Below are 224205 nucleotides of genomic sequence, written 5' to 3'. Positions count from 1 at the left end.
CGCAGGTCGTCGCCCCAGACCTTCTCCACCAGCTCGGCGTCGTGCCGCCCCTCGACGTAGATGCGGCCGGCCCGGGCCACGCGGGCGCGTGCGCCGGGGACCGCCACTGAGCCGGAGGCCGTACGGCTGGGGCGGGCCGGAGCACCCGGCGCGGGGCGGACCAGCGTCACCACCTTGCCCTCCAGCAGGAAGCCGCGCGGCTCCATCGGGAACACCCGGTGCTTGCCGAAACGGTCCTCCAGGGTCACCGTGCCCGCCTCGCAGCGGATCACCGCCCCGCAGAACCCGCTCCCGGGCTCCTCCACCACCAGGCCCGGCTCGGCCGGGACCTCGGGAACCGGCTTCGGCTTCTTCCACGGCGGGGTCAGATCGGTCGAGTACTGGCGCATTCGCACGACGATAGGGAAAGCCGCCGGACGCTCACGACGACACGCCGAAACGCGCGGCCAGCGCGTCGCGTTGGGCGCGGACGAACGCCGCGTCCACCACCGCTCCGTGACCGGGCACGTACAGCGCGTCCTCGCCGCCCAGGGCGAGCAGGCGGTCCAGGGCGGCCGGCCACCGCGCGGGCACGGCGTCCGGACCCGCCTGCGGCTCACCCGACTCCTCGACCAGGTCGCCGCAGAACACCACCTCGGGATCGCCCGGCACCAGCACGGCCAGGTCGTGCGCGGTGTGTCCCGGGCCCACGTTCGCCAGCAGCGCCTGCCGGCCGCCGCCCAGGTCCAGGGTCCACTCGCCGGAGACCAGGTGCCCGGGCGGAGCCAGCCGTTCCACCGCCTCCCGGGCCGCTGAGGCCGCCAGGCCCTGGCGCACCGCGTCCTCGCGCAGCTCCTCGCGGTCCCGCGCCCGCGACAGCACCGCGTCCACGCCCACCGCGCCGAAGACCTCGGTGTCCGGGAGCGCGGCCGCGCCGAGGACGTGGTCGAAGTGGGGGTGGGTCAGCGCGAGATGTGTCACACGCCGACCGGTGAGCGCCCGCGCCTGCGCACCCAGCCGCGCGCCCTCGGCGAGGCTCGACCCCGCGTCGATCAGGAGGACCGCCCCCTCGCCGACGACCAGCCCGATCGTGCAGTCCCACACCGGCAGCCGGCACCGCCCCACACCCGCGGCCACGCGCTCCCACCCGAGGTCTTCCCAAGTCACCGTCATACCGGGACGCTAGCGGTGCGCCCCGCCCGCGGCACGACGCCGCACGACCAGCCTTGCCGGGGGCGTACCCCACCGCCGTACACTGGGCCGGGGAATGCTGGCACTCGCACGCGCAGAGTGCCAGGCCGCGAACGGCGGGCAACGGGCGGACGACTTCTGGAGGTGTGCGCGATGCTCAGTGAACGCAGACTGCAAGTGCTGCGCGCCATCGTCCAGGACTACGTCGGCACCGAGGAGCCGGTCGGCTCCAAGGCCCTCACCGAGCGGCACAACCTCGGCGTCTCCCCGGCGACCGTGCGCAACGACATGGCGGCCCTGGAGGACGAGGGGTACATCGCCCAGCCGCACACCAGCGCCGGGCGGATCCCCACCGACAAGGGGTACCGGCTGTTCGTCGACAAGCTCGCCGGGGTCAAGCCGATGACCGCGCCCGAGCGGCGCGCGATCCAGAACTTCCTCGAGGGCGCCGTCGACCTCGACGACGTCGTGGCGCGCACGGTGCGGCTGCTCGCGCAGCTCACCCGCCAGGTCGCCGTCGTGCAGTACCCGTCGCTGACCCGCTCGACCGTGCGGCACGTGGAGCTGCTGTCCCTCGCGCCCGCGCGGGTGATGCTCGTGCTGATCACGGACACCGGGCGGGTCGAGCAGCGCGTGGTGGACTGCCCGGCGCCTTTCGGCGAGGCCTCGCTCGCGGATCTGCGCGCGCGCCTCAACAGCCGCGTGGCGAACCGCCGTTTCGCGGATGTGCCGAGTCTGGTGGAGGATCTCCCGGAGGCGTTCGAGCACGAGGACCGGGGTACGGTCTCCACGGTGCTCTCCACACTCCTGGAGACGCTCGTCGAGGAGAACGAGGAGCGGCTGATGATCGGCGGCACCGCCAATCTGACCCGCTTCGGTCATGACTTCCCCCTCACGATCCGGCCCGTGCTGGAGGCGCTGGAGGAGCAGGTCGTGCTCCTCAAGCTGCTCGGCGAGGCGAAGGATCCGGGCGTGACCGTACGGATCGGTCACGAGAACGCCCACGAAGGACTCAACTCCACGTCCGTCGTGTCGGTCGGCTACGGTTCGGGCGGCGAGGCAGTCGCCAAGCTCGGCGTGGTCGGACCGACCCGCATGGACTACCCGGGAACGATGGGAGCGGTACGCGCAGTGGCACGGTACGTCGGACAGATCCTGGCGGAGTCGTAGTGGCCACGGACTACTACGCCGTACTCGGCGTGCGCCGCGACGCGTCGCAGGAAGAGATCAAGAAGGCCTTCCGGCGGCTCGCCCGCGAGCTGCACCCGGACGTCAACCCCGATCCGAAGACCCAGGAGCGGTTCAAGGAGATCAACGCCGCCTACGAGGTGCTGTCGGACCCGCAGAAGAAGCAGGTCTACGACCTCGGCGGCGACCCGCTCTCGCAGGCCGGCGGCGGTGCCGGCGGCTTCGGGGCCGGTGGCTTCGGGAACTTCTCGGACATCATGGACGCCTTCTTCGGCACGGCCTCGCAGCGCGGACCGCGCTCGCGCACCCGCCGCGGCCAGGACGCCATGATCCGCATCGAGGTCGAGCTCGACGAGGCGGCCTTCGGCACGACGAAGGACATCCAGGTCGACACGGCCGTCGTCTGCAACACCTGCAACGGCGAGGGCGCCGCGCCGGGCACCTCCGCGCAGACGTGCGACATGTGCCGCGGCCGCGGTGAGGTCTCGCAGGTCACCCGGTCCTTCCTGGGCCAGGTCATGACCTCCCGCCCCTGCCCGCAGTGCCAGGGCTTCGGCACGGTCGTCCCCACGCCCTGCCCCGAGTGCGCGGGCGACGGCCGGGTGCGCTCCCGCCGGACCCTCACGGTCAAGATCCCGGCCGGTGTCGACAACGGCACGCGGATCCAGCTCGCCGGCGAGGGCGAGGTCGGGCCCGGCGGCGGCCCGGCCGGTGACCTCTACGTCGAGATCCACGAGCTGCCGCACCCGATGTTCCAGCGGCGCGGCGACGACCTGCACTGCACGGTGACGCTCCCCATGACCGCGGCGGCCCTCGGCACGAAGGTGCCGCTGGAGACGCTGGACGGCATGGAGGAGGTCGACATCCGCCCGGGCACCCAGTCCGGCCAGTCGATCCCGCTGCACGGCCGCGGTGTCACGCACCTGCGCGGTGGCGGGCGCGGCGACCTCATCGTGCACGTCGAGGTCCAGACGCCGACCAAGCTCGACCCCGAGCAGGAGCGCCTCCTGCGCGAACTGTCCAAGCTCCGCGGCGAGGAGCGCCCCACGGGCCAGTTCCAGCCCGGGCAGCAGGGGCTGTTCTCGCGACTGAAGGACGCGTTCAACGGACGCTGAGCCGGCGACGGGGGCGACTCCCGCGCGGGCGGAAGCGGGCATTCCCCTGGTCTGTGCCACACGGCAGGCCGGTTTCGGGCGGGCGCGGAGGACGTGACAACATGCGGTCATGTCCTCCGCTCTGACCGATCTCTTCCCGCTCCCGATCGTGCAGGCCCCCATGGCGGGCGGCATCTCCGTGCCGCAGCTCGCCGCCGCCGTGTGCGAGGCGGGCGGGCTCGGGTTCCTCGCCGCCGGGTACAAGACCGCCGACGGGATGTACCAGGAGATCAAGCAGCTCAAGAGCCTCACGGGCAGGCCGTTCGGCGTCAACGTCTTCATGCCGCACCCGGATCTCGCCGACCCCGCCGCCGTGGACGTCTACGCCCACCAGCTGGCCGGTGAGGCGACCTGGTACGAGACCGGGCTCGGCGATCCCGAGAGCGGGCGCGACGACGGCTTCGAGGCCAAACTCGTCGTGCTGCGCGACAACCCCGTGCCGGTGGTGTCGTTCCACTTCGGTGTCCCGGACCGCGAGGTGATCGACGCCCTGCACCGCGTCGGCACCTTCGTCCTGGCCGCCGCGACCACCCCGGACGAGGCCCGGGCCGTGGAGCGGGCCGGGGCGGACGGCGTCATCGCGCAGGGCCTCGAGGCCGGCGGCCACCAGGGCACCCACCGGGACACCCCCGACACCGACGGCGGCGGCATCGGACTGCTCTCCCTGGTCGCGCAGGTGCGCGAGGCCGTCACCATCCCGGTCGTCGCCGCGGGCGGCATCATGCGCGGCGGCCAGATCGCCGCCGTGCTCGCGGCGGGGGCGGCCGCCGCCCAGCTCGGCACCGCTTTCGTCCCCACGCACGAGTCGGGTGCGCACGCCCTGCACAAGCAGGCCCTGACCCACCCCCTCTTCGTCCGCACGGAACTGACCCGGGCCTTCACGGGCCGCCCGGCCCGCGGCCTCGTCAACCGGTTCGTGCGCGAGCACGGCCCCTACGCGCCCGCCGCCTACCCCGAGGTCCACCACCTCACCGCGCCGCTGCGCAAGGCCGCCGCCAAGGCGGGGGACGCCCAGGGGATGGCGCTGTGGGCCGGGCAGGGGCACCGGATGGCGCGGGAGATGCCCGCCGGGCATCTGGTCGAGGTGCTCGCCGGGGAACTCGCCGCCGCCCGTGCGGCGCTGGCGGGAGGTGCGCGATGACCGCGCCGGTGTTCGTGGTCGAGCACTTCCGGGCGGGCGGCGGCGGCCGGTACGTGCTCGACGGGCCCGAAGGGCGGCACGCCGTCTCGGTGAAGCGGCTGCGCGCCGGCGAGGACGTCGTCCTCACTGACGGCGCGGGACGCTGGGCGGACTGCGTCGTGCTCGGCACCGAGGGCAAGGACCGGCTGATCGTCCAGCTCGACTCGGTGAGCGAGGAGCCGGCGGAGCAGCCCCGGGTGACCGTCGTCCAGGCCCTGCCCAAGGGCGACCGGGGCGAACTGGCCGTCGAGACCATGACCGAGGTCGGTGTCGACGCGATCGTGCCCTGGTCGGCCGCGCGGTGCATCACGCAGTGGAAGGGCGAGCGCGGGGCCAAGGCCCTGGCGAAGTGGCGTGCGACGGCCCGCGAGGCCGGCAAGCAGTCCCGCCGGGTGCGCTTCCCGGAGGTCGCGGACGCCGCGACCACCAAGCAGGTCGCCGCGCTGCTCGCCGGGGCGGACTTCGCGGCCGTGCTGCACGAGAGCGGCGAGGAGCCCCTGGCGACGGTCGGCCTGCCCTCCACCGGCGAGATCGTGCTGGTCGTGGGCCCCGAAGGGGGCGTGGCGCCGGAGGAGCTGGCGCTGTTCGAGGAGGCGGGGGCCGGGGCGTTCCGCCTCGGGCGCAGTGTGCTGCGCACGTCGACGGCCGGGACGGCGGCGGCCGCCGTGCTCCTGGCCCGCACCGGACGCTGGTCCTGACCCCCTCGGGAGGCTTTGCCCCGAGGGGGAGCTGACGGCGCCTCAGGAGTGGCCTCGGTTCGCGCGGTTGACGCCTTTGCGCCCTACCGCGCCGTCCCCGTCGGTGGCAGGCTGCCCCCATGATGGGGGCATTCAGGAGGATTCGGCGGGGGGCGCGAGGCCGGCGCGCGGCGGTGGCGGCGGTGTTCGCGGTGGTCGCCGTGGGCGGGGCCGTCGCGTGCGAGCCCGGCGGCATCAGCTCCGCGTCCGTCGCGTACACCGTCGACGAGACCGTGACCAAGGAGCTGAACCGGCAGAAGGCGGGCGTGCGCTGGCTGACCTGCACGGCCTCCTACGGCAACGGCGGCAAGGCGTCGCCGTCGGCGGGCGGGGCCGGTGAGCGGACCGTCGCCTCCGTCGACTGCCAGGGGGAGACGAAGGACGGCAAGGACATCGACGTCACCGGCCGGGTCACCCACGCCGTGGAGGGCGCCTGCGTCCGCGGCACCATCACCGCGAAGGTCGACGGCAAGACCTGGTTCACGGTCGACGGGCTCGGCGAGTGCGACCGCACCAGCCCGCCGCCGGTCGGCGGGGGCGGGGGCGGGAACGGGCAGCCCGGACCGACCGTGACCGTGACCGTCACCCAGACCATCTGGTGCGACCGCTACCCGGACTGCCGTCCCGTCGAGGGCAAGTGATCCGAACCCTGTCCGCGCGACGGCGTCCCTGCATAGGGTGATCGGGTGACATCGCCTGCTTACCTCCGGTTCCCCCATGTGCACGGCGACCTGGTCGCCTTCACCGCCGAGGACGACGTGTGGCTCGCCCCGCTCGACGGCGGCCGGGCCTGGCGGGTCAGCGCCGACAACGTGCCGGTGACCCACCCCCGGATCTCGCCCGACGGCACCACCGTCGCCTGGACCTCCACCCGCGACGGCGCCCCCGAGGTGCACATCGCCCCGGTCGACGGCGGCCCGGCGAGGAGACTGACGTACTGGGGCAGCATGCGGACCCAGGTGCGCGGCTGGACCACCGCGGGCGAGGTCCTGGCGATCAGCACCGAGGGCCAGGCCAGTCTGCGCCGCACCTGGGCCCGTGCCGTGCCGCTGGACGGCGGCCCGGCCGCCACCCTGCCCTACGGACCCGTCGGGGACGTCGCCCACGGCCCGCACACGGTGCTGCTGTCCGCGCCGATGGGCCGCGAGGCGGCCTGGTGGAAGCGGTACCGCGGCGGCACCGCGGGCAAGCTGTGGATCGACCGCGAGGACGACGGGGAGTTCGTGCGGCTGCACGAGGACCTCGACGGCAACCTCGAGTACCCGCTGTGGGTGGGGGACCGGGTCGGCTTCCTCTCCGACCACGAGGGCACGGGCGCCCTGTACTCCTCCCTCGCCGACGGCTCCGACCTGCGCCGGCACACCCCTCTCGGGGGCTTCTACGCACGGCACGCCGCGACCGACGGCAGCCGCGTCGTCTACTCCAGCGCCGGTGAGCTGTGGCTCCTCGACGACCTGGACGGATCCGAGCCGCGCCGGCTGGACGTGCGCCTCGGCGGGCAGCGCGTCGACCTCCAGCCGTTCACCGTGAACGCCTCCCGCTGGTTCGGTTCGGCCTCCCCCGACCACACCGCCCGCGGCAGCGCCGTGTCCGTGCGCGGCTCCGTGCACTGGGTCACCCACCGCTCCGGCCCGGCCCGCGCGCTCGCCGCCACCCCCGGCGTCCGGGCCCGGCTGCCCCGCACGTTCCGCGCCGACGGCGAGGAGTGGGTGGTGTGGGTGACGGACGCCGAGGGCGACGACGCCCTGGAGTTCGCGCCCGCCACCGGCCTCGCCCCGGGCGCCACCCCGCGCCGGCTCGCCGTCGGGCAGCTCGGCCGGGTGCTGGACCTCGCCATGGCGCCCGACGGCAGCCGTGCCGCCGTGGCCTCCCACGACGGGCGTCTGCTGCTGGTGGAGCGGGAGACCGGCGAGGTGCGGACCGTGGACCGCAGCGAGGACGGCGACATGTCCGGCCTGGTCTTCTCACCCGACTCGGCCTGGCTCGCCTGGTCCCACCCCGGCCCGCGCCCCCTGAGCCAGCTGAAGCTCGCCAACACCACCGACCTGTCGGTCACCGAGGCCACCCCGCTGCGCTTCCAGGACTACGCGCCGGCGTTCACCGCCGACGGCAAGCACCTCGCCTTCCTGTCGACCCGCGCCTTCGACCCGGTCTACGACGAGCACGTCTTCGACCTGGCCTTCGTGGAGGGCGCCCGGCCGCACCTGATCACCCTCGCGGCCACCACGCCCTCCCCGTTCGGCCCGCAGCGGCACGGCCGCTCCTTCGAGACGCCCGACCGCGAGGAGACTCCCGACAGCGAGGGCACCCCGACCACGCGCATCGACCTGGACGGCCTCGCCGACCGCATCGTGCCCTTCCCGGTCGAGGCCGCCCGCTACTCGGGCCTGCGCGCCGCCAGGGACGGGGTGCTGTGGCTGCGGCACCCGGTCAGCGGGGTGCTCGGCGCGGCCCGCGCCACCCCGGACGCCCCGGAGCCCAAGACCGAACTGGAGCGCTACGACCTCGCCCAGCAGCGCCTGGAGCATCTCGCCGCGGACGCCGACCACTTCGAGGTCAGCGGCGACGGCAAGCGGGTGCTGCTGTGGACCGACGGACGGCTCAAGGTCGTCCCCAGCGACCGGCGCGCCTCCGGCGATGACGACAGCGACTCCAACATCACCGTCGACCTGGGCCGCGTACGCCAGTTCGTCGACCCGGCCGCCGAGTGGCGGCAGATGTTCGACGAGAACGGCCGCATCATGCGCGACCACTTCTGGCGGCCGGACATGAGCGGCGTCGACTGGGACGGCGTGCTGGACCGCTACCGCCCGGTCGTGGACCGCTGCGCCACCCACGACGACCTGGTCGACCTGCTGTGGGAGGTCCAGGGCGAACTGGGCACGTCCCACGCCTACGTCACCCCGCGCGGCAGCCACGGCAAGGGCCCCCGTCAGGGACTGCTGGGTGCCGACATCTCCCGTCACGAGGACGGCAGCTGGCGCGTCGACCGCATCCTGCCCTCGGAGACCTCCGACCCGGACGCCCGCAGCCCGCTGGCCGCGCCCGGCGTCGCCGTACGCCCCGGGGACGCCCTCGTGGCGATCGCCGGGCAGCCGGTCGACCCGGTCACCGGCCCCGGACGGCTGCTGGTCGGCACGGCGAACAAGCCGGTGGAACTGACCATCTCCCCGGCCGGCGGCGGTGAACCCCGGCACGCCGTCGTCGTCCCGCTCGCCGACGAGGAGCCGCTGCGCTACCACGCCTGGGTCGCCGACCGCCGCGCCTACGTCCACGAGAAGTCCGGCGGCCGTCTCGGCTACCTCCACGTCCCGGACATGCAGGCGCCCGGCTGGGCCCAGATCCACCGCGACCTGCGCGTCGAGGTCGCCCGCGAGGGCCTGGTCGTCGACGTCCGCGAGAACCGCGGCGGCCACACCTCCCAGCTCGTGGTGGAGAAGCTCGCCCGGCGCGTCGTCGGCTGGGCCGTGCCGCGCGGCATGCGCCCCTACAGCTACCCCGAGGACGCCCCGCGCGGCCCGGTCGTGGCCGTCGCCAACGAGTTCTCCGGCTCGGACGGCGACATCGTCAACGCCGCCATCAAGGCGCTGGGCCTCGGACCGGTCGTCGGCACCCGCACCTGGGGCGGCGTCATCGGCATCGACAGCCGCTACCGCCTGGTCGACGGCACCCTGGTCACCCAGCCCAAGTACGCGTTCTGGCTGGAGGGGTACGAGTGGGGCGTGGAGAACCACGGCGTGGACCCCGACGTGGAGATCGTCCAACGCCCGCAGGACCACGCGGCGGGCCGGGACACCCAGCTGGACGAGGCGATCAGGCTGGCGTTGGAGGCACTGGAGTCCAGCCCCGCCAAGAGGCCCCCGGCTGTCCCGACCCTGTGAGGGGCGCGGGGCCCTGTCGATGTGGGCTCCGCCGCGGCAGCGCGACCAGCCACAACGCACCCGCACACGACGACGATACGATGCCCGCGTCGGACCTCGACGTCGGCCAACCCTCGGAGGAGACATGGCAGGGGAACCCCAGGACGACTGTCTGTTCTGCAAGATCGTCGCGGGCAGCATCCCGGCGACGGTCGTGCGCGAGACGGAGACGACCCTCGCCTTCCGCGACATCAACCCCCAGGCCCCGACGCACGTCCTGGTCATCCCCAAGGCGCACCACGAGAACGCCGCCGCCCTCGCCGAAGCCGACCCGGCCCTCGCCGCGGACGTGCTCCGCGAGGCCCGGGCCGTCGCGGAGGAGGAGAAGCTCGACAGCTACCGCCTGGTGTTCAACACCGGCAGCGGCGCCGGCCAGACGGTCTGGCACGTCCACGGCCACGTGCTCGGCGGCCGCGGCCTGCAGTGGCCCCCGGGATGACGCGCCTTGTCCGTACGTGAACTGGTCGTCCTCGGCACCGCCAGCCAGGTGCCGACCCGGCACCGCAACCACAACGGCTACCTGCTGCGCTGGGACGGCGAGGGCATCCTCTTCGACCCCGGCGAGGGCACGCAGCGGCAGATGCTGCGTGCCGGGGTGGCCGCGCACGACCTGAACCGGATCTGCGTCACGCACTTCCACGGCGACCACAGCCTGGGCCTGGCGGGCGTGATCCAGCGCATCAACCTCGACCGGGTCCCGCACCAGGTCACCGCCCACTACCCCCGCTCCGGGCAGCGCTTCTTCGACCGGCTCCGGTACGCCACCGCCTACCGCGAGACCGTCGGCGTCACCGAGGCGCCGGTCGCCGCCGACGGCCCCCTCGCCCGCACCGGCGGCTATGTGCTGGAGGCCCGGAAGCTGTCGCACCCGGTGGAGTCCTACGGCTACCGCATCGTCGAGCCCGACGGCCGGCGCATGCTGCCCGAGCGGCTCGCCGCGCACGGCCTGAAGGGCCCGGACGTGGGCCGCATCCAGCGCGAGGGCTCCCTCGGCGGCGTCTCGCTGGAGGACGTCAGCGAGGTGCGGCGCGGGCAGCGGTTCGCCTTCGTCATGGACACCCGGCTGTGCGACGGCGCGTACGCGCTGGCCGAGGGCTGCGACATGCTCGTCATCGAGTCGACCTTCCTCGACGAGGACGAGAAACTCGCCGTCGAGCACGGGCATCTGACGGCCGGTCAGGCGGCGCGGGTGGCACGGGAGAGCGGAGTGCGGCACCTGGTGCTGACCCACTTCAGCCAGCGCTACGGCGATCCGGAGGAGTTCGAGCGGCAGGCGCGGGCCGCCGGGTACGAGGGCGAGCTCAGCGTGGCCCGCGACCTGCTGCGGGTGCCGATTCCGAAGCGTCGGTGAAACGCCCGTACGATGCTTTGATGCCCCTCCCCAAAGCCGAACTGCACCTTCACATCGAAGGCACCCTGGAGCCGGAGCTCGCCTTCGCACTCGCCGCGCGCAACGGCGTCACCCTGCCCTACGCGGGCACCGACGAACTGCGCGAGGCGTACCGCTTCGCGGACCTGCAGTCCTTCCTGAACCTGTACTACGAGCTCATGGCCGTGCTGCGCACCGAGCGGGACTTCGAGGACCTGGCCGACGCCTACCTCGCCCGGGCCGCCGCGCAGGGCGTGCGGCACGCCGAGATCTTCTTCGACCCGCAGGCCCACACCGGGCGCGGCCTGGACCTCGGCACGGTCGTCGAGGGACTGTGGCGCGCGCTGGGGAGCAGCGAGGCGAACCACGGTGTCTCGACCCGGCTGATCCTGTGCTTCCTGCGCGACGAGTCCGCCGAGTCGGCCCTGGCCACCCTGGACGCCGCCCAGCCCTACCTGGACCGGATCACCGGCGTCGGCCTGGACTCCGCCGAGGTCGGGCACCCGCCGGTGAAGTTCCGCGAGGTGTACGAGAGGGCCGCGGCGCTGGGACTGCGCCGGGTCGCGCACGCCGGCGAGGAGGGGCCGCCCGCGTACATCACCGAGGCGCTGGACGTCCTCGGCGTCGAGCGGGTCGACCACGGGCTGCGCTGCGTGGAGGACCCGGCGCTGGTGGAGCGGCTGGTGCGCGACCGGGTGCCGCTGACGCTGTGCCCGCTGTCCAACGTCCGGCTGCGCACGGTGGACACCCTCGCCGAGCACCCCCTGCCGGCCATGCTGGACGCGGGCCTGATGTGCACGGTCAACTCGGACGACCCGGCCTACTTCGGGGGCTACGCCGGGGACAACTTCGACGCCGTGCGCGAGACGCTCGGACTCGGTGAGGAGCGGCTGCGCGAGCTGGCCCGCAACTCCTTCCTCGCCTCGTTCCTGGAGGACGACGAGGAGCTGCGGGCGCGCTACCTGGCCGAGGTCGAGGCGTACACCTTCGGCTAGGCCGTCACTGTCAGGCCGTCACAGGGCCTCGGACCCCGCCTTTCCGTACGCGCGCTGGGCGGCGACGGCCGGGGCCTCCACGGGGATCTCCACCACCGGCTGCTCCGGGGCGCCGATCTCCGGGACCGCGCCGGTGGGAGTGCCCGTGGCGGCGGCGACCAGCGCCGCCGGGTGGCCGCCGCGGCGGCGGATCGCACCGGGGAGCAGCGGACGCCCGCCGGTGTGCAGGGCGACGGCGGTCATCGGCAGGGCGATCACCAGCAGCCCGGCCCCGAGGACGGCGCCCATCGCCGGGAAACCGGCCTGCGCCGACAGGACGCTGCCGGTCAGCGGCCCGGCCGCCGTGCCGAGCGAGGAGGCCGAGCCGACCAGGACGGCCCACCGCCCGCGTGGGTCGAGCGAGGCGGCCAGCCCGATCAGGTACGACAGCACCACCGGGTACAGCGTGTTCCAGGCGATCTCCCCTGCGGCGAAGCTGCCGAACCCGGTGGCGGAGGCGCTCAGCACGATGCAGCCGGCGATGAGCGTGGTGCCCAGGCCGATCGGTACCGCCCGGCCGAGTCGCGCCCCGAGGGCCCCGGCCGCGAGCACGCCGGTGAGCCCGGCGCCCAGGGCCACGGCGAAGACGGCTCCGACGGTGGCCTCGCCGAGGTGCGCCTGCTCCAGGCCGATCCGGCCGCTCACGCCCCACAGCGAGTTCTGGGCGAGCGACCAGCACACCATGGCGGCGGCCAGCACCAGTCCGGAACGGGCGTGCGGCAGTCGGGCCGTGCCGGTCCGGACGGGGGTCGGGGGAGTCCCGGCCGGCAGCCTGCCGGTCAGCGGCCACACGGCCGCGGCCGTGAGGGCGATCGCGACGAGCGGCAGCCCGTGGCCCGGGCCGAGGTGAGGCACCGTCAGGTACACGGCGCCCGCGAGGGCGGAGACGCTGAGCAGCCCGGCGGTGGAGGCCCGGTGGGGGTCCTTCTGCCCGGCGATGAGGGTCGCGGCGACGGTCGTGGCCGTGCCGGAGCCGACCCCGCCGATCATGGCGCCGACGACGACGGCCGGGACGGCGGTGGTCAGGGCGGCGCCGCCGTAGCCGAGCAGGGCCAGGGCGAGGCCGAGCCGGGCGAGGGCGCGGGCGCCGATCCGTTCGACCCGTGAGGCCAGGGCGAATCCGGCGGCGGCCGAACTCAGCAGCAGGGCGCTGCCGACGGCCCCGGCCTGGGTGGCGGAGAGCGCGAGCCCGGAGTCGAGGCGGCCCACGGTGGTGGGCAGCAGATACGGGGCGAGGTACCCGGCCGTGAAAAGGGCGACGAGGGGCCAGGGAGTGGTGCGGGGGGCGAACACGGGCGTTCCCAGGGCGTGCGAAAGGAGCGGCGATCAGGGGGGAGGGGCGACGACCGTCGACGGACAGGAACGCGCGGGCAATTTGTATCAAGCAAGTACTCGGACCCGGGAGCCCGGTCGGTGTGATCTGGGACACATCGTGTTTGGTGGAGTGAAGCCCGGGTAAACGCGCGCCTTCGCCTGGTCGGACCCCTGTCGCACCCCTTCCCGGTCGCACCTGTTGACGTTCGCATACGCAGCCAGCATTCTCATACATGGATGACGTCTACGTGAGGAGATGACGTGAGCGCTGGTGCGGTAGCGGTCGCGCGGCGGCTGCGCGAGGGCATGGCGAACGGGGTGCTGTCCTTCCCGCTGACCGCCTTCCGCGACGACGGCACGCTCGACGCGGACGGCTGCCGCGCCCATGTCGCGGACCGGCTGGCCGCGTCCCCCGGCGCGGTCTTCCCGGCCTGCGGGACCGGCGAGTTCTTCTCCCTGGACGAGGACGAGTACCGGCAGGTCGTGGCCCTCACCGTCGAGGAGGCCGCCGGCCGGGTCCCCGTCGTCGCCGGCATCGGCTACGGCTGGGCCCAGGCCGCCCGGTTCGCGCGCATCGCCGAGGACGCCGGAGCCGACGCCCTGCTCGTCCTGCCGCACTACCTCGTCGAGGCGCCGCAGGACGGCCTCGCCGCCCAGGTCGAGCAGATCGCCGCCCGCACACCGCTGCCGCTGATCGTCTACCAGCGCGGCAGGACCGCCTTCACCGCCGACTCCCTGCGCCGCGTCGCCGCCCTGCCGCACGTCATCGGCCTCAAGGACGGCCACAGCGACCTCGACCGGCTCCAGCGCCTCACCCTGGCCGCGCCCGAGGACTTCCTGTTCTTCAACGGCGCCGCCACCGCCGAGGTCCAGGCCCGCGCCTACGCCGCGGTCGGTGTGCCCGCCTACTCCTCCGCCGTGCACGCCTTCGCCCCCGAGATCGCCGGCGCCTTCTTCACCGCCCTGCGCGACGGCGACGACGGCACCGTCGACAAGCTCCTGCGCGGCTTCTACGTCCCGTTCGTCGAGCTGCGCGACCGCGTGCCCGGGTACGCCGTGTCGCTGGTGAAGGCCGCCGCCCGCCTGCGCGGCCAGGCCGTGGGCCCGGTACGCGCCCCGCTCACCGACCCCGCGCCGGCCGACCTGGCCGCCCTCGGCACCCTCCTCACCGCCGGACTCGACCTCGTGGGAGCCGCCCTGTGAACCTCGCCATCACCGACGTACGGCTGACGCCGATCCTGGTCGCGGACCCGCCGCTGCTGAACACGCAGGGCGTCCACCAGCCGTACACGCCCCGGCTGATCGTCGAGGTGGTCACGGCGGACGGGGTCACCGGCGTGGGGGAGACCTACGGCGACACCAAGTACCTGGAGCTGGCCCGGCCCCTGGCCGAACAGCTGGCGGGACACCGGGTCAGCGACCTGAACGGGCTGTCCGCCCTCGCGGACCGCGTCGCGGTGGACGGCTCCCGGGTCGAGACCGCCGTAGACGTCGGCGGGCTGCGCGGCGTCCAGACGGCGGACAAGCTCCGGCTGTCCGTCGTCTCGGCCTTCGAGGTCGCCTGCCTCGACGCCCTCGGCAAGGCCCTCGGCCTGCCCGTGCACGCGCTGCTCGGCGGCAAGGTGCGCGACACGGTCGAGTACAGCGCCTACCTGTTCTACAAGTGGGCCGCCCACCCCGAGGGCGTCCCGGCCGAGACCGACGACTGGGGCGCCGCCCTCGACCCGGCCGGAGTGGTGGAGCAGGCCCGCCGCTTCACCGAACGCCACGGCTTCACCTCCTTCAAGCTGAAGGGCGGCGTCTTTCCTCCCGAGGAGGAGATCGCGGCCGTGCGCGCCCTCGCGGAGGCCTTCCCCGGGCACCCGCTGCGGCTGGATCCCAACGGCGCGTGGTCGGTCGAGACCTCCCTGCGCGTGGCCGGGGAACTGGGGGACGTCCTCGAGTACCTGGAGGACCCCGCCCTCGGCACGCCCGCCATGGCCGAGGTCGCCGCCAAGACCGGCGTGCCGCTGGCCACCAACATGTGCGTGACGACCTTCGCCGAGATCGAGGAGGCCTTCACCCGCGACGCCGTCCAGGTCGTGCTCAGCGACCACCACTACTGGGGCGGGCTGCGCGCCACACAGCAACTCGCCGCCGTGTGCCGGGCCTTCGGGGTGGGGGTGTCCATGCACTCCAACACCCACCTGGGCATTTCGCTCGCCGCGATGACGCATGTGGCCGCCACCGTCCCGGACCTCCACCACGCCTGCGACTCCCACTACCCGTGGCAGTCGGAGGACGTCCTCACCGAGCGGATCGCCTTCGAGGGCGGACGGGTGGCGGTGTCCGACGCCCCCGGGCTCGGCGTGGAGCTGGACCGCGAGCGGCTGGCCGTGCTCCACCGGCGCTGGCTGGAGGACGACGGGGCGCTGCGGGACCGGGACGACGCGGCGGCCATGCGGATCGCCGACCCGGGGTGGGTGACGCCGGCGATGCCCCGCTGGTAGCGGCCGCTTCCCCGCGGTGTGGTGCAGACTGGCCTGATCCGCACCACGTCAGGGAGCGCATCGTGATCGCGTCCACCACCCCGGCAGGAAAGGGCCCGTCCGGAAAGGGATCGCACCGGCAGAACCAGGTCGATCCCCTCGCCCCGCTGCGCGCGCCGGAGGACCCGCCCTGGGACGTCTACCTCACCGGCACCGTCTTCCTCGACATCGTCTTCACCGGGCTCGACTCCGCCCCGGTGCGCGGGACGGAGTCCTGGGCGCGCGGGATGGGGTCGAGTCCCGGCGGCGTCGCCAACATGGCCACGGCGCTCGCCCGCCTCGGGCTGCGCACCTCCCTCGCCGCGGCCTTCGGCGACGACCACTACGGCGAGTACTGCTGGGACGCCCTGGAGCACGGCGAGGGCATCGACCTGTCCGCCTCGCGCACGGTGCCGGGCTGGCACTCCCCGGTGACCGTCTCCATGGCCTACGAGGGGGAGCGGACGATGGTCTCGCACGGCCACGAGCCGCCTCCGGAGGAGCCCGCCCCCGCCTGCCCGCCGCGCGCCCGGGCCGCCGTCGCCTCCCTCGCGCCCGGGGTGAGCGCGCCCTGGATCGCGCAGGCCGCGAGCAAGGGCACCCGCGTCTTCGGCGACGTCGGCTGGGACGACACCGGGAGGTGGGACCTGGCCCGGCTGCCCGATCTCAGGCACTGCGAGGCGTTCCTGCCGAACGCGCAGGAGGCCATGCGCTACACCCGCACCGACTGCCCGCGGGCCGCCGCGCACGCCCTCACCGAGCACGTGCCGCTCGCCGTCGTCACCCTCGGCGCGGAGGGGGCGTACGCCGTGGACCGGCGGACGGGGGAGACGGCGGAGGTGCCGGCGATCGATGTCGAGGCGCTCGACCCGACCGGGGCCGGGGACGTGTTCGTCGCCGGGTTCGTGGCCGGGACGCTCGCGGACTGGCCGCTGGCCGACCGGCTGGCGTTCGCGGGGCTGACCGCGGCGCTGTCGGTGCAGGAGTTCGGCGGGTCGCTGTCGGCGCCCGGGTGGTCGGAGATCGCGGCCTGGTGGCGCAGGGTGCAGTCCGTGGAGGGGCAGGACCCCCAGGCGCTGCGGCGGTACGGGTTCCTGGCCGGGCTGGTGCCGGAGGAACTGGTGCGGCCGTGGCCGCTGCGGCGTGCGGTGCCGACGATCGGATTCCGCCGCTCGGCGTGACCGGCCGCCGCGTCCTCGCGTCCCCAAAACCCCTACGGCGTTGTCACCGCACCGTCGTACCCTGGGAATCGCGAGGCCGCCCTCAGCTGCGCGGCCGTGACGAGGAGGAACCGCAGGCCTTAAGCGCCGGCCCATGACTCAATCACCGACAGCTCACACCTCCGCGCAGGAGCAGGCGAGAGCGCAGTTCACCGTCCCCGCCCAGCACCCCATGGTGACCGTGCTGGGATCCGGCGACTCCCTCCTGCGCGTGATCGAGAAGGCCTTCCCGGCGGCCGACATCCACGTCCGGGGCAACGAGATCAGCGCGGTCGGCGACCCGAAGGACGTCGCCCTCATCGCGCGCGTGTTCGACGAGATGATGCTGGTGCTCCGCACCGGGCAGCCGATGACGGAGGACGCAGTGGAACGCTCCATCGCCATGCTCAAGGCGAGCGACAACGGCGAGAGCGACGGCCGGGAGACCCCGGCCGAGGTGCTCACGCAGAACATCCTGTCCTCGCGTGGCCGCACGATCCGCCCCAAGACGCTCAACCAGAAGCGCTACGTGGACGCGATCGACAAGCACACCATCGTCTTCGGCATCGGCCCCGCCGGCACCGGCAAGACCTACCTGGCCATGGCCAAGGCCGTGCAGGCCCTGCAGTCCAAGCAGGTCAACCGCATCATCCTGACCCGCCCGGCGGTCGAGGCCGGAGAGCGGCTGGGCTTCCTGCCGGGCACCCTCTACGAGAAGATCGACCCGTACCTGCGCCCGCTCTACGACGCGCTGCACGACATGCTCGACCCGGACTCCATCCCGCGCCTGATGGCGGCGGGCACGATCGAGGTCGCGCCGCTCGCCTACATGCGCGGACGCACCCTCAACGACGCCTTCATCATCCTGGACGAGGCCCAGAACACCAGCCCCGAGCAGATGAAGATGTTCCTCACCCGCCTCGGCTTCGACTCGAAGATCGTCATCACGGGTGACGTGACGCAGGTCGACCTGCCCGACGGGACGAAGAGCGGTCTGCGCCAGGTGCAGGACATCCTGGACGGCGTCGAGGACGTGCATTTCTCCCGGCTGTCGTCCCAGGACGTCGTCCGGCACAAGCTGGTGGGCCGTATCGTCGACGCGTACGAGAAGTACGACACCACGCACGGCACCCAGAACGGCACGCACAAGAGCCGGGGCAAGTCCGCGCACAAGGGGAAGTAGACAAGCACAACACCATGTCGATCGACGTCAACAACGAGTCCGGCACCGAGGTCGACGAGCAGGCGATCCTCGACATCGCCCGCTACGCGCTGGCGCGGATGCGCATCCACCCGCTCTCCGAACTGTCGGTGATCGTCGTGGACGCCGACGCCATGGAGCAGCTCCACATCCAGTGGATGGACCTCCCGGGCCCGACGGATGTCATGTCCTTCCCCATGGACGAGCTGCGCCCGCCGTCCAAGGACGACGACGAGCCGCCGCAGGGCCTGCTCGGCGACATCGTGCTGTGCCCCGAGGTCGCCGAGAAGCAGGGCAAGGACGCGGAGACCCAGCACTCCATGGACGAGGAGCTCCAGCTGCTCACCGTCCACGGAGTGCTGCATCTGCTGGGCTACGACCACGAGGAGCCGGACGAGAAGGCCGAGATGTTCGGCCTCCAGGCGGCCATCGTGGACGGCTGGCGCGCGGAGCGGGGCCTGACCGGCCCGTCCCCGGCGCCGACGGTCTCGTAGCGCCCGCCGATGAGTCCTCAACTCGCACTGGGCGCCATCGCCCTGGTCGTCGTGGCCTGGCTCGCCGCCTGCGCCGAGGCGGGCCTCGCCCGGGTCTCCAGCTTCCGGGCCGAGGAGGCCGTGCGCTCCGGCCGCCGCGGCAGCGCCAAGCTCTCCCAGGTCGCCGCCGACCCGACCCGCTACCTGAACGTGGCGCTGCTGGTCCGCGTCGCCTGCGAGATGGCAGCCGCTGCGCTGATCACCTACGGCTGCCTCAAGGAGTTCGACGGCACCACCGAGGCGCTGCTGGTCGCCATCGCGGTCATGGTCCTCGTGTCGTACGTCGCCGTCGGCGTCTCCCCGCGCACCATCGGCCGCCAGCACCCGCTGAACACCGCGACGGTCTCGGCGTACGTCCTGGTGCCGCTGGCGCGGATCATGGGCCCGATCCCCTCGCTGCTCATCCTCATCGGCAACGCCCTCACCCCCGGCAAGGGCTTCCGGCGCGGCCCGTTCGCCTCCGAGGCGGAGCTGCGGGCGCTGGTCGACCTCGCCGAGAAGGAGTCTCTGATCGAGGACGAGGAGCGCCGCATGGTGCACTCGGTCTTCGAGCTCGGCGACACCCTGGTCCGCGAGGTCATGGTCCCGCGCACGGACCTGGTGGTCATCGAGCGCTTCAAGACGATCCGCCAGGCCCTCACCCTCGCCCTGCGCTCCGGCTTCTCCCGCATCCCGGTGACCGGCGAGAGCGAGGACGACATCGTCGGCATCGTCTACCTGAAGGACCTCGTGCGCAGGACGCACATCAGCCGGGACGCCGAGACCGAGCAGGTCTCCACGGCCATGCGGCCCGCCTTCTTCGTGCCCGACACCAAGAACGCCGGCGACCTGCTGCGCGAGATGCAGAAGGAACGCAACCACGTCGCCGTCGTCATCGACGAGTACGGCGGCACGGCCGGCATCGTCACCATCGAGGACATCCTCGAGGAGATCGTCGGCGAGATCACCGACGAGTACGACCGCGAACTGCCCCCGGTGGAGGACCTCGGCAAGGACCGCTTCCGGGTCACCGCCCGCCTCGACATCGGCGACCTGGGCGAGCTGTACGGCCTGGAGGAGTTCGACGACGAGGACGTGGAGACGGTCGGCGGCCTGCTCGCGAAGGAGCTGGGCCGGGTGCCCATCGCCGGTGCGTCCTCGGTGGTCGCCCTGCCCGACGGGCGGGAGCTGAGGCTGACCGCGGAGGCCGCGGCCGGCCGCCGGAACAAGATCGTGACGGTGCTGGTGGAGCCGGTCGAGCCGCAGGAGGCCCCGCAGGAGGAGAAGGCGCCGTGACCCCTCAGGAGCTGCGCGCCCTCTGCCTGTCCTTCGCGGCGGCCGAGGAGGACTTCCCGTTCCGCCCGGAGATCTCGGTCTTCAAGGTGTGCGGGAAGCTCTTCGCCCTGTCGTCGCTGGACGCGCGCCCCCTGAAGGTCAACCTCAAGTGCGACCCGGACGAGGCCGTCCGCCTCCGCCGGGAGCACGCGGGGCTCGTCGTGCCCGGCTGGCACATGAACAAGCGCCACTGGAACACCGTCACGGCCGACGGGGACCTCCCCGACCGGCTGGTCCGGGAACTCGTCGAGGACTCCTACGACCTCGTCGTCGCCGGGCTGCCCCGAGCGGACCGCCTCCGCCTGGACCGGCCCTGACCCTTCCGTATGCTCGGATCATGACCGACAGCAGCGCGCTCGACCCCGAGGACCGCAAGATCGTCACCCTGGCCCGTTCCGCACGGGCCCGCAACGGCGTGCCCGAGGGGGCCGCCGTACGGGACGAGACCGGGCGGACCTACGTCGCCGGCACCGTGGCCCTCGACTCGCTGAGGCTCAGCGCCCTGCGGACGGCGGTGGCGATGGCCGTCGCCTCGGGCGCCCGCTCCCTGGAGGCGGCGGCCGTCGTCACCGACGCGGAGTCGGTCGCCGACGAGGACCGGGCAGCCGTCCGGGACCTCGGCAGCGCGCGGACGCCGGTGCTCCTGGCCGGGCCCGACGGGACGGTCCGGGCCACCCTGACCGCCGGCTGAACTCCCCCCACGACCGGGGGGAGAAACGAGAACCGGCATCCCATGAGACGCGACAGCTTCGCCGCGGGTGCGGCGCCGGCGGCCTCGGCCCTCGCGGCCGCCGTGCTCGCCCTCGCCCCCGCGGCCCACGCCGTCACCCCGGTGACCGCGACGATCAGCGCCGACTGCGGCCGCTTCGGCAGCGGCCGGGGCACGCTCACCGCCACGCAGAGCGGCACCGCCGTCACCGTCACGGTCAGGTCCTCGGCGATCACCGCCCCGATCTCCCTCGGCAAGGACACGCTCACGTCCACCCTCACCCTGGTGCGGGCCGGCGGCGGCACGGTCTCCTTCACCGGCAGGGCGAACCCGGCCCTGGCGGCCGGCGCCCCCGTCCAGGTCGGCCCCCTGCGCGGCACCGTCGCCCGCGGCGACCGCCTGGAGGCCCACGGCGGGTCGCTGCGGCTGACGGCCTTCGGCCTCACCGCCACCTGCACGGCGGCCGGGCCGCAGTCGCCCGGCCCGTTCGTCTTCGACTGAGCCGCACCGCGCTGCGGAGGGCCCGGGGAGCACACGGGTGCGGGGCGGACGGACCGCTGTGCGGAGCGGCCCGGAGGATCAGGGAGAATGGCGGCATGAGTGTGCGCGCAGAGTCCTCCGAGAAGTCCGGCGAGACCGCCCATCGTGCCGGCTTCGCCTGCTTCGTCGGCCGCCCCAACGCGGGCAAGTCCACCCTGACGAACGCTCTGGTCGGGCAGAAGGTGGCGATCACCTCCAACCGGCCGCAGACGACCCGGCACACCGTGCGGGGCATCGTGCACCGCGAGGACGCCCAGCTGATCCTGGTCGACACCCCGGGCCTGCACAAGCCGCGCACGCTGCTCGGCGAGCGGCTGAACGACGTGGTGCGCACCACCTGGGCCGAGGTCGACGTGATCGGCTTCTGCCTGCCCGCGAACGAGAAGATCGGCCCGGGCGACCGCTTCATCGCCAAGGAGCTGGCCGGGCTCAAGAAGTCGCCGAAGGTCGCGATCGTCACCAAGACGGACCTCGTCGACGGCAAGACCCTCGCCGAGCAGCTGATCGCCGTCGACCAGCTGGGCAGGGAACTGGGCATCGAGTGGGCGGAGATCGTCCCGGTCTCGGCGGTCGGCGACCAGCAGGTCCAACTGCTGGCCGACCTCCTGATCCCGCTGCTGCCCGAGGGCCCCGCGCTCTACCCCGAGGGCGACCTGACGGACGAGCCCGAGCAGGTCATGGTCGCGGAGCTGATCCGCGAGGCCGCCCTGGAGGGTGTCCGTGACGAGCTGCCGCACTCCATCGCCGTCGTGGTCGAGGAGATGCTGCCCCGCGAGGACCGCCCCGCCGACAAGCCCCTGCTGGACATCCACGCCAACCTCTTCATCGAGCGCTCCAGCCAGAAGGGCATCGTCATCGGCCCCAAGGGCAAGCGCCTGAAGGAGGTCGGCATCAAGTCCCGCAAGCAGATCGAGGCCCTGCTGGGCACGCCCGTCTTCCTCGACCTGCACGTGAAGGTCGCCAAGGACTGGCAGCGGGACCCCAAGCAGTTGCGGCGCCTGGGGTTCTGATCCCGGGCTGCTAGGACGCGGTCGCGAAGCTCGCCCACACGGCGTTGCCGCCCGTGAGCGGCGAGCGGACGACCCCCCAGGCGTCCGCGACCTCCCGGACCAGCAGCAGCCCGCGCCCGCCCTCGTCGTCCGGGCCCGGGCAGCAGGCGGGGATGCCGCGCCCGGTGCGGTCCCCGTCGTGCACCTCCATCCGCAGCCGGGCGTCGGTCAGCAGCTGCACCCCGCACAGGATCCGTTCGCCGAGGGTGTGCAGCACGGCGTTGGTGACCAGTTCGGACACCAGCAGCACGGCGTCGGCGCACACCTCGTCGGGCACCTGCCACGAGGCCAGCCGGTCGCGCAGGGCCCGCCGGGCCAGACCGGCGCTGGTCCGCAGCGGCGGCAGCTCCAGCCAGTCGGCGCGGCCGGGGCGCACCGCCTCGAGGAACCGTGGGACGGACGTCGTGTGGGGGGACACGGGGGTCGCCTTCCGTGGGGGGTGGAAGAACAAGTAACTATGCTCGCAGCGCAGTTCAGACTGCAACCATCTTCGCGATACGCATCAGTCCTTCACCGTCCGGCCTTTCGTCCGGTCTTTCGTCCGGTCTTTTGTCCGATCCTTCAGCATGTCCCGGTACCAGTGGTACGAGGACTTCGGTGTGCGCTCCTGGGTGGCGAAGTCGACGTGGACCAGGCCGAAGCGGCGTGCGTAGCCCTCCGCCCACTCGAAGTTGTCCAGCAGGGACCACACGAAGTAGCCGCGCACGTCCACGCCCGCCTCCAGCGCCGCGTGCAGCGCCCGCACATGGCCGTCCAGGTAGGCGATCCGGTCCTGGTCGTCGAGACCGGCGTAGGAGCACCCGTTCTCGGTGATGACCACGGGCGGGAGGCGGTCGCCGTAGCGGTCGCGGAACGTCGTGAGCAGTTCCGTGAGGCCCTCGGGCACCACCGGCCAGCCGAAGTCGGTGACCGGCCGGCCCTCGATCCGCCGTACCGAGAAGGGCAGTTCCGCGGGCATGGTGACCCCGCCGAACTCGATCTCCGTCCCCTGCGGCGCCCCCACCCTGGTCGGGGCGTAGTAGTTGATCCCGTACCAGTCGAGGGGCTCGGAGATCACCTCCAGATCGGCGGCCACGTCGCCGGGCATCAGGTCGCCGATGCCGTCCGGGTAGCGGCCCAGCAGCAGCGGGTCCGCGAACAGGCGGTTCAGCAGCAGGTCGTAGAAGTAGGCGGCCTCCCGGTCCGCCGTCGCGGCGGAGGCCGGCCAGGTCGGCCCGTGCGAGTTGGCGATCCCGATGTCCGTGGCGCCGGCGGCCCGCAGGGCCCGCACCCCCAGCCCGTGGGCCAGCAGCTGGTGGTGGGCGACCGGCAGCGCGTCGAACAGCAGCCGCCTGCCGGGCGCGTGCACGCCCAGCGCGTGGCCCAGCAGGGTGTGCTCCGCGGGCTCGTTCAGCGTGATCCACTTGGTCACGCGGTCACCGAGCCGGCCCGCCACCCGCTCCACGTACGCGGCGAAGCGCGCGGCCGTGTCCCGCTCCAGCCAGTCCAGGTCCGCCGGCAGGTCCCAGTGGAAGAGCGTGGGCACCGGCCGGACGCCCGCCGCGCACAGCTCGTCCACCAGCCGGTCGTAGAAGTCCAGGCCCCGGGCCGAGCGCACCCGCGGCCAGGACACCGAGAAGCGGTACGCGTCCACGCCGAGGTCCGCCAGGAGCGCCACGTCCTCGCGGTACCGGTGGACGTGGTCGCAGGCCACCTCGGCCGTCGAACCGTCCTTCACCCGCCCCGGCCCGGCCGTGAAGGCGTCCCACACGGAGGGTTCGCGCAGCCCGGCCGCGCCCTCGATCTGGTGCGCCGAGGTCGACACGCCCCAGAGGAAGCCGGCCGGGAAGCGGGGGATCGCCTTGCCTGCGTCAGTCGCCATGCGCTGGATCATCCGTACCGTCGGTAACGGAAGTCAACGGCCGCGTGGGAACGGGCCGTCGGCCCCGCTGCCCGTCACGCCCCCGCCCCCGTCACGCCCCTTCCTTCAGTACGCGCGAGATCAGTCTGCGCTGCTCGTCCGTCAGCCGCGGGTCGGCCGCGTAGACCGTCCTGCCGTCGACGGAGATCTGGTAGCTGAACCCGTCGGGGACGCCGACCGGCGGTGTGCTCCGGCCCGCGGCGACGGCCTGCTCGGCCAGGGCGTGCCACTCGCCGGCGTCGGAGCGGCCCGAGGTCTCGACCTCGGCGTACCGCTCGATGCCTGCGAACCCGCCCGTGCGCCTCACCTGAATCCGCATGGCACCTGTCTAGTACGGAACTACGGTGTCCGCACCCCGACCCTCTCCCACGCCTTCGACACCGCGTCCAGCTCCTCCCCGTCCCCGTACCGCGCCCGGGCGGCCGCGACGGTGAGCGCGGCGAAGTCCGCGAACAGCGCCTGCTGCTTCAGCTCTCCGCCGGTCAGCACGTCGTACCAGATCTGCCCCGCCCGTTCCCAGGCGTGGCCGCCCAGGGCCGTGGCCGCGAGGTAGAAGGCGTGGTTGGGGATGCCCGAGTTGATGTGGACACCGCCGTTGTCCCGTCCGGTGCGCACGAAGTCGTCCATCGTCGCCGGCTGCGGGTCCTTGCCCAGCGCGTCGTCGTCGTAGGCGGTGCCGGGTGCCTTCATGGAGCGCAGGGCCGTGCCCGTCACCCGCGGGGCGAGCAGGCCCGCGCCGATCAGCCAGTCGGCCTCGGCGGCGGTCTGGCCGAGCGTGTACTGCTTGATCAGCGCGCCGAAGACGTCCGAGAGGGACTCGTTGAGCGCGCCCGGCTGCCCGAAGTAGGTGAGGTTGGCCGTGTACTGCGTGACGCCGTGCGCGAGTTCGTGGCCGATCACGTCGACCGGGAGCGTGAAGTCGAGGAAGATCTCCCCGTCCCCGTCGCCGAAGACCATCTGCTCGCCGTTCCAGAAGGCGTTGTTGTAGTCGCGGTCGTAGTGCACGGTCGCGTCCAGGGGCAGGCCGTCGCCGTCGATGGAGTCCCGGCGGTAGGCGTTCAGGAACAGCTCGAAGGTGGCGCCGAGGCCCGCGTAGGCGCGGTTGACGGTGGCGTCCCCGCCCGGCTCGTCGCCCTCGCCGCGGACCCGGTGGCCGGGCAGGTCGGTGCCGTGCCGTGCGTCGTGGATCGTGCGCCGCGGCCGGCCCTCGGCGGCGGAGGGGACGGCCGCGGCGCCGAGGACCGTGGTCAGCCGGCGCTGGGTGCGCTCGAAGGCGTCGCGTTGCAGGGTGCGGCGGGCGGGACCGGCGAGAGCGGGGTCCTCGGCCTGGGCGAGCCGGTCGAGGACGTGGGGCGGCACGATGGTGCAGAAGACGGGCTCGAAGCCCCCGTGCGTCGTCATGTCCGGCACCTTCGCACTGCGTGACCGAACTGTCACTACTCGCCACCATGATGAGGGAAATGCCGGACACCGTTCCTCACGCGCTGTAGCGGAGTGGTATGGCGCACTTTTTGTCCCGTATGGGCGTCCGGTCCCGCATACTGATACGACCCCGCGCGCCGGAGAGGGCTCGGCTAGCATGCTGCGCATCATGCGTTTCGGGCTGCTTCTCCTTAGCTGCCGCGGCGAGGGCCTGTAGTCGAGGCCGACTCCCTCCCCGCGGAGCTTGGTGCTGCGTCGTCGGCCGTCCTTCCGGACACCCCTTGAGGAGCCACCGCATCATGGCGAACCGCCAGCAGCCCAGTTCCCTGCCGATCCACAAGTACGGCCGCTACGAGCAGGTCGACATCCCGGACCGCACCTGGCCGGACCAGCGCGTCACCACCGCCCCCCGCTGGCTCTCCACCGACCTGCGCGACGGCAACCAGGCCCTGATCGACCCCATGTCGCCCGCCCGCAAGCGCGCCATGTTCGACCTGCTGGTGAAGATGGGCTACAAGGAGATCGAGGTCGGCTTCCCGGCGTCCGGCCAGACCGACTTCGACTTCGTGCGCTCCATCATCGAGGAGCCCGGGGCCATCCCCGACGACGTCACCATCTCCGTACTGACCCAGGCCCGCGAGGACCTGATCGAGCGCACGGTGGAGTCGCTGAAGGGCGCCCGACGCGCCACCGTCCACCTGTACAACGCCACCGCCCCCGTCTTCCGCCGGGTCGTCTTCCGCGGCTCCCGGGACGACATCAAGCAGATCGCCGTCGACGGCACGCGCCTGGTCATGGAGTACGCCGAGAAGCTGCTGGGCCCGGAGACCGAGTTCGGCTACCAGTACAGCCCGGAGATCTTCACCGACACCGAGCTGGACTTCGCGCTGGAGGTCTGCGAGGCGGTGATGGACGTCTACCAGCCGGGACCGGGCCGCGAGATCATCCTCAACCTGCCCGCCACCGTCGAGCGCTCCACGCCCTCCACGCACGCCGACCGCTTCGAGTGGATGGGCCGCAACCTCTCCCGCCGCGAGTACGTCTGCCTGTCCGTGCACCCGCACAACGACCGCGGCACCGCCGTCGCCGCCGCCGAGCTGGCGCTGATGGCCGGCGCCGACCGCGTCGAGGGCTGCCTGTTCGGGCAGGGCGAGCGCACCGGCAACGTCGACCTGGTCACCCTGGGCATGAACCTGTTCTCCCAGGGCGTCGACCCGCAGATCGACTTCTCCGACATCGACGAGATCCGCCGTACGTGGGAGTACTGCAACCAGATGGAGGTCCACCCGCGCCACCCGTACGTGGGCGACCTGGTCTACACGTCCTTCTCCGGCTCCCACCAGGACGCCATCAAGAAGGGCTTCGACGCGATGGAGGCCGAGGCGGCCGCCAAGGGCGTCACCGTCGACGACATCGAGTGGGCCGTGCCGTACCTGCCGATCGACCCCAAGGACGTCGGCCGCTCCTACGAGGCGGTCATCCGGGTCAACTCGCAGTCCGGCAAGGGCGGTATCGCCTACGTCCTGAAGAACGACCACAAGCTGGAACTGCCCCGCCGGATGCAGATCGAGTTCTCGAAGATCATCCAGGCGAAGACCGACGCCGAGGGCGGCGAGGTCACGCCCAAGGACATCTGGGCCGTGTTCCAGGACGAGTACCTGCCGAACCCGCAGAACCCCTGGGGCCGCATCCAGGTCAGGAACGGGCAGTCCACCACCGACCGCGACGGCGTCGACACGCTCACCGTCGAAGCCACCGTCGACGGCCGGGACACCGTGCTGACCGGTACCGGCAACGGCCCGATCTCGGCCTTCTTCGACGCGCTCCAGTCCATCGGCATCGACGTACGCCTGCTGGACTACCAGGAGCACACGATGAGCGAGGGCGCCTCCGCGCAGGCCGCCTCCTACATCGAGTGCGCGATCGGCGACAAGGTCCTGTGGGGCATCGGAATCGACGCGAACACGACGCGCGCCTCGCTCAAGGCCGTCGTCTCGGCCGTCAACCGCACGACGCGCTGACCAGCCCTGGAGGGGATTCGAGGGCTCCGTCCGCCGTGGTCCGGCGGGCGGAGCCCCGTCGCATACCGGCCAATTGCTGTGAGGGTCACGGAAAGGTCTCCTCCGGGGTGCTGACTCCTCGTCCCGGATGTGGCTAACATCACGCAAGCGCGGCGACGTTGCCGCGCGGCGTGACGGAGGTGCGACGTGCTGCCAGGACGGGGACGAAACGGCCGTGCCGCCGGGCTTGCCCGCATCCTGGGCACCCGTACCGCGTGGACGGCCGCCGGTGACGGGGAGTTCTTCTGCCCCGGCTGCGGCGGTGACCGCAACTACCAGCGGCTGACCGGGCAACGGCGCTTCGCCGTGTGCGGTGTGCCGGTGCTGCCGCGCGGCGAGACCGGACCGGTGGTCGAGTGCGCCGCCTGCCGCCGCCACTTCGGCACCGACGTCCTGGACCACCCGACCACCACCCGCTTCTCCGCGATGCTCCGCGACGCCGTGCACACCGTCGCCCTGGCGGTGCTCGCCGCCGGGGGCGCCTCCTCCCGCTCGGCACTGGAGGCCGCCGTGCTCGCCGTGCGCGCGGCCGGCTTCGACGACTGCACGGAGGAGCAGCTGGCCGCCCTCGTCGAGGCGCTGGAGGCGGACACCGGCCGCATCACCGGCGAACCCTGCGGCGCGGGACTGGCCATAGAGCTCCACGAGGCCCTCGACCCGCTCGCCCCGCACCTGGCCACCGTCGGCCGCGAGTCCATCCTGCTCCAGGGCGCCCGCATCGCCCTGGCGGACGGCCCCTACACCCCGGCCGAGCGGGACGTCCTGGCCACCGTCGGGGCGGCACTGACCCTGTGCACGGACGACGTCACCCGGCTGCTGGCGGCGGCCGCGCGCACGCCGTCCTGACGTCCCGAAGTCCTGACGTCCTGACGTCCTGACCTCCGGCCCTTGCGCTCCTGAGCCCCCCGGGGCTCCCGGGCTCGTGGCGGGAGGGCGGAGGAGCGCCTCAGAGCAGTCCGGCCGCTTGCAGGTGCCGGGCGACCCGCTCCACCTCGTCCGGCGACAGCGGCACCTGCGGTTCCGCCGTGACGGGGCAGTCGATGACGCCCCGCAGGTGCAGGGCGGCCTTGAAGGCGCCGATCGCCGAGGAGTTCGGGCCCATGCGGGCGGGGTCTCCCGCCGACACCAGACCGAACAGGGCGCACAGGCGCTCCTGTTCGGCCCGGGCCCCCGGGAGATCACCGGCGCGGTGCAGCCGGTCCAGGCGCACGTAACCGTCCGGGTCGACGTTGCCGAGGCCGGGCACGGCCCCGTCGGCGCCCATCGCCAGGGCCGCGTCGACCAGGAGCTCGGAGCCGGTCAGCACGCTGAACCCGGAGGCCGGCCGGTGGTCCCGGACCCCGGTGACGACCCGGCGGAAGGCGGCCAGGTCGCCGCTGGAGTCCTTCAGCCCGGCGAGCACGCCGTCCGCGGCCAGTTCCAGGATGACCTCCGCCGGCAGCCTCGTGTGGACGGCGACGGGGATGTCGTAGGCGAGGACGGGCACCGGGCTCGCCGCCGCGACCGCGCGGTAGTGGCGGGCGATCTCCGCCGGGTGGGTGCGGGCGTAGAACGGGGCCGTGACGACGACGGCCTGCGCCCCCGCCGCCGTCACCGCCGCGACGTGGCCGAGGACACGGGGCGTCGTCATGTCGATCGCCCCGGCCAGCACCGGCACGTGCCCGCCCACGTGCGCCGCGACCGACTGGACGACCAGGGTCCGCTGGGCGTCCGTCAGGTAGGCGGCCTCGGAGGTCGAGCCGAGCACGAACAGCCCGTGCACCCCGGCGGCCACCAGGTGGTCGACCAGCCTGAGCAGCGACGGGACGTCCACCTCGCGGTCCGGTGTCAGGGGTGTGCAGACGGGCGGGACGACGCCGGTCCACGGGGCGTTCGGCATGGGGCCTCCATCGGGTCGCGTCGGTGGACGGGGTCCGGGGCCGGCCCGTCCTCACCGGCACGATGGTGGCAGGTCCGCCTCCGCTTCGGCTGTAGGTGAACCGGCTTGCCGGGCCCGGCCGGTGGGGCTGGGATGGTCCCAGCGGGAGCGGCGGGAAGCGGCGGGAAGCGGCGGGAAGCGACAGGGGCGAGGGACGGAAGGGGCGGCGTGGACGGGACGGACGACCTGTGGGACGAGAGCGGCGCCGGTGTCCTGCGCCTGCCCTCCGGCCGTCTGGTCCGTGGCCGGGGCCTGCGCCGCCCGCTCGATCCGGCCGCCCCCGCTCCCGCCTTCGGCCTGTACCTGCTGGGCGGACCGCCACCGGAGGTCCCCTGGGAGGCGGACTGGATCCGCTGGCCGGACTTCCGCCTCCCGGCGGACCGGGCGGCGGCCCGCACCGCACTGACCCGGGCGTGGCAGCGGTCCGCGGGCGAACGCGTGGAGATCGCCTGCGCAGGCGGCCGTGGACGCACGGGCACGGCCCTGGCCTGCATCGCCGTGCTGGACGGCGTCCCCGGCCCGCAGGCGGTGGCGTACGTCCGCCGCCACTACGACCGCCACGCGGTGGAGACGCCCTGGCAGCGGCGCTACGCACGCCGGTTCGGCGAACCCTCCGGGGCCCGCCGGACCGGACACGGGCCGGGTCAGCCGCAGTAGAGATCGGCCGCGGGACGCTTCCCCGTGGCCAGGAAGCGGGAGACCGTCCGGTCGCCGCAGGCGTTGCCGTTGGCCAGGTAGGCGTCGTGGCCGGTGGAGTTCACCGTGACCATCACGGCCCGCTGCCCGAGGGCCCTGCGCAGCCGGAGGGCACCGGCCAGCGGGGTGGCGACGTCGCGCTCGTTCTGCACGAGCAGGATGTTCGAGGGGCCGCGGCCGGTGATCCGCACGGCCGGTTCCTTCGGCGCGTACGGCCAAGCCGCGCACGCCATCGGCCCGCGCGGCATGCCCGCGGTCAGCGGATGCCTCGCCCGGCTCTCGTCGACACCCTTCCGGTACGCCGCGGCGGAGTCCGGCCAGTCGACGTCGTTGCAGATCGTCCCGACCCCGACCGCGGTGACGTTCTGCAGCACCGGCTCGGGAGGGGTGTCGGGCACGGGCGGCACGGTGCCCCGGCGCGCGGCGAGGATCGCCCGGGCCAGCACCGGGTAGTCGTCCGGGTCGTAGAGGCTCGACAGCATGGTCTGGCGCAGGGCGTTGCCGTCCAGCCGGGGCGGGTTGGCACCGGGCCAGGGCAGGGGGGCGCGGTCCAGGCGTGCGGCGAGGCGCAGGAAGCCGGAGCGCACCCGGGCGGGGGTCCGGGCGACCCGCAGCGGGTTGCCCGGCCGGGACGCCCACGCGGCGAACTCGGGGAAGTTGTCCTCGACGCCCGTCTCGAAGGCGGCGAGCCAGCCGCGGGTGACGCGGGTGGGATCGGGGTCGTTGTTGCTGTCGAGGACGACGCGGTCGGTGCGGTGGGGGAACAACTGGCTGTAGACGGCGCCGACGTACGTGCCGTAGGAGACGCCCCAGGCGGAGATCCGCTCCTCCCCGAGGGCGGCCCGGACCCGGTCCAGGTCGCGGGCCTCGGCGGCGGTGCCGAGGTGCCGGATCAGGTCGCCCCCGGCCCGGGCGCAGGCTCCGGCCGTGCGCCGCGCCGTGGCCATGTTCTCGTCGAGCGACCCGTCCGGGCCCGGCCAGGGCAGGAGCTTGGTCGGCCCCAGGTCGGCGCGGTCGAGACCGCAGTCGACGGCGGTGGAGGGCGCCATGCCGCGCGGGGCGAATCCGACCAGGTCGTAGGCGTCGCGCACCTTCTGCGGGAGCTTCTGGCCCTTGCCGGACGGGTCGGACAGGCTGTCCCCGCCGGGACCGCCCGGGATGAGCAGCAGGACCCCGCGCCGGGCGGAGGGCTTCTCGCTCGGGATCCGGGAGACGGCGATCTCGATCTGCCGCCCACCGGGATCGGAGTGGTCCATGGGGACCGCGACGGTGGCGCACTGCTGCCGGGGGTGGAGGCCGGGCCCCTCGCACGGGGTCCAGGTGAGGGAGCGGGATCGGGCCGGGGCGGCGGACGACGCCGACGGGACGGCGAGCCCGAGCAGGACGGCACAGGCCGCGGCCGACGAGGCGATGCGCGTGAGCTGTTTCCTGTTCATGCCGGGAGCCTGACACCGGATCACCCCTGCCGAGGATGCGGCCAACTCCCTTGTCGCGCAGGGGGTTTACCCCCCGGCCGGGGTGGGGGGCGCCGCGCCGGAGACCTGTGCGGCGGCGTGCGGGGCGCAGGGCACAGACCGTCACCGAGTATAGGTGCTGAGCGTCACCGGGAGGACGCGAAGAGTGAAAACGCGAGGGGGAGGGGAGCACGGTAAAGCCAGGTCAGCGGCGCTCGGCGCCACAGAAGCGGAGGACGCGGTGAAGGAATTGCGGGCCGTACTCGCCGGGGCCGGAAACAGCCGGCCGTCATGGGGCCCCGACCCGGTGGGTTTCGCGCGGAAGGCGCCCTGGACGCTCCCCGGAACGGCCCCCGGGAGGGACCGGACCACCTCGTGCGGCGTCCGTCGGCCCACGGCGGTGCCGCGATGAGGCCCCCGGTCGGCGCGCACGTCGTGGACACCCGCAGCGAGCGCATCGGCATCGTCATGGGGCACGAGGGGCCCTACGTCCAGCTCAGGCCGTACGGAGGCGGCCGGGAGTGGGACGCCGACCCCCGCGCCGTCCGGCACGCCACCCCGGCCGAGCGGCTGAGCGCGGCGACGGCCCACGCCAACGCGCGCAGCCGGGGCGAAGTCCCTTGACCCACCTCACGGCCCGGGGGGTGCGCGCGTAGGCGAGAATGGGCGCATGAGTCTGTTCCGCGACGACGGCATCGTGCTGCGCACCCAGAAGCTGGGTGAGGCGGACCGGATCATCACGCTGCTCACCCGCGGTCACGGGCGCGTACGGGCCGTGGCGCGCGGCGTGCGCCGGACCAAGTCCAAGTTCGGCGCACGCCTCGAACCGTTCTCCCACGTCGACGTGCAGTTCTTCGCCAAGGGCAGCGAACTGGTCGGCCGCGGGCTGCCGCTGTGCACCCAGAGCGAGACCATCGCGCCCTACGGCGGCGGGATCGTCACCGACTACGCCCGCTACACCGCCGGCACCGCCATGCTGGAGACCGCCGAGCGGTTCACCGACCACGAGGGCGAGCCGGCCGTGCAGCAGTACCTGCTGCTCGTCGGCGCCCTGCGCACCCTGGCCCGGGGCGAGCACGCCCCGCACCTGGTCCTCGACGCCTTCCTGCTGCGCTCCCTGGCCGTCAACGGGTACGCCCCGACCTTCGGCGACTGCGCGCGGTGCGGGATGCCCGGACCCAACCGCTTCTTCTCGGTCGCCTCGGGCGGATCCGTCTGCGCGGACTGCCGGGTGCCCGGCAGCGTCGTACCCTCGCCCCAGGCCCTGGAACTCCTCGGCGCGCTGCTGACGGGAGACTGGGAGACCGCGGACGCGTGCGAGGCGCGCCACGTCCGGGAGGGCAGCGGGCTGGTGTCCGCCTACCTGCACTGGCACATGGAGCGCGGCCTGCGCTCGCTGCGCTACGTCGAGAAGTAACAAGCGAGAAGTGACAAGCAAGCAAGCCGAGGAGACGAGACACACATGGCCGTACGCGGGATCCTGGGACGCCAGCGCCGCGAGTACAGGACGCCGGAGCCGCACCCGTCCGGCGCGCGGCCCCCGAGGCTCGGGGAACTCGTGCCGCAGCATGTGGCGATCGTCATGGACGGCAACGGACGCTGGGCCAAGGACCGCGGCCTGCCCCGCACCGAAGGGCACAAGGTGGGTGCCGAACGCGTGCTGGACGTGCTGCAGGGCGCCATCGAGATGGGCGTGGGCGCCATCTCCCTGTACGCCTTCTCCACCGAGAACTGGAAGCGGTCGCCCGACGAGGTGCGCTTCCTGATGAACTTCAACCGGGACTTCATCCGCAAGACCCGCGACCAGCTCGACGAACTCGGCATCCGGGTGCGCTGGGTGGGCCGGATGCCCAAGCTGTGGCGCTCGGTGGCCAAGGAGCTCCAGGTCGCCCAGGAGCAGACGAAGGACAACGACCGGCTGACCCTGTACTTCTGCATGAACTACGGCGGCCGGGCCGAGATCGCCGACGCGGCCAAGGCGCTCGCCGAGGACGTCAGGAGCGGCCGGCTCGACCCGTCCAAGGTCACCGAGAAGACCTTCGCCAAGTACCTGTACTACCCGGACATGCCGGACGTGGACCTGTTCCTGCGCCCCAGCGGCGAGCAGCGCACCTCCAACTACCTGCTGTGGCAGAGCGCCTACGCCGAGATGGTCTTCCAGGACGTGCTGTGGCCCGACTTCGACCGGCGTGACCTGTGGCGGGCCTGCCTGGAGTTCGCCTCCCGGGACCGGCGCTTCGGCGGGGCGATCCCGAACGAGGAACTGCTGGCCATGGAGGGCAGGCAGCCTTAGGCCCACCCGGCCCGCCGCAGGTCGTCGCCCCTGGGCCGCGTGGTGCGTGCGGCCGCGTGTCCGGGGCGTGCGTCCCGCCGGGGGCGGGCCCGGGTGTCCACACTGGCCGCATGCCCGATGCCTCACCTGCTCTCGCGAGCGACACCCGGCGGGTGGCCGTCATGACCGTCCTCACCGTGCTGGCCGGGGCCGTCGACGCCGTCAGCTTCCTGACCATGGGGAAGGTCTTCTGCGCCCTGGCCACCGGCAACGTGCTCTTCCTGTCCTTCGCCCTCGCCGGGGACGGGGACATCCCGGTGGCGCGGCCCGTCACCGCCATCGGGGCGTTCGTCGCCGGAGCGGCCCTCGCCGCCCTCGCCCTCAAGGCGGTGGCGGACCGGGGGCGGGCCTGGTTCCCGGCCGGGCTGGTGTGCGAGGCCGTGCTGCTGGTGGCCGCCGGTGCGGTGGCGCTGTGGCGGCACGGCACGCAGGCCGCCGCCGACGCCGGCCAGGACCACGCCGTCATCGCGCTGGTCGCCCTCGCCATGGGGGTGCGGGCCTCCACCGCGCTGCGCGTGCACGTGCCGGGCATGCCGACGCTGCTGAGTCAGACGGCGATCGCCGAGCTCGTCAACGACGTGCTGAGGCGCCCGCGGACGGCGCTGCGCGGGGTACCGGTGAAGCAGCGGCTGGCGCGCACGCGCTGGACGGCCACGGTCGGCGGCATCTTCGCCGGTGGGGTGCTGGGCACGCTGCTGCTGGTGCCGCTGGGCACCGGGCGGGCGCTGCTCGTCATCGCCGCAGCCGTGCTGCTCCTCGCGGCGGTCACGTCGGCACTGCCGGCACGGGCCGGTAGCGCCGAGGGTCCCCGGGGTTCCTGAGGTCTCCGGTCTCCGGTCGCGGCGCGGCTGCCTACTTCGCGGCCGCCGCGCACTCCGCGCAGGTGCCGAAGATCTCCACCGTGTGGGCCACGTTCACGAAGCCGTGCTCGGCGGCGATGGCCTCGGCCCACGACTCCACGGCCGGGCCCTCCACCTCCACGGCCTTGCCGCAGCCGCGGCACACGAGGTGGTGGTGATGGTCGTCGGTGGAGCAGCGGCGGTAGACGGACTCGCCGTCGGCCGTGCGCAGGACGTCGACCTCGCCGGCGTCGGCGAGGGACTGCAGGGTGCGGTAGACCGTGGTGAGCCCGACCGAGTCGCCCTTGTGCTTGAGCATGTCGTGCAGTTCCTGCGCGCTGCGGAACTCGTCGACCTCCTGCAGGGCCGCCGCCACGGCGGCCCGCTGCTTGGTGGCGCGGCCCTTCACGGACGGTCCAGCGGTCGTCACCGTTGCCTCCTCACGTCTGCCTTGCCCGGGCCATTGTGCCAGCCCGGTTGCGGGGGCGGTCAGACGCCGACCTCGTCGGTCGCCTGACGGCTGCCCGGGATCGCGCACTCGGCGGGATCGGCCGCACCGAGCGCGGCCGCCCGGGCCCGGGCGCGGCGGCGTGCCAGCGGGGTGGCCAGCGCCGTCAGCACCACGAACGCGCCGATGGTCAGCAGCACGATGGTCGCCCCCGGCGGCACGTCCTGGTAGTACGAGGTGACGGTGCCGCCGATCGTCACGCTCACCCCGATGGCCACGGCGATCACGAAGGTCGCGGCGAAGCTGCGGGCGATCTGCTGCGCGGCCGCGACGGGCACCACCATCAGCGCGCTCACCAGCAGCAGGCCCACCACGCGCATCGCCACCGTCACCGTGACGGCCGCGGTGACCGCGGTCAGCAGGTTCAGCACGCGCACCGGCAGGCCCGTCACCCGGGCGAACTCCTCGTCCTGGCTGACCGCGAAGAGCTGCCGGCGCAGGCCCAGCGTGACCAGCACGACGAAGGCGGCCAGCACGCAGATCGCCGTCACGTCCGACGCGGACACCGTCGACAGCGAACCGAACAGGTAGGACGTCAGGTTGGCGTTGGAGCCCGTCGGCGCGAGGTTGATGAACATCACACCGCCGGCCATGCCGCCGTAGAAGAGCATCGCGAGGGCGATGTCGCCGCGGGTCCGGCCGTACCAGCGGATCAGCTCCATGAGGACCGCGCCGAGGACGGAGACCAGGGTCGCCATCCACACCGGGGACCAGGTGAGCAGGAAGCCGAGGCCGACGCCGGTCATCGCGACGTGCCCGATGCCGTCGCCCATCAGGGCCTGGCGGCGCTGGACCAGGTAGATGCCGACCGCGGGGGCGGTGATGCCGACCAGGACGGCGGCGAGCAGGGCCCGCTGCATGAAGGCGTAGTCGAGGAAGTCCATCAGCTCAGCAGTCCCGTGCGGATCGGTTCGGCGCCCGCCGGTGCGTGCGGGTGCACGTGGTCGTGGCCGGGCAGGGCGTGCTGCCCGACGGCCTTCGGGGGCGGCCCGTCGTGCACGACGCAGCCGTCGCGCAGGACGACCGCCCGGTCGATCAAGGGCTCCAGCGGGCCCAGTTCGTGCAGGACGAGCAGCACGGTGGTGCCCTGCGAGACCTGCTCGGTGAGCGTGTGCGCGAGGACCTCCTGGCTGGCCAGGTCGACGCCGGCCATCGGCTCGTCCATGATCAGCAGTTCGGGCTCGGAGGCCAGGGCACGGGCGATCAGGACGCGCTGGTGCTGGCCGCCGGAGAGGGCGTCGACGGGGTCCTTGGCCCGGTCGGCCATGCCGACGAGCTCCAGGGCACGCCGTACGGCCGCGTGGTCGGCCTTGCGCAGCACGCCGAAGCGGGCCCGCGACAGGCGGCCGGAGGACACCACCTCGGTCACCGTGGCGGGCACGCCGCCCGCGGCCGTGGTGCGCTGCGGGACGTAGCCCACGCGGTGCCAGTCGCGGAAGCGCGCGCGGTCGGTGCCGAACAGCCGGATCTCGCCGGCGCCGGTCTGCACCTGGCCGATGATGCTGCGCACGGCCGTCGACTTGCCCGAGCCGTTCGCGCCGAGCAGCGCGACCACCTCGCCGCTGCGCACGGTGAGGTCGATGCCGCGCAGCACGGGGCGTGAGCCCAGGTCCGCGCGGACCCCGCGCAGGGATACGACGGGCTCGCTCATGCCGTCCTCCGATGGGTCGATCACTTGGCGCCCAGGGCCTTCTGCAGGGCCTTGAGGTTGGATTCCATGACCTGGAAGTAGTCGTCGCCGCGGGACCTGTCGGTGATGCCCTCCAGTGGGTCGAGGACGTCCGTCTTCAGGTTCGCGTCGCGGGCGAGGGTCTTCGCGGTCTTGTCGGACACCAGTGTCTCGTAGAAGACGGTGGTGACGCCGTCGGCCCTGGCCTCCTGCTGGAGCTCCCTGACCCGGGCGGCGCTGGGCTCGCTCTCGGGGTCGACGCCGGAGATGGCCTCCTGGGTGAGGCCGTAGCGCTCGGCGAGGTAGCCGAAGGCGGCGTGGTTGGTGAAGAAGACCTTGCTCCGGGTGTTCTTCAGGCCGTCCTCGAAGTCGGTGTCCAGGGCGTTCAGCTTCTCGACGAGGGCCGCGGTGTTCTTCTCGTAGTCGGCCGCGTGGTCGGGGTCGGCCTTCTCGAAGGCCTTGCCGACGCCCTTGGCGATCTCTGCGTACTTGACCGGGTCGAGCCAGACGTGCGGGTCGCGGCCGTGCTCGTCCTCCTCGGCGTGGGCTTCCTCGGAGTGGCCCTCCTCGGCGTGGCCCTCCTCGCCCTCGTGGCTGTGGCCGCCGGTGCCGTGGTCCTCGAGGTGGGTGAGGCCGGCCGCGTCGATCTTCGTCTCGATGCCGGTCTGGGCGACGGCCTCGTCGACGGCCGGCTGAAGACCCTTGAGGTAGAGCGCCGCGTCGGCCTCCTCGAGCTGGGCGCGCTGCCTGGTGCTGATCTCCAGGTCGTGCGGCTCCTGGCCCGGTTCGGTCAGGCTGGTGACGTGCGCGTGGTCGCCGCCGATCTGCTCGGCGAGGAACGCCATCGGGTAGAAGGAGGCGACGACGTCGAACTTGTCCGTGTTGCCCGTCGCCGCGCTGTCGCTGGAGCAGGCGGTGAGGGCGCCGAGGCCGAGAGCGGAGGCCAGGGCGGCGGGTATGAGGCGTCGTCGTACGTTCATGACAGTCATTTTCAACAAATATGGAAACCGTTGTCAACAAACGCCCTCGCCAGGGCCTTGAGGTCCGCAGAGCGGGAGCGATTTGATTGAGGGGGCGCCCCCGCCGGTAACCTGAATCATTCGCTGGAAGCAACCTGCTCCGTCGCCCGTCGTCGTAATGAAGAGAGCACCGTGGCCGCCGACAAGATCGACACCATCGTCAGCCTGAGCAAGCGCCGTGGCTTCGTATTCCCCTGTAGTGAGATCTACGGCGGTCAGCGCGCCGCTTGGGACTACGGCCCCCTCGGTGTCGAGCTCAAGGAGAACCTCAAGCGCCAGTGGTGGCGCTACATGGTGACGTCCCGCGAGGACGTCGTGGGTATCGACTCGTCCGTGATCCTGGCTCCCGAGGTCTGGGTCGCCTCCGGCCACGTCGCCACCTTCACGGACCCGCTGACCGAGTGCACCTCCTGCCACAAGCGGTTCCGTGCGGACCACCTGGAGGAGGCCTACGAGGCCAAGCACAAGCGCCTGCCGGAGAACGGCCTGGCCGACGTCAACTGCCCCAACTGCGGCAACAAGGGCCAGTTCACCGAGCCCAAGCAGTTCTCGGGCCTGCTGTCCACCCACCTCGGCCCCACGCAGGACTCCGGCTCCGTCGCCTACCTGCGCCCCGAGACCGCGCAGGGCATCTTCACCAACTTCTCGCAGGTGCAGACCACTTCGCGCCGCAAGCCGCCGTTCGGCATCGCCCAGATGGGCAAGTCCTTCCGCAACGAGATCACGCCCGGCAACTTCATCTTCCGCACCCGCGAGTTCGAGCAGATGGAGATGGAGTTCTTCGTCAAGCCGGGCGAGGACGAGAAGTGGCAGGAGTACTGGATGGAGCAGCGCTGGAACTGGTACACCGGCCTGGGCCTGCGCGAGGAGAACATGCGGTGGTACGAGCACCCGAAGGAGAAGCTCTCCCACTACTCCAAGCGCACCGCCGACATCGAGTACCGCTTCCAGTTCGGCGGCAGCGAGTGGGGTGAGCTGGAGGGCGTGGCCAACCGCACGGACTACGACCTGGGCGCCCACTCCAAGGCCTCCGGCCAGGACCTGACGTACTTCGACCAGGAGGCCGGCGAGCGCTGGACCCCCTACGTCATCGAGCCCGCGGCCGGTGTCGGCCGCGCCATGCTGGCGTTCCTGCTGGACGCGTACGTCGAGGACGAGGCGCCCAACGCCAAGGGCAAGCTGGAGAAGCGCACCGTGCTGCGCCTGGACCACCGCCTCGCGCCGGTCAAGGTCGCGGTCCTGCCGCTGTCCCGCAACCCCGAGCTGTCCCCGAAGGCCAAGGGCCTGGCCCAGGCGCTCCGGCAGAACTGGAACATCGAGTTCGACGACGCCGGCGCCATCGGCCGCCGCTACCGCCGCCAGGACGAGATCGGTACGCCGTTCTGCGTGACCGTGGACTTCGACACGCTCGAGGACAACGCGGTCACCGTCCGCGAGCGCGACTCGATGAAGCAGGAGCGCGTCTCCCTCGACCAGATCGAGGGTTACCTGGCGGCCCGCCTGGTCGGCTGCTGACGCCTCTTCCCCGTACGACGGTGCCGGGTCCCTCCCGAGGGGGCCCGGCACCGTCGCGTTGTGCGGATTGGCCCCTCAAGTGGGGTGCCCATTGGTCCTGTTGCCGTGAGATTCGCGGCGCGAGGGTGGGGCCATGAGCCTCGCCTTCCTGCTGACCACCCTGATCGTCGTCGCCACGCCGGGCACCGGCGCCCTCTACACCCTTGCCGCGGCGCTCTCCCGCGGCCCGCGCGCCGGTGTCGTCGCGGCCGTGGGCTGCACGCTCGGCATCGTGCCCCACCTGCTGGCCACCGTCACGGGCGTGGCCGCCCTGCTGCACGCCGGCGCGACCGCCTTCCAGGTGTTGAAGTACGCCGGCGTCGCCTATCTGCTGTACATGGCCTGGGCCACCCTGCGCGACAGGGACGCCCTCGCCGTCGAGGAGGGCGAGGCCGCACCCCCGTCCGCACGGCGGGTGATCATGCGGGGCGTGCTGATCAACATCCTCAACCCGAAGCTCACGGTCTTCTTCTTCGCGTTCCTGCCGCAGTTCGTGAGCCCCGGGGAGCCCCGCGCGGTGGTCCGCATGGCCGGGCTCGGCGGGGTGTTCATGCTGGCCACCTTCCTGGTGTTCGCCGCGTACGGGCTGCTGGCCGGGGCGGTGCGCGGCCGGGTGCTGGGCCGACCGCGGGTCATGGCATGGCTGCGCCGGGGTTTCGCCGGGTCGTTCGTGGCGCTGGGCGCGAAGCTCGCCACGACGGCCCGGTAGCGGAGCGACGGCGCCGGCGAGGACGGGCGCCGTCGCGGACAAGCACCGGCGAGGACAAGCACCTGGCGAGGACAAGCGCCGGCGAGGACAAGCACCTGGCGAGGACAAGCACCGGCGGAGGGATGCTGACAAGTATCGAATGACAGATATTGAAATCTGTCAGCTGTCATGCCATCGTGGAGGGCATGACGATGCGAACGCGTTCCCTCGGAACCACCGGCCCCCGGGTCTCCGCCCTCGGTCTCGGCTGCATGGGCATGTCCGCCCTGTACGGCGAGGCGGACCGGGCGGAGTCCGTCGCGACGATCCACGCGGCGCTCGAAGCGGGCGTCACCCTCCTCGACACCGGCGACTTCTACGGCATGGGCCACAACGAGCTGCTGATCGGCGAGGCCCTGCGCGCCGCCCCCGCCGCCCGGCGCGAACAGGCCCTGGTCAGCGTCAAGTTCGGCGCCCTGCGCGGCCCGGACGGCAGCTGGTCGGGCTACGACGGCCGGCCCGCCGCGGTGAAGAACTTCGCCGCCTACTCCCTCCAGCGGCTCGGCGTCGACCACATCGACGTCTACCGCCTCGCCCGGCTGGACTCCGACGTGCCGGTCGAGGAGACGGTCGGCGCGATCGCGGAACTGGTCGAGGCGGGGTACGTGCGGCACGTCGGCCTCAGCGAGGTCGGCGCCGCCACGATCCGCCGGGCCGCCGCCACCGCACCGATCTCCGACCTCCAGATCGAGTACTCCCTGATCTCCCGCGGCATCGAGGCCCAGGTCCTGCCCACCACACGCGAACTGGGCATCGGCGTCACGGCGTACGGGGTGCTCTCCCGGGGGCTGATCTCCGGTCACTTCACGGCCGACCGGCAGCTGGGCCCGGGCGACTTCCGCGCGATGTCGCCCCGCTTCCAGGGGGACAACCTCCGGCACAACCTGCGCCTCGTGGACGCGCTGCGGAAGATCGCCGAGCAGAAGGGCGTCAGCGTCGCGCAGATCGCGATCGCCTGGGTGCTCTCCCGCGGCGAGGACATCGTGCCGCTGGTCGGCGCCCGCCGCCGCGACCGGCTGGACGAGGCCCTGGGCGCCCTGGACATCGCCCTCGGCGAGGCCGACCTCGCCGCGATCGAGGAGGCCGTGCCGGCCGGGGCGGCCGCCGGCGAGCGCTACCCGGCGGCCCAGATGGCGCACCTCGAGAGCTGAAACGGGCTCCGGGTACGGTCGGGGGCATGGCACCGACCAGCGAGACCCTGACCGCCGAGCGCATCCTCGAAGCGACGGAGGAGGTGCTGCGCCGCCACGGGCCGGCCAAGGCCACCGTGGTGGACGTGGCCCGCGCGCTCGGTGTCAGCCACGGCAGTGTCTACCGGCACTTCCGTACCAAGGCGGCGCTGCGCGAGGCGGTCACCAAGCGCTGGCTGGACCGCACCTCCCGCGAGCTGTCCGGCATCGCCGCCGCGGACCGCGATCCCGAGGCGCGGCTGCGGGACTGGCTGGGCGCGCTGTTCGCCGCCAAGCGCCGCAAGGCGGGCGACGACCCGGAGCTGTTCGCCACCTACACGGTCCTCACGGACGAGGCCGGCACGGCGGTCGGCGACCACATCGCCGACCTGACCGCCCAGTTGGCCGCCATCGTGCGGGACGGGGTGGACGCCGGGGCCTTCGCCGCCGCCGACCCCGAAGCCGCCGCCCGCGCGGTCTTCCACGCCACCGGCCGCTTCCACGACCCCGGTCACGCCCGGGAGTGGACGGAGCCGGGCGCCGAGGCCGACTTCACGGCCGTCGTCGACCTGCTGGTGCGGGGACTGCGGCGCGCGGCGTAGGAAGGCGCGCCGACCTCGGTCCGGCCGTCGGGTCCACCGTCGCCTGATGGGCCTCCAGCAGGTGCTCCTCGGCCGTCAGGCCGGGCAGCAACGGGGCGGCGGTGCGCCAGCCGCAGGTGTCGCACCGGAGGGTGCGCTGCCTGCCGGTGCGCCGCACGCGCACCACGTGCCGCCGCCCGTGCTGGTCCCACCGGCAGACGCTGCCCGTGTCGGTCTGCGTCATGACGCCCCCCGTGTCGCGCTCGGCTGCTCACGGTCCCTCCGCGGCACCGGAACTGCTACCCCGGCGACGCGCCCTCAGGCCACGCGGCGCGCATCGGGCGTGCCGCGGGGGATTCGCCCGCCGCTCCGGACGCGGGCGCCGGAGCCGGGCCGAACAGCCCGTGTCAGGCGCGCTCCGCTGTCGCCACCACGTCCCGCACCTCCGCCGGCCGCAGCCGCTCCGCGGCCCGTTCGGCGCTGCGCCGAGCCCACCGGCCCGTCGTCAGCGCGCCCAGCGTCAGCACCGCGAAGCCGCACGCCGCGAGGATCCACCAGCCGGGCCGGGCGGCGGAGACGAACGCGGCGCGGTACGAGGACGCCCCCACGCCAGCCGCGAGCACCGCGCCCACCACGGCCACGCCCAGCGTCTGCCCCAGCTGGCGGCTGGTGGAGGCGACGGCCGCCGCGACGCCCGCCTGGGCGCGGGGCATGCCGGACACGGCCGTGTTGGTGATGGGCGCGTTGACGAAGCCGAAGCCGACGCCGAACAGGACGTAGCCGAGGAAGAGCGTGGTGTTCGACGTCTCCGCCTCGAACGCGGCGAACAGCACCCCGCTCACCGTCATCGCCGCGCCCGCGATCAGCAGGGGCAGGCGAGGACCGCGCGTGCCGACCAGGCGGCCCGACAGCGGGGCGCACAGGAACGTCGGCACCGCCATCGGCAGCATCCACAGGCCCGCCTCCAGTGCCGTCAGCCCGCGTACGCCCTGGAGGTACAGCGTGGACAGGAACAGGAACCCGCCGAGCGCCGCGAAGGCGCTGACGGCGACGACCGTCGCCCCGCTGAACGGCGCCGAGCGGAAGAACCGCAGGTCGATCAGCGGTTCCTCGCGGCGGGGCTCGTACAGCAGCAGGCCGGTCAGCGCGGCCAGGGCCACGACGGCCAGCGGGGCGATGGACGCGAAGGACGTGCTCGGCGCCTCGATGATCGCGTACGTCAGAGAGCCGAACAGCGCGATCACCAGCACCTGGCCGACCGGGTCGGGGCGGCGGGCCCGGGGCGCGCGGGACTCGGGGACGAAGCGCAGGGTGAGCAGCAGGGCGGCCAGTCCGACCGGCAGGTTGATCCAGAAGATCGAGCGCCAGCCCACCGACTCCACCAGCACGCCCCCGACCAGGGGACCGGCGGCCATCGAGAGGCCGACGACGGCACCCCAGGCGCCGATCGCCCGGGCCCGCTCGCGCGGGTCCGTGAACGTGTTGGTGATGATCGACATGGCCACCGGGTTGAGCATCGAGCCGCCCACCGCCTGCACCATCCGGAACGCGACCAGCGCCTCGAGGTCCGGTGCGAGGGAGCACAGGACCGAGCCGAGGGTGAAGACCACCAGGCCCGCCATGAAGACCCGCTTGCGGCCGATCCGGTCGGCGGTGGAACCGGCGAGCATCAGCAGCGAGGCCAGGACGAGGGTGTACGCGTCGATCGTCCACTGCAGGCCCGAGGTGCTCGCGTGCAGGTCCCGCTGCATGGCCGGCAGGGCCACGTTCAGGACCGTGTTGTCGAGGCTCACGATCAGCAGGCTCATGCAGCAGATCGCGAGCACCAGCATGCGGCGGCGGGGACCGGGTTCGGGCATGGGGTCCATCGTACGCCGATTTCGATAGTGTGCCTAACTAACGAACTTTACCCGTTCATTGCACGGCACAATGGAGGAATGTCCACGCCCCTCCAGATCGGCCCGCACACCGTCCGGCCCCCCGTCGTCCTGGCCCCGATGGCCGGCATCACCAACGCTCCCTTCCGCACCCTGTGCAGGGAGTTCAGCGGGGGCAAGGGCCTGTTCGTCAGCGAGATGATCACCACCCGGGCCCTGGTCGAGCGCAACGAGAAGACCATGCAGCTCGTCCACTTCGACGCGAGTGAGCGGCCCCGGTCCATCCAGCTCTACGGCGTCGACCCGGCGACCGTCGGCAAGGCCGTCCGCATGATCGCGGAGGAGGACCTCGCCGACCACATCGACCTCAACTTCGGCTGCCCCGTGCCGAAGGTCACCCGCAAGGGCGGCGGCTCGGCCCTGCCGTACAAGCGGAACCTGCTGCGCGCCATCCTGCGCGAGGCGGTCAGCGGCGCCGGCGATCTGCCGGTGACGATGAAGATGCGCAAGGGCATCGACGACGACCACATCACCTACCTCGACGCCGGCCGGATCGCCGTCGAGGAGGGCGTCACCGCCATCGCGCTGCACGGCCGCACCGCCGCCCAGCACTACGGCGGCACCGCCGACTGGGAGGCCATCGCCCGGCTCAAGGAGCACGTGCCGGAGATCCCCGTGCTGGGCAACGGCGACATCTGGTCCGCCGAGGACGCCCTGCGCATGGTCCGCGAGACCGGCTGCGACGGCGTGGTCGTCGGCCGCGGCTGCCTGGGCCGGCCCTGGCTCTTCGCCGACCTCGTGGCCGCCTTCGAGGGCCGCACCGAGGACATCGCCCGGCCCGCCCTGCGCGAGGTCGCCGACGTCATGGTCCGGCACGCCACCCTGCTCGGCGAGTGGATCGGCGACGAGTCCAAGGGCGTCGTCGACTTCCGCAAGCACGTCGCCTGGTACCTGAAGGGCTTCGCGGTCGGCTCCGAGATGCGCAAGCGTCTCGCGATCACCTCGTCCCTGGAGGAGCTGCGCTCCGGCCTGGACGAACTCGACCTCGACCAGCCCTGGCCCGCCGGCGCCGACGGGCCCCGCGGCCGCACGTCCGGCAACAACCGCGTGGTGCTGCCGGACGGCTGGCTGAAGGACCCCTACGACTGCGCCGGCGTCGGCGAGGACGCCGAACTCGACACCTCCGGCGGCTGATCAGCCCGTCGAGGGGTGCGGTGTGGAGCCGAACGCCTTCAGGAAGCGGTCGCGGAAGGAGTCCATCCGCCACACCGGTGCGTCGTGAGCGGGCCTGAGGCCTTCCGTCCAGCGCCAGTCGGCGACCTTGTCCAGGACCTTCGGGTCCTTGGCGACGATCGAGACCGGTACGTCGCGTGAGGCGTGGTCGCCGCTGACCCGGGCGATGGGCTGGTGGTCGCCGAGGAACACCAGGACGGTGTCGTCGGTGCCGTAGCGCTCCAGCCATTGGGTGAGGCTGGTGACGGAGTACTGGATGGACCTGCCGTACTCCTCGCGGGACCTGGCGGTGTCGGTGATGACGTCCGAGGCCCTGTTGCCGGCCCGCTGGATCGCGTCGAACACCGAGCCGTCGCCGAGTTCGTCCCAGCCGACCAGCTTCGGGATCGGGGCCCAGGGCTGGTGGCTGGAGGTGAGGATGACGAGGGACATCAGCGGCTTGTCCCGCTCCCTGCCGTGCACCCGCCGCTGGAACGCCTCCAGGGCGTACTGGTCCGGCATGGTCGACCAGCTGAACTTCGGCCCCCGGTAGCCCAGGTCGAACGCGTCGTAGACCTGGTCCAGGCCGTACCACTTCTCCTCCGGCCAGCCCTTCTGCACGCCCGGCATCACGCCGACCGTGTCCCAGGCCCCGGTCCGCTGGAACGCCTTGGTGAGGGTGAGGTGCTCGCCCGCGGTGACCGTGCGGTAGCGGCGCTGGTTGTCGATCCACAGGCCGGACATGGCCGTGGAGTGACCGAGCCAGCTGCTGCCGCCGTACGTCGCCGAGGTCAGCCAGCCGCTGCGCGCCGCGAAGCCGGCCTCGCGCAGCGCCGCGGTGCTCGCGTCCAGGGTCCGGTCGACGCCGGGGGCCATGACCGGGTCCTCGACGGCGCTGCGCCCGTAGCTCTCGATGAAGGTGAAGATCACGTCCTTGCCGCGCAGATCGGGCAGGAGCTCGCCCGGCGGGGTGTCGCCGAAGGTGTCGGCCCGGGCCTCCTTCGCGAACGCGGCCTCGTCCCGCAGCGAGTCGACCGTGCGCTGGGCGTGCACCCGCAGGGCCCCGGCGCCGCGTCCGGAGGCGATCGGGCCGCCCGGCAGCGTCAGGCCGAGAGCGGCGCACGCGACCCACGCGGTGCCCGCGAGCAGGACCCCCTTGGTGGACCGCGCCCGGTGGCGGGCCAGCACGCCGGACAGCCGGACCGCCGCCGCGACCAGGACAGCGGCGACCAGCAGCACGAGCACCACCGCCCCGACGGCGGCCGCGGTCGCCACACCCCCGCCGAAGGTGTCCCGGACGTACCCCTGGGCGTCCGGCAGCAGGTCCCAGTCGAGCGCGGCGTTGAAGCCCCGGCCGAGGTACTCGTTGAACCCCATGTCGAGGAGGTTGACCGTGGTCAGCACGGTCAGCCCCAGCCCGTACAGCACCGCGGCGGCCAGCCGGGGCCGCGGCGGCAGCACCAGCACCACGACGGCCCCGGCGACCGCCTCCACGGGGATCCTCGCGAAGCTGCCCGCGTGCAGCGCCGCGAGCCTGTTCGGCAGCAGCAGCGCCCCGAGGACGAGGGCCGCGGCCAGCAGGGTCGTGGCCAGGTGCAGGGCGCGGGCGGTCCCCGGGTGCCGGGCGCGCCAGGTGCGCAGGCGGGCCGCCAGGTGCCCGGGGAGCGACCGGGAGAGGGTGCCGCGCACCGCGCCCCCGTCCCGGGCCGCGACGGGCTCCCCGGCCGGGTCGCCCCCGCCCTCCCCGCTGCCTCCGGTCCCCGTCCCGGCCGCGTCCTCGGGTGGGCCGTCGCCCGGCTGGGGCGGCTCGTGGAAGCGTGTGAAGACAGGCACCCGGAGGTCCTTCCCGTGCGGAACGCGGCGAGGTGGCGGACCCGCGTGGGGGAACGGGTCCGCCACCGTTGCGTACGGGACGCCCACCAGGTGCGTTCAGCCCGCCGGGCCACGGCTCGGCAAACACCCGGCAAACCTCCGGCGGGACGGCGCGTGCACGGCGGCGACCGTCGCGCCCCTGCCGGACCGGGGGTCCCGGTGATCGCCGGGAATCCGGCCGGAACTCCCTCCCTCACCGGCGTGCGCGCAGTGCGAGCGGGCCGAGGGGCGGCGGCGCGTGTCCGGGGCGTGACCACGGTGTTCCCCGGCCGGTGACCCGTCCGCATGGTGAAATCCGGGCGGCTGTGGCAGCGTGATTCTCGCCACCCTTGATAAGGGCTGCGCTCAGATGAGCGGATCATGGGCGACTGCACTTCCTCAAAGGGTGGCACTCAGTGCCACCCTTTGATCGTTCATCGAGCGAAATCATATGTGCGCAAACTTCGCTCAGATGAGCGCTCAGAGGCTGGAGAGAAGTGTCTTGCGTTCAAGAAGTGAAAACATGCGGCTGCGATCGCTTGCTCAGCCTTGACTTTCGATCCGCTGGCGGACGAGTGGTTACAGGCGCATGACGCGCGAGTGGACCTCCCCAGACGCCTTTGATCTGGGTATGTTCCTCGCCGTCAGGGCAGCCACCGCGTCCTCGAGGAGTCGAGACCCGTGTCGGAAAACAAAGATCCCCACGTAGCTCAGCCGGGCCAGAGCGTTGAGGGCGTGAAGTTCGTCTACGACTTCACCGAGGGCAACAAGGACCTCAAGGACCTCCTCGGTGGCAAGGGCGCGAACCTCGCCGAGATGACCAACCTCGGACTGCCGGTTCCCCCCGGCTTCACCATCACCACCGAGGCCTGCAAGACCTACCTGGAGAGCGGCGAGGAGCCGGCGGCACTGCGTGACGAGGTGAGCGCCCACCTCGACGCCCTCGAGGCCCGCATGGGCAAGAAGCTCGGCCAGGCGGACGACCCGCTGCTGGTGTCGGTGCGCTCGGGCGCCAAGTTCTCCATGCCCGGCATGATGGACACCGTCCTCAACATCGGCCTCTCCGACAAGTCCGTGCAGGGCCTGGCCAGGCAGGCCGGCGACGACCGGTTCGCGTGGGACTCCTACCGGCGCCTCATCCAGATGTTCGGCAAGACCGTCCTGGGTGTGGACGGCGAGCTGTTCGAGGACGCGCTGGAGGCGGCGAAGGCGGCCAAGAAGGTCACCGTCGACACCGAGCTGGAGGCGGCCGACCTCAAGAAGCTCGTCACCAAGTTCAAGAAGATCGTCAAGACCGAGGCCGGCCGGGACTTCCCGCAGGACCCGCGCGAGCAGATGGACCTCGCCATCAAGGCCGTCTTCGACTCCTGGAACGGCGACCGCGCCAAGCTCTACCGTCGCCAGGAGCGCATCCCGCACGACCTGGGCACGGCCGTCAACGTCTGCTCCATGGTCTTCGGCAACCTCGGCCCCGACTCCGGCACCGGCGTCGCCTTCACCCGCGACCCCGCCTCCGGCCACCAGGGCGTCTACGGCGACTACCTGCAGAACGCGCAGGGCGAGGACGTCGTGGCCGGCATCCGCAACACCGTGCCGCTGGCCGAGCTGGAGCAGATCGACAAAAAGTCGTACGACCAGCTCATGCAGATCATGGAGACGCTGGAGAACCACTACAAGGACCTCTGCGACATCGAGTTCACCATCGAGCGCGGCGTCCTGTGGATGCTCCAGACCCGGGTCGGCAAGCGCACCGCGGGCGCGGCCTTCCGCATCGCGACCCAGCTGGTGGACCAGGGGCTGATCGACGAGGCCGAGGCGCTCACCCGCGTCAACGGCGCCCAGCTCGCGCAGCTGATGTTCCCGCGCTTCGACGAGAGCGCCAAGGTCGAGCAGGTCGGGCGCGGTATCGCCGCCTCCCCGGGCGCCGCGGTCGGCAAGGCGGTCTTCGACTCCTACACGGCCGTCAAGTGGTCCCGCTCCGGCGAGAAGGTCATCCTGATCCGCCGTGAGACCAACCCCGATGACCTGGACGGCATGATCGCCGCCGAGGGCATCCTGACCTCCCGCGGCGGCAAGACCTCCCACGCGGCCGTCGTCGCGCGCGGCATGGGCAAGACCTGTGTCTGCGGCGCCGAGGAGCTGGAGGTCGACACCAAGCGCCGCCGGATGACCGTCCCGGGCGGGCACGTCGTGGAGGAGGGCGACGTCGTCTCCATCGACGGTTCCTCCGGCAAGGTCTACCTCGGTGAGGTGCCGGTCGTGCCGTCGCCGGTCGTGGAGTACTTCGAGGGCCGGATGCACCCGGGCGCCGACGACGCCGACGAGCTGGTCGAGGCCGTCCACCGCATGATGGCCTTCGCCGACCGCAAGCGCCGCCTGCGCGTGCGGGCCAACGCCGACAACGCCGAGGACGCGCTGCGCGCCCGCCGCTTCGGCGCCCAGGGCATCGGCCTGTGCCGCACCGAGCACATGTTCCTCGGCGACCGGCGCGAGCTGGTGGAGCGGCTGATCCTGGCCGACACGGACGCCGAGCGCGAGGAGTCCCTCAAGCAGCTGCTGCCGCTGCAGAAGCAGGACTTCGTGCAGCTCTTCGAGTCGATGGACGGTCTCCCGGTCACCGTCCGCCTCCTGGACCCGCCGCTGCACGAGTTCCTGCCGGACATCACCGAGCTGTCCGTCCGCGTGGCGCTGGCCGAGTCCCGCCAGGAGCCGCACGAGAACGAGCTGCGCCTGCTCCAGGCCGTGCACCGGCTGCACGAGCAGAACCCGATGCTGGGCCTGCGCGGGGTGCGCCTCGGCCTGGTCATCCCCGGCCTGTTCACCATGCAGGTCCGGGCGATCGCCGAGGCGGCGGCCGAGCGCAAGGCCGCCAAGGGCGACCCGCGCGCCGAGATCATGATCCCGCTCGTGGGCACGGTCCAGGAGCTGGAGATCGTGCGCGAAGAGGCCGACAAGGTCATCGCCGAGGTCGAGGCGGCCTCCGGCGCGCAGCTGAAGCTGTCCATCGGCACGATGATCGAGCTGCCCCGCGCCGCGCTGACCGCCGGTCAGATCGCCGAGGCCGCCCAGTTCTTCTCCTTCGGCACCAACGACCTCACCCAGACGGTGTGGGGCTTCTCCCGGGACGACGTGGAGGCGAGCTTCTTCACCGCGTACCTGGAGAAGGGCATCTTCGGCGTCTCCCCGTTCGAGACGATCGACAAGGACGGCGTCGGCTCGCTGGTGAAGCTGGCCGCCCAGGCCGGCCGCGCGACCCGGCCCGACCTGAAGCTCGGTGTCTGCGGCGAGCACGGCGGTGACCCGGAGTCGGTCCACTTCTTCCACGAGGTCGGACTCGACTACGTCTCCTGCTCGCCGTTCCGCATCCCGGTGGCCCGCCTGGAGGCGGGCCGGGCCGCGGTCCAGTCCCAGGGCAGCGACCACCGCTAGCCGCACGGACCCGGAGCCGCCGTCGGTCCCCGACCCTCACCGATCGCGGCGGCTCCGGACCACGGGGGAGAGCGGGGGCGGCACCTTTTGTGCGGAGGTGCCGCCCCCGCTCTTCAGGCATGTCCACCCCCCGGGGGAGGCTCACACGGGCCGGCTCTCCCGCAGGCACACCACCGTGCCGGTCAGGGCCGCCGCGTGCAGGGCCGCCAGGGCGGGCAGCCCGGGCGACAGGGAGGCGCCGGCCAGGTCGCCCGGGGCGAACAGCCCGTCGTCGTCGTGCTCGGCGCTGCGGCGCACCGACAGCGGTGACGGGAGCCGGCCGCCGTGGAAGTAGAAGTCGATCACCGGCCCGGTGCCCAGCACGTCCGACCGGTGGTCGTAGCCGAGGAGCCGGGGCGCCTCGTCCAGCACGAGGCCGGTCTCCTCGCACAGCTCCCGGCGGGCCGCGGTGACGGGATCCTCCCCGTGGTCCAGCATCCCGCCCGGCAGCCCCCACATCCCCGCCCCGGGCTGGCCCGCGGCATAACGCAGCAGCAGCATCCGGTCCTCGGCGTCCAGGAGCAGGACGCAGGAGGCGGCGATGCTCTGCGGCAGTGTCCTCACCCACTCGGCACGGGGCAGGACGAGCGGTACGTCGGAGGCGGGCACGGTCGTGTCCACGGGTGGTGTCCCTTCCGTCGGCACGGCAGCCCGGACGGGCTGCCCGACCGGAGGAACGCCCGGGACCGCCGATGGTCACCGGCGGTCCCGGTGCAGGAGGGGGCGCACCGGGGTCACGCCCGGAACGGGCCCCGGACCTCGTAGGTGATGCCGCCCGAGGAGCTGCCGGACGTGCCGCGCTGGCTGGAGAAGTACAGGCGGGTGCCGTCGGGGGAGAAGGCCGGGCCGGTGATCTCCGAGCCGGACTGGCCCTCGACGCGCAGGAAGGGGGCGACGACGTCGGCGGGGGTGATGACGCAGATGTCCATCGTGCCCCCGTCCTCGGCGACGAAGAGGTCGCCGGAGGCGGCGCCGGTGACGTTGTCGACGCCGGTCAGGGGGGCGGTGCCGCCCGTCACCAGTGAGTCGTCGTAGGCGAGTTCGACGGTCTGCGCGGCCGCGTCGTACCGCCAGACGCGGTTGTCGCCCTTGGTGGTGAACCAGCACGTGTCGTTCGCGTAGTGGCAGCCCTCGCCGCCGTTGAAGCGCTTGGCGCCCGGGACCTGGTTGCGGGTGGCGGTCGCGCCGGACGGGTCGGGGACGCGGGACCAGGTGACCGGGCCGCTGGTGCCGCTGCCCGCCACCAGCACCTCCAGCGTGCCGGAGGACAGGTCGCCCCAGGTCGTCGGGCGGAAGCGGTAGAAGCAGCCGTCGGTGACGTCCTCCGTCAGGTAGACGACCCGCCGGACCGGGTCGGCCGCCGCCGCCTCGTGCTTGAACCGGCCCATCGCGTCCCGCCGCACCGCCGGCTTCACGCCCCACGGGTCGGTCTCGTAGACGTAGCCGCGGTCGACCTCCTCGCAGGACAGCCAGGTGTTCCAGGGCGTCCTGCCGCCCGCGCAGTTCTGCCGCGTGCCGGACAGGATCCGGTGCGCCCCGGTGATCGCGCCGGTGGCGGAGAACACCACCGCGCTCGCGCCGCCCGAGGGGTTGACCTCGGAGTTGGAGACGTAGATCCAGCCGGTGCCGTCGGCGTAGCAGGCGCCGCCGTCCGGGGCGGGGTGCCAGGTGTAGGCCGTGGCGCCGACCCGCTGGCCGGAGCGGGCCACGACCCGGCTGGTGAAACCGGCCGGGAGCCTGATGCCGTTGGCGTCGGGGGAACCCAGCGGGCCGTAGGGGCCGGCGCCGGGCTGGGCGGGGGCGGCGTACGCGGCGCCGCGCCACAGGGTTCCGCCCAGGGCGGCCGAGGTACCGCCGAGGACGGCCGCACGCAGGAGACTGCGACGTTCCACTCTCACTCCATCAAGTGCCGTACCGCCCCGCCGCCGGTCGACGGCGGGGTCGTGCTGGGAGCAGGGGAGGGCGGGAGGAACGCTAGGGTCGCCGGATTGACGGAGCATGGACAAGACATGGCGGCCGGGGGGCCGATCGCCCCCCGGCCGCGAGCCGTTCGTGATGCGTCCCGGTGGGGGACGCCCCTCAGGCGGCGCGCACCTCGTACGCCGCCACCCGGACCGCCTCGTCGTCCAGGCACTGGCCCGACGCCAGGTCGAAGCGCTGCTTCAGCAGCGGTGAGGCGACGAACGGGCGGCCCCGGTGGGTGCCCGTGAGACCGCGGGAGAGGACGGCCGCGCCCGTGAAGGGGTCGCGGTTGTCGATGGCGAAGAGCGCGCCGGTGCGGTCGCGGAAGAGCGCGGCCTGGCGCCCCCCGGGCAGCAGGGCCGCCACCCCGCGGCCCGGGAGCAGCGCGTCGAGGTCGCAGACCGCGAACCATCCCCCCGCAAGGCGGAGTTCGACCTTCAGATCGGTGGTCTCGGGTGCCAGGGTCATCGCTGGGCGCTTCCTTCCAGTACGTCGTCGGCGGGTCGCATGCCGAGGGAGAGCAGCGGCAGGTCGGGCTTCATCTGGTCGCGCTCCGGGACGAAGGCGACGACGGGGTCGGGGGTGTCCGGGGCGTTGACGAAGGACACGAACCGGGCGAGCTTCTCCGGGTCGTTGACGGTCTCGGCCCACTCGTCGCGGTAGTGCGCGACATGCGCCCGCATCAGCTGCTCCAGCTCCTCGCAGATGCCGAGCGAGTCGTGCACGACGACGTCCCGCACGTGGTCCAGGCCGCCCGGGATCCGCTCCAGCCAGGTCGAGGTGCGCTCCAGCCGGTCGGCCGTGCGGATGTAGAACATCAGGAACCGGTCGATGAGGCGCACCAGTTCGGCGTCCGAGAGGTCCTGCGCGAGCAGGTCCGCGTGGCGGGGCGTGGCGCCGCCGTTGCCCCCGACGTAGAGGTTCCAGCCGTTGGCGGTGGCGATCACGCCGAAGTCCTTGGACTGCGCCTCGGCGCACTCGCGCTGGCAACCGGAGACGGCCGACTTGAGCTTGTGCGGGGAGCGCAGCCCCCGGTAGCGCAGCTCCAGGTCGATCGCCATGCGTACGGAGTCCTGGACGCCGTAGCGGCACCAGGTCTGCCCCACGCAGGACTTCACCGTGCGCAGCGACTTGCCGTAGGCGTGGCCGGACTCGAAGCCGGCGTCGACCAGGCGGGCCCAGATCAGCGGGAGCTGCTCGACCCGCGCGCCGAACATGTCGATCCGCTGGCCACCGGTGATCTTCGTGTAGAGCCCGAAGTCGCGGGCGATCTCGCCGATGACGATCAGCTTCTCCGGGGCGATCTCGCCGCCGGGGATGCGGGGCACGACGGAGTACGAGCCGTTCTTCTGCAGGTTGGCCAGGAAGTGGTCGTTGGTGTCCTGGAGGGCGGCCTGCTCACCGTCCAGGACGTAACCGCTCGCGCCGATCGCCGGGGCGAGGGAGGCGATGATCGAGCCGACGGTGGGCTTGCACACCTCGCAGCCCTCCCCGCCCCGGGCCTCCTCGCGGCCGTACCGGTCGAGCAGCTCCCGGTGGCCGGTGATGCGCAGGGCGAGGACGATCTCGTACAGCTCCTCGCGGGTCTGGGAGAAGCAGCCGCACAGGCCCTTGTCGACCGTGACACCGTTCGCCTCCAGCTCGGCGTCGACGAGCTGCCCGAGGACCTTCACGCACGAACCGCAGCCGGTGCCGGCCTTGGTGCACTTCTTCACCTCCGGCACGGTCGTGCAGCGGTGGTCGGTGACCGCGCCGCGGATCGTGCCCTTGGAGACGTTGTGGCAGGAGCAGACGATCGCCTCGTCCGGCAGCGCCGACGGGCCGAGCGCGGCCGGCTGCCCGGCCCCGGCGGGCAGCACCAGCGACTCCGGCGGGACCGGCGGGACCGATCCGGTGAACGCCTTCAGCGTGCCGTAGGCCTCCGCGTCGCCGACCAGGATGCCGCCGAGCAGCGTGCCGTCGCGGCCGATGACCAGCTTCTTGTACAGGCCCGCCCGGGAGTCGGAGTACACCACGTCCAGGCAGCCCTCGGTGGTGCCGTGCGCGTCGCCGAAGGACGCCACGTCCACCCCGAGCAGCTTCAGCTTGGTGGACAGATCGGCACCCGTGAAGGACGCCTCGTCGGAGGCGATCGTGGCCGCCGCCGTCTCGGCCTGCTCGTATCCCGGTGCCACCAGCCCGTACACCCGGCCGTCCGCGGCCAGCGCGCACTCGCCGATGGCGAAGACGTGCGGGTCGGCGACCGTACGGCACTGCTCGTCGACCGCGATGCCGCCGCGCTCGCCGACGGTGAGGCCGCAGTCGCGGGCCAGCTGGTCGCGGGGGCGCACACCGGCGGAGAACACGACCAGGTCGGTGGCCAGTTCGGAGCCGTCGGACAGCTTCATGCCGGTGACGGCACCGTCCTCGCCGACGACGATCTCCTGCGTGCCGACGCCCGTGTGGACGCTCAGGCCCATCCCCTCGATGGTGCGCAGCAGCGCGGCTCCCCCGCCCTCGTCGACCTGCACGGGCATCAGCCGGGGCGCGAACTCCACGATGTGCGAGGTGAGTCCGAGGCCCTTCAGCGCGCCCGCGGCTTCCAGGCCGAGCAGGCCGCCGCCGACCACGGCACCGGTGGTGGCGGTCTTCGCGTACTCCTCGATGGCGAGGAGGTCCTCGATCGTCCGGTACACGAAGCAGCCTTCGGCGTCCTTGCCCGGGACCGGCGGCACGAACGGGTAGGAGCCGGTGGCCAGGACGAGGACGTCGTAGCCGACGACCTCACCGGAGCGGGCGGTGACCGTGCGGGCCGCCCGGTCCACCGAGACCGCCGGGTCGCCGACCCGCAGCTCGATGCCGTGGCCGGCGAGGAACCGCGGATCCGTCAGGGACAGGTCCTCGGGTGTGCGGCCGGAGAAGTACGAGGTGAGCTGGACGCGGTCGTAGGCCGGGCGCGGCTCCTCGCAGAGCACCACCACGCGGTGCGTGGCGGTCAGGCCGCGCTCGGCGAGCGCTTCGAGGAAGCGCTGGCCGACCATGCCGTGGCCGACGAGCACGATCGTGGGGGTCGCCCCCGGGGTGGCCGTCATCAGGAGCCTCCATCGTTGGTGAGCAGGTGGAGCAGCGGGCCGCCGGCAGGGAGCGGCTCTGCTCCCTCCCAGGCGCGGGCGAGCGTGCCGACGGTGCCGAGTTCGCCGACGAGGACCCCGCCGACCAGGCGGTCGTCGCGGACGACGACCTTGCGGTAGGTGCCCCGGGTGGCGTCGGCGAGCTGGACGACGTCGTCGCCCGGGAGCGCCTCCGTCTCGCCGAACGCGGCCAGGTCGAAGGGGCCGTCCCCGCCGGTCAGGGTGAGCCGGGTCAGGGAACGCGTGCCCGTGTAGCGGGCGGTGGGGTCCCCGGCCAGCGACCGGGCCAGCACCTCGGCCTGTTCGAGCGCCGGGGCGGCGAGTCCGTACAGGACGCCGTCGTGCCGGGCGCAGTCGCCGATCGCGTGGATGTACGGGTCGGAGGTGCGCAGTTCGTCGTCCACGACGATGCCCTTGCGCACGTCGAGTCCGGCGTCCTGCGCGAGACCGGTTCGCGGACGGACCCCGCAGGCGACGACCACCAGGTCGGCGTCGAGCGCGTACCCGTCGGCGAGTTCCACCGAGCGGACCGCGCCCGCCGCGCAGCGCACGTCCCGGACCCGGCACTCGGTGTGCACCTCGACGCCGAGGTCCGTCAGGTGCCGCAGCACCAGCCGTGAGGCGGCCGGGTCGAGCTGACGCTCCATCAGCTGCTCGGACTGCTGGGCGAGCACGACCTGGGCGCCGCGCAGGGCGAGGGCCCGGGCCGCGGAGACCCCGAGCAGGCCGCCGCCGACGACGACCGCCCGCGCACCGGGCCGGACGGCCTCGGACAGGCCCAGGCAGTCGTCCATGGTGCGGAACGCGTGGACGCCCTCGGGCAGTGCGCCGCCGCCGGTGAACAGCCCGCGCAGCGGCGGCAGGACGGGGTTGGAGCCGGTGGCGAGGACCAGCCGGCCGTACGCGATCCGGGAGCCGTCGTGGCAGACGACGGCCCGCCGCTCGCGGTCGATGCCGGTGACCCGGGCGCGCCGGACGTCCGCGGGGGCGGGCAGGGCGATCACCTCCGGGCTGTACCGCCCGGCCAGCACCTCGGCGAGCAGGACCCGGTTGTAGGGCCGGTGCTCCTCCTCGCCGACCAGCAGCGCGGGCGTGCCCAGCTCGCCGAGCCGCCGGGCGAGCCGTACGCCCGCCAGGCCGGTGCCGATCACCACCACACGCTCGTTCGAGGTCATGTCCCGAGCGTGCGGTGCCGGTGTTACCCGGCCGCATCCCCCCTGTTTCCCGCGGGGAACGCTGCCCTCAGCGGCGGCGCCGGGCCCGTGTGAGGGTTCCTGACGTGCGAGGACGGGGGGTGTGAGGCGCCGCCAGGGCGTCGCATAAGGTCGCCGTCATGCCCGACATATCGCTGACCATGATCGTCCTGCTCTGCGTCGCGGCCCTCGCCGCCGGGTGGATCGACGCGGTGGTCGGCGGGGGCGGCCTCCTGCTGCTGCCGGCGCTGCTGCTGGGCCTGCCGTCGCACACCCCCGCCGCGTACGCGCTGGGGACCAACAAGGCGGTCGCCATCGTGGGCACCACCGGCGCGGCGGTCACCTACGCCCGCAGGGCCCCGGTGGACGTGCGGACGGCGATCCGCATCGGGCTGGCCGCCCTGGCCGGGTCCTCGGCCGGGGCCTTCTTCGCCGCCGGGATGAGCACGGAGGTCCTCAAGCCGGTGATCATGGTGGTGCTGCTCGGGGTGGCCGCCTTCGTGATCCTGCGCCCGGCCTTCGGCACGGCCCCCGCGACCGGCCCGGCGGGCCCGCGCCGGATCCTTGCGGCGATCGGCCTGGCGGGCCTGGGCATCGGCTTCTACGACGGGCTCATCGGCCCCGGCACCGGCACCTTCCTGGTGCTGACCCTCACGGCCGTCCTCCACCTCGACCTCGTCACGGCCTCCGCCACGGCCAAGATCGTCAACTGCTGCACCAACGCCGGGGCCCTGGCCACCTTCGCCTGGCAGGGCACCGTCCTGTGGCAGCTGGCCGCCCTGATGGCCGTGTTCAACCTGGCGGGCGGCACCCTCGGCGCCCACACCGCCCTGAAGAAGGGCAGCGGCTTCGTCCGCGTCGTCCTGCTGACGGTGGTCTTCGCCCTGGTGGCGAACCTCGCGTACGAGCAGTGGGTGGCCTGACCGCTGCGGCCCCGCCGGCCGTTCGGGGCGCGCTGCGCGCCCGCCCTATCCGTGTGAAGCCGGAGGTGGGGGACGGCGCGCGGGACCCGGGCGGTGTGCGGCGCCGGTGCCGGCGACCGCTTGCCGGACGTACCCGCGCCTCTGTGCAGAAGGAGGCCGCCATGACAGTGGAGCGCGACCGGGGCGACGCCGTCCCGGCGGAGTTCGGCGGGCTGCTCGAGGAGTTCCGCAGCCTGCTGGAGAAGTACCCGGACGCCGCCGGGCACTTCTCGCTCGACTGTCACCCCGCCGGGCACGGGCAGGGTGCGGGCACGGCGGTGACGGCCGGGTTCACCCAGCCCGTCTTCGAGTGCTCGGAGATCGAGCCCGGGTTCGTCGTCTGCGAGCGCGTCGACGAGCAGTGAGCGGGCAGGCCGGCGGAGCACGCCTCGGCGGAACGGGCCTCAGGCGTCCACCCGGCGCCGCAGGTCCAGCAGTTCGATCGTCCCCGTGCCGTCCTCGTCGCCGTGGCCCTGGGCCAGCCGCCGTTCCATCAGCGCCATGAACGGGGTCAGCAGCTCCGCACTGACCCGCTGCTCCTGGGCCGTGCGCAGCAGGGTGGCGTTGCCCGCGACCTGCATCGCGAGGTTGGAGACCACACCCTCGGTGTAGTCGCCGCTCTCCAGGTGACCGGCGGTCCCGTGCACGGCCGGGGCCATCGCGGTCAGCCAGTCCGCGAGCAGCGGCGCGAAGTCGCGCGGTGCGACCTCCTCCGGGCGGATCAGGGCGAAGGCGTGCGTGATGCCCGCGAACATGCCGGTCATCGCGCTCAGCAGCGCCACGTCGTGCAGCGCGGCGAATCCCGGGTCGGCCCCCACGTAGCGGGTGCCCGCCGGGACGGCCAGGGTGGCGCGGTGGTCCCCGAACAGCCCGGGGGAGCCGCTGTAGAAGACGTAGCCACCGGACTCCGGGTCACCGATCATCGGCGGCACGGCCATGATCCCGCCGTCCAGGAACCGCGCGCCGCGCGCCTCGGCCCAGGCGCTGCGCGTGCGGGCCTCGCCGGGAGTGCCGGTGGTGAGGTTCACCAGGTCCCGCCCGGTGAGGTCGGCCCCGTCGAGGGCCTCGCCGACGGAGGCGTCGTCCAGCAGGCAGGCGATGACCAGGCGGCTCGCCGCGACGGCCGCGGCGGCGCTCGGTGCGACGGCCGCGCCCTCGGCGGCGAGGGCCTCGGCCCGGGCGGGCGTGCGGTTCCAGACGGTCACCGGATGCCCGGCGGCGAGCCAGGCCCGGGCCAGGGCGGTGCCCATGGCGCCGGTGCCCAGCAGGGTGAGAGGAGTGCGGGATGCGACTGCGTGGTCGGTCATGGCGTCTAGGCTCGCCGGAGGGGAGTGGCCGCTCAAGTAGGCACTTGGAAGTGGGTGGTTACTCCCGGGAAAGGGTCGAGGCAGCGCGAGCGGAGGAGTCGGGCATGGGGACGGCGGGCCGGCGGCCGGGGGCGTACGTGTGCGGGATCGACGCGGCGATGGACGTGATCGGCGGCAGGTGGAAGGTGCTGATTCTCTGGGCGCTGAACGAACGGCCCCACCGTTTCGGTGAGTTGCGCCGCGCACTGCCGGGCGTCACCGAGAAGGTGCTGGCCTCGCACCTCCGTGAGATGGAGGCCGACGGGCTGGTGCACCGCGAGGCGTACGACGAGGTGCCGCCCCGCGTGGAGTACTCGCTGACCTCCCGGGGCGGCTCCCTGAACGCCGCCCTGGAACCGCTGGGGGCGTGGGGGAGGGCCCATGTCCTCGGCGGGTCACCGGCTGCCGGTGAGGTGGGCGAAGACGACGACGTTCCCCCGGTACCCGGTGCCGCGTGACCAGCCGCCGCCGCAGGTGATGACCCGCAACTCGGGCCGCCGGGCCGGACCGTAGACCTTCTCGTCCGGGAAGTCGCGCGCGTCGTACACCTCGACGGCGTCCACGGTGAACACCGCGACCCGGCCGTCCCGGCGGTCCACCTCGATCGTGCTGCCCCTGGCGAGGGCGCCGAGGCGGTAGAAGACGGCGGGGCCGTCGGCGTTGTCGACGTGGCCCGCGACGATCGCGGTGCCCCGTTCGCCGGGCGTGGTGCCGGCCTCGTACCACCCGGCGAGGTCCGGGCGGGAGGCGGGCGGTACATCCAGGCTGCCGGTCCGGGTGAGGCCGAGCCCGGTCAGCGGGGCGTCCACCCCGATGGCCGCCATGCGCACGCGCCGGGGCGGCGACGGCGGCAGCGCGGGCGCCGACCGGTCCCGGACCTCCTTGCCGCCCCTGCCGTCCTGCCCGGTCCCGGCCTGCGCCGCGGAGGGCTGGGGCGGGCCGTGCGTCGTGGCGCCGTCGCGCAGCAGCCAGGCCCCGGAGCACAGGGCGAACAGCGTCACGGCCGTCAGGGCGGCGTTCGCGGGGCCGCCGGGCCGGGGGAACCTGGGCATACCCACCCCTTCCTCGACCCCCGGGCGCGGCGGGGGAGTTCGGCCCCGTTCCCCCTCCGGGCCGCGAGGGGCGTCGGACCCGGAGGGGGAGGGGCTGCGGTACCGGCGACGGACAGCGGAGGATGTCCGTCAGATCCCGTCGCCTCTCGCCCGGCGATGCAGGAGCCAGGTACCGCCCGCGGCGGCGACGGCCAGAGCCGTCACGCCGGCCGCGGTCTGCACGGGATCGGGGCCCAGAGCGCCACCGACCCCCGTCTTCACACTTCCTCGCGGGTGCACCTGCTCACGCGCCGGTGTCAGTGTGACCACCAGGTCGCCGGTGACCCGCCGCCCGCTCCCGGCGCACGTCGCGACGATCTCGTACGTGCCCGGCTGCGCGCCCGGCGGCACCCGGAACCGCCCGGTCGCGTCCTGCTCGTGCCGCCCCGCCGCGAGCGGCAGGGTCCCGGCGCCGACCGCGCCGGCGTCTCCCGTCGCCGTGCCCCCGGCACCACAGGCCGCCGTCCGGACGGTGACCTGCCCGCCGGGGACCACCGATGCCGGTGACAGCTCCAGCTCACCGGCCTGCGCGCCGTACGCGGGGGCGGCGGCCAGGGCCGCGGCGGCGACGGCGAGCGCGGCACCGGTCAGCGGGCGGGCGGTACGTCGCATCGGTGCTCCTTCGAGCGGTTCGGTCGGGCGCCTGCCCTTCCGAGGAAACGGGGTGTCCGGCGACCCCGCTTTCTGAGTGGGCGTCAGAATTGGGGTGAACGGGTGTCGTGTACACCTGTCCCCGACGGTCCGTCAGGTGCGTTTCGGCTGGTCAAGCGGGTCGGCCGGGCGCAAGGGGGAATTGCCTCCGGCGCGGGGGTGAACGGGTGACCCGGCGCGGTGCGGCCGGGCTTGACCTCGACAAAGGTTGAGGTATCAGGCTGTGCCGCATGAACCCGATCACCGCGCACACCGCCGTCCACCCGTCCGCCACCGAGCCGCTCCGGGTGACCCTCGTCGTCGGCAGCAACCGCCACGGCCGCTTCGGCCCCGTGGTCGCCGACTGGCTCCGCGGCCGGCTGACGGACCGCGACGACCTGGTCGCCGAGGTCGTCGACGTCGCCGAGGCCGACCTGCCCACGTCCCTCGAACCGACCCCCGAGGCGCGTGCCGCCCTGTCCGGCATCACGCCGAAGCTGGCCCGGGCGGACGCCTTCGTGGTCCTCACCCCCGAGTACAACCACTCCTTCCCGGCGGGCCTGAAGAACCTCGTCGACTGGCACTACGGCGAATGGCGGGCCAAGCCCGTCGCCCTCGTCTCCTACGGCGGCCTGGCCGGGGGCCTGCGTGCCGTGGAGCACCTGCGCCAGGTCTTCGCCGAGCTGCACGCCGTGACGGTGCGCGACACCGTGTCCTTCCACAACGCCGGCGCGTCCTTCGACGACGGGGGCGCCCTGCGCGACCCCTCGGGCCCGGACGCCGCGGCCAAGACCATGCTGGACCAACTGGTGTGGTGGGGCCGCGCCTTGAGGGAGGCGAGGGCCCAACACCCGTACGCGCCCTGACCCACACGCGCACCGCCACTCTGGCCTGCGTCGGGCCCAACCCTTCGGCGGGGCCGGTCCTTCGGCGGGCTCGGTCTCGGCGGGCTCGGTCCTTCATGGGAGCCCGGTCCTCCGGCGGCCTGGCCCGTCAACCGGGCACCGGCTCGCCCCCGCCCGCCCGCCTCCCGGCCGGACTCGCCTCCTGTCGGGGGCGCGGGCTCGGCGCGAGGACGCTCACGGACCTACGACCCATCAGCCGGTCACCGGCCCGTAGCCGGCCCCCCGGGTCGTGTCGCCTCGGCCCTCAGCCGCCTCTCGGCCCGGCCGACCCCTGGCCCGTACCCGCCCTCAGGCACGCACCCGGCCCCGGCCCGCATCCGCCCCAGGGCGTGCACGGCTCGGCCCGGGCCCGCACCCGCACCGTGCCCCGACGACCCGCCGCCCCCGCTACCGCCGCCCTCGCCACTCCGTACCCGCGACCCGCCGCCCGGCGTCGCGCAGCCGCTTCGCCGCGTCCGGGCCCGCGACGTACACCCAGGCCCGTACGCCCGCCCCGTCCGCGTCCCGTACGACGTCGCGTTCCACGCGCACATACAGGCTGCGCGGGTCACCCGGCGCGTACTCCTCCAGCCGGTCAAGCTCGGCGAGCAGCGCCCCGTACGCCCGGGGCAGCGCGGTCACCAGCTCCCCGCGCACCTCGCCGCCGCCCGGCTCCTCGACCGCGTACGGATAGCCCGGGCCCTCGTACAGCACGGTGTCCGCCAGCCGGGCCGGTTCCTCGGAGCGGGTGCGGCCGTGCAGGAAGAGGCGGTGGTTGACCTCCCCGGGGCGGAGGGTGCCGTAGACGAAGAAGGGCAGGGTCACAGGTACGATTCTGCACCTTCGGTCGACCCACGGCCGGACCGCCCAGCCCGACCCTCACGGCCCCGACCCCTACGGCCGGACAACCTCCAGCCGTACCGCGCACGCCTTGAACTCCGGCATCCGCGACGTCGGGTCGAGCGCGGGGTTGGTGAGGGTGTTCGCCCGGCCCTGGCCCGGCCAGTGGAAGGGCATGAAGACGGTGTCGGGCCGGATGGTGGCGGTGATCCTCGCCGGAGCCACCGCCCGGCCCCGCCGCGACACCACCGCCACCGGATCGCCCTCGGCCGCCCCGAGCCGGGCCGCCAGCCGCGGGTGCAGCTCCACGAACGGCCCGGGCGCGGCGGCGTTCAGCTCCGCGACCCGCCGGGTCTGCGCCCCGGACTGGTACTGCGCCACGACCCGGCCGGTGGTGAGCAGCAGCGGGTACTCCTCGTCCGGCTCCTCGGCGATCGCCCGGTGCGTGACGGGCACGAACCGCGCGCGGCCGTCGGCGGTGGCGAAACGGTCGAGGAACAGGCGGGGCGTGCCGGGGTGCGCACCCGCCGTCTCCCGGGCCGGTGCCTGCGGGCGGCTCCCCGCCGCCCGCCCGGCGGGGTCGTCGGCGGGGCGCGGCGCGCCGAGCAGCGCGTCCCCGCTCCCGTCCGGCGCCGGTGGTTCGGCCGGGCAGGGCCAGAACACCCCGTCCTCCTCGGCCAGCCTGCGGTAGGTGATCCCCGAGTAGTCCGCCGGCCCGCCCGCGCTCGCCCGCCGCAGCTCCTCGAACACCTCCTCCGGGTCCGCCGGGAAGCCCTTCTCCACGCCCAGCCGGACGGCCAGTTCGCCCAGGACCTCCAGATCGCTGCGCACGCCTTCCGGCGGGGCGACCGCCCGCCGGCGCAGCAGGACCCGGCCCTCCAGGTTCGTCGTCGTGCCCGTCTCCTCCGCCCACTGCGTGACCGGCAGCACCACGTCCGCGAGCGCCGCCGTCTCCGACAGCACCACGTCGCAGACCGCCAGGAAGTCCAGCGACCGGATCCGCTCCTCCACGTGCGCGGCCCGGGGCGCCGACACCACCGGGTTGGACGCCATCAGCAGCAGCGACCTGATGTCCGTGCCCAGCGCGTCCAGCAGCTCGTACGCGCTGCGCCCCGGCCCCGGCAGACTGTCCGGGTCCACGCCCCACACCCCGGCGACGTGTGCCCGGGCCGCCGGGTCGTCCAGCTTGCGGTACCCCGGCAACTGGTCGGCCTTCTGCCCGTGTTCGCGCCCGCCCTGCCCGTTGCCCTGCCCCGTCAGACAGCCGTACCCGGACCGGGGGCGGCCCGGCCGGCCGGTCGCCAGGCACAGGTTGATCCAGGCGCCCACGGTGTCCGTGCCCTTGGACTGCTGCTCGGGCCCGCGGGCGGTGAGCACCATCGCCGACTCCGGCTCGCAGAACAGCCGTACGGTCTCCCGCAGCCGGGGGACGGGCACCCCCGTGATCCGCTCGACGTACTCGGGCCAGTGCGCCATGGCGGCGGCCCGGGCCTCCTCCCAGCCGGTGGTCCGGGCGGCGACGTACTCCTCGTCCACCCGGCCCTCGGCGATCACCAGGTGCAGCAGCCCCAGGGCGAGGGCCAGATCGGTGCCCGGGCGGGGAGCCAGGTGGAGATCGGCCTGCTCGGCCGTCCTGGTCCGCCGCGGGTCGACGACGATCAGCGTGCCGCCGTTCTCCCGCAGCTCGGTGAAGTACCGCAGCGACGGCGGCATGGTCTCCGCGGGGTTCGACCCGACGAGGATCACGCAGCCCGACCGCGGGACGTCCTCCAGCGGGAACGGCAGGCCGCGGTCCAGCCCGAACGCCCTGATCCCGGCCGCCGCCGCGGACGACATGCAGAACCGCCCGTTGTAGTCGATCTGCGAGGTGCCGAGCACGACCCGCGCGAACTTGCCGAGGCTGTAGGCCTTCTCGTTGGTCAGCCCGCCGCCGCCGAACACCCCGACCGCGTCCGGGCCGTACGCGGCGCGCGTGCGGCCGAGGCCCTCGGAGATCCGGTCCAGGGCGTCGTCCCAGGAGGCCGGCACCAGCGTGCCGTCCCCGCCGCGCACCAGCGGCGAGGTCAGCCGGACCTCCCGCGCGAGCAGCTCCGGCGCGGTCCGGCCCTTGCCGCACAGCGCGCCCCGGTTCACCGGGAAGTCCGTCCGCTCGCTCACCGCGACGCTCCCGTCCGGCGCGGGCGTGAGGTTCATCCCGCACTGCAGGGCGCAGTACGGGCAGTGCGTGGGCGTCACGGTGTTCTGCATGCCGACCAGCGTGCGCGGGCCGTGTTACGCCCGGGGCGGGCCCCCTGTTACACGGCGGGGACGGCGACCTCCCCGCCGCCGCCCGGCCCGCGTGAGGTGCGGATCCGCTACCGCCCGCCCGCGGCCAGCGCCCGTTCCACACCCGGCTCGCGGGGCCCCAGGAAACGCGGGTCCGGCCGCAACGCCGCGTCCACGGCCGCCTTCCCCGCCGCGAGGATCTCCCGGGCGCCCCCGTAGTACCAGGTCGCGTCGTGCACGGCGTCCACCCCGACCCCGTAGGACTCCACCCCGGCGGCGCGGCACAGCGCCACCGCGCGCCGGATGTGGAAGCCCTGGCTGATCAGCACGGCCTCGTCCACCCCGAAGATCTTCTTCGCCCGCACGCACGAGTCCCACGTGTCGAACCCCGCGTAGTCGCTGACGATGCGCCCGTCGGGCACCCCGTGCCGGGTCAGATAGGCGCGCATGGCGTCCGGCTCGTCGTAGTCCTCGCGGCTGTTGTCCCCGGTGACGAGCACCACCCGCACCCGCCCGTCCCGGTACAGCTCGGCCGCCGCGTCCAGCCGGTGGGCGAGGTAGGGGGAGGGATCCCCGTCCCACAACCCGGCCCCGAACACCACGGCGACATCGGTGCGCGGGACGTCGGCCGTCGAGCGCAGCCGGCCGTCGGCCACCAGGTGCATCCAGGTCGCGGGCAGCAGCGCGAGCACGCACCCGGCCATCACGGCCTGCACCAGGCGCCGTCGCCCCCGCCGGGTGCGCGGCAGCCGCGGTCTGCGCAAGGTCACTGGACGCATCGGACGGTCCCCTCCCCGGTCGGCCCACACCGTCAGGGACGCCCGGCCGCACCGCCCGGTTCACTCCCGACGCGGTGACGAGCTTCACGCGGCCGGCCGAAACCGCAGCTCACGGCGGCTCACAGCGTCCCCGCCCCGGGGCGTGAGCCACCGGAAAACCCCCGTGACCCCCGCGCAACGGCGGGGACACACGGCCCGGTGACCATGGAGGCATGTCCAGTCCTCCCGCGCAGCCCACCCCGCCCGCTCTCGTGGCCGTCGCCCACGGCAGCCGCGACCCCCGCGCGCTGCACACGGTGAACGCGCTCCTGGACCGGGTCCGCGCCCTGCGCCCCGACGTGCCGGTGCACCTGGGGCACATCGAACTGAACGCCCCCCTGCTCCCCGAGACGCTCGCCGCCCTCGGCGACCGGGAGGCGGTCCTCGTACCGCTGCTCCTCAGCCGCGGCCACCACGTCAAGCGGGACATCCCCGCGACGGCTGCCGCCTCGTGCGCCCGCACCCGTCCGGCGCCGCCCCTCGGACCCCACCCGCTCCTGGTGGACGCCCTCCACGACCGCCTGACGGAGGCCGGCTGGGGCGGCACCCCCCGCCGCACCAGCGCGGTGGTCCTCGCCGCGGCGGGCTCGCGCGACCCGGACGCGAGAGCGGACACCGCGCGCACGGCGCACCTCCTGGCGGCCCGCCTCGGTGTCCCGGTCGTTCCCGCCTACGCCTCGGCCGCCGCCCCCACGGTCGAGGCCGCGGTCCGCACCCTGCTGGCGAGGGGCCGCCGCCACATCGCCCTCGCGTCCTGCTTCACGGCCCCCGGCCGCTTCGCCACCGAGTGCGCCCAGGCGGCCCCGTGGATAGCGGCGGCCCCCCTAGGCCCACACCCGTCGATGGCAAAGCTCGTCCTGCACCGCTACACCCAAACCCTGCACACCTCACCCCCGACACCACACCTGACCCGAGCCTGACACCCCCCGCCGGGGCCACCCCCTGAAGGGGCGCGAGGAACTGCGCAACAGCTCCGCACCTGGCCCGGACCCGACACCCCACACCGGGTTCACCCCCTGAAGGGGCGCGGGGAACTGCGCGACAAGCCACGACGACCCCGCACCCGCCGGACGCCCGCACCCGCGACGCACCCGCCCGACCCCCACACCCCGCAGACGTTCAGCCACGTCGCACCCCCGCACCCCCATGCCCGTACTGTCGACCCATGCCAGGCACCACGACGAACCCCACGGCCTACGACCCGACGTCAGTCGAGCGCTGGGCGCCCGAACCGGACAAGCGCCCCGGCCGCACGGCCTTCCAGCGCGACCGCGCCCGGGTCCTGCACTCCGCCGCCCTGCGCCGCCTCGCCGGCAAGACCCAGGTGGTCACGCCCGGCACGCTCGGACCCGCCTGGGACGCCAGCCCCCGCACCCGCCTCACCCACTCCCTGGAGTGCGCCCAGGTCGGCCGCGAGCTGGGCGCCGCCCTCGGCTGCGACCCCGACCTCGTCGAAGCGGCCTGCCTCTCCCACGACCTCGGCCACCCGCCCTTCGGCCACAACGGCGAACAGGCCCTGAACGAGTTCGCCGCGGACTGCGGGGGCTTCGAGGGCAACGCCCAGTCCCTCAGGCTCCTCACCCGCATCGAACCCAAGCGGTTCACCCCGGAGGGGTCCGTCGGCCTCAACCTCACCCGAGCCACCCTCGACGCCGCGACCAAGTACCCCTGGCCCCGCGGCGCGCACCCCACCGACCCCCACTCGTCCAAGTTCGGCGTCTACGAGGACGACCGCCCCGTCTTCGACTGGTTCCGCAAGGACGCCCCCGGCACCCGCACCTGCTTCGAGGCGCAGGTCATGGACTGGTCCGACGACGTGGCCTACTCGGTGCACGACGTCGAGGACGGACTGCACGCCGGTCACATCGACCCCAACTGCCTGCACGCGGACCCCGAGCGCGACGACGTCTTCCGGGTCGCGCTCGGCCGCTACGCGCCCCCCGGCACCGACCCGGCCGAACTCGCCGAGGCCCTCGACCGGCTCCTCGCCCAGGAGTGGTGGCCGCACGGCTACGACGGCACCGCCGTCGCCCAGGCCCGCCTCAAGGACGCCACCAGCCAGCTCATCGGCCGCTTCTGCCTGGCCGCCGAGGCCGCGACCCGGGCCCGGTACGGGCCGGGCCGGCTCACCCGGTACGCCGCCGAACTCGTCGTCCCGCGCGGGACACGCATGGAGTGCGCCGTGCTCAAGGCCGTCGCCGACCTGTACGTGATGCAGCGGGCCGAGCAGGAGCGCCTGCGCGCCGACCAGCGGATCGTCGTCGCCGAACTCGCCGAGGCGCTCACCGCGCGGGCCCCGGACGGCCTGGACCCGCAGTTCCGGACCCTGTTCGACCAGGCGTCCGACGACCGCGCCCGCAAGCGGGCCGTCGTCGACCAGATCGCCTCCCTCACCGACACCTCGGCCCGGTCGTTGCACGCCCGGCTGACGGGGCACGCGTGAGACGGGCGGGACCCGCGGGGCGTGGGCGCCGCCCAAGGTGACACTGCGTGGCCTGATCGGGTCACACCCTCTTCCCGCATCACGCTCCGTGCGGGACGCTCGCAAGTGCTACACCCTGACGAGGAGGCATCAAGTGGTCGACGCGGATCAGACATTCGTCATCGTCGGAGGCGGACTGGCCGGCGCCAAGGCGGCCGAGACGCTCCGCGCGGAGGGCTTCACCGGCCGCGTGATACTGATCTGCGACGAACGGGACCACCCCTACGAGCGCCCGGCCCTGTCCAAGGGCTACCTCCTCGGCAAGGAGGAACGCGACAGCGTCTTCGTCCACGAACCCGCCTGGTACGCGGCGAACGACATCGAGCTGCACCTCGGCCAGACCGTCGACGCGATCGACCGCACGGCGAAGACGGTCCGCTTCGGCGACGACGGCACCGTGGTGCGCTACGACAAGCTGCTCCTGGCGACCGGCGCGGAACCCCGGCGCCTCGACATCCCGGGCACCGGCCTGGCGGGCGTGCACCACCTGCGGCGCCTCGCCCACGCCGAACGCCTCAAGCACGTGCTGGCCAACCTCGGCCGCGACAACGGCCACCTGGTGATCGCCGGGGCGGGCTGGATCGGCCTGGAGGTCGCGGCCGCGGCCCGCGAGTACGGCGCGGAGGTCACCGTCGTCGAGCACGGGCCGACCCCGCTGCACGGCGTGCTCGGCCCGGAACTCGGCGGGCTCTTCGCCGAGCTGCACCGCGACCACGGCGTCCGCTTCCACTTCGGCGCCCGTCTGACCGAGATCACCGGTCAGGACGGCATGGTCCTCGCGGCCCGCACCGACGACGGCGAGGAGCACCCGGCCCACGACGTCCTGGCGGCCATCGGCGCGGCCCCGCGCACCCACCTCGCCGAGGCGGCCGGCCTGGAGGTCGCCGACCCCGCCCTCGGCGGCGGCATCGTCGTCGACGAGCGGCTGCGCACCTCCGACCCGGACGTGTACGCCGCCGGGGACGTCGTCTCCTTCCCGCACGCCCTGTTCGACACGCGCATGCGCGTCGAGCACTGGGCCAACGCCCTCAACGGCGGCCCGGCCGCCGCGCGCTCCATGCTGGGCCGGGACGTGACGTACGACCGGGTGCCCTACTTCTTCTCCGACCAGTACGACCTGGGCATGGAGTACTCCGGCTGGGCACCGCCGGGCAGCTACGACCAGGTGGTCGTGCGGGGCGACGCCGGCAAGCGCGAGTTCATCGCCTTCTGGGTGAAGGACGGCCGGGTGCTGGCCGGGATGAACGTGAACGTGTGGAACGTCACCGACAAGATCCAGCGCCTGGTCCGCAGCCGCGCCCAGGTGAACACGGACAATCTGGCCGATCCGCACGTTCCGCTCGAAAACCTCGCACCGTGAGTGTCACTGCGCCCCCGTAGAATTCACGCGTGGCAGGACGGATCAACGACGAGGACGTGAAGGCGGTACGGGACGCGGTCCCGATCGACGCCGTGGTGTCCGAGTACCTCCAGCTGCGCAACGCGGGCGGCGGGAACCTCAAGGGTCTGTGCCCGTTCCACGACGAGAAGTCACCGTCCTTCCAGGTCAGCCCGAGCAAGGGGTTCTTCCACTGCTTCGGCTGCCAGGAGGGCGGCGACACCATCACCTTCGTGATGAAGATCGACCACCTCACCTTCTCGGAGGCGGTCGAGCGCCTGGCCGGCCAGGCGGGCATCACCCTGCGCTACGAGGAGGGCGGCTACAACCCCTCCCACCAGCGCGGCGAGCGGATCCGCCTGGTCGAGGCGCACAAGATCGCCGCGGAGTGGTACGCGGAACAACTCGCGACCTCCCCCGAGGCCGACACCGGCCGGGTCTTCCTCGCCGAGCGCGGCTTCGACCAGGACGCCGCCCGGCACTTCTCCGTCGGCTACAGCCCCCAGGGCTGGGACCACCTCACGCGCTTCCTGCGCGGCAAGGGCTTCACCGACAAGGAGCTGCTGCTCTCCGGCCTCTCCCAGGAGGGCCGCCGCGGCCCCATCGACCGCTTCCGCGGCCGGCTGATGTGGCCCATCCGCGACATCGGCGGCGACGTGGTCGGCTTCGGCGCCCGCAAGCTCCACGAGGCGGACAACGGCCCCAAGTACCTCAACACGCCCGAGACGGCGATCTACAAGAAGTCCCAGGTCCTCTACGGCATCGACCTCGCCAAGAAGGACATCGCCAAGGCCTCCCGCGCGGTCGTCGTCGAGGGCTACACGGACGTCATGGCCTGCCACCTCGCCGGCGTCACCACCGCCATCGCCACCTGCGGCACCGCCTTCGGCGGCGACCACATCAAGATCCTGCGCCGGCTGCTCATGGACAACGGCTCGGCCCGCGTCATCTTCACCTTCGACGGCGACGCCGCCGGCCAGAAGGCGGCCCTGCGCGCCTTCGAGGACGACCAGAAGTTCGCCGCCGAGACGTACATCGCGATCGCCCCCGACGGCATGGACCCCTGCGACCTGCGCCTGGCCAAGGGCGACGAGGCCGTCGCCGACCTGGTCGAACCCCGCACCCCCCTCTTCGAGTTCGCCCTGCGCCAGATCGTGGCCCGCTACGACCTCGACACCCCCGGGGGCCGCGCCGCCGCCCTGGACGAGGCCGCCCCGGTCGTCGCCCGCATCAAGAACAGCGGCGCCCAGCACGAGGTCGCCGTGCAGCTCGCCGGCATGCTCGGCATCCTCGACACCCAGTTCGTCGTCAAGCGCGTGGCGCAACTGGCCCGCTGGTCCCGCGAGCGCGGCGGCAAGGGCCCCGCCCCCGACCGGCACGCGCCGCCCCAGCAGTACTCCGCCCAGCCGTCCGCCGCCCCCCGCGGACCGGCCCTCAATCTGCGCAACCCCGTCTACGCCACCGAGCGCGAGCTGCTCAAACTCGCCCTCCAGCGCCCCGAGCTGGTCTCCCCGGCCTTCGACGCGTACGGCGTGGACGAGTTCACCGCCCCGCCCTACGCCGCCGTGCGCCAGGCCATCCTGGACGCGGGCGGCGCCGAGTCCGGCGTCGCCGACCCCCAGGACTACCTGGTCAAGGTCCGCGAGGCCGCGCCCGACGACGCGGTCCGCGCGATGGTCACGGAGCTGGCCGTCGAGGCGATCATGCTGCACAAGGGCGTGAAGGGCGTCGACGAGACCTACGCCGGAGCCCAGCTGGTCACCGTCCGCCGCCGCGCCGTGGAGCGCCGCATCCGCGACATCACCGGCCGCCTCACCCGCCTCGGCAACCACGGCGACCCGGCCGAACTGGCCGCCGTCCAAAACGAACTGTGGGTCCTCCAGCAGTACGACCAGACCCTGCGCGCCCACGGCGCCGCCGCCCTCTGACGCATCGTCGGCGCCGTCACCGCGCGTGAGGGACGCGTGAGGCATCCGGTGTCCCACCGGGGGCGACCGCCCGGTCACGGAACGGAAGCAAAAAGTCACCGCACGCCCCTCGTGGCGGCCATGTGTCGTACCCCACACTGGGGTGCGGTGCCTGAGTCCCCGGAGCGCGGCCGATCCGTCACCGACGGGTTCCGGACCCCCGCGGTTCCGCCCATCGCGTACGGGACGGAACGCGGCGAGGCCGCCGACTCCGCTCCCGACGTACCGCTGCCGCAGCCACTGGCAGCGATCATCCTGGAGGTCGCCCCCGTGCAGACCCAGACCCTCCGTCAGACCGACGCCGCCCCGCCCCGCCGCGCCGGCGCACCGGTGCCCGACGCGCAGGCCGACGCCCTGCCCGGGGTCCCCGTGCAGGACCGCGCCGGGCAGCACCCGGAGACGGAACCGGAACCGGAAACGGAGCCCGAGGAGCCGCCCGCCGAGGCGATCGACACGGCCGGGGCCCCCGAGGCCGTCGAACCGCCGCCGGTGCGCACGGAGACCGGCGGCCCCTCCTCGGACCTGTTCCGCCAGTACCTGCGGGAGATCGGCCGCGTCCCCCTGCTGACCGCCGCGGAGGAGGTGGAACTCGCCCGCCGCGTCGAGGCCGGCCTGTTCGCCGAGGAGAAGCTGCGGCTCACCCCCGACCTGGACAGCCGGCTGGCCTCGGACCTCGACCGGCTCGTGGTGATGGGCCGCGTCGCCAAACGCCGCCTCATCGAGGCCAATCTGCGCCTGGTCGTCTCCGTCGCCAAGCGCTACGTCGGCCGCGGCCTGACCATGCTGGACCTCGTCCAGGAGGGCAACCTGGGCCTGATCCGCGCGGTGGAGAAGTTCGACTACGCCCGCGGCTACAAGTTCTCCACCTACGCCACCTGGTGGATCCGGCAGGCCATGTCCCGCGCCCTGGCCGACCAGGCCCGCACGATACGCGTGCCCGTCCATGTCGTGGAGCTCATCAACCGGGTGGTGCGGGTGCAGCGCCGCATGCTCCAGGAGCGGGGCTACGAGCCGACGCCCCAGGAGGTGGCGGCCCACCTGGAGTTGCCACCGGAGCGGGTGGGGGAGGTGCTGCGGCTGGCCCAGGAGCCGGTGTCGCTGCACGCGCCCGTGGGCGAGGAGGACGACGTCGCCCTCGGCGACCTCATCGAGGACGGCGACGCGGCCTCCCCCGTGGAGTCGGCCGCCTTCCTGCTGCTCCGGGAGCACCTGGAGGCGGTCCTCTCCACCCTGGGCGAGCGGGAGCGCAAGGTCGTCCAACTCCGCTACGGGCTGGCCGACGGCCGCCCCCGCACGCTGGAGGAGATCGGCCGCATCTTCGGCGTGACCAGGGAGCGCATCAGGCAGATCGAGTCGAAGACGCTCAACAAGCTGCGGGACCACGCCTTCGCGGACCAGCTCAGGGGCTATCTGGACTGACGCCGGCCGCACGTCCCCCTCAGGGGCGCGGGGAACTGCGCGACCCGCCACGACGGGCCCGCAGCCGCCCCGCGACCTCACTCGGCGCCCCCGGACGCGACTCAGTCCACCTCCGCCACCGCCTGCGCGAACTGCGCCTGGTACAACCGGGCATACGCCCCGCCCGCCTCCAGCAGGTCCTCGTGCGTGCCCTGTTCGACGATCGCCCCGTTCTCCATGACCAGGATCGCGTCCGCGTCCCGGATCGTGGAGAGCCGGTGCGCGATGACGAACGAGGTCCGCCCGTGCGCCAGTTTGGCCATGGCCTTCTGGATCAGCACCTCGGTCCGCGTGTCGACCGAGCTCGTCGCCTCGTCCAGCACCAGGATCACCGGGTCGGACAGGAACGCCCGGGCGATGGTGATGAGCTGCTTCTCTCCCGCGCTCACCCCCGTGCCCTCGTCGTCGATCACGGTGTCGTACCCGTCCGGCAGCGTCCGCACGAACCGGTCCGCGTGCGCCGCCCGCGCGGCCTCCTCGATCTCGCCCCGGGTGACCTTCCGGGAGGCCCCGTAGGCGATGTTCTCCGCGATCGTGCCGCCGAACAGCCAGGTGTCCTGCAGCACCATGCCGATCCCGGCCCGCAGTTCGTCCCGGGACATCCGCGCGATGTCCACGCCGTCGAGGGTGATCCGGCCGCCGGTGACCTCGTAGAACCGCATGAGCAGGTTCACCAGGGTCGTCTTGCCCGCGCCGGTCGGCCCGACGATGGCCACCGTCTGCCCCGGCTCCACCGTCAGCGACAGGTCCTCGATGAGCGGCTTGTCGGGGTCGTAGCGGAACGACACGTGCTCCAGCGCCACCCGCCCGCGCAGCTCCTCGGGCCGTACCCCCGGCACCGGGTCCGCGCCCTGCTCCTCGGCGTCGAGCAGTTCGAAGACGCGCTCCGCGGAGGCGACCCCCGACTGCACCAGGTTGGCCATCGACGCCAGCTGCGTCAGCGGCATGGAGAACTGCCGCGAGTACTGGATGAACGCCTGCACGTCACCGATGGACAGCGAGCCGGACGCCACCCGCAGCCCGCCGACGACCGCGACCAGCACGTAGTTGAGGTTCGACACGAACATCATCAGCGGCTGCATGACCCCGCTGTTGAACTGCGCCCTGAACCCCGCCTCGTACAGTGCCTCGTTCTGCTCGGCGAACTGCCGCGCCGACTCCTCCTGCCGCCCGAACACCTTCACCAGGGTGTGCCCGGTGTACATCTCCTCGATGTGGGCGTTCAGCTTGCCGGTGGACCGCCACTGCTGCACGAAGTGCGGCTGCGAGCGCTTGCCCACGCGCGTGGCGACGACGAACGACAGCGGGACGGTCACCAGCGCGACCAGCGCCAGGATCCACGAGACCCAGAACATCATCGCGAGCACGCCGATGACGGTCAGCACCGAGTTGATGAGCTGCCCCATCGACTGCTGCAACGTCTGCCCGATGTTGTCGATGTCGTTGGTCGCCCGGGACAGCACCTCACCGCGCTGACGCTTGTCGAAGTACGACAGCGGCAGCCGCGACAGCTTCGTCTGGACGTCCTCGCGCATCCGGAACATGGTCCGGTTCACGGCCCGGTTCACCAGCCGCGTCGCCACCGCCATCAACAGCCCGGCCACCGTGAACACACCCAGCGCCAGCAGCAGCACGTGCCCGACGGCCGTGAAGTCGATGCCCTCGCCGGGGGTGAAGTCGGTGCCGCGCAGCATGTCGGCGACGTCACCGTCGCCGCGCTGCCGCATCTGCTCCAGGACCTGCTCCTTGGACGCCCCCTCGGGCATGCCGCGCCCGACGATGCCCGCGAAGACCAGGTCGGTCGCCCTGCCGAGGATCTTCGGCCCGACGACGCTGAGCCCGACGCTGAGCACCACGCAGGCCAGCAGCACGCCGACGGTCGCCCGCTCGGGCCGGAACCGGGCGAGGAGCCGCCTGCCCGATCCCTTGAAGTCCAGCGAGCGCTGGTCGGGGCCGCCCCCGGCCATCATCCGCCCCATGGGCCCCGCCATCAGGCCGCCTCCGCTTCCGTGAGCTGGGAGAGCACGATCTCCCGGTAGGTCTCGTTGTCCGCCATCAGTTCGTGGTGCCGGCCCGTGCCGACCACCCGGCCCTCGTCCAGCACGACGATCCGGTCGGCGTCCCGGATGGTCGCCACCCGCTGGGCGACGATCACCACCGTCGCCTCCGCGGTCTCCCGCCCGAGCGCGGCCCTCAGGGCGGCGTCCGTCGCGTAGTCGAGGGCGGAGAAGGAGTCGTCGAACAGGTAGATCTCGGGGCGCTGCACCAGCGTCCGGGCGATGGCGAGCCGCTGCCGCTGACCGCCGGAGACGTTGGTCCCGCCCTGCGCGATGGGCGCGTCCAGCCCGCCCTCCAGCCGCTCGACGAACTCCTTGCCCTGCGCGACCTCCAGCGCGTGCCACAGCTCCTCGTCGGTGGCGTCCGGATTGCCGTAGCGCAGGTTGGTCGCGACCGTGCCCGCGAACAGGTACGGCTTCTGCGGCACCAGCCCGACCGTGCGCGCGAGCAGCTGCGGATCGATGTCCGCGACCTCCACCCCGTCGACGAGGACCTGCCCCTCGGTGGCGTCGAACAGCCGCGGGACCAGCCCGAGCAGGGTCGACTTGCCGCTGCCGGTCGAGCCGATGACGGCGGTCGTCTCGCCCGGCCTGGCCACCAGGTCCACGGCCCGCAGCACCGGCTCCTCGGCACCCGGATAGCGGAAGCCGGCCCCGCGGATCTCCAGATGGCCGTGCCGGCGCAGCTCCCGCACCGGTGCCGTCGGCGGCACCACGCTGGAGGAGGTGTCGAGCACCTCCTGGATGCGTTCGGCGCACACCTCGGCGCGCGGCACCATCATGAACATGAAGGTGGCCATCATCACGGACATGACGATCTGCATCAGATAGGCGAGGAACGCGGTCAGGTCGCCGATCTGCATCCCGCCGCTGTCGATGCGGTGCGCACCGAACCACACCACGGCGATGGACGACAGGTTCACCACCGTCATGACGATCGGGAACATCAGCGCGAGCAGGTTGCCGGTGCCCAGCGCGAACCGGGTCAGTTCGGTGTTGGCCTCGCGGAAGCGCTGCTGCTCGTACTCGTCCCGGACGAAGGCCCGGATCACGCGGTTGCCGCTGATCTGCTCGCGCAGCACCCGGTTGACGGTGTCCAGCCGCCCCTGCATCGAGCGGAACAGCGGCCGCAGCCGCCGCACGATCAGCGTCACGCAGATGCCCAGCACCGGCACGACGGCCACCAGCACGCCGGACAGCGGCACGTCCAGGCCGAGCGCCAGCACGATGCCGCCGACGCACATGATCGGAGCCGACACCATCAGCGTGAACGTCATCAGCGCCAGCATCTGCACCTGCTGGACGTCGTTGGTCGTCCGGGTGATCAGCGACGGGGCGCCGAAGTGGCCCACCTCACGCGCGGAGAACGACTGCACCCGGTCGAACACGGCGCCGCGCAGGTCCCGTCCCAGCGCGGAGGCGGTACGGGCGCCGTAGTACACCGCGCCGATGTTGCACACGACCTGCACCAGCGAGATGCCGATCATCAGCGCGCCGTAGGCCACGATGTAGCCGGTGTCGCCGTTGACGACGCCCTGGTCGATGATGTCCGCGTTCAGCGTGGGCAGGTAGAGCGTGGCGCAGGTCTGCAGGAACTGCAGCAGCACCAGCAGGGTGATGGGTCTCTTGTAGGGCCTGAGACAGGTCCGCAGGAGTCGTATGAGCACGCTGCTTCTCTCGGAGTGGTCGACGGGGGCCGGTGGTCGCCCCTGGCCCCTATCGTCGACCACTCCACCGGCGTTACCTCAACCGAATTAGCCCGACGAGCGCCCGGGAACGCCGCGTCCTCACCGACTTCTTACCCTCCGGCCCGCTACAGCCGCAGCGCCCCGGGATGCGTCTGCTCCCGCACCGCCACGAACTGCTGCCGTACCGCCTGCCCCACGGCCAGCTCCTCCCCGGGCTCCAGCACCTGCGCGACGGCGCCCTGCCAGGCCGGCGGGGTGCGCACGTCGAGCGTGCCCTGCGACGCCCCGAGCGCCCAGGCCGCCTGGCGGGCGGCGCCGATCGCCGCGTAGTCCGCCGGCTGCGGCACCACGACCTGCGTCCCGAACAGCATCGGCGCGGCGGCCTGCACGGCGGGCAGCTCAGCGGCCGGCCCGAGCAGGAACACCCGGCGCACCTCGACGCCCCGGGCCCGCAGCACGTCCAGCGCGTCCGCGAGCCCGCACAGCATGCCCTCGAACGCGGCCCGAGCCAGGTGTTCCGCCTTCATCGACTCCCGCCGGAGCCCGGCCAGGGTGCCCGCGGCGTGCGGCAGGCTGGGCGTCCGCTCGCCCTCCAGATAGGGCAGCAGCACCAGCCCGTGCGAGCCGGGCGTCGACTTCATGGCCAGGTCGGACAGGCTCTCCAGATCGGGCAGCCCCAGCAGTTCGGCGGTCCCGCGCAGGGCCCGCACGGCGTTGAGGGTGGTGACGACCGGCAGGTGCATGCCGGTGGCGTCCGCCAGCGCGGTGATCATCCCGGAGCCGTCGACCAGCGCCTCGGGGTGGACGGCCATGACGGACCCGGACGCGCCCAGCGACACGACCGCGTCGCCGAGACCGATGCCGAGGCCGAACGCCGCCGCCATCGTCTCGCCGGTCCCGACGGAGATCAGCAGGCCCTCCGGCGTCGTCCCGGCGGCGTCCGCGGGGCCGATCACCTCCGGCAGCATCGCCTGGTGCCCGAGCGCCAGCTCGACGAGGTCGGGCCGGTAGGCGCCGGTGGCAGCGGACCAGTACCCGGTGCCGGAGGCCCCGCCCCGGTCGGTGGTCCGGCGCACCGGCCGGCCCAGCAGCTGCCACACCAGCCAGTCGTGCGCCTGCATCAGGACGGCCGTGCGCCGCGCGTTCTCCGGTTCGGTCCGGGCCAGCCAGCGCAGCTTGGTCACGGGCTGCGGCGCCCGCGGCACACAGCCCACCGCCTGCGCCCACGCCTCGCGCCCGCCGAGCGCGTCGACCAGGTCGGCCGCGGCGACCTGCGTCCGCTTGTCGCCGCCGACCAGGGCGGGGCGCACGGTGTTGCCCTGCGCGTCCAGCGGCACGACGGCGTTCTGCTGCGCCGAGACGCCGATCGCCTGCACACCCTCCAGCAGTCCGCCGCCCGCGGCCTCGCCCAGGGACAGCAGCCAGGCCTGCGGATCGACGTCGGACGGCCGGCCGCCGCTGTCGGGGCTCTCCACCGGATGCGGTGCATATCCCTGCCTGAGCACGGCTCCGGTATCCGCGTCACAGACGACGATACGAGTGAAATCGGGCGAACTGTCCAACCCGGCGACTATCCCCATGGCCGAAATTCTGCCGCACGCTCCCACGAGGTTGGGTCGTGGGCGCCGTGGGGGGTGTCGCCGGGTTTCGCGTGCGGGCTCGTCGTGGCTGGTCGCGCAGTTCCCCGCGCCCGTTTCAGGGGCGTGGGCCTGCTCGGCATCAGTCGCTCACGTGTTGCTCGTGCCCCAGTCGTCCTGGCCGCCGTTGTGCGTGGCGCGGTCGCGCAGGTGGCGGACCCGGTCGGCCACCGACTCGGGCACGCGGTCGCCGACCTTGTCGCTGACCACGTGGTACGCCTTGCCCGCGAACTCACGGCCCTGGTGGGCCGCCGTCTCCGCGGTGTTCCGGACGGCCGGGTTCTGTGCGAACTGGCGGGCCGACTTCTTGAGCTGTTCGTAGCGCTCGCGTCCGGCCCTCGTGCCCAGCACGTAACCCAGAACGACTCCGGCGACGAACGTGAGCCGGTAACGCATGGCTGCCACCCTTCTTTGCAGAGGTCTCCGGTGCGGCGCGGACGCCGGGGAGTACCGATTGGCGGAGCACCCCCCTGCTTGCGCTAATGTATGTGTCGCAGCGAGCGCGCGCCCCCTGGCGAATACCCAGGTAGGTACGTTCGATGCGTACGAGACCTTCCTCGGTAGCTCAATTGGCAGAGCAGCCGGCTGTTAACCGGCAGGTTACTGGTTCGAGTCCAGTCCGGGGAGCTCGGTCCTCCGTAGCTCAATTGGCAGAGCAGCCGGCTGTTAACCGGCAGGTTACTGGTTCGAGTCCAGTCGGGGGAGCAGATGGACGAGGACCCCTCGCAGGGGTCCTTTTTCATGTCCGTCGCGATCTTCGGGAACCACGCGGCAACCGGTGCAGTCCTCATGGTCACGAGCGCCGTGGCGAAGCCGACCATCCGAAGCAGGAGATCGTATGAGCGGCTATGCTGCGGCAGACGGCGCGCACACATGTACGCGACACGCCGCTATGGGGCGGTAGCTCAGCCGGTTAGAGCAGCGGACTCATAATCCGTCGGCCGTGGGTTCGAGTCCCACCCGCCCCACCATGTGCCACCCGCGCAGAACCGTTTCTGCCCGGGTTCGTCCAGCAGGGCGCCGCTCCGAGGCGGCGCCCTTCGCCGTTCCCACGACGACCCGTCAGCCGGCGTGCCCCGCCGGGCCCGTCGCGGCCGGGGTGGCACCCAGACGGCGCTGCCGGCCCGTGTAGGCGGTGACGGCCTGCCAGAGGTCGCGGCGATCGGTGTCGGGCCACAGCTCCGGAGTGAAGTGCAGCTCGGCGTAGGCCGCGTGCCAGGGCAGGAAGTTGGAGGTGCGCTGCTCGCTGCCGGTGCGCCAGAGCAGGTCCACGTCCGGCATGTCCGGCTGCGGCAGGTGCCGGGCGAACACCTCCTCCGAGATCAGGTCCGGGTCCAGGTGACCGGCCCGGGCCCGGCGGGCCAGGGCGGCGGCGGTGCGGGTGATCTCGTCGCGGCCGCCGTAGTCGATGCACATCGTCACGGTCAGGCCGGTGCGCGAGCGGGTGGTGCGCTCCCTCAGCTGGAGCAGGTCGACCAGGTCGGGGGGCAGGCGGCCGGCGCGGCCGTGCCAGCGCAGGCGGACGTCCAGGTCCCGGAACGGGTCGTCGGCCACCTCGTCGTGCAGCAGGTCGAGGATCGCCCCGACCTCCTCCGGGTCCCGGCTCCAGTTCTCGGTGGAGAAGGTGTAGAGCGTCAGGTGCCGCAGGCCGATCTCCAGGGCCCCGTGGACCATCTCGCGCACGGCCACGGCACCCGCGCGGTGGCCCTCGTGCCGGGGCAGGCCGCGCTGCTGGGCCCAGCGGCCGTTGCCGTCCATGATCACCGCCACGTGGGCCGGCAGGTGCGCGGCCGGGACGGACGGCGGCCGTTCGCCGGTGGGGTGCGGCGGAGGACGGCGGAAGGCCCGCGCGGGCGTTCCCGGCGCCGGTGCGGCCGGGGCCTGCGCGGCGGTCCGGTGCGGATCCGGGGCCGTGAGCGGGGTCAGGGTCCAGGCCAGGGCCGCACGGGTGCGCGCGGGCGCCAGGATGCGGGCCCGGGCCCGCAGGGACGGCCTGGGCGGGGCGCGCAGCACCGACGGTCCCGCCGCGTCGACGGCGTCGAGCTGCGCCCGCAGCAGCGCCGCCATGGTGTCCAGGACCGTGGCCGGCCCGGGGTGCATGCCGCGCGTGAGACCCGGCTGCGCCACCCAGCGCCGGGCCAGCCCGGTCAGTTCCGTCACCAGGGCGGCGACGGCCGGGCTCCAGCGGCGGTGCGTCAGGTCCCGCGCCGAGCCGGGATGCCCGTCGAGGGCCTCGTCGGGCAGCAGCAGGTCGCCCTGGGCCAGGTCGGCCGACAGGTCGGTGAGGATGTCGGTGAGCCGGACGCCGTCGAGGAACTCCTCGTAGGCCTCCCGGGAGTCCAGCCGCAGGGCGACGGGCACGCCCGCGCGGTCGAAGATCGTGCGGACCTGGCCGAACCACGGCAGGAGGTTCTCCCGGCCCCAGCCGCGCCACTCCGACCAGTCGGCGAAGCGGCGGCCGGCGGTGTCGTCCTGCACCTGGGTCATGGCGGCGTGCAGCTCGGACAGGTCCAGGCGCCAGCGGTGCGCGGTGTCCACCAGGGCGTGGCGGATCGGGTCCGGGCTGGTGCCGGTGGGCAGTTCGCGGTGCAGGGCGTCGATCCAGGCCGCGACCCGGGTGGCCCGCTGCGCCGCGGGGGCGGTGCGGTCGTCGCCCAGGTCGTCCAGCGCGTTGGCGGCGGCCCACAGGGCGTGCAGGGACGGGCGCAGCGGGGCGGGGGCCAGCTGGATCAGGGCGTACTCCGCCGGGTCCTGGTCCCTCGTCCGGCGTCGGCACAGTCGGTAGGCCGCCCGCAGGGCCGGGTCGGCAGGCAGATCGCTCACAACCAGGACATTACGTCCCCGCCGTACGGCGTCCCGTGCAGGTGGCCCGGGGCCGCGTCGCCGCGGCCCGCCCTCCCGGCGTCCTCACTCATCTCGTCCTCCCCTTCCACGCGTCCGCCGGGCGATGCCGTCACGCGGTGCTGTCGTCGTCCGTGTCCTGCTCGTCGTCCCGGTCGCCCTCGGCCTGGGACGGGGTGGGGGTGGGTGTGGTGTCCGGCTCGTCGTCGCGGTCGCCCTCGGCCTGCGACGGGGTCTGCTCGCTCATGTGCCTCTCCTTACGCTGCGGCGGCCTGCCGGGTACCCCGGTCGCTCCGGAACGATCGGCCCCGTGCGCGATACCACTGGGACGCCAGCACCAGCGCCAGGACGATCTCCACGGCGTCGCCGCCGTAGTACATGAGCCGGGCGGCGGAGTGCAGGTCGGCCGGGGAGAAGGCGGTGCCCGGCGGGCCCGTCGCCCACAGGCTCTTGGCCAGGACCGCGTGGCCCGCCGCGGCCGCCAGCAGGGTGCCGCCGCGCAGGGCGTGGCCCGGCCGGTGGCGGATCGGGTCCACGGCGAGCAGCGCGAAGGTGAAGAGGGCTCCCGCGGCGAAGAGATGCAGGGTGAGCAGAGGGCTGTGGTGCCAGGACGACGGAACCGGCGCCCGGTACAGCAGCCACAGACCGCCGATGTCCAGGGCCGCGGCCACCGGCGGGAAGACCAGCGCGCTGACGGGGCGGGAGCGGGTGAACCGGACCAGGGCACGCCGGCCGGGCGGCGGGAGCGTGCGCAGGGCCAGGGTGACGGGGCGGGCGAGGACCAGGGGGATCGGCGCCGCCATCCCGGCGAGCAGGTGGGCGGCCATGTGCGCGGTGAACGGCGCCGGCCACGTCTCCCACGGCACGGCGAACGCCGCGACCAGCAGCCCGCCGCCCAGCCAGAAACCGGCGTCGCGGCGCACGGGCCAGCGGTCGCCGCGGCGCCGGAGCCGGGCCGCGCAGGCGGTGTAGAGCACGCAGCCCAGCACGACGAGCACGGGCAGCGGCCCCGGCGTCGTCATCACACGGCCCCGGGCGCCGGCCGCGGGGAGCGGCGGGGGTCCGGCGCCGGGCCGGCCGGAATGGCGACGAGGCCGCCGTGCCGGCTGTGCCGGCCGGGGCTGACGCCGGTGGCTGGGCTGGCGGGCACCGCGAACGCGGGGGAGTGGGGGTGGGTCATCTGTGGTTGCCCAGTGGCTCGACGGCCGGCTTCCGGCGGTTGTGCAGGGTGGCGTCGGAGGGGGTGCCTCGGGGCTCGAAGGGGTTCGGACCCATGCGTGTACTCCTCGCCGGAGGGCGGAGCGGGACGCCGCCGGGTACCCGGCGCCAACGGCGGGAAACCGGCTCGGTGGGGGGCGGTCAGTCCCGGCGGAGCCTTCCCAGCGCCCGCCGCAGGGCCGTGCGGAGTCCGGGCGGGGGCGGCGGGCCGTCCCCGTCGGCGCTCGCCGTCACCGCCGCCGCCACGTCCCGGAGCTTGGTGTTCGACAGCTGGGACGCCTCGCGCAGGAGGTGCCACGCCTCGTCGGAGGTGCAGCCGTGCGTGGCCATCAGCACGCCCCGGGCCTGGTCGATGACCGGGCGGGAGGCGATGGCGTGGCGCAGCTGCTCGACCTCCGCCTCGAGCACCTGCAGGCGTTCCGCGCGCTCCAGGGCGACCGCCGAGGGCGCGGGCGCGGGGGCGGGGGCCGGGGCGGCCGCGTCCCGGCCGGACACCGGATCGGTCGTGTCCAGGCCCGCCAGCTCCAGGATCCGCCTCGGCTGGCCGTTCCAGTTGGTGGCCGTGACCGTCAGCGCCCGCTGCCCGGCGCAGTCCCTCAGCACCTCCAGGAACTGGAGCCCGGCGGTGTCCATGAAGTGCACGTCCCCCATGTCCAGGTCGACGCGCGTGACACCGGCCGGCAGGTCGGCCAGGACCTTCGCGAGGGTCTCGGCGCAGCCGTGGACGAGTTCGCCGCGCGGGGCGAGTTCGGCGCGGTCCGCCTCCACACGGCCACGGACGACCAGGGCGCCCAGTCCTCCCGTGAGATCTGATGATGCCGCTGAGGTCATGTCACCGCCTTGTCGGTCCTCGTCGGTCGTGGCCGCCCCGCAGGACCGCACGACGTCACTCGCCCCGTGGACGCCCGTCGGTGCGCCTGCCCGCCACGCGGCGGAGTACACACCGGGTCACATGTGGTGCGCACACGACCGTGCCCCGCCGTGATCACGGCGGGGCACGGGAGCCGGGGGCCGAGGGCTCGGCGGGCAGGGGCGGCTCGACCCGGCCGGCCGGCGGGTCAGGTGGACAGCGGGTCCAGGGCCATCGGCTCGATCCGGCCCTCCAGCATCGCGCCGAGACCCTGCACGGCGCACACGTCGGGCCGTTCCGCGATGTGCACCGGCATGCCCGTCGCCTGCCGCAGCATCTGGTCCAGGCCGGGCAGCAGGGCGCTGCCGCCGACCATCATGATGCCCCGGTCGGCCAGGTCGGCGACCAGGTCGGGCGGGCAGGCCCGCAGGACCTTGCCGATGCCGTCGAGGATGGCGGTGAGCGGCGTCTGGATGGCCTCCCGCACGGCGGCGGTGTCCACCTGGACCGAACGGGCCAGGCCGGTCGCGACGTCCCGGCCGTGGATCTCCGTGGACGCCGGCCCCTGCGGGGTCAGTCCGTTGCCGGACAGGGCCAGTTGCAGCGGCCGGACCGACTGGCTGGGCAGCATCAGCTCGTGCTGGTGGCGCAGGTGCTGCACGATCGCGTTGTCGACGGCGTCGCCCCCCACCGGGATGCGCTCGGCGGTGACGATCGCGCCGAGCGACAGCACCGCCACCTGGGTGGCCGCCGCCCCGCACACCATGATCATGGTCGCCTCGGGCTGCTCGACCGGCAGTCCGCAGCCGACGGCGGCGGCGATCAGCGTGTCGACGAGTTCGACGCGGCGGGCACCGAGCCCGACGAGCGTCTCGATCGCGGCGCGCTGGGCGAGCGGGTCGGCGTCGTGCGGGGTGCAGGCCGCGGCCCGCAGGATCGGCTTGCGGCGCAGCGCGCGGCGCATCTTGTCGCCGAGCAGGTGGCGCAGCATGCGCTGCGCCATCTCGATGTCGACGACGGTGCCTCCGGAGACGGGCCGGACCACCCGGATGTAGTGCGGGGTGCGGCCCGTCATCTTCTCCGCGAGTTCCCCGACCGCGATCAGGGCCCCGGTGCGCGTGTTCACGGCGGCGGCGGACGGCTGGTCCACGACGAGACCGGCGCCCTTGACGTAGACGCGGGTGCGGGCAGCTCCCAGATCGACGGCGAAGTGGCAGCGTCGCAACTGCTCCAGACTGGCGGTCATGGCAGGTCCTCCCGAGAGCACAGACCGTGGGGGGCCGCCAGGTGGCGGGCCTCGCTGGACGTCGGGCCGCCGAACGGCGTCCCTCTTTCGCATCGTGGGGGTGAGGGCACCGGCGCGCCTTCCGGAGAGGGCCGGGCGGGGCACCGCCGAACGGGCGTACCGGGCCCCGTCACCGTGACCCGGCGGCCTCCGGCAGGGCAGAGAGGGAGGTCACGGCCGTTTCGCAGCCGGCCTCGCGCAGCCCCCGTGCGTTCCGGGCGGCGGCCGGGGAGAACGGCCTGCCCGGCCGTCGACGCCGATCAGCAAGGACGGTTCCGGCGGCGGCGATCAGCTCCGCGGCGAGGGTGAGACGTGCACCGGACGTCAGGGGCCGACCGTGCCGCGGATCACCCCGAGTTCCACCAGGTCCTGCGGGCGGATGCGCAGCCGGTCCGCCGTCGGCTCCACCTCGCGCGGCGGCAGCTTGAGGATCGCCGCCGCCAGTTCCGGGGCGATCACCGAGAAGTAGCTGTCGGGCGTGGCCCAGGTGTTGCCGGGTGCGGCCAGGGCCAGGGCGCCGCCGGAGCCGCCCTCGCCGACGACCAGCGTGGTCACGGGGGTGCGGGCGGCCGCGACCGCGCCGAACAGCTCGGCGATCGCCGGGCCCGCGCCCTGCCGTTCCGCCTCGGCGTCGTTGGCGGCGCCCGGGGTGTCGACGAGCGTCAGCACCGGGATGCCGAGCCGGTCCGCCAACCGGACCAGCCGGGCCGCCGTGCGGTACCCGGCGGGCCGGGTCGCGGCCCCGGTCTGCGCGGCGTAGGCGACGGTGCGGCCCTCGTGCTCGCCGAAGCCGCACAGCATGCCGTCCGGGTCCGTGCCGCCGCAGCGGTCACCGCTGATCGCGACCCGGTCGGTGAAGTAGGCGTCCAGGTAGGCGGCGGCGCGCGGACGCCGGGAGGAGCGGGCGCGCCGGACGGCGTCCCAGCCCGTGGCGGGCAGCCCGGCCGAGTCGCCGAGCGCGCCGGGCGGCGGGGCGGGCACCCGGGACGGGCGCGTCAGCAGCCGCAGCCACCGCGCGAGCGTCCCGCGCAGCTCCTCCGGCGGGACGACGGCGTCCACCGCCCCGGCCGCGAGCTGCGCCTCGGCCGTGTACGCCGCGGGGTCGGCGTCCGCCGGGCGCACCCGGGAGCCGGCGAAGCCGACCTGGGCGCCGGGCAGCGCGAGCACCACGTCGGCGCCCGCCCCCAGGGTGGCCCAGCCGCCCCCGGTGGTCGGGTCGCGCACGACCGCCACCTGGGCGAGCCCGGCCTGCCGGGTGAGGGCCGACTGCCGGGCCACGCGCTGGAGCTGGGTCAGCGCGAGCATGCCCTCCTGCATCCGGCTGCCGCCGGTGGCGACCAGCGGCACGACCGGCAGCCGCCGCTCACGGGCCGAGGCGTACGCCGCCTCCAGCCGGTCGCCGGTGCGCTCGCCGAGGGAACCGCCGAGGAAGCCGAACTCGAACGCGATCAGCACCGCCCGGGTGCCGCCGACGCGGGCGACGCCGCACACCACGGACTCGTCCTCGCCGGTGCGCTCGGCGGCCCGGGAGCGCGAGGCGTCGTAGCCCGGCCAGCCGAGCGGGCCGTCGGGCCGGGACGGCCGGGCGGGGGAGGGGAGTTCGTCGAAGGTGGAGTCGTCGGCGAGGGCCGCCAGGACGCCGCGGGCGGACAGGCGGTCAGCCATCGGCCAGCGCCCGCTTCATGATCTTGCCCATGTCGTTGCGGGGCAGGGCGTCGAGGTACCGGACGACCCGGGGCCGCTTGTGCGGTGCGAGACGCTCCGCCACATGGCCGGCCACCTCCTCGGCGGACGGCGGCGACCCGGGGTCCGCCGGCACGATCCAGGCCACGATCCGCTCACCGAGGTCGGCGTCGGGTTCCCCGGTGACGGCCGCCTCCCGTACCCCGGGGTGTTCGAGAAGCGCGTTCTCGATCTCACCGGCGCCGATCTTGTAACCGCCGCTCTTGATCAGGTCGGTGGCCTTGCGGCCGACGATCCGGACGTAGCCGTCCGGGTCGCGCACCGCCATGTCGCCGGTGCGGAACCAGCCGTCGGCGGTGAAGGCGGCGGCGGTGGCGTCGGGGCGGTTGAGGTACTCGGAGAACAGGTTCGGGCCGCGCACCTGGATCTCACCGACGGTCTGCCCGTCGCGGGCGGTGATCTCCGTGTCGTCCTCCTCCACCAGCCGCAGCTCCACACCGCGCAGCGGCACCCCGACCGTGCCGGGCCGTGCCTCGCCGTCGGCGCGGACGCTGGTGTTCATCAGCGTCTCCGTCATGCCGTAGCGCTCGATCACCCGGCGGCCGGTCGCGGTCGCGATCCGGCCGTGGTCGTGCACGGGCAGCGCGGCGGACCCGGAGACCAGCAGCCGCGCCCCGGTCAGCGCCTTCACCAGGTCCGGGTCGCCGGTCACGGCCTCGGCGATGCGGTGGTACATCGTCGGCACGCCGAACAGCATGGTGGCGCCCGCGTTCAGCTCGCGGGTCACGCCCTGGGTGCTGAACCGGCCCAGGTGCCGCAGCGAGCCGCCGCGGCGCAGCGGGCCGAGGACGCCCAGGACCAGTCCGTGCACGTGGAACAGCGGCAGTCCGTGCACCAGGACGTCGTCGCCGGTCCACTGCCAGGCCTCGGCGAGCGCGTCCAGCGTGGCGGCGAGCGCCCGGCGGGGCAGGACGGCCCCCTTGGGCGGGCCGGTCGTGCCCGACGTGTAGACGACGAGCGCCGGGGCCTGCCCGGCGTGGTCGTCCACGGGGACGGGGCCGGTGGCGTGCACGTCGACGTCCACGCGGGTGAGGTCCCGCAGCGGAGCGGGCAGCTGGTCGTCCGGGGCCGTCAGCAGCAGGGCGGGCGCGCTGTCGGCCAGGATGTGCGCCAGCTCCCGGTCGCCCGACTTCGGGTTGAGCGGCACGGCCGGCACACCGGCCAGCAGCGCGGCGACGACGGCGACCGCCGTCTCCAGCGTGGGCGTCGCCCGGACGGCGACCCGCGAGGCCCCGCCGATACGGCCCGCCAGCGCTCCGGCCGCCGCGGCGAGCTGCGCGTAGGTCAGGGCCCGTTCACCGAACCGCAGGGCGGGCCGGTCGGCCGGGTCGTGGGTGAGGGCCGGGAAGAGAGGGGTCACGCTCGACGTCTCCTTGCTGTCGGGTGCCCGCCGGTCGCGGCGGGGTTCGCGGAGGCCGGCCCCGGCCCGCACGCCCACCACCGGGCCCACCACCACCGGGACGACACCCCCCACGATCCCTCCGTACACCAATGGCGCCCCGGAGAAACACCCGCACGGCGGCCGGTCCTGCCCCGCGCCACCGACGCCGGGTGCTGCCGGGCCGCGCGCCTGCCGCCCCCGCCGCCACCGGGCACGGCCGGGCCCGGTGCCCGGCCCGCACCGCGGTTGTTAGCCTGCGGCGGGAAGCGGATCGATCACCCGTACGAGGATGGAGTCGCCCGTGGCCGGCAGCCCGCGCATCGCGCTCGTCACCTACGACCCCGGCGGCGCACGGCACAAGGACCGGGACCTGCCGGTGCTCGTGGCGGCGCTGCGGGAGGGCGGCGCCGACGCCCGGGCCGTCGCCTGGGACGACCCGTCGGCCGACTGGGCCGGGTTCGACCTGGCCCTCATCCGCTCCACCTGGGACTACAGCTGGCGTGCCGCGGAGTTCACCGCCTGGGCCGAGGCCTGCGCGAAGGCGACGCGGCTGCTCAACCCGGTCGGTGTGGTGCGGTGGAACGCCGACAAGCGCTACCTCGGGCAGCTCGCGGACGCGGGGGTGCCCACCGTGCCCACCCGGTACGTCGCGCCCGGGGCCCCCGCCGAACTGCCCACCGGTCACGAGTACGTCGTGAAGCCCGCCTCGGGGGCCGGTGCCCGCTACGCCGGCCGCTACCCGGCCGGGGAGCGGGACGCCGCCCTGCGGCAGGTGGAGCGCATGCACGCCGAGGGGCTCACCGTGATGGTGCAGCCGTACCTGGCCGCCATCGACACCGAGGGCGAGCGGGCCCTGCAGTTCTTCGGCGGCCGGCTGCTGCACGCCAGTGTGAAGGGCGCCGTCCTCGCGCCGGGCACGGCGTACGACGCGGACAAGGTCGCCCACCCGGACCTGCGGCCCTGGCGGCCGTCGGCGGCCGAACTGGCCGTCGCCGAGCAGGCGCTGGCCGCCGCGCCGGGCGGCGCCGAGCTGCTGTACGCGCGCGTGGACCTGGTCACCGGCCCGGACGGGAGGCCGTGCGTGATGGAGCTGGAGCTGATCGAGCCGAACCTGTTCCTCGACCTGCACCCGCGGTCCGTGCCCCGGGTCGTCCGGGCGGTCCTGGCCGCCGCCGGCTGAGCGCCCCGGCGTGCGGTACGCCCGCTGAAGCGGCTTCTGGTGTAGTGGTGGGGCATGCCCTCCGCGCACCGGCCCCGGGCACCGCTGCTCGCGGTGTGCGCCGGGTACTTCATGGTGATCCTCGACGTCACGGTCATCAACGTCGCCGTGCCGGTGATCGGCCGGGAGCTGTCGGCCTCGCTGACCGGCATCCAGTGGATCACCGACGGCTACACCCTGGTCTTCGCCGGGTTCCTGCTCACGGGCGGTGCGCTGGGGGACCGGCTGGGCAACCGGCGGGTCTTCTGCGCCGGCGTCACGGTGTTCACGCTCGCGTCGGCCGCCTGCGCGCTCGCGCCCGGCACCGCCTTCCTCGTCGTGGCCCGTCTGGTGGAGGGGCTCGGCGCCGCGCTGATCGTGCCGGGCTCGCTGGCCCTGCTCCAGCAGGCCTATCCGGAACCGGCGGAGCGCTCCCGGGCCTTCGGGCTGTGGGGCGCGATGGCCGGGATCGCCGCCTCCGCCGGGCCGCTGCTGGGCGGGCTGCTGGTCTCCACGGTGGGCTGGCGCTCGGTGTTCCTGATCAACCTGCCCGTCGGCGCGGCCTGCCTCGCGCTGACCCTGCGGCACGTGGCCCGCTCGCCCCGCCGCCCCGACCGGCCCCTCGACCTGCCCGCGCAGGCCGCCGTCGTGGCGACGGTGGCCCTGCTGACCGGCTCCCTCAACGAGGCCGGGCGGCGGGGCTGGTCCGACCCGGCCGTCCTCGCCGGACTGGGCCTGGCCGTCTCGGCCGCGGCGGCCTTCGCCCTGCGCGAGCGCCTCGCCCGCTCCCCGCTGCTGCCCCTGGGGCTGCTGCGCTCCCGGGCGATGGGCGGCGGTGCCCTGATCGGCCTGCTGTTCAACTTCGGCTTCTACGGCATGGTGTTCACCGCCAGCCTGGAGTTCCAGCACCAGCGCGGCTACAGCGCCCTGGGCACCGGGCTGGCGCTGTTCCCGGCGGTGGCCATGACCATGTTCGCCTCCGTGCTGTCCGGCCGGCTCACCCGTCGCACGGGCGACCGGCCGCTGGTGGTCTCCGGCATGCTCCTGGCCGGCCTCGGCCTGGCCGGCTGGGCGGCCGCCGGTGCCGGGCCCGCGTACGCGCTGCTGGTCGTGCCCATGATGGCCGCGGGTTTCGGCACGTCCTTCGCGCTCACCGGCTCCACCGCCACCGTGATGGGCGCCGCGCCCGCGGCCCACGCGGGAGCAGCCTCCGCCCTGTTCAACACCTCCCGGCAGATCGGCAGCGCCACGGGTGTCGCCCTCGGCGGCAGCCTGCTCGCCTCCGCGGCGACCTACGGCACGGGGGTACGCACCAGCATGCTCGCCGGAGCCCTCGCCTACCTCGCCGCGGCCGCCCTGGCCTGGTGGTGCGTCCCCGCGAAGGCGCGGCGGCCCGCCGGGGCCTGACGCCCCGGGACCGCCGGGGCCGCTCAGGCCCGGGTGGCGACGGGCGACACCCGCTGGAGCAGGCCCCAGGTGAACTCGGCGACCACCTCCCGCGGTACGCCCCCGGCGTCCGGGGCGCTGAACGCCAGGCCCCAGCGGGTGGGTGCCGTGCCCTCCAGCGGACGGACCGGGGCGAACGCCCGGGCCGCCTCGTCGACCGTGCAGGACCAAGGCGTGAGATCGTCCAGGGCGCGCAGGGCGGGCCCGGGCGTGCCCGGCGCGCGGACCAGCCACTCGTTCCACACCGCGCCGGTCGGGGCGGTCAGCACCTCGAAGCGCAGGGACGGCCACAGCGGCACCGGCCACAGGTGGGCCTCGCAGTCGAGGTCGCCGATCCGGCGGGCGGCCCGGGACTCCGGCTCGCCCAGCACCCGGCGGTAGCGCGCCAGGGGCGCCCGGGAGCGCGGGGAGCGGACCATCGCCTGCCAGCGCCGGTTCGCCTCGCGCATCTCCGCGACGGACACGCCCAGCTCGCGGCGGGCGTCCTCGACCAGGCTGGGATTGTGGTCGGCCATGCGGCGCAGCAGCACCAGCTGGAAGTCGAGCGGGGTGAAGGGACTAGCGGGGTGTGTTCCGGAGGGCATGGGACCCATCGTCGCCGACCGGCGCGGGACCGGGGCGGCGGCCGTCGGGCAGGAACAGCACGGAGTTGACGTACCGCGGCCCGCGCAGCACGGACGAGGGCAGGACCCGGCGGAGCAGGCCGTGGGAGACGACGTAGGAGGCGGCCTCCTGGTGCTCCTCCAGCGGGAACGCGGCCAGCGGCACCCAGGTGTCGCCGGGCAGCACCCAGCCGTCGTAGCCCAGCAGGTTCAGATACGTCACCACGGGCGCGATCGGCTGGATGCGCGCCTCCAGCTCCACGAACAGGGCCGGGCGGTCGCGGGCCAGCAGACCGGTCGCCCCGCGCAGGACCGCCGGTTCGTTACCGTCCACGTCGATCTTGACGAAACCGACGTCGCGCAGGCCGAGTTCGTCCAGCGTCACGCAGGGCACGTCCAGGGCCCGGCCATGGATGTCCCGCCGGACCAGGGAGGACACCCCCCGGTCACCCGCGTCGTCCGCGGGCAGCCACAGGCGGGCGATGCCCGGCCGGTCGGAGGCCGCGGCCCGGATCACGCGGACGTTCGGCGGGGCCGCCGCGGTCAGCAGCCGGGCCAGCCGGGGCACCGGCTCGATCGTCACCACGTGCTCGGCGCGGGCGGCCAGCCGGTGCGTCCACGGCCCGTACCAGCCGCCGACGTCGACCGCCGTGCGGCAGCCCGGCGGGCACAGTTCGGCCAGCCGGGCCAGCTCCGGTTCGAACCGGGGGTACAGCGCCCGGGCGGTCGCGGCCACCAGGCGCGGGGGCAGGAAGGGCGCGAGCCGGGCCGCGACACCCGTCATGGCGCCATCCTCCTCAGGAGCGCCTCGTGCTCGTCGTCCGGCACCTGCTCGCCGGAGGACGGCAGCAACTGCGGGATGCCGTCCACGACCGGGTAGCGGCGGTGCAGGCGCGGGTTGTACAGCGCCTCCTGCTGCCCGGCCCGCGCGGGCAGCAGGTGCAGCGGGCCCTTGTCGAGCGGGCAGGCCAGGATCCTCAGCAGCGGGTCGTCGGGCTTCACGGTGATGCCAACTCCTTGGCCGGTTCGTGGGGTCGGGGAGCGGAGTCGTGCTTCGGGATGGTCAGCAGCACGGCCACCGCCAGCGCCGTGCCGGTCACCCGCAGGGCGAGCCGGAACGGCTCGTGCGGGAGGCCTTCGCCGAACGACAGGGTGCCGAGCACGGCCGTGAACAGGCTGGTCACGGTGGTGCACACCGGCACGATCAGGGAAGCCCGGCAGCGCTGGAGGGCCGCCTGCGACATCACCAGGCCGAACGCGCCGGTGAACAGCAGCAGGTAGGGGTACGGGGAGCCGAGCAGACCGACGACGGCGCCGCCGATCCCGTCGGCCGTCAGCCGCCCGGAGACGCCCTTGATCGCCAGGGAGCTGACGCCGTACAGCAGCCCCACGGCCACGCCGTACTCGACACCGGTCGTGGGGCGCCGGTGCCGGTTGCGGGCGCGCCGCTCGGCGGAGCCGTACAGCAGCACCCCGGCCGCCAGCGACGGCACGCACACCGCCAGGACCAGCGGGTAGGGGGCGTCCTGCCCGACGGTGTCGGTGTCCTGCCGCAGCGACAGCACCACCATCAGCAGGGCGAGCAGGATCCCGCCCAGCGCGTACCGTTCCCGGCCGGTCGTCTCCTCCCCGAGCAGCCGGGACGACAGCAGCACCAGCAGCACCAGGCCGGAGACGAAGATGCCCTGGGCGGCGGCGATCGGCAGGGTGCGGTAGACGACGAGCTGGGCGGCGAACCCGGCGGCGAGGGCGAGACAACCGCCGATCCACAGGGGGCTGCCGACGACGAGGCGCAGCAGCCGGGCCGGGCGGCGGATGCTGACCTCCGGCAAGGAGGTCAGCGCCCGTTTCTCCAGCACGAAACCCAGGCTGTACAGGGTGTTCGCGAGCAGGGCCGCGGCCACTCCCCACCACACGGGCTACGACCTTCGCGCGTGCAGCAGCAGGATCGAGGCGAGCTGCGGCCGCAGGCACGCCAGCCGGTCCAGCGGGCGCAGCGGGCGCGGCACCCCGTGGAAGGGGGCGCCCTCCAGCCGGACCACGTCGAACCCGCTGGCGGCGACGAACTCCCGCAGCGCGCGCGGGGTGTACAGCCGCAGGTGCCCCACGACCTCCCTGCCCGGGCGGCCGTGCACGCGCCGCAGGCTGACCTCCGAGAAGACGGGCTGCACCCCGGCCAGCAGCAGGGCCCGGTTGTACCAGGCGGCCAGGTTCGGCGTGGAGAGCATCAGATGGCCGCCGGGGCGCAGGATCCGGCGGATCTCGTCCAGCGCCGCGTCCGGGTCGACGAGGTGCTCGACGACCTCGCTGAACAGCACCGCGTCCGCCGACCCGGAGGCGAACGGCAGCCCCCCGCCGGTGAGTTCCCCGCGCACGGCGTAGGGGATGCGGGTGCGGGCGCGCCGCAGGGCGTCCTGGGACCAGTCGACGCCGACGACGCGGTGACCGGGCAGGAGCGGGGCGGCGGTGGCCGCGGCGGTGCCGTCGCCGCAGCCGATGTCGAGGACGGTCCGCGGCCCACGGGCGCCGGCCGGGCCGAGGGCCCGGGCCAGCATGCGCGCCTGCCGGAGGCTGCGCGGGGTGCCGGAGGCGACGGGGACGGCGGGGTTCTCGTAGAAGTCGCGCAGCTCGCGCGGCGGGGGTCCGGTGGTCGTGGTCACGCGGTCACCTCCGTGGTGTGCAGGTAGTGCGCGAACAGCGCGCGCAGCCGGTCGCCGTCGCCGTCCCCGAGCAGCGCCGTCGACCAGCGCAGCGCCAGGTGGAGACGGCCCGCCGTGGAGGCGGTGGTCACGGTCAGGCCGCGGGGCATGCGGGCGGGCGCCGAGAACCAGACGGCGTGGGCGCGGCCCGCCTCCGCGCCGAAGTCCAGGGGGTAGGGGATACGGCCGATGTTGCTGAGCAGGGTCGTCGACGTCCAGGGCGCGGCGGCCCGACGCAGGCCCCGGGTGAGGGCGGCCCGGACGGTGACGGGCGCCCAGGGGGCGGTGAGCAGGGCGGCCCCGTGGCCCAATTGGGGGCGGGGCTGCGCCTTGAGCGCCCGGGTGCGCTCGGCGGTGCGGCGCAGCAGGCCGGCCATGGCGCCGCCGTCGAGTTCCCCCGGCACGAAGGGCACGTCGACCAGGCGGGTGCCGTTGCCGATCGGCATGGAGGCGTCGCGGGGGCGGTCGTCCACCGGCATGGTGATGCGCAGCGGGCGGGGCCGGGCCCCGCGCTCCCGGTTCCAGTGCGCGACGGTCAGGGCGGTGGTGACCATGAGCTGGTCGTTGACGGTGTACGGGGAGCCCTGGGGGCGGTGGGGCAGCGGCAGTTCGGTGACGAGCAGGCCGTTGCCGCGCCGGTCGCCGGGCGTGCCCGGGGCCACCCGTGCCGGGGGCGCCAGGCCGGCCCGGGTGTCGGGGGCGGTCCGCGGGGGTTCGGCGGGGCGGACCGGGGGCGCGGCGGGGGCGTTGTCCCTGCCTCCGTACAGTTCCGCGGCCGTCGCGAGGACGCGCAGGCAGGCCGGGCCGTCCAGGGCGGTGTGGTTCACGGTCAGCAGCAGCACCGAGCCGACCACCTCCAGCCGGACCGGCGGGGACAGGGACAGCGGCGGGGCCGCGGACAGCGCCCGGGTCCGGGCGTCGCGCAGCGCGTGCGGTCCCGGCGGGGCGAAGGTCACCGCCTCCGTGTCGGGGGCGCGCGTCAGCTCCCACTCGTAGCGGCGCCGGTACCAGGGCCCGGGTGCCTCGCGCATCAGGATGCGCGGGTGGCGGTGCAGGGCCTCCAGGAACGCCTTGCGCAGGCGTGCCCCGTCGAGGGGGCCGGGCAGGTGGACCTCGATGTGGACGGTCTCCGGCTCCTCCTGCTGAAGGCAGTGCCGGGAGACCTCGTCCACCACCGGGAACGGGATGCGCACCGGTGCCGTCACGCGGTTCCGCCCTTCCCCGTGCCCGTCCTCGGCAGCGGCCGGGTCGGCGCCTCGGCGGGCGGCCGTTCGCGCAGGCCCACCAGTGCCGCGAACAGACCGGTGAGGGCGAGGAACTGGGCGACGTGCCCGAAGGCTCCCCCGCCCGCGCCGACCGGTTCCCCGGCGCCGAACGCCGCGGCGACGCCCGCGCCGGCGAGAGCGGTGAACGCGATCGGCACCAGCAGCGCGGGCCGGCGCGCCGCGAGCAGGGCCAGCGCCGGGACCAGCAGCGCGAGCCATCCGGCGATCACGACGCCCACCGCTGTCAGGGCGACCACGCCGAGCCACAGGCCGGGTGGCGGCGCAACGCGCTGCGGAGCGTCGGGGTCGGGGGCGCGGCGGCGCCAGAGGGCCAGGCCCAGCAGGGCCGCGATGCCCACGCCGCTGCCGATCAGCCCGGCGTCGTAGGTCGCGGCCGGCTCGTAGGACAGCTCGACCGTGCCGCCCGCCCCGGCCGGGACGCGCCAGCCCTGCTGCCAGCCGTCCAGCCGCACAGGGGTCAGCTCCTCGCCGTTCAGGGTGGCCCGCCAGCCGTCGTTGGCGTTCTCGTACGTCGTCAGGTACGCGGCCGCGCCGGAGCCGACCGTCACCTCGCGCCGGTCGCCCAGCCAGTCCCGGACACGCAGGTCACGCCCGGCGGAGGCAGGCTCGGCGACCGTGCCGCGGGTCAGGGTCACGTCCGTCAGCGCGAGCGGGCCGGCGTCGCCGCCCTCCAGCCGGTGCTCGCCCGCCGCCAGCCGCACCTCCGCCTCGCCGCGGCCCTTCTGGCACAGCGTCACCCGCACGCCCCGCCGCTCCACGAGGTCCCGCACGGTGCCCTGCACGCGGGTCGGGTACAGCTCGTCGTCCAGCGCCACCTCCGGGCCCTTGCCGCACGGCAGGGAGAAGGCCCGGCCGCCGTCGGGCTGCGGGGTGCGGTACCGGTCGAGGGACGGGACGTACGCCTCGGTGAGCCCCACGGGCAGGCGCAGCTTCTCGTCGGCGACGGGGTTGTGCAGGGTCAGCGGGGCCGTCCCGGTGACCGTGATGTCGAGCCGGTCGGTGGTGATGGCCGGGAAGCGCACCCAGCCGTTCTCGTCGACGCCGGCGATCGCGGCGCCGTCCGGTGAGCCGATCTCCACCTTCGTGGCGCGGCTGGACAGGCCGCCCGCGGGGGCCAGGACCAGCTCGCCGACCGGCTGCTTGCCCGGCCAGCGCAGGTGGATCGTCGGCCGGTCGCCCGCGATCCACGCCGTCGTCAGGTCCCCGTCGGTGAGGTTGCGGGCCGCGACGCCCGCGCCCAGGCGGGCCGTGGAGTCGGCGGTGGCCACGATCCGGGCCCGCTGCCCGGGCGCCACCTCGTAGAGCAGTTCGTCCAGCGCCGCGCCCGGTACCGGAATCGCGCTCGCCCGCACCTCGTACGTCCCGGCCTGCGCGGTGGTGAAGCGGCGGTGCAGCCCCGTCTCGGTGCCGGTCGGGGACAGGCCCGTCGGATCGGAGGCGCGGTGCAGGGACACGACCGTGGCGTCCGCGCGGGCCCGGTCCGCGTCGGCCGGCAGCCGCAGCAGCCGGGTCACCCGCACGTCCGGCAGCGTGATCTCGGAGAAGCCCGCACCGGTCAGCCCGGGGCGCCGCTCCGCCGCGTCCAGGATCGTCAGCCTCATCCACGTCGTCGCGCCCCGGGGCGCCTTGATCCGCTGCGGCTCGCCGTTGGGCCGCAGGAAGCTGGTCCGCTCGCCCTCGGCGGTCTCCACGCGCACCTTCGTGGCCGCCGCCCGCACGTTCTCCTGCGGCAGCGGCGCGACCTCGAAGGAGGACGGCATGGCGTACGGGCCGGTGAAGTCGATGCGCAGCCACTGCCCGTCCGGCGTGTCCGGCGCGCCCTCGGCCCACGCGGTGCGCGGGTCGCCGTCGAAGGCGTTGACGGGGTCGTACTGCGGCAGGTGGAACAGCCAGTTGCCGTACGAGGACGCCGACACCGCGCGGGCGCCGCGCAGTTCGGCCACCGTCTGGTGCTCCACGCCCTCGGTGGGCAGGATCTGGCGCGGCTTCTCACCCGGGTCCTGGAGGGCGCCGGACGCGTTGCGCTCGTCGCGGGTGTACGTGTACGAGGTGCCCGCGTTGACCAGCCCGAAGCGGGTGTCGGCCCGCCGCATCCCGTCGCCCACCACCTGCACGGCCGGGGCCCCGAGCCCCGGGTGGGCGTCGCCGGTGAGGACCGCGGCCCGGCCGCGCAGCCGCTGCGCCAGCGGCAGCAGCGCCTCCGGCCCGCCGGACACCGCCGCCGTGCCGGCGACCGGCAGGAGCCCCGCCTGCCCGGGCCGGACGACGTCCGGGCCGGCCGGGCGGTAGATCTCCACGGCCCGCTGCCTCGGGTACAGCCCCTCCACCTGGAGCGGCGCGTCCCGGGCGATCCGGCCGCCCGTCATCACCGGCCCCAGCCCCGTCACCCGCTCGTACCCGGACTGCTCCAGGGTGCGCTTGACGGTCGCGGTCGGCACGTGGCCGATCTGGTCGGGGTCGAGGTCGTTGCGCACCACGACGTAGTACAGCCCCGCCCGGCTCAGGTAGTCGGCCAGCCCCGGCACCTGGGCCCCGGTCGTCAGCGCCTGCTCGACGGCGTCCATCGCGCGCCGGTTGCCGGGCGTGCCGAACGGGACGTAGTCGCGCTGCGCCCAGCGCGAGTCGGCGAGGACGTCGAGCGGCTGGTCGATGGGGGAGCCCCACGTGTAGACGCCGTGCGCGGTCGCCGGGACGACCAGGGCCCGCGCGTCGGGTGAGTACCTCTCCAGCCAGTCGGCCGTGGCCTGCCAGTAGGCGGGCAGCTTCGGGAACGAACCCGGGTTGAGGATCGAGCCGTTGAGGTACGGCCACAGCAGCCCCGGCAGGACCAGGACGGCCGCGGCCAGCGGCGCGAGACGCCGGCCGCGCACCGGCCGGGCCCCGCGCGGCTCGGCGGCCACCGCGGTCAGGTGGGCCAGCCCCAGCACGAGCGCGAGCGCCGGGCCGGTCTGGAACTTGTAGATGTTCCGGAACGGCGACAGCCACCCGTCCAGCCAGTCCTGCACCACCCCGTGGAACGGCGCCCCGAACGCCCCGCCGTACCCGGCGAGCAGCACCAGCGCCGCCACGAGCACCGTCAGCACCAGCCAGCGCCGCTCGGGCATGTCCCGCCGGGCGAGCCCCGCGAGGCCCAGCCCGGCGGCCAGGGCCGAGCACACGATCACGAGCACGGACGAGGCCACGGTCCAGCCGGCGGGCAGCCAGGCCTCACCCAGGTGCAGGTAGGCCACCCAGTTCCCGGCCCCGCGCAGGGCCTCGGTGGCCGACATGGTGTCCGTTGTGGTCCGCGCGGTCTCTATGTAGGGGAGGAAGTTCTCGCCGTGGACGCCCAGCAGCAGCAGGGGCACCCACCACCAGGCCGTCACCACGAGCACCGCCGGAACCCACCAGGCGATGAGCTTCCGCTGCCGGGGCCCCGGCGGACGGGACAGCAGGTACAGCCCGGCGGGCAGCAGCGAGGCCAGCGTCGCCGACGCGTTCACCCCGCCCATGAACGGCACGAGCAGCGCCGAGCGCAGCGCCGCGACCCGGGCGGTGTACCGCTCGTCGGCCAGGGGCAGCAGCACCCACGGCAGGAACGCGCCGGGCAGCGCGGCGGCCGACGTCGAGCCGATGACGGTGGTGAACACCGGCCACAGCGCGTACGCCGCGGCCCCGAGCAGCCGGGACGCCCCGCTGCCCACACGCAGCCGCTCGGCCAGCCGCAGCGCGCCCCAGAACGCGACCGACACGATCAGCGACATCCACAGCCGCTCGGCCAGCCACACCGGCAGCCGCACCAGGTCGCACAGCCAGTGGAACGGCAGCATCGGCCAGAGGTAGCCGACGTACTGGTCCTGGATGCCGCCGAACCCCGCCCGGTCGTGCCACAGCCGGCCCAGGTCACCGAGGAACCGGCCCGGGTCCGTGGTCACCCCGAGCTTGGTGTCGAAGGTCTGCCGCCCGGGCCGCACCGCGAGGAACAGCACGAACGCCACGGCCCAGAAGCCCAGCAGCCAGCGTCGCGACCGCGGGCCCTCGGGAGGGCCGGCCGCGGCCGCGGTACGGGGGGCGGCTGCCGGGGGAGGAGCCTGGACCGTGGTCGTCATGTAGGACACCGCCGCAGAATGAGAAGGAGGTTCCAGGTGGCGAACTCGCGGATTCCGGGCGCCTTGACGACGGCCTCCGCGAGGAAGGGCCAGTAGCGGGAGCGCGCCGAGACGACCGTGACGTCGTCCCGGGCCCGCACCTGACGCAGGGTCGAGCCGATGTGCACCGCGAAGAGGTTCTCGCCGAGCGTGTGCTTGGCGGGCCTGCCGGTGCGCCGCAGGTGGCGGGCCCGGGCCCGTTCGGCGCCCAGGTAGTGCCACGGGGCCCACTCGTGCCCGCCCCACGGCGACAGCCAGTTGGTGAAGGAGACGTAGATCAGCCCGCCGGGCCGGGTCACCCGGGCCAGCTCGCTGAGGAACGTCCCCGGGTCGGCGACGTGCTCCAGCACGTTCGACGAGAAGGTGACGTCCGCGACGCCGTCGCGCAGCGGCAGCAGGTACCCGTCGGCGACGACGGCCGGGCCGGGCGGCTGCTCGCCCAGTTCGGCCGGGTCCGGCTCGAAGAGGAACGCGTGCGCGCCGCGCCGCCGGAACTCCTCGGTGAAGTACCCGCTGCCGCCGCCGACGTCCACGACGGTCCGCCCGGCGACCGGCCCGTCGTACGCCTCGACCTGGTCGGCGGCGTCCCGGGCGAGCAGCGCGTAGCACGCCGCGGGGTCGTCCTGCTCGTGCAGGAACGCACGGAACAGGGCGAGGGACCGCCGCAGCGAGGGATCCCTCCACCCAGCCGCCCCGGAGGGGACCCGGCCGGTGCTGGACGGGTCCGGGGTCGCGCCGGGCGGGTCCGGGGGAGTCTGCGGGGAGCGTGGGGACGCGGGTGGAGCGCCGGGGCGCACCCCGCCGTGTCCGGTGCGTACACGTGACACCGCGTCAGCGACGCGGCGCAGGGGCGACGTCACGGCGTCCAGCTCCGCACCGCCTCCGCGGCCACCACCCGGAACTGCCGTACCGTCCGGTCCCACCGGAACTGCGCGGCCCGCTCCCGGGCGGCCTTGCCCATCAGCTCCCGCCGCTCCGCCGACAGGGCCAGCGCGCACCAGGCCGCGGCGAACGACGACTCGCCGCGGGCGAGGACACCGGTCTCGCCGTCGACCACGGAGTCCTTCAGTCCGGGCACGTCGAAGGTCACGCTCGGCGTCTGCCGGGCCGCCGCCTCCGTCACGACCAGCCCCCACCCCTCCACGGCGGACGGGTGCAGCAGCAGCCAGGCGGCGCACAGCAGCCGGTGCTTCTCGGCCTCGGAGACGTACCCGGTGAACTCCACACCGGGACCGGCCAGGCGCTGCAACCGCTCCCGCTCGGGGCCGTCGCCGACGATCACCAGCCGTCCGCCGGTCACCGGCCGCACCCGTTCCCACAGGCGCAGCAGCAGATCGATCCGCTTGTACTCGACCAGCCGCCCGACGGCGACGAACAGCGGCTCCGGTGAGCGCCCGGCGCCGGGCCCCGGCTCCTCCACGCCGTTGTGCACGACCCGGATCCGCTCCCGCGCGACCCCGATCGCCCGCAGGGCGTGCGCCGTCGAGGACGACACCGCCACCAGCAGGTTGCGCTGCCGCGCCCCGGCCAGCGCCCAGTGCTCGAGTCTTCGGCCCAGTCGGGCCGCCGGGGCCAGCGGCCCGCCGAAACGCATCGCCCACAGGTCGGTGTGGACGTGGTTGACCAGGGTCAGGGTCGGCCCGCGGTGCCACAGCGGGGCCAGGTAGGGCATGCCGTTGCAGACCTCGACCAGCAGGTCGCACTCGCCGGCCTGCCGGGCGAACGCCGAACGGGCCCGCAGGTAGTGGCCGTAGGGGCCGCCCGCCGACACGACGCGGTAGTCGCGGAAGGACGCGGGGCCGCCGCACAGCAGGGTCACCTGGTGGCCCAGGCGGGTCAGGCCGTCGGCGAGCCGGTCGACCAGCAGCTCGGAGCCGCCGGCCGAGGGATTGTCCAGATCGCGGTGGGCGAGGAAGACGATCCGGCGCGGCTGTGGGGGGAGCGCCGGAGGGTGCTGCGGCCCGCCGGAGAGCGCGGTGCGCAGCTGGGACGGCACGTGCTGGGGCATGGGTGCTCCAACTCGTCTCGGAGTGCGGAACTCAGCGTGGGGAAGACGTGGGGGATGGGGTGAGGGGGGTGGGGTGGTGAGTCACGGGGGGTCGGCCTGTGAGGGGCCTGAGCGCTTTCCAGGAGGGGAGTGTGGACGGTCTGTGCTCGGGGTGGGGTGGGACAGTTTTCGCCCGGACGTTCGCCACGGCTACTCACCGACGTGACAATTTCCGCCCTTGTCGACGCTGACGTCACATCACTTTGTGAGGGAGGGCTGGGGCGAAGGGTGCGTATCGGACGGAACGGGCTGCTCCGGCTCCTTCCGCCCACGCACCACCAGAACGCCGCCCGCCACCGCGAGCAGCAGCCCGGCGATCCCGGCGCCGATCGGCAACGTGGTCCCCAAGAGGTGGAGTTGTCCGCTGTCCCGCTTCGCCTGCCGCACGGCCTCCCGCTGCGTGGCGGGGGTGAAGGCGACCTTCTCGCTGTCCAGCAGCACCGCCGCGTCCTTCTTCCCGCCCGGTGCCCGCAGGGTGCGCCGCGGCCCGGTCTGCGCGTACAGCACACGTCCGGTGGCCTGGTCGACGACCAGCACGAACCCGTGGTTGGAGTACCACTCCTCGGCCAGGACCTGCGGGCGCTGCGGCCGCCCGACGAGACTGCCCGGCACCATGCGGGTCCCGGTCCTGGTCGGCTGCACGGAGCCGGTGAACCTGTAGCCCGTGTAGCCCTGCACCTTCTCGGTGCCGCGGTAGCGCAGCACGACCGTGTCCCCGAGGGTGTTGTCCCACCACTGGTAGGAGCGTTTCTGCACGTCGAAGGGGAACTTCAGATAGGCCTCGCCCTCGATGTGGGGCTTCTCCCCGCAGCAGTGCACGGGCCGGGTCGTCCTGCGGTCCATCACCCAGCGGTGCGGCACGAAGTCCAGCGCGTCGTGCGGATCCGCGGCCGGCAGCGACGTGTCGGTGTCGACGGTGGTCGTCACGTCCCAGACGGCGTTGCCGCTGCGTTCGCTGTCCTCGACGTCGCCCCGGACGCGCTGGGTTACGGTGATCCGCCGGTCGGGGACCGTCTCGATCCGGTCGGTGTCGAAAACACTGCCCCGGCCGGTGTAGACGGCGGTGGTGTCGATGTCGATCGGGTTCACCGCGGCACGCGGCTGCACGTACCAGGCCAGCAGGGGCGCCAGCACCAGCAGGAACGTGCCGAGACCCAGCAGGACCAGGGAGAACGGGGAGGTTGTACGGCGCATCCGGGCACTCCAGTGGCTTGGGACGGCTCGACGTACGAGAGGACCGGCACGGCGGCGGAAATGCGCGCGTGCGGTTGGGCCGGGAACCGTAGGCCGCTCTTGACGGGGTGTCAATGCTTGTCGAGACTGGGCGCGACAGCAGGGACGGGGCGCCGGGGTGGGGCGACCTCCGGACGATCTCCGGGCGAATCCGGGACAGAGAGGCTGACCCTGCGATGTCCAGACTGCTCGCTGCCGCGCTGACCGTAGCGCTCGCCGCCGCCCTCGCCGTGGGGGCCGCGCTGGGCGTGGTCGCGCTGCTCGAAGCCACCCCCGACCAGCCGAACACGCCCCTGATCACGTACGAGCGGACCGGGCAGGGGAGTTGACCGATGACGGCCGCCCGCACCGGAACCGTCACCACCCGCTCGGCCTGGCACGACGTACCGCGCCTCCAGGTGCGCCGGTTCGCCGCGACCGTCATGGCCGAGGCACCCGGGCTCGCCGAGGAGATCCTCCGCGAGATTCAGCGCGAGTACCCGCACCTGCCCGTCGTCCTCGACGACTCCGGCGAGCCGATGGCCCTGATCGGCATCCGCCGGGCCATCGAGGTCTTCGTCCAGCACCTGGAGCGCTCCGAGGGCCGCCCCACCGTCCCGCCCGGCGTCTTCCAGGACTTCGGCCGCGGCGAGGGACTCAACGGCCGCTCCCTGGACTCCCTCCAGGCGATCTACCGCATGGGCGTACGCATGGCCTGGCGCCGCTTCGCCGACATCGGGCAGCGCGTGCAGATCCCGCCCCCGGCGATGTACGAACTCGTCGACGCCGGCTACGAGTACCTCGACGGCCTGGTCGACCAGTCCGTGCGCGGCTACGCCGAGGCGGCGGCCCGCCAGGCCGGTGAACGCCTGCGGCTCCAGCGCCGCCTCATGGAACTGCTGCTGGCCGAGCACCACCGGGGCGACCCCACCGAGGCCTTCGCCGAACGGGCCGCCCGCATCGGCTGGCCCGTGCCGGGGAAGGTCGCGGTCGGTGTCCTGCTGCGCCCGGCCCGCGAGGCCATGGCCCCCGCGGTGGGCCAGGGCGTCCTGCTCGACATGGAGTACGAGCAGCCCCGCATGGTCGTCCCCGAGCCGGACGCGGCCGGCCGCCCCGAGCTGCTGCACCGGGCCCTGGCCGGCTGGTCCGGCGCGATCGGCCCGCCGGTCCCGCTGGCCGACGCGGCGAAGTCGCTGCGCTGGGCGGAGGCCGCGGTCCGCCTCATGGAACGCGACCTGCTCCCCTCCGGGGAGGTCCTGCACTGCACCGAGCACACCGAGGCCCTCGTCCTCCTCCAGCCCGAGGAACTGATCGACGACCTGGCCCTGCGCTGCCTGGCCCCCCTGGCCCACTGCGGCCCCACCCACGGCCGCCGCCTCGCCGAGACCCTGCTGGCCTGGCTGGAGACCCGCGGCGGCGCCCCCGAGGTCGCAGCCCGCCTGGGCGTCCACCCGCAGACGGTCCGCTACCGGCTGCGCCAGATCCGCGAACTGTGGGGCGACGAGATCGACGACCCGGACCGCCGCTTCGAACTCGAACTGGTCCTGCGCGCCCACCGCCTGAGGGGAGAACTGGGGGTACCCCGCGGGCGGCGGTGACCGGGGCCGGGGACCACCATGAGGCCCACCGGCCCCCGGCCGTCACACCCCCACCCGCTCCTTCACCACCGCCCGCCCGGGGACCGGGGCGTCGACGTGCACGACCACCGACGTGTAGAAGCGGTGCACCGCGTCGTCGACGCTGCGGATGAAGCCGGACTCGGCGCTGCCGCGGCCGCTGCCCATGCCCTTGAAGAGGGACAGGCGGAAACCGGTGATGCGGGCGCCGTCCTTCGGCAGCAGGTCCGCGGGCTCGGGCCGCAGCCGTTCCAGGGTGCCGCGGGGACCGCCCGTCTCGCCCTCCACCAGCGTCTCCACGTGCAGGTCGGCCGGAGCCTCGGCCAGCCGGCGGATCAGCCGCTTGGCCCAGGTGAGCGGATACCCCTGCTCGGGCGCCGGGATCTCCACGGAGGTGCGCAGCTTGGCCGTGCGCAGATCGGCGCACACGGCCAGCAGCCCGGGCGCGCCCTCGACCCGCAACTCCGCTTGCAGCCTGCCCTCCAGACACAGCTGGTCCGCGAGCCGCGCACGGCGGGCGCCGGGGTCGGTGCCGCGCCGGGTGCGCTGGGCGGGCAGCACCTTCTGGCCGAGTTCACCGCCGAGGCGCAGGCAGACCTGACGGATCAGCCGCTCCCAGCTCTCGACGACCTCCATGGCACGTGGATCGCCCTGGCAGAGCGTCTCGTCGCTGATGCCGTTGCGTACGGGGACCCAGGCCGAGCCCATGTTCTGGAATCCGTGGCAACCGGAGTTCTCGTGTTGCAGGTAGTGCAGGAGATCCTGCAGCAACCAAGTGCGCGCGGCGTTTCCGACTCCCTCATGACGAATCAGCATCTGCGCTTGATGAGCCACTTCGGCCCACGACAGGTGCCAGAGAGCTACCTGGTGCTTGCGACGCCGATCGATCTTCACGTCGACCAGCGGCCGGCCCTCCAGTGCCACGTCGTTGGACAGCGTGATCACGGCTTCGTAGCCACGCCTGGCGGCGATGTCCATGTACGCCTGGACCTGGTCGGACTTGAGAGGGTTGCCGTTCGTCTTGGTCTCGACGAGGGCCGTCCACAGCTTCCCGGCACGCTCCACGCGGATGACGCCGTCGGGGCGCCGAGGGCTGTCCCCGTGCGGCAGCGACACCTCGGTGAAGGTCTCCATGCGGCCGGAGGGTGCTCCGAAGGGAGCGGTGATCCGCCTGCCGAACCGAGGCACCTGAGCCATCACCGACAACAGCACGGAAGTCGAGCGCATCTCCCGGTCCCGGTCGCTCTTGAGGGCCGAGACCGGGAAGAGCCGGGCCTGCTTCCAGGACTCGTTCTCGGCCAGGCTCTTCACAGGCGCTCGGGGCAGCGTGACCTTCTTCTTCGCGGTCCGCGGCCGGGCGGCGCGCTTCTTCGGGGCCGTCTCCGCGTCGGCGGGCGGCCGCGGCGCGGGGACGGCCTCGAGGACCGTGCGCGGCGCGGCGCCGGAGTCGGCCGCGGCGGCCGTCTCCTCCCCGTCCACCGTCGCGGCCTCCGCCTCCGTCTCCGCGTCCGCCTCCGCCTCCGCGTCCGCCTGCGCCGCGTCGTCCTCGATGTCCACGCCGAAGTCCGTGGCCAGTCCGGCGAGCCCACTCTCGTAGCCCTGTCCGACGGCCCGGAACTTCCACTCCTCGCCCCTTCGGTACAGCTCGCCGAAGATGATCGCACTGACCTCGCCCGCGTCCTCGACGACGAACCGCAGCAGCGCCTCGCCCACCGCGTCGGCCAGCGTCACGCGCAGATCGTCCAACTCGCCGAAGCGCGCCGTCCCGTAGCGGCTGGCCGCGACGACGATCCGTTCCACGCCGGCCGGGACCGCGGTCAGGTCGAAACTGATCCGGTCCTCGCTGCCGTCTCCCGTCGGCTCCTTGCCGAGCAGCTGCACGCTGCCGTCGGCGGCCACCGGGTTGTTGTAGAAGTAGAAGTCGGTGTCGCCGCGGACCTTGCCGTCGGCGCCGAGCAGCAGCACCGACACGTCGGCGTCGCCCTGACCGCTCGGGCTGGACCAGCCGAGGCTGACGATCGCGGAACCGACGTTCTCACTCAGGGCCGACAACGACACGTTCGAGCCCATGGTCATCTCACGCACAGGAAACCCCCCACCTCTGCGGCACATGTGACGTGCCGCACAGCGGCACTTTAATGTGCAGGACACGTACTCGTGGGGTGCTCGGGGTCTTTCGGGCCCTCGGCCCCCGGGCCATTGCCCGGCTCTACCTCTATGGCTAGCCTGTGTTCGTCATGCCGATCGCCTGTTGAAATATCGAACGCGGGCGCCGAGACACAGGGAGGGGGCCGGTCGTGGGACGCCTCGTACCAGCAGTGACCCGGGCTCTCGACATTCTGGAGCTCTTCCTCGACGGGGACGGGACGCTCTCCGCCCCCGACATCGTGCGCAGGCTGCAACTGCCGCGCACCACCGTGCACGAGCTGGTCACCACGCTCGCCGCGCGCAAGTACATCGTGCCCGTGCCCGGCCAGCCGGGACGCTACCGGCTCGGCGTGCGCCCGTACCAGCTCGGCGCCCGCTACGCCGAGCAGCTCGATCTGGCCGCCGAGGGGCAGCAGGTCGCCCGGTCCGTCGCCGAGACCTGCGACGAGACCGTGCACGTGGCGATCCTCGAGGACACCGACGTCATCTACATCGCCAAGGTCGACTCCACGCACGCCGTGCGGATGGTGTCGGCGGCCGGCCGCCGCCTGCCCGCGCACTGCACGTCCGTCGGCAAGATGCTGCTGGCCTCCCTCCCCGACGCCGAGCTGGCCGCGCGCATCCCGGACGGCGCCGAGCTGGCGGCGATGACGCCCAACAGCATCACCGATCCCGCGGCGCTGCGCGAGGCCCTGGCCGGGATCCGGGAGCGGGGCATCGCCGTGGAGAGCCGCGAGTCCAACCCGGACGTCTCCTGCGTCGCCGCGCCGGTCCGCGACCGCACCGGGCAGGTCGTCGCCGCGCTGTCCATCTCCGTGCCGATGATCCGCTGGAGCGAGGAGCGCCGCGCCGAACTGGAGCAGCTGGCCGCCAAGGGCGCCGCCGAGCTGTCCGAGCACCTCGGGCACCGGAGCGTGGCATGAGGACCCCCTGCGAGGTCGCCGTGCGCGCCGAGTCCGAGCTGGGCGAGGGCCCGACCTGGGACGCGGCGGCCGGCCGGCTGCTGTGGCTCGACGTCCTCGGCTGCCGCGTGCACACGTACGACCCGGCCACCGGACGGCGCACGACCCGCCGCACCGACCAGCACGTGGGTGCGGTCAAGCCGCGTGCCGGCGGCGGGCTGGTGCTCAACCTCCGTGACGGGATCGGCCTCCTCGACCCCGAGGAGGACGGCACCGGCGGCGGCTTCCGCTGGCTGCGCCGCGAGCCCGTCCCCGGCCGCCGGGCCAACGACGCCGCCGTGGCGCCCGACGGCTCCCTGTGGGCCGGGACCATGCGCTACGACGAGGCGCCGGGCGGCGGGACGCTGTCCCGCGTCACCGGCGACGGCTCGGCCGAGACCGTGCTGGACGACGTCACCGTCAGCAACGGCACCGGGTGGAGCCCCGACGGGCGGCTGATGTACTACATCGACACCCCCACCCGGCGCGTGGACGTCTTCGACCACGTGGACGGGCGGGTGTCCGGACGCCGGACGCTGGCCGAGATCGAGGAGGGCGCCGGCTTCCCCGACGGGCTCACCGTGGACGCCGACGGCTGCGTGTGGGTCGCGCTGTGGCAGGGCGCGGCGGTCCGGCGCTACACGCCCGACGGACGGCTGGACCGGGTGGTCGACCTGCCGGTGCCCCTGGTGACGGCCTGCGCCTTCGGCGGGGCCGGGCTGGGCGACCTGTACGTCACGACCGCGCGCACCGGGCTCACCGACCCGCCCGCCCTGGCGGGTTCGCTGTTCGTGGTGCCCGGCGCCGGCCGGGGCCTGCCCCAGCCGGCGTTCGCCGGCTGAGGGAGCCTCCGGCTCCGGCCCCGCTCAGCGTCCCGTCCGGTCCAGTCCGCGCAGGATCGTTTGCTCCTGCTCCGTCAGCGGTGCGCCCACCGCCGGCGGCAGGGGCGGCCCGCTGAGCGTCGCGAGGACCGTCGAGGGCCGGAGCAGCCGCTCCGGCCCGGTCGTCATGCTCATCACGTCCCAGACCGCCGACGCCGCGGTGTACGAACCGGTCGCCGTGCGGATCATGCGGCGGGTGTACGCCGTGACCGCGCGGTCGGCCAGGCCGGGCGAGCCCCCGCGCGTCCCGGGGAACCAGACGTCCTGGCTCACTGCCATCGTCCAGGCGGCCTGGACCGGCCGGGCCGCCCGCCGCTGCACCCGCCGGGCGAGTCCGGGGCCCTTCAGGCCCGCCCGCCGCACCTCCCGCGCCAGTTCCCGCACTTCGAGCGCCGCCACCGACATGCCCTGGCCGTAGGCCGGGTTGAAGGTGGCCAGCGCGTCGCCGAGGACGACGAGGCGTTCGGGCCAGGAGCGGACCTTCTCCAGGTACCTGCGGTGGTTGCTGGTGCTGCGGCTGACGTGGACGTCGGTGAGCGGTTCCGCGCCGGAGATCAGCCGGCCCACGATCGGGTCGGGCAGGTCCAGGGTGTACCGGAGGAACGCCTCCGGGTCGGAGGGCGGTTCGCCGCCGCCGCGCGTGCCGGCGAGGCTCACCATCCAGCGGTCGCCCTCGATCGGCAGCACCATGCCGCTGCGGCCGGGCCGCCCCCGGTACGGATCGGCCTGCACCATGGTCAGCGGGAAGCGTTCGGCGCCCTCGGGCATGCGGTACAGGCGGGTGGCGTTGACCAGGCCGGCGTCCACCGTCCTCGCCCGCACGTCGTCGATCCCCAGCCCCTCCAGCCAGGTCACGATCCGCGAGCCGCGTCCACTGGCGTCGACCACGAAGTCGGCGGGGAGCTCCTCGTCCCCGGCGGCGGTCGAGAGGCGGACCCCCGTCACCCGCTGCCGTGATCCGGTCAGCTCCAGCACCCGGGCCTTGCGGATCACCACGCCGGTGTGGTCCAGCACCGCGGCCCGCACGACCCAGTCGAGCAGCGCGCGGGTGCAGGTCAGCATCCGCGGCCCGGGGTGGCGCCAGCGGCGGAACCAGCCCTCGGGGGTGAGGGCGACCATGCCCGAGCCGAGGGACACCTCGTGCGCGCCGGCGGCGAGCAGATGCTTGCGCATGCTCACCCCGGGCACCAGGTCCTCCATCGCGGCCAGTCCGCCGGCCAGGAGGAGATGCGCGTGACGTCCCTGCGGCAGGCCCTTGCGGTGCTCCGGCCCCTCGGGCAGGTCGTCGCGGTCGAGCACGACCACCTCGTCCGCGACGGCGGACAGCGCCGCCGCGGCCAGCATGCCGGCCAGTCCCGCACCGATGACGACAGCTCTACGCGACATGCGACTCCTCGCACTCAGCCATGACGGCTCCCCCGCCCTGAGGGCTCTCCCCGGCGCCCGGCCACCGCCGCGCGACGCACAACACCCGGCGCGGGCAACGGTTTCGAGCCATACAGGCTCCTGTTCCGGACGGCTCTCACCGTACCTTCACGTACCGTGTCCGCCACCCCCCGGTGCGGGTCCCGCCGGGAAACCGGCCACGGGCGAGGCGGTCAGCCCGTGAGCGACCTGCCGTCCGCGGGGTCGGGCACCCGGGCGCGGATCGCCCGGAGGTCCTCCGCGCGGCGCAGGGCCCGGGACACCGCGCCGATCTCGCGCAGCAGGTCCGTGGTGTCACGCGCGCCGGCGCCGTCGTCCTCCTTCGTCCGGCTCCTGGCGTCGACCGCGTCCAGGATCGCCGCGGTCGCGGCCAGCGCCTTGGCCCGGTCGGGCGGGTGCCCGAGGGCGAGGGCGGCCTCGTGGTACCTCTCGCGCCGGTCCTCGTCGACGTACCGGGCGAGCGGCAGCAGGCAGTCGCGGATGAACGTCTCCCGGCGGACCAGCCGCAGTTCCGGAGTCGCGCGCAGCAGGAACGGGACACCGTCACCGTCGACCGTCTTCATCAACTGGTACAGCGGCCGCAGTTCGTGGTACGCGAGCCGGACGTGCCAGCGGCCGTGGAGGTACTGCCCGGCGTGCGGGATGATGAAGCCGACCGCTATCAGCACGGCGGACAGGCAGGCGAGCGGCGGGGCGACGGCGGTGCTCAGCCAGTCCAGGTCGTGCCCGGCCCAGCGGGCCGCCACGGCCGTCAGCTTGGCGGCGTCGAAGAACAACTGCGCGGCGTAGCCCACGCCGAGGAACTTCAGCCCCCAGCGCAGCAGCGAGTCCAGTCCGTCGGTGCGGATCCAGTTCCAGATCAGCCCGTTGGTGACCACCGCCGCCACGGTGTGCGCGAGCAGGTAGAGCACGATCATCTCGCGCATGTACGGGGTGTTGGCGTAGTACGTGTCGAGATCCCGCAGCCGCTCCTCCGGCACGTCCGCGAGGGCGAACAGCACCCACATCGCGGCGATCACGCACGAGTAGACGACCACGACGCCGCGCATCGCGCGCCGGGTGCGGTCGGAGCGGTCGGCCAGGCCGTTGCGCCAGGTGATGATCAGCAGCAGGCAGAACGCGCAGAACGCGGTGAGCAGCGAGTAGACCCACGGGCCGGAGAAGTTCGCCACTCCGGTCAGCCGGTTGACCCGGGCGATCGTCGACGGCGCCACGAACACGAACACTGCGCAGGCGAGCAGCAGCAGCCCGCCGACCGCGCGCAGCAGCGGGTCCTTCCAGAGCCGGATGATGCTGGGCAGCTTGATGGCCAGGGCGGCGGCCAGGATCCCGGCGGGGATCCACCAGAAGTTCGGGTAGAACTGGTTGACGAACTCGACCGGCGTCAGCGCCACCGTCGTCACGGTGCCGCACCTCCTCGCGGCCCCCGGTAGCCCAGCGACCGCTGCACGGGTTCCAGGGGTACGTCCGGGGCGCGCCCGCCGGGCAGCAGCGCCCGGCACCCCGCCGCCAGCCGATGGCCGAAGGCGTCGGCCTCCGCCTCGTCCCGCTCCCGGGAGCCGTGGCGGGCCGCCACCGTCAGCGCGAGGTCCTGCCAGCCCGGCCGGCCGGCGAACGCGTGGGCCGCCGCCGTGCCGGCCCCGCGGTGATGGCCGTGACCGGCGTGCAGATGCCACAACTCATGTCCCAGTATGACCAGTTGCTGCACCGCCTCGGCCCGCTCCTCGACGATGACCAGGTCGAAGTCCTGGAACTCGACCCACAGCCCCGTCACCTCGATCTCGTCCGGGAACCGCTCGAACCGCAGCTGCACGGGACGGCCGCCCCGCCGCGCACTCATCTCCTCGCACAGCGCCCGGCACAACTCCCGTACGGAGGAGGGTGCTTGGGGTCTCCTCCGGACCGCGGCGGCGAGCTCGGCGGCCAGGCCGCGCATGGCGGAGCCGCTGCGGGAACGCCCGAGTGCGGCGGTGACTCGGGCGGCCATCGTCCGCGCGCCCGCGATGTCCATCGCTCCCCCTTCTCACCCCCGGCCGTCGGCTGGGCAGCGCGTCCGAGACTACGCGCCCGAAAGTGCGCGCGTCATGCGATCGGGCGCCCGAGGCGCACGGGCGCCGCGCCGAACCCATTGACGCGCCCCGGCTTCGAACCTACGGTCCCGTTCGGAACAGCGACCCATGCTCGACATATCGAACGCCTCACGCCGTCACCGTCTCGGACCGCCTCCCCCCGACCCGAAAGGCGACCATGCGAGCCGCCCGCTTCACCCTGGACCCCGCATTCACCGTCGGCGAAGTGAACCCCCGCCTCTTCGGCTCCTTCGTGGAGCACCTGGGCCGCTGCGTCTACACCGGCGTCTTCGAACCCGGCCATCCCACCGCCGACGACGCGGGCCTGCGCCGGGACGTCCTCGGCCTGATCCGCGAACTCGGCGTCACCGCCGTCCGCTACCCCGGCGGCAACTTCGTCTCCGGGTACAAGTGGGAGGACTCGGTCGGCCCGGTGGAGGACCGGCCCCGCCGCCTCGACCTGGCCTGGCACTCCACCGAGACGAACCGCTTCGGTCTGTCCGAGTACATGGACCTCCTGCGCAGGATCGGCCCGCACACCGAGCCGATGCTCGCCGTCAACCTCGGTACGCGCGGTGTCGCCGAGGCCCTGGAGCTCCAGGAGTACGCCAACCACCCCGGCGGCACGGCCCTGTCGGACCTGCGCGCCGCCCACGGCGACAAGGACCCCTTCGGCATCCGGCTGTGGTGCCTGGGCAACGAGATGGACGGCCCCTGGCAGACCGGCCACAAGACGGCCCGGGAGTACGGCCGCCTCGCCGCCGCGACCGCCCGGGCCATGCGGCAGCAGGATCCGGGGATCGAGCTGGTCGTGTGCGGTTCCTCCCACCAGTCCATGCCGACCTTCGCCGCGTGGGAGGCCACGGTCCTGGAGGAGACGTACGACCTCGTCGACCACGTCTCCCTGCACGCCTACTACTGGCCGGAGGACGGCGACCTCGACTCCTTCCTCGCCTCCGCCGTCGACATGGAGTCCTTCATCGACAACGTCGTCGCGACCGCCGACCACGTGGGGGCGCGGCTGAAGTCGAAGAAGCGGATCACCCTCTCCTTCGACGAGTGGAACGTCTGGTACCTGCCCGAGTGGGAGGCCCGCGCCCGGGTCTTCGCGCCGGACGACTGGCCCGAGGCGCCGCGTCTGCTGGAGGACCACTACAGCGTCATGGACGCGGTCGTGTTCGGCTCGCTCCTGATCGCCCTGCTCCGGCACGCCGACCGCGTCACCGTCGCCTGCCTCGCCCAGCTCGTCAACGTCATCGCCCCGATCATGACCGAACCGGGTGGCCCGGCCTGGCGGCAGACCACGTTCTTCCCCTTCGCGCAGGCGTCCCGGTACGGCCGCGGCGAGGTCCTCGACGTCCGGGTGGACTCCCCGGCGTACGACACGGCGAAGTACGGCGAGACCGCTCTGCTGCACGCCACCGCCGTCCGCGGCGAGGACGGGTCGGTCACCGTGTTCGCCGTCAACCGCGGCCGGACCCAGGCGCTGCCGCTGGAGGTCACCCTGGGCGCCCTGGGGCTGTCGTCCGTCGTCGAGCACAGCGCCCTCGCCGACGCGGACCCCGACGCGCGCAACACCCTCGCCGATCCGGAACGGGTCGCCCCGCACCCGGTCGACGGCACGGTCCTGCGGGACGGCACGCTGCACACCGTCCTGGAGCCGCTGTCCTGGAACATGATCCGCCTGGCGTGACGGCCGCGGACCCGGCCCGTGCCCCGGCGCGCGGGCGGGCACGGTCCGGTCACACCGGCTTGACGGGCACCCCTCCGGCCGCGGCACCCAGCAGGGTCAGCCGCACCTCGCCCGGCCCGGAGGGAGTCGTCCCGTCGGACAGCACCGCCAGCGCCAGTGTGTTGGCACCACGTGTGCGCAGAATCCCGTTCGGCAGCACGAAGGTGTGCTGCGGCCCTACGTCGTTGACGTACTGGCCCAGGTTCCAGCCGTTGAGGAAGAGCTGCACCCGGTACGCCCGCTCGGGGTCGTCCTCGAGGACCAGGCCGACCGAGGCGTCCACACCCGGGGCGACGTCCAGCCGGAAGTCCGTGCGGTACCAGGTGACGCCCTGCCGCCGGTCCGCGCGCGGCAGTTCCGCGTCCTTCCAGTCCCGGTCGTCGTGGTCCGGCAGGTGCCAGCCCGCCCGCTCCCCGTACAGCCCGCCGTTGTTCGGCGCGCCGCGCACGGGGTCGGGCACGACGGCGCCCTGGACGCGCCAGGTCACCTTCGGGGAGGCGCCCCGGAAGGTCACGGCCGTGAGCCCGCGCGCGGCCTTGTGGGTGTCGCGCGCGCCCTCGTCCGTGTCGTGCTGCATCGGCCGGACGAGCACGGACAGCACGTGCCGCGCCCGGGGCTCCGCGCGCAGCCGCTCGCGCAGCCCCTCCGGCAGGTCGAGGACGGCCTCGGCCGTCCACGTGCCCTGCCGGGCGCGCTCCCGGTCCGGCACGGGCATGCGGTGCGTGCCCAGCGGCTCCCCGTCCAGCCAGGCCATCAGCAGGCCCTGCGTGCCGGTGCTGTAGGACAGGGAGACGGACTCGGCGCCGCCGCCGCCCGTCCACGCGCCCCGGTACCAGACGTCGCCGTAGTGGAAGCCGTAGTCGTCGGCGAACAGCACGGGCTGCCCGTCCGGCACGGGCGTGCTGCTGAAGGACGTCGTGCGGTCGGCCTGCGCCCAGTCCGCGTCGTCGAAGTCGGGGTCGGCCTCCGGGTTCTCGGTGCGCCGCCGCCAGCCGGTCAGGGCGGGCAGCGCCGGGCGGGTCACGCCGGGCAGCGGGCGCAGCGCCAGCAGGCTGCCGGAGGCGCTGACGCGGACGGGCACCGGGCGCCCGTTCCAGGTGACGTGGGTGATGCCGCGCGGCCCCCAGACCTCCAGCCCGGTGGCGCCGGTGGTGTCGCCGGTGAGGTGGACCGTGGAGTCGCGCAGGACGGCCGAGCGCAGCAGGGCCGGGCCGTAGACCAGCAGCGCGCCGGACGGCGTCTCGTAGGGCCACAGCCGCAGGGCGGTGGCGTCGTCGGCGAACAGCAGCAGCATCGGGGTGTCGACGCCGTCGCCCTCGACCCGCACCCGGCTCAGCCCGCCGGCGCCCAGCGGGACGGAGACGTTCAGCTTGCCGAGGTTGTACGCCCAGGCCGGTTCCGTGTCCAGCCGCATGGGCGTCGGCTCGTCCGCGCAGTCCAGCACGACCTGGGCCAGGTCGCCGTGCCGGCCGGCGAAGACGGCGATGTCCTGCCGGCCCGCGGTCAGGCTCAGCATCGGCTGCACGGAGGAGTACACCATCTTCCGTCTGCCGAGCCGGAGATCGGCCGCGATGAGCTTGGCGTCCCGGGCCGGGACGGTGACCGGGACGTCGATCCCGGCGTCCGGGAGGGTGGAGGAGACCGGCTCGTCGGTGTCGTTGCGCAGGACGTAGACGTGGGCGCCGGTGTCCGGGTTGGTCAGGTGCCGCACCCGGATCCGCTCGTCGGCGGCCCGGACCGCGCGCCCGGGGTTCAGCCGGGCGAGGTCGGGCACGGACCGCAGCAACTGCCCGAGCTGGTGCGTCGCGGCGAGCTTCGGGGTGGCGTTGCGGGCCTCGTCGAAGGCGGCACCGTAGTCGTAGGAGGTGTAGACGGCCGGTGCGGGCAGCCAGCCCCAGGAGGTCCCGCCGTAGGCCGGGTAGACGTTGTGCAGCGTGACGCCGTCGGCGAGTTGGGCGAGGCGGGTGCGCCGCTCGTACGCGGCGTCGTGGGTGCGGCGGGCCTCGGCGTAGCCCTTGCCGCCGAGCAGGGAGCCGCCCCAGGGGTCGGCCGTGCCGCCCGGCACCTGCGGCAGGAACGCGGGTGCCCGCCCGGCGGACCGGGTCCCCTCGGCCCCGAAGTGGCCCCGGAGGGGGGCCGGTTCGCCGGAGCCGGGCGCGCGGCCGGCCTCCACGGCGTGGAACAGCGGTACGTCGATGCCGTCGGCGCGGACCTTGTCGTACAGGTGGGACAGGTAGGCGCGCCGGGCCGGGTCGCCGGGGTCGTCGGCGCCGGGGGCGTCCTCCAGGCGGTAGAGCAGGACGGTGCCCGTGCCGCGGGTGAACAGGTGCTTGGCGACGACGCCGTTGACGGCCGTCAGCCACTCGTCGGCGTACCGCAGGAAGGCGGGGTCGGTGGTCCGGGCGCGGCCCTCGGTGGCGGTCAGCCAGCCGGGGAAGCCGCCCGCGTCGACGTCGGCGCCGAGGTGGGGGCCGGGCCGCAGCACCACGTACAGGCCGGTCTCGGCGGCCGTGCGCAGGAACAGGTCCAGGTCGCGCACGCCCGAGAAGTCGTAGCGCCCCGGCGCGGCGGAGTGGACGTTCCAGGCGACGCTCGCGGTCACGGCGTTGTGGCCGTGGGCGCGCATCTTCTCCAGCACGTCCCGCCACAGCGAGGGGCTGGGCAGCCGGAACGGGTGCATCTCGCCCGACCAGAGCACCAGCCGCCGGCCGTCCACCAGCAGCGAGTGCCGGTCGAACCGGATCTCGTGCGGCCGGCCGTCGGCGCTCGGCACCGGCGGCGGCGGGCCGGTGCGTACGGGCCGGCCCGGGATCGCGGAGCTCGGCGACCCGCTGCCGGTCAGCGCGAAGCCGAGCGCCGCCGTGCCGGCGAGCGCGTGAAAGGTGCGCCTGCTGAGCTCCAAGGGAGCGCCTCCTGTTGTGCCGTGCCTTGCGTGGTGCCGGTGTTCCGCGGCCGCCGCGGGGCCGCCGAGGCCGGCCCGGGTGCCGGTGGTGCGTCCATGTCTACAGGGTGACCGCGACAATGGTCCTATGAGGATCTCGGCACGTGCGGACTACGCGGTACGAGCGGTCGTGGAACTGGCCGCCCGGCAGGACGAGGGGCCGGTCAAGGCGGAGGCCGTGGCCACCGCGCAGGACATCCCCCACAAGTTCCTCGAGGGCATCCTCGGGGACCTGCGGCGGGCCGGTGTCGTCGACAGCCGCCGGGGCGGGGGCGGGGGGTACCGGCTGGCCCGGGAGGCGGACCGGATCAGCGTCGCGGACGTGATCCGGGCCGTGGACGGCCCGATCGTCTCGGTCCGCGGGGAACGCCCGACCGGGCTGGCCTACTCGGGCACCGCCGAGCCGCTGCTGCCGCTGTGGATCGCGCTGCGGGCCAACGTGCGCAGGATCCTGGAGGGTGTGACGATCGCCGACCTGGCGGCCGGGGCCCTGCCCGAGCCGGTGGAGCGGCTGGCGGCGGAACCGGCGGCCTGGGAGAACCCCTGAGGGGCCGCGGCCGGCCGCCGCGCGATGCGTGATCCTCATGGCGTCCCGGGATGTCCTCGCTCTGACGCGGGTGTGCCGTGCGCACACGCCGACGCACGTGTGCAACGCACCTTATGCGCCCCCGGGCACGGCCCCGGGCCGGGGTGTGCGCGAAGGGGCCCGTTCCGCCCGGGCGGCGGGCGGCCGTGCCGCACGCGGGCCGGTGGCCTTTCCGCCAGTGTGAATGGCCGGACAGCGCCCTGGCCGGTGCTCGCGGCCCTGCGTACGATGCCACCGCCCCCGGCCTTCACGGCTCCTCCACGGAACGGTCACAACCGGGGGCGCATGCGCTGAGTTGCTTGTCATGCGCATGTTCAGTCGCACGGTCCGACACACTCACCCCCCACGAACGGATGGGAGAACCATGGCCGGTGGCCTGCTCCTGAGCGGCGCGATCGCCGCGCTGCTCACCAGCGCACTTCCCGCACAACCGCCCTCCTCCGGGTTCGTCGACCCGCCCCCGGACAAGATCGTCATCAAGGTCGCCACGGTGAACGGCTCCGGCTGCCCGCAGGGCACCGCCGCGGTGGCCGTCTCCGAGGACAACACGGCGTTCACGGTGACCTACAGCGACTACCTCGCCCAGGCCGGGGGCAACTCCGACCCCACCGCCTTCCGCAGGAACTGCCAGCTCAACCTGATCGTCCACGTGCCCTCGGGCTTCACGTACGCCATCGCCAGCGCCGACTACCGCGGCTTCGCCGCACTCCAGCGCGGTGCGAGCGCGACCCAGCGGGCGTCGTACTACTTCCAGGGCTCGTCGAGCACGGCCTACCGCACCCACCCCTTCAGCGGCCCCTACAACGACAACTGGCAGGCCACGGACGAGACGGACTGGGCGCAACTGGTCTGGGCGCCCTGCGGGGTGCAGCGCAACTTCAATATCAACACGGAGATCCGCGTCAACGCCGGTACGCAGTCGGCCGACAAGGTCAGCTTCATGACCATGGACTCGACCGACGGGGACATCAGCACCGTCTACCACATGGCGTGGAAGGAGTGCCCGGAGAAGAAGTCCTGACGACCTGAGCCGGGCGCGCGGGATCGCCTCCGCCCGCGCGCCCGGGTGCTCCGGGCCGGCGGCGAGGGGAGACACGGGGGGAGCCCCTGGAGTTGGATGAGTCATGGAGTTCTTCTGCTACCACCGCGACCGGCCCGGCTCGCTGCCGCTGCGCGAGCGACTGGGCGAGGCGCACTGGGCCTACATGGACCGCTACGAGGCGGAACTGATCGCGCGGGGGCCGACGTTCGCCGAGGACGGGCAGACACCCACCGGCAGCGTCCACATCGTCGGCCTTCCGGACCCCGCCGCGGCCCGGGCGTTCGCCTTCGACGAGCCCAACCACCAGGCCGGCGTGTACCGCGACGTCCTGCTCCGGCGGTGGCGCAACCTGCTGGGCCGGACGATGGCACAGTTCCCCGGCGGGCGCACCGGTGGCAGCCGGTACCTCGTCCTCGGGCTGGGCTCGGGTGCCGGCGCCGACCTGGAGGTGCCCGAGGCCCTGCGGGACGAACTGATCGCGTACGGGCCGCTGCTGTCCGACGACGGTGCCGCGTGGCTGGGGACGGCGGCCCTGGTGCGGGCACCGCACGCGGCAGACGCGCGTGCCGTGCTGACCCCGGAGCGGTACGCGAGCGTCGAGGTGCACGACTGGGAGTGCGGCGGGCGGCGCTGACGCACGGCCGCAGAGGGCGGTGCACCCCGGCCGTCGCCGGGGTGCGCCGCCCTCGGAGGGGGGTGCGGTGGATCGTGCGGGCCAGCCCGCTACTTCGGGTCGTTGCCGAACTTGGCCGCGGCCCAGAAGTAGCCGAGCACCGCCAGGGCCAGGCACCAGCCGACGGCGAGCCAGCCGTTGTGCCCGATCTCGGTGCCGAGCAGCAGTCCGCGCAGGGTCTCGATGGCGGGCGTGAAGGGCTGGTACTCGGCGAACGGCCGGAACCAGCCGGGCATCGAGTCGAGCGGGACGAACGCGCTGGACAGCAGCGGCAGCAGGATCAGCGGCATGGCGTTGTTGCTGGCGGCCTCGGCGTTGGGGCTCACCAGGCCCATGCCGACCGCGATCCAGGTGAACGCCAGGGCGAAGAGCACCAGCAGTCCGAACGCCGCGAGCCATTCCAGGACGGTGGCGTCGGTGGAGCGGAAGCCGATGGCCACGCCCACGGCGCCCACGAGGACCACGCTGGCGACCGACTGGAGCACACTGCCGACGACATGGCCGACCAGGACCGAGCCGCGGTGGATGGCCATGGTGCGGAACCGGGCGATGATGCCTTCGGACATGTCGTTGGAGACGGAGACGGCGGTGCCGATCGTGGTGCTGCCGATGGTCATCAGCAGCACGCCCGGCACGATGTAGGCGATGTAGACGGACCGGTCCGGGCCCCCGCCGGCGATGCCCGCGCTCATGGTGTCGCCGAAGATGTAGACGAACAGCAGCAGCAGCATGATCGGCGTCAGCAGCAGGTTCAGCGTGAGCGAGGGGTAGCGCCGCACGTGCAGGAGGTTGCGGCGCAGCATCGTGGTGGAGTCGCGGACGGCGAGGGAGAGCGAACTCATCGGGCAGCCTCCTCGGGCTGGTTCGTCTGGTGCGGGACGCGGGCGTCGCCGGTGAGGGCGAAGAACACGTCGTCGAGGTCGGGGGTGTGCACGGTCAGTTCGTCGGCCTCGACGCCGGCGGCGTCGAGCCGGTCGAGGATCAGGCGCAGGGCGCGCTGGCTGCCGTCGCTGGGGATCTGCAGGGCCAGGGCCTCGTCGTCGTGGACGGCACCGTCCAGCGTCGCCGCGGCGGACCGGTAGGCGACCGGGTCGGTGAAGCGGAGACGCACGTGTCCGCCCGGGACGATCCGCTTCAGCTCCTCCGCGGTGCCCTCGGCCGCGATGCGGCCGTCGTGCAGGACCGCGATGCGGTCGGCGAGTTCGTCCGCCTCCTCCAGGTACTGGGTGGTGAGGAAGACGGTGACCCCGCCGGACACCAGCTCCCGGATGATCTGCCACATCGTGTGGCGGGAGCGGGGGTCCAGTCCCGTGGTGGGTTCGTCGAGGAAGATCACCCGCGGCGAGCCGACCAGGGTCATGGCGATGTCCAGGCGGCGCTTCATGCCGCCCGAGTAGGTGGAGGCGGGCTTGCCGGCGGCCTCGGTGAGGTCGAAGCGCTCCAGCAACTCGGCGACCACGCGCCGCCCTTCGGGCTTGGGCAGGTGGTGCAGGTCGGCCATGAGGAGCATGTTCTCCTCGCCGGTGATCAGGCCGTCGACGGCCGAGAACTGGCCGGTGACGCCGATCGCGGCCCGGACGTCCTGCGGCTGGGTGGCGAGGTCGTGGCCCGCGACCCGGGCCTGCCCGCCGTCGGCCCGGACGAGCGTGGAGAGGATCTTGACGGCGGTGGTCTTGCCGGCCCCGTTCGGGCCGAGCAGGGAGAAGATGGTGCCCTCCGGGACGGTGAAGTCGACACCGTCCAGGACGGTCTTGTCGCCGTAGGACTTGCGCAGCCCGTTCGCCGCGATCGCCGGGGTGGTCATGGATGGTCTCCTCTACAGGCTGCGGGCGGTGACGTCGCCGTAGGCGGTGGTGGCGTGGATGGTCAGTCCGGCGGCGGCGCCGTCGGCGTTCTTCAGCGAGTTGTGGATCCGGCCGTAGGTGGTGCCGGCGTCCAGGGAGGCCGAGACGCCGGGGGCGGCGCCGACCGAGATGTCGCCGTGCTGGGTGCGCAGCGTGAACGCGCCCCGCACGGCCTCGGCGATCCGGATGTCGCCCTTCTGCACGGCGACCTCGGCGGGGCCGCCCAGACGCCCGACCGAGATGTCGCCGGCCTGGACACCGATCCGGGCGGCCGCGGTCTCGTCGAGCTTGACCGGCCCGAGGGCGCCCTCGAAGGTCACGTCGCCGAGCCGTCCGACGCCCCGCAGTTCGGCGGCGGCCGTCCGGGCCCGGACGTGGGACCCGCTGGGAAGCTGCACGGTCACCTCGACGGCCCCGGAGGAACCGAGGAGCCGGTTCCTGGGAGCGGCGGCCGTGATGCGCAGGACGCCGTCGGCGCAGGCGACGGAGATCTGCTCCGCGGCCTTCACGTCGCGGCTCCTGGACGCGTCGGCGGGCAGGACCTCGACGGTGGTGTCGTCCCGGTCGGCGGCGATGAACAGGATGCGGCCCGCGGGGACGTCCAGCACGGTGGTGACGGGCTTGGGGGTGGGGAACCGCTGCATGTCGTCTCTCCTTCGACCGCTGTTTCCGGCAAGAGAAACGCTACGTTGCATTCACGGATTGGACAACGCGCTTGTTGCATACGACCAGTGTCATTGCAGCTCAGAGCCTGGAAATCGTTGCAACTGTTCTGCCGGATAACGCAACGCACGGTCCAGGGTGCGTTGCAATGAAGAGGGATGAACGCTACTGCGGGACTGCTGCCGCGGAACGGGCGAAGGCGCGCGCCCGGTGGCGGCGCGGCGTACGGACCCGGGGTGGTGGGTTCCCGGGGACGGCGACAGGCCGGCGGGCGCACGGCCCGCCGGCGAGAGGTGTCCGATGCGGTGGGGCTAGCCGGCCTGGCCCATACCGGCCGCGTTGGGCCAGTTCTGCGCCGCGGGCCAGCCGGTGGCAGGGGCCGGTGACAGACCGTTCGTCCCACGGACCTGGGCGGCCGTGAGACCGCCACGGGCGGGCACACCGGGTGGCGTCGGACCGGTGGCCATAGGCATGGGCATGGGGGCGGGCGTGGGCGCCGGGGCCGGGATCTGCGCCGCCGGGGCGAACGGCTGGGCGGGGGCGAACGGTTGCGCCGGGGCGAGCGGCTGCGCCGGGAACGGCGAGGCCGCCGGGGTGAGCGGTTGCCCCGGGCCGGGCTGCGGCACCGGCTGCGGCGCCGGCTGGGGGACGGGCTGCGGCGCGGGCAGGGGAGCGGGCTGCGGTAGGGGGACGGGGGAGGGCTGGGGCGCGGCCGCCGGCTGCGGCGCGGCCGGCACCGGTGTCCCGCCGTCGTGGCCCGGCGGCAGGGCGGACGCCGCGGCGGGGAGCGGCACACCGGCGCCGGCGGTCCCCGGCGCGCCCGGGCCCACCGCCGCGACATGGGCGGCCAGGCCCTGCATCCCCGCTCCGTTCGTCTCGCTCATCAGCCGGTCCACGGCCGCCGTACCCGAGCTGTAGCTGGTCCCGTTGCCCGGCTCGGGTACGGCGGCTCCCCTCCTGGACGTCCCGTAGAGCACCTGTTCCAGGCCGGACACCAGGCGACGCACGTCCACCTGGGGGCGCACCACGAGACGCAGGAAGCGGCTGGACGAACCGATCTTGTTGCCGCACTCGCGGACCAGGATCCGGTGCTCGGTGAGCATCCGGTCGCGGACCACGGTGCCCTCGGCGCCCACGGGCAGGCGCACGAAGAGGAAGTTGCCCTGCGAGGGGTAGACCGTCAGCCCCGGCAGGGACGAGAGCTGGGAGGCCATGTCCAGCCGGTCCCGGCGGACCTGGTGCAGGCTCTGCGCGTACTCGGCGCCGTGCTCCTTCAGCATGAACACCACGTGCTCGGCGAAGGAGTTGAGGTTCCACTTGGGCAGCATGGAGCGGACGCGGCCGGCCAGCGCCGGATTGGCGACGAGGTAGCCGAAGCGGATGCCGTGCAGGCCGAAGTTCTTGCCGAGGCTGCGCAGGACGACCACGTTGGGCCGCAGCATCGCCTCCTGGACGACGGACGGCTCGGCCTCGGCGTCGGCGAACTCCAGGAACGACTCGTCGACGACGATCAGGTCGAGGTCGGCCATGGCGTCCATGAACTGCACGACGGAGTGCTTGTGCAGGTAGCCGCCGTCGGGGTTGTTGGGGTTGCAGATCACCGCGACCCGGGTGCCGCGGGCGCGGATGAACTCGGCGTACTGGGCGAGGTCGAGGGCGAAGCCGCTGGACTCCTGGAGCGGGAACATGTCGACCCGCTTGCCGGTCTCCATGGGCTGGTCGGTCCAGCGGCCGAACGTGGGGACGGGGACGGCGAGGGACTCGCGCACCAGCAGGTGGTCGATCCAGGTGATCAGCTCGGTCGAGCCGTTGCCCATCGCCACGCACTGCGGCGGCAGTTGCAGCAGGCTGCACAGCTCGGCGGTGATGGTGTCCGCGCTGCTCGGGTAGTACGTGATGATGTCGCGCAGCCGGGCGGCCATGTCGTCGAACATGGCCGGGGTGGGGAAGTAGGGGTTGCACGGGATGCAGAAGTCCACCGGCCCGGCTCCGTCGCCGCCCTCGCGCGTCAGCGCCGCCATCGAAGGGCTGTGTGCCGCGGTGCTGCGGAACAGCGAGGTGACCTTGTCGGCCATGGAACCTCCGTGTGAGGCGGGTCCGTCGGGGGCGGCCGGACCCGGCGTGCGAGGGCGGCCCGCGCGAGGAGCACGGGCCGCCCTCTCATACGGAGACCGCACGGACGCCGTTCAACCGTCGGGGAACCGGTCGGGATTCGTGCCGCTGTCGTGAAGACCACCGGCCCCCCCGGCGGCTCCGGTAGGTTCCCGCCCCCTCACCGGCCGAAGGTGTGGACCGTCGACGTGCGGTAGGTCCGGCCGGGGCGCAGCACCGTGGAGGGGAACTCCGGCTTGTTCGGCGAGTCCGGGAAGTGCTGCGTCTCCAGGCAGAGCGCGTCGCCCTGCCGGTAGGTGCGGCCGGTCGGGCCGGTCAGCGTGCCGTCGAGGAAGTTGCCCGAGTAGAACTGCAGCCCCGGCTCGTTCGTGGCGATCCTCAGGGTGCGCCCCGAGGACGGGTCGCGCAGGGTGGCCACGTGCTCGGGCCGGGCGGTGATGCCCTTGTCGAGGACCCAGTTGTGGTCGAAGCCCTTGGCGGTGATCAGCTGGGGGTGCGCCGTGCGGATGTCCCGGCCGATCGGCTTGGCCGTGCGAAAGTCGAAGGGCGTGCCCGCGACCCTGGCCAGCTCGCCGGTGGGGATCAGTCCCGCGTCGGTGGGCGTGTAGCGGGAGGCGGCGATGCGCAGCTCGTGGTCCTCGATGGTGCCGCTGCCGGCGCCGGCCAGGTTCCAGTAGACGTGGCTGGTCAGGTTGACGACCGTGGCCTTGTCGGTGGTGGCCTCGTAGTCGATGCGCCAGTCGCCGCCCCGGGTGAGGGTGTAGGTCACCTTGGCCTTGAGCGTGCCCGGGTAGCCCATCTCCCCGTCGACGGACGTGTAGTACAGGTGCAGGCCGACGTCGGAGCCCGCGGTGAACGGCTCGACGTCCCACACCCGCTTGTCGAAGCCCTGGGCGCCGCCGTGCAGGCTCTGCTCGCCGTCGTTGACGGACAGCTGGTAGTCCTTGCCGTCGAGCGTGAAACGGCCCTTGCCGATGCGGTTGCCGTACCGGCCGATGAGGGCGCCGAAGTAGGGGCTCTCGGCGACGTAGTCCTCGAGGTTGTCGAAGCCGGCGCTGACGTTGGCGTAGCGGCCGCGGCGGTCGGGGATCTCCAGGGACTGGACGATGCCGCCGTAGGAGAGGACCTTCAGGCGGGTGCCGCCGTTCTCCAGCGACCAGAGGTGGACCTTCGTGCCGTCGGCGAGCTTGCCGAAGAGCGTCTTCACCGGCTTCCTGCCTCCCGTGGCGTGCGCCGTGCCGCCCAGTGTGGTGGCGGCGATGCCCGCCGCCGCGGCTCCCGCGATGACCGTGCGTCTGTTCAGTTCCATGTGCGGCTCCCGTATGAGGAGGGGGCCCCGCCGTGCGGCGGGGCCCCGATCTGACCTACGAACCGACCTTGCGCTTGTTCCACACGTCGAACCCGACCGCGGCGAGGAGCACCAGGCCCTTGATGACCTGCTGCCAGTCGGTGCCGATGCCGACGAGGTTCATGCCGTTGTTCAGCACGCCCAGGACCAGGCCTCCGATGATCGCGCCGAGGACGGTGCCGACACCGCCGCTCATCGACGCGCCGCCGATGAACGAGGCGGCGATCGCCTCCAGCTCGAAGTTGAGGCCGGCCTTGGGAGAGGCCGCGTTGAAGCGGGCGGCGAAGACCAGACCCGCCAGGGCCGCGAGCATGCCCATGTTCAGGAAGACCAGGAAGGTGACCTTCTTGTCCTTCACACCCGACAGCTTGGCCGCGGGGAGGTTGCCGCCGATGGCGTAGATGTGGCGGCCGATGATCGCGTTGCGCATGACGTAGCCGAAGCCGACGAGCAGCACCCCGAGGATCAGCAGCACGATCGGGGCGCCCTTGTAGCTGGCCAGCAGCATGGTCAGGGTGAGGATGGCGGCGCCGATCGCGACCAGCTTCAGCAGGAACAGCTTGGCCGGCGGGACGTCCAGTGCGAACTCCTGCTGCCGCCTGCGGTCGCGGACCTCCTGGAAGACCACGAAGGCGATCATCGCGAGGCCCAGCAGCAGGGTCAGGTTGTGGTAGTTGGTGTCCGGGCCGACCTCGGGCAGGAAGCCGTTGGCGACCTTCTGCAGGCCGTCCGGGAACGGGCCGAGCGTCTGGCCCTCCAGGAAGATCTCCGTCAGACCGCGGAAGATCAGCATGCCCGCCAGGGTCACGATGAACGACGGTATGCCGCCGTAGGCGATGAAGAAGCCCTGCACGGCGCCCGCCACCGCGCCCACGGCCAGGCACAGCACCACGGCGAGCGGCCACGGCAGGTCCTGTTTGACCATGAAGACGGCGGCCATCGAGCCGACGAACGCCGTCAGCGAGCCGACGGACAGGTCGATGTGGCCCGCGATGATGACCAGCATCATGCCGATGGCCAGGATCAGGATGTAGCTGTTCTGCAGCACCAGGTTGGAGACGTTGCGCGGGAGCAGCAGGTCACCGTCGGTCCAGACGGCGAACAGGACCACGATCAGGCCCAGCGCGATCAGCATGCCGTACTGCCGCATGTTGCGGCGCATGCCCTCCATCACCAGCTGCACCAGGCCGTCGCCCGCGGCCCCTTCGCGGCCCGGCGGCGCGGGGGCCGGGCTCTTGGCGGTCACGTCCGTGCTCATCGGGATACCTCTTTGTCCTTCGTCATCTGACGCATCAGCGATTCCTGGGAGGCCTCGGCCCGCGAGAACTCACCCGTCAGCCGCCCCGCGGCCATCGTGTAGATGCGGTCGCACATGCCGAGCAGTTCGGGCAGCTCGGAGGAGATGAAGACGACCGCCTTGCCCTGGGCGGCCAGCTGGTCGATGACCGTGTAGATCTCGTACTTGGCGCCGACGTCGATGCCCCGCGTCGGCTCGTCCAGGATCAGCACGTCCGGACCCGAGAAGATCCACTTGCTGAGGACGACCTTCTGCTGGTTGCCGCCGGACAGCTTGCCCACCGGCTCGAACACCGTCGGCGCCTTGATGTTCATGGACGTGCGGAAGCCCTCGGCGACCTGCCGCTCCTCGTGCTCGTCGACCACACCCCGCTTGGCGACCTTGCCCAGGGCGCTCAGCGAGATGTTCCGGTTGATGGTGTCGATGAGGTTGAGGCCGTAGTGCTTGCGGTCCTCGGTGACGTACGCGATGCCGTGCCTGACCGCCTCCGGGACGGTCTTCGTGCGGATCTCCGTGCCGTCCTTGAGGACCGTGCCGGCCGCGTACCGGCCGTAGGTCCGCCCGAAGACGCTCATAGCGAGCTCGGTGCGGCCGGCGCCCATCAGGCCCGCGATGCCGACGATCTCCCCGCGCCGCACGTGCAGCGACACGTCGTCGCACACCTTGCGCTGCTGGTCGATCGGGTGGTGGACGGTCCAGCCCCGGATCTCCAGGGCCGGGGCCGCGCCCTCCTCGGGCTCGTGCGGCGACCGCTCCGGGAAGCGGTTCTCCAGGTCGCGGCCGACCATCCCGCTGATGATGCGGTCCTCGGTGGTCTCCGGCGCCTTCACGTCGAGGGTCTCGATGGTCCGGCCGTCGCGCAGGATCGTCACCGAGTCGGCGACCTTGCGGATCTCGTTGAGCTTGTGGGAGATGATGATCGAGGTGATGCCCTGCTTCTTCAACTCCAGGATGAGGTCCAGGAGTTTGCCGCTGTCCTCGTCGTTCAGGGCCGCGGTCGGCTCGTCGAGGATGAGCAGCTTCACCTTCTTCGACAGGGCCTTGGCGATCTCCACGAGCTGCTGCTTGCCCACGCCGATGTCGGCGACCCGGGTGTCCGGGTGGTCCGACAGGCCCACCCTGCGCAGCAGTTCGGTGGCGTGCCGCAGGGTCTCGGTCCAGCTGATGATCCCGCGGGTGGCGTGCTCGTTGCCGAGGAAGATGTTCTCCGCGAGGGAGAGGTAGGGCACCAGGGCCAGTTCCTGGTGGATGATCACGATGCCGCGTTCCTCGCTGGCCCGGATGTCCTTGAACCGGCAGACCTCTTCCTCGAAGAGGATGTCGCCCTCGTAGGTCCCGTGCGGGTGGACGCCGGACAGGACCTTCATCAGGGTCGACTTGCCGGCGCCGTTCTCCCCGCAGATGGCGTGGACCTCGCCCTGCCGGACGGTCAGCGTGACGTCCGACAGCGCCTTGACGCCGGGAAAGGTCTTGACGATCGAGCGCATTTCCAGGACGGGTCCCGCCATGGTCGTGCCTTCCAATCAGTGGTGAATCGTCGGTGGGTGGCGGGGACTACTTGAGGTCGCTCTCCTTGATGTAGCCGGAGTCGACGACCTCCTTCTGGTAGTTGCCCTTGTCGACGGCGACCGGCTCCAGCAGGTAGGCCGGGACGACCTTGGCACCGTTGTCGTAGGTCTTGGTGTCGTTGACCTCGGGCTTCTTGTCGTTGAGCAGCGCGTCGACCATGTTCGAGGACACCTTGGCGAGCTCGCGGGTGTCCTTGTAGACGGTCATCGACTGCTGTCCCGCGATGATCGACTTCACGGAGGCGACCTCGGCGTCCTGGCCCGTGACGACCGGCAGTGGCTTGCTCTTGGAGCCGTAGTCGTCCGACTTCAGGGCCGACAGGATGCCGATGGAGATGCCGTCGTAGGGGGACAGGACCGCGTCGACGCGCTCGCTCTTGTAGGCCGAGGTGAGGATGTCGTCCATGCGCTTCTGGGCGGTGCCGCCGTCCCAGCGCAGGGTGGTGACCTGGTTGAGCTTGGTCTGGCCGGAACGGACGACGAGCTGCTTCTTGTCGATGTAGGGCTGGAGGACCTTCATCGCGCCGCCGAAGAAGTAGCGCGTGTTGTTGTCGTCGTTCGAGCCGGCGAAGAGCTCGATGTTGAACGGGCCCTTCTCGCTGCCGTCCTTCAGGCCGAGCTTCTCGACGATGTAGTTGCCCTGGAGCTCGCCGACCTTCTCGTTGTCGAACGAGGCGTAGTAGTCGACGTTCTGCGTGCCGAGGATCAGGCGGTCGTAGGAGATGACCGGGATGTTCGCGTCCTTGGCCTGCTGGAGGACGTTGTTCATCGACTTGTTGTCGATGGCCGCGACGATCAGCGCCTTGACGCCCTGCGTGATCAGGTTCTCGACCTGGGAGACCTGCTGGTCGGGGTCGTCCTCGCCGAAGACCAGCTTGGTCTTGTAGCCCTTGGACTCGAGGTCCTTGACGACGTTGTTGCCGTCGGCGATCCAGCGCTCGGAGGACTTGGTCGGCATCGCGATGCCGATGGTGGCGCCCTTGGCGTCCCCTTCGCCCTGCTTGCTGCCGCCCTCGCTGTCCTGACCGCAGGCGGACAGGGTCAGGGCGAGGGACGCGGCGGTGGCCATGGCGGCGAGAGCGGCTCTGCGGTTACGCATGATCATCATCCTTGATCTGTGTGCAGGGCTCGGTCCGGGAGGCGCGAAGTCGCTCCGGAGGGGTCGTGCCGGAAAGACCGAGAAAACTTGTGTGGGATTGTGGTCGGCTGTGTCGTCTTTTGTAAGGTGAGTTTCCGGAACGTTATGACGAGATTTCGAACCGTTGCAGTGCGCCGGGCAGTCGGGAGCCGAGCGGCGCCATGTCCCGGCCGGCGCCGTGCCGGGCCAGAAGGTCCAGGGCGAGCCGGCCGCGCCGCACGCGTTCCTTGGCCGTGGCCAGCGTCAGCTCCCGCACGTGGTGCCCGTACGGGTAGATCCCGGGGGCCTTGGACAGCCCGAACTTCAGGTACAAGGGGGCGCCCCGCCTGATGAGTTCGGCCACCTCGTACATGCGGACGTAGCCGCCGAGGTCGTCGGGGGCCTCGATGTACATGTCCATGGGGGCGCCCGACACCCGCCGGATCTCCGTGAGGTGAGCGAGCGTCAGGTCGCTGGGCACGTTGACCGAGTCGGCCCCGAGCCGCTCGTAGACCGCGTACGCGGCCGGGTTGACGGGGCCGATCAGCGCGCTCACCTTCAGGGTCGTGTCGGCCGGGATGATTCCCGCGGCCCGCGCCCGGTGCAGCGTCCACAGCACGCCCTCGTCGGCGACGAGCAGGCACTTCACGCCCAGCTCCGTGGCCCGCACCGCGTCCTCGACGCAGCCGGCGACGGCGTCGTGGCCGCGGGCGCGCAGCCCGGCGCCGCGCGAGTCGGTGCGCGTGGACCCGCCGATGTCCCAGGTGCCGCGCGGGCCGGTGAACAGGCAGAGCTCGATGTCGCGTTCGGCCGTGGCCTCGACCATCTCGGTGATCTCGGCGTCGGTCAGCATCCACACGCCGCTGCCCTGGCTGATCCGGTGGATCGGCACGTCCAGCCGGGAGGCCTCCTTCAGCACCACCGCCAGCGCCTCCGGGCCCTCGCACGAGGGGATCTCGGTGCGCCACCGGCCGCCGCCGGGGAAGGCGTGCGGTGAGGCGTCGGAGGGGTCGGGGGCGGGCGCGTTCAGGCCCAGCGCGGTGAGCGCCGGCTCACCGGGGCTGCGGACGGCCGGGGCGGAAGCGTCGATCACAGGAAAGTCCTTCTTGTTCGATATGTCGGACGAGGTTCGCGGCTCTGGGTACGGCGCACCGGCGCCGGATGTGGCGCAGAGGCACCGATGCGGCGCACAGGCACCGGATGCGGTGCACCGGCTCCGGCTGCGGTGCCGCCCGGGAGGGCCGGGGCGGGGCCCGGCCGCGCGGCCGGTGCACGCCGGTACGGAGACGGTCAGGTCGCCCCCGTACCGGCGTACGGCTACGGGCGGAGCAGCACCTTGCCCACCTTCGGGTCGCCGGCCCCGACCAGTTCGATGGCCTGCGGGAACTCGGCGAGCGGCAACTCGTGCGTCACCAGCGGCAGCGGGTCGAGCAGCCCCGCGGCGAACACCCGCACCGTGTGCGCCCAGGCGTCCGGCGGCGCACCGAAGACGGTGTGCACCTCCAGCTGCCGCACGACGAGGTCGGTCGGGTCGAGCCCCTCGGCCCCGGACGCCGGGATGCCGGTCAGGACCAGCCGCCCGCCGCGCCGCAGCAGACCGGCGGAGATCCGGGCGGCGTCCGCGGACCCGGCCGTCTCGATCACCACGTCGACGTCGCCCGGCAGGTCCTCGTCCTTGGTGCGGAAGTCCGTCGCCCCGTACCGCCGCGACAGCGCCTCCCGGTCCCGGCGGGTGCCGACGACCAGCAGCTCCCCGGGTGAGGCCGCCCTGAGGAACTGCACCGCGAACATGCCGAGCGTGCCGGTGCCGACCACCGCCACGCGCTCGCCGGGCCGCGCGTTCGCCTTGAGCGCGGCCGCCGCGATGCACGCCGCCGGCTCCAGCAGGGCCGCGGCCGTGAGGTCGCAGTCGTCCGGCAGGACGTGCAGCAGACGGGCCGGGAGGGTCAGGGTGGCCGCCATCGCGCCCGGCTGCGTGAACCCGGTCTCCTCGTAGCCGGCCGAGCAGAGCGTCGTCTCCCCGGCGTGGCAGCGGTCGCAGACCTGGCAGTTGCGGAACCCCTCCCCGACGACCTTGCGGCCGACGAGGGAGGCGGGGACGCCCGCGCCCACGGCCTCCACCGTCCCGGACCACTCGTGGCCCGGGGTCAGCGGATAGCGCACATAGCCCTCGGGGCGGTTGCCCTGGTAGACCTCGCGGTCACTGCCGCAGATCCCCGAGGCGTGGACGCGCACCAGGGCCTCGCCGGCCGCGGGCCGCCGCGGCTCGTGCGGGGCGAGGCGGTGCTCGCCCGGGGCGTCGATCACTACCTCGGTGCTCACCTGGCTCCTCCGGTCGTCGAGGGGGTCGGGGGCCGGCTGTGGACCGCCGCGGGCCGGGCGACGGTCACTGGGTGCCCTTGGGCTTGCGCTGCTCCCAGCCTTCCGCCCAGAGGTCGAAGCGCGCCTGCTGCTGCGGGAACTCCGCGGCGGCGTCCACGTCCAGTTCCACGCCCAGGCCCGGGGCGTGGGAGAGGTGGAAGCAGCCGTCCTCCGGGTCCACCTGCGGGGCGCCCTTGACCACCTTCTTGATCTCCGCGTCGGCGAAGTCGTTGAAGTGCTCCAGGATCTTGAAGTTCGGGGAGGTGAACCCGACCTGGAGGGAGGCGGCGGTCAGCACCGGGCCGCCCACGTTGTGCGGGGCCACCAGCATGTAGTGGGTCTCCGCCGTCGCGGCCAGCTTCCGGGTCTCCCAGATTCCACCGATGTGGCCGACGTCCGGCTGGATGATGTCGACGGCCTGGCTCTCGAACAGCTCCCGGAACTCGATCCGGTCGTGGATGCGCTCGCCGGTGGCGACCGGCATGTCGACCTTGGCGGCCACCTTCTCCAGCGCCTTGAGGTTCTCCGGCGGCACCGGCTCCTCCAGCCACGCCGGGTTGAACGGCGCCAGCTCCCTGGCCAGGCGCACGGCCGTGGCGGGGGAGAAGCGGCCGTGCATCTCCAGCATCAGCTCGGCCTCGGGGCCGATGGCGTCCCGCACGGCCTCGATCAGCGAGACGGCGTACAGCGTCTCCTTGTGGTCCAGCTCGAAGTGGCCGGTGCCGAAGGGGTCGATCTTGAGCGCCCGGTAGCCGCGCTCCATGACGCCCTGGGCGGCCTTGTGGTAGGCCTCCGGGGTCCGCTCGGTGGTGTACCAGCCGTTGGCGTACGCCTTGACCTTGTCGGTGACCTTGCCGCCCAGCAGCTGCCAGACGGGGACGCCCAGCGCCTTGCCCTTGATGTCCCAGCAGGCCATCTCGATCACCGCGATGCCGGACATCACGATCTCGCCCGCACGGCCGTAGTCGCCGTACTTCATGCGCTTGACGAGGTCCTCGACCGCGAAGGGGTCGGAGCCCAGGATGTGGTTGGCCTCCGCCTCCCTCAGATAGCCGAGGAGGGCGTCGGTGTGTCCCAGCATCCGGGTCTCGCCGACTCCGGTGAGCCCCTCGTCGGTGTGCACCTGGACGTAGGTCAGGTTGCGCCACGGCGTCCCGACCACGTGTGTGCTGATTCCGGTGATGCGCACGGCGGTTGTCCCTCGCTGCTTCGTCGGCTCAGTTTCCGTCAGTTTCGCCCGGGTGCCGAGTTGTTCGATATTTCGGCACGCGTTCGAAATGCTGGCGTGACAGTAAGGACGGCGTGGCAGGGGTGTCAATGGGTCGCGCACATAACGGTTTCGGCAGTTTCGAAACCCGGGGCAGGGGGTGTCCGTACAGAACCTTCACAGCTGGATCTAGGAACGGGACCCGCGCGGAACTTAATCTTCCGGCGTCATGGACTACTGCGACCCGTGCCGACGGCACCTCAACGGCGCGCTGGCCTGCCCGGGGTGCGGCGCCCCGGCCCGAGCGCTCCGGCGCTCCGCTGCGCAGCCCGCCGCGGCGTACGCCCTCGCCCCGGCCCAGGGCGCGGGCGCGGGCGCGCAAGGCCGCTTGACGGAGATCGAGGCGGCAGACGACCCCGCCCTCCCCGCCCGCGACGACGGCCGGGCCGACGAGCACGACGACGACCACGACGACGACCACGACGGCGAGGCCGGCGACGGCGACGGCGATCGTGACGACGAGGGCGCCCGCACCCCTTCCGGCCGGGCCGCCCGGCGGCGCGGACGCGGAGCCGGGCCCGACGCGGACGGCCCGGGCGGTGCCAGCCGCCGGGACCGGAAGGCCGCCGCGCACCGGCGACGGCGGCGCCGGACCCTGTTCGTCGTCGCGGGCTTCGTGCTCGCGGCGGGCGGGCTGAGCCTCGCCGAACTCGGCATGGACGCCCAGGACTCGACGCCGAGACCGGCGACCGCCGGCGGGGCGTCGGCGGACGGCGGCGCGTCGGCGGAAGCCGGGGAGGAGGCGAGACCGGGCCGTCCGGACACCGCGGCCGGATCCGCGAAGGCGTCGGCCTCCGCCTCGGCGGACCCGTCCGGCTCCGCGTCACCTTCGGCGTCCGCCGAGGACAAGGCGTCGAAGTCCCCGAGCGGAGAGCCGTCGAAGGAGACCCAGGCGGGCCCGGCGGGAACCGCCCCCAGCCGCCCCGAGTCCGGTGCGACGGCGGCCCCGCCCGCCCCGGCGCCGACCCCGTCGTCCGGCCCGACCACCAAGGCCCCCGAACAACCGGAACCCTCCCCGTCGGAGCCGTGCAAGCGGTTCCTGTGGTGGTGCACGTAGATCCCACCGCTCACAGCGCCAGCCTCATCCGGGCCTCCTAGACAGCCGGTCGCCCGGCGAGAGCGCGCCCAGCCGAACCCCACGCGGCCCGGCCAGCCTCGCCCGAGCCTTTCAGCCGCCCCCGACCGGTCCCCCAGGGAGCCTGTCGGCTGCCCGGAGGGTGCTCGGCCCGAGCCCCTCGCGACCCGGTTCGCCTCGTCCGAGCCCTTCCGCCGCCCCCGGCCGGTCCCCAGGGAGCCTGTCGGCTGCCCGGAGGGTGCTCAGCCCGAGCCCTTCGGCCGGTCCCCTAGCGAGCCGGTCGCCTGGCGGCAGCGCGCCCAGCCCGAGCCCTTCGCGGCCTAGAGCCAGCTCGCCCGAGCCCTTCGGCCGCCCCCGACCGGTCCCCCAGGGAGCCTGTCGACTGACCGAAGCGCGCTCGGCCCGAGCCCCAGGCCGCCGCAGGCCCCCTCGCCCAGCCGATCGGCCGTCCGGCGGACCCGGATCGCCCGAGCCGTTCACCGGCCGGTGGACCCCGACCGCCCGAACCCGTCCGCGCCCACTGGCCGGCTCGGCCGAGCCCCGCTGGAGCCTCAGCCGGCCAAGCGCCGAGCCCTCGGGGAGCCGCCACCCGTCACGCGCCGAGCCCCTCAAGCCGCCAGGGCGCGCAGGCCCGCCCCGGGGCGCACTCGGGCCGCCCCGGGTTCAGCCCAGCATCACCCGCAGCGCGTTCCGCAATGCCACCCGCTCGTCCTCGGAGAGTCCCGCCAGGGGCTCGCGGGCGAACCGCAGGGACTCGCGCAGGCTCCTCGCCACCCGCCGGCCCTCCGGCGTCGCGGCGGCGACCTTCACCCGGCGGTCCGCCGGGGCCGGCTGCCGCTCCACGAGGCCGCGCGCCTCGAGCCGGTCCACGATGCCGGTGACGTTGGACGGCTCGCACTTCAGCCGCTGCGCCAGCCGCCGCATCGGCAGCGGCTCCAGGCACAGCAGGCTCAGCAGCCTCGCCTGCGCGCCCGTCAGGGCATGCTCCGCCGCCGCGGACTCGTAGTCCTCGTGGAAGCGCGCCACCACCTCACCGATCAGCTCGACGACCTCGAGGGTCAGCGGGTCGGGCCGGCCGGCCGGATTCCTGGTGGTCGATGTGGGGGAGGCCATGCCGATCAGGGTACCCGGTTGTTTGACAACCTGAAATATTCAGGAGCATGGTTGTTTCAGGTACTGAAATGTTCGCTTCCCGCATGTGAGGACTGGCGCACCATGACCGACACCCCCACCCTCCCGTCCGTCAGCCGCGAGTGGCACCTGCTGAGCCGGCCCGTCGGCTGGCCGAAGCCGGAGGACTTCGCCCTGGTCGAGGCGGAGGTACCGCAGCCCGGTGAGGGCGAGGTCCTCGTCCGGAACACGTACCTCTCCGTGGACCCGTACATGCGCGGCCGGATGAGCGCGGCGAAGTCGTACGTCGCCCCGTTCGAGCTCGGCAAGGTCATGCAGGGCGGCGCCGTCGGCGAGGTCGTGGCCTCCAACGCCGAGGGCCTGTCCGTCGGCGACCACGTGCTGCACTTCTTCGGCTGGCGCGAGTACGCCGTCGTCGCCGGCAAGAACGCCGTGAAGGTGGACGCCGACGCCGCCCCGCTCTCGACGTACCTGGGCGTGCTGGGCATGACCGGTCTCACCGCCTACGCGGGCCTGCTGCGCACGGCCGCCTTCAAGGAGGGCGACGCCGTCTTCGTCTCGGGCGCCGCCGGTGCCGTGGGCGGCCAGGTCGGGCAGATCGCGAAGCTGAAGGGCGCCTCGCGGGTCATCGGCTCCGCCGGGTCCGCCGAGAAGGTGAAGCTCCTGGTCGAGGAGTACGGCTTCGATGCCGCCTTCAACTACAAGGACGGGCCGGTGAGCGAGCAGCTGCGCGCCGCCGCCCCCGACGGGATCGACGTCTACTTCGACAACGTCGGCGGCGACCACCTGGAGGCGGCGATCGGCTCGCTCAACCAGGGCGGCCGGATCGCCGTCTGCGGCATGATCTCCGTCTACAACAACACCGAGCCCGCCCCGGGCCCGCGCAACCTCGCGCGCCTCATCCAGACCCGCGGCCGCATCGAGGGCTTCCTGGTCGGGGACCACTACGACCTCCAGCCGCAGTTCGTGCAGGAGGTCGCCCCCTGGGTCGCCTCCGGCGAGCTGAAGTACCGGGAGACCGTCGTCGAGGGCATCGAGAACAACCTCGACGCGTTCCTGGGCGTGCTGCGCGGCGAGAACACCGGGAAGATGATCGTCAAGCTCTGACGTCTTCCGACTGGATTCCGGCATGCGGTAACTTGTTTCCGAATCCGTCCCGGCCCGGGCGCGAGCCGCGGCGGACCACCGAAGGAACACAACCGCATGCCGATCCAGCAGTCCGACGTCCTCTACACCGCCGTCGCCACCGCCGAGAACGGGCGCGACGGCCGGGTGGCCACCGACGACGGCAAGCTCGACGTCGTCGTCAACCCGCCGAAGGAGATGGGCGGCAGCGGCACCGGGACCAACCCGGAGCAGCTGTTCGCCGCCGGCTACAGCGCCTGCTTCCAGGGCGCGCTCGGTGTGGTCGCCCGCCAGGAGGGCGCCGACCTCACCGGTGCGACGGTGACCGCGAAGGTCGGCCTGGGCAGGAACGGGGACGGGTTCGGGATCATCGTCGAGATCTCGGCCGACATCCCCAAGGCCGACCGGGGCACCGCGCGGGCGCTGATCGAGAAGGCGCACGAGGTGTGCCCCTACTCGAAGGCGACCCGCGGGAACATCACCGTGACGCTCGTGTGAGAACGGTCGTTGCACAGCCGGAGGCCGCACCCTTGGACGTGGGGTGCGGCCTCCGCCCGCGTCCGCGGTTCACCGCCCCAGCGCCGCCCGGTGCACGGCCCGCACCAGGCGGTCGTTCTCCGGGGCGGCCCCGCCCGGGAAGGCGGCCCGGCGGCGCGTGTAGCCGTACGCCAGCCCGCTCCACGGGTCCGCGAACGCCTGGGAGCCGCCCTCGCCGCTGTGCCCGATCGTCCCGGCGCCGAGGAACGGGTGCCACGTGTCAGCGGTGGTCTCGAAACCGAGCCCGAACGAGGCGTGGGCCCGGGTCACCAGGTCGTGGCCGGCCGAGTGGACCTGCCCGAACTCCGCCACCGTGTCGGGCTTCAGCAGCGGCGCCCGCCCGTCCACCTCGCTGATCGCCGCCGCATACATCCTGGCCAGGCCCCGCGCGGACGCCACCCCGCCCACCGAGGCCGGGCCCCGGGCGCGGATCAGCGGCGCGTTCGCCAGCGCGGCCGGCTCGGCCGGTTCGGCGGCATGGCGGTTGAGGGCGATCGAGGCCAGGGCGTGCGGGCCGGTGGGCATGGCGTCCAGCAGGGCCCGCTGCCGGGGGGTCGGGGCCACCGGCAGGGCGGTGCGGAAGCGGGGCTCCTCGGATGCGGGGAACCCGAGGTGGAGGTCCAGGCCGTACGGGGTGCGGACCCGCTCCCGGTAGACGTCCTGGAGCGTACGGCCCGTCGCGCGGCGGACCACTTCGCCCACCAGGGCGCCCCCCACCAGGACGTGGTGGCCGAAGGCGGACCCCGGGTGCCAGAACGGCCGCTGGTCGGCGAGGCGTTCGGCGAGCTGACGGTCGTCGGCCAGCTCGGACAGGGTGAAACCGGTGTCCGTGCCGACCACCCCCGCCCGGTGCGCCGGCAGATCGCGCAGGGTCAGCGCGCCCTTGCCCTCGGCCGCGAACTCCGGCCAGTAGTACGTCACCCTGCGGTCGAGCTCGAGCGTGCCGTCCTGCACCAGGAGGGCCACGACCAGGTGGGCCGCGCCCTTCGTGGACGAGGAGACGCCGTAGAGGGCGTCCGCGTCGGTCCCCGCCCACAGGTCGACGACCTTCCGGCCGTGCACGAAGGCGCACACCTGCCCCTCGTAGTCGTCCCGCTCACCGGCCGCGAACGCGGCGAACACCTCGCGGACCCCCTCGAAGCCTTCGGCCACCGTGCCGTGGATCTCCCGCGTCATCCGCCCTCCTCGGGGAACCGCCGTGTCCCGTGGTGCGCACGCGAACCTCACCCGGGGCTCCCGCCGATCGGTACGGCGAGGCGCACGGGTTCGACTCAACGGCCGGGCGGGCGCGCCGGCCCCGGCGCCCGTGACACCGGTGTGACCGGAGCGCGTCAAGAGCGCGACACCGGCCCGGATAGGGTCGACCCATGCGCGATCTGGGGACGGGTTTCCGGTACTTGCTCAAGGGCCAGCGATGGGTGGCCGGGCACGGCAGGCAGTACGGCTTCGGGCTGCTCCCGGGCCTGATCACCCTCGTCCTGTACGCGGCGGTGCTGGTCGCGCTCGGGGTGTGGGGCGAGGACGCGGTGGGCTGGGCGACGCCCTTCGCCGACGACTGGTCGAGCCCCTGGCGCGGCCTTTTCCGCGGCCTGCTCACCGGTGTGCTGTTCGCCCTCGCCCTGCTCCTCGCCGTCGTGACGTTCACCGCCGTGACCCTGCTGATCGGCCAGCCCTTCTACGAGAACCTCTCCGAGAAGGTCGACCGCGACGTCTCCCCGGACGGACACGCGCCCGCATCGGGGCTGCCGTTCTGGCGGGAGCTGTGGATCTCCGCCCGGGACAGCCTGCGGATCGTCGTACGGGCCGCCCTGTGGGGCGTGCTGCTGTTCGCGTGCGGATTCATCCCGGTCGTCGGGCAGACGGCCGTCCCGGTGATCGGGTTCTTCGTCACCGGGTTCTTCCTCACCGAGGAACTGACCGCCGTCGCCCTCCAGCGCCGCGGTGTCGAACTGCGCGCCCGGCTGCGGCTCCTGCGCGACCGCAAGACGCTGGTGTGGGGCTTCGGCACGCCCCTGGCCGTCTCCTTCCTGGTGCCCTTCGTCGCCGTGTTCCTGATGCCGGGCGCCGTCGCCGGTGCCACCCTCATGGCGCGTGACCTGCTGGGCGAGGAGATCACCGACGGCGGCGGCAAGGACGGCGCCGCCGTCACGAGTTCTCCGCGGCCACCGTCAGGATCCTCCGCACCTGGGCGATGATGTCCAGCCGGTTCCGCACGAAGTCCGGGTCGGTGACCTCGGCGGTGTTCCCGGCGCCGAACTGCAGCACCGGAGTGTGCACGTGCCCGCCCGGCAGCCGGTCGTGCAGCCCCAGCCGGTCCCGCAGCAGCGTCGCCCGGTAGGCGATCTCGTTGGAGAGGTAGTCCCCGCCACCGCCCGCGCGGGCGGTCGAACCCGGCGTGGGCCCGTCCGGGCGGACGACGGGGTCGGTGCCGCCCGCCGGGATCTCCGTGACGCTCGTGTTGTCGTACACCGGGAACCGGCCGGTGTCCGCGGCGACGATCGCCGCGTACGGCAGGGTCGTCGTCGTCCACTGCGGCTGCGAGGCCGGGTCGCCCACGGGCACGGTCCCGGTGCGGCCGACGTTCTCGTTGTCCCCGAAGCCGCCGCGCCAGGCGCCGTTGGTCCGCTCGACGTCGAACCGCCCCACGCGGCCCTGGCTCACGGTCGTGAACAGGTCGACCTCCGGCAGGTGGGGCCGCAGCGCCCGCTCCACCGTGCCCTCGGCGAAGTCCCGCCAGCGCACCGGGAACACCGCCGTCTCGACCCGGGCCGGTCCGTCGGCCGTCTCGACGACCGTGCCGTCCAGCGCGAGGGCGGTGGCGCCCGACGGGTTGGAGATGCGGATGTCCCGGTCCAGCGTGAACGGGTCGAAGCCGGTCAGCAGGATCCGCTTCAGCCCCTTGCCCCGCGGGTACCGGACGGACGTCTGGCCGCGCGAGGTGCGCTCCAGCTCGTCCAGCAGCGCGGCGCGCCGGCTCTCGGACAGCGCGAAGTCCGGCTGCCAGGTGCGCACCTCACGCGTCATGCCGAGCCGCGCCCAGTACAGCGGCCGGTCGTCGTCCCGGCTCAGGTCCCCGCCGGCCGGACCGCGCCCCTGGGCCCGGTCCACGGCCCGCCGCCACAGCTCCGTGCCCGCACGGGCGACGGCCTGCCGGGCCTGCGCGTAGGAGCCGGCCGCCCCCAGCACCCGGGCCAGTCGCGGGGCGGCCGTGTCGAAGCCGGAGCGGCGCAGGATCTCCTGCGGAGCCGCCCGGTCGAGCCGCTGCTCCTCGACGGTGGGGGAGGGGGCCGGCCCGGCGGCGCTCGCACCGGCGGGAACGGTGAGGCCGGTCATCAGGGCGAGGCCGAGGACGCCGAGGCGAACACGTAGGGAGGTCAAGGGGGTTCGGGCCTTCCGTCGCGGTGGGGGTACGGACGGCCGCAGTATCGCCCGACCCACGTGGTCCACGCCATGGGGCGCAGCCGGGGGTCCGGTGGCGATCCGCACCGCACGGTGACCGGCCCGCGGCCGCCGGGCCCGGGTTGTGAAGGGTTCGTACGGGATCCGGGCCGGGGGCCCGATCACCGGCCGCGGGGTCACCGCGGGGATTACCGTCTGATACGGGACGAGTTCCCCACCCGGCAGCCCCGGTCCGGGACCTGACCCCCGGACCGGGGCGGGTGCCCGGCCGCGGCACGGTCGCGGGAAGGCGCGAAAGCCCGCGTCAGGGGCGTTTCGCCGTGACGGCGCGGTAGGCGATCTCCGCGAGCCGCGCCTGCCCGCTCACACTCGGGTGGAAGTAGTCCCAGCGGCTCAACTGGGCCGTGCCGAAGCGGTAGTCGTACACCGCGCCCCCGTCGTGGCGGCACCGCTCGTCCTCGGCGCAGACCTCCGCCAGCACCTTGTTGTAGTCCTCGACCCGCTCCTGCACCGTGTCGCGCCGCACCTGCGCCTGCGCGTCCAGGCGGTCCGCGTCACCCAGCATCGACGGGCAGATGCCCAGCTTCCACACCTGCCTGCCCACCGGGCTGGTGCGGCCCTCGGACCACAGCCGCTTCAGGTCGGGCACGCTCGCCACGAACACCTGCGCCTTCGGCAGGGCCTTGCGCAGACCGCGCAGCGCGTCCTCGAAGTCGGCGCGGAAGGCGGAGACCGGGGTCATGGCCGACGGCGTGGACCGGCAGGCGTCGTTCGCCCCGACCATCACCGTCACCAACTGGGGCTTGCGCCGCACCGCCCGGGCCATCTGACCGGGCAGGTCGGCCATCCGCGCCCCCGTCACGGCGTAGTTCCAGCTCCGCCGGGCCGCACCGGTGCGCCCCAGCAACCGCACGGCGAGCGAGTCGACCTCGGTGCTGCTGCCGGTCGCCCAGGACGCCTCCGGGCAGTCCGACAGCACGTCGCACGCGTCGAACCCCCGGGTGATGGAGTCCCCGACGGCCGCCACGGACCGCGGGCTGCGGTCCCACACCGGCGTGGGCTTCGGGGACGGCCGGGCGCTGCCGGAGGGCGCGGCGGCATCGCCCCCCACGGCGTCACACCCGGCGACACCGACCACGGCGGCCACGACCACGGCCAGCACACCCCGCGCGCGGTGGCCTCGCATCCCCATCCCTGCTCCATCCCCTCGCCGAGCGGTTCCTGCCCCCACCCATGACAACGCACGAGGGTTCCCGGTCCGTCTGGTGCAACGCCTCCCACCCGTACAAGCGTCCCCCTGGGTGAATGGCGGGAGTTTCCCGGCCCCGGGACCGACCGTACGTCACACTCCTTGCGCCGACGCACGGTAGCCTCGCCATCAACGTGACCCGCCCGGTCACAGCCGTTCCGCCCGTCAGCAAGATGTCCCGCTCTGCCCGGAGGTTCCGGTGACGACACGTGGAGTTCTGTACGTGCACTCCGCGCCGCGCGCGCTGTGCCCGCACGTCGAGTGGGCCATCGCCGGGGTGCTCGGCACGCGCGTCAACCTCGACTGGATCCGGCAGCCCGCGGCCCCCGGCACCTGGCGCTCGGAGTTCTCCTGGCAGGGCCAGGCCGGCACCGCCTCCAAGCTCGCCTCCGCGCTGCGCGGCTGGCACCTGCTGCGCTTCGAGGTCACCGCCGAGCCCTGCCCCACCGCCGAGGGCGAGCGCTACAGCTGCACCCCCGAGCTGGGCATCTTCCACGCCGTCACCGGCATCCACGGCGACATCCTGATCCCCGAGGACCGGCTCAGAGCGGCCCTCCAGCGCAGCCGGCAGGGCGAGACGGACCTGGAGGCCGAGCTCAACAAGCTGCTCGGCAAGCCTTGGGACGACGAGTTGGAGTCCTTCCGCTACGCGGGCGAGGGCGCCCCGGTCCGCTGGCTCCACCAGGTGGTGTGACGCCATTCCCTTCAGGGGCGCGGGGAACTGCGCGACCAGCCCCCACAGCCCCGCACCCGGCACCCAACGCGACACAGAACGGCGAATGGCCCGAACCCTTCTCGGGGTCCGGGCCATTGAAGCGCTCAGGGATCAGACCGTCCGGAACGCCAGCACCACGTTGTGCCCACCGAAGCCGAACGAGTCGTTCAGCGCGGCGATACGGCCTTCGACGGGCAGCTTCCGCGCCTCACCCCGGACGACGTCGGCGTGCGCCTCGGCCTCCGGGTCGAGGTTCTCCACGTTGATCGTCGGCGGAGCCACCCGGTGGTACAGCGCGAGCACCGTCGCCACCGTCTCGACGCCACCCGCGCCACCGAGCAGGTGCCCGGTCATCGACTTCGTCGCGGAGACGGCGATGTGGTCGGCGTCGTCGCCGAACACCTTGCGCAGCGCCTTCAGCTCGGCGATGTCACCGGCCGGCGTCGACGTCGCGTGCGCGTTGACGTGCACGACCTCCGCCGGGTCCAGGTCGGTGCGCTCCAGCAGGTTCTGCAGGGCGTGCGAGATGCCCCGCCCCTCCGGCTCCGGCTGCACGATGTCGTGCGCGTCGGCCGAGATGCCCTGGCCGACCGCCTCGGCGTACACCCGGGCCCCGCGCTTGGCGGCGTGCTCGGCGGACTCCAGGACCACGACACCGGCGCCCTCACCGAGGACGAAACCGTCCCGGGCGACGTCGTAGGGGCGCGAGGCGCCCTGCGGGTCGGCGTTGTTCTTGGACATCGCCATCATGTTGCCGAACGCGGCGATGGGCAGCGGGTGGATCGCCGCCTCCGTGCCACCCGCGACGACGACGTCGGCGCGGCCGGTGCGGATCATCTCGATGGCGTAGCCGATGGCCTCGGCGCCGGAGGCGCAGGCCGAGACCGGCGTGTGCACGCCCGCCCGGGCGCCCACGGCCAGGCCCACGTTGGCCGAGGGGCCGTTGGGCATCAGCATCGGCACGGTGTGCGGGGAGACGCGGCGGACGCCCTTCTCCTTCAGCACGTCGTACTGGTCGAGCAGGGTCGTCACGCCGCCGATGCCGGAGGCGATGACCGCGCCGAGCCGGTCGGGGTCGACGTTCGGGTCCTCGCCGGCCTTGGCCTCGAAGCCCGCGTCCTTCCACGCCTCCTGGGCCGCGACCAGCGCGAACTGCGCGGAGCGGTCCAGCCGGCGGGCCTGCGGCCGCGGGATGACCTCGGTCGGCTCCACGGCCACGGTGGCCGCGATCTTGACGGCCTGGTCGGCCGCCCACTCCTGCTCCAGGGGCTTGACGCCGGACTTGCCGGCGACCAGGCCCTCCCAGGTAGAGGCTGCGTCGCCACCCAGCGGTGTGGTTGCGCCGATACCGGTGACGACCACGGTGCGATTGGTCGAGCTCACGGGAATTCTTTCTCCAACGGATCCGAGGATTAAGCGGCGCCACCGCCGGGTGGCGGGGCAGTCGGCCCAGGGGCCTGATCGGTCGATCAGCCCTGGTGCTTGAGGATGTAGTCGGTCGCGTCGCCGACCGTCTTGAGGTTCTTGACGTCCTCGTCCGGGATCTTGACGTCGAAGCGCTCTTCGGCGGCGACGACGACCTCGACCATGGACAGCGAGTCGACGTCCAGGTCGTCGGTGAAGGACTTGTCCAGCTGGACGTCCTCAACCGGGATGCCGGCGATCTCGTTCACGATCTCGGCGAGACCGGCGACGATCTCTTCCTGAGTGGCGGCCATGTTGGCGCTCCTTCGTAGATATCCAGAGGGTGTGGCAGGTGGTACGCACCGTCCCGGACCGCATGATCCGGCACGGAGTGCCTAGGGGAGGGTAACGACAGTCGCTGCGTAGACGAGACCCGCCCCGAAGCCGATGACGAGCGCGGTGTCGCCGCTCTTCGCCTCGCCGGTCGCCAGGAGCCGCTCCATCGCGAGCGGGATCGAGGCGGCCGAGGTGTTGCCGGTGGTGCGGATGTCACGGGCGACCGTGACGTGCTCCGGCAGTTTCAGCGTCTTCACCATCGAGTCGATGATCCGCACGTTGGCCTGGTGCGGGATGAAGACGTCCAGGTCGTCCACGGTGATCCCGGCCGCGTCCAGCGCCTGCTGGGCGACCTTCGCCATCTCGAACACGGCCCAGCGGAACACCGCCTGGCCTTCCTGGGTGATCGCGGGGAACTTCTCGACCGTCCCGTCGCGGTAGTCCGTCCACGGCACGGTCTGCTTGATGGTCTCGGACTTGTCGCCCTCGGAGCCCCACACGCTCGGGCCGATCGCCGGCTCCTCGGACGGGCCCACCACGACCGCGCCCGCGCCGTCGCCGAACAGGAAGGCCGTCGCGCGGTCCTCCAGGTCGGTCAGGTCGCTCAGCCGCTCGACCCCGATCACCAGGACGTACTCCGCCGAGCCCTCGACGATCATGCCCTTGGCGAGGGTGAGGCCGTAGCCGAAGCCCGCGCAGCCCGCCGAGATGTCGAAGGCGGCGGCCTTGTCTGTGCCGAGCTTGTCGGCGATCTCGGTGGCGACGGCCGGGGTCTGCTTGAAGTGCGAGACCGTCGAGACGATCACACCGCCGATCTGCTCGACGGAGATGCCGGCGTCCGCGATGGCCTTGCCGGACGCCTCGATCGACATCTGCGCGACGGTCTCCTCGTCGGAGGCCCAGTGCCGCGTCTCGATGCCGGAGCGCGAGCGGATCCACTCGTCGGAGGACTCGATCGTCTCCAGGATCACCTCGTTCGGCACGACCCGCGTCGGCCGGTACCCGCCGACGCCGAGGATCCGCGCGTACGGGGCGCCTTTGCTGGGCTTGATCTTCGCCATGCTCCGGGCTCCTTGTCAGGCGTGCTCTGCGATGAGCTCGCGAGCAGCGTCCAGGTCGGCGGGCGTCTTGAGCGCCAGGGTCTTCACACCGGGCAGGGCGCGCTTGGCCAGGCCGGTCAGCGTGCCACCGGGGCACACCTCGATCAGCGCCGTGACGCCGAGCTCCTTGAAGGTCTCCATGCACAGGTCCCAGCGGACCGGGTTGGCGACCTGGCCGACCAGACGCTCCAGCACCTCGGTGCCGGCGGCGACGGTCCGCCCGTCCTTGTTGGAGACGTAGGCGAGCGCGGGGTCGGCCGGCGTCAGGGCCTCGGCGGCCTTCGCCAGCGCGTCGACCGCGGGGGCCATGTGGTGCGTGTGGAACGCGCCGGCGACCTTCAGCGCCACGACCTTGCGCACGCCCTCCGGCTTGTCCTCCGCCAGCGCCGCGAGCTGCTCCAGGGTGCCGGCCGCGACGATCTGGCCGGCGCCGTTGATGTTCGCCGGCGTCAGGCCCAGCTTCTCCAGGTGCGGGAGCGTCACGTCCGGGTCGCCGCCGAGCAGCGCGGCCATGCCGGTCTCGGTGACGGCGGCCGCCTCGGCCATGGCCAGGCCGCGGGTGCGGACCAGGCGGAGCGCCTCCTCGTGCGGGAGCACCCCGGCGAGCGAGGCCGCGGTGATCTCGCCCACGCTGTGCCCGGCGATGGCGCCGACCTTGCGGGGCAGGTCCGCCGGGTCCTCGAACAGCAGGGACGCGGACGCCAGTCCGGCGGCCACCAGCAGCGGCTGCGCCACCGCGGTGTCGCGGATCTCCTCCGCGTCGGCCTCGGTGCCGTAACGGATCAGGTCGAGGCCCGCGGCGTCCGACCAGGCCTCGAGGGCACCGCGGACACCGGGGAAGTCGAGCCATTCAGTCAGGAAGCCGGGCGTCTGGGCGCCCTGGCCGGGAGCGACGAGTACGAGCACTCTCACACTCTCTCTTGGGTACGGGCACGGCCGCCCGTGGGGACAGGGACGAAGAACACGAGGGGGTTTTGTCGAGCCTCGACAAAACCTTAGGGCTGGAGATCTCCATCGACCAGACGCCCCAGGATCAGAGCGATCCGCAGCGTGAAGGCAGAGCGTACATCGGACGGTGACCAGCCGGTGACGTCAGTCACACGTCGAAGCCGGTAGCGGACGGTGTTGGGATGCACGAACAGCATCCGGGCGGCGCCCTCGAGACTGCTCGCCTGTTCGAGATAGACGCTGAGGGTCTCCAGGAGCGCGGCCCCGGCCTCCTCCAGCGGTCTGTAGATCTCCTCCACCAACTGCTCGCGGGCGGAGGGGTCCCCGGCGATGGCCCGCTCCGGCAGCAGGTCGTCGGCGAGGACCGGGCGCGGGGCGTCCTGCCAGGCGGAACACGCCTTCAGGCCCGCCGCGGCGGCCTGTGCGGACCGGGTCGCGGCCTGGAGGTCGGGCACCACCGGTCCGGCCACGACCGGTCCGGCCGCGAACGGTCCGATGAGCGACTTGGCCACGGCCAGCGGGTTGTCGCTGCCGCCGGCGATGACGACCAGCCGGTCGCCCAGCACGCCGGTGAGCACCTGGAGCTTGGCGTGCCGGGACGCGCGCCGTATGGCCTCCACGGTCAGCTCGCTGTCCCCGTCGGGCGCGGTGCCGAGCACCACGCACACGTGCTCGGGGGAGTTCCAGCCGAGGGCGGCCGCCCGCGACACGGCGCCCTCGTCGGCCTCGCCGCTGAGCACGGCGTTCACCACCAGGGACTCCAGCCGGGCGTCCCAGGCACCGCGTGCCTCCGCGGCCTGCGCGTACACCTGGGCCGTGGCGAAGGCGATCTCCCGGGCGTAGACGAGCAGCGCCTCGCGCAGCACGCTCTCGTCGCCGGGGGCCGCGACCTCGTCGATCGCGGACTCCATGACCTCGATGGTGGTGCGCACCATCTCCACGGTCTGGCGCAGCGTGATCGCCCGGGTCAGTTCGCGCGGAGCGGTGCCGAACACGTCGGTGGAGATGGCCTGGGGGGCGTCCGGGCGCCGGAACCACTCGGTGAAGGCGGCGATGCCCGCCTGGGCGACCAGACCGATCCAGGAACGGTTCTCCGGGGGCATGGCCCGGTACCAGGGCAGCGTCTCGTCCATCCGCGCGATGGCCTGCGCGGCGAGCGATCCTGACGACTTCTCCAGCCGCCTCAGCGTGGCGGAATGCGGATGGAGGTCGGTCGCTGCGGCCGGGTTCTTGCCGGTTTCGGGTTCGGGCACGGGGACAAGACTGCCTTATCCGGACGGGAGGGTGCGCCGCCGGGTCTACCGTGGACGGCGTGATGGACGTCAGGCGCGCCGACGAGCGCTACCGGGGAGGGGATCCGGCCGCCGGCATCGACAGCCGGCACGCATTCTCCTTCGGCCCGCACTACGACCCGGACAACCTCCGGTTCGGCGCGGTGCTCGCGTGCAACGAGGAGCGGCTGGCGCCGGGCGCCGGCTTCGACGAGCACCCGCACAGCCACACGGAGATCGTGACCTGGGTGGTGGAGGGCGAGCTGACCCACCGGGACTCGGCCGGGCACGAGTCGGTCGTGCGCCCCGGGGACGTGCAGCGGCTCAGCTCGGCGGGCGGGGTGCGCCACGTGGAGCGCAACGACGGATCGGGGCCGCTGACCTTCGTGCAGATGTGGCTGGCCCCGCTGCGGCCCGGCGGCGAACCGTCCTACGAGGTCGTCCGCGGCATCGCCGACTCCACGCCGTACGCCCTGCCCCGGGCCGGGGCGATGTTGCACGTGCGGCGGCTCGGGGCGGGGGAGCGGACGGCGGTGCCGGACGGGGCGTACGTGTACGTGCACGTGGTGCGCGGCGCGGTCCGCCTGGACGGCGAGGAGCTCGGCGCCGGGGACGCGGCCCGGATCACCGACGCGAAGGCCCTGGAGGCCGAAGGCGTCACCGCGGCCGAGCTGCTCGTCTGGGAGATGGCGGACGGCGCCGCCCGGCCCTAGGGCCTGTCGTTCGGATCATGCCGCGTCGCGGCAGGCCCTACAGTTCGGCGCGCACCGCGTCCGTGAACGCCGGCCACGCCTCGATCGCCCAGGGGCCGAACGCGCGGTCCGTCAGCGCCACGCACGCGGCACCCGCGTCGGGGTCGACCCACAGGAACGTACCGGACTGACCGAAATGCCCGAAGGTGCGCGGGGAGGACGACGCGCCCGTCCAGTGCGGCGACTTGGCGGCGCGGATCTCGAAGCCCAGCCCCCAGTCGTTGGGGTTCTGGTGGCCGTAGCCCGGCAGCACGCCCTTGGTGCCCGGGTACTGCACGGTCATCGCCTCGGCGACCGTACGCGGGTCCAGCAGCCGCGGCGCCTGCAACTCGGCGGCGAACCGCAGCAGGTCCTCCACGGTGGACACGGCGTCCTTGGCCGGGGAGCCCTCCAGGGACGTCGAGGTCATGCCCAGCGGCTCCAGCACCGCCTGGCGCAGGTACTCGGCGAACGGGATGTCGGTCGCCTCGGCGAGATGGTCGCCGAGCTGCTCGAAACCGGCGTTGGAGTACAGCCGCCGCTCCCCGGGCGGGGCCGTGACCCGGTGCTCGTCGAAGGCAAGGCCCGAGGTGTGCGCGAGCAGGTGCCGGACGGTCGACCCGGGGGGACCCGCGGGCTCGTCGAACTCGACCGCGCCCTCCTCGTAGGCGACCAGCACCGCGTAGGCGGCCAGCGGCTTGGTCACCGACGCGAGGGGGAACCGCTGTCCGGCCGGGCCATGGGTGCCCAGGAGGGTGCCGTCCGCCCGGACGACGCCCGCGGCGGCGGTGGGAACCGGCCAGTTCTCGATCAGCGCGAGGCTCTTGAGCGACATGCCTGCGAGCCTATGCGCTGAGCGCGTGCGCCCCGGCGAGGGGTCCGGCCCGCCCGCGGGCGTCCGTGCCGATTTATCGCCGTGGGTGCTTGCTTGGAGCGCACTCCAGGGTTCTAGCGTGGGGCCATGACGGTGATGGAGACCACGGGGACCGGGACCGACCTCTGTGCCGGTCCGCCGCAGCAGAACCGGCGCCCGGACGGCCAGGACCGCTACACGATCAGCGAGGTCGTCGCCCTGACCGGCCTGACGGCCCACACCCTGCGCTGGTACGAGCGCATCGGCCTGATGCCGCACATCGACCGCTCCCACACCGGCCAGCGCCGCTACACCAACCGCGACCTCGACTGGCTCGACCTCGTCGGCAAACTCCGGCTGACGGGCATGCCGGTGGCGGACATGGTCCGCTACGCGGAACTGGTGCGCGCGGGCGACCACACCTACGGCGAGCGCTTCGAGCTGCTGCGGACGACCCGCGAGGACGTCCTGGCAAGGATCGACGAACTCCGGGGCACACTGGCCGTACTGGACCGGAAGATCAGTTTCTACGCGGACGCCGGGCGCGCCCCGGCGTCGGAGGGGCCTCGATGACGGACGGCAGGATCACGACGGCGAAGCTCGGCGCGGACGGCCCCGAGGTGGGCGTCCAGGGCCTCGGCTGCATGGGCATGAGCTTCGGCTACGGCCCCGCGGACGCGGACGCGTCGCGCGCCACCCTGGAACGGGCCCTCGAACTGGGCGTCACGCTCTACGACACGGCCGACGCCTACGGAGCGGGCGAGAACGAGCGGTTCCTCGCGCCCTTCCTCAAGGCACACCGCGACGAGGTCGTCATCGCGACCAAGTTCGCCCTGTCCATACCGCCGGACGACCCGGCCCGGCGCATCATCCGCAACGACCCGCCCTACATCCGCCGTGCCGTCGAGGCGAGCCTGAAGCGCCTGGACGTCGACGTCATCGACCTCTACTACATGCACCGGCGCGATGTGGACGTGCCGATCGAGGAGACCGTCGGCACGATGGCCGACCTGGTCCGCGAGGGCAAGGTGAAACACCTCGGCCTGAGCGAGGTCACGGCCGGTGAACTGCGCGCCGCGCACGCCGTGCACCCCATCGCCGCCGTGCAGTCGGAGTGGTCCCTGTTCAGCCGGGACATCGAGGCCCAGGTCGTCCCCGCCGTCCGGGAACTGGGCGCGGCGCTCGTGGCGTACTCACCCCTCGGCCGCGGCTTCCTCACCGGTTCCTTCGCCCGGGCCGAGGACCTGTCGTCCGACGACTTCCGCCGCCGGCAGCCGCGGTTCACGGGCGAGAACGCCACCGCCAACGTCACCCTGCTGGAACTGATCCGCTCGGTCGCGAAGGCCCATGACGCCACCCTCGGCCAGATCGCCCTGGCCTGGGCCCACCGCCGGGCCGAGGTCCACGGCCTCCCGGTCGTCCCGATCCCCGGCACCCGCAAGCCGTCCCGGGTGGAGGAGAACACGGCGGCGACCGGCATCCACCTGACGGACGAGCAGCTGGAACTCCTGGACGGCATAGCGGCCCAGGTGACCGGCGACCGCTACGCGGACATGGCGTTCACCTCGGCGGGCCGGGAGTAGGCAGGCGCCCCTTCAGGGGCGCGGGGAACGGCGCGACCGGCCACGTGCGACCCGCACCGGCCGGCGCGCGGCACCCGCGGACGCTAGAGCTCCGCCAGCAACTCGCTCTTCTTGAGCGAGAACTCCTCGTCCGTCACCAGCCCGGCCTGGTGCAGCTCCCCGAGATGCCGGATCCGCTCGGCGATGTCCGCCGGATCACGCCGCGGCGCGGGCACCGCGGCCACCGGGCCGGACGTGCGCACCGCGGCCAGCACCGCCGCCGCGAACGGCAGCGACTCGTGCACCGGCCCGTACCCCAGCCCGAACACCACCGCGGCCGGGTCCTGGTCGGCCTGCGCCGGGGTGACGGCCGCCCCGTCCCGGCGCAGCAGCCGCAGATGGCCCTCGAACACCTCCGGCGAGCGCCACTCGACGCCGCTCAGCTCGCCCACCGGGAAGCTCTGGTCCCCGGCCTTCCACTTCGCCGACGACGCTCCGGTCCAGAACCAGCGGAAACCGACGGTCCGTCCGTCGAACGTCGCCTTCCCGTCGTACGCCTTGAAGGACGACGGCCCCTTCGGCGGCTCCACGAGGAACCGGTCCGTAGGCCCGGACTCCGACAGCAGCGACGTCAGTTCGTCGGCGTAGTACTCGGCGAGCACCTCGCGCTCGGCGGGCAGCACCAGCCGGTAGGGGTCGCAGCTCTCCTTCAGCTGGCCGGCGGCCGCCTCCATCAGCGGATCGGCCCCGGGACGCGGCTCGACACGCAGCACGACGGTGCCGCGCTTGCCGCGCGTCAGCGACACCCCCGCGATCGCCTCCAGGGGCACGCGGCGCTCCCCGAGCGCCTGGAAGAGCTTCGGTGTTCGAATCCCCCGTTCGTAGCGGATGAGCACGGAGTCGGACTCGAACTCCCAGGTGGCATGAAATCCGGCCAGTACGTCACCCATGCGGCTCATCGTATGCGGCACGCGCTCCTCCGTCCCCCTCCCGAGCAGACCGCAATTTCTCCGCCTCTACGCGCGTCAGGCCGCTGCCGCGCCGGACAAACCGGTACGGCAGACGCCGTCTTCGTGCGCGCAGTGCACCGAGCGGTATGCGCCGACGCCGATCTCTGCGAAATTGAACAGGCTTGCCGTTCCCGGCTCGAAGTAGCCGGCGTGACCCTTCGCGCCCGCCGCCGACAGCACCCGCGCGCCGAAACCGGAGGACACCGGGTCGGCCCCGTGGCCCAGGCCGCCCAGCTCCAGGTAGGGCACGTCCTGGATCCAGTCGTCGGCGTCCCGCATCGCCCACACCCGGGCTCCGGTGCGCAGTTCCTCGGCGTTCTCCGCCCGCATGCCGGGGCTGCCGGCGACCGCGATGTCGGACACCCGGCCCGGCAGCCGGTGCGCCGCGACGCCGCACACCACCGAGCCGTAGCTGTGGCAGAACAGCGAGACCGGCGCCCTGCCGGGCAGCGCCCGCACCAGCGCGTCCAGCCGGACCGCGCCCTCCTCGGCGCGCATCGCCGTGGCCGAGTCGATGCCGAGCCCGCTGGGCGCGGTGTAGTCGGCCCAGGCGATCACGGCGGTGCGGGTCGAGGGACTCGCCTGCCGCTCGGCGTCGTACAGGGACCGGGCCATGCCGACCGGGGCCGAGTACGTGCGCTGGGTGCGCTGGAAGGTGAGCAGGTTCGTGTCCACCCCGGGCACGACGACCGAGACCCGGTCCGCCCGGCGCAGGTCGCCGAGGACCTCGGCGACCCGGCCCGACCCCTCCGGGTCGAAGGCCAGGATGCGGCGGCCCTTCTCCAGCAGGTCGTCCAGGCGGTCCATGCGGCGCCCGGCGTCCTGCCGCCCGGCCGGTGTGAGGCGCTCGTCGTGCAGGCGCTCCCGTTCCACCTCGCGCTCCTTGGCGAGCGCGATGCGGTTGGCGCGGTAGCGCAGCTCGACGGGGGCGCCGTTCATGTTGCCGACGGCGAGCGGGTACCTGCGGGCCAGGCTCGCGCGCTCCGCCGCACCGAGCGAGTCGAAGAAGCGGGTCAGCTTCCCCGGCGCGGACCGCGGGTCGGGCAGCCGGTGGCCGCCGACGCGGCCGTGCTCCCACGCGGAGAGCGAGGCCTGCAGCGGTGTGTCGCCCCGCTGGGTGCGCAGGGCGGTCCAGCCGGTGGTCGCCAGCATCACGAACACCACGGCCAGAGCGAGCAGTGCGCGCCAGACGTTCGATTGCGGGGAGGTGTCGAAGGAAGTCACTGAAAGGACACACTAGGAGAACGAGAGGGTCTCGCGTCAATCAAGTGACCGGGATCACGTTTTGGTCGGGGCGTCAGGGGGACTGCCCCGGACGCCAGTTCCCCGCCAGTGCCGGACCGACCTGATCCAGGTAGGCGGCGGTGAGTTCGCGCAGTCCCTCCACGGTGAGGTCCTCCCCCGTGGACCACAGCCGCTCGGTGACACGAATCACCCCGCCGAAGAGGGCGACGACGATCCTGGGCCGGGCATCGGCGTCCAGGTCGAGCCCCTCGCGCTCGGCGACGATGCCGGCCAGCCGCTCCTCCAGTTCGGCCGCCCGCCGCAGATGGACGGCGAGCAGTGCGGGTGTCGACTCGATCACCCGGTACACCCGCAGGTGGAGTTCGATCGGGACCAGTTCGGCGACGGCCTCGTGGATGGCGTCCCAGCTCTCCAGGACGGCCCGGCGCAGCGCCTCCAGGGGCGGCTCGGACGGCGGGCGCGCCCGCAGGGCGTCGACGACGACGTCCTCCGCCAGGCGCGGCACGAACAGCGCCGTCTCCTCCTTGCCGGCGAAGTAGCGGAAGAAGGTGCGCTGCGACACGTCGACGGCCGCGGCGATGTCGTCGACGGTCGTCTCCTCGTACCCGCGCGTGGCGAACAGCTCCAGGGCGGCTCGCAGCAGCGCGTCCCGCGTGCGCTGCTTCTTGCGCTCGCGCAAGTTCAAGAAAGGTCCTCCTGTGCGCAGTGTTCTCCCAGTTCAGGCTATCCGGGGAAGGCGTGCCGGTGACCGACCGGTGAATTGGTTTGTCAATTGTCAGTGACTGTCACTAGCCTCGAACGTATGACTAGTCAGACCGCCATCGACACGTCGGGGTCGGGGGGCAGGACGCCGGGCACGGTGGACGCGACGCCGGGCAAGGGGCTGCGCGGGCACCCCTGGCTCACCCTCATCACCGTCGCCGTGGGGGTCATGATGGTGGCCCTGGACGGCACCATCGTGGCCATCGCCAACCCGGCGATCCAGAAGGACCTCGGCGCCACCTTCGCCGAGGTGCAGTGGATCACCAACGGCTACTTCCTCGCCCTCGCCGTCTCCCTGATCACCGCGGGCAAGCTCGGCGACCGCTTCGGGCACCGGCAGACCTTCCTCATCGGCGTCGTCGGCTTCGCCGCCGCCTCGGGCGCCATCGGCCTGTCCGACAGCATCGCGCTGGTCGTGGTCTTCCGTGTCCTGCAGGGTCTGTTCGGCGCGCTGCTGATGCCGGCCGCGCTCGGCCTGCTGCGGGCCACCTTCCCGGCCGAGAAGCTGAACATGGCCATCGGCATCTGGGGCATGGTCATCGGCGCGTCCACCGCCGGCGGCCCGATCCTCGGCGGTGTGCTCGTCGAGCACGTCAACTGGCAGTCGGTGTTCTTCATCAACGTGCCCGTCGGCATCCTCGCGGTCGTCCTCGGCGTGTGGATCCTGCTCGACCACCGCGCCGTGAACGCCCCGCGCTCCTTCGACCTGCTGGGCATCGCCCTGCTGTCGGTCTCGGTCTTCTGCCTGGTGTGGGCGCTCATCAAGGCCCCGCCGTCCGAGTGGGGCTGGGGCGACGCGAAGACGCTGGGCTTCCTCGGCGCGTCCGTGCTGGGCTTCGCGCTCTTCGCCCTGTGGGAGACGAAGGTCAGGGAGCCGCTGATCCCGCTCGCGCTGTTCCGTTCCGTGGCGCTGTCCGCGGGTGTGGTGCTGATGATCCTCATGGCCATCGCGTTCATGGGCGGCCTGTTCTTCGTCACGTTCTACCTCCAGAACGTGCACGGCATGAGCCCCGTCGACGCGGGTCTGCACCTGCTCCCGCTCACCGGCATGATGATCGTCGGCTCGCCGCTGGCCGGTGCGATGATCACCAAGTTCGGTCCCCGGGTCCCGCTCGCGGGCGGCATGGCGCTCACCGCGATCGCCATGTACGGCATGTCGACCCTGGAGACGGACACCGGCAGCGGCGTCATGTCGCTCTGGTTCGCCCTGCTCGGCCTCGGCCTCGCACCGGTCATGGTCGGCGCGACCGAAGTCATCGTCGGCAACGCCCCGATGGAGCTGTCGGGTGTCGCGGGCGGTCTTCAGCAGGCCGCCATGCAGATCGGCGGCAGCCTCGGCACGGCCGTCCTCGGTGCCGTCATGGCCTCCAAGGTCAACAGCGACCTGGCGGGCAACTGGCGCGAGGCGGGCCTCCCGCCGCTCACCCCGGAGCAGCAGCACCAGGCCTCGGAAGCGGTGCAGGTCGGCGTCCCGCCGCTGGCGCCGGGCACCCCGGAGGCGGTCGCCGCGAAGATCACGGGGGTCGCGCACGACACCTTCATCTCCGGCATGAGCGCGGCCTCGCTCGTCGCGGCGGGCGTCGCCGCGGTGGCGGTGCTGGTGGCGTTCCTCACCAAGCGCGGGCAGAACGCCGACGCGGGCGTGGGCGTCGGGCACATCTGACGGTCCGCCGCCGAACGCCCCCGGGAAGGGACTTTCCCGGGGGCGTTCGCTCATCAGGGTGAACAGGACCGCCGAAGCCTCCCGTTGGACCCGCCGCACAGGTCACAGTGGGTCAAGTCCTCCGCAGGGCATGGAGGGCGGACGCTGCGGCGCGCTGCCGGAGGGGGGTGGCGCGCAGGCAGCGGTGCATTGCCGGCCGATCGCGGGGTACCCGCCATGTCATACCCGAGCAGAGCCTCGACCGACCGAGGAATCACGGGAGTTGATGATGGCGAGCTTCGGACACGGTACGCGCAGGCACCCCCGCTCACGTGGCCGGACGTGGTCACGGACCGGGACGGATCGCGCGACGCTCGGACTCGTCGGAGTCATCTGCGCGGTCGCGGGCTTCTTCGTGCTGGGGATCGTCCTCGGCCCCGCCGCGATCGTCTGCGGCTGGCTCGCCATGGGCCGCACCTGGTCGGGCTCCCGCCCGCCCGCGGCCGTGGTGGCCCTCGTCCTGGGCGCCATCGACACCCTCCTCGCCCTGCTGTGGCTGTCCGGAGCCATGACACCGGGCCTGGGCCTGTACTGAACCGGGTGAAGTGAGCACGGGCCTCCGGCGGTTCGGCCGGGGGCTCGCTCGTGCGCCCGGCGGACCTGAGAAGTCCGGGGACCACCCTGCCGCCTCACCCGGCCCTCACTCGACGGGCGTCCCCTTCAGGGCCGCCACCTCCGCGCGCAGCGCCCGGACCTCCTCCGTCAACTCCAGGATCGCCTGCGTCTGCCGCCGCTCCTCGACGTCGTCCTTGTCGAACCGTGCGATGAACCAGGCCGCGATGTTCGCCGTGACCACACCGAGCAGGGCGATGCCGGACAGCATGAGCCCCACCGCGAGCACGCGCCCCAGACCGGTCGTCGGGGCGTGGTCGCCGTACCCCACCGTCGTCATGGTCGTGAAGGACCACCACACCGCGTCACCCAGGGTGCGGATGTTCCCGTGCGGCGCGTCGCGCTCCACCGACAGCACCGCCAGCGAGCCGAACATCAGCAGCCCCACCACGGCCCCGGCGACGTACGTGGTCAGCCGGATCTGCGAGGCCATCCGCGCCCGCTGCCCGACGAGCAGCAGGGTCGACACCAGCCGCAGCAGCCGCAGCGGCTGGAGCAGCGGCAGCACCACCGCGGCCAGGTCGAGCCAGTGCGTCCGCACGAAGGACGGCCGGTGCGGGGCGAGGGCCAGGCGCACGACGTAGTCGACGACGAACGCCGCCCACACCACCCACTCGACCGCCGAGCACGCCTGCACCACCCGGGGGTCCGCGTCCGGCCGGACGATCGGCACGGCGTAGGCGACGGCGAACGCGAGGGCCAGGGCGAACAGGGGGCGCTGCGTGTGCTGCTCCCAGCGGAGCTGGGCCGACTGCTGCTGCATGCAGGCATCGTAGGAAAGCCGCAGGGGTGGCAGGCCCACGGTACGTCCGTGAGGCTCACCACCCCTGGAAGAAGAGCTCCCGCCGGGCTAGGCGTCGCCGCCCGCGACCCCCGGGTCCGCCGCCGACACGTCGAGCAGCTGGTAGCGGTCGATGGCCTGCTTGAGCACCGACCGGTCGACCTTGCCCTCACGCGCCAGCTCCGTCAGCACCGCCACCACGATCGACTGGGCGTCGATGTGGAAGAAGCGGCGCGCCGCACCCCGGGTGTCGGCGAAGCCGAAGCCGTCCGCGCCGAGCGACTGGTACGTCTGCGGCACCCAGCGCGCGATCTGGTCCGGGACCGAGCGCATCCAGTCCGACACCGCCACGACCGGCCCCTGGGCGTCCGCGAGCTTGCGCGTCACGTACGGCACCCGCTGCTCCTCCTCGGGGCGCAGCAGGTTGTGCTGCTCGCAGTCCACGGCCTCGCGCCGCAGCTCGTTCCAGGAGGTCGCCGACCAGACGTCCGCCTTGACGTTCCACTCCTCGGCCAGGATCTTCTGCGCCTCGACCGCCCAGGGCACCGCCACCCCGGAGGCCAGGATCTGCGCCGGCACCGAGCCGCCCGTGCCCTCGCTGAACCGGTACAGGCCCTGGAGGATGCCCTCGACGTCCACCCCGTCCGGCTCGGCCGGGTGCTGGATCGGCTCGTTGTAGACGGTCAGGTAGTAGAAGACGTCCTCGCCGTGCGGGTGCTCCTGCGAGGAGCCGTACATCCGGCGCAGGCCGTCCTGCACGATGTGCGCGATCTCGAAGCCGAACGCCGGGTCGTACGCCACGCACGCCGGGTTCGTCGAGGCGAGCAGCTGCGAGTGGCCGTCCGCGTGCTGCAGGCCCTCACCCGTCAGCGTGGTGCGCCCGGCGGTGGCGCCCAGGACGAAACCGCGGGACAGCTGGTCGGCCATCTGCCAGAACTGGTCGCCGGTGCGCTGGAAGCCGAACATCGAGTAGAAGACGTAGACCGGGATCAGCGGCTCGCCATGCGTGGCGTAGGCCGAGCCGGCGGCGATCAGGGAGGCCGTGCAGCCCGCCTCGGAGATGCCGTCGTGCAGCATCTGCCCGTTCGGCGCCTCCTTGTAGGCGAGCAGCAGCTCGCGGTCGACCGACTCGTACTGCTGCCCGAGCGGGTTGTAGATCTTCGCACTCGGGAAGAAGGAGTCCATGCCGAACGTGCGGTACTCGTCCGGCGCGATCAGTACGAACCGCTTGCCGAGCTCCTTGTCCCGCATGAGGTCCTTGAGGAGCCGGACGAACGCCATCGTCGTGGCGATGGACTGCTGACCCGAGCCCTTCTTCACGGTCGCGTACGTCTTGTCCTCGGGCAGGGCCAGCGGCTTGGAACGGACGACGCGGGTGGGCACGTAACCGCCGAGCGACCTGCGGCGGTCGTGCATGTACTGGATCTCCTCCGAGTCCCGGCCCGGGTGGTAGTACGGCGGGACGCCGGACTCCAGCTCCTTGTCCGGGATCGGCAGGTGCAGGCGGTCGCGGAAGCGCTTCAGGTCGTCGACCGTCAGCTTCTTCATCTGGTGCGTGGCGTTGCGGCCCTCGAAGTTCGGGCCCAGCGTCCAGCCCTTGATCGTCTTGGCGAGGATGACCGTGGGCTGGCCCTTGTGCTCCACGGCGGCCTTGTACGCCGCGAAGATCTTGCGGTGGTCGTGGCCGCCGCGCCCCAGGTGCAGGATCTGGTCGTCGGTCATGCCCTCGACCATCGCGCGCAGCCGGTGGTCGTCGCCGAAGAAGTGGTCGCGGATGTACGCGCCGGTCTCCGTGGCGTAGGTCTGGAACTGCCCGTCCGGCGTGGTGTTCATCCGGTTGACCAGGACGCCGTCGCGGTCCTGGGCGAGCAGCGGGTCCCAGCTGCGGTCCCAGACCAGCTTGATCACGTTCCACCCGGCGCCGCGGAAGACCGACTCCAGCTCCTGGATGATCTTGCCGTTGCCGCGCACCGGGCCGTCGAGGCGCTGGAGGTTGCAGTTCACGACGAACGTGAGGTTGTCCAGGCCCTCGCGGGCGGCGATGGACAGCTGGCCCAGCGACTCCGGCTCGTCCATCTCGCCGTCGCCGAGGAACGCCCAGACGTGCGACTTGGAGGTGTCGGCGATCCCGCGCGCCTCCATGTAGCGGTTCATCCGCGCCTGGTAGATCGCGCCGATCGGCCCGAGGCCCATCGACACCGTCGGGAACTCCCAGAAGTCCGGCATCGACCGCGGGTGCGGGTACGACGACAGCGCGTGCGGGGCCTTGGACTTCTCCTGGCGGAAGCCGTCCAGGTGCTGCTCGCTGAGCCGGTCCAGCAGGAAGGCGCGGGCGTAGATGCCGGGGGAGGCGTGGCCCTGGAAGAAGACCTGGTCGCCGCCGTCGCCCTCGTCCTTGCCGCGGAAGAAGTGGTTGAACCCGACGTCGTACAGCGAGGCGGAGGACGCGAAGGTGGCGATGTGGCCGCCGACGCCGATGCCGGGGCGCTGGGCCCGCGAGACCATCACCGCCGCGTTCCAGCGGGTGGCGTTCAGGACCTTGCGCTCGATCTCCTCGTTGCCCGGGAAGAACGGCTCGCTCTTGGTCGGGATGGTGTTGACGTAGTCCGTGCTGCGCATCTCCGGCACGGCCACGCGCTTCTCGCGGGCCCGCTCGATCAGCCGCAGCATCAGGTAGCGGGCGCGCTCCCGGCCGCGCTCGTCCACGGCGGCGTCCAGGGAGTCGAGCCACTCCTGCGTCTCTTCGGGATCGAAGTCAGGAACCTGACTCGGAAGGCCGCCAATGATGATCGGGTTGCGATCGGATGCGGAAGCCACGCTGTTCCTTACCTGTCAGAGGGCCGGCGAGGGCCGCTGTTTCGCTGTCGTCGCGGGGCGTCGTCGCTGGGGGGCGCGCCGCTGTCCATGGTCCACCTCGGGGCCGTGAATCGTCATCTCTACCGAGCGGTAACCCGAGCGTGAGACCGGCTCCGCGACACCAGGGGCGAATACCTTCGAGTCTCGTACCCACAGACGATTCCCAAACGCCCAAACAGGGCAGAAAGGTGTGGTGTGCATCACCTCGGGCCATGATGGTGTGCCTGGAGTTGCGGTGACACCGCCGGGATCGTCACCGTTTCGGCGGTCTGCACGGCCGGGTACTTGCGCGATCGGTCCCGCCCGTGTGGACTACGGCCAATGCTTCGCGCACGCGCGTGGCTGAGATTCCCCCCAAGCTCAGAGGAGCAGGGGGTACCCCCATCCGAAGACATGATCAGGAGGCAACCCGTGAGCGCGACCGCGGACCACGCGGAGGAGCGGACGAACCCTGCCGCCAGGCTGGGGTTCCAGCCCGGGCAGGTGGTCCAGGAGATCGGCTACGACGACGACGTGGACCAGGAGCTCCGCGAGACCATCGAGGGCGTCATCGAGGGCGACCTGATGGACGAGGACTACGACGACGTGGCCGACGCCGTTGTGCTGTGGTTCCGTGACGACGACGGCGACCTGACGGATGCGCTGGTGGATGCCACCACGTACATCGAAGAAGGCGGCGCCATCCTGCTCCTGACGCCGAAGACCGGCCGTTCGGGCTACGTGGAGCCGAGCGACATCTCGGAAGCCGCCACCACGGCGGGTCTGACGGCGTCCAAGAGCGTCAGCGTCGGCAAGGACTGGAGCGGCAGCCGGCTGGCGACGCCGAAGGCCGCCAAGTCCAAGCGGTAGTCGAAACCCCCGGGGCGGGCCGCGCAGGCGGCCCGCCCACCGGCGTGCCCCGGCCCCTGCGTAGGGTGGTCCTCCCGGCACACCACCAGGAAGGACACCCGCGACGATGGCGATCCAGGTCGGCGACAAGGCCCCCGACTTCGAGCTCAGGGACAACCACGGCGCCGCGGTGAGGCTGTCGGACTTCCGCGGCTCCCGGAACGTGGTCCTGCTCTTCTACCCGTTCGCCTTCACCGGCGTGTGCACCGGCGAGCTGTGCGAGCTGCGCGACAACCTGCCGCAGTTCACCGACCGCGACACCCAGCTGCTCGCCGTCTCCAACGACTCCATCCACACCCTGCGCGTCTTCGGCGAGCAGGAGGGCCTGGAGTACCCGCTGCTGTCCGACTTCTGGCCGCACGGCGAGGTCTCGCGCGCCTACGGCGTCTTCGACGAGGGCAAGGGCTGCGCCGTGCGCGGCACCTTCGTCATCGACAAGGAGGGCGTCGTGCGGTGGACCGTCGTGAACGGCCTGCCGGACGCCCGCGACCTGAACGACTACGTGAAGGCGCTCGACTCGCTGTGACGCCGGCCGGGCGCCCGGAGCCCGACACCCGCTGAAATGTCGGCTCCAGGGCCTGCGAGGGGCGGGAACCCGTCACTAGGATCGAAACGTTGATCCGACATCCGAGCACAACGGGGCATCCCGCCCCCGGACACCAATGGAGGACTCGTGGGAGTCAGCCTCAGCAAGGGCGGCAACGTATCGCTGACCAAGGAGGCGCCGGGCCTGACCGCGGTCATCGTCGGTCTGGGGTGGGACGTCCGCACCACGACCGGCACCGACTTCGACCTGGACGCCAGTGCGCTGCTGCTGAACAGCTCCGGCAAGGTCGCCAGCGACGCGCACTTCATCTTCTTCAACAACCTCAAGAGCCCGGACGGCTCCGTCGAGCACACCGGTGACAACCTCACCGGTGAGGGCGAGGGCGACGACGAGCAGATCAAGGTCGACCTGGCGACCGTGCCGGCCGACGTGGAGAAGATCATCTTCCCCGTCTCGATCTACGACGCCGAGACCCGCCAGCAGTCCTTCGGCCAGGTCCGCAACGCGTTCATCCGCGTCGTGAACCAGGCCGGTGGTGCGGAGATCGCCCGGTACGACCTGAGCGAGGACGCCTCCACCGAGACCGCCATGGTCTTCGGCGAGCTCTACCGGCACGGCGCGGAGTGGAAGTTCCGCGCCATCGGCCAGGGCTACGCCTCGGGCCTGCGCGGCATCGCGCAGGACTTCGGCGTGAACGTCTGAGCCACCCGCCGGGCCCCGCACCGGGGCCCCGCGACCTCCCGTCCGGCGCCGCACGGTTTACGTGCGGCGCCGGACGCGCAGGACCACCTAGGAAACATCGTTCGGGGAGGGACACATCATGGGCGTCACGCTTGCCAAGGGGGGCAACGTCTCCCTGTCCAAGGCCGCACCGAACCTCACACACGTGATGATCGGTCTCGGCTGGGACGCGCGCTCCACCACCGGAGCGCCCTTCGACCTCGACGCCAGCGCCCTGATGTGCAGCGGCGGTCGCGTGCTCGGGGACGAGTGGTTCGTCTTCTACAACCAGCTCAAGAGCCCGGACGGCTCGGTCGAGCACACCGGCGACAACCTCACGGGTGAGGGCGAGGGCGACGACGAGTCGCTGCTCATCGACCTCGCCAAGGTGCCGCCGCAGTGCGACAAGATCGTCTTCCCGGTCTCCATCCACATGGCCGACGAGCGCGGCCAGACCTTCGGCCAGGTCAGCAACGCCTTCATCCGTGTGGTGAACCAGGCCGACGGCCAGGAGCTCGCCCGCTACGACCTCAGCGAGGACGCCTCCACCGAGACGGCCATGATCTTCGGCGAGGTGTACCGGTACCAGGGCGAGTGGAAGTTCAGGGCGGTCGGCCAGGGGTACGCGTCGGGTCTGCGTGGCATCGCGATGGACTTCGGGGTCAACGTCTCCTGACGCGATATGAGCAAAATCCGGGGCCTCGCGGCGGGCCCGGAGGGGCGCACTAGACTGCGGCTTCAAAAGTTCGTAAAGCCGGGTACGGCGCGGGGGTACCCCGTACACACACGATTGGGTAGCCAGTGGTTCTGAAAACCTTCGGGTGGTCGTTCGCGGTCACCGCGCTCGGCTTGGTCGCAGCGGTCTTCTACGGAGGGTGGACCGCTTTCGGTATCGTCGCGATCCTTTCCATCCTCGAGATCTCGCTGTCCTTCGACAACGCCGTGGTCAACGCCGGGATCCTGAAGAAGATGAATGCCTTCTGGCAGAAGATCTTCCTCACCGTCGGCATCCTGATCGCCGTCTTCGGCATGCGGCTGGTCTTCCCCGTCGTGATCGTCGCGATCAGTGCCCAGCTGGGTCCGATCGAGGCGGTCGACCTCGCCCTCACGGACAAGGACCGCTACCAGGAGCTGGTGACCGACGCGCATCCGTCGATCGCCGCCTTCGGTGGCATGTTCCTGCTGATGATCTTCCTCGACTTCATCTTCGAGGACCGGGACATCAAGTGGCTCGGCTGGCTGGAGCGCCCGCTGTCCAAGCTCGGCAAGGTCGACATGCTGTCGGTCTGCATCGCCCTGATCGTCCTGCTGATCTCCTCGATCACCTTCGGCGCCCACGCCCACCAGCACGGCGGCACCCACGCCGACAAGGCGGAGACCGTCCTGCTCGCCGGGATCGCCGGTCTGATCACGTACATGATCGTCGGCGGTCTCTCCAGCTACTTCGAGGACAAGCTCGAAGAGGAGGAGGAGCGCGAGCACGAGGCCGAGGAGAAGGCCGAGCGCGAGGGCAAGCCCAAGTCGGCGGTCAAGCTGGCCGGCAAGGCCGCGTTCTTCATGTTCCTCTACCTGGAGGTCCTGGACGCGTCCTTCTCCTTCGACGGCGTGATCGGCGCCTTCGCCATCACCAACGACATCGTCCTGATGGCGCTCGGCCTGGGCATCGGCGCCATGTACGTCCGTTCGCTGACGGTCTACCTGGTCCGCCAGGGCACCCTGGACGACTACGTCTACCTGGAGCACGGCGCGCACTACGCCATCGGCGCGCTCGCCATGATCCTGCTGGTCACCATCCAGTACGAGATCAACGAGATCATCACCGGTCTCATCGGCGTCGTCCTCATCGGCGCCTCCTTCTGGTCCTCCGTCCGCCGCAACAAGGCGCTCGCGGCGGCCGAGGGAAACGCCGGATCGGACGACAAGACTGAGGTCTCGTCCGGGGTGTGACACCCCTCCGGGTGAGGAACGCTCTCGACAGGGCGGCCACCGAGGCGACTCCTCGGCGGCCGCCCCGTCGGCCGTCAGGGGCCGCGGGCACGACGGTGACCCGCGGTCCCCAAGTGAACATGGGGGGCGGAATGGGCCTGTTCGACGGACTCCGGCGCGGCGAGGCGCAGTTCGACTCGGGCAACGCGGCGACCAACGCGATCGAGCTGACCAAGCGGCGCGCGCAGATATCACTCACCAAGCAGGACGCGGCCACCGGCCATCTGCGCGTCAACCTCAGCTGGCGGATGCGCACGTCCGACATCGGCGGCGCGCAGCGCGAGAGCCTGCTGCGCCACCCCTTCCGGGCGCTGAAACCGCCGGAGGTCGTCGGCCACAGCCAGTCCATGGTCAACGTCGACCTGGACCTCGGCTGCCTCTACGAGTTGCAGGACGGCAGCAAGGGCGTCGTGCAGCCCCTCGGCGGCTACTTCGGGGACGTCAACGCCCCGCCGTACGTCAAGCTCAGCGGCGACGACCGCTTCGGCTCGGGGTCCGGCGAGACGATGTACATCAACCTGGACCACCGCGAACACATCAAGCGGCTCCTGGTGTTCGTCTACATCTACGACCAGACACCCGCGTTCGACCGCACCCACGCGAGCGTCACCCTCTACCCGAGCAGCGGACCCCGGATCGAGATCCACCTGGACGAGCGCCAGCCGCAGGCCCGCTCCTGCGCCGTCGTCATGATCGAGAAGGTCAAGGACGAGATCGTCGTCCGGCGCGAGGCGAAGTTCGTCTACGGCTTCCAGGCCGAGCTGGACCGGCTCTACGGCTGGGGACTGCAGTGGGGGCGGGGCTACAAGACCAAGGTCGACCGCTGACCCGCGCCCGCCCCGCCCCCCGGTGCCGCGTCAGCGGCCGATGAACTGCGGGCCCTGCGGGGGCAGCCGGAAGTCCGGGTCGGGCCCGCCGAGGGGCGGCGGCGGATAGCCGTAGCCGGACTGCGCGCCCGCGGCCCCGGCCGTGGCCGGCGCCTGCGGGTAGCCGTAGACGGGCGGGCTCGTGGGCTGGGGGTAGCCGTAGGCCGGCTGCGTCACCGGGGGCTGCTGCGTCGGGTAGCCGTACCCGGGCTGCGCGGGCACCCCGGGCGGCTGCTCCGGCGGCAGCGGGCGGGACGCCTCCGGGTGGGATGCGGGCTGCCCGGCGGTGGTGGGGGCGGGGCCGGCCGTGGTCGGGGGCGTCGGGACGGAGGTGGTGGCCTCCTCGGCCGCCTCCGACTCGTCCACCGAGATGCCGAAGTCCGTCGCGAGGCCCTTCAGCCCGTTCGAATAGCCCTCGCCCAGCGCCCGGAACTTCCAGCCCTCCCCGCGGCGGTACAGCTCGCCGCAGATCAGCGCCGTCTCCTCGCCCGTCTCCGGCTTCACGTCGAAGTACGCCAGCGCCTCCTCGTCCGTGCCCGCCGCGTCGTACAACAGGATGCGCAGCGCCTGCACGCGGTCGAAGGTGACGCCGTCCGCCGAGGCGACGATCAGGATGCGGCCGACTTCGGACTCGACACCGGTCAGCTCCGTCCGGATCGTGTCGGTCAGGCCCTCGGCGACCCGCTTCTTGCCGAGCCGCCACACCGTGCCGGAGGGGTGGCGGGGCTGGTTGTAGAAGACGAAGTCCTCGTCGGAGCGCACACGGCCGCCGGGGCCGAGGAGCAGCGCGGAGGCGTCGACGTCCGGAACCCCCTGCCCGGGTGTCCAGCGCAGCACGGCGCGTACCGTGGTGGCCTCCAGCGGGACGTTCGACCCCTTCAGCATCGCGTGCGTCATGCGGTCATCCTGCCTTCTCGGTCCTGCTCACGACAACGCGGGGGCACGGCGCCACGAGCGGCGCCCCCGGCGGTCGGGGGCTACCGTCGAGATGGCCGGGTTCGGCTGTGCTTGCCCGCGTTACCTGAAATTCATGCCTGACGGGAACCTGGGACATGGACTTCTACGTACTATTACCGGCCAGCTTTCGTCGATTCGCAGGTCGCGCAACCACCACGGGGGAGATCCATGCGTCATTTCGGGCAGATCGCCCCTGAGGTCCGCCGGCGCCTCTTCCACCGCGAACCGTGCGCGTTCACGCGGGACTCCCCGGCGCGGCTGCTGTCGGCCGCCCTGGGCGCCACGCTGTACAGCCCCGCCACCCGCCCGCACCTCGCCGACGACATCCGCAAGCAGGCCGGCCGGGGCGTGGTCTCCATGGTGCTGTGCCTGGAGGACTCGATCGGCGACGCCGAGGTCGGCCCCGGCGAGGAGAACCTGGTCCGCCAGCTCACGGTCCTGGACGGCCTCCCGGACGCGGACCTGCCGCTGTTGTTCATCCGGGTCCGCGCCCCCGAGCAGATACCCGACCTCGTGCGGCGCCTGGGCCCGGCCGTGCGGCTGCTGTCCGGCTTCGTGCTGCCCAAGTTCACCGCGGAACGCGGCATCCCGTTCCTGGAGGCCCTCGCGGCCGCCGAGGCCGGAAGCGGCCGTCGCCTTTTCGCCATGCCGGTGCTGGAGTCGCCGGAGCTGCTCTACCGCGAGTCGCGCGTGGAGACCCTGGAGGGCATCTTCCGCGCGGTCGACAAGTACCGCGACCGTGTGCTCGCCCTGCGCCTGGGCGTCACCGACTTCTGCTCCTCCTACGGGCTGCGCAGGGGCCCGGACATGACCGCCTACGACGTGCAGATCGTCGCCTCGGTGATCGCCGACGTGGTGAACATGCTGGGCCGGGCCGACGGGACGGGCTTCACGGTGACCGGGCCGGTGTGGGAGTACTTCCGCGTGCAGGAGCGCATGTTCAAGCCGCTGCTGCGGCAGAGCCCCTTCCTGGAGGTGCAGGCCGCCGAGCTGCGCTCCCAGCTGATCGAGCACGCCATGGACGGGTTGCTGCGCGAGATCTCCCTGGACCAGGCCAACGGACTGCTGGGCAAGACCTGCATCCACCCCTCCCACGTGCTGCCGGTGCACGCCCTGTCGGTGGTCAGCCGCGAGGAGTTCTCGGACGCCCAGGACATCCTGCGCCCCGAGCGCGGCGGCGGGGGTGTGCTGAGATCGGCGTACACGAACAAGATGAACGAGGTGAAGCCGCATCGGGCCTGGGCCGAGCGGACCCTGCTGCGCGCCGAGGTCTTCGGTGTGGCCAACGAGGACATCGGCTTCGTGGAGCTGCTGGCGGCGGGCCTGCCGCAGTGACGGTCCGGCGCCGGGCATCCATACGGAAGGCGCACAAGGCGCAGAAGACCGAGAAGGCGGAGAAGGCAGTGAACGAGGGGGAGCACCCCGAGGTGCGCGACGGGTCCGGCGGCGTCTGGTCCGGCGACTGGGTCGCCGAGCGGCTCGGCGTCGAACTCGTCGGCGACGACCGGCTGACCGGCCTGCTGGGGCTGGCCCTGCGCCGCAACCCCAAGCGCGCCCACCTGCTGGTGTCGAACGTGCTGGGCAAGCACGTCCCGCAGGCGCCGTCCGTGGTGTACGGACACGGAGTCGCGCTGGGCCGCCGGGTGCGGGAACTGCTGGGCGAGGACGAGGCCCGGCGGGCCGTCGTCCTCGGCTACGCGGAGACCGCGACGGGCCTCGGCCACTCCGTCGCCGACGGACTGGGCTTGGCTCCCTACCTGCACTCCACCCGCCGCCCGGTGCCCGGCCTCGCCCCGGCCGGCGGCTTCGAGGAGTCCCACTCCCACGCGACCTCGCACCTGCTGCTGCCGGAGGACCCGGCGCTGCTCGCCGGGGACGGGCCGCTGGTCCTGGTCGACGACGAGTTCTCCACGGGCAACACGGTGCTGAACACCGTCCGGGACCTGCACGAGCGGTACCCGCGGCGGCGGTACGTCGTGGTGGCGCTGGTGGACATGCGGTCCGCCGCCGACGCGGGGCGGCTGGAGGAGTTCGCCCGGGAGATCGGTGCGCGGGTGGATCTGGTGGCGGCCGCCTCGGGGACCGTGCGGCTGCCCGACGGCGTACTGGAGAAGGGCCAGGAGCTGGTGGCCCGCCACGAGGCGGAGAACGCCGCCCCGGGGGCGCGGGGAACTGCGCGGGCAAGCGCCACCGGCCCGCAGCCGGACGACGACGGCACCGCCCCCCACGTCACCCGCGTCGACCTGGACTGGCCCTCCGGCCTCCCCGACGGGGGGCGACACGGGTTCACCCCCGCGCACCGCACCCGGCTGGAGGCAGCCCTGCCCGCGATGGCGGCCAGGATCGCCGAGGCCCTGCCTCCCGGCGCCCGCCGCGTCCACGTCCTCGGCTTCGAGGAGCTGATGTACGCCCCGCTGCGGCTCGCCGAGGCCCTGGAGCGGACGACGGACGCCGAGGTCCGCTACTCCACCACCACCCGCTCGCCCGTCCTGGCGCTCGACGACCCGGGTTACGCGATACGCACCCGGCTCGCCTTCCCCGCCCACGACGACCCCGCCGACGGCCCCGGCGAGCGGTACGCCTACAACGTCGCGGGCGCCGGATCCGACGCCGTCGTCGTGGTGGTCGACTCGGCCGCCGACACCCCCGCGCTGCACGCGCCCGACGGCCTGCTGGCCCGGCTCGCCCCGCACACCCCCGAGGTCCTCCTCGCCGTCGTACCGTCGTACGTCCCTGAAAGGCCCCGCATGCTGCCCGCGCCCCTCCGTGGCCCCGCCTTCTCCTCGTACGCGCCCGAGGAGGTCGGCTGGCTGCTCCAGGACCTCTCGGACGTGACCCTGGAGGCCCCCACCGAGGAGCGCGAGGAGGCGATCCAGAGCGGCGGCGCCCACTACGCGGAGTCCCTGCCCGTGGAGTACCAGCCCAGCGAGCAGTACCAGGAGCTGTTCCACGCCGCGCTGAACGTCTCCGCGGCCCGTATCGCCCGGGCGGTCGGCGTCGTCACCGAGACCGTCCTCGCCGAGCGGTCCCCGCGGCCGGTCCTGGTCTCGCTGGCCCGGGCCGGCACCCCCGTCGGCATCCTCATGCGCCGCTGGGCGCAGCACCGGCACGGCCTGGACCTGCCGCACTACGCCGTGTCGATCGTGCGCGGCCGCGGCATCGACGCCAACGCCCTGCGCTGGCTCGCGGCGCACCACGACCCCCGGGACGTCGTCTTCGTCGACGGCTGGACCGGCAAGGGCGCCATCACCCGCGAACTGGCCCAGGCCCTGACGGAGTTCGAGAAGTCCGACGGCGTCACCGGCTTCGACCCGGAGATCGCCGTGCTGGCCGACCCGGGCTCCTGCGTGCGCACCTACGGCACCCGCGAGGACTTCCTCATCCCCTCCGCCTGCCTCAACTCCACCGTGTCGGGGCTGGTCTCGCGGACCGTGCTGCGTGCGGACCTGGTCGGCCCGCACGACTACCACGGCGCCAAGTTCTACCGTGAACTGGCCGCCACGGACGTCTCGGTGGCGTTCCTGGACGCCGTCTCGGCCCGCTTCCCCGAGGTCGCGGACGCGGCCTGCGCCCAGGCCGGGGAACTGCTCGCCGCCGACCGCACGCCCACATGGGAGGGCTGGGCCGCCGTCGAGCGCATCAGTGAGGAGTACGGCATCCACGACGTGAACCTCGTCAAGCCCGGCGTCGGCGAGACCACCCGGGTGATGCTGCGCCGCGTGCCCTGGAAGGTCCTGGCGCGGGCCGGGGCGGGCAGCGACCTCGACCACGTCCGCCTGCTGGCCGAGCAGCGCGGAGTCCCGGTGGAGGAGGTCGACGCGCTGCCCTACACCTGCGTCGGCCTGATCCACCCCAAGTACACCCGGGGCGCGACCGGCGCCGACGGCAAGGCGGTGACCCTGTGACGCGCGTGATCGTGGCGAGCGACCTCGACCGGACGCTGATCTACTCCTCGGCGGCCCTGGCGCTGACCATGCCGGACGCCCGGGCGCCCCGGCTGCTGTGCGTGGAGGTGCACGAGAGCAGGCCGCTGTCGTACATGACGGAGACCGCGGCCCGGCTGCTGACCGACCTCGGCGACGCGGCGGTGTTCGTGCCGGCGACGACCCGGACGCGCAAGCAGTACCAGCGCATCAACCTGCCCGGCCCGCAGCCCACGTACGCGATCTGCGCGAACGGCGGCCACCTCCTGGTGGACGGGGTGTCCGACCCCGACTGGCACGCGCAGGTGACCGCGCGGCTGGCCGACCAGTGCGCGCCCCTGGCCGAGGTGCAGGAGCACCTGCTGCGGGCCGCCGACCCGGTCTGGGTGCGCAAGCACCGCGTCGCCGACGACCTCTTCGCCTACCTCGTCGTCGAGCGCGAACTGCTCGACGAGGACTGGGTGAAGGAACTCGCCGTGTGGGCGGAGAACCGGGGCTGGACCGTGTCCCTCCAGGGCCGCAAGATCTACGCCGTCCCCAAGCCCCTCACCAAGAGCGCGGCCCTGCGCGAGGTCGCCCGGCGGACCGGGGCCGAGCTCACCCTCGCCGCGGGTGACTCGCTGCTCGACGCGGACCTGCTCCTCGCGGCGGACCGGGGCTGGCGCCCGGGGCACGGGGAGCTGGCCGACACGGGCTTCACGGCCCCTGCGGTCAGGGCGCTCCCCGAGAGGGGCGCCCTGGCCGGGGAGCGGATTCTCCGCGAGTTCCTGGAGGCAGTACGGGACGCCTGAGCACTCGGGTGTCCTGGTCGTCGTGCGGGTGCGGGTGCGGGTGCGGGTGCGGCGTGTCGGTGGCTTGTCGCGCAGTTCCCCGCGCCCCTTCGCCGCGCGTCCCCTCGCGGCGCCGTCGCAGCCGTAGCGCGATGAACACCACCACCGCCAGGGCCACCACCGCCAGGACCACCTTGGAGTAGGTGGAGACGACGTCGGACACCGTGTGCCAGTTCGCGCCGAGGAAGTAGCCGGCGAGCACGAACACCGTGTTCCAGATCGCGCTGCCCAGGGTGGTCAGGCCGAGGAACACCGGCAGGCGCATCCGCTCCACGCCGGCCGGCACGGAGATCAGGCTGCGGAAGATCGGGATCATCCGGCCGAAGAACACGGCCTTGGTGCCGTGCCTGTCGAACCAGGCCTCGGTCTTCTCGATGTCCGAGACCTTCACCAGCGGCAGCCGCTCCGCGATCGCCACCGTCCGGTCACGGCCGAGCAGCGCGCCGACCCCGTACAGCGCGAGGGCGCCGATCACCGAGCCGGCCGTCGTCCACAGCAGCACGGCGAGCAGGCTCATCCGCCCACTGCTCGCGGCGAAGCCGGCCAGCGGCAGGATCACCTCGCTGGGCAGGGGCGGGAACAGGTTCTCCAGGGCGATGGCGAGACCGGCACCCGGTGCGCCCATCGTGTCCATGAGGTCGTTGACCCACTGCGGTCCGGCGTCCGCGGCGATGGCTGTCATGCGGCCACCGTAGGAAACCGGACCTGAAGAAGAGCTGAGGAAGGACCCCGGGGCCGGTGTCAGCCGCAGCAGCCGCCGCCGCAGCAGCCCCCGCCGCCACCGCCGCCCGACCGGGGCGCCGGGGCCGGGGCGGAGGCCGAGCCGGCCACCGCGACGGTGGACAGGAGCTTCACCGTGTCGTCGTGCCCCGCGGGGCAGGCGGCGGGGGCGCCGGAGTCGGCCATGGGGCGGCTCAGTTCGAAGGTGTCGCCGCAGGTCCGGCAGCGGTACTCGTAACGAGGCATGGGGACAGATTAGTGCGAGGCGATGGAAATACCACTCGTCGGGATCACATGTGACCGTTCTTGCCCCAACCGCTATGGAGAAGCTGTAAAGGCCACTGGTAGCTTTCCATCGTCGCGAGAAGCCACACGGCCGGGGGGATGTGGAGCGCGCCGCGGTCGACAGCGGTGCCGGGCTCTCGCGCGAGCACCACTGTAAGCGGGGGAGGGGAGACACAGCCGTGACCGAGGCTGGGCGGGAACCGGACGAGACCATGCAGTTGAAGGCTCCCGCGTCCCCACATGCGGACAGACCCGATCAAACCATGCAGTTGCGTGCGGAGGACGTGGTCGCGGCCACCAGCGCCGCCGCGGCTTCCGAGAGGGCCCCCGCCTCCGACGAGGCCGCGGAACCGTCCTCCGGCCGCGGCTCCGGCGGATCCCGCCGCCGGCGCAGGACCGCCCGGACGTTCAAGCCCGCCGCCTACCTCGCCCCGCTGGCCCCCTACGCCGCCCGCCTCGCCCCCTACGCCCGCCGTCTGCGGCCGGTCTACCCCCGGCCCGGCCGCACCGGCTGGCGCCGCTGGGCGCCCTCCTGGCGGCAGTGGCTCGGGGCCGCGCTGACGTTCACCGGGCTGTCCGTCATGTTCCTGGGCGTCGCCTACGCCGCCACCGACGTCCCCGAGAACCTCAACTCGTACGCCACCCAGCAGGACAACGTCTACTACTGGTCCGACGGCACGCCCATGGCCCGCACCGGCTGGGTGCAGCGTCAGGAGATGCCCCTGAAGGACATCCCCGTGGACGTCCGCGACGCGGTGCTGGCGGCCGAGAACGCCAGCTTCTACAGCGACCCCGGCATATCCTTCAGCGGCCTCACCCGGGCCGTGTGGCGCACCGTGGGCCAGGGGGAGACCCAGGGCGGCTCGACCATCACCCAGCAGTACGTCAAGAACGTCTACCTCAACCAGGACCGTTCGGTGAGCCGCAAGTTCACCGAGGCCATGCTCGCCCTCAAGCTCGACAACGAGATGGACAAGGACGAGATCCTCGAGGGCTACCTCAACACCAGCTGGTTCGGCCGCGGCACCTACGGCATCCAGCGCGCCGCCCAGGCGTACTACGGCAAGGACGTCCGCGAACTCGACGTCAGCGAGGCCGCCTTCCTCGCCTCCCTCCTCAAGGGCGCCGGACTCTACGACCCCGCCCTGGGCGGAGCCAACCACGCCCGGGCCGTGGAGCGCTGGTCCTGGATACTCGACCGCATGGTCGACGTCGGAACGCTGTCGAAGTCGGAGCGGGCCAAGTACCGGAAGTTCCCCGAGCCGCTCAAGCACGCGCCGGGCTACGACACCGGCAAGCAGAGCGACTACCTCGTCGAGCTGGCCACCCAGTACGTCAAGAAGGCCGCGCACATCTCCGACAAGGAGTTCGACCTCGGCGGCTTCCAGATCTACACGACCTTCGACCGGGGGCAGGAGACCGCGCTCACCAAGGCCGTGACCAAGGCCCGCGAGCAGGCCCGCAAGGACGACCCGGCCAAGGCGAAGACCGTGCACTACGGCGCCGCCTCGGTGGCCACCGACGGGCGCATCCTCGCCCTGCACGGCGGCCCCGACCACCGCAAGCAGGGCTACAACGAGTCCAACGCGACCACCGTCCCGGCCGGTTCGGCCTTCCTGCCGTTCGTCTACGCCGCCGCCCTGGAGCACGGCGTGCAGAAGACCCGGGACGGCACCCGCACCCAGGTCACCCCGGAGACCCTCTACAACGGCGACGACGGCGTCCCCGTGACGACCCCCGAGGGCCCCTACTGGGACCGCAGCGGCAAGAAGGTCGCCGCCCGCAACGACGGCAAGAAGTCCTACGGGCAGATCAGCCTGGCCCGGGCGCTCGCCCTGTCCGTGAACACCCCGTTCATGCAGCTCGGCATGGACACCGGCCTGGACAAGGTGCGCGGCACCGCCGAGGCCGCGGGCCTGCTCTCCTCCAGCTTCGGCCCGAACGTGCCGGCGATGTCCCTGGGCAGCGCCACGCCCAGCGCGATCCGCATGGCGAGCGGGTACGCGACCTTCGCGGCCGGGGGCAAGCACGTCGAGCCGTACTCCGTGGACCGGATCACCCGCAACGGCTCCAAGGTCGCGCTGGCCGCGCCGGCGTCCCGCCGCGCGGTGAAGACGGCCACGGCCGAGGCGGTCCAGTCCGCCCTGGCGGACGCCTTCCGCACCGCCCACCCGGGGGCGGACGCGCCCGCCGGGGTGTCCGGCAAGGCGGGAACCGTGCAGAGCGACACCGCGTCCTGGTATGTCGGAACCGCCGAGTCCGTGTCGACGGCCGTCGTCACCTACCGCATCGACCTCACCAAGAGCCTGGAGCCGCTTCCGCTGAAGGGGATCGCGGGGACCCCCGACGACAGCGTCCCGTACACCATCTGGTCCAGAGCCCGGGGCGTCGGCTGACCCCGGCGCCCGGCGCCTCCCAGACCTTCCCACTCCCTCGCAGAATGAGCCGCGCATGAAGTCACCCTCCGGTCGCCGCCGCGCACCGCGCGCACCCAGCGCGTCCCGCCGCGCCCTGGGCGCCATGTCCCCGCGCATCCTGACCCTGGCGGCGCTCGTCGTCGTCGCGTGCCTGGTCGCGGGCTACCTGGTGCTGACGCGACAGGAGAAGACCACCCCGACCGCCTCCTCCGGGGCGGCCCGCAAGAACACCTCCGAGAAGAACGACCACCAGCCGCAGTGGGACGGCAAGACCAAGGTCCTCGGGGACGGCTCCACCTCTTACACCGGCCCGCCGAAGAAGCAGTTGAAGCCGGTTCCGCTCAAGCCGGGCGAGAAGCCGCCCCAGTTCGTCGTCTTCTCGTGGGACGGCGCGCTCCAGGGCGACGACGGGCTGTTCTCGCACTACCGGGAGCTGGCCCGGCAGTACGACGCCCACATGACCTTCTTCCTCACCGGCATCTACCTGGTGCCCAAGAGCAAGAAGGACCTCTACTCCCCGCCGCAGCACGACAAGGGCTCGGCGGCGATCAGCTTCCCCACCGACGAGCACATCCGCACCACCGTCGAGGAACTGGGCAACGCCTGGCGCAACGGCAACGAGATCGGCACCCACTTCAACGGCCACTTCTGCGGGGAGAAGGGCGGCGGCGACTGGAGCGTCGAGGAGTGGAAGAGCGAGATCGACCAGTTCTACTCGTTCGTCGAGAAGTGGAAGACCAACACCGGCTTCACGGACCTGGATCCGCTGCCCTTCGACCCGCGCAAGGAGATCACCGGGGGCCGTGCGCCCTGCCTGGAGGGACAGGCCAACCTGCTGAAGGCCGCCGAGAAGTACGGCTGGCGCTACGACGCGAGCTCCGCGGGCGACTTCCAGATATGGCCCCGCAAGAAGGACGGCATCTGGGACTTCCCGCTGCAGATGCTCCCCTACGAGGGCGGCGACTACCAGGGCCTGTCCATGGACTTCAACTTCCTGTACAACCAGTCCGACGGTGAGACCGAGGGCGACCCGGCGAAGTACCCCGAGTGGGAGCAGCAGACGGTCAACTCCTACATGTCCGGCTTCAACCGGGTGTACTACGGCAGCCGTGCCCCCCTGTTCATCGGAAACCACTTCGAGAACTGGAACGGCGGCATATACATGAGAGCCGTCGACCAGGTCGTCAAGACGGTGTGCACCAAGAAGGACGTCAAGTGCGTGTCCTTCAGGGAGCTGGCCGACTGGCTGGACGCGCAGAAGCCCGAGACCCTTCAGCGGTTGCGCTCCCTCGACCCGGCCCAGTCGCCCGACTGGTCGAAGGTCGTGAAGTGACAGACCCCAAGCCCGGCACCACCTGGCCGGGCCAGAGAGGAACATCAGTGAGATCGAGAAGACTGACCGGCACCCGACGCCGCGTCACGATAATCGGGGCCGCGGCGACCTCGGTGGTCGCCGGGGTCGCCCTGCTGCCCAACTGGAGCGCCGGCGCGGCGGTCACCGACGACCCGACGGTCGACGCGCGGACCAAGGCCACGTTCCAGCGGCTGGCGGACGCCGTCTTCACCGACCGGACCAACGCCCTGCTCGACGGCGGCCGGGGCGGCAGGGACGCGCCGCTGACCGACCGGTTCTCCGGCGACGTCGCCCTGTCCTCGGGCACGGCCCGCACCGAGGACGCCACGCTGTCCGGGCTGGAGCAGCGCAAGGCGAGGCTGGCCAAGGCCGGCGAGAAGTACAGCAAGGCCGGCACCACCGTCACCCTGAACGCCACGCGGGTGACCGGCCGTACGGCCAAGGCCGCGGTCACCGAGACCACCACCCTGACCTACGCCGGGGCCCGGGGCGGCGCGCCGCGCACCACCGGCTTCCAGGCCAAGCACGAGCTGACCTTCAAGGCCGACCGGCAGGGCAACTGGCGGCTGACGGCCGTCCGCGACAGCGACGAGGGCGGCCTCGCGGTGAACACGCTGTCCAAGCCGGCCTCCGTGAAGGTGCCCATGTCCGGCACCACCACGACGCCGAGCGCTCCCCGGGCCGCGACCACCCGCTACCCGGTCCAGGTGCCCAAGACCGCCACGACGTACGACTACAAGGCCATGGCGGCCTACGCCGAGAAGCACTGGAACGCCTACAACAAGGACTACCCGGACTTCAACGGCCAGGGCGCCGGCGGCGACTGCACCAACTTCGTCAGCCAGGCCCTGAAGGCGGGCGGCTGGAAGCACGTCCCCGGCTACGTGTACGACTACACGCGGTGGTTCGGCAACGCCGACATCCAGTCGCACTCGTTCATCGGCGTCAACGAGTGGTCCTGGTTCGCGCAGAACTCCAAGCGGACCACGCCGCTGTCGAACGTCTACCAGCTCGAGGTCGGCGACGTCCTCCAGATGGACTTCGACCGGGACGGGTCCAAGGACCACACCATGATCGTCACGTACAAGAGCCGCGGCGTGCCGTACGTGACGTACCACTCGAACAACACCCTGCGCCGGTCGGTGGCGAGCCTCGTGGCGTCGTACCCGACCGCGTACTACTACGCCTACCGCACCTGATTCCGGGCGGGGGCCGGGTTCAGTGCCCGGCCCCGCGCTCTTCCCGGATCCGGGAGACCACGCCGGCCACCGACTGCCGCACCGCCTCCGTCTCCAGCAGGAAGTGCCAGTAGTCGGGGTGCCGGCCCTCCAGAGCGGCGACGGCGCGCTCCAGCCGCGCCACGGCCTCGTCCAGCGGGCGGGCGTGGCGCGGGTCCGGGGTGTTGCGGCCGGCCATGGCCAGCCGCTGGCCGTCGCGGATCGCGAAACGCGTGCGCTCGATCTCCTGCTCGGGGTCCTTCTGCACGGCGTTCAGGCGGCGCAGACGGTCACCGGCGGCCGAGACCGCCTCGTCGGTGGTGTTCAGCAGGGCCCGCACGGTCGACAGCAGGGCCGTGGCGTCCGCCCAGCGCTGCTCGTCGCGGGCGGCGCGGGCCTCGGCCAGCTTCGTCTCGGCCTGGCGGACGTTGCCCGCCGCCACGTCGGGGACCTGCTGCAGGTCCTGCCAGCAGGCCGCGGTGAACCGGCGGCGCAGTTCGCTCAGGGTCGGCTCCACCTGCTCGGAGCGGGTGGTGAGGGCCTGGGCGCGGGTGCGCAGGGAGACCAGGCGGTGGTCGATCTCGGCGGCGCGCTCCGGCAGCCGCTCGGCCTCGACCCGGACCGCCTCCGCCGCGCGCGTGACCCGCTCGGCCCGCTCCAGGGTCTGCGGCACGCCGTGCTGCCCGGCGCCCTGGTTCAGCTTGGTGAGCTCCGGCGAGAGGGCCGCCAGACGCGCGGCGAGGTCGTCCGCCTTCAGGCCCGAGCCGCGCACGGCGTCCAGCGCGCCGGAGGCGGCCAGCAGGGCCTGGCGGGCCCGCTCGACGGCGGGGGCGAGGCGGGCCAGTTGGGTCTCGGCCTTGCCGAGCAGCGGGCCGAGGCCCTCAGCGAACCGGTCCAGGTCGCGCTTGACCCGGTCCAGTTCCTCCTTCGCCGCGGCCAGCTCGGCCCGGGCCCGGGAAGCCGCCGAGGCCTCCAGGTCGTCACGGTCGAGGTCGTGGGCGTCGACGGCCGAGATGTACTGGTGGCTGGCCTCGTCGATGCGCCGCCCCAGGGCGTCGAAGCCCTCGACGGCGCGCCGGGCGGCGGGGGAGTCGTCGACCGCCCTGATCGTCTCGATGGAGATGCGCAGGTCGCGCTGGGCGGTGTCGAGCTCGTAGAAGGCGGCGGCGACGGCGTCCTTGGCGGCCTGGGCCTCGGCGCGCTGGTTCTCCGCCCGGCCGCCGAACCAGCGCCGGGTGCCGCCGCCCGCGAAGGCCGCGGGCAGCGCCAGGGCGAGCAGCACCGGCAGCGCCGCCAGCGCGAGCGTGTCGCGCAGCGGGCCCGGGGCGCGGGGAGGGCGGCGGCGCGGACGAGGTGCGCGCGGCACCGACGGCGAGTACGGCTGCGCTGGTGTCGCCGTCACATCCCTCTCCCGTGCTGTGGTCCACCCTGCCCGGTGTCATTGTCCCACCGGTGAAGGACGAACACACGGGCCGGTCAGTTCGCCGTTCGCACCGTGATTCTGCCGTCACCGGTCTCGGCGGTCACCACGTGCCCGCTGTTCTCGTCGCGCGGGACCGACACGTCGACGCCCCCGTCGCCGGTCCGGGTGGTCACGCGGTAGGCCGCCCGGGGCACCGAGACGGTGACGGAGCCGTCGCCGCTGCGGGTCTCCACCCGGTCCGGTACGACGCCGAGTTCGAGCCGGACGGAGCCGTCGCCGGTGCGGGTGCGCACGTCCCGGGAGGAGACGTCGGCCCGGATGGAGCCGTCGCCGGTGCGCATCCGCAGCGGGCCGCTCACGCCGGAGACGCGGATCGAGCCGTCCCCGGTGCGCAGCTCGGTGGGGCCGGTGGTGTCGGTGACGCGGACGGAGCCGTCGCCGGTGCGGATGTCCAGCCGGTCGCGGAAGCCCCGGGCGCGGACGCTGCCGTCGCCGTCCTCGACCTTCACGGTGATGCCGCGGGGCACCTCGATGCGGTGCTTGGCCGAGCAGTCCGCGACGACACCGGAGCACTTCAGCCGCAGGACGAGCCGGTCGTCGCGCAGGGACCAGGTCACCTCGGGATCCCTGCCCATGACGACCGAGCCCTGGAACCAGCGGGTGACCTGGATGCGCCCCGCCGGGTGCTCCTCGGCGGCGACGATCTCCAGGGCGGAGTCGTCCGAGTCGACGGTGAGCGTGCGGCCCTTCAGGTCGAAGGCCTTGTGGTCGGGGTCCTCGTCGTCACCGGCGGAGGCCCCGCAGGCGCTGAGCCCGGCGACGAGGACCGCGACGGCACCGGTGAGGGCGGCCGCGCGGACGGTGGCGGTGCGGGTCGTGCGGGCGGTGCGTGCGGTGCGGGCCATGACGGTCTCCCCCTGGACGGAACGACGGGCGCGCTCGGGCGCTGTCATGACGGTAGGCAACCGGGGCCGCCGGGAGGATCCGGGCCGCTCCCGGATCGGCGGTGGGGTTAACCCCCGGCACGGCCCGATACGGGTTTGCGGGACCTCGCCCCGGGCAGGGTAGGCTGTCCACTCGTCCTGGGCGTGCCCCGGGATGCGGGTGCGTAGCTCAGGGGTAGAGCGCCTGCCTTACAAGCAGGATGTCGGCGGTTCGAAACCGTCCGCGCCCACCGCGGTCGACAGGCCCCCGGGTTCTCCCGGGGGCCTGTTTCCGTTCCTGGGGCCGGTGGGCGGGTCAGTAGTTGGCGTTGGCCAGGATCTCGCCGTCCTTGTCGTAGACGGTCACCAGGCCGTTGTCCGACTCGTAGCAGGACGTGAACGCGGAGGCGATGAGCTTGCCCTCGCCCTGGTGCGGACCGGTCAGCCCGCCGCTGAAGTCGGTGTAGACCTCCGCCGCGTCGAGGATGTCGTTGCGCTTGTCCGCGCCGGTCACCTTGGTGACGTGCTCGGCGGCGGCCTTCTCGGTCTGCGTGCCGCTCTCGGCGACACAGGCGCGGAACTGCTCGGCCTGGCTCTTCTCCGCGGCCGGCCCGGCCTTCTTCGGCTTGCTGTCGGCCGTGACGGCCTTGTCCTTGGTCGAGCTGTCGCCGCTGTCGTCCCCGCCGCCGCCGGTGGCGACGGCGGCGATAGCGAAGAGGGCGAGGACGCCCGCGCAGCCGAGCCCCGCGATCTTGCCGATGCCGCGCTTCCTCGGCGGTTGCGGCGCCGGGGCGCCGAACCCGGGCTGCTGCGGCGGGTAGGGCTGGGCGGGCTGCTGCGGGTGCTGCTGGCTCATGGGTACCCCTCGATCAATCGTGTCGTGCGGGGGTACGACGTCCCGCGGCTCGCGGACGGTTGTAGAAGCTTGAATGAGTTCACCCGATGGGGTCGCGCGCTCGCACCCATGTCCCGCCGGCCGCACGCGAGTTCGCCCACGAGGGCGTCGCCGGGATGAAGCGGCTCCCGGCCGACGGCGGGCGCTGACCCCCGCGCGTCACGGGGCTCCGCCGGTCTCCACCGGCGGGGCCTCGTGCGCGTGCTTCAGCCGGGAGCGGGCCGCCACCCGGTCCGGGCCCGTCAGCGCGGACCAGTAGCGGTGGGTGCTGACGAACACCGCGAGTTCATGCTCGCGGCGGCGCAGCTTCTCCACCTCGGCCTGCTCGTCGGCCGTCCAGCCGGGGGAGGCGGGGCGTTCCACCTTGCGCCAGCCGTTGTCGTCGCTGAAGCCGTCCAGCGGTTCCACGGACCAGGGGAGCCGCTTGAGCAGGGCCGACAACTCGGCCCGGACCTGATGGAGTTCCTCCTGACCGGCGAGGAGGTCACTCGGAAAGTCATAGGTCGTAGCCACGGCCCAATAATACGCCTGTTCGATTTACGCGGGCGAGTTCGTTCCCGTGGTTCATGCGAACGGGTGTACCAGTTCCAGCTCCCGCACCACCCGCGCGGCCACCGGCGCCGCCACCCCGTGCCGCTCGGCCGCACGCAGCAACGCGCCGCCGACGGCGTCCAGTTCGAGCGGCCGGCCCGCTTCCGCGTCGCGCTGCATCGACGACCTGGCCGTCGCCGGGAAGGCGTCGTAACGGGCGAGTGCCTGGGCCGGGTCCCCCGGGCCGCCGCAGGCGCGGCTGATCGCGGCCGTCTCCGCGACCAGGGCCGTCAGCTCGTCGCGGTGGCGGTCGCGGACCTCGCCCAGCGGCAGGCCGTACCGGGTGGTCAGCAGCGCGAAGGGCGCCAGGAACGACATCTTGGCCCACAGGGCCGCGGTCTCGTCCTCCAGGACCCGGGTGGCGGGCCCGGCCGCGTCGAGGGCCCCGGCGAGGGCGTCCAGGCGCGGCCGGGGCGCCCGCGCCCCCGTCAGGTCGACCTCCGCGAAGGGGCTGTCGTGCTCCACCACGCCGGGGGCCGGGCGGGTGGACTCGACCCGGATGACGGCCGGGGCGGCCCGGTCGGGCCGGTAGCGGGCGCGCAGGGCCGCCGGATGCTCGACGCCGTTGAGGAACGGCACCAGCAGCCCGTCGGACAGGACGGACGCGGGGACGCGCGCCAGGGCCGCGTCGAGTGCGGTGTGCTTGACGGTGACCAGGCAGGCGTCGACCGGTTCGCGCAGGGCCGTGTCCGCCTCGACCCGGGCCGTGAAGTCGCCGAACCGGGCGCTGCGGACCCGGATGCCCTCGCCGCGCAGGATCCCGGCCGTCCGCTCGCCGGACAGGCAGATCACGCGGTGGCCGGCGCGGGAGAGCAGGGCGGCGAGCAGTCCGCCCACGCCGCCGGGGCCCAGGACGGCCACGGTGAGTTCGTTCGCCATGAGGGGTTCCTCTCGTCGGTCGGCCCCTGTGTGGTGGCCGCCTCGGGAGGATCATGGCAGCCGGCGCTGTCCTCAGGAGGCCGGAAGGGCGAGACTGGGGGGCATGTGCCGGAGTATCAAGACGCTTCGTCCGCCCGCCCTGCCCGAAGAGGCCACGGAGGCGGACATGCGCGCAGCAGCGTTGCAGTACGTACGGAAGGTCTCGGGCTTCCGCGCCCCCGCCGCCCACAACCAGGAGGTGTTCGACCGCGCCGTCGAGGCCGTCACGCAGGCCACGGCCGAGCTGCTCGACGGCCTGGAGGTGCGGGGGGCCGCGGCCCGCCGGGCCGGTTAGCGCCCGCGGCGCGAGGGCTCAGACGAGTTCCGGCTGGGGTTGTGGCCGCGGTGCCGCGGGGAGGTCCGTCTCCCACAGCCGCAGGGTCCGGTGGTAGCCGCGCACCACCGACGCCATCGCCAGCAGCAGCAGCGGTCCGGCGAGCCAGGGGTGGCGGGCCATCTCCATCGGCAGGAAGCGGTAGGACGCCAGCAGCACCGCGAACACCGTCGTGCCGTGGACGACCAGCCAGACCCCGGCCCGGTCCCAGCCGCGGTCGAAGGAGCGCAGGGCCGCCTCGACGGTGTACGCGAAGACCACGCCCGCGACCAGGTCCACCCCGTAGTGCCAGCCGAACCCGAGGGTCGCCGCCAGCGTGGCCACCAGCCAGAACGCACCGGCCCACCGCAGCCAGCGCGGCCCCTGCCGGGAGTGGATGAAGATCGTCACGGCCCACGCGGTGTGCAGGCTCGGCATGCAGTTGCGCGGGGTGACCTCGTCGAAGGGCAGTTTGAACGGCGTGGTGACCGGCGGCAGGGTGTGGGGCCACAGGTTCGCCACCGCCCAGGGCCCGCCCTCGGGGCCGTAGGCGAAGATCGGCCCGACCACCGGGTAGACCATGTAGACCGCCGGCCCGACCAGGCCGATCACCAGGAACGTCCGGACCAGGTGGTGGCGGGGGAAGCGCCGCTCGGCGGCCACGTGGCGCAGCTGGTACAGCGCCACCACGACCGCGGCGACCGCGAGCTGGGCGTAGACGTAGTCGAGCGCGTGCTCGCCGACCGGGCCGCTCGCCCGGAGCAGCCGGCCCGCCAGCCACGAGGGGTTGCCCAGCGCGTGGTCGGCCATGGCGATGTACGGGTCGAGCGTGACGGGCCGGGTCTGCGAGGTGATCGACAGCCAGGTGTCGCCCGTCTTGCGGCCCGTCACCAGCAGCAGACCGAGCCCCACGCCCTTGAGCAGCAGAACGCGTTCCGCGCCGGTGCGGCGTGTGAGGGCGACGACCGCCAGGCCCAGCATCACCCACAGGGCGCCGTTGCCGAAGGGGTGGCCCTCGCCCGGCAGGGCGCCGGTCGCGAACCGCACGGCCAGGAAGACCAGGTCGATGCCGACGGCCGCGCCCAGGGCGATCAGCCGCTGCCGCCAGGTCAGGACCAGCATCGTCAGGCCCAGGCTGGCGTAGAGCAGGAAGCCCGACTTCGGGGCGTACACGACCTCCCGCGCCTGGGTGGTGATCGGCCCGGGTATCCCGAGGTGCCGCGCGACGAGCTGGAGCGCGAGGAGGAAGCCCAGCGTGATCGCTCCCGCCGCGCACCACAGCACCGCCCGTGGGTGACGGCGCGCGGCCTGCGCGATCCGTCGTGGGCGTGACGCCTGGGGCGATGCCGGAGTGGTCACTGTCTCAGCCGCTTCCCGATCGTGTCCGTGGTCGTGGTGGTGGGCCCGCCGGGGCTACGAGGGCCGCGGTTCGCGCCGCATCAGGTACGCCGCCCCGGCCCCGGCCCCGAACAGCGCCCCCACGGACACCGCCGTCGCCACCCAGGTCGCGCCCAGCAGCTGCGCGCCGAAGTAGCCGAGGGCGACGCTGTACGCGGCCCAGGTCAGACCGGCCAGTGCCGACCAGGGGAGGAAGTCGCGGGCCCGGCGCCGTGCGGCGCCCGCGCCGAGGGAGACCACCGAGCGCCCGGCGGGGGCGAAGCGGGCGAGGACGACGAGGGCGCCGCCACCGCGCGCCAGGGCCGCGCCGAGGCGCTCCTGGGCGCGGGTCAGGCGCCGGGAGCGGGAGATCGCCCGGTCCAGCCGGGGGCCGCCGCGCCAGGCGAGACGGTAGGCGACCAGGTCGCCGAGGACGGAGGCGGTGGCCGCGCACAGGGTCAGGGCGAGGATGTCGGGCACGTCGGTCGCCGTCCCGGCGGCCGCCGCCGTGGCGGCCGTGATGACCAGGACTCCGCTGGGCAGCACCGGCAGGAACACGTCGAGCAGCACCGACAGGGCCACCACCGCGTAGATCCATGGACTGCCGACCAGCGACCCGATCTGCTCCAGCACCGCAACTCCCCGTGGTCCCCCGTGGGCCAAGCCGTGCCGCGGCGACGCGGGGGGAGCGGCAGGAGTGGCCATGACAGCCATACAGCGTACGCGCGGGTGTGACGGGCGGTTCACGGGGGGCTCGTACGTTCGGTACCGACTGTTCACCTCGTGCCGTCTCGCCCGGCTTGGCCCTCCTGGCGACGCGACGCCGCGGCGCCTCCCCGCCGGGCGGGGAGGCGCCGCGGTGCGGGGCCGGACGGCTCAGGCGGCCACGGGCGTCTGCTCCGCCGAGGATCGCTGCCCCGCCGAGGGGCGGCGCGACAGCAGCCGGTCCACGCCGAACGCGCCGGAGCCCGTGAAGATCAGCAGGAACATGGCCCAGCAGTACATGGCCGCGCCCTCGCCGCTGTTCTCGATCGGCCACAGCGCCTGCGGCTGGTGGACCTTGAAGTAGGCGTACGCCATGGCGCCCGACGAGACGAGGGCCGCGACCCGGGTGCCGAGGCCGAGCAGCACCAGGGTGCCCCCGACCAGTTCGATGACGGCGGCGTACCAGTTCGGCCAGGCACCGGTCGTGACGGTGCCACCCTTGCCGTCCGCGCCGCCGAGGACGCCGAAGAGCGCGACGGCCCCGTGGCAGGCGAACAACAGGCCCACGACGATCCGGAACAGTCCGAGTGCGTACGGCTGGGCGCCGTCGAGGCGTGCGGTCATGTGGGGGGCTCCTTCGGTTGGCCGGCCCGGGGCAGGCCGGTCGGGGACGAACCGACGAGCCCTCACGTTAGGTGGACCTAACCGATGCTTGCAAGTTCAACATTTGGCCATGGCTTCGGTCCTGGTGACGGGTGCGACCGCCGTCCCAGCAGCACGGGAGGCCCCTCGCGCCCCGCCCACCGCGTCCGGGAAGTGACCGGATCCACACCCGGCCGGCCGCCCGGGACGCGGTCACCGGCTCAGCTCGGAGTCCAGGAGGGTCGTCAGCCGCGGCCCCGCGCCCTGCCGGGGCTTGGCGTGCTCCAGCCGCAGCCGGGCCGAACGGCCGCGCAGCGTCAGGGTCATGAGCTGGTTGCCGAACCAGGGGCCGTCCGTCTTGCGCCAGCCGACCGGCGGCCGCGCGAGCCGGCCGTGCCGGGCCAGGAGGCGGCCGAGGCCCCGGGCCGCACGGCTCCAGCCGAGGCGGAAGGCCAGTCGCATCGACAGCGGCACCGAGTTGTGCACGGGCGAGCAGACCAGCTGCACCACCCGGGAGTCCGGGCCGGGGCCGGTGGTCCAGGACGGCTCGGCGATGTAGGCGTGGTGCACGTCCCCGGACAGCACGCAGACGGTCGCCGGCGCTCCGGGTCCGGAACCCGCCTCGGCGATCAGGTCCGCGAGGCCCGCGAAGGACTCCGGGAAGGCCGACCAGTGCTCCAGGTCGGCGGCCCGCCGCAGCTTCTCCCCGAGGCGCGCCCAGCGCTCGCCCCGCTCGCCCCGGCACAGCGCCGCGTTCCACCCCTCGGCGTTGTGCACCAGGTCCGGCAGCAGCCAGGGCAGGGAGGTGCCCAGCAGGAGGTGGTCGTACCCCTCGCCCCGGTCCGTGATCTGCTCGCGCAGCCAGGCCTCCTCGCCCGGGTCGAGCATCGCGCGGTCCTTCTCCTCCAGTACGCGGGCGGCCCGGCTGTCGACCATCACCAGGCGGACCCGGCCGAAGTCGCGGCGGTAGCTCCAGCGGACCGTGGCCGCGTCGGCGTCGGCCCGGGCGGTGAACTCGCGCAGCACCCCGGTGCCGTCCGGCGCCGCGCGCACCGCCTCGTAGACGGGGTCGGCCGCCAGCTCGTCGTGGGAGAGGTTGCCCAGGTGCTGGTGGACCCAGTACGACATCAGGCCGCTGAGCAGCCGCTCCTGCCACCAGTCGGTGGCGCGCATGTCGGCGAGCCAGGAGGCGGAGGTGTTCCAGTCGTCGATGACGTCGTGGTCGTCGAAGATCATGAAACTCGGCACCGTGGACAGCAGCCAGCGGATCCTCGGGTCGAGCCAGGACTCGTAATAGAGGTGGGTGTACTCCTCGTAGTCGGCGACCCCGCTGCCCGGAGGCTTCTTCGTGTCCCGCCGCTCGGCCAGCCAGCGCTGGGTGGCGTCGGAGGTCTCGTCGGCGTACACCTGGTCACCGAGCAGCAGCAGGACGTGCGGCCGCTCGCCGTCGGGGTCGGCGGCGAGGCGTGTGGCGAGCGCGTCCAGGGCGTCGGGGCCGGCCGGGTCGTCCCCGCCGGCGGGCGGGGCGGCCCAGCGGCACGAGCCGAAGGCGACCCGCAGGGCGCCCTCGGGGCCCGGCGCGTGGATCACCGAGGGCGGGAAGGGCGAGCCGGGCAGTGGCCACACCCTGGCGCCGTCGAGCAGCACCTCGTACGACGTGGTCGTGCCGGCGGTGAGGCCGGTCACCGGCACCAGGGCGTAGTGGTGGCCCGCGATCAGGAAGCTCTGCGCGCTCCCGCCCGCGCCGTCGGCGCAGCGGACCTCCGCGGCGCACGGGCCGTCCGTCTCCATCCAGACGGTCGCGGACGAGCCGTCGGTGTACCTCAGCAGTGGTCCGAGGCGCAGGTCGGCCATGTCGTTCCCCTCTCCGTCGCCCCGTACGGTACGGAACGACGGAGAGCGGCGGGGAGGTTCCGACACGAAATCGCGTGCGTGTCAGCAGCTCGCGAGGTAGTTCTGCAGGGCCGACTTCTCCGCCGAGTCGACCGAGAGGCCGTAGTAGTACTTCACCTGGACCCAGGCGCGGACGTAGGTGCAGCGGTAGTCCGATCGGGAGGGCATCCAGGTGGCGGGGTCCTGGTCGCCCTTGGCCTGGTTGACGTTGTCCGTGACCGCGATGAGCTGCGGGCGGGTCAGGTCGTTGGCGAAGGACTGGCGGCGGGAGGTCGTCCAGGAGCCGGCGCCCGAGTCCCAGGCCTCGGCCAGCGGGACCAGGTGGTCGATGTCCAGGTCGGAGGCGGCCGTCCAGGTGGCGCCGTCGTACGGGGAGTACCAACTGCCGCTGGTGGCGGCACAGGACGAGTCCTGCTGGACGTTGCTGCCGTCGCGCTTGAGGACGACCTCGCGGGTGTTGCAGGTGCCGGACTGGGTGATCCAGTGCGGGAAGAGGTCGCGGTTGTACCCGGTGCGGTTCTCGGTCGCCACGGTGAGCGTGGCGAGGTAGGAGCGGGCGGTGGCGCCGCTCACGGGGGTGGGGAGGGCGGCGGAGGCCGTGGGGGCGTTGAAGAGGGTGGCGGCCGATATGAGCGCGGTGGCGGCCGCGGCGAGGCTGAACCGTCGACGCGCGTAGAACCTGGGCATGCGAACTCCCTGCTGGGAAGGGCGTGTTGGCGGGCGAGCGAGGGAATGCTCGCGCAGCCGTGTTGCGCACAGGTGTGCGCCCGGTGAGAAGGTAGTGACGGGTCCATGACATGACAAGGTTCACGGGGGAACTTTTCACGCCCGGACCGTCGCGTACCATGGACGGCGCAGAAGGGGAGTAGCTCTTCGCCGGACCGTCGACATACTGCTCAGCCAGCCTGAGCCGGCGCCCGGAGGCAGGCCCCGCAAGGGGCGGGCCAGCGAGACCTTCGGCAAGCAGTGCACGCCCGTGCCCCCCGGCGCGGGCGCCGAGTGCGCTGCCGTGCCGAGGTGTCGTGTGTGAGGATCCAGCACTCTCGGTGGGGCAGCCCCGACCGATTGAGGAACCCTTGATCAGCCTGACCGTGACGGCCGTCGTCTTCGGCGTCGTCTTCCTCGCCGAACTGCCGGACAAGACCGCCCTGGCCGGCCTCGTCCTCGGCACCCGCTACCGCGCCTCCTACGTCTTCGCCGGCGTGGCCGCCGCCTTCGCGCTGCACGTCGCGCTCGCCGTCGCGGCCGGCAGTGTGCTGACGCTGCTGCCGCAGCAGCTCGTGCAGGCCCTCACGGGCGTCCTCTTCCTGGGCGGCGCGGCCGTGCTGCTGCTGAAGAAGGGCGAGGAGGAGGAAGAGGTCCGCAAGCCGGAGAACCAGTCGTTCTGGAAGGTCTCGGGCGCCGGGTTCATGCTCATCCTGGTCGCCGAGTTCGGCGATCTCACCCAGATCATGACCGCCAACCTGGCCGCCCGCTACGACGACCCGCTCTCCGTCGGTCTGGGCGCGGTGCTCGCGCTGTGGGCCGTGGCCGGGCTCGGCATCGTCGGCGGAAAGGCGCTGATGAAGAAGGTGCCGCTGCGCCTGATCACCCAGATCGCCGCGCTGGTGATGCTGGCGCTCGGGGTGTGGAGCCTGTGGGAGGCCGTGACCGGGTGAGGCGAACAGCGGGTGAACGTCCGGAGGGGGCGCCTGGCGCGAGGGCCTGTTTGTTTTGTACCGTAGAGAAACAAAGTGGCCTCCGCCCGTTTTCCCTGACCGGCGGGCGGGGCCGCCTTGTCCCTCCCGGGGGCGTGCCGGACGTGTCGCGCCGCCCGCCCCTCGCCCGCGCTGGAACGCGCCCCGAGCCTTGGAGCAGCCGATGACGGCCACCGCCGTGCTCACCGCCCGCGCCCTCCTGCTGGACATGGACGGCACCCTCGTCAACTCCGACGCCTCCGTGGAGCGCGTCTGGCGGCGCTGGGCCGAGCGTCACGGGCTGGACGGCGACGAGGTCATGAAGGTCGTCCACGGGCGGCAGGGCTACGCCTCCATGGCGCTGCTGCTGCCCGGCCGGCCGATGGAGCAGAACCACGCCGACAACGCCCGGATGCTCCAGGAGGAGACGGCCGACACCGAGGGTGTCGTGGCGATCCCCGGGGCGCCCGAGTTCCTGGCCTCGCTGGCCGGTCTGCCGCACGCGCTGGTGACCTCCGCCGACGTGCCGCTGTCGACCGCGCGCATGGCCGCGGCCGGACTCGCGCTTCCCGAGGTGCGGGTGACCGCCGAGTCCGTCGGGGCCAGCAAGCCCGACCCGGAGGGCTTCCTCAAGGGCGCCGCCGAACTCGGGGTCGACCCCGCGGACTGCGTGGTGTTCGAGGACTCCGGAGCCGGTATCGCCGCGGGGCGCGCCGCGGGCATGCGGGTCGTCGGGATCGGGCCCCGGGCCTCCTTCCACGACCCGGACGTGGTCGTGGAGGACCTCACCCGGGTGCGGGTGGAACGCGCGGAGGACGGGACGATCCGCCTCCACATCGGGTGACCCGCCGTTCCGGGTGACCTGGCGCCCCGGGTTGGCCGCGGCCTGCGGGCGGTGCGCGGGGCCGTCGGTCCCGTCCCGGCCCCGGCGGTCAGGTGATGGGGGCGGCGACGGCGCGTGCGCACGCCAGGAACTCGGCCCGGGCCGTGTCGACCTTCACGTCGCACGTCACGCCCTCGTGCACGAGCTGCGCCTGGGCCGCGGCCAAGCCGCCCGTCCGGTCCCCCGGGCGATTTTCCCGCCCGGCGTCGACCTCGCCGTCGCACCGGACGCCGACCCACGGCCCGTCGAGCCCGGCCAGGGCCCGGCGCCGGCCCTCCTGGGAGACCGGGCTACCGAGGAGCACGCCGTCGACGACGATCCTGGCCAGCCTCCGGAAGCCGGCGCTCAGCCGACTCGCCCGAGCTGGAACCGCCGTCGAGCACGATCACTCGGGGATCACGGCGTCACGGCGTCACGACGTCACGGTAGGACGACCGGGGCGCTCAGGGCTCCCGGGTCTCCGACTCCAGCTTCGCCCGGGTCGCCTCGTCGTAGACCCCAAGGTTCCGGGTCTGGATGCCGCGCGACCACTGGTACGTGCGCACCGCGTCCTCCAGCCGGCTGCTGAAGAAGCCGTCGGCGTCGTCGCCGTAGAGGTACAACTGCCGCATTCTGAGCTGGAGTTCGGTGACCTCCGCGCCACGGTCGCCGAGGCGCAGGACGGTGGCACCGCCGCGGCGGCCCGACTCCGGCCCGTCCTGCCCGGTGGCGCTCGCCGACGCGGACGGCCGCGCCGACGGAGTGGCCGACTCCGACGGGCTCGGCGAGGCGCTCGACGCGGACGGGGAGGGGGAGGCCGAGGGACTGCCCGTGCGGGACGGCGAGGGCGCGGCCGGGGCCGAGGAGGCGGGCGCGGAGGTGCCCGCCGACGGGGTGGAGTCCACGCTGCTCGCCGGGGCGTCCGGCACGCTGGCCCGCAGGTCGTCCGGCAGGGCGGTGTCCCGGGTCGGGCTCTCGTAGGAGAACAGGCCGCTCGCGTATCCGGCCGCCGCGACGACGGCGACACCGGCCGCGGCGGCGGCGACCATCACCGCCCGGCGCCGCCGTCCGGCCCGGCGCGGGCCGGCGCCGTGCGGCTCCTGCGCGCCGGGGTCGCGGGCGTCCGCACCGTCGAAGAGCCGCAGATCGGCCACGCTCGGTTCGCTCGCACCGGACACGAGGGGCGCGGGAACCGCCGAGTCGGCCGGACCGGCCGGCAGAACGGTGGTGGCGTCCGTGGCCGGCAGGACGGTCGTCGGGTCGGTGTCCGCCGGGTCGCCCGGCCGGGCGTGGGCCGGGGCGGCGGCGGAGGGCAGGACGGCGGTCGCGTCCGGGTCGGCCGGGCCGAGGGCGCTCAGGGGCAGGGTGGTCTCGGCCGGGGAAGGCACCGGCGGGCCGACTGCCGCCCCCGCGGTCCGCGCGGAGCGCGAGGACTCGCCGCCAGGCGCGTCCCCTGCGCGCTCGTGCGAAGGCCCGCCAGCCGAGCCCCGCGCCGCCGGGCGTGACCCGTCCTGGCGGCGCATGCGTCCGGCTGCGGGGGAGAGCGGGGGGTTGTCGCCGGGTGTGTGTGCGGCTGCGGGGGAGTGCGGGTGGGTGTCGTTTTCCGGGTTCGTGGGTGGCTGTGTGCTTGCCGCCGCGGGTGGCGCGGGTGGCTGCGCCGCCGGGCGGGACTGGTCCTGGCGGCGCTTGCGTGCGGCTGCGGGGGAGAGCGGGGGGTTGTCGCCGGGGGTGTGCGCGGGTGCGGAGGAGTGCGGATGGGTGTCGTCTGCGGGGTTCGCGGGTGGCGGTGTGCTTGCCGCCGTGGGAGGCATGGGTGGCTGCGCCGCCGGGCGGGGCTGGTCCTGGCGGCGCTTGCGTGCGGCTGCGGGGGAGAGCGGGGGGTTGCCGCCGGGTGTGTGGGCGGGTGCGGGGGAGTGCGGGTGGGTGTCGTTTTCCGGGTTCGCGGGTGGCGCGGGTGTCTGCGCCGTCGGACGGGACTGGTCCTGGCGGCGCTTGCGTGCGGCTGCGGGGGAGAGGGGGGAAGTGTCGCCCGGCGCGTCGGCGGGATGCGGGGTGGTCGGCCTGCCGTCGGTCGCGGCCGCGACCGGTGGCTGAGCCTCCGGCCGGGCCGCCCCCTGCCGCCGCTTGCGTCCGGCCGCCGGGGAGAGCGCGGCCTGACCGGGTTCCGAAGCGGGTGAAGGGGTGGCCGTGTCACCGGGGTGGTGAAGCGTTTCGCCGCTCTCCTGATCCCCGCTCTCCTGATCCCCGCGCTCCCGATCCCCGGGCTCACGCTCCTCGGGCCGCGCGCCGTCGAGTTCCACGTACGGGCGGATGCGCAGCGGGTCGAAGTCCTCCGCCGCGGCCGCCTCCGCCGTGCGGGCGTCGCGCAGGGCCTCCGCGACGCGGTCCGTGCAGGAGCAGGAAGGCGTGCTGTCCTGCCGTCTGGGTACCCCGCACTCCGGGCACGGGTGGCCTGCCGGCGATTCCACGCGCTCCTCCCTCCCCTCGCGAACTCCAGAGATTATCCAGATCTTCTCCACAGCGCGGCGGGCGAGCCCCCGGAACCTCGGCTTCCAAACGGGCCCGGCGGGCCATAACGGTCCACAGCGGTCACGATGGAAAATGTCACAGAGCCCGTGGGAGGTCGCATGGCCGGGGACGTGAACGCCGTCAAGCCCTCAGGTGCGGGCACCGCCGACCGGGAGCAGGTGCCCGGCAACGTGCTGGTCTCCATCGGCGCGCTGCTGCTCGGCATGCTGCTCGCCGCACTCGACCAGACCATCGTCTCGACCGCGCTGCCCACCATCGTCAGCGACCTCGGCGGCCTGGATCACCTGTCCTGGGTGGTCACGGCGTATCTGCTGGCCGCGACCGCCGCCACACCCCTGTGGGGCAAACTCGGCGACCAGTACGGCCGCAAGCGGCTGTTCCAGACGGCGATCGTGATCTTCCTGATCGGCTCCGCGCTGTGCGGGGCCGCGCAGGGCATGGGCCAGCTGATCGCCTTCCGGGCGTTGCAGGGACTGGGCGGCGGCGGCCTGATCGTGCTGTCGATGGCGATCGTCGGCGACCTCGTGCCACCGCGCGAACGCGGGCGCTACCAGGGCCTGTTCGGGGCCGTCTTCGGCGCGACCAGTGTGCTCGGGCCGCTGCTCGGCGGGGTGCTCACCCAGCACGCCAGCTGGCGCTGGGTGTTCTACATCAACCTGCCCGTGGGCGTGGTCGCACTCGCCGTGATCGCGGCCGTCCTGCACATCCCCCGCAAGCGGCAGCGCCACGTCATCGACTACCTCGGCACCTTCCTCATCGCCGCCGTCGCCACCTGCCTGGTGCTGGTGGCCTCGCTCGGCGGGACCACCTGGGCCTGGGGGTCCCCGCAGATCATCGGCCTCGCCGTCCTCGGGGTCCTGCTGGCCTGCGCGTTCGTCGCCGTGGAGCGACGGGCGGCCGAACCCGTCCTGCCGCTCAAGCTGTTCAAGGTCCGGACCTTCACGCTCTCCGCCGTGATCAGTTTCGTCGTCGGCTTCGCGATGTTCGGCGCGATGACGTACCTGCCGACCTTCCTCCAGGTCGTGCACGGCATCAGCCCCACCCTGTCGGGCGTGCACATGCTGCCCATGGTGGTCGGGCTGCTGCTGGCCTCCACGACGTCCGGGCAGATTGTCAGCCGGACCGGCCGCTGGAAGGTGTTCCCGATCGCCGGCACCGGCATCACCGCGCTGGGCCTGCTCCTGCTGCACCAGCTCGACGAGGACAGTTCCACGGCCGAGCTGAGCGGGTTCTTCTTCGTCTTCGGGCTCGGCCTCGGCCTGGTGATGCAGGTGCTCGTGCTGATCGTGCAGAACGCCGTCCCCTACGAGGATCTGGGCGTCGCCACCTCCGGGGCGACCTTCTTCCGTTCCATCGGCGCCTCGTTCGGCGTCGCCGTCTTCGGCACGGTCTTCGCGGGCCGGCTCGGCGACCTGCTCGGCGACGCCTTCCGCGGCACCCCGCTCCCGGCCGGCGTCTCCCCGGGCTCGCTGGAGGCCGACCCGCGGGGCATCGCCGCCCTGCCGCCCGGCCTGCGCCCGGCGGCCCTGCACGCCTACGCCGTCGCCATCACGGACGTCTTCCTGTACGCCGCGCCCGTCGCGCTCCTCGGGTTCGTGCTCGCCTGGTTCCTCAAGGAGGACCGGTTGCGCGCCTCGGTCACCGCGCCGGACATCTCCGAGACCCTGGCCAGCAACCCCGTCGAGCGGTCCTCGTACGACGAGGTGTGCCGCGCGCTGTCGGTGCTCGGCACCCGCGCGGGCCGCCGGGAGATCTACCGCGACATCACCGAGCGGGCCGGCTACGACCTGCTGCCCGCGACGAGTTGGCTGCTGCTGCGCATCCGCAGGTACGGCGCGGTCGAGCCCGTGGCCCTGGCCGAGCGCATGCCCGTGCCGCTGTCCGTCGTCATGGAGGCCGTCCGTCAGGTCGAGGAGCGGCGGCTCGCCGTGCGCGAGGGCGTCGACCTCGTGCTGACCGATCAGGGCCGCGCGCACGCCGAGCGGCTGGCCGAGGCCCGGGAGGAGTCCCTCGCCGAACTGCTCGGCGACTGGTGGGGCCCCGACCGGCCCACCGACCTGGTCGCGCTCGTCCGGGAGCTGAACGGCGAGCTGTGCGGATCCCGCAACGACCGTCCCCGCGAGGTGCGGCAGCCCGAACAGCGCTCCGAGCAGCCGGTCTGAGCGGCCGGTTCCCGCGGCCGCGTCAGACGAGCCGCTTGGTGAACCAGTGCTCGGCGTACGGGTCGTCGTTGTGCCGCCCGGTCTCCGTGTAGCCGAGCCGGCCGTACAGGGCACGGGCCTCGACGAGGTCGCTGCGGGTGTCCAGGATCAGTCGTGCGGCGCCGAGCGCGCGTGCGGTGTCCTCGGCGGCGCCGACCAGGAGCGGGGCGCCGCCCCTGCCCCGCATCGAGGGGTGCACGAACACCCGCTTCAGCTCGGCGGTCGTGCCGTCCAGCAGCCGCACCCCCGCCGTGCCGGCCGGCTCACCGCCGTACCGGGCCACGAGCAACTCCCCGCGCGGCGGGGCGAGATCGGCGCCGGGCTGGGCGGCGATCTCCCGCTCCAGCTCGTCCGGATCGGTGCGCCGCCCCTCGTGCAGCAGATACCAGCGGTCGCTGACCTCCGTGTAGTACGCCCGCCACAGCGCGGCGGCGACGGGGGAGTCGTACGGTTCCGGGGCCACGGTCCAGGTCATGAACCGCATTCTCCGCAGCCGCCCCACGGGCCCCGCAACCGGATAAATCCCGGGCCCGCACGGCCCCCGTCCCGTGCGCGCATCGTTTACGGCCCAACTTCCGGGCAACCCGAACCGCGAACCGGCCCGCGAGGAGGACCGGTTGGGCCCGAACCCCGGAAGGCATCCATGTCCACTGGCCTGATCATTGCATTGATCGTGATCGCGGCGGTCGTCGTCATCATCGCGGCCGCCCTGACCCTGCGTGCCCGCGGGACCGGGCGCGGCCCGAACCTCAAGCGCCGCTTCGGACCCGAGTACGAGCGGGTCCTCGCCCGGCACGACGGTGACACCACGGCGGCCGAGCGCGAGCTGACCGAGCGTCTGGAGCGCCACGGCGACCTGCGGGCACGTCCGCTGGAGCCGGCGCAGCGCGAGCAGTACCAGGCGCGCTGGACCGCCGCGCAGGAGCGGTTCGTCGACTCGCCGCGCGACGCCGTCGCCGAGGCGGACGCGCTGATCGCCGAACTCGCCGGCGTGCGGGGCTTCCCGGACGGTGGGCAGTACGAGGAGCAGCTCGCCGCGCTGTCCGTCCACCACGCCCACCACGTCGACGGCTACCGGCGCGTGCACCGTGCGGCGCTGCTGCGCCCGGAGGACGCCCGGGACGGCGGCCAGGGGACCGAGGACATGCGCGAGGCCATGGTGGCCGCCCGCGCCCTGTTCGAGGAACTGGTGCGGCCGGACCGCCACGACGGCGGCCGCACGGACGGGCGGCACGAGGCCGCGCGCCACGACGGCCGGGACCGCTCCGCGCCGGCCGGCGACCGCAAGGCCCCGGCGCGCGGCAACATGCCGTGGGCCCTCAACCGACGCCAGGCGAAGGAGAGCTGAGTCCGATGACCGACATGACCCGACGGCCCGGCGACCACACGCCTCACACGCCGGACGCGCCGCACACCCCCGCGCCGGACGCCCGCGGCGAGACCGCCCCGCCCGCCGGACACGCTACGGCGGACACCGGCGGCGGCACGGCCCACGGCACCGGCACACCCGCTGGTGACCCCCGTCTCGCCGACGCGGACCGCGCCACCGAAGCCGGCCGCGTGGCCGCCCAGGGCACCGACCCCCACGGCACGGCGACGTCCGGCAACGCCACCCACGACACCGGCCTCCACGGCACGGCGACGCCCGGCAACGCCACCCACGACACCGGCCTCCACGGCACCGGGGTCCACGACACCAAGATCCTCGGCACCGGCACCCGTCGTGGCGACGCCGCCCCCGGTGGCACGCACGGCACCGACGCGGACCACGCCACCACGACCGGCACCCACCCGCACGGCACCCACGCGGACGGCGTCCACGGCCACGGCACCGGCCACGGCAGCGGACGCGACGCCGGCCGGGCGGGCGGCGCCACCGATGCGCACCTCTTCCCGCACGACGCCTCCGACAAGCTCGGCGAGCGCCTGCGGCACGCCGTCGCCGGGTTCGTCGACGGACCCCGCGCCTCCGTCGAGGAGGCCGACCAGGTACTGGAGGAGATCACGGCCCGGTTCACCGAGGTCGTGACGGAACGGCGCCGGACGCTGCGCCGGTCCTGGCAGACCGCCGAGAGCGGCGGGGACAAGTCCGTCTCCGCAGCCGACACCGAGCAGCTCCGCCTGGCCCTGAAGGACTACCGGGAACTCGCGGAACGCCTGCTGCACGTCTGACCGGGCCGGCCGGCCCGCTCAGTGCTCCGCCCGGCGCTCCCGCCACTGCCGTACGACGTCCTCGACGTCGTACGGCTTCTTTCCGAGCGGGGGGCCGGGCGGCGGCTTGAACATCATGTCGCGGATCTTGTCGTTGACCTCGCCGATGATCTTCCGGACGATCCGCTCCGAGGGGGCCGCCAGCGCGGCCTCCAGCGCGTCCTCGGCCTCCTTGCGCAGGGCCAGCGCGGGCGGCAGGACGGAGAAGCCCTCGCGGGCCATCTTCCGCTTGACCCACCACAGTTCGTCGTACGTGTTCTCCACGTCCGGCGGCAGGGGCCGGCCGACCCCGGGCAGTCGCTCGAACTCCCCACGCGCCTCCGCGTCACGGATCTGCCGGTCGACCCAGGACTCGAAGTCGACGCCGGGTGGCTTCCGCTCGGTCATGCACCCATTGTGCCGGACACCGCGCAGCCGGGCGTTCTATCATGCGGCGGGCTTACAGGCCCGTTTCGGACGTCCCAGGAGGAGCGCACGTGCTCGAACTCACCATGGCCGCCGTCTCCGCGGCGGAGGAGGGTGCCACGGCCGGCATGCTCATGGCCGAGGCGCCCAGCGAGCCGGGTGCGGTGCTGCGGGTGGGCCGCGACAAGTCCGTGTGCCGGCTGGGCACGCCGGACGACTGGCTGTTCGTCTCCCGCGTCCACCTGGAGTTCCTCTGCGGGCCCGACGGCACCTGGCAGGTGACCTGGCTGCGCGGCTCGCAGCCCGACCCCTCCTCCGAGGTCCGGCTGACGGTCGGTGAGTACGCCCAGCCGCTCGCCTACGGCGGGACGGTCCCGCTGCCGAGGGGCGGCAGCGGCGAGATCGTCGTCCAGGACCGCACCGCCCCGCGCAGCGTCAACGTGGGCTTCTACCACGAGGTGTGACGCCCGGGGCGTGTGGGGCGGGCGCCGCCCCACCGGGCCGGTTCACGGCAGGACGCGGGCCAGCGCGAAGCCGTCGTAGCCCTTGGTGCCGACCGTCTGGATCGCCGTGCCGGACAGTCTCGGGTGGCTGCCGATCAGGTCGATGGCCGTACGGGTGCCGACCACGTCGGGGGCCGTGCTGTCCGCGTCGGTCACGCGGCCGCCGCGGACGACGTTGTCGAGGACGATCAGGGAGCCCGGCCCGGCCAGTTCGACCGCCCACTCCACGTAGCGCGGGTTGTTGCCCTTGTCGGCGTCGATGAACACCAGGTCGAACGGGGGCGTGTTCTCCGCGGCCAGGGCGGGCAGCGACTCCAGGGCCGGGCCGACCCGCACCTCGACGCGCTCGGCCAGCCCCGCGCGGGCGAGGTTGCCGGCGGCGACCTCGGCGTGCCGCGGGTCGTACTCCAGGGAGACCAGGCGTCCGTCGGCCGGCAGGGCGCGGCCCAGCCAGATGGTGCTGTAGCCGCCGAGCGTGCCGATCTCCAGGATGTGCCGGGCGCCCTGGATCTGCGCGAGGAGTTGCAGCAGCTTGCCCTGGTTCGAGGAGACCGCGATGCGGGGGAGCCCGGCGGCGTCGCTGTCGCGCAGGGCGGCGGCCAGGACCTCGTCGTCCGGGGCGAGACGCTCGCTGAAGTAGGCGTCGACCTCGTCCCAGACATGCGACTCGCTCATACGGCTGCCCTTCTGTGCCCGGCCGGAATGGTCCACCAACGCTTCACCAGCAGTCGAACGACCACCACCGCGCGGAGGTTCCGCCCGGCCGGACCGGGAACGGCCGGGGCACGGGGCCCGCCGAGCCGCCCGCGGGGCTCACCGCTCGGGTGCCGCCACCGAGGGAGCCGAGCCGGGCAGGGGGCGGCCGGCCGACTCCGCCATGCGCCACACGGCGAAACCGCCGATCACGGCCGCGGCCATCATGTAGTACGCGGGCATCATCATGTTCCCGGTCGCGCCGATCAGGGCCGTGACCACCAGCGGGGTCGTGCCGCCGAACAGGGACACCGAGACGTTGAAGCCGATCGACAGCGAGCCGTAGCGGACCCGGGTCGGGAACAGGGCGGGCAGGGCCGCGGGCATGGCCGCCGTGAAGCACACCAGCAGCAGGCCCAGGGCGCCCATGCCGAGCGCGACCGCGAGCAGGCTGCCGTCGCGGATCAGCAGCAGGGCGGGCACGGACAGCAGCAGGAAGCCCGCACAGCCGGTGGCGATCACCGGGCGGCGGCCGACGCGGTCGGTCAGCGCGCCGACGAACGGCTGGGCGACCATCATCACGGCCATCACACCGAGCACGACGAGCAGACCGTGGGTCTCGTCGTAGTGCAGCTCGCTGGTCAGGTAGCTGGGCATGTACGACAGCAGCATGTAGTCGGTGACGTTGAAGACCAGCACCAGGCCGACGCAGAGCAGCAGCGCGCGCCACTGGCCGGTGACCATCTCGCGCAGCGGCACCTTGGGCCGGTCCTTCTCGGCCTTGGCGACCTCGGCGGCGAACGCCGGGGTCTCCTCCAGGCGCATGCGCAGGTAGAGGCCGATGATGCCCATCGGGCCCGCGATCAGGAACGGGATGCGCCAGCCCCAGGAGGTGAGGTCGTCGGCGGACAGCAGGGCGGTCATCAGCGTGACCAGGCCCGCGCCGCCGATGTAGCCGGCGAGCGTGCCGAACTCCAGCCAGCTGCCGAGGAAGCCGCGCCGCTTGTCCGGGGCGTACTCGGCGATGAACGTCGAGGCACCGGCGTACTCGCCGCCGGTGGAGAAGCCCTGCACCAGGCGGGCCACGAGCAGCAGGACCGGCGCGCCGACACCGATCGTCGCGTACGACGGGATCAGACCGATCGCGAAGGTGCCCGCGGCCATCATGATCATGGTCAGGGCGAGGACCTTCTGGCGGCCGACGCGGTCGCCGAGCGGGCCGAAGACCATGCCGCCCAGGGGGCGGACCAGGAAGGCCGCGGCGAAGGCGCCGAACGTGGACAGCAGTTGGGCGGTGGGGTTGCCCGAGGGGAAGAAGACCTTGCCCAGCGTGACCGCGATGTAGCTGTAGACACCGAAGTCGAACCATTCCATCGCGTTGCCCAGCGCGGCCGCCTTCACGGCGCGCTTGACCAGTGCGGGATCGGTGACGGTGGGGTCGGCGGCCTTCGTGCTGCGGGGCTTCGCCAGGGACGGGGAGGTGACGACTGAGGCAGTCGACAAGACTCGCTCGCCTACCTTTCGACGGGGACAGGGGCACGGTCCCGCGCGGCGGCGCTGTCGTACGGGCCGAAAAGCGACGATAGGCGGCTTTGACCCGCCTACGGGCGGTACGCCTTTCGTTGCACCCTGCACGTAAACCGTGGTTGCCCAGGGGCTTCTGCCCGTCCGGATCCGGTTCCCACCCGTGTCCCCTGTGATCCTTCTCGCGTTCACGAGAGGCAACCGAAACGGGCGCGGACTATCGTCATCCGGACAAAAGGAGGACGGACGTCAGGTGAATCGGGGGTAACCCGCGTCTTCTTTCCCGTGGCGAGGCGAGCCCTCGTAGGGTTCGCGGAGGAAATTCCACAACCATGACATGTGGGATGAACTGGGGCGGGAGGCCGGCAAGGGCATGTCTCAGGCGAATCGCGACGGGCGACCGGCGGAATCCATCGGAGCGACAGCCGTCGGCCGGGACCACCCACGCCTGAGAGCGGCCCGCCTCGGCCTGTGGCTGGTCGTCGCCCTGCTCGCCGCCCGGCAGGTGGCCGTCGTCCTGGCCACCCCGCGCGGCGAGCGCCTCACCGACCTGGAGACCTGGGTCGGCCCGGACGGCGTGCTGCACGTGAACGGCTCGCTCTACGACTCGACCCGCTTCACCGGCACGCCCTTCAACGGCCTCGCCCTCAAGCCCCTCACCCGCTCCGCCGAGCAGGCCCTCGGCTGGGGGTGGACCTTCGGCACCCTGCTGCTGGTCGTGGCCCTGGGCGTGCTCGCCGCCCGGGCCCTGCCGCAGCCGGTCGGCCGCCGCACCGCCCTGCTGGCCACCCCCGTCGCCATCAGCCTGCTGATGATCTCCCTGCCGGTGCGCAACGCCCTGTGGCTCGGCCAGACCAGCATCATCCCGGTCCTGCTCGTCCTGCTCGGCTGTTTCGCCGCGCACGGCCAGCGCACCAGCGGCGTGCTCATCGGTCTCGCCGCCGCACTCCAGCCGACCCTGCTGCTGTTCACGCCGCTGCTGTGGTGCACCGGCCGCCGGAGCGCGGCCCTGTCCGCCGGGGCCACCTTCGCCGCCTGCACCGGCCTGGCCTGGGCGGCCATGCCCGCCGACTCCTACCGCTACTGGGTCCACCACCTGGCGGGCGCCGGCCTCGGCGGCCCGGCCGACGACCTCGCCAACCAGTCCCTGCACGGCGCCCTGCTGCGCCTTGGCCTCAGCGGCCCGCTGGAGATCGCCCTCTTCCTCGCCCTCGGTGCGGCCGTCGCCGTTCTGGCACTGCGCCGGGCCGTGCGCTACGCACACGACGGGCAGCTGCTCCTCGCGGTCGCCGTCACCGGCTGCGCCGCGATCGCCGTCTCGCCCACCGCCTGGCAGCACCAGTTGCTGTGGGTGTTGCTCGCGGCCGTCGGCCGGGTCGGCACCCGCGCCTCCGACCGGTACGTCTGGCCCGTCGCCGTCGTGCTGGTCATGACCCTGCCGGCCAAGGTGCTGTTCCCGGACATGACGTCCCTGGACCCGCTGCGCACGAACGTGGTGCTGCTCGCCGCCCTCGCCGCCGCCGTCGCCCTGCCGTTCCTGTCCCGCACCTCGCCGTACTACCGCGCCCCGGAACCGGCCGCGTACGCGCCCGCCACGCCCGCACGTCTCCGCCACGTGCCGCTCGTGCCGTCCCTGCGCCGGGTCCTCACCCGGCCGAACCTGCTGCTCGAACTGCTCCTCATCCGCGTCACCTACGCCGGGTACTCCGAGGTCAGGCTCGCCGCGACCGGCGGCAGCAACGCGGCGGGGCGGGCCGAGGCCGAGGCGCACGGGATGCAGGTGTACGACCTCGAACGCGCCCTGCACATCGACGTCGAGCGCTGGGTCAACCACACCGTCGCCGGCGTCGACGCGCTGCGCGAGTTCTTCGACTTCTACTACACCTCCTTCCACTTCGTCGTCCCGCTGACCGTCCTGGCCCTCCTCTACTGGCGCCGCCCCGCCCAGTACCGCTGGGCGCGCTCGGCCCTCGGCGTCGCCACCCTGCTCGCCCTGGTGGGCTTCTGGCTCTACCCGCTCGCCCCGCCGCGCCTGATGCCGACGCTGGGCTTCATCGACACCGTCCACGGCGTCCAGGACTTCACCCAGCCGGACTACGGCACGCTCACCCACCTCACCAACCAGTACGCGGCGATGCCGTCCCTGCACTTCGGCTGGTCCCTGTGGTGCGGCGTGGTGATCGCCGTCCTGGCCCGCCGCTGGTGGACGAAGGCCCTGGGGCTGTTGCACCCCCTGTGCACGGTCTCGGCCATCGTCGCGACGGGGAACCACTGGGTGCTGGACGCGGTGGGCGGAGCGGCCGTGGTGGCGGCCGGGTTCGGGCTGACGTATCTCCTGTCCGGACCGAGACCCCCGGTCACCGCACCGGCCGAACCCGACCGGGAACCGGCGTTGGATCCGGTGCGTGGGTGAGGAACGGGCCACCACCCACGGCCAGGTCCTGTCCCGGCGATCACGGGCGGAGTCAACGGACGGGCCGCCGACCTGGGCCGTCCGGTCCGTGTCCGCCGCAAGCCTACTGACGCCGAAGATCGCCAGGACAGTGGCTAGGGAGCGCGGAAGGCCGTTGGCCTGGGAGGCGTGCGCGGATGGTCGGCTCCGCACTCGAACCACACCGTCTTCCCGCCGTCCGCCCACAGGGACACGCCCCACTTGTCGGCCGTCGCCTCCAGCAGGAGCAGGCCCCTGCCGCCCTCCGAGTCCTCGTCCAAGGACGCTGGTGTGCGCGGCAGTTCGGCGCTGTCGTCCGTGACCTCCACCCGTACGCCGGTCCGCTGCCGCAGCAACAGAAGGGCACAGCGGCGGTCCGGGACGTGCCGTACGACGTTGGCCAGCAGCTCCGTCACGCCCAGTTCCACGGCGTCCGACAGCTCGGGCATGCCCCACTGTTCGAGGAACGAGCGGACGATACGGCGGACGTGGCGGGGGGCGTGCGCGCCGACTGTGAGGCGCATCGAGTACTGCGCGGGAATGTATCCGTTCACAGGACGAGCCTGACGTGCGGTGACTACCCTCGGCTACGGAACGGATACAACGCGTCCCGTGGTGGACGGAGTTGCGTGAGAGGGGCTTCGCGCATGACCCACATCAACGCCCTCGACCCGGGGGCTTCCCCGCTCGACTACTACGGCTACGAGTTGCGCCGGCATCGGGAGGCGGCGGGCCTGACGCAACGGCAGTTGGGGGACATCGTCAATTACACCGGCTCCTTGGTGGGCCAGATCGAGACGGCCAGGAAGGTGCCGACCCCGGAGTTCAGTGAGCGGGCGGATGCGGCACTGGGTACGGACGGTCTCTTCTCCCGGCTCGTCGAACTGGTGCTGCGCAGCAGGCTCCCGGCCTGGTTCCAGCAGGTGGCGGAACTGGAGGTACGGGCCACCGAGATCTGTTCCTTCCAGACCCACATGGTCCTCGGACTGCTCCAGAGCCGGGGGTACGCGCAGGCCGTGCTCGGCGCGCTGGACAAGACCGACCTGGAAGACCGGACGGCGGTACGACTCGCTCGGCAGCGCGTCTTCGAGAAGCGGGAGCCGCCGATCTTCTGGGCGGTCCTCAGTGAGGCCGCGCTGCAACTGGAGATCGGCGGACCGGAGGTGATGCGGGAGCAACTGGCGCATCTGTTGTCGTTCGAGGACGATCCGCGGATCAACGTTCAGGTGCTGCCGCTGACCGTCGGGGCGCACGCCGGACTGACGGGCTCATTCGACATCTATCGCTTCGCCGGGGACCCCACCATCGTCTACACGGAGAGCTACGGCAGTGGGCATCCAACCGCCAATCCGGACACCGTCAAGAACTGTTCGCTCCGATACGATCATCTCCGAGCTGCCGCACTCTCCCCCAGAGACTCGGTAAGGCTCATCCGGCGTGTGATGGAGGAACGCTATGGAGATGCAGTGGCGTAAGTCGTCCTACAGCAGCGACCAAGGCGGCCAGTGCCTCGAAGTCGCTGAAACGCCGGAGGCCGCCGTCGCCGTGCGCGACTCCAAGAACCCCGCCGGGCCCGTGCTGACCCTGCACCCCGCCGCGTTCACCACGTTCGTCCACTGGGCCTCCGCCACCGCCGCATAGCCGTACGGCGAAGGCGGCGGCCCCGGGGATCAGGGGGCCGCCGCCTCCGGTCGGAGGGGACCGGCTCGTGACCGGTCCCGGGCGCCGCGCACACTGCCGAACGCGGCGCGGTCGTCCACCGAAACAGGCCCGCCGGGTGCGTGCAACGAGCCTCTCTACTAGGCCCGGCCGCACACCGCGCGGAGCCCCCCGCGCGTCACCACCGCCTTGCGCTACGGCCCCGCTTCGTACGTGACGCCGGTCATGTGGGGGGTGTCACGCCCGCCGTCCGGCCCGGGCGCCTCGAACGTGACCGGCGTCTCGAAGGCCGCCCGGCGGGTGGCCCGGCGCAGGGCCCTGAGGACCGCCGGGCCGAGCGCCAGGGTCAGGACGACCGTGACGGCGGCCCGGCCCAGGTCCCAGCCGAGGGACGTCGCCACGCAGTACGCGAGGAAGCGGGCCAGGTTCGTGGCGACCGGCGCGTCGGGGTCGAAGGCCACGTTCGAGGCGAGCGCCCCCATGAAGGGCCACCCGGCCATGTTCATGATCGTGCCGTAGGCGAACGCGGCGACGAAGCCGTAGGCCGCGAGCAGCGCGAGTTCCGTCCGGCCGCGCAGCCGGTCCGGCCCGGGCAGCAGCCCCGCGCCCATCGCGAACCAGCCCATCGACAGCATCTGGAACGGCAGCCACGGTCCGACCCCACCCGTGAGCAGGGCGGACGCGAACATCGTCACCGAGCCGAGGACGAACCCGAAGCCCGGGCCGAGGACCCGGCCGCTGAGCACCATCAGGAAGAACATCGGCTCGATACCCGCCGTGCCCGCGCCGATCGGCCGCAGGGCCGCCCCCGTCGCGGCGAGCACCCCGAGCATCGCCACCGCCTTCGGGCCCATGCCCGACTCCGCGATCGACGCGCCCACCACGCCCACGAGCAGCACCAGCAGCCCCGCGAACAGCCAGGGCGCGTCCTGCGCGTGGGCGCTGAGCCCCGAGGCGGGCGGGGCGAGGAAGGGCCAGCCGAAGGCGGCGATCCCGACCGCGCTGACCAGGAGCAGCGCGGCGAGGGACCGGGGGCCGAGGCGGACGGCCCGGGCGGGGCGCCGGGGCTTCGGCCGGGCGGGCGCGGGGGCGGTCGTGCGGGTGCTCATCGGCCGGTCCCGGCGAGGGCCGCGCGGACCTGGGCGACGGTGAGCCAGTGCTGCGGGGCGAGGATCTTGGTCACCTGGGGGGCGAAGGACGGCGACGACACCACCACGTCGGCCGTCGGGCCGTCGGCGATGACCTCGCCCTCCGCGAGCAGCACCACCCGGTGCGCGATCTCGGCGGCGAGCTCCACGTCATGGGTGGCCAGCACGATGGCGTGGCCCTCGGCGGCCAGGGTGCGCAGCACCGTGGCCAGCCGGGCCTTCGCGGCGTAGTCCAGGCCGCGGGTCGGCTCGTCGAGCAGCAGCAGCGGGGGCCGGGCGGTCAGCACGACGGCCAGGGCCAGCGCGAGCCGCTGCCCCTCGGACAGGTCCCGGGGGTGGGTGCCGTCGGCGACGCCCGGGAGCAGGTCGCCGACCAGGGCCCGGCAGGTGCCGGGGTCCGCGCCCGCGTCCTGGTCGGCCGCCGCGCACTCGGCGGCGACGGTGTCGGCGTAGAGCAGGTCGCGCGGCTCCTGCGGGACCAGCCCGACCTTGCGGACGAGGTCCTTCGGCGCCGTCCGGTGGGGCGTCGCGCCGTCGACCAGGACCGTGCCCGAGGTGGGGGCGAGGAGGCCGACCAGGGAGTTGAGCAGCGTCGACTTCCCGGCGCCGTTGCGGCCCATGAGGGCGACCGTCTCGCCCGGGTCGACGGTCAGGTCGATGTGGCGCAGGGCCCGGACGCGGCCCCGGGTGACGGCCAGTGCCCGGACCTCGGCGGCGTGCACGGCGTCCTGGGCGGCGGGGACGGCGCGGTCGCGGCGGAACCAGGGACGCCGCCGGCCGGGGGCAGGGGACTCGGTGGTGCGGGTGAGGGAACGGCGGGGGCGGCCGTCCGGGCCGCCGCCCGCCTCGGGCGCGTCGGCGAGCCGGTCGCGCAGCGGGGCCGCCCGGCGGCGGGCGTCACGGACCGTGAGAGGCAGCGGGGACCAGTCCGCGAGGCGGCCCAGGGCCACCACCGGCGGGTACACCGGCGACACGGCCATCACCTCGGCCGGGGTGCCCAGCACGGGCGCGGCGCCCGGCCCCGGCAGCAGCACGACCCGGTCGGCGTACTGGACGACGCGCTCCAGGCGGTGCTCGGCCATGAGGACGGTCGTGCCGAGGTCGTGCACCAGCCGCTGGAGGACGGCCAGCACCTCCTCGGCCGCGGCCGGGTCGAGCGCGGAGGTCGGCTCGTCCAGCACGAGGACGTCCGGGTGCGGGGTGAGCACCGAGCCGATCGCGACCCGCTGCTGCTGCCCGCCGGAGAGGGTGGCGATCGGGCGGTCGCGCAGACCGGCCAGGCCCAGCACGTCCAAGGTCTCCTCGACGCGGCGGCGCATCACGTCCGGGGCGAGGCCCAGCGACTCCATGCCGTAGGCCAGTTCGTCCTCGACGGTGTCCGTGACGAAGTGGGACAGCGGGTCCTGGCCGACCGTGCCCACCACGTCGGCCAGTTCGCGCGGCTTGTGGGTGCGCGTGTCACGCCCGGCGACCGTGACCCGGCCGCGCAGCGTGCCGCCGGTGAAGTGCGGGACCAGACCGCTGACCGCGCCCAGGACGGTCGACTTGCCGACTCCGGACGGGCCCGCCAGCAGGACGAGTTCACCCTCGGGGACCTCGAAGTCGACGCCCCGGACCGTGGGTTCGGCGGCCCCGTCGTAGGTCACGGAGACGTCCTCGAAGCGGATCACGAAGGCTCCTTCGGGTCGGGGGCGACGAACGCGGGCAGCAGGCCGAGCAGGATCGCCGCGGCGGGCCACAGGGGGAGCGTCGGCGCCACGAGCGGGACCACACCGGGCTGAAGTGCCGCGGGATCGCGCACGGAGGCGAGCGTGAGCAGGGCCGCGACGGCCACACCGGAGGCCACCACCAGCCAGGCGCGCACATCCCAGCGGTCCGGACGGTAGCGGGTGCGCAGGGAGCGGCGGCCGCCGAGCCGCAGGCCCGCGAGGGCGGCGGCGCAGCCGAGGAGGAGGACGGGCACGCCGTAGGAGCCGCCCTCGGCGGTGAGCAGCCCGTACGTCCCGGCGCACACGCCGAGCAGCCCGCCCAGGGTCAGGGCGGCGGTGGTGCGCCGTACGGCGGGCGGCACCCGCGCGGTACGGCCGTAGCCGCGGGCGTCCATCGCGGCGGCCAGGGCGACGGACCGCTCCAGCGCGCCCTCCAGCACCGGCAGGCCCACCTGAAGCAGGCCGCGGACGCCCTTGTCCGGACGGCCGCGCAGCCTGCGGGCGGCGCGCAGCCGCTGCACGTCCGCGATCAGGTTCGGCGCGAAGGTGAGGGCGACGACGACCGCCACGCCCATCTCGTACAGCGCGCCCGGCACGGACTTCAGCAGACGGGCCGGGTTCGCGAGGGCGTTCGCGGCGCCGACGCAGATCAGCAGGGTGGCCAGCCGCAGACCGTCGTACAGCGCGAAGACCAGGGCCTCCGCCGTCACCCGGCCGCCGAGGCGGATGCCCTGCGCCCAGTCGGGCAGGCCGGCCTCGGGCAGCGTGAACAGGGTGTGCGTGCCGGGGATCGGGGAGCCGAGGACCGTCGCGAAGAGCAGCCGGACCAGCAGCACCAGCAGGGCGAGTCTGACGAAGGCGCCGTAGGAGCGGGACCAGGGCGCGTCGGGGCGGCGGGCGGCCACCACGTAGGCGGAGACGATGACGAGCAGGGCGAGCAGCAGGGGGTTGGTGGTGCGGGTGGCCGCGGTGCCCAGGGCGAGCGCCCACAGCCACCAGGCACCGGGGTGCAGGGCGGCCGGGCGCCCCCGCGACGGGGTCGTGCTAGCCACGCCGCCGTACCTGCCAGACGGCTGCTCCCCCCAGGATCACCACCACCGCGATGCCGGCGGCCAGCCCCAGGGACGGACCGCCGCCGGACGTGCCGCCCTCCGTCCCGTCCTCCGTCGGTTCCTTCCCGCCCGCCGACGGGTCCGGGCGCTCGGCGACCTGTTCGCCGCAGCCCTTCTCCGGGTAGCCGGCGATCGCGCACAGGAGGGCGTCGCTGCCGTAGCGCAGCGGCCCGGCCACCGCGGCCAGCGCCTCGGCGGTGGTCGCGTCGGGGGAGACCCGGGCGCAGGCCGTGCGGGCGGGCGGCGGGCGCTCCCCGTCGGGGGCGTCGGCGGCCGTACCGAAGTCGAGGACGAGGGCGACGCGCTTGGTGCCCTCCTTCGCCGGCGTCCTCGCGCAGATCGGGTCGAAGCGGGCCGCGCCGCGCGGCCGGGTCGCGTCCGCCGAGTCCTCGCTCACCGCGAAGCGGAACCCCTGCACCTCACCGTCCGCGGGGCGGGCCGTGGACGGCCCCTGGGTGGCGTAGACCCAGCGGTCGCCGTCGCGCTCCCAGAACGACCAGTAGCGGTAGCCGGCGGCCTGGGCCTGACCGGCGCCCGCGAGCGGCAGGAGCACGGCCAGGAGCAGCGGCAGGGCCCGGCGGATCACAGCTGCTGCTTCTTCCGGCGGCCGTTGCTGAACAGGAAGCCGATGCCGATGCCCGCGACCAGGCAGACGCCGACGTACCACCAGACGCCGAACACCGAGTCCGAGTCCTTCGAGTCCTTCTTCTCGTCCTCGCCCTGCCCGTCCGCCTTCGCGGCGGCGGACTGCGGGGCCGGGCCGGTGGCGTTCAGCTGCTTCACCAGGTCGGCGCCGCCGAAGTCGCGCGGGTCCGTGCCCGTCGCGTGCGCGGCGAAGATCAGCTGGGCGTAGGCGGCGGGCCCGTTCTGCCGGGCCCAGGCGGCGGAGTTCTTCTCCAGCCACCGCACGGACTTCTGGGCCGGGCCGGTGTCGCCGTGCGCGGCGAGGGCGACGACCGCGTCGGCGGTGTTGCCGAAGTCGGGCTGCGGTTCGGCGCCGGGCAGGGCGGACATCAGGTGGCCGTCGTCCGCGGCCAGCGCGGCCGTGAGGTAGCCGGCCCCGTTCGCCGCTGCCTGCTCGGGCGTGCGCGCCGTCGCGCAGTCCGCGCCGGGCTCCTTCTCGCCGGCCTTCGTCACCATGCCCTTGCCGAGCGCACCGAGCACTCCGGCGGCGGTGGCGTCGGCGTTGGCGAACAGCTTGCCCTTCTTGTCCGGCTGGAACGCGAACGCCCCGTCCTCGTCCCCGCCGCACGGCAGGGCGAGCTTCAGCAGCGCGTCGTACGGCGACTTCCCGCCCTTGTCGACCCGGCCCGGCTGCTCGCCGGCCGCGGCCAGGGCGCCGATGACGACCGACGTCGAGTTGGTGTCGCTGGCGCCGCCGGGCGCGTAGCCCCAGCCGCCGTCCTCGTTCTGGACCGACTTCAGCCAGTCGACCGCCTTGCCGGTGGCCTCGTCGTGCCCGCCGAGCGCGGCGAGGGCCTGCACGGCGGCGGAGGTGGCGTTGGTGTCGAGCATGGTCGTGTCGTCGCAGGCGGCGGCCGGGTCGGCGCGGTAGGCGGCGAAGCCGCCGTCGGCGCACTGCTGGCGCACCAGCCACTGCACCGACTTGGCCGCGGGCTTCACCCCCACGGCGTCCTGCGCGAGCAGCGCGAGCGACTGGCGCCAGACGCCGTCGTACTTCGGGTCCTTGTCGCCGTGGAGCGCGGAGGGGAGCGCCCGGGACGGCGAGGGGGACGGGTCGGCGGCGGCCGGGGTGGCGGCGCCGATCACGGCGACGGCGGCCAGGACCGCGGCGCTGCGGCGGACGTTCATGATCGGCGGGTGCCTCTCCCTGTGGGGGAGCCGGGCAGCAGGGGACACCCCGGCGGCTCGGCTCCGTATACCTCGACGGTGCCGTGCACCGGCGGACTGCCGGGCACGCGAGCCGGTCACGAACCGTACGCGGCGATCCGGCTCACCGCCCCGGGGCGGCTCACGGTTGCGGGTCAGCGCCGGAATTGCACCGGCTTCCCCTCGTACGGTGTGATGACGACCCGCTCACTGTACCCGCCCGTCACAAGCGCCCCGCGGGGTGAGGGACGTGGGGGACCGCGTCAGGAGCGGCCCGGGGGCGCGGGGTCGATCAGGCGGCAGACCGTCTCGATGTCGACCCGGACCTGGGCGATGGAGGCGCGGCCCGACAGCCAGGTGATCAGCGCCGAGTGCCAGGTGTGCTCGATGACCCGGACGACCGAGAGCTGCTCGGGCGTCGGATCCTCCTGGCCCATCGCGTCCAGGATGATCGCCGTCGTCTGCCGGGACACCTGGTCCACCTCGGGGCTCACGCTGCGGTCGGCGAAGGTGAGGGCCCGGACCATGGCGTCGGCCAGCTGCGGCTCGCGCTGGAGGGCGCGGAAGGCCCGCATCAGCGTCTCGGCGACCCGCTCGGCCGCCGTCTCCCCCCGCGGCGGCCGCTTCCGCAGGGTGCCGTGCATGTGCTCCAGCTGGTCCTGCATCGTGGCGACCAGCAGATGGATCTTGGAGGGGAAGTACCGATAGAGGGTGCCCAGCGCGACCTGCGAGGACTCCGCGACCTCCCGCATCTGGACGGCGTCGAAGCCGCCCCGGACGGCCAGTTGGGCGCTCGCGTGCAGGATGCGGCGGCGGCGGGCCTCCTGCCGCTCCGTCAGGGGCGGGGAGGCGAGGGCGGCGGCTGCTGCCGCGGGTTCCGCCTTGGCCACCTTGTTCACCTGAGCGCTCACCTCGGCTCCTGCGGGCATGCGTCGATCCCGTTGACGTGACCGTCCGTGAGGACGGGTGATCACTCAGCATGGCACGGCACCGGCCGTGGCGTGAATCACCTGATCCACTGCTCACAGCGCCCCTACCTGCCGGTAGATTCGGAGCCTCCGAACGATCAAGTCTGAAACTTGTTCTAGATTAGCGTCCCGGCGTAATCTCGCGGGACCATGCAGGGAGAAGGGGGCCCAGGGTGACCGCTGAGGCCAGTCAGGACGGGGCCCCGCAGGACCCGGCCGCCGACGGCTTGCGACCGCTCCGCATCGCGCTCCTCACCTACAAAGGGAACCCGTTCTGCGGAGGCCAGGGCGTCTACGTCCGCCACCTCTCGCGGGAACTGGCCCGCCTCGGCCACCGCGTCGAGGTCATCGGCTCCCAGCCCTACCCCGTCCTGGACGACGGGTACGACGGTCTGAGCCTCACCGAGCTGCCCAGCCTCGACCTGTACCGCCAGCCGGACCCCTTCCGCACCCCGGGCCGCGGCGAGTACCGCGACTGGATCGACGCGCTCGAGGTCGGCACCATGTGGACCGGCGGCTTCCCCGAGCCCCTGACGTTCTCCCTGCGCGCCCGCCGCCACCTGCGCGCCCGCCGCGGCGAGTTCGACGTCGTGCACGACAACCAGACCCTCGGCTACGGCCTGCTGGGCGACGTCGGCGCACCCCTGGTGACCACCGTCCACCACCCCATCACCGTCGACCGGCAGTTGGAGCTGGACGCGGCCGAGGGCCTCAAGCGCCGTCTGTCGGTGCGGCGCTGGTACGCCTTCACACGCATGCAGAAGCGCGTGGCGCGCCGCCTGCCGACCGTGCTGACCGTCTCCGGCACCTCCCGCCAGGAGATCGTCGACCACCTCGGGGTCCGCCCCGACCGGATCCACGTCGTGCACATCGGCGCCGACACCGACCTGTTCTCGCCCGACCCGTCCGTGCCCGTCGTCCCGGGCCGGATCGTGACGACCTCCAGCGCGGACGTGCCGCTGAAGGGCCTGGTGCACCTCGTCGAGGCGCTGGCCAAGGTGCGCACCGAGCACCCGGGGGCCCACCTCGTCGTCGTCGGCAAGCGCCCCGCCGAGGGCCCCGTCGCCCAGGCCGTGGAGCGCTACGGCCTCGACGGCGCCGTCGAGTTCGTCAAGGGCATCTCCGACGCGGAACTCGTCGACCTCGTGCGCTCGGCGCAGGTCGCGTGCGTCCCGTCGCTCTACGAGGGCTTCTCCCTCCCGGCCGCCGAGGCCATGGCGACCGGCACCCCGCTGCTCGCCACCACCGGCGGGGCCATCCCCGAGGTGGCCGGCCGCGATGGCGAGACGTGCCTGGCGGTGCCGCCCGGCGACGCGGGCGCACTCGCCGCCGGCCTCGTCCGCCTGCTCGGCGACGCGGACCTGCGGGCCCGCCTCGGCGCCGCCGGACGCGACCGCGTGCTCCGCCACTTCACCTGGGCCAGGGCCGCGCAGGGCACGGTGACCCGCTACCGCGAGGCCATCGACCGCACCGGCGCCCCCGGCCGCCCGGCACCGGGCACCGCCCGGTCCGCCCCGGCCGCGGCCGGGACCAGCGCTGCCCCCGGGCCCGTGCCCGCGGCTGCGGCAGATGTAGCAGGCGTCAACTCCGAAAGCAGGGCCACGTGCTGACCGTCGACTTCTCCCGGTTCCCGCTCGCCCCGGGCGACCGCGTCCTGGACCTCGGCTGCGGGGCCGGCCGGCACGCGTTCGAGTGCTACCGGCGCGGCGCGCAGGTCGTGGCGCTCGACCAGAACGCCGAGGAGATCCGCGAGGTCGCCAAGTGGTTCGCGGCGATGAAGGAGGCCGGCGAGGCACCCGAGGGAGCCACCGCCACGGCCATGGAGGGCGACGCCCTCGCCCTGCCCTTCCCCGACGAGTCCTTCGACGTCGTCATCATCTCCGAGGTGATGGAGCACATCCCCGACGACAAGGGCGTCCTCGCCGAGATGGTGCGCGTGCTCAAGCCCGGCGGGCGCATCGCCGTCACCGTCCCGCGCTACGGCCCCGAGAAGGTCTGCTGGGCCCTGTCCGACGCCTACCACGAGGTCGAGGGCGGGCACATCCGCATCTACCGCGCGGACGAACTCCTGGCGAAGATCCGCGAGGCCGGCCTGAAGCCCTACGGCACCCACCACGCCCACGCCCTGCACTCGCCCTACTGGTGGCTGAAGTGCGCGTTCGGCGTCGACAACGACAAGGCGCTGCCGGTGCGGGCGTACCACAAGCTGCTGGTCTGGGACATCATGAAGAAGCCGCTGGCCACCCGGGTCGCCGAGCAGGCGCTGAACCCGCTGATCGGCAAGAGCTTCGTGGCCTACGCGACCAAGCCGCACCTGCCGCGCACGGCCGGTGCCGGGGTGGACGCCGCGTGACCACTCCCCGGACGGAACACCTGGTCCTGCCCGGGGTCCTCACCGCGGGGGAGGCCGCAGCGACCGTCGCCGGCCTCCTCGCCGTGCAGCGCGAGGACGGCGCGATCCCCTGGTTCCGCGGCCACCACCTGGACCCCTGGGACCACGTCGAGGCCGCCATGGCCCTGGACACGGCCGGCGAGCACGAGGCCGCCGAACGCGCCTACCTGTGGCTCGCCCGGCACCAGAACGACGACGGCTCCTGGTACGCGGCCTACGCCGACGGCGACTTCGCCGACGTCACCGACCGGGGCCGGGAGACCAACTTCGTCGCCTACATAGCGGTCGGCGTCTGGCACCACTACCTCTCCACCGGCGACGACACGTTCCTGGAGCGGATGTGGCCGTCGGTGTACGCGGCGGTGGAGTTCGTACTGCGCCTTCAGCAGCCGGGCGGGCAGATCGGCTGGCGGCGCGACGACGACGGCACACCCACGGCCGACGCCCTGCTGACCGGCTGCTCCTCGATCCACCACGCCCTGCGCTGCGCCCTGGCCATCGCCGAGCAGCGCGAGGAGGCCCAACCGGACTGGGAGTTGGCCGTCGGAGCGCTGCGGCACGCCCTGCGGCACCACCCGGAGCGGTTCCTGGACAAGAACCGCTACTCGATGGACTGGTACTACCCCGTACTGGGCGGCGCGCTGACCGGCTCCGAGGCCAAGGCCCGTATCGAGGAGGGCTGGGAGCGGTTCGTCGTCCCGGGACTCGGGGTGCGCTGCGTGGTGCCCAACCCGTGGGTGACCGGTGGCGAGTCGGCCGAACTGGCGCTCGCGCTGTGGGCGATGGGGGAGTCCGACCGGGCCCTGGAGATCCTGCAGTCCATCCAGCACCTGCGGGACGCGGACAGCGGCCTGTACTGGACGGGGTACGTCTTCGACGACGACGCCGTCTGGCCGCGCGAACTCACCACCTGGACCGCCGGGTCACTGCTGCTCGCCGTGGCCGCGCTGGGCGGACACGAGGCGACCTGCCAGGTGTTCGGGGGCACGGACCTGCCGGTCGGGCTCGAGTCGGACTGCTGCTCCTGACAGCCCGGCCGCCCCGCCGGTGCCGAGGGCGCGGGTCGTGCGCGACGCGTCGCGCAGGTCCCCGCGCCCCGAGGGCGTCAGTGCCGGTGCACCCGGTTGGCGATGGCGTGGCCCACGAACAGGTAGACCACCGCCGCCAGTCCGTAACCCGCCACGACCCGGGCCCACGCCTCGTCGAACGTGAAGAGGTCGTGGGACCAGCCCGCCAGAACGCGGGCGCAGTCATGGATGAACTGGACGAAACTGTTGCCCTGGTTGGCGTCCAGGAGATACATCAGGATCCACAGGCCCAGGATGAGGGCCATGATGTCGGCGACGACCGCGATGGCCGTGCCGGCGCTCGAGCCGCTGCGATATCGAGGGGACATGACTCCCGTCTTGCCCCCGAACCATGGATGAAACCCGGGGATTCGCTCAGCAGTTCAGATACGTCCGGGCAACGGCGACGGCCCCCCGCCCGGGAGGGCGAGGGGCCGTGCGCGCTCGGTGCGGCTCAGCCGCGCTGGATGCCCGAGGTGTCCTGGAGAACGCCCCGGCGGCCGTCCTGCGTCTGGGCGACGAGGGCCTGACCGCGCTGCTCGACCGCCAGGTACCAGGTACCGGGGGCGAGTTCGGCGATCGGCGACGGAGAGCCGTCCTCGGCGAACAGCGGCCGCGGAACCGGCACGGCGAACCAGAACGGCGAGAAGTCCCCGGCCGGGGGCTGCGGCTGGGCCTGCGCCTGCTGGGGCTGGCCGCCGAACGGCTGCCCGGGCTGCGGCTGGCCCGGCTGCGGGTGGCCGTAGCCGCCCGGCTGCTGCGCACCCGGGTAGCCGTAACCGCCGGGCGGCTGCGCGCCGTAGGGCTGCGGGGCGGCCGGGCGCGGGGCCGGCACGAGCGAGCCCTTGAGGGCCGGCACCAGCGGCGTGGCGACGGCGGCGGCGGCCAGCAGCAGCGTGGCGACGAGGGCGAGGATCATACCGATGCCGGGACTGGGAGCGTTGGCGTCGCCGAAGTCGCCAATGTTGTCGTAGCCGCCGGGGGCGTCGAAGACGTTGCCGAGCGCGCACCACGCGGCGAACACCGTGAAGGCGATGCCGAACTGGCCGAGGTCCAGCCCCGCGACCTTCGGCGCCTGCGGCAGGCCCCGGGCGACGACGACGAGCGCGGCACCGATGATCCCGGCCAGCACGACGCCGAACACGACCGGGCCGCTGCCCCACAGGCTCGGAAGGTCGACGCTGTCGGGGACATTGTCGAAGGAGTAGAGGTCGAGGAACGACGCGATCAACAGCAACACCGCTGCTCCGATCACCACGCCGTCGCCCCGAGTGAGGGAGCGGATATTCACTTCAGGTCCTTCGTAGGTCGTCTCGTCGTCAATAGAGGCGTCGCCGTCACCGGGCCGCCGTCGGGCCCCGGTGGGAAGCGCAGGGGTGGCCCCTCATCGTAAGAGGGACCCTATCGCCCGCCCGGTCGGCGTGTCCGCCGGGATCTTCCGGCCCGCGCCTACCCGCGCAGGAAACCCACGATTCCTTCGGAGATCCCCCGCGCGGCCTTCTGCCGCCAGGCGCCACTGGTGAGCAGCGCCGCGTCCTTGCTATCGCGCATGTTGCCGCACTCGATGAACACCTTGGGAACCGTTGACAGATTGAGACCGCCGAGGTCCTTGCGCGTGACGAGACCCCCGCCGTCGCCGATGTAGTTGGAGGGCGCGGTGCCGGTGACGGCCACGAAGCGGCCCGCGACCCGCTCGCCGAGATCACGCGAAGGGCCCACGATCGCCCGGGTGTCCGCCGCGCCCGCGTGGACCGAGCCGGGCAGGATCACGTGGAAGCCGCGGTTGCCGGCACCCGAGCCGTCCGCGTGGATCGAGACCACCGCGTCGGCCTTCGCCTCGTTGCCGATCCGGGCCCGTTCGTCCACGCACGGCCCGAACGGCCGGTCCCCGTCCTGCGTCAGTTTCACCGTGGCGCCCTGCTCCTGGAGCAGCGTGCGCATCCGGTGCGCCACGTCGAGGGTGAACTCGGCCTCGGTGTACCCGGCGTTGGTGGAGGCGCCGGTGGTGTCGCACTCCTTGCGGTGGGTGCCGATGTCGACCTGGCGGTTGATCTCGGCGGCGTGCCGGAAGTTGCCCGGGTTGTGGCCCGGGTCGATGACGACGACCTTGCCCTTGAGCGGCCCGGAGGCGGCGGGGGCGGACGCCGTGGCGGACTTCGAGGGGGACGGTGAGGTGCCCGGCTCCTTGGCGTCGTCGGAGGGCGCGCGTGACACGGCGGGGGAGGAGGACCGCACGTCCGCGCGCCCCGGGTCGTCACCGCCCCCGGAGCCGCCGACCGTCTCGTAGACCAGATAGCCGAGCAACGCCCCCGGCGCCAGCGCGGCGAGCGCCACGGCCAAGGGGCCGCGACGGGGGCGGCGGGGCGGGGACGGTTCGAATTCCGGGCCTGCGTACGACACGCTGCCACCCTAGCGGCCGTGCGCCGGGGCGGGCGGGCGGAAGGGGGCCCGACGGGTGGCGGCTAGCCGGAGCCGGCGCCCGCCTCCCCGTGCCGTACCGCCTCCTTCACCCGGGCCTCGATCTCCGTGCGCGCGGTGTCCTCTTGTCTGGCGTACGCGGTCACCGCCGCCTGCACGTCCCGGGCGAGGTCCCGCCAGGCGCGCCAGGCCGTCTCCCAGGTGGTGGTCTGCTGTTCGCTCCACTTGGTCTGGGTGGGCGGACCGTACGCGTCCTGCAACTGCCGCACGCGGGCGTACGCCTCGTCCGCCGTGCGCTGCTTCTCCACGAGCTCTTCGAAGGTGTGGGCCACGCGCCCGGATCCTTGGGCAGCAGCGGCCCGGCGCCGACGCGCCACGCCGCCCGTGGGCCGACCGGGCGGGCCCCCACCGGGGGCGATTCACCCGCCCAGCCGTTCCCTCACACACCCGGGCCGGTACGCCGCAGGACCCGCAGCGAGTCCGTCGCCGAGACCTCGGTGAACGCGCCGGAGGCCAGCGCCCGCAGGTAGACGCGGTAGGGCGCCTGGCCGGTGAACTCGTCCTCCGGCTCGGGGAACACGTCGTGGATGAGGAGCAGTCCGCCCTCGGCGACGTGCGGGGCCCAGCCCTCGTAGTCGGCGGTGGCGTGCTCGTCGGTGTGACCGCCGTCGATGAAGACGAACCCCAGCGGCGTCCGCCAGAACGCGGCGATCTGCGGGGAGCGCCCCACCAGCGCCACCACGTGGTCCTCCAGGCCCGCCCGGTGCAGCGTCCGGCGGAACGTGGGCAGCGTGTCCATCAGGCCGATCTCGGGGTCGACCGTCTCCGGGTCGTGGTACTCCCAGCCGGGCTGCTGCTCCTCGCTGCCGCGGTGGTGGTCCACCGTCAGGGCGCTGACCCCGGCCTGCCGGGCCGCGTCGGCGAGCAGGATCGTCGAGCGGCCGCAGTACGTGCCGACCTCCAGCAGCGGCAGCCCGAGCCGCCCGGCCTCCACGGCCGCCGCGTACAACGCCAGGCCCTCACCGGCGGGCATGAACCCCTTCGCCGCCTCGAACGCGGCCAGGATCTCGGGCTTCGGGGCCGCGGGCATGGGGTTCCTCTCGGTCGTACGACGGGTCCGGCCGCCCATCGTGCCGTACCCCCTGCCGCGTGCCGACAGGGGGTACGGGCAGGCGCCGGTCAGGCGGAGACCGTCTCGCCCGGCAGGGACAGGTCGAGGTCGACCGGCCGGTCGTCGCCCGCGTGGGTCGCGGACGAGGCGTGCGGGCCGTGGCCGGCGGCGCGGGCGGCGACGACGTAGGAGCCGCGGGCGGGGACACCCAGCGCGTAGCTGCCGTCCTGGGCGGACAGGGTCGCGCCGGCCTGCCGGCCGCGGTGGTCGATCAGCGTGACCTTGGCGCGCGCCACCGGGGAGCCGTCGCCGGCGAGCACCCGGCCCCGGAAGCCGCGCAGGGCCTGCTCGGCGCGCTCCAGTCCGGCGTCCTCCTCGCTGCTGGCCCGCAACTGCGGCTTGCCCGAGGGCCGGTTGCCCGGCAGGAACAGGGCCAGGACCAGACCCACGGCCACCGCGGCCGTGGCGATCAGGAAGGAGATCCGGAAGCCGTGCATGGTGGGGATCTCGACACCGCCGACGGTGTCCGCGGTGTTCGCCAGCACCATGCCGATCACCGCGCTGGAGACGGACGTGCCGATGGAGCGCATCAGCGTGTTCAGCCCGTTCGCGGCGCCCGTCTCCGAGGCCGGGACCGCGCCCACGATCAGTGCGGGCAGCGAGGAGTAGGCCAGGCCGATGCCCGCGCCCAGCAGCACCGAGATGACCAGGCTCTGCCAGGCGGCGCTCATCAGGCCGAGCCCCGCGCCGTAACCGACCGCGATGATCGTCAGGCCGAGGATCAGGGTGACCTTGGGGCCGTACGCGGCGGACAGCCGGGCGTACACCGGAGCGGTGAACATCATCGTCAGGCCCAGCGGCGCCACCAGCAGGCCCGCGACGACCATCGACTGGCCGAGGCCGTAGCCGGTGGACTCCGGCAGCTGCAGCAGCTGGGGCAGGACCAGGGAGACGACGTAGAAGGAGACGCCGACCATGATCGAGGCGAGGTTGGTGAAGAGCACGGCCGGGCGGGCGGTGGTGCGCAGGTCCACCAGCGGCGCCTTGACGCGCAGTTCCATCACCCCCCACAGCACGAGCACCACCGCCGCCGCGGCGAACAGGCCGAGGGTCGTGGCGGAGGTCCAGCCCCAGTCGCTGCCCTTGGTGATCGGCAGCAGGAACAGCACCAGGCCGGCCGACAGGCCGAGCGCGCCCGGCAGGTCGAAGGAGCCCGCGGCGCGCATCGGGGACTCCGGCACGACGAGCAGGGTGAGGGCGATGGAGAGGACGCCCAGGCCGGCGGCGCCGTAGAAGAGCGCGTGCCAGTCGCTGTGCTGGGCGACCAGGGCGGCGGCGGGCAGGGCGAGGCCGCCGCCGACGCCTATGGAGGAGCTCATCAGGGCCATCGCCGAGCCGAGCCGCTCGCGCGGCAGCATGTCCCGCATCAGGCCGATGCCGAGCGGGATCGCGCCCATCGCGAAGCCCTGGAGCGTGCGGCCGGCGATCATCGCCTGCAGATCGCTGGTGAGCGCGCTGAGCAGGGCGCCGGCGACCATCACGGCGAGGCTGAGGATCAGCATGCGGCGCTTGCCGTAGAGGTCGCCGAGGCGGCCCATGATCGGGGTCGCCACCGCGCCCGACAGCAGGGTCGAGGTCAGGACCCAGGTGGCGTTGCCGGGAGTGGTGTCCAGCAGACGCGGCAGGTCCTTGATCACAGGGACGAGCAGGGTCTGCATCACCGCGACAACGATGCCCGCGAAGGCGAGCACCGGCACCACGGCCCCGCTCGCTCTGCCGGCGGGACGGTCTGTCGTCGTCTGCGTCATTGAGGAGGGCCTCCAGGCCGGGAACTGCACAAGGGACAAGGGTCGAGCGGTTGCATGGAGTGCGAACCTCGTTCGTCCGGGCAACTATTCCGTTGCTTTGGCACTCTAACGAATTCTTGACCTTCCCTTGGGGCTCGGCGTGCCAGGCCCCGCGATGCCGGAATGATCCGAACGACGGGTCCTAGGACCCCGGACCGGGACCCGGCCCGGCGAAATCCCGATGCAGGGGGCCCGAGCGGGTTGAGAGCATGACACCCATGCTCGAATCCGCCCGCCCCGACACCGATCACCCGCCCCGCCCCTCCCGCCCGCGCCCGCGCGGAACGCCGCCGACCTGGCTCGTGGTGGCGCTGACCTGCGCCGGGCAGTTCCTCGTCGTGCTCGACGTGTCCGTGGTCAACGTGGCGCTGCCCTCGATGCGGACCGGTCTCGGACTGAGCGAGCAGGGCCTGCAATGGGTGGTCAACGCCTACGCCATCGCCTTCGCGGGCTTCATGCTGCTCGGCGGCCGGGCCGGCGACCTCTACGGCCGCAAGCGGATGTTCCTCGTCGGCCTCGGTCTGTTCACCCTCGCCTCGCTGGCCGGGGGGTTCGCGCAGGCGGAGTGGCACCTGCTGCTCGCGCGGGCCGTGCAGGGACTGGGCGCCGCGGTGCTGGCGCCCGCGACGCTGACCATCCTCACCGCCTCGGTGCCGGAGGGGGCCGCGCGGGCCAGGGCGATAGGCACCTGGACGGCGGTCGGCGCCGGCGGCGGGGCGGCGGGCGGCCTCGTCGGCGGACTGCTCGTGGAGACGCTGTCCTGGCGGTGGGTGCTGCTGATCAACGTGCCCGTGGGAGCGGTGGTGCTGGGCGCCGCCGCCTGGTTCCTCGTCGAGGGCCGGGCCGGGGACGGGCGGCGCCTGGACCTGCCCGGCGCCCTCCTCGTCACGGCCGGGCTCGGCACCCTCGCCTACGGCATCTCCCAGACGGAGGCGGCGGGCTGGACGGCCGCGGCCACCCTGGTCCCGCTGCTCGCCGGGCTGGTCCTGCTGGCCGCGTTCCTCGCCGTCGAGGCGCGCACCGCGAGCCCGCTGATGCCGCTCGGCCTGCTGCGCCTGCGCTCGGTGTCCTCCGCCAACGCCGCGATGTTCCTGAGCGGCTCGGCGATGTTCTGCATGTGGTTCTTCATGACCCTCTACGCCCAGAACGTGCTCGGGTACGGCCCGCTGGAGGCCGGGCTCGCGCTGGTCCCCAGCTCCCTGGCCGTCGTCCTCGGCTCCATGGTCGCACCGCGGTTGATGCGCACGGCCGGACCGCGCCCGGTGGCGGTGCTCGGCACGCTGATCGCGGTGGCGGGCTTCGCCTGGCAGTCCACCCTGACCCCCGACAGCTCCTACGTCACCGGGATCCTCGTCCCCGGTGTCCTGATGATGCTCGGCGCGGGCCTGGCAGGCACCCCGTTGGCCTCCCTGGCCACGTCCGGGGCGGCGCCCGAGGAGGCCGGACTGGTCTCCGGCCTCGTCAACACCTCCCGCACCATGGGCGGTTCGCTCGGTCTCGCCGTCCTGTCGACCCTGGCGGCCGCCCGCTCGGGCGGCAGCACGACCCCGCAGGCGCTGACCGAGGGCTACGCCCTGGCGTTCCGGGTCGGCGCGGCGGTGCTGGCGGCCGGAGTGGTGCTCATGTGGGTGTGGCTGCCCCGGCCCGGGCGGGAGCCGCGGACCGGGTGAGGCCCTTCGGTGCCAGGGGGGAAACGGCGGCGGTGGCGTGCCCCGCAACAGGCCCGTGCGGGCCCGTCGCGGGCACGCCACCGCTGTTTCGGCCCCGGTCCGGACCGGGGTGCCGAGGGGGTGCCCGCGCGTGCCCCGCAGGCCCGGGGCGCAGCTTCCTGACGTGACGTCAGAAAGCTGCTGACCTGGCCTTTCCTCCCCTCCGCGCCTAGCGTGGGCGGCTCGGGAAAGGGGGACCGGATGGACCGGACCATACGCACCGCCGACGACGTACTCGCCCTTATGGACGGGCTGTTCGCGCCGGAGGCCGACCGCTGGTCGGAGCGGGGCGCGGACTGGTGGGACGGCTTCTACGCCGACCGTTCGCGGCCGGTGCCGTTCTTCGTGGCGAAGCCCGACGAGAACCTCGTGCGCTGCGTGGAGCGGTACGGCACCGGCCGGGGGCGCGCGCTCGACCTGGGCTGCGGACCGGGCCGCAACGCCCTGTACCTCGCCGGGCAGGGCTTCGAGGTCGACGCGGTCGACCTGTCACCGCAGGCCCTCGCATGGGCCCGGGAGCGGGCGCGCGAGGCCGGGGCGGACGGCGTGCGGTTCCACTGCGGCGACGCCTTCGCCCTCGCCGCCACCGCACTGGCCGGCCCGTACGACCTGATCTACGACTCCGGCTGCTTCCACCACCTGGCGCCGCACCGCCGGGTCAGCTACCTGGCCCTGCTGGAGCGGCTGCTGGCGCCGGGCGGCCTGTTCGGGCTCACCTGCTTCGCCGCCGGGGAGGGGGGCATGGGCTCGGAGGTGTCCGACGCCGGCTTCTACCGCGAGGGCGGCGGGCGGCTCGGCGGCCTCGCGTACACGCCGGAGTCCCTGCGGCACGTCTTCTCCGGCCTGACCGAGCTGGAACTGCGGCGCATGCGGGACGAGCCGGAGGACTCGGAGCACTTCGGGGAGCCCTTCCTGTGGACGGCCCTGTTCCGGCGGGACCGGCACTGACCCGGGGCGCCCCGCGGGCGGGCCCGTCAGAGGCCGGGGCGGGGCGCGTCCAGCAGGGAGGTCAGGGTGGTCAGGAACGACGTCGCCGAGTACTCCGCGTGGTCACGGATGCGCGCCGCCACCGCCGCGGCTCCGCCGCCCTCGACCAGCCGGACGATGCGCTCGGCGTCGCCCCCGTACCCCTGCCGGGTCGACAGGTAGAAGTCCGTCGCGTCGTACGCCAGGTGGAAGACGTGCTTCTTCACGTCGCTCAGCGTCAGGTAGTCGTCGTGCGTCTTGGGCGTCGGCTCCGGGGCGCCGACACACACCGCGGGAGTGCCGGCCGCCCAGGCGTTGACGGCCAGGTGGTAGGTGTCGGTGATGACGAGCCGGTAGCGGGGGAGGACCCCGAGGAGGTCGCCGACGGTGTGCTCGCCCGGGCGCCGCGGGATGTGCGCGAGGGCGGCGGGGACGTCCCGGTCGAACCAGGGCAGCCACTCCAGCGGGGCGCCCAGCCGGTCGGACAGCTCTCCGCAGGTGTCCGGCAGCCAGTCGGGGACCGGTGTGCGGGCGCCGAGGAACACGCCGATCGCACCGCCGTCCGGGACCGACCTCGACCAGTCCGTGACGGGCAGGAGGCCGAAGTCGCCGGGACGGTTCAGCAGGGCCGCGTCCGAACCGAAGTGGTCGGTGGCGCGGTCGCCGCGCAGGTGCGAGATCTTCGCCGCCGAGAGCGGGTCGCGCACCCAGATCCGGTGAGCGCGCCGCACCAGGCGGGTGAACAGCGGGCCGTACTCCTTGTCCTCGTAGTCGGACTGGGTGTTGTGCAGGATCGTCCCGCCGTAGCTGAGGGTCCGGGCGAGGAGCGCGTCGGGCCGGTCCGCCAGCAGCAGCGTCCGGTTGAGCAGGGCGCGGGCCGCGTCCCGGTCCGCGGCGATCCCGAAGTCCGTCAGGCGGTTCGTCGCGTCCTGCGCCAGGTAGTGGCGTGTGTGGAGGAAGTCGCCCCAGAAGACGACCGCGTCGTGGTCGCCGAGGTCGTCCAGGTGCTCGGCCAGCGGAAGGAAGTCGAACGGCATCCGCGTCCCGCGCGCGCAGTCGCGCAGCGGCACGGTGTCCGGGGTGTGCAGCGTGTACCAGGTGGCGTCGAACGCGCCGCCCGCCCGTCGCCGCAGGGACTCGAACGCCAAGTCCACCGTCAGCATGCCCGTGTTGCGGTACCCGATGTTCGGCGCGGTGATGACGGCGACGCGTGCCATGTGCCCCTTGTTCCCCTGGTCGTCGTTTCGCCTGCTCGGCCCGGGCCGTGCGGCCCCTCGGCGGCTCCCTCGGCAGGGAGCGCGGCCCCCCGGCCAACGTACACGCAGGCGCCGCCCCACCGGGCCGCGGCCCGGGAGGGCGGAAGGCCGGCGGGGCGAGAGGCGGAGGGCCGGCGGAGCGAGAGGCGGAGGGCCGGCGGAGCGACACGACGACGGCCCTCCCCGGCGTATGTGGTACGCCGGGAAGGGCCGTTGCGCCGTGTGGTGCCCGACGGTCCGTCAGGCCGCCGTCCCGGCCGGCTCGCTCTCCGCCACCGGTTTGCGGTGACGGCCGCGCGGAGCCGTCTCGCTGTCCTGCGTGGACACCTCGCCACGGTGCCGGCCGTGACCGGCGGAGGTCTCCTGGACGTCGGCCATGCGCTGGTTCGTGCTGGCGTCGTTCATCGGCTGGAATTCACCCCGTCAACATCATCTTCTTTACAGCCGGGCGAGTGTAACCGGCCCACCGCACCCCGTTTCCAGGCGGCCACGCCGACCGGCACTAGTTCGTTACAAGGCGTCCCAACGGCGCCTGCCCGAGCGGAACCGGGCGCGCGGCGGCGGGCGCCGGAGCCCGGTCGGACGGGGGTGGCGAGCACGCCCCCGGAACGTCCGGGAAGGGCTCGGGGAGCTGCGCGCCCGGCACGTCCGGCACCGCGTCAGGCGCCGTGTCCGGCACCGCGTCCGGTTCCGCGTCCGGCACCGGAACGCGCCCCGGTGCCGCCGGTGCCGCCGGTCCCGCCGCTGCGGCCGGTGGCGGACTCACCTGCGCCACCCCGCACGGCACGGCCTCCGTCGCGTACGGCAGCCGCAGCACGCCGTCCGCCGTCCACAGTCCCGTGCCCGCCAACCACCCCCGCGGCGCCGGGAGATGGTGCACTCGCCGCTCCGCCGGACGCCACACCCCTACCCAGCTGCCCGCCGGCCCGTCCACCCGCAGGGCCACCGCGCAGCTCTCCGGTGTCAGCACCTGCCCCGGCTGGATGGCGAACGGCGTCACCGAACAGTCCCGCAGCCGCAGGCACTCGGGGAACCGCACCGGCAGCGTGCTGCCCAGCACCCCCCAGCCCAACCGCTCCTGCCCGGGAGAGGGCGCGTCCGAGCGGACGATCAGCAGACCGCTGTCGTGGTCGGCGAGCAGGACCCGGTCGTCACTGTCGGCGGCGATCTGCAGCAGCGGCGACACCTCGCCCCCGCACTCCAGGTCCACCACGACCGCCTTGGTGCGCCCCCCGGTCTCCCGGTCCAGGGCCAGCAGCCGCCCCGCGCGGTCCAGCCACACCCCGCCCGAGCAGCGGCCGGGAAGCTCCGCCAGCCGCTCGGGCCCGAACGCGCCGCCGGCCACCAGCCAGACCGAGGTGGACCGCTGCCCGACGGCCAGTGCGTACGCCCGCTCCCCGCCCGGGGCGGGCGGCAGCAGCCGCAGCCGGGCGGTGCCGTCGCGGCACTCGACCGCGCCCAGGGGCAGCTCACCCGTGCCGGGCCCGGTCGGATAGAGCAGGGAGAAGGCGTGCCGCCCGGCCACCAGCCGGTGGATCAGCACCCGCCCGTCGCCCATCGGCTGCACCTCGGTGCCCGGCTCCTCCGGCTGATTGCGGGGCAGTGGGACCGCGTAGGGCTCGGGGCCGTCCAAGGTCCAGCGCTCGGGGAACCAGGAGTCGCCGGCCGACGCCAGACGGGCGGCGTAGGCGCCGTCCGCGGTGAGGGTGCAGCCTGCCGGCGCGGGACCGTCCCGGTACCCGTCCCGTCCCCTTTCCCGGTCCCCTTCCCGGTCCCCGTCCTCGCGTCCCGCCGAAGGCTCGATCGCACAGGCCGTCATCGTTCGGTCACCTCCAGTGACGAACGTAGTTTTCGCACGCACGGGCGGGGAATTCCTCGGACCCCGACTTCACACATAAGGGTGTTCCAGGAACGATTCGCCTGAGGAGAGCGGGACACCTGTGCTGCGCGTCGCGCCGCGGGACCGGCCTCGCCCAGGGCGGTGCAACGCCACAGATCAGGCGGGTAGCCTTGCTCCCGTGCCCCGTCTGTCTGAAGTCATCGCCGCGCTGGAGACCCTGTGGCCCGCCGAGCGGGCCGAGTCCTGGGACGCGGTCGGCACCGTCACGGGCGACCCCGAGCAGGAGGTCACGCGCGTCCTGTTCGCCGTCGACCCGGTCCAGGAGACCGTCGACGAGGCGGTGAAACTGGGCGCCGACCTGCTCGTCACCCACCACCCGCTCTACCTGCGCGGCACGACGACCGTGGCGGCCACGCACTTCAAGGGCCGTGTCGTGCACACCCTCATCAAGAACGACATCGCGCTGCACGTCGCCCACACCAACGCCGACACCGCCGACCCGGGCGTCTCCGACGCCCTCGCGGGCGCCCTCGGCCTGCGGGTCACCGGGCCGCTCGTACCGGACCCGGCGGATCCCGCCGGCCGCCGGGGCCTGGGCCGCGTCTGCGCCCTGGACCACCCGCTGACCGTCCGGGAGTTCGCCGCGCTCGCCGCCGAGCGGCTGCCCGCCACCGCGCAGGGCATCCGCGTCGCCGGCGACCCCGGGGCGCCCGTGCGCACGGTCGCCGTCAGCGGCGGCTCCGGCGACAGCCTCTTCGACCAGGTCCGCGCGGCCGGGGTCGACGCCTTCCTCACGGCCGACCTGCGCCACCACCCGGCGTCGGAGGCCGTCGCCCACAGTCCCCTCGCGCTGCTCGACGCGGCGCACTGGGCCACCGAGTGGCCCTGGTGCGAGCTGGCCGCGAGCCAGCTCGACGAGATCTCCGACCGGCACGGATGGGACCTGCGCGTCCACGTCTCGAAGACGGTCACCGACCCCTGGACCGCCCACGCGGCCTCGACCACCTCTGAATCCCCTGGAGCCCCGAACTGAACGCCGCGCCCGCCGACCAGATCCGACTCCTCGACGTCCAGGACCTCGACGTCCGCCTCCAGCAGCTCGCGCACAAGCGGAGGTCGCTGCCCGAGCACGCCGAGATCGAGTCGCTGACCAAGGACCACACGCAGCTGCGCGACCTGCTCGTCGCCGCGCAGACCGAGGAGAGCGACACCGCCCGCGAGCAGACCAAGGCCGAGCAGGATGTGGACCAGGTGCGCCAGCGCGCCACCCGCGACCAGCAGCGCCTGGACTCCGGTGCCGTCACCTCGCCCAAGGACCTGGAGAACCTCCAGCGCGAGATCGCCTCCCTCGCCAAGCGGCAGGGCGATCTGGAGGACGTGGTGCTGGAGGTCATGGAGCGCCGGGAGTCCGCGCAGGAGCGGGTGGCCGAGCTGACCGAGCGCGTGTCCGCCGTCCAGGCGAAGGTCGACGACGCGACCGCGCGCCGCGACGCCGCGGTCGAGCAGATCGACGCCGAGGTCGCCCAGGTCACCAAGGAGCGCGAGGTGGTCGCCGGTTCCGTCCCGGCGGACCTGCTCAAGCTGTACGACAAGCTCCGCGAGCAGCAGGGCGGCA

General features: G+C 73.3%; 203 protein-coding genes and 4 tRNA genes (2 of these 207 running past the window's edge). 94 read left to right on the top strand and 113 right to left on the bottom strand.

The features are described from left to right. Together ACZ6ZN_RS10615 and ACZ6ZN_RS10610 are read right to left on the bottom strand one after the other, a co-directional pair. Positions 1–389, bottom strand: the 5' portion of a protein-coding gene (locus ACZ6ZN_RS10615; protein WP_469644961.1) for a DUF3097 domain-containing protein. The gene continues 415 nt to the left of window position 1, outside the view; the window shows 389 of its 804 coding nt (coding positions 1–389); it begins with the start codon at positions 387–389; the stop codon falls past the left edge of the window. A 31-nt stretch (positions 390–420) separates the two neighbouring features. Then, positions 421–1152, bottom strand: a complete 732-nt coding sequence (locus tag ACZ6ZN_RS10610) for an MBL fold metallo-hydrolase (protein ID WP_469644957.1) — start codon at positions 1150–1152, stop codon at positions 421–423. 171 nt (positions 1153–1323) lie between these two features. Here ACZ6ZN_RS10610 and hrcA point away from each other — a divergent pair, with 171 nt between their 5' ends. The 9 genes from hrcA (at position 1324) to ACZ6ZN_RS10565 (ending at position 11713) form a co-directional block, all read left to right on the top strand. Next, positions 1324–2340: a heat-inducible transcriptional repressor HrcA gene (hrcA, locus tag ACZ6ZN_RS10605; protein ID WP_031111606.1), complete on the top strand. Its 1017-nt coding sequence runs from the start codon at positions 1324–1326 to the stop codon at positions 2338–2340. Continuing rightward, entirely contained in the window at positions 2340–3473 is a 1134-nt protein-coding gene (gene dnaJ / locus ACZ6ZN_RS10600; RefSeq protein WP_376323050.1) for a molecular chaperone DnaJ, read from the top strand. The genes hrcA and dnaJ overlap by 1 nt, the downstream gene beginning before the upstream one ends. 109 nt (positions 3474–3582) lie before the next feature. Continuing rightward, positions 3583–4653: a nitronate monooxygenase gene (locus tag ACZ6ZN_RS10595; protein ID WP_398110397.1), complete on the top strand. Its 1071-nt coding sequence runs from the start codon at positions 3583–3585 to the stop codon at positions 4651–4653. Continuing rightward, positions 4650–5390: a 16S rRNA (uracil(1498)-N(3))-methyltransferase gene (locus ACZ6ZN_RS10590; RefSeq protein ID WP_469644953.1), complete on the top strand. Its 741-nt coding sequence runs from the start codon at positions 4650–4652 to the stop codon at positions 5388–5390. The genes ACZ6ZN_RS10595 and ACZ6ZN_RS10590 overlap by 4 nt, the downstream gene beginning before the upstream one ends. A 122-nt stretch (positions 5391–5512) precedes the next feature. After that, positions 5513–6070 carry a hypothetical protein gene (locus ACZ6ZN_RS10585; RefSeq protein ID WP_469645662.1) on the top strand — a complete coding sequence of 186 codons (558 nt, stop codon included), beginning with the start codon at positions 5513–5515 and terminating at the stop codon, positions 6068–6070. Positions 6071–6115: 45 nt separating this feature from the next. Continuing rightward, on the top strand, positions 6116–9310 hold the full coding sequence (locus ACZ6ZN_RS10580; RefSeq protein ID WP_469644949.1) for a S41 family peptidase: 3195 nt from the start codon (positions 6116–6118) through the stop codon (positions 9308–9310). A 124-nt stretch (positions 9311–9434) separates the two neighbouring features. After that, the gene (locus ACZ6ZN_RS10575) at positions 9435–9788 is read left to right on the top strand and encodes a histidine triad nucleotide-binding protein (RefSeq protein ID WP_398110399.1); all 354 of its coding nucleotides are present in this window, start codon (positions 9435–9437) and stop codon (positions 9786–9788) included. 6 nt (positions 9789–9794) lie between these two features. Further along, positions 9795–10700 (top strand): ribonuclease Z, encoded by a 906-nt coding sequence (locus ACZ6ZN_RS10570; RefSeq protein ID WP_469644946.1) that lies wholly within the window; start codon positions 9795–9797, stop codon positions 10698–10700. A 20-nt stretch (positions 10701–10720) separates the two neighbouring features. After that, on the top strand, positions 10721–11713 hold the full coding sequence (locus ACZ6ZN_RS10565) for an adenosine deaminase (protein WP_469644943.1): 993 nt from the start codon (positions 10721–10723) through the stop codon (positions 11711–11713). 18 nt (positions 11714–11731) lie between these two features. Here ACZ6ZN_RS10565 and ACZ6ZN_RS10560 read toward each other — a convergent pair whose 3' ends face one another. Next, positions 11732–13045: an MFS transporter gene (locus tag ACZ6ZN_RS10560; protein ID WP_469644940.1), complete on the bottom strand. Its 1314-nt coding sequence runs from the start codon at positions 13043–13045 to the stop codon at positions 11732–11734. A gap of 327 nt (positions 13046–13372) precedes the next feature. On the opposite strand from ACZ6ZN_RS10560, the gene ACZ6ZN_RS10555 reads away from it, so the two are divergent. The 10 genes from ACZ6ZN_RS10555 to era all read left to right on the top strand — a co-directional run bounded on the left by ACZ6ZN_RS10555 (position 13373) and on the right by era (position 22079). Beyond that, positions 13373–14269: a 5-dehydro-4-deoxyglucarate dehydratase gene (locus tag ACZ6ZN_RS10555; protein WP_469645659.1), complete on the top strand. Its 897-nt coding sequence runs from the start codon at positions 13373–13375 to the stop codon at positions 14267–14269. Beyond that, positions 14266–15555 (top strand): glucarate dehydratase family protein, encoded by a 1290-nt coding sequence (locus ACZ6ZN_RS10550; RefSeq protein ID WP_469644937.1) that lies wholly within the window; start codon positions 14266–14268, stop codon positions 15553–15555. The genes ACZ6ZN_RS10555 and ACZ6ZN_RS10550 overlap by 4 nt, the downstream gene beginning before the upstream one ends. 62 nt (positions 15556–15617) lie before the next feature. After that, positions 15618–16754, top strand: coding sequence for a carbohydrate kinase family protein (locus tag ACZ6ZN_RS10545; protein WP_469644935.1), 1137 nt, complete (start codon positions 15618–15620; stop codon positions 16752–16754). A gap of 133 nt (positions 16755–16887) precedes the next feature. Beyond that, a complete protein-coding gene (locus tag ACZ6ZN_RS10540; protein WP_398110405.1) occupies positions 16888–17955 on the top strand; it encodes a PhoH family protein in 1068 nt (355 codons plus the stop codon). Positions 17956–17969: 14 nt separating this feature from the next. Then, positions 17970–18467 carry an rRNA maturation RNase YbeY gene (gene ybeY / locus ACZ6ZN_RS10535; protein WP_190898580.1) on the top strand — a complete coding sequence of 166 codons (498 nt, stop codon included), beginning with the start codon at positions 17970–17972 and terminating at the stop codon, positions 18465–18467. A 9-nt stretch (positions 18468–18476) separates the two neighbouring features. Then, entirely contained in the window at positions 18477–19781 is a 1305-nt protein-coding gene (locus ACZ6ZN_RS10530; RefSeq protein WP_398110406.1) for a hemolysin family protein, read from the top strand. Beyond that, on the top strand, positions 19778–20137 hold the full coding sequence (locus tag ACZ6ZN_RS10525) for an MmcQ/YjbR family DNA-binding protein (protein WP_398110407.1): 360 nt from the start codon (positions 19778–19780) through the stop codon (positions 20135–20137). Before ACZ6ZN_RS10530 ends, ACZ6ZN_RS10525 begins: the two co-directional genes overlap by 4 nt. 20 nt (positions 20138–20157) lie before the next feature. After that, positions 20158–20511 carry a cytidine deaminase gene (locus ACZ6ZN_RS10520; RefSeq protein ID WP_398110408.1) on the top strand — a complete coding sequence of 118 codons (354 nt, stop codon included), beginning with the start codon at positions 20158–20160 and terminating at the stop codon, positions 20509–20511. 42 nt (positions 20512–20553) lie between these two features. After that, the gene (locus ACZ6ZN_RS10515; protein ID WP_398110409.1) at positions 20554–21030 is read left to right on the top strand and encodes a hypothetical protein; all 477 of its coding nucleotides are present in this window, start codon (positions 20554–20556) and stop codon (positions 21028–21030) included. Positions 21031–21125: 95 nt separating this feature from the next. Continuing rightward, positions 21126–22079 carry a GTPase Era gene (gene era, locus ACZ6ZN_RS10510; RefSeq protein WP_451877180.1) on the top strand — a complete coding sequence of 318 codons (954 nt, stop codon included), beginning with the start codon at positions 21126–21128 and terminating at the stop codon, positions 22077–22079. Positions 22080–22089: 10 nt separating this feature from the next. On the opposite strand, the gene ACZ6ZN_RS10505 is transcribed toward era, so the two are convergent. The 4 genes from ACZ6ZN_RS10505 to ACZ6ZN_RS10490 form a co-directional block, all read right to left on the bottom strand. Next, positions 22090–22536: an ATP-binding protein gene (locus tag ACZ6ZN_RS10505; RefSeq protein ID WP_451877179.1), complete on the bottom strand. Its 447-nt coding sequence runs from the start codon at positions 22534–22536 to the stop codon at positions 22090–22092. Positions 22537–22620: 84 nt separating this feature from the next. Further along, positions 22621–23979 carry a GH1 family beta-glucosidase gene (locus ACZ6ZN_RS10500; protein WP_469644927.1) on the bottom strand — a complete coding sequence of 453 codons (1359 nt, stop codon included), beginning with the start codon at positions 23977–23979 and terminating at the stop codon, positions 22621–22623. 91 nt (positions 23980–24070) lie between these two features. After that, complete coding sequence (locus ACZ6ZN_RS10495) at positions 24071–24337, bottom strand: protealysin inhibitor emfourin (protein WP_451877177.1); 267 nt, start codon at positions 24335–24337, stop codon at positions 24071–24073. A gap of 20 nt (positions 24338–24357) precedes the next feature. Then, complete coding sequence (locus tag ACZ6ZN_RS10490) at positions 24358–25419, bottom strand: M4 family metallopeptidase (RefSeq protein ID WP_469644924.1); 1062 nt, start codon at positions 25417–25419, stop codon at positions 24358–24360. Between the two features lie 320 nt (positions 25420–25739). Between ACZ6ZN_RS10490 and leuA the strand changes: the two genes are divergently transcribed. Further along, positions 25740–27461, top strand: a complete 1722-nt coding sequence (leuA, locus tag ACZ6ZN_RS10485) for a 2-isopropylmalate synthase (RefSeq protein WP_469644921.1) — start codon at positions 25740–25742, stop codon at positions 27459–27461. A gap of 186 nt (positions 27462–27647) precedes the next feature. Next, the gene (locus ACZ6ZN_RS10480; protein ID WP_398110416.1) at positions 27648–28346 is read left to right on the top strand and encodes a TerB family tellurite resistance protein; all 699 of its coding nucleotides are present in this window, start codon (positions 27648–27650) and stop codon (positions 28344–28346) included. Between the two features lie 100 nt (positions 28347–28446). Here the strand turns inward: ACZ6ZN_RS10480 and ACZ6ZN_RS10475 are convergent, their stop codons facing one another. Then, positions 28447–29379, bottom strand: coding sequence for a dihydrodipicolinate synthase family protein (locus ACZ6ZN_RS10475; RefSeq protein WP_469644917.1), 933 nt, complete (start codon positions 29377–29379; stop codon positions 28447–28449). A gap of 207 nt (positions 29380–29586) precedes the next feature. On the opposite strand from ACZ6ZN_RS10475, the gene ACZ6ZN_RS10470 reads away from it, so the two are divergent. Then, on the top strand, positions 29587–30075 hold the full coding sequence (locus ACZ6ZN_RS10470; RefSeq protein ID WP_469644915.1) for a protein-tyrosine phosphatase family protein: 489 nt from the start codon (positions 29587–29589) through the stop codon (positions 30073–30075). Here the strand turns inward: ACZ6ZN_RS10470 and ACZ6ZN_RS10465 are convergent. Further along, positions 30063–31550, bottom strand: coding sequence for an alpha/beta hydrolase (locus ACZ6ZN_RS10465; RefSeq protein WP_469644912.1), 1488 nt, complete (start codon positions 31548–31550; stop codon positions 30063–30065). The genes ACZ6ZN_RS10470 and ACZ6ZN_RS10465 overlap by 13 nt on opposite strands. Positions 31551–31976: 426 nt before the next feature. On the opposite strand from ACZ6ZN_RS10465, the gene ACZ6ZN_RS10460 reads away from it, so the two are divergent. The 4 genes from ACZ6ZN_RS10460 to ACZ6ZN_RS10445 all read left to right on the top strand — a co-directional run bounded on the left by ACZ6ZN_RS10460 (position 31977) and on the right by ACZ6ZN_RS10445 (position 34721). Next, the gene (locus ACZ6ZN_RS10460; RefSeq protein ID WP_451877171.1) at positions 31977–32192 is read left to right on the top strand and encodes a hypothetical protein; all 216 of its coding nucleotides are present in this window, start codon (positions 31977–31979) and stop codon (positions 32190–32192) included. A 46-nt stretch (positions 32193–32238) separates the two neighbouring features. Further along, positions 32239–32985: a DNA repair protein RecO gene (gene recO / locus ACZ6ZN_RS10455; RefSeq protein ID WP_451877170.1), complete on the top strand. Its 747-nt coding sequence runs from the start codon at positions 32239–32241 to the stop codon at positions 32983–32985. A 45-nt stretch (positions 32986–33030) separates the two neighbouring features. After that, positions 33031–33861, top strand: a complete 831-nt coding sequence (locus tag ACZ6ZN_RS10450) for an isoprenyl transferase (protein ID WP_398110422.1) — start codon at positions 33031–33033, stop codon at positions 33859–33861. 110 nt (positions 33862–33971) lie between these two features. After that, a complete protein-coding gene (locus tag ACZ6ZN_RS10445; protein WP_469644910.1) occupies positions 33972–34721 on the top strand; it encodes a YoaK family protein in 750 nt (249 codons plus the stop codon). Positions 34722–34752: 31 nt separating this feature from the next. Here the strand turns inward: ACZ6ZN_RS10445 and ACZ6ZN_RS10440 are convergent, their stop codons facing one another. Genes ACZ6ZN_RS10440 through ACZ6ZN_RS10425 form a run of 4 tightly spaced genes read right to left on the bottom strand, consistent with a single transcriptional unit; the run spans position 34753 to position 37896 of the window. After that, a complete protein-coding gene (locus tag ACZ6ZN_RS10440; protein WP_398111472.1) occupies positions 34753–35169 on the bottom strand; it encodes a Fur family transcriptional regulator in 417 nt (138 codons plus the stop codon). A 59-nt stretch (positions 35170–35228) separates the two neighbouring features. After that, the gene (locus tag ACZ6ZN_RS10435) at positions 35229–36131 is read right to left on the bottom strand and encodes a metal ABC transporter permease (protein ID WP_398111471.1); all 903 of its coding nucleotides are present in this window, start codon (positions 36129–36131) and stop codon (positions 35229–35231) included. After that, a complete protein-coding gene (locus ACZ6ZN_RS10430) occupies positions 36131–36898 on the bottom strand; it encodes a metal ABC transporter ATP-binding protein (protein ID WP_398111470.1) in 768 nt (255 codons plus the stop codon). Before ACZ6ZN_RS10430 ends, ACZ6ZN_RS10435 begins: the two co-directional genes overlap by 1 nt. A 20-nt stretch (positions 36899–36918) precedes the next feature. Next, complete coding sequence (locus tag ACZ6ZN_RS10425) at positions 36919–37896, bottom strand: metal ABC transporter substrate-binding protein (protein WP_451877169.1); 978 nt, start codon at positions 37894–37896, stop codon at positions 36919–36921. A 171-nt stretch (positions 37897–38067) separates the two neighbouring features. On the opposite strand from ACZ6ZN_RS10425, the gene ACZ6ZN_RS10420 reads away from it, so the two are divergent. The 4 genes from ACZ6ZN_RS10420 to ACZ6ZN_RS10405 all read left to right on the top strand — a co-directional run bounded on the left by ACZ6ZN_RS10420 (position 38068) and on the right by ACZ6ZN_RS10405 (position 42008). Next, the gene (locus ACZ6ZN_RS10420; RefSeq protein ID WP_363118706.1) at positions 38068–39450 is read left to right on the top strand and encodes a glycine--tRNA ligase; all 1383 of its coding nucleotides are present in this window, start codon (positions 38068–38070) and stop codon (positions 39448–39450) included. A gap of 133 nt (positions 39451–39583) precedes the next feature. Continuing rightward, on the top strand, positions 39584–40198 hold the full coding sequence (locus ACZ6ZN_RS10415) for a LysE family translocator (RefSeq protein WP_469644905.1): 615 nt from the start codon (positions 39584–39586) through the stop codon (positions 40196–40198). A 185-nt stretch (positions 40199–40383) separates the two neighbouring features. Next, positions 40384–41388 (top strand): aldo/keto reductase, encoded by a 1005-nt coding sequence (locus ACZ6ZN_RS10410; RefSeq protein ID WP_469644902.1) that lies wholly within the window; start codon positions 40384–40386, stop codon positions 41386–41388. A 26-nt stretch (positions 41389–41414) separates the two neighbouring features. Continuing rightward, positions 41415–42008 (top strand): TetR/AcrR family transcriptional regulator, encoded by a 594-nt coding sequence (locus tag ACZ6ZN_RS10405; protein WP_451877166.1) that lies wholly within the window; start codon positions 41415–41417, stop codon positions 42006–42008. 386 nt (positions 42009–42394) lie between these two features. Here ACZ6ZN_RS10405 and ACZ6ZN_RS10400 read toward each other — a convergent pair whose 3' ends face one another. Further along, positions 42395–43846: an MFS transporter gene (locus tag ACZ6ZN_RS10400; protein ID WP_469644898.1), complete on the bottom strand. Its 1452-nt coding sequence runs from the start codon at positions 43844–43846 to the stop codon at positions 42395–42397. Between the two features lie 78 nt (positions 43847–43924). Here ACZ6ZN_RS10400 and dusB point away from each other — a divergent pair, with 78 nt between their 5' ends. Next, the gene (gene dusB / locus ACZ6ZN_RS10395) at positions 43925–45058 is read left to right on the top strand and encodes a tRNA dihydrouridine synthase DusB (RefSeq protein WP_398111464.1); all 1134 of its coding nucleotides are present in this window, start codon (positions 43925–43927) and stop codon (positions 45056–45058) included. Here dusB and ACZ6ZN_RS10390 read toward each other — a convergent pair whose 3' ends face one another. Further along, on the bottom strand, positions 45059–46909 hold the full coding sequence (locus ACZ6ZN_RS10390) for an alkaline phosphatase family protein (protein ID WP_451877163.1): 1851 nt from the start codon (positions 46907–46909) through the stop codon (positions 45059–45061). 699 nt (positions 46910–47608) lie between these two features. Here ACZ6ZN_RS10390 and ppdK point away from each other — a divergent pair. Continuing rightward, positions 47609–50356: a pyruvate, phosphate dikinase gene (ppdK, locus tag ACZ6ZN_RS10385; protein WP_398111462.1), complete on the top strand. Its 2748-nt coding sequence runs from the start codon at positions 47609–47611 to the stop codon at positions 50354–50356. Positions 50357–50497: 141 nt separating this feature from the next. Here ppdK and ACZ6ZN_RS10380 read toward each other — a convergent pair whose 3' ends face one another. From ACZ6ZN_RS10380 to ACZ6ZN_RS10360, 5 genes are all read right to left on the bottom strand, one after another. Then, positions 50498–51016: an NUDIX hydrolase gene (locus ACZ6ZN_RS10380; protein WP_451877162.1), complete on the bottom strand. Its 519-nt coding sequence runs from the start codon at positions 51014–51016 to the stop codon at positions 50498–50500. Between the two features lie 113 nt (positions 51017–51129). Further along, on the bottom strand, positions 51130–52287 hold the full coding sequence (locus ACZ6ZN_RS10375; protein ID WP_469644896.1) for an alkaline phosphatase PhoX: 1158 nt from the start codon (positions 52285–52287) through the stop codon (positions 51130–51132). Between the two features lie 187 nt (positions 52288–52474). After that, on the bottom strand, positions 52475–52825 hold the full coding sequence (nirD, locus tag ACZ6ZN_RS10370) for a nitrite reductase small subunit NirD (protein WP_469644894.1): 351 nt from the start codon (positions 52823–52825) through the stop codon (positions 52475–52477). After that, entirely contained in the window at positions 52822–55428 is a 2607-nt protein-coding gene (nirB, locus tag ACZ6ZN_RS10365; RefSeq protein WP_469644892.1) for a nitrite reductase large subunit NirB, read from the bottom strand. Before nirB ends, nirD begins: the two co-directional genes overlap by 4 nt. Beyond that, positions 55428–56642 (bottom strand): NAD(P)/FAD-dependent oxidoreductase, encoded by a 1215-nt coding sequence (locus ACZ6ZN_RS10360; RefSeq protein ID WP_469644889.1) that lies wholly within the window; start codon positions 56640–56642, stop codon positions 55428–55430. The genes nirB and ACZ6ZN_RS10360 overlap by 1 nt, the downstream gene beginning before the upstream one ends. A gap of 158 nt (positions 56643–56800) precedes the next feature. Between ACZ6ZN_RS10360 and ACZ6ZN_RS10355 the strand changes: the two genes are divergently transcribed. Beyond that, positions 56801–57583, top strand: a complete 783-nt coding sequence (locus ACZ6ZN_RS10355; RefSeq protein ID WP_451877157.1) for a sulfite exporter TauE/SafE family protein — start codon at positions 56801–56803, stop codon at positions 57581–57583. Positions 57584–57744: 161 nt separating this feature from the next. After that, on the top strand, positions 57745–57987 hold the full coding sequence (locus tag ACZ6ZN_RS10350; RefSeq protein ID WP_469644886.1) for a hypothetical protein: 243 nt from the start codon (positions 57745–57747) through the stop codon (positions 57985–57987). A 39-nt stretch (positions 57988–58026) separates the two neighbouring features. On the opposite strand, the gene ACZ6ZN_RS10345 is transcribed toward ACZ6ZN_RS10350, so the two are convergent. Next, a complete protein-coding gene (locus ACZ6ZN_RS10345; RefSeq protein WP_469644884.1) occupies positions 58027–58929 on the bottom strand; it encodes an NAD(P)-dependent oxidoreductase in 903 nt (300 codons plus the stop codon). Positions 58930–59033: 104 nt separating this feature from the next. Between ACZ6ZN_RS10345 and ACZ6ZN_RS10340 the strand changes: the two genes are divergently transcribed. After that, positions 59034–59426, top strand: a complete 393-nt coding sequence (locus ACZ6ZN_RS10340) for a winged helix-turn-helix transcriptional regulator (RefSeq protein WP_451877154.1) — start codon at positions 59034–59036, stop codon at positions 59424–59426. Here ACZ6ZN_RS10340 and ACZ6ZN_RS10335 read toward each other — a convergent pair. Continuing rightward, positions 59364–60020: a class F sortase gene (locus ACZ6ZN_RS10335; protein WP_469644882.1), complete on the bottom strand. Its 657-nt coding sequence runs from the start codon at positions 60018–60020 to the stop codon at positions 59364–59366. The two genes, ACZ6ZN_RS10340 and ACZ6ZN_RS10335, sit on opposite strands and share 63 nt — an antisense overlap. A 129-nt stretch (positions 60021–60149) precedes the next feature. After that, the gene (locus ACZ6ZN_RS10330; protein ID WP_469644879.1) at positions 60150–60671 is read right to left on the bottom strand and encodes a hypothetical protein; all 522 of its coding nucleotides are present in this window, start codon (positions 60669–60671) and stop codon (positions 60150–60152) included. 269 nt (positions 60672–60940) lie between these two features. On the opposite strand from ACZ6ZN_RS10330, the gene ACZ6ZN_RS10325 reads away from it, so the two are divergent. Beyond that, entirely contained in the window at positions 60941–61555 is a 615-nt protein-coding gene (locus ACZ6ZN_RS10325) for an NADPH-dependent FMN reductase (protein WP_469644877.1), read from the top strand. Positions 61556–61981: 426 nt separating this feature from the next. Here ACZ6ZN_RS10325 and ACZ6ZN_RS10320 read toward each other — a convergent pair whose 3' ends face one another. The 3 genes from ACZ6ZN_RS10320 to ACZ6ZN_RS10310 all read right to left on the bottom strand — a co-directional run bounded on the left by ACZ6ZN_RS10320 (position 61982) and on the right by ACZ6ZN_RS10310 (position 65457). Next, positions 61982–62398, bottom strand: coding sequence for a gamma-glutamylcyclotransferase family protein (locus tag ACZ6ZN_RS10320; RefSeq protein ID WP_469644875.1), 417 nt, complete (start codon positions 62396–62398; stop codon positions 61982–61984). Between the two features lie 69 nt (positions 62399–62467). Further along, the gene (locus ACZ6ZN_RS10315; protein ID WP_469644872.1) at positions 62468–64660 is read right to left on the bottom strand and encodes a molybdopterin oxidoreductase family protein; all 2193 of its coding nucleotides are present in this window, start codon (positions 64658–64660) and stop codon (positions 62468–62470) included. Positions 64661–64767: 107 nt separating this feature from the next. Further along, positions 64768–65457, bottom strand: a complete 690-nt coding sequence (locus ACZ6ZN_RS10310) for a SanA/YdcF family protein (RefSeq protein ID WP_469644869.1) — start codon at positions 65455–65457, stop codon at positions 64768–64770. A 212-nt stretch (positions 65458–65669) separates the two neighbouring features. Here ACZ6ZN_RS10310 and ACZ6ZN_RS10305 point away from each other — a divergent pair, with 212 nt between their 5' ends. The 5 genes from ACZ6ZN_RS10305 to ACZ6ZN_RS10285 all read left to right on the top strand — a co-directional run bounded on the left by ACZ6ZN_RS10305 (position 65670) and on the right by ACZ6ZN_RS10285 (position 72742). Then, positions 65670–66416 carry a sirohydrochlorin chelatase gene (locus ACZ6ZN_RS10305; RefSeq protein WP_469644866.1) on the top strand — a complete coding sequence of 249 codons (747 nt, stop codon included), beginning with the start codon at positions 65670–65672 and terminating at the stop codon, positions 66414–66416. A 245-nt stretch (positions 66417–66661) separates the two neighbouring features. Continuing rightward, a complete protein-coding gene (locus ACZ6ZN_RS10300; RefSeq protein WP_469644863.1) occupies positions 66662–67939 on the top strand; it encodes a deoxyguanosinetriphosphate triphosphohydrolase in 1278 nt (425 codons plus the stop codon). A 133-nt stretch (positions 67940–68072) separates the two neighbouring features. Continuing rightward, complete coding sequence (locus ACZ6ZN_RS10295) at positions 68073–69338, top strand: NAD(P)/FAD-dependent oxidoreductase (protein ID WP_469644861.1); 1266 nt, start codon at positions 68073–68075, stop codon at positions 69336–69338. 29 nt (positions 69339–69367) lie between these two features. Next, a complete protein-coding gene (dnaG, locus tag ACZ6ZN_RS10290) occupies positions 69368–71284 on the top strand; it encodes a DNA primase (protein WP_469644858.1) in 1917 nt (638 codons plus the stop codon). 147 nt (positions 71285–71431) lie between these two features. Continuing rightward, positions 71432–72742, top strand: a complete 1311-nt coding sequence (locus ACZ6ZN_RS10285) for an RNA polymerase sigma factor (protein ID WP_469644856.1) — start codon at positions 71432–71434, stop codon at positions 72740–72742. Between the two features lie 101 nt (positions 72743–72843). Here the strand turns inward: ACZ6ZN_RS10285 and ACZ6ZN_RS10280 are convergent, their stop codons facing one another. From ACZ6ZN_RS10280 to ACZ6ZN_RS10265, 4 genes are all read right to left on the bottom strand, one after another. Next, on the bottom strand, positions 72844–74772 hold the full coding sequence (locus ACZ6ZN_RS10280; RefSeq protein ID WP_469644853.1) for an ABC transporter ATP-binding protein: 1929 nt from the start codon (positions 74770–74772) through the stop codon (positions 72844–72846). After that, a complete protein-coding gene (locus ACZ6ZN_RS10275) occupies positions 74772–76505 on the bottom strand; it encodes an ABC transporter ATP-binding protein (protein ID WP_398111439.1) in 1734 nt (577 codons plus the stop codon). Before ACZ6ZN_RS10275 ends, ACZ6ZN_RS10280 begins: the two co-directional genes overlap by 1 nt. 146 nt (positions 76506–76651) lie before the next feature. Beyond that, positions 76652–78106 (bottom strand): FGGY family carbohydrate kinase, encoded by a 1455-nt coding sequence (locus ACZ6ZN_RS10270; protein WP_451877143.1) that lies wholly within the window; start codon positions 78104–78106, stop codon positions 76652–76654. A gap of 147 nt (positions 78107–78253) precedes the next feature. Further along, a complete protein-coding gene (locus ACZ6ZN_RS10265; protein WP_369195773.1) occupies positions 78254–78559 on the bottom strand; it encodes a YtxH domain-containing protein in 306 nt (101 codons plus the stop codon). Between the two features lie 158 nt (positions 78560–78717). Between ACZ6ZN_RS10265 and ACZ6ZN_RS10260 the strand changes: the two genes are divergently transcribed. The 3 genes from ACZ6ZN_RS10260 (at position 78718) to ACZ6ZN_RS10250 (ending at position 79134) form a co-directional block, all read left to right on the top strand. Further along, positions 78718–78790 (top strand) — tRNA-Asn (locus ACZ6ZN_RS10260). A 5-nt stretch (positions 78791–78795) separates the two neighbouring features. Next, positions 78796–78868, top strand: a tRNA-Asn gene (locus ACZ6ZN_RS10255). A 189-nt stretch (positions 78869–79057) separates the two neighbouring features. Continuing rightward, positions 79058–79134, top strand: a tRNA-Ile gene (locus ACZ6ZN_RS10250). Between the two features lie 91 nt (positions 79135–79225). On the opposite strand, the gene uppS is transcribed toward ACZ6ZN_RS10250, so the two are convergent. From uppS to ACZ6ZN_RS10215, 7 genes are all read right to left on the bottom strand, one after another. Further along, on the bottom strand, positions 79226–80986 hold the full coding sequence (gene uppS, locus ACZ6ZN_RS10245; RefSeq protein ID WP_469644848.1) for a polyprenyl diphosphate synthase: 1761 nt from the start codon (positions 80984–80986) through the stop codon (positions 79226–79228). A gap of 130 nt (positions 80987–81116) precedes the next feature. After that, complete coding sequence (locus ACZ6ZN_RS10240) at positions 81117–81251, bottom strand: hypothetical protein (RefSeq protein WP_398111437.1); 135 nt, start codon at positions 81249–81251, stop codon at positions 81117–81119. Positions 81252–81261: 10 nt separating this feature from the next. Continuing rightward, entirely contained in the window at positions 81262–82026 is a 765-nt protein-coding gene (locus ACZ6ZN_RS10235; protein ID WP_469644846.1) for a cytochrome c oxidase assembly protein, read from the bottom strand. 337 nt (positions 82027–82363) lie between these two features. Next, entirely contained in the window at positions 82364–83053 is a 690-nt protein-coding gene (locus tag ACZ6ZN_RS10230; protein WP_469644843.1) for an ANTAR domain-containing protein, read from the bottom strand. Between the two features lie 227 nt (positions 83054–83280). Beyond that, positions 83281–84318 (bottom strand): rod shape-determining protein, encoded by a 1038-nt coding sequence (locus ACZ6ZN_RS10225; protein WP_469644840.1) that lies wholly within the window; start codon positions 84316–84318, stop codon positions 83281–83283. Positions 84319–84681: 363 nt separating this feature from the next. After that, positions 84682–86022: a carboxyl transferase domain-containing protein gene (locus ACZ6ZN_RS10220; RefSeq protein ID WP_469644838.1), complete on the bottom strand. Its 1341-nt coding sequence runs from the start codon at positions 86020–86022 to the stop codon at positions 84682–84684. Beyond that, positions 86015–87460, bottom strand: coding sequence for an acyl-CoA synthetase (locus ACZ6ZN_RS10215; RefSeq protein ID WP_469645656.1), 1446 nt, complete (start codon positions 87458–87460; stop codon positions 86015–86017). The genes ACZ6ZN_RS10220 and ACZ6ZN_RS10215 overlap by 8 nt, the downstream gene beginning before the upstream one ends. A gap of 310 nt (positions 87461–87770) precedes the next feature. On the opposite strand from ACZ6ZN_RS10215, the gene ACZ6ZN_RS10210 reads away from it, so the two are divergent. Together ACZ6ZN_RS10210 and ACZ6ZN_RS10205 are read left to right on the top strand one after the other, a co-directional pair. Next, the gene (locus tag ACZ6ZN_RS10210; RefSeq protein WP_469644836.1) at positions 87771–88661 is read left to right on the top strand and encodes an ATP-grasp domain-containing protein; all 891 of its coding nucleotides are present in this window, start codon (positions 87771–87773) and stop codon (positions 88659–88661) included. 54 nt (positions 88662–88715) lie between these two features. Next, the gene (locus tag ACZ6ZN_RS10205) at positions 88716–90086 is read left to right on the top strand and encodes an MFS transporter (RefSeq protein WP_469644834.1); all 1371 of its coding nucleotides are present in this window, start codon (positions 88716–88718) and stop codon (positions 90084–90086) included. A gap of 23 nt (positions 90087–90109) precedes the next feature. Here the strand turns inward: ACZ6ZN_RS10205 and ACZ6ZN_RS10200 are convergent, their stop codons facing one another. The 10 genes from ACZ6ZN_RS10200 to pgfA all read right to left on the bottom strand — a co-directional run bounded on the left by ACZ6ZN_RS10200 (position 90110) and on the right by pgfA (position 102080). Next, entirely contained in the window at positions 90110–90718 is a 609-nt protein-coding gene (locus ACZ6ZN_RS10200) for a hypothetical protein (RefSeq protein WP_469644831.1), read from the bottom strand. Continuing rightward, positions 90684–91511 (bottom strand): FkbM family methyltransferase, encoded by an 828-nt coding sequence (locus tag ACZ6ZN_RS10195; RefSeq protein ID WP_451877134.1) that lies wholly within the window; start codon positions 91509–91511, stop codon positions 90684–90686. Before ACZ6ZN_RS10195 ends, ACZ6ZN_RS10200 begins: the two co-directional genes overlap by 35 nt. Further along, on the bottom strand, positions 91508–91729 hold the full coding sequence (locus tag ACZ6ZN_RS10190) for a Trm112 family protein (RefSeq protein ID WP_469644826.1): 222 nt from the start codon (positions 91727–91729) through the stop codon (positions 91508–91510). The genes ACZ6ZN_RS10195 and ACZ6ZN_RS10190 overlap by 4 nt, the downstream gene beginning before the upstream one ends. Continuing rightward, positions 91726–92631: a hypothetical protein gene (locus ACZ6ZN_RS10185; RefSeq protein WP_469645654.1), complete on the bottom strand. Its 906-nt coding sequence runs from the start codon at positions 92629–92631 to the stop codon at positions 91726–91728. Before ACZ6ZN_RS10185 ends, ACZ6ZN_RS10190 begins: the two co-directional genes overlap by 4 nt. A gap of 15 nt (positions 92632–92646) precedes the next feature. After that, entirely contained in the window at positions 92647–93387 is a 741-nt protein-coding gene (locus ACZ6ZN_RS10180) for a class I SAM-dependent methyltransferase (protein WP_398111426.1), read from the bottom strand. Then, positions 93384–94631, bottom strand: coding sequence for a condensation protein (locus tag ACZ6ZN_RS10175; RefSeq protein WP_451877132.1), 1248 nt, complete (start codon positions 94629–94631; stop codon positions 93384–93386). The genes ACZ6ZN_RS10180 and ACZ6ZN_RS10175 overlap by 4 nt, the downstream gene beginning before the upstream one ends. Then, the gene (locus tag ACZ6ZN_RS10170; RefSeq protein ID WP_469644822.1) at positions 94628–98800 is read right to left on the bottom strand and encodes an alpha-(1->3)-arabinofuranosyltransferase domain-containing protein; all 4173 of its coding nucleotides are present in this window, start codon (positions 98798–98800) and stop codon (positions 94628–94630) included. Before ACZ6ZN_RS10170 ends, ACZ6ZN_RS10175 begins: the two co-directional genes overlap by 4 nt. Then, positions 98797–99507 carry a class I SAM-dependent methyltransferase gene (locus ACZ6ZN_RS10165; RefSeq protein ID WP_451877202.1) on the bottom strand — a complete coding sequence of 237 codons (711 nt, stop codon included), beginning with the start codon at positions 99505–99507 and terminating at the stop codon, positions 98797–98799. Before ACZ6ZN_RS10165 ends, ACZ6ZN_RS10170 begins: the two co-directional genes overlap by 4 nt. 188 nt (positions 99508–99695) lie before the next feature. Further along, entirely contained in the window at positions 99696–100847 is a 1152-nt protein-coding gene (locus tag ACZ6ZN_RS10160) for a glycosyltransferase family 4 protein (protein ID WP_469644821.1), read from the bottom strand. A gap of 237 nt (positions 100848–101084) precedes the next feature. Continuing rightward, positions 101085–102080, bottom strand: coding sequence for a cell envelope lipid trafficking protein PgfA (gene pgfA / locus ACZ6ZN_RS10155; RefSeq protein WP_469644818.1), 996 nt, complete (start codon positions 102078–102080; stop codon positions 101085–101087). 215 nt (positions 102081–102295) lie between these two features. Between pgfA and ACZ6ZN_RS10150 the strand changes: the two genes are divergently transcribed. Both ACZ6ZN_RS10150 and ACZ6ZN_RS10145 read left to right on the top strand, forming a co-directional pair. Further along, positions 102296–102448: a hypothetical protein gene (locus tag ACZ6ZN_RS10150; protein WP_199825679.1), complete on the top strand. Its 153-nt coding sequence runs from the start codon at positions 102296–102298 to the stop codon at positions 102446–102448. Between the two features lie 3 nt (positions 102449–102451). Next, on the top strand, positions 102452–103696 hold the full coding sequence (locus ACZ6ZN_RS10145) for a PucR family transcriptional regulator (protein WP_398111421.1): 1245 nt from the start codon (positions 102452–102454) through the stop codon (positions 103694–103696). Between the two features lie 42 nt (positions 103697–103738). Here the strand turns inward: ACZ6ZN_RS10145 and ACZ6ZN_RS10140 are convergent, their stop codons facing one another. Beyond that, positions 103739–105790 (bottom strand): TerD family protein, encoded by a 2052-nt coding sequence (locus ACZ6ZN_RS10140; RefSeq protein WP_469645652.1) that lies wholly within the window; start codon positions 105788–105790, stop codon positions 103739–103741. Positions 105791–106011: 221 nt separating this feature from the next. On the opposite strand from ACZ6ZN_RS10140, the gene ACZ6ZN_RS10135 reads away from it, so the two are divergent. Together ACZ6ZN_RS10135 and ACZ6ZN_RS10130 are read left to right on the top strand one after the other, a co-directional pair. Beyond that, positions 106012–106785 (top strand): IclR family transcriptional regulator, encoded by a 774-nt coding sequence (locus ACZ6ZN_RS10135; protein WP_398111420.1) that lies wholly within the window; start codon positions 106012–106014, stop codon positions 106783–106785. Beyond that, positions 106782–107645, top strand: coding sequence for an SMP-30/gluconolactonase/LRE family protein (locus tag ACZ6ZN_RS10130; protein ID WP_469644813.1), 864 nt, complete (start codon positions 106782–106784; stop codon positions 107643–107645). Before ACZ6ZN_RS10135 ends, ACZ6ZN_RS10130 begins: the two co-directional genes overlap by 4 nt. 24 nt (positions 107646–107669) lie before the next feature. Here the strand turns inward: ACZ6ZN_RS10130 and ACZ6ZN_RS10125 are convergent, their stop codons facing one another. The 3 genes from ACZ6ZN_RS10125 to ACZ6ZN_RS10115 all read right to left on the bottom strand — a co-directional run bounded on the left by ACZ6ZN_RS10125 (position 107670) and on the right by ACZ6ZN_RS10115 (position 111120). Then, entirely contained in the window at positions 107670–109070 is a 1401-nt protein-coding gene (locus ACZ6ZN_RS10125) for an FAD-dependent oxidoreductase (protein ID WP_469644810.1), read from the bottom strand. A 212-nt stretch (positions 109071–109282) separates the two neighbouring features. Further along, on the bottom strand, positions 109283–110512 hold the full coding sequence (locus tag ACZ6ZN_RS10120; protein ID WP_451877127.1) for an MAB_1171c family putative transporter: 1230 nt from the start codon (positions 110510–110512) through the stop codon (positions 109283–109285). After that, positions 110509–111120, bottom strand: coding sequence for a toxin-antitoxin system, toxin component family protein (locus tag ACZ6ZN_RS10115; RefSeq protein ID WP_451877126.1), 612 nt, complete (start codon positions 111118–111120; stop codon positions 110509–110511). Before ACZ6ZN_RS10115 ends, ACZ6ZN_RS10120 begins: the two co-directional genes overlap by 4 nt. Before the next feature lie 236 nt (positions 111121–111356). Here ACZ6ZN_RS10115 and arfA point away from each other — a divergent pair, with 236 nt between their 5' ends. Then, positions 111357–112871 carry an arabinosylfuranosidase ArfA gene (arfA, locus tag ACZ6ZN_RS10110; RefSeq protein ID WP_469644806.1) on the top strand — a complete coding sequence of 505 codons (1515 nt, stop codon included), beginning with the start codon at positions 111357–111359 and terminating at the stop codon, positions 112869–112871. Positions 112872–112920: 49 nt separating this feature from the next. Here the strand turns inward: arfA and ACZ6ZN_RS10105 are convergent, their stop codons facing one another. Beyond that, positions 112921–115812: a glycoside hydrolase family 35 protein gene (locus ACZ6ZN_RS10105; RefSeq protein WP_469644803.1), complete on the bottom strand. Its 2892-nt coding sequence runs from the start codon at positions 115810–115812 to the stop codon at positions 112921–112923. Positions 115813–115939: 127 nt separating this feature from the next. Between ACZ6ZN_RS10105 and ACZ6ZN_RS10100 the strand changes: the two genes are divergently transcribed. The 3 genes from ACZ6ZN_RS10100 to ACZ6ZN_RS10090 all read left to right on the top strand — a co-directional run bounded on the left by ACZ6ZN_RS10100 (position 115940) and on the right by ACZ6ZN_RS10090 (position 118113). Further along, the gene (locus tag ACZ6ZN_RS10100) at positions 115940–116398 is read left to right on the top strand and encodes an RrF2 family transcriptional regulator (protein ID WP_398111413.1); all 459 of its coding nucleotides are present in this window, start codon (positions 115940–115942) and stop codon (positions 116396–116398) included. 403 nt (positions 116399–116801) lie between these two features. Further along, positions 116802–117458 (top strand): DUF4360 domain-containing protein, encoded by a 657-nt coding sequence (locus ACZ6ZN_RS10095; protein ID WP_451877123.1) that lies wholly within the window; start codon positions 116802–116804, stop codon positions 117456–117458. Positions 117459–117561: 103 nt separating this feature from the next. Beyond that, positions 117562–118113 (top strand): YciI family protein, encoded by a 552-nt coding sequence (locus ACZ6ZN_RS10090; RefSeq protein WP_469644798.1) that lies wholly within the window; start codon positions 117562–117564, stop codon positions 118111–118113. Between the two features lie 89 nt (positions 118114–118202). On the opposite strand, the gene ACZ6ZN_RS10085 is transcribed toward ACZ6ZN_RS10090, so the two are convergent. The 11 genes from ACZ6ZN_RS10085 to ACZ6ZN_RS10035 all read right to left on the bottom strand — a co-directional run bounded on the left by ACZ6ZN_RS10085 (position 118203) and on the right by ACZ6ZN_RS10035 (position 131651). Beyond that, positions 118203–118994: an ABC transporter permease gene (locus ACZ6ZN_RS10085; protein ID WP_398111410.1), complete on the bottom strand. Its 792-nt coding sequence runs from the start codon at positions 118992–118994 to the stop codon at positions 118203–118205. Then, a complete protein-coding gene (locus ACZ6ZN_RS10080) occupies positions 118991–119956 on the bottom strand; it encodes an ATP-binding cassette domain-containing protein (RefSeq protein WP_451876555.1) in 966 nt (321 codons plus the stop codon). Before ACZ6ZN_RS10080 ends, ACZ6ZN_RS10085 begins: the two co-directional genes overlap by 4 nt. A 12-nt stretch (positions 119957–119968) precedes the next feature. Next, entirely contained in the window at positions 119969–120640 is a 672-nt protein-coding gene (locus tag ACZ6ZN_RS10075) for a DUF4097 family beta strand repeat-containing protein (RefSeq protein WP_398111408.1), read from the bottom strand. A gap of 330 nt (positions 120641–120970) precedes the next feature. Then, entirely contained in the window at positions 120971–122734 is a 1764-nt protein-coding gene (locus ACZ6ZN_RS10070) for a pyridoxal phosphate-dependent aminotransferase (RefSeq protein ID WP_469644795.1), read from the bottom strand. Positions 122735–122931: 197 nt separating this feature from the next. Further along, on the bottom strand, positions 122932–124080 hold the full coding sequence (locus ACZ6ZN_RS10065; protein ID WP_398111406.1) for an aldose epimerase family protein: 1149 nt from the start codon (positions 124078–124080) through the stop codon (positions 122932–122934). A gap of 55 nt (positions 124081–124135) precedes the next feature. Continuing rightward, entirely contained in the window at positions 124136–125377 is a 1242-nt protein-coding gene (gene mmsB / locus ACZ6ZN_RS10060) for a multiple monosaccharide ABC transporter permease (RefSeq protein ID WP_469644791.1), read from the bottom strand. After that, positions 125374–126924: a multiple monosaccharide ABC transporter ATP-binding protein gene (gene mmsA, locus ACZ6ZN_RS10055; protein ID WP_469644788.1), complete on the bottom strand. Its 1551-nt coding sequence runs from the start codon at positions 126922–126924 to the stop codon at positions 125374–125376. The genes mmsB and mmsA overlap by 4 nt, the downstream gene beginning before the upstream one ends. A 46-nt stretch (positions 126925–126970) precedes the next feature. Beyond that, positions 126971–128083: a multiple monosaccharide ABC transporter substrate-binding protein gene (gene chvE, locus ACZ6ZN_RS10050; RefSeq protein ID WP_451876551.1), complete on the bottom strand. Its 1113-nt coding sequence runs from the start codon at positions 128081–128083 to the stop codon at positions 126971–126973. A 142-nt stretch (positions 128084–128225) separates the two neighbouring features. Then, positions 128226–129194 carry a glycosyltransferase family protein gene (locus ACZ6ZN_RS10045; protein ID WP_469644785.1) on the bottom strand — a complete coding sequence of 323 codons (969 nt, stop codon included), beginning with the start codon at positions 129192–129194 and terminating at the stop codon, positions 128226–128228. A gap of 224 nt (positions 129195–129418) precedes the next feature. Then, positions 129419–130423 carry a zinc-dependent alcohol dehydrogenase gene (locus ACZ6ZN_RS10040; RefSeq protein ID WP_451876550.1) on the bottom strand — a complete coding sequence of 335 codons (1005 nt, stop codon included), beginning with the start codon at positions 130421–130423 and terminating at the stop codon, positions 129419–129421. 64 nt (positions 130424–130487) lie between these two features. Next, the gene (locus tag ACZ6ZN_RS10035) at positions 130488–131651 is read right to left on the bottom strand and encodes a mandelate racemase/muconate lactonizing enzyme family protein (RefSeq protein ID WP_398111400.1); all 1164 of its coding nucleotides are present in this window, start codon (positions 131649–131651) and stop codon (positions 130488–130490) included. A 247-nt stretch (positions 131652–131898) separates the two neighbouring features. Here ACZ6ZN_RS10035 and ACZ6ZN_RS10030 point away from each other — a divergent pair, with 247 nt between their 5' ends. Continuing rightward, positions 131899–132786, top strand: a complete 888-nt coding sequence (locus ACZ6ZN_RS10030) for an SCO2400 family protein (RefSeq protein WP_469644782.1) — start codon at positions 131899–131901, stop codon at positions 132784–132786. A gap of 681 nt (positions 132787–133467) precedes the next feature. On the opposite strand, the gene ACZ6ZN_RS10025 is transcribed toward ACZ6ZN_RS10030, so the two are convergent. Further along, on the bottom strand, positions 133468–133917 hold the full coding sequence (locus ACZ6ZN_RS10025; protein ID WP_469644779.1) for a MarR family winged helix-turn-helix transcriptional regulator: 450 nt from the start codon (positions 133915–133917) through the stop codon (positions 133468–133470). 102 nt (positions 133918–134019) lie between these two features. Here ACZ6ZN_RS10025 and ACZ6ZN_RS10020 point away from each other — a divergent pair, with 102 nt between their 5' ends. Together ACZ6ZN_RS10020 and ACZ6ZN_RS10015 are read left to right on the top strand one after the other, a co-directional pair. Further along, a complete protein-coding gene (locus ACZ6ZN_RS10020) occupies positions 134020–135042 on the top strand; it encodes an NADP-dependent oxidoreductase (RefSeq protein WP_451876547.1) in 1023 nt (340 codons plus the stop codon). A gap of 96 nt (positions 135043–135138) precedes the next feature. Continuing rightward, positions 135139–135558: an organic hydroperoxide resistance protein gene (locus ACZ6ZN_RS10015; RefSeq protein ID WP_398111396.1), complete on the top strand. Its 420-nt coding sequence runs from the start codon at positions 135139–135141 to the stop codon at positions 135556–135558. 69 nt (positions 135559–135627) lie between these two features. On the opposite strand, the gene ACZ6ZN_RS10010 is transcribed toward ACZ6ZN_RS10015, so the two are convergent. Continuing rightward, positions 135628–136773 (bottom strand): serine hydrolase domain-containing protein, encoded by a 1146-nt coding sequence (locus tag ACZ6ZN_RS10010; RefSeq protein WP_469644774.1) that lies wholly within the window; start codon positions 136771–136773, stop codon positions 135628–135630. Positions 136774–136964: 191 nt separating this feature from the next. Here ACZ6ZN_RS10010 and ACZ6ZN_RS10005 point away from each other — a divergent pair, with 191 nt between their 5' ends. Continuing rightward, positions 136965–137792: an EI24 domain-containing protein gene (locus ACZ6ZN_RS10005; RefSeq protein ID WP_469644771.1), complete on the top strand. Its 828-nt coding sequence runs from the start codon at positions 136965–136967 to the stop codon at positions 137790–137792. Here the strand turns inward: ACZ6ZN_RS10005 and ACZ6ZN_RS10000 are convergent. After that, positions 137743–138975 carry a pyroglutamyl-peptidase I gene (locus ACZ6ZN_RS10000; RefSeq protein ID WP_469644768.1) on the bottom strand — a complete coding sequence of 411 codons (1233 nt, stop codon included), beginning with the start codon at positions 138973–138975 and terminating at the stop codon, positions 137743–137745. The genes ACZ6ZN_RS10005 and ACZ6ZN_RS10000 overlap by 50 nt on opposite strands. Positions 138976–139300: 325 nt before the next feature. Continuing rightward, positions 139301–140188, bottom strand: a complete 888-nt coding sequence (locus ACZ6ZN_RS09995) for an SGNH/GDSL hydrolase family protein (protein ID WP_469644765.1) — start codon at positions 140186–140188, stop codon at positions 139301–139303. A gap of 256 nt (positions 140189–140444) precedes the next feature. Here ACZ6ZN_RS09995 and ACZ6ZN_RS09990 point away from each other — a divergent pair, with 256 nt between their 5' ends. Further along, positions 140445–140939, top strand: coding sequence for a DUF3145 domain-containing protein (locus tag ACZ6ZN_RS09990; RefSeq protein ID WP_451876543.1), 495 nt, complete (start codon positions 140445–140447; stop codon positions 140937–140939). A gap of 132 nt (positions 140940–141071) precedes the next feature. Here ACZ6ZN_RS09990 and fabF read toward each other — a convergent pair whose 3' ends face one another. The 5 genes from fabF to fasR all read right to left on the bottom strand — a co-directional run bounded on the left by fabF (position 141072) and on the right by fasR (position 146001). Beyond that, a complete protein-coding gene (fabF, locus tag ACZ6ZN_RS09985) occupies positions 141072–142343 on the bottom strand; it encodes a beta-ketoacyl-ACP synthase II (protein WP_451876542.1) in 1272 nt (423 codons plus the stop codon). Positions 142344–142429: 86 nt separating this feature from the next. Further along, complete coding sequence (locus ACZ6ZN_RS09980; protein ID WP_003989952.1) at positions 142430–142678, bottom strand: acyl carrier protein; 249 nt, start codon at positions 142676–142678, stop codon at positions 142430–142432. Positions 142679–142759: 81 nt separating this feature from the next. After that, positions 142760–143761, bottom strand: a complete 1002-nt coding sequence (locus ACZ6ZN_RS09975) for a ketoacyl-ACP synthase III (RefSeq protein WP_398111389.1) — start codon at positions 143759–143761, stop codon at positions 142760–142762. Between the two features lie 15 nt (positions 143762–143776). Continuing rightward, a complete protein-coding gene (locus ACZ6ZN_RS09970; RefSeq protein WP_451876541.1) occupies positions 143777–144706 on the bottom strand; it encodes an ACP S-malonyltransferase in 930 nt (309 codons plus the stop codon). 89 nt (positions 144707–144795) lie between these two features. Further along, complete coding sequence (fasR, locus tag ACZ6ZN_RS09965; protein WP_398111387.1) at positions 144796–146001, bottom strand: fatty acid biosynthesis transcriptional regulator FasR; 1206 nt, start codon at positions 145999–146001, stop codon at positions 144796–144798. A gap of 62 nt (positions 146002–146063) precedes the next feature. On the opposite strand from fasR, the gene ACZ6ZN_RS09960 reads away from it, so the two are divergent. Then, entirely contained in the window at positions 146064–146732 is a 669-nt protein-coding gene (locus tag ACZ6ZN_RS09960) for a pirin family protein (RefSeq protein WP_451876560.1), read from the top strand. Between the two features lie 37 nt (positions 146733–146769). Here the strand turns inward: ACZ6ZN_RS09960 and ACZ6ZN_RS09955 are convergent, their stop codons facing one another. Beyond that, positions 146770–147585 (bottom strand): serine hydrolase domain-containing protein, encoded by an 816-nt coding sequence (locus tag ACZ6ZN_RS09955; RefSeq protein ID WP_398111386.1) that lies wholly within the window; start codon positions 147583–147585, stop codon positions 146770–146772. Positions 147586–147711: 126 nt separating this feature from the next. Between ACZ6ZN_RS09955 and ACZ6ZN_RS09950 the strand changes: the two genes are divergently transcribed. Both ACZ6ZN_RS09950 and ACZ6ZN_RS09945 read left to right on the top strand, forming a co-directional pair. Then, the gene (locus ACZ6ZN_RS09950) at positions 147712–148176 is read left to right on the top strand and encodes a MerR family transcriptional regulator (protein ID WP_398111385.1); all 465 of its coding nucleotides are present in this window, start codon (positions 147712–147714) and stop codon (positions 148174–148176) included. Continuing rightward, entirely contained in the window at positions 148173–149186 is a 1014-nt protein-coding gene (locus tag ACZ6ZN_RS09945) for an aldo/keto reductase (RefSeq protein WP_451876539.1), read from the top strand. Before ACZ6ZN_RS09950 ends, ACZ6ZN_RS09945 begins: the two co-directional genes overlap by 4 nt. An 83-nt stretch (positions 149187–149269) precedes the next feature. Here the strand turns inward: ACZ6ZN_RS09945 and ACZ6ZN_RS09940 are convergent, their stop codons facing one another. The 3 genes from ACZ6ZN_RS09940 to ACZ6ZN_RS09930 form a co-directional block, all read right to left on the bottom strand. Beyond that, complete coding sequence (locus ACZ6ZN_RS09940; RefSeq protein WP_469645648.1) at positions 149270–150124, bottom strand: DUF4429 domain-containing protein; 855 nt, start codon at positions 150122–150124, stop codon at positions 149270–149272. Positions 150125–150190: 66 nt separating this feature from the next. Then, positions 150191–151399, bottom strand: coding sequence for an alpha/beta hydrolase (locus ACZ6ZN_RS09935; protein ID WP_469644760.1), 1209 nt, complete (start codon positions 151397–151399; stop codon positions 150191–150193). Between the two features lie 73 nt (positions 151400–151472). After that, complete coding sequence (locus tag ACZ6ZN_RS09930) at positions 151473–152105, bottom strand: TetR family transcriptional regulator (RefSeq protein ID WP_451876537.1); 633 nt, start codon at positions 152103–152105, stop codon at positions 151473–151475. 117 nt (positions 152106–152222) lie between these two features. Between ACZ6ZN_RS09930 and ACZ6ZN_RS09925 the strand changes: the two genes are divergently transcribed. Next, positions 152223–153845 carry an MFS transporter gene (locus tag ACZ6ZN_RS09925; RefSeq protein ID WP_469644757.1) on the top strand — a complete coding sequence of 541 codons (1623 nt, stop codon included), beginning with the start codon at positions 152223–152225 and terminating at the stop codon, positions 153843–153845. Positions 153846–154110: 265 nt separating this feature from the next. Then, the gene (locus ACZ6ZN_RS09920; RefSeq protein ID WP_398111380.1) at positions 154111–154419 is read left to right on the top strand and encodes a small hydrophobic protein; all 309 of its coding nucleotides are present in this window, start codon (positions 154111–154113) and stop codon (positions 154417–154419) included. 105 nt (positions 154420–154524) lie between these two features. Here the strand turns inward: ACZ6ZN_RS09920 and ACZ6ZN_RS09915 are convergent, their stop codons facing one another. Next, complete coding sequence (locus tag ACZ6ZN_RS09915) at positions 154525–155259, bottom strand: potassium channel family protein (protein ID WP_469644753.1); 735 nt, start codon at positions 155257–155259, stop codon at positions 154525–154527. An 87-nt stretch (positions 155260–155346) separates the two neighbouring features. Further along, positions 155347–158094, bottom strand: a complete 2748-nt coding sequence (gene aceE / locus ACZ6ZN_RS09910; protein WP_451876534.1) for a pyruvate dehydrogenase (acetyl-transferring), homodimeric type — start codon at positions 158092–158094, stop codon at positions 155347–155349. Between the two features lie 450 nt (positions 158095–158544). Between aceE and ACZ6ZN_RS09905 the strand changes: the two genes are divergently transcribed. The 6 genes from ACZ6ZN_RS09905 (at position 158545) to ACZ6ZN_RS09880 (ending at position 163101) form a co-directional block, all read left to right on the top strand. Further along, positions 158545–158982 (top strand): DUF3052 domain-containing protein, encoded by a 438-nt coding sequence (locus ACZ6ZN_RS09905; RefSeq protein WP_369197239.1) that lies wholly within the window; start codon positions 158545–158547, stop codon positions 158980–158982. Positions 158983–159088: 106 nt separating this feature from the next. Beyond that, entirely contained in the window at positions 159089–159547 is a 459-nt protein-coding gene (locus tag ACZ6ZN_RS09900; protein ID WP_398111377.1) for a peroxiredoxin, read from the top strand. 147 nt (positions 159548–159694) lie between these two features. Continuing rightward, the gene (locus ACZ6ZN_RS09895) at positions 159695–160270 is read left to right on the top strand and encodes a calcium homeostasis/redox stress adaptation protein (protein WP_369197241.1); all 576 of its coding nucleotides are present in this window, start codon (positions 159695–159697) and stop codon (positions 160268–160270) included. 118 nt (positions 160271–160388) lie between these two features. Next, the gene (locus ACZ6ZN_RS09890; RefSeq protein ID WP_398111376.1) at positions 160389–160964 is read left to right on the top strand and encodes a TerD family protein; all 576 of its coding nucleotides are present in this window, start codon (positions 160389–160391) and stop codon (positions 160962–160964) included. A 125-nt stretch (positions 160965–161089) separates the two neighbouring features. After that, entirely contained in the window at positions 161090–162235 is a 1146-nt protein-coding gene (locus ACZ6ZN_RS09885) for a DUF475 domain-containing protein (protein ID WP_398111375.1), read from the top strand. Positions 162236–162366: 131 nt separating this feature from the next. Continuing rightward, the gene (locus ACZ6ZN_RS09880; protein WP_398111374.1) at positions 162367–163101 is read left to right on the top strand and encodes a TerD family protein; all 735 of its coding nucleotides are present in this window, start codon (positions 162367–162369) and stop codon (positions 163099–163101) included. A 30-nt stretch (positions 163102–163131) separates the two neighbouring features. Here ACZ6ZN_RS09880 and ACZ6ZN_RS09875 read toward each other — a convergent pair whose 3' ends face one another. After that, entirely contained in the window at positions 163132–164037 is a 906-nt protein-coding gene (locus tag ACZ6ZN_RS09875) for a TerD family protein (protein WP_398111373.1), read from the bottom strand. A 228-nt stretch (positions 164038–164265) separates the two neighbouring features. Between ACZ6ZN_RS09875 and ACZ6ZN_RS09870 the strand changes: the two genes are divergently transcribed. The 3 genes from ACZ6ZN_RS09870 (at position 164266) to ACZ6ZN_RS09860 (ending at position 168811) form a co-directional block, all read left to right on the top strand. Continuing rightward, a complete protein-coding gene (locus ACZ6ZN_RS09870; protein WP_469644747.1) occupies positions 164266–165432 on the top strand; it encodes an HpcH/HpaI aldolase/citrate lyase family protein in 1167 nt (388 codons plus the stop codon). Between the two features lie 68 nt (positions 165433–165500). Then, complete coding sequence (locus ACZ6ZN_RS09865) at positions 165501–168002, top strand: phosphoribosyltransferase (RefSeq protein ID WP_469644746.1); 2502 nt, start codon at positions 165501–165503, stop codon at positions 168000–168002. Continuing rightward, positions 167999–168811 carry an HAD family hydrolase gene (locus tag ACZ6ZN_RS09860; protein WP_398111369.1) on the top strand — a complete coding sequence of 271 codons (813 nt, stop codon included), beginning with the start codon at positions 167999–168001 and terminating at the stop codon, positions 168809–168811. The genes ACZ6ZN_RS09865 and ACZ6ZN_RS09860 overlap by 4 nt, the downstream gene beginning before the upstream one ends. On the opposite strand, the gene ACZ6ZN_RS09855 is transcribed toward ACZ6ZN_RS09860, so the two are convergent. After that, positions 168732–169532 carry a DedA family protein gene (locus ACZ6ZN_RS09855; protein ID WP_451876529.1) on the bottom strand — a complete coding sequence of 267 codons (801 nt, stop codon included), beginning with the start codon at positions 169530–169532 and terminating at the stop codon, positions 168732–168734. The two genes, ACZ6ZN_RS09860 and ACZ6ZN_RS09855, sit on opposite strands and share 80 nt — an antisense overlap. Before the next feature lie 59 nt (positions 169533–169591). Beyond that, positions 169592–169816 (bottom strand): FmdB family zinc ribbon protein, encoded by a 225-nt coding sequence (locus ACZ6ZN_RS09850; RefSeq protein ID WP_451876528.1) that lies wholly within the window; start codon positions 169814–169816, stop codon positions 169592–169594. A gap of 302 nt (positions 169817–170118) precedes the next feature. On the opposite strand from ACZ6ZN_RS09850, the gene ACZ6ZN_RS09845 reads away from it, so the two are divergent. Genes ACZ6ZN_RS09845 through ACZ6ZN_RS09835 form a run of 3 tightly spaced genes read left to right on the top strand, consistent with a single transcriptional unit; the run spans position 170119 to position 174825 of the window. After that, positions 170119–172251: a transglycosylase domain-containing protein gene (locus ACZ6ZN_RS09845; protein WP_451876527.1), complete on the top strand. Its 2133-nt coding sequence runs from the start codon at positions 170119–170121 to the stop codon at positions 172249–172251. Between the two features lie 55 nt (positions 172252–172306). Beyond that, positions 172307–173605: a polysaccharide deacetylase family protein gene (locus ACZ6ZN_RS09840; RefSeq protein WP_469644742.1), complete on the top strand. Its 1299-nt coding sequence runs from the start codon at positions 172307–172309 to the stop codon at positions 173603–173605. Between the two features lie 47 nt (positions 173606–173652). Continuing rightward, complete coding sequence (locus tag ACZ6ZN_RS09835; RefSeq protein WP_469644740.1) at positions 173653–174825, top strand: amidase domain-containing protein; 1173 nt, start codon at positions 173653–173655, stop codon at positions 174823–174825. A 19-nt stretch (positions 174826–174844) separates the two neighbouring features. On the opposite strand, the gene ACZ6ZN_RS09830 is transcribed toward ACZ6ZN_RS09835, so the two are convergent. Together ACZ6ZN_RS09830 and ACZ6ZN_RS09825 are read right to left on the bottom strand one after the other, a co-directional pair. Then, complete coding sequence (locus tag ACZ6ZN_RS09830; RefSeq protein WP_398111363.1) at positions 174845–176245, bottom strand: hypothetical protein; 1401 nt, start codon at positions 176243–176245, stop codon at positions 174845–174847. 74 nt (positions 176246–176319) lie between these two features. Beyond that, a complete protein-coding gene (locus tag ACZ6ZN_RS09825; protein WP_451876523.1) occupies positions 176320–177171 on the bottom strand; it encodes a DUF4097 family beta strand repeat-containing protein in 852 nt (283 codons plus the stop codon). Between the two features lie 197 nt (positions 177172–177368). Between ACZ6ZN_RS09825 and ACZ6ZN_RS09820 the strand changes: the two genes are divergently transcribed. Continuing rightward, positions 177369–177440, top strand: a tRNA-Val gene (locus ACZ6ZN_RS09820). Positions 177441–177505: 65 nt separating this feature from the next. Here ACZ6ZN_RS09820 and ACZ6ZN_RS09815 read toward each other — a convergent pair. The 3 genes from ACZ6ZN_RS09815 to ACZ6ZN_RS09805 all read right to left on the bottom strand — a co-directional run bounded on the left by ACZ6ZN_RS09815 (position 177506) and on the right by ACZ6ZN_RS09805 (position 179554). After that, complete coding sequence (locus tag ACZ6ZN_RS09815; RefSeq protein ID WP_451876522.1) at positions 177506–178045, bottom strand: hypothetical protein; 540 nt, start codon at positions 178043–178045, stop codon at positions 177506–177508. Positions 178046–178243: 198 nt separating this feature from the next. Further along, on the bottom strand, positions 178244–178597 hold the full coding sequence (locus ACZ6ZN_RS09810) for a hypothetical protein (RefSeq protein WP_398111360.1): 354 nt from the start codon (positions 178595–178597) through the stop codon (positions 178244–178246). Positions 178598–178648: 51 nt separating this feature from the next. After that, a complete protein-coding gene (locus ACZ6ZN_RS09805; protein ID WP_469644736.1) occupies positions 178649–179554 on the bottom strand; it encodes a ketopantoate reductase family protein in 906 nt (301 codons plus the stop codon). A 103-nt stretch (positions 179555–179657) separates the two neighbouring features. Between ACZ6ZN_RS09805 and ACZ6ZN_RS09800 the strand changes: the two genes are divergently transcribed. Beyond that, positions 179658–179888, top strand: a complete 231-nt coding sequence (locus tag ACZ6ZN_RS09800) for a DUF2277 domain-containing protein (protein WP_369197258.1) — start codon at positions 179658–179660, stop codon at positions 179886–179888. An 18-nt stretch (positions 179889–179906) separates the two neighbouring features. Here the strand turns inward: ACZ6ZN_RS09800 and ACZ6ZN_RS09795 are convergent, their stop codons facing one another. The 5 genes from ACZ6ZN_RS09795 to ACZ6ZN_RS09775 all read right to left on the bottom strand — a co-directional run bounded on the left by ACZ6ZN_RS09795 (position 179907) and on the right by ACZ6ZN_RS09775 (position 185210). Next, positions 179907–181190 (bottom strand): phosphatase PAP2 family protein, encoded by a 1284-nt coding sequence (locus tag ACZ6ZN_RS09795; protein WP_451876519.1) that lies wholly within the window; start codon positions 181188–181190, stop codon positions 179907–179909. 129 nt (positions 181191–181319) lie between these two features. Then, positions 181320–181916, bottom strand: coding sequence for a DedA family protein (locus ACZ6ZN_RS09790; RefSeq protein WP_398111357.1), 597 nt, complete (start codon positions 181914–181916; stop codon positions 181320–181322). 243 nt (positions 181917–182159) lie between these two features. Beyond that, on the bottom strand, positions 182160–182612 hold the full coding sequence (locus tag ACZ6ZN_RS09785) for a DoxX family protein (protein WP_469644732.1): 453 nt from the start codon (positions 182610–182612) through the stop codon (positions 182160–182162). A gap of 231 nt (positions 182613–182843) precedes the next feature. Beyond that, entirely contained in the window at positions 182844–184484 is a 1641-nt protein-coding gene (locus ACZ6ZN_RS09780) for an alkaline phosphatase D family protein (RefSeq protein ID WP_469644729.1), read from the bottom strand. Between the two features lie 81 nt (positions 184485–184565). Further along, positions 184566–185210, bottom strand: a complete 645-nt coding sequence (locus tag ACZ6ZN_RS09775; protein WP_398111354.1) for an HNH endonuclease family protein — start codon at positions 185208–185210, stop codon at positions 184566–184568. A gap of 389 nt (positions 185211–185599) precedes the next feature. Between ACZ6ZN_RS09775 and ACZ6ZN_RS09770 the strand changes: the two genes are divergently transcribed. Together ACZ6ZN_RS09770 and ACZ6ZN_RS09765 are read left to right on the top strand one after the other, a co-directional pair. Further along, entirely contained in the window at positions 185600–186181 is a 582-nt protein-coding gene (locus ACZ6ZN_RS09770) for a TMEM165/GDT1 family protein (protein WP_369197263.1), read from the top strand. A 202-nt stretch (positions 186182–186383) separates the two neighbouring features. Then, positions 186384–187043 carry an HAD-IA family hydrolase gene (locus tag ACZ6ZN_RS09765; protein ID WP_451876517.1) on the top strand — a complete coding sequence of 220 codons (660 nt, stop codon included), beginning with the start codon at positions 186384–186386 and terminating at the stop codon, positions 187041–187043. 88 nt (positions 187044–187131) lie between these two features. On the opposite strand, the gene ACZ6ZN_RS09760 is transcribed toward ACZ6ZN_RS09765, so the two are convergent. Together ACZ6ZN_RS09760 and ACZ6ZN_RS09755 are read right to left on the bottom strand one after the other, a co-directional pair. Then, on the bottom strand, positions 187132–187431 hold the full coding sequence (locus ACZ6ZN_RS09760; protein ID WP_469645645.1) for a phosphotransferase-like protein: 300 nt from the start codon (positions 187429–187431) through the stop codon (positions 187132–187134). 94 nt (positions 187432–187525) lie between these two features. Next, positions 187526–188449: a peptidoglycan-binding domain-containing protein gene (locus ACZ6ZN_RS09755; RefSeq protein WP_469644725.1), complete on the bottom strand. Its 924-nt coding sequence runs from the start codon at positions 188447–188449 to the stop codon at positions 187526–187528. A 1239-nt stretch (positions 188450–189688) separates the two neighbouring features. Between ACZ6ZN_RS09755 and ACZ6ZN_RS09750 the strand changes: the two genes are divergently transcribed. Next, entirely contained in the window at positions 189689–191752 is a 2064-nt protein-coding gene (locus ACZ6ZN_RS09750; RefSeq protein WP_469644723.1) for an MFS transporter, read from the top strand. 22 nt (positions 191753–191774) lie between these two features. Here ACZ6ZN_RS09750 and ACZ6ZN_RS09745 read toward each other — a convergent pair whose 3' ends face one another. After that, positions 191775–192266 carry a GNAT family N-acetyltransferase gene (locus tag ACZ6ZN_RS09745; RefSeq protein WP_469644720.1) on the bottom strand — a complete coding sequence of 164 codons (492 nt, stop codon included), beginning with the start codon at positions 192264–192266 and terminating at the stop codon, positions 191775–191777. A gap of 168 nt (positions 192267–192434) precedes the next feature. Between ACZ6ZN_RS09745 and ACZ6ZN_RS09740 the strand changes: the two genes are divergently transcribed. After that, the gene (locus tag ACZ6ZN_RS09740; RefSeq protein ID WP_451876513.1) at positions 192435–193139 is read left to right on the top strand and encodes a hypothetical protein; all 705 of its coding nucleotides are present in this window, start codon (positions 192435–192437) and stop codon (positions 193137–193139) included. A gap of 5 nt (positions 193140–193144) precedes the next feature. Then, positions 193145–193963, top strand: a complete 819-nt coding sequence (locus ACZ6ZN_RS09735) for a hypothetical protein (protein WP_469644717.1) — start codon at positions 193145–193147, stop codon at positions 193961–193963. Positions 193964–193981: 18 nt separating this feature from the next. On the opposite strand, the gene ACZ6ZN_RS09730 is transcribed toward ACZ6ZN_RS09735, so the two are convergent. Continuing rightward, on the bottom strand, positions 193982–194389 hold the full coding sequence (locus ACZ6ZN_RS09730; protein ID WP_398111346.1) for a DnaJ family domain-containing protein: 408 nt from the start codon (positions 194387–194389) through the stop codon (positions 193982–193984). Positions 194390–194478: 89 nt separating this feature from the next. On the opposite strand from ACZ6ZN_RS09730, the gene ACZ6ZN_RS09725 reads away from it, so the two are divergent. Then, the gene (locus tag ACZ6ZN_RS09725; protein WP_369197271.1) at positions 194479–194871 is read left to right on the top strand and encodes a hypothetical protein; all 393 of its coding nucleotides are present in this window, start codon (positions 194479–194481) and stop codon (positions 194869–194871) included. A gap of 42 nt (positions 194872–194913) precedes the next feature. Here the strand turns inward: ACZ6ZN_RS09725 and ACZ6ZN_RS09720 are convergent, their stop codons facing one another. After that, positions 194914–195585: an O-methyltransferase gene (locus ACZ6ZN_RS09720; RefSeq protein WP_398111345.1), complete on the bottom strand. Its 672-nt coding sequence runs from the start codon at positions 195583–195585 to the stop codon at positions 194914–194916. 138 nt (positions 195586–195723) lie between these two features. Next, positions 195724–197106 (bottom strand): glycine betaine/L-proline transporter ProP, encoded by a 1383-nt coding sequence (gene proP / locus ACZ6ZN_RS09715; protein ID WP_469644714.1) that lies wholly within the window; start codon positions 197104–197106, stop codon positions 195724–195726. Between the two features lie 394 nt (positions 197107–197500). On the opposite strand from proP, the gene ACZ6ZN_RS09710 reads away from it, so the two are divergent. Continuing rightward, positions 197501–199540 (top strand): bifunctional glycosyltransferase 87/phosphatase PAP2 family protein, encoded by a 2040-nt coding sequence (locus ACZ6ZN_RS09710; protein WP_469644711.1) that lies wholly within the window; start codon positions 197501–197503, stop codon positions 199538–199540. A gap of 134 nt (positions 199541–199674) precedes the next feature. On the opposite strand, the gene ACZ6ZN_RS09705 is transcribed toward ACZ6ZN_RS09710, so the two are convergent. After that, complete coding sequence (locus ACZ6ZN_RS09705) at positions 199675–200112, bottom strand: ATP-binding protein (RefSeq protein WP_469644708.1); 438 nt, start codon at positions 200110–200112, stop codon at positions 199675–199677. Positions 200113–200205: 93 nt separating this feature from the next. Here ACZ6ZN_RS09705 and ACZ6ZN_RS09700 point away from each other — a divergent pair, with 93 nt between their 5' ends. Together ACZ6ZN_RS09700 and ACZ6ZN_RS09695 are read left to right on the top strand one after the other, a co-directional pair. Further along, a complete protein-coding gene (locus tag ACZ6ZN_RS09700; protein WP_469644706.1) occupies positions 200206–201033 on the top strand; it encodes a helix-turn-helix domain-containing protein in 828 nt (275 codons plus the stop codon). Then, positions 201020–201199, top strand: coding sequence for a DUF397 domain-containing protein (locus ACZ6ZN_RS09695; protein ID WP_469644703.1), 180 nt, complete (start codon positions 201020–201022; stop codon positions 201197–201199). Before ACZ6ZN_RS09700 ends, ACZ6ZN_RS09695 begins: the two co-directional genes overlap by 14 nt. 212 nt (positions 201200–201411) lie before the next feature. Here the strand turns inward: ACZ6ZN_RS09695 and ACZ6ZN_RS09690 are convergent, their stop codons facing one another. The 6 genes from ACZ6ZN_RS09690 to ACZ6ZN_RS09665 all read right to left on the bottom strand — a co-directional run bounded on the left by ACZ6ZN_RS09690 (position 201412) and on the right by ACZ6ZN_RS09665 (position 207945). Then, a complete protein-coding gene (locus ACZ6ZN_RS09690) occupies positions 201412–202326 on the bottom strand; it encodes an ECF transporter S component (protein ID WP_469644699.1) in 915 nt (304 codons plus the stop codon). Then, positions 202323–204035 carry an ABC transporter ATP-binding protein gene (locus ACZ6ZN_RS09685; protein WP_469644696.1) on the bottom strand — a complete coding sequence of 571 codons (1713 nt, stop codon included), beginning with the start codon at positions 204033–204035 and terminating at the stop codon, positions 202323–202325. Before ACZ6ZN_RS09685 ends, ACZ6ZN_RS09690 begins: the two co-directional genes overlap by 4 nt. Then, on the bottom strand, positions 204032–205126 hold the full coding sequence (locus tag ACZ6ZN_RS09680; protein ID WP_469644694.1) for a CbiQ family ECF transporter T component: 1095 nt from the start codon (positions 205124–205126) through the stop codon (positions 204032–204034). Before ACZ6ZN_RS09680 ends, ACZ6ZN_RS09685 begins: the two co-directional genes overlap by 4 nt. Then, entirely contained in the window at positions 205119–205772 is a 654-nt protein-coding gene (locus tag ACZ6ZN_RS09675; RefSeq protein ID WP_469644690.1) for an SCO2322 family protein, read from the bottom strand. Before ACZ6ZN_RS09675 ends, ACZ6ZN_RS09680 begins: the two co-directional genes overlap by 8 nt. Continuing rightward, a complete protein-coding gene (locus ACZ6ZN_RS09670; RefSeq protein ID WP_469644687.1) occupies positions 205769–206998 on the bottom strand; it encodes a prenyltransferase/squalene oxidase repeat-containing protein in 1230 nt (409 codons plus the stop codon). Before ACZ6ZN_RS09670 ends, ACZ6ZN_RS09675 begins: the two co-directional genes overlap by 4 nt. 281 nt (positions 206999–207279) lie before the next feature. Further along, positions 207280–207945 (bottom strand): TetR family transcriptional regulator, encoded by a 666-nt coding sequence (locus ACZ6ZN_RS09665; protein ID WP_469644685.1) that lies wholly within the window; start codon positions 207943–207945, stop codon positions 207280–207282. A gap of 212 nt (positions 207946–208157) precedes the next feature. Here ACZ6ZN_RS09665 and ACZ6ZN_RS09660 point away from each other — a divergent pair, with 212 nt between their 5' ends. From ACZ6ZN_RS09660 to ACZ6ZN_RS09650, 3 genes are read left to right on the top strand one after another with little or no spacing between them, the layout of a single operon-like run. After that, positions 208158–209594 (top strand): glycosyltransferase family 4 protein, encoded by a 1437-nt coding sequence (locus ACZ6ZN_RS09660; protein ID WP_469644683.1) that lies wholly within the window; start codon positions 208158–208160, stop codon positions 209592–209594. Next, positions 209588–210337 (top strand): class I SAM-dependent methyltransferase, encoded by a 750-nt coding sequence (locus ACZ6ZN_RS09655; RefSeq protein WP_469644680.1) that lies wholly within the window; start codon positions 209588–209590, stop codon positions 210335–210337. Before ACZ6ZN_RS09660 ends, ACZ6ZN_RS09655 begins: the two co-directional genes overlap by 7 nt. Beyond that, positions 210334–211404, top strand: coding sequence for a prenyltransferase (locus ACZ6ZN_RS09650; protein WP_451876498.1), 1071 nt, complete (start codon positions 210334–210336; stop codon positions 211402–211404). The genes ACZ6ZN_RS09655 and ACZ6ZN_RS09650 overlap by 4 nt, the downstream gene beginning before the upstream one ends. A gap of 77 nt (positions 211405–211481) precedes the next feature. Here the strand turns inward: ACZ6ZN_RS09650 and ACZ6ZN_RS09645 are convergent, their stop codons facing one another. The 6 genes from ACZ6ZN_RS09645 to ACZ6ZN_RS09620 form a co-directional block, all read right to left on the bottom strand. Further along, on the bottom strand, positions 211482–211772 hold the full coding sequence (locus tag ACZ6ZN_RS09645) for a hypothetical protein (protein ID WP_369197287.1): 291 nt from the start codon (positions 211770–211772) through the stop codon (positions 211482–211484). Between the two features lie 125 nt (positions 211773–211897). Then, complete coding sequence (locus ACZ6ZN_RS09640; RefSeq protein WP_451876497.1) at positions 211898–212734, bottom strand: hypothetical protein; 837 nt, start codon at positions 212732–212734, stop codon at positions 211898–211900. Positions 212735–212892: 158 nt separating this feature from the next. After that, positions 212893–213843 (bottom strand): N-acetylmuramoyl-L-alanine amidase, encoded by a 951-nt coding sequence (locus ACZ6ZN_RS09635; protein WP_469644676.1) that lies wholly within the window; start codon positions 213841–213843, stop codon positions 212893–212895. Between the two features lie 62 nt (positions 213844–213905). Then, positions 213906–214193, bottom strand: coding sequence for a hypothetical protein (locus ACZ6ZN_RS09630; protein WP_451876495.1), 288 nt, complete (start codon positions 214191–214193; stop codon positions 213906–213908). Between the two features lie 107 nt (positions 214194–214300). Then, positions 214301–214951 (bottom strand): class I SAM-dependent methyltransferase, encoded by a 651-nt coding sequence (locus ACZ6ZN_RS09625; protein ID WP_469644673.1) that lies wholly within the window; start codon positions 214949–214951, stop codon positions 214301–214303. 89 nt (positions 214952–215040) lie between these two features. Then, positions 215041–216780 carry an MFS transporter gene (locus ACZ6ZN_RS09620; protein WP_398111324.1) on the bottom strand — a complete coding sequence of 580 codons (1740 nt, stop codon included), beginning with the start codon at positions 216778–216780 and terminating at the stop codon, positions 215041–215043. 248 nt (positions 216781–217028) lie between these two features. Between ACZ6ZN_RS09620 and ACZ6ZN_RS09615 the strand changes: the two genes are divergently transcribed. Beyond that, positions 217029–218489, top strand: coding sequence for an MFS transporter (locus ACZ6ZN_RS09615; protein ID WP_469644671.1), 1461 nt, complete (start codon positions 217029–217031; stop codon positions 218487–218489). A gap of 240 nt (positions 218490–218729) precedes the next feature. Then, positions 218730–219476, top strand: coding sequence for a class I SAM-dependent methyltransferase (locus tag ACZ6ZN_RS09610; protein ID WP_469644668.1), 747 nt, complete (start codon positions 218730–218732; stop codon positions 219474–219476). A gap of 26 nt (positions 219477–219502) precedes the next feature. Here ACZ6ZN_RS09610 and ACZ6ZN_RS09605 read toward each other — a convergent pair whose 3' ends face one another. The 3 genes from ACZ6ZN_RS09605 to ACZ6ZN_RS09595 form a co-directional block, all read right to left on the bottom strand. After that, positions 219503–220711 (bottom strand): polysaccharide pyruvyl transferase family protein, encoded by a 1209-nt coding sequence (locus tag ACZ6ZN_RS09605; protein WP_469644665.1) that lies wholly within the window; start codon positions 220709–220711, stop codon positions 219503–219505. A gap of 279 nt (positions 220712–220990) precedes the next feature. Beyond that, the gene (locus ACZ6ZN_RS09600) at positions 220991–221155 is read right to left on the bottom strand and encodes a hypothetical protein (protein WP_451876490.1); all 165 of its coding nucleotides are present in this window, start codon (positions 221153–221155) and stop codon (positions 220991–220993) included. A gap of 97 nt (positions 221156–221252) precedes the next feature. Beyond that, positions 221253–222569: a hypothetical protein gene (locus ACZ6ZN_RS09595; protein ID WP_469644661.1), complete on the bottom strand. Its 1317-nt coding sequence runs from the start codon at positions 222567–222569 to the stop codon at positions 221253–221255. A 199-nt stretch (positions 222570–222768) separates the two neighbouring features. Between ACZ6ZN_RS09595 and ACZ6ZN_RS09590 the strand changes: the two genes are divergently transcribed. Then, positions 222769–223623 (top strand): Nif3-like dinuclear metal center hexameric protein, encoded by an 855-nt coding sequence (locus tag ACZ6ZN_RS09590; protein ID WP_451876488.1) that lies wholly within the window; start codon positions 222769–222771, stop codon positions 223621–223623. Next, positions 223620–224205, top strand: the 5' portion of a protein-coding gene (locus tag ACZ6ZN_RS09585; protein ID WP_469645643.1) for a zinc ribbon domain-containing protein. It continues 158 nt past the right edge of the window; the window shows 586 of its 744 coding nt (coding positions 1–586); it begins with the start codon at positions 223620–223622; the stop codon falls past the right edge of the window. The genes ACZ6ZN_RS09590 and ACZ6ZN_RS09585 overlap by 4 nt, the downstream gene beginning before the upstream one ends.

It is taken from the genome of Streptomyces sp. NPDC053665 (assembly GCF_055585285.1).
The sequence above is the reverse complement of the archived record's forward strand: the minus strand, read 5'-3'. Positions and strand labels throughout refer to the sequence as shown.

Excerpts from the sequence above, each read along its gene's own strand:
- ACZ6ZN_RS09995 (WP_469644765.1), bottom strand. The coding sequence starts at position 140,188 with ATGGGGATGCGAGGCCACCGCGCGCGGGGTGTGCTGGCCGTGGTCGTG.
- ACZ6ZN_RS09870 (WP_469644747.1), top strand. The coding sequence starts at position 164,266 with ATGCGTCATTTCGGGCAGATCGCCCCTGAGGTCCGCCGGCGCCTCTTC.
- ACZ6ZN_RS09670 (WP_469644687.1), bottom strand. The coding sequence starts at position 206,998 with ATGAACGTCCGCCGCAGCGCCGCGGTCCTGGCCGCCGTCGCCGTGATC.
- ACZ6ZN_RS10235 (WP_469644846.1), bottom strand. The coding sequence starts at position 82,026 with ATGACGACGCCGGGGCCGCTGCCCGTGCTCGTCGTGCTGGGCTGCGTG.
- ACZ6ZN_RS10350 (WP_469644886.1), top strand. The coding sequence starts at position 57,745 with ATGACAGTGGAGCGCGACCGGGGCGACGCCGTCCCGGCGGAGTTCGGC.
- ACZ6ZN_RS10555 (WP_469645659.1), top strand. The coding sequence starts at position 13,373 with ATGGCGAACGGGGTGCTGTCCTTCCCGCTGACCGCCTTCCGCGACGAC.
- chvE (WP_451876551.1), bottom strand. The coding sequence starts at position 128,083 with ATGCGTAACCGCAGAGCCGCTCTCGCCGCCATGGCCACCGCCGCGTCC.
- ACZ6ZN_RS10125 (WP_469644810.1), bottom strand. The coding sequence starts at position 109,070 with ATGTCGCGTAGAGCTGTCGTCATCGGTGCGGGACTGGCCGGCATGCTG.
- ACZ6ZN_RS10225 (WP_469644840.1), bottom strand. The coding sequence starts at position 84,318 with ATGACCGCCAGTCTGGAGCAGTTGCGACGCTGCCACTTCGCCGTCGAT.
- ACZ6ZN_RS10565 (WP_469644943.1), top strand. The coding sequence starts at position 10,721 with ATGCCCCTCCCCAAAGCCGAACTGCACCTTCACATCGAAGGCACCCTG.
- ACZ6ZN_RS10210 (WP_469644836.1), top strand. The coding sequence starts at position 87,771 with ATGGAGTCGCCCGTGGCCGGCAGCCCGCGCATCGCGCTCGTCACCTAC.
- ACZ6ZN_RS10410 (WP_469644902.1), top strand. The coding sequence starts at position 40,384 with ATGACGATGCGAACGCGTTCCCTCGGAACCACCGGCCCCCGGGTCTCC.
- ACZ6ZN_RS10065 (WP_398111406.1), bottom strand. The coding sequence starts at position 124,080 with ATGGAACTGAACAGACGCACGGTCATCGCGGGAGCCGCGGCGGCGGGC.
- ACZ6ZN_RS09915 (WP_469644753.1), bottom strand. The coding sequence starts at position 155,259 with ATGCAGCAGCAGTCGGCCCAGCTCCGCTGGGAGCAGCACACGCAGCGC.
- ACZ6ZN_RS09615 (WP_469644671.1), top strand. The coding sequence starts at position 217,029 with ATGACACCCATGCTCGAATCCGCCCGCCCCGACACCGATCACCCGCCC.
- ACZ6ZN_RS10445 (WP_469644910.1), top strand. The coding sequence starts at position 33,972 with ATGCCCGATGCCTCACCTGCTCTCGCGAGCGACACCCGGCGGGTGGCC.
- ACZ6ZN_RS10010 (WP_469644774.1), bottom strand. The coding sequence starts at position 136,773 with ATGACGCGGGAGATCCACGGCACGGTGGCCGAAGGCTTCGAGGGGGTC.
- ACZ6ZN_RS09780 (WP_469644729.1), bottom strand. The coding sequence starts at position 184,484 with ATGGCCGACCTGCGCCTCGGACCACTGCTGAGGTACACCGACGGCTCG.
- ACZ6ZN_RS09890 (WP_398111376.1), top strand. The coding sequence starts at position 160,389 with ATGGGCGTCACGCTTGCCAAGGGGGGCAACGTCTCCCTGTCCAAGGCC.
- ACZ6ZN_RS10590 (WP_469644953.1), top strand. The coding sequence starts at position 4,650 with ATGACCGCGCCGGTGTTCGTGGTCGAGCACTTCCGGGCGGGCGGCGGC.
- ACZ6ZN_RS10500 (WP_469644927.1), bottom strand. The coding sequence starts at position 23,979 with ATGGCGACTGACGCAGGCAAGGCGATCCCCCGCTTCCCGGCCGGCTTC.
- ACZ6ZN_RS10280 (WP_469644853.1), bottom strand. The coding sequence starts at position 74,772 with ATGGCGGGGCCCATGGGGCGGATGATGGCCGGGGGCGGCCCCGACCAG.
- ACZ6ZN_RS10025 (WP_469644779.1), bottom strand. The coding sequence starts at position 133,917 with ATGGCCTCCCCCACATCGACCACCAGGAATCCGGCCGGCCGGCCCGAC.
- ACZ6ZN_RS09960 (WP_451876560.1), top strand. The coding sequence starts at position 146,064 with ATGGACGTCAGGCGCGCCGACGAGCGCTACCGGGGAGGGGATCCGGCC.
- ACZ6ZN_RS10100 (WP_398111413.1), top strand. The coding sequence starts at position 115,940 with ATGAGGATCTCGGCACGTGCGGACTACGCGGTACGAGCGGTCGTGGAA.
- ACZ6ZN_RS09955 (WP_398111386.1), bottom strand. The coding sequence starts at position 147,585 with ATGTCGCTCAAGAGCCTCGCGCTGATCGAGAACTGGCCGGTTCCCACC.
- ACZ6ZN_RS10595 (WP_398110397.1), top strand. The coding sequence starts at position 3,583 with ATGTCCTCCGCTCTGACCGATCTCTTCCCGCTCCCGATCGTGCAGGCC.
- ACZ6ZN_RS09745 (WP_469644720.1), bottom strand. The coding sequence starts at position 192,266 with ATGACCTGGACCGTGGCCCCGGAACCGTACGACTCCCCCGTCGCCGCC.
- ACZ6ZN_RS10315 (WP_469644872.1), bottom strand. The coding sequence starts at position 64,660 with ATGCAGAACACCGTGACGCCCACGCACTGCCCGTACTGCGCCCTGCAG.
- ACZ6ZN_RS09695 (WP_469644703.1), top strand. The coding sequence starts at position 201,020 with ATGCAGTGGCGTAAGTCGTCCTACAGCAGCGACCAAGGCGGCCAGTGC.
- ACZ6ZN_RS10140 (WP_469645652.1), bottom strand. The coding sequence starts at position 105,790 with ATGACCATGGGCTCGAACGTGTCGTTGTCGGCCCTGAGTGAGAACGTC.
- ACZ6ZN_RS10170 (WP_469644822.1), bottom strand. The coding sequence starts at position 98,800 with ATGACGACCACGGTCCAGGCTCCTCCCCCGGCAGCCGCCCCCCGTACC.
- ACZ6ZN_RS09980 (WP_003989952.1), bottom strand. The coding sequence starts at position 142,678 with ATGGCCGCCACTCAGGAAGAGATCGTCGCCGGTCTCGCCGAGATCGTG.
- ACZ6ZN_RS10230 (WP_469644843.1), bottom strand. The coding sequence starts at position 83,053 with ATGACCTCAGCGGCATCATCAGATCTCACGGGAGGACTGGGCGCCCTG.
- era (WP_451877180.1), top strand. The coding sequence starts at position 21,126 with ATGAGTGTGCGCGCAGAGTCCTCCGAGAAGTCCGGCGAGACCGCCCAT.
- ACZ6ZN_RS10200 (WP_469644831.1), bottom strand. The coding sequence starts at position 90,718 with ATGGGTCCCATGCCCTCCGGAACACACCCCGCTAGTCCCTTCACCCCG.
- ACZ6ZN_RS10325 (WP_469644877.1), top strand. The coding sequence starts at position 60,941 with ATGAACCCGATCACCGCGCACACCGCCGTCCACCCGTCCGCCACCGAG.
- ACZ6ZN_RS10425 (WP_451877169.1), bottom strand. The coding sequence starts at position 37,896 with ATGAACGTACGACGACGCCTCATACCCGCCGCCCTGGCCTCCGCTCTC.
- ACZ6ZN_RS09880 (WP_398111374.1), top strand. The coding sequence starts at position 162,367 with ATGGGCCTGTTCGACGGACTCCGGCGCGGCGAGGCGCAGTTCGACTCG.
- recO (WP_451877170.1), top strand. The coding sequence starts at position 32,239 with ATGAGTCTGTTCCGCGACGACGGCATCGTGCTGCGCACCCAGAAGCTG.
- ACZ6ZN_RS09620 (WP_398111324.1), bottom strand. The coding sequence starts at position 216,780 with ATGACGCAGACGACGACAGACCGTCCCGCCGGCAGAGCGAGCGGGGCC.
- ACZ6ZN_RS10070 (WP_469644795.1), bottom strand. The coding sequence starts at position 122,734 with ATGGCCGACAAGGTCACCTCGCTGTTCCGCAGCACCGCGGCACACAGC.
- hrcA (WP_031111606.1), top strand. The coding sequence starts at position 1,324 with ATGCTCAGTGAACGCAGACTGCAAGTGCTGCGCGCCATCGTCCAGGAC.
- ACZ6ZN_RS10075 (WP_398111408.1), bottom strand. The coding sequence starts at position 120,640 with ATGCAGCGGTTCCCCACCCCCAAGCCCGTCACCACCGTGCTGGACGTC.
- ACZ6ZN_RS09775 (WP_398111354.1), bottom strand. The coding sequence starts at position 185,210 with ATGCCCAGGTTCTACGCGCGTCGACGGTTCAGCCTCGCCGCGGCCGCC.
- ACZ6ZN_RS09625 (WP_469644673.1), bottom strand. The coding sequence starts at position 214,951 with ATGCCCGCGGCCCCGAAGCCCGAGATCCTGGCCGCGTTCGAGGCGGCG.
- ACZ6ZN_RS10340 (WP_451877154.1), top strand. The coding sequence starts at position 59,034 with ATGGGGACGGCGGGCCGGCGGCCGGGGGCGTACGTGTGCGGGATCGAC.
- ACZ6ZN_RS10415 (WP_469644905.1), top strand. The coding sequence starts at position 39,584 with ATGAGCCTCGCCTTCCTGCTGACCACCCTGATCGTCGTCGCCACGCCG.
- ACZ6ZN_RS10435 (WP_398111471.1), bottom strand. The coding sequence starts at position 36,131 with ATGGACTTCCTCGACTACGCCTTCATGCAGCGGGCCCTGCTCGCCGCC.
- ACZ6ZN_RS10430 (WP_398111470.1), bottom strand. The coding sequence starts at position 36,898 with ATGAGCGAGCCCGTCGTATCCCTGCGCGGGGTCCGCGCGGACCTGGGC.
- ACZ6ZN_RS10150 (WP_199825679.1), top strand. The coding sequence starts at position 102,296 with ATGTCCAGACTGCTCGCTGCCGCGCTGACCGTAGCGCTCGCCGCCGCC.
- ACZ6ZN_RS10310 (WP_469644869.1), bottom strand. The coding sequence starts at position 65,457 with ATGCGTCCAGTGACCTTGCGCAGACCGCGGCTGCCGCGCACCCGGCGG.
- ACZ6ZN_RS10145 (WP_398111421.1), top strand. The coding sequence starts at position 102,452 with ATGACGGCCGCCCGCACCGGAACCGTCACCACCCGCTCGGCCTGGCAC.
- arfA (WP_469644806.1), top strand. The coding sequence starts at position 111,357 with ATGCGAGCCGCCCGCTTCACCCTGGACCCCGCATTCACCGTCGGCGAA.
- mmsA (WP_469644788.1), bottom strand. The coding sequence starts at position 126,924 with ATGGCGGGACCCGTCCTGGAAATGCGCTCGATCGTCAAGACCTTTCCC.
- ACZ6ZN_RS10355 (WP_451877157.1), top strand. The coding sequence starts at position 56,801 with ATGCCCGACATATCGCTGACCATGATCGTCCTGCTCTGCGTCGCGGCC.
- ACZ6ZN_RS10460 (WP_451877171.1), top strand. The coding sequence starts at position 31,977 with ATGAGGCCCCCGGTCGGCGCGCACGTCGTGGACACCCGCAGCGAGCGC.
- ACZ6ZN_RS09645 (WP_369197287.1), bottom strand. The coding sequence starts at position 211,772 with ATGTCCCCTCGATATCGCAGCGGCTCGAGCGCCGGCACGGCCATCGCG.
- ACZ6ZN_RS09750 (WP_469644723.1), top strand. The coding sequence starts at position 189,689 with ATGGCCGGGGACGTGAACGCCGTCAAGCCCTCAGGTGCGGGCACCGCC.
- ACZ6ZN_RS10520 (WP_398110408.1), top strand. The coding sequence starts at position 20,158 with ATGACCGACAGCAGCGCGCTCGACCCCGAGGACCGCAAGATCGTCACC.
- ACZ6ZN_RS09785 (WP_469644732.1), bottom strand. The coding sequence starts at position 182,612 with ATGACCGCACGCCTCGACGGCGCCCAGCCGTACGCACTCGGACTGTTC.
- ACZ6ZN_RS10305 (WP_469644866.1), top strand. The coding sequence starts at position 65,670 with ATGTCCAGTCCTCCCGCGCAGCCCACCCCGCCCGCTCTCGTGGCCGTC.
- ACZ6ZN_RS10475 (WP_469644917.1), bottom strand. The coding sequence starts at position 29,379 with ATGCCGAACGCCCCGTGGACCGGCGTCGTCCCGCCCGTCTGCACACCC.
- ACZ6ZN_RS10400 (WP_469644898.1), bottom strand. The coding sequence starts at position 43,846 with ATGCCCGAACCCGGTCCCCGCCGCCGCATGCTGGTGCTCGCGATCTGC.
- ACZ6ZN_RS09845 (WP_451876527.1), top strand. The coding sequence starts at position 170,119 with ATGCAGTTGCGTGCGGAGGACGTGGTCGCGGCCACCAGCGCCGCCGCG.
- ACZ6ZN_RS10095 (WP_451877123.1), top strand. The coding sequence starts at position 116,802 with ATGGCCGGTGGCCTGCTCCTGAGCGGCGCGATCGCCGCGCTGCTCACC.
- ACZ6ZN_RS10005 (WP_469644771.1), top strand. The coding sequence starts at position 136,965 with ATGCGCGATCTGGGGACGGGTTTCCGGTACTTGCTCAAGGGCCAGCGA.
- ACZ6ZN_RS10130 (WP_469644813.1), top strand. The coding sequence starts at position 106,782 with ATGAGGACCCCCTGCGAGGTCGCCGTGCGCGCCGAGTCCGAGCTGGGC.
- mmsB (WP_469644791.1), bottom strand. The coding sequence starts at position 125,377 with ATGAGCACGGACGTGACCGCCAAGAGCCCGGCCCCCGCGCCGCCGGGC.
- ACZ6ZN_RS10335 (WP_469644882.1), bottom strand. The coding sequence starts at position 60,020 with ATGCCCAGGTTCCCCCGGCCCGGCGGCCCCGCGAACGCCGCCCTGACG.
- ACZ6ZN_RS09840 (WP_469644742.1), top strand. The coding sequence starts at position 172,307 with ATGAAGTCACCCTCCGGTCGCCGCCGCGCACCGCGCGCACCCAGCGCG.
- ACZ6ZN_RS09735 (WP_469644717.1), top strand. The coding sequence starts at position 193,145 with ATGACCGACATGACCCGACGGCCCGGCGACCACACGCCTCACACGCCG.
- ACZ6ZN_RS09710 (WP_469644711.1), top strand. The coding sequence starts at position 197,501 with ATGTCTCAGGCGAATCGCGACGGGCGACCGGCGGAATCCATCGGAGCG.
- ACZ6ZN_RS09700 (WP_469644706.1), top strand. The coding sequence starts at position 200,206 with ATGACCCACATCAACGCCCTCGACCCGGGGGCTTCCCCGCTCGACTAC.
- ACZ6ZN_RS09805 (WP_469644736.1), bottom strand. The coding sequence starts at position 179,554 with ATGGCGAACGAACTCACCGTGGCCGTCCTGGGCCCCGGCGGCGTGGGC.
- ACZ6ZN_RS09825 (WP_451876523.1), bottom strand. The coding sequence starts at position 177,171 with ATGGCCCGCACCGCACGCACCGCCCGCACGACCCGCACCGCCACCGTC.
- ACZ6ZN_RS09720 (WP_398111345.1), bottom strand. The coding sequence starts at position 195,585 with ATGAGCGAGTCGCATGTCTGGGACGAGGTCGACGCCTACTTCAGCGAG.
- ACZ6ZN_RS10540 (WP_398110405.1), top strand. The coding sequence starts at position 16,888 with ATGACTCAATCACCGACAGCTCACACCTCCGCGCAGGAGCAGGCGAGA.
- ACZ6ZN_RS10015 (WP_398111396.1), top strand. The coding sequence starts at position 135,139 with ATGCCGATCCAGCAGTCCGACGTCCTCTACACCGCCGTCGCCACCGCC.
- ACZ6ZN_RS10405 (WP_451877166.1), top strand. The coding sequence starts at position 41,415 with ATGGCACCGACCAGCGAGACCCTGACCGCCGAGCGCATCCTCGAAGCG.
- ACZ6ZN_RS10115 (WP_451877126.1), bottom strand. The coding sequence starts at position 111,120 with ATGGACATCGCGGGCGCGCGGACGATGGCCGCCCGAGTCACCGCCGCA.
- ACZ6ZN_RS10265 (WP_369195773.1), bottom strand. The coding sequence starts at position 78,559 with ATGCGTTACCGGCTCACGTTCGTCGCCGGAGTCGTTCTGGGTTACGTG.
- ACZ6ZN_RS09850 (WP_451876528.1), bottom strand. The coding sequence starts at position 169,816 with ATGCCTCGTTACGAGTACCGCTGCCGGACCTGCGGCGACACCTTCGAA.
- ACZ6ZN_RS10345 (WP_469644884.1), bottom strand. The coding sequence starts at position 58,929 with ATGACCGACCACGCAGTCGCATCCCGCACTCCTCTCACCCTGCTGGGC.
- ACZ6ZN_RS09815 (WP_451876522.1), bottom strand. The coding sequence starts at position 178,045 with ATGAGCCAGCAGCACCCGCAGCAGCCCGCCCAGCCCTACCCGCCGCAG.
- ACZ6ZN_RS10030 (WP_469644782.1), top strand. The coding sequence starts at position 131,899 with ATGGACTACTGCGACCCGTGCCGACGGCACCTCAACGGCGCGCTGGCC.
- ACZ6ZN_RS10495 (WP_451877177.1), bottom strand. The coding sequence starts at position 24,337 with ATGCGGATTCAGGTGAGGCGCACGGGCGGGTTCGCAGGCATCGAGCGG.
- ACZ6ZN_RS09600 (WP_451876490.1), bottom strand. The coding sequence starts at position 221,155 with ATGAACGACGCCAGCACGAACCAGCGCATGGCCGACGTCCAGGAGACC.
- ACZ6ZN_RS09855 (WP_451876529.1), bottom strand. The coding sequence starts at position 169,532 with ATGACAGCCATCGCCGCGGACGCCGGACCGCAGTGGGTCAACGACCTC.
- ybeY (WP_190898580.1), top strand. The coding sequence starts at position 17,970 with ATGTCGATCGACGTCAACAACGAGTCCGGCACCGAGGTCGACGAGCAG.
- ACZ6ZN_RS09690 (WP_469644699.1), bottom strand. The coding sequence starts at position 202,326 with ATGAGCACCCGCACGACCGCCCCCGCGCCCGCCCGGCCGAAGCCCCGG.
- ACZ6ZN_RS09925 (WP_469644757.1), top strand. The coding sequence starts at position 152,223 with ATGACTAGTCAGACCGCCATCGACACGTCGGGGTCGGGGGGCAGGACG.
- ACZ6ZN_RS10080 (WP_451876555.1), bottom strand. The coding sequence starts at position 119,956 with ATGACCACCCCGGCGATCGCGGCGAACGGGCTGCGCAAGTCCTACGGC.
- ACZ6ZN_RS10515 (WP_398110409.1), top strand. The coding sequence starts at position 20,554 with ATGAGACGCGACAGCTTCGCCGCGGGTGCGGCGCCGGCGGCCTCGGCC.
- ACZ6ZN_RS10090 (WP_469644798.1), top strand. The coding sequence starts at position 117,562 with ATGGAGTTCTTCTGCTACCACCGCGACCGGCCCGGCTCGCTGCCGCTG.
- ACZ6ZN_RS10530 (WP_398110406.1), top strand. The coding sequence starts at position 18,477 with ATGAGTCCTCAACTCGCACTGGGCGCCATCGCCCTGGTCGTCGTGGCC.
- ACZ6ZN_RS10205 (WP_469644834.1), top strand. The coding sequence starts at position 88,716 with ATGCCCTCCGCGCACCGGCCCCGGGCACCGCTGCTCGCGGTGTGCGCC.
- nirD (WP_469644894.1), bottom strand. The coding sequence starts at position 52,825 with ATGACCCTGGCACCCGAGACCACCGATCTGAAGGTCGAACTCCGCCTT.
- ACZ6ZN_RS09800 (WP_369197258.1), top strand. The coding sequence starts at position 179,658 with ATGTGCCGGAGTATCAAGACGCTTCGTCCGCCCGCCCTGCCCGAAGAG.
- ACZ6ZN_RS09950 (WP_398111385.1), top strand. The coding sequence starts at position 147,712 with ATGACGGTGATGGAGACCACGGGGACCGGGACCGACCTCTGTGCCGGT.
- ACZ6ZN_RS09765 (WP_451876517.1), top strand. The coding sequence starts at position 186,384 with ATGACGGCCACCGCCGTGCTCACCGCCCGCGCCCTCCTGCTGGACATG.
- ACZ6ZN_RS10465 (WP_469644912.1), bottom strand. The coding sequence starts at position 31,550 with ATGAACAGGAAACAGCTCACGCGCATCGCCTCGTCGGCCGCGGCCTGT.
- ACZ6ZN_RS09940 (WP_469645648.1), bottom strand. The coding sequence starts at position 150,124 with ATGAGCCGCATGGGTGACGTACTGGCCGGATTTCATGCCACCTGGGAG.
- ACZ6ZN_RS10195 (WP_451877134.1), bottom strand. The coding sequence starts at position 91,511 with ATGACGGGTGTCGCGGCCCGGCTCGCGCCCTTCCTGCCCCCGCGCCTG.
- ACZ6ZN_RS10585 (WP_469645662.1), top strand. The coding sequence starts at position 5,513 with ATGGGGGCATTCAGGAGGATTCGGCGGGGGGCGCGAGGCCGGCGCGCG.
- ACZ6ZN_RS09900 (WP_398111377.1), top strand. The coding sequence starts at position 159,089 with ATGGCGATCCAGGTCGGCGACAAGGCCCCCGACTTCGAGCTCAGGGAC.
- ACZ6ZN_RS10490 (WP_469644924.1), bottom strand. The coding sequence starts at position 25,419 with ATGACGACGCACGGGGGCTTCGAGCCCGTCTTCTGCACCATCGTGCCG.
- ACZ6ZN_RS09875 (WP_398111373.1), bottom strand. The coding sequence starts at position 164,037 with ATGACGCACGCGATGCTGAAGGGGTCGAACGTCCCGCTGGAGGCCACC.
- ACZ6ZN_RS09975 (WP_398111389.1), bottom strand. The coding sequence starts at position 143,761 with ATGGCGAAGATCAAGCCCAGCAAAGGCGCCCCGTACGCGCGGATCCTC.
- ACZ6ZN_RS10450 (WP_398110422.1), top strand. The coding sequence starts at position 33,031 with ATGGCCGTACGCGGGATCCTGGGACGCCAGCGCCGCGAGTACAGGACG.
- ACZ6ZN_RS09945 (WP_451876539.1), top strand. The coding sequence starts at position 148,173 with ATGACGGACGGCAGGATCACGACGGCGAAGCTCGGCGCGGACGGCCCC.
- ACZ6ZN_RS10160 (WP_469644821.1), bottom strand. The coding sequence starts at position 100,847 with ATGCCCCAGCACGTGCCGTCCCAGCTGCGCACCGCGCTCTCCGGCGGG.
- ACZ6ZN_RS10360 (WP_469644889.1), bottom strand. The coding sequence starts at position 56,642 with ATGACCTCGAACGAGCGTGTGGTGGTGATCGGCACCGGCCTGGCGGGC.
- ACZ6ZN_RS10020 (WP_451876547.1), top strand. The coding sequence starts at position 134,020 with ATGACCGACACCCCCACCCTCCCGTCCGTCAGCCGCGAGTGGCACCTG.
- ACZ6ZN_RS10270 (WP_451877143.1), bottom strand. The coding sequence starts at position 78,106 with ATGGGGATAGTCGCCGGGTTGGACAGTTCGCCCGATTTCACTCGTATC.
- dusB (WP_398111464.1), top strand. The coding sequence starts at position 43,925 with ATGTCCACGCCCCTCCAGATCGGCCCGCACACCGTCCGGCCCCCCGTC.
- ACZ6ZN_RS09920 (WP_398111380.1), top strand. The coding sequence starts at position 154,111 with ATGATGGCGAGCTTCGGACACGGTACGCGCAGGCACCCCCGCTCACGT.
- ACZ6ZN_RS09740 (WP_451876513.1), top strand. The coding sequence starts at position 192,435 with ATGTCCACTGGCCTGATCATTGCATTGATCGTGATCGCGGCGGTCGTC.
- ACZ6ZN_RS09605 (WP_469644665.1), bottom strand. The coding sequence starts at position 220,711 with ATGGCACGCGTCGCCGTCATCACCGCGCCGAACATCGGGTACCGCAAC.
- ACZ6ZN_RS10330 (WP_469644879.1), bottom strand. The coding sequence starts at position 60,671 with ATGCGACGTACCGCCCGCCCGCTGACCGGTGCCGCGCTCGCCGTCGCC.
- nirB (WP_469644892.1), bottom strand. The coding sequence starts at position 55,428 with ATGACGGCCACCCCGGGGGCGACCCCCACGATCGTGCTCGTCGGCCAC.
- ACZ6ZN_RS09730 (WP_398111346.1), bottom strand. The coding sequence starts at position 194,389 with ATGACCGAGCGGAAGCCACCCGGCGTCGACTTCGAGTCCTGGGTCGAC.
- pgfA (WP_469644818.1), bottom strand. The coding sequence starts at position 102,080 with ATGCGCCGTACAACCTCCCCGTTCTCCCTGGTCCTGCTGGGTCTCGGC.
- ACZ6ZN_RS09665 (WP_469644685.1), bottom strand. The coding sequence starts at position 207,945 with ATGCCCGCAGGAGCCGAGGTGAGCGCTCAGGTGAACAAGGTGGCCAAG.
- ACZ6ZN_RS10300 (WP_469644863.1), top strand. The coding sequence starts at position 66,662 with ATGCCAGGCACCACGACGAACCCCACGGCCTACGACCCGACGTCAGTC.
- ACZ6ZN_RS10220 (WP_469644838.1), bottom strand. The coding sequence starts at position 86,022 with ATGGCTGACCGCCTGTCCGCCCGCGGCGTCCTGGCGGCCCTCGCCGAC.
- ACZ6ZN_RS09595 (WP_469644661.1), bottom strand. The coding sequence starts at position 222,569 with ATGACGGCCTGTGCGATCGAGCCTTCGGCGGGACGCGAGGACGGGGAC.
- ACZ6ZN_RS10575 (WP_398110399.1), top strand. The coding sequence starts at position 9,435 with ATGGCAGGGGAACCCCAGGACGACTGTCTGTTCTGCAAGATCGTCGCG.
- leuA (WP_469644921.1), top strand. The coding sequence starts at position 25,740 with ATGGCGAACCGCCAGCAGCCCAGTTCCCTGCCGATCCACAAGTACGGC.
- ACZ6ZN_RS10085 (WP_398111410.1), bottom strand. The coding sequence starts at position 118,994 with ATGAGTTCGCTCTCCCTCGCCGTCCGCGACTCCACCACGATGCTGCGC.
- ACZ6ZN_RS10610 (WP_469644957.1), bottom strand. The coding sequence starts at position 1,152 with ATGACGGTGACTTGGGAAGACCTCGGGTGGGAGCGCGTGGCCGCGGGT.
- ACZ6ZN_RS09610 (WP_469644668.1), top strand. The coding sequence starts at position 218,730 with ATGGACCGGACCATACGCACCGCCGACGACGTACTCGCCCTTATGGAC.
- ACZ6ZN_RS10240 (WP_398111437.1), bottom strand. The coding sequence starts at position 81,251 with ATGAGCGAGCAGACCCCGTCGCAGGCCGAGGGCGACCGCGACGACGAG.